Source organism: Achromobacter mucicolens (genome assembly GCF_029866465.1).
Lineage (GTDB): Bacteria > Pseudomonadota > Gammaproteobacteria > Burkholderiales > Burkholderiaceae_B > Achromobacter > Achromobacter mucicolens.
Genome location: NZ_CP123364.1, coordinates 224852 through 451274, shown reverse-complemented (window position 1 = coordinate 451274; position 226423 = coordinate 224852). Strand labels below are relative to the sequence as shown.

At 66.2% G+C, this 226423-nt stretch carries 200 protein-coding genes, 2 tRNA genes, 1 pseudogene and 1 riboswitch (2 of these 204 cut by a window edge); of the genes and pseudogenes, 85 read left to right on the top strand and 118 right to left on the bottom strand.

The features are described from left to right. The 3 genes from metW to QEP15_RS02060 form a co-directional block, all read right to left on the bottom strand. A protein-coding gene (gene metW, locus QEP15_RS02070) for a methionine biosynthesis protein MetW (RefSeq protein ID WP_056327562.1) crosses the window boundary here: on the bottom strand, positions 1-523 show its 5' portion. Its footprint begins 92 nt before the window's first position; 523 of the gene's 615 nt are visible here — the first part of the coding sequence; the start codon lies at positions 521-523; its stop codon lies off the left edge, out of view. Further along, a complete protein-coding gene (metX, locus tag QEP15_RS02065) occupies positions 520-1776 on the bottom strand; it encodes a homoserine O-succinyltransferase MetX (RefSeq protein ID WP_175157386.1) in 1257 nt (418 codons plus the stop codon). Before metX ends, metW begins: the two co-directional genes overlap by 4 nt. Further along, positions 1766-1847: riboswitch (SAM riboswitch) on the bottom strand. (Overlaps the previous gene by 11 nt.) A 112-nt stretch (positions 1848-1959) precedes the next feature. Continuing rightward, a complete protein-coding gene (locus tag QEP15_RS02060) occupies positions 1960-2715 on the bottom strand; it encodes a GntR family transcriptional regulator (protein ID WP_056327563.1) in 756 nt (251 codons plus the stop codon). A 182-nt stretch (positions 2716-2897) separates the two neighbouring features. Between QEP15_RS02060 and QEP15_RS02055 the strand changes: the two genes are divergently transcribed. The 5 genes from QEP15_RS02055 (at position 2898) to QEP15_RS02035 (ending at position 7569) form a co-directional block, all read left to right on the top strand. Continuing rightward, the gene (locus QEP15_RS02055) at positions 2898-3179 is read left to right on the top strand and encodes a UxaA family hydrolase (protein WP_056327564.1); all 282 of its coding nucleotides are present in this window, start codon (positions 2898-2900) and stop codon (positions 3177-3179) included. A 28-nt stretch (positions 3180-3207) separates the two neighbouring features. Further along, positions 3208-4383, top strand: coding sequence for a UxaA family hydrolase (locus QEP15_RS02050; RefSeq protein WP_056327565.1), 1176 nt, complete (start codon positions 3208-3210; stop codon positions 4381-4383). A gap of 156 nt (positions 4384-4539) precedes the next feature. Further along, entirely contained in the window at positions 4540-5553 is a 1014-nt protein-coding gene (locus QEP15_RS02045) for a Bug family tripartite tricarboxylate transporter substrate binding protein (RefSeq protein WP_152383266.1), read from the top strand. Between the two features lie 38 nt (positions 5554-5591). Continuing rightward, positions 5592-6527 carry a hydroxyacid dehydrogenase gene (locus QEP15_RS02040; RefSeq protein ID WP_152383265.1) on the top strand — a complete coding sequence of 312 codons (936 nt, stop codon included), beginning with the start codon at positions 5592-5594 and terminating at the stop codon, positions 6525-6527. A 34-nt stretch (positions 6528-6561) separates the two neighbouring features. Next, positions 6562-7569 (top strand): Ldh family oxidoreductase, encoded by a 1008-nt coding sequence (locus QEP15_RS02035; RefSeq protein WP_280148381.1) that lies wholly within the window; start codon positions 6562-6564, stop codon positions 7567-7569. 56 nt (positions 7570-7625) lie between these two features. Here the strand turns inward: QEP15_RS02035 and QEP15_RS02030 are convergent, their stop codons facing one another. Continuing rightward, a complete protein-coding gene (locus tag QEP15_RS02030; protein ID WP_056327569.1) occupies positions 7626-8522 on the bottom strand; it encodes an AEC family transporter in 897 nt (298 codons plus the stop codon). 207 nt (positions 8523-8729) lie between these two features. On the opposite strand from QEP15_RS02030, the gene QEP15_RS02025 reads away from it, so the two are divergent. After that, positions 8730-8933: a helix-turn-helix domain-containing protein gene (locus tag QEP15_RS02025; protein ID WP_056327570.1), complete on the top strand. Its 204-nt coding sequence runs from the start codon at positions 8730-8732 to the stop codon at positions 8931-8933. On the opposite strand, the gene QEP15_RS02020 is transcribed toward QEP15_RS02025, so the two are convergent. Further along, positions 8923-9462 (bottom strand): hypothetical protein, encoded by a 540-nt coding sequence (locus tag QEP15_RS02020; RefSeq protein ID WP_152383263.1) that lies wholly within the window; start codon positions 9460-9462, stop codon positions 8923-8925. The two genes, QEP15_RS02025 and QEP15_RS02020, sit on opposite strands and share 11 nt — an antisense overlap. A 45-nt stretch (positions 9463-9507) precedes the next feature. On the opposite strand from QEP15_RS02020, the gene QEP15_RS02015 reads away from it, so the two are divergent. From QEP15_RS02015 to QEP15_RS02005, 3 genes are all read left to right on the top strand, one after another. Beyond that, on the top strand, positions 9508-10488 hold the full coding sequence (locus tag QEP15_RS02015) for an alpha/beta hydrolase (RefSeq protein ID WP_152383262.1): 981 nt from the start codon (positions 9508-9510) through the stop codon (positions 10486-10488). Between the two features lie 32 nt (positions 10489-10520). After that, positions 10521-12092, top strand: a complete 1572-nt coding sequence (gshA, locus tag QEP15_RS02010; protein WP_152383261.1) for a glutamate--cysteine ligase — start codon at positions 10521-10523, stop codon at positions 12090-12092. Between the two features lie 84 nt (positions 12093-12176). Continuing rightward, positions 12177-12698: a lipocalin family protein gene (locus QEP15_RS02005; RefSeq protein WP_056327573.1), complete on the top strand. Its 522-nt coding sequence runs from the start codon at positions 12177-12179 to the stop codon at positions 12696-12698. Positions 12699-12738: 40 nt separating this feature from the next. On the opposite strand, the gene QEP15_RS02000 is transcribed toward QEP15_RS02005, so the two are convergent. From QEP15_RS02000 to QEP15_RS01975, 6 genes are all read right to left on the bottom strand, one after another. Next, on the bottom strand, positions 12739-13683 hold the full coding sequence (locus tag QEP15_RS02000) for a M14 family metallopeptidase (protein WP_152383260.1): 945 nt from the start codon (positions 13681-13683) through the stop codon (positions 12739-12741). Between the two features lie 54 nt (positions 13684-13737). Beyond that, the gene (locus QEP15_RS01995; RefSeq protein WP_280148380.1) at positions 13738-14730 is read right to left on the bottom strand and encodes a Bug family tripartite tricarboxylate transporter substrate binding protein; all 993 of its coding nucleotides are present in this window, start codon (positions 14728-14730) and stop codon (positions 13738-13740) included. Positions 14731-14868: 138 nt separating this feature from the next. Further along, positions 14869-15783 (bottom strand): LysR family transcriptional regulator, encoded by a 915-nt coding sequence (locus QEP15_RS01990; protein ID WP_152383259.1) that lies wholly within the window; start codon positions 15781-15783, stop codon positions 14869-14871. Between the two features lie 27 nt (positions 15784-15810). After that, positions 15811-16566 carry an FCD domain-containing protein gene (locus tag QEP15_RS01985; protein ID WP_280148379.1) on the bottom strand — a complete coding sequence of 252 codons (756 nt, stop codon included), beginning with the start codon at positions 16564-16566 and terminating at the stop codon, positions 15811-15813. Between the two features lie 11 nt (positions 16567-16577). Then, positions 16578-17489: a fumarylacetoacetate hydrolase family protein gene (locus QEP15_RS01980; RefSeq protein WP_280148378.1), complete on the bottom strand. Its 912-nt coding sequence runs from the start codon at positions 17487-17489 to the stop codon at positions 16578-16580. A gap of 67 nt (positions 17490-17556) precedes the next feature. Continuing rightward, positions 17557-18681, bottom strand: a complete 1125-nt coding sequence (locus QEP15_RS01975) for a cupin domain-containing protein (RefSeq protein WP_280148377.1) — start codon at positions 18679-18681, stop codon at positions 17557-17559. A 228-nt stretch (positions 18682-18909) separates the two neighbouring features. Here QEP15_RS01975 and QEP15_RS01970 point away from each other — a divergent pair, with 228 nt between their 5' ends. Then, complete coding sequence (locus QEP15_RS01970; protein WP_056327580.1) at positions 18910-19155, top strand: hypothetical protein; 246 nt, start codon at positions 18910-18912, stop codon at positions 19153-19155. A 70-nt stretch (positions 19156-19225) separates the two neighbouring features. Here QEP15_RS01970 and QEP15_RS01965 read toward each other — a convergent pair whose 3' ends face one another. Beyond that, entirely contained in the window at positions 19226-22504 is a 3279-nt protein-coding gene (locus tag QEP15_RS01965; protein ID WP_280148376.1) for an autotransporter outer membrane beta-barrel domain-containing protein, read from the bottom strand. 442 nt (positions 22505-22946) lie between these two features. Next, the gene (locus QEP15_RS01960) at positions 22947-25868 is read right to left on the bottom strand and encodes an autotransporter outer membrane beta-barrel domain-containing protein (RefSeq protein ID WP_280148375.1); all 2922 of its coding nucleotides are present in this window, start codon (positions 25866-25868) and stop codon (positions 22947-22949) included. 693 nt (positions 25869-26561) lie between these two features. Here QEP15_RS01960 and QEP15_RS01955 point away from each other — a divergent pair. After that, entirely contained in the window at positions 26562-27029 is a 468-nt protein-coding gene (locus tag QEP15_RS01955) for a Rid family hydrolase (protein WP_217618080.1), read from the top strand. Between the two features lie 7 nt (positions 27030-27036). Here the strand turns inward: QEP15_RS01955 and QEP15_RS01950 are convergent, their stop codons facing one another. Then, a complete protein-coding gene (locus QEP15_RS01950) occupies positions 27037-27972 on the bottom strand; it encodes a LysR family transcriptional regulator (protein WP_227741341.1) in 936 nt (311 codons plus the stop codon). 270 nt (positions 27973-28242) lie between these two features. Beyond that, positions 28243-28317: transfer RNA gene (locus QEP15_RS01945), tRNA-Arg, on the bottom strand. Positions 28318-28549: 232 nt separating this feature from the next. Here QEP15_RS01945 and QEP15_RS01940 point away from each other — a divergent pair. Then, entirely contained in the window at positions 28550-29482 is a 933-nt protein-coding gene (locus QEP15_RS01940; protein WP_280148374.1) for a c-type cytochrome, read from the top strand. A gap of 118 nt (positions 29483-29600) precedes the next feature. Further along, positions 29601-30829 (top strand): IS3 family transposase gene (locus QEP15_RS01935; RefSeq protein WP_217619157.1). Its coding sequence is split into 2 segments (ribosomal slippage): positions 29601-29948 and positions 29951-30829, totalling 1227 coding nucleotides; the frame shifts between segments, so codons are not numbered across the junction. Positions 30830-31003: 174 nt separating this feature from the next. Here QEP15_RS01935 and QEP15_RS01930 read toward each other — a convergent pair. The 4 genes from QEP15_RS01930 to QEP15_RS01915 all read right to left on the bottom strand — a co-directional run bounded on the left by QEP15_RS01930 (position 31004) and on the right by QEP15_RS01915 (position 35849). Next, the gene (locus QEP15_RS01930; protein ID WP_152383251.1) at positions 31004-32527 is read right to left on the bottom strand and encodes a 3-hydroxyacyl-CoA dehydrogenase; all 1524 of its coding nucleotides are present in this window, start codon (positions 32525-32527) and stop codon (positions 31004-31006) included. Between the two features lie 89 nt (positions 32528-32616). Next, on the bottom strand, positions 32617-33846 hold the full coding sequence (locus QEP15_RS01925) for a CaiB/BaiF CoA transferase family protein (protein ID WP_152383250.1): 1230 nt from the start codon (positions 33844-33846) through the stop codon (positions 32617-32619). A gap of 177 nt (positions 33847-34023) precedes the next feature. Next, positions 34024-35172: an acyl-CoA dehydrogenase family protein gene (locus tag QEP15_RS01920; RefSeq protein WP_280148373.1), complete on the bottom strand. Its 1149-nt coding sequence runs from the start codon at positions 35170-35172 to the stop codon at positions 34024-34026. A 53-nt stretch (positions 35173-35225) separates the two neighbouring features. Continuing rightward, positions 35226-35849, bottom strand: coding sequence for a TetR/AcrR family transcriptional regulator (locus tag QEP15_RS01915; protein ID WP_056327627.1), 624 nt, complete (start codon positions 35847-35849; stop codon positions 35226-35228). Positions 35850-36004: 155 nt separating this feature from the next. On the opposite strand from QEP15_RS01915, the gene QEP15_RS01910 reads away from it, so the two are divergent. Together QEP15_RS01910 and QEP15_RS01905 are read left to right on the top strand one after the other, a co-directional pair. After that, positions 36005-36976, top strand: a complete 972-nt coding sequence (locus tag QEP15_RS01910; protein WP_062839571.1) for an NAD(P)H-dependent flavin oxidoreductase — start codon at positions 36005-36007, stop codon at positions 36974-36976. Then, positions 36973-37710 (top strand): enoyl-CoA hydratase-related protein, encoded by a 738-nt coding sequence (locus tag QEP15_RS01905; RefSeq protein ID WP_180100438.1) that lies wholly within the window; start codon positions 36973-36975, stop codon positions 37708-37710. Before QEP15_RS01910 ends, QEP15_RS01905 begins: the two co-directional genes overlap by 4 nt. A 1-nt stretch (position 37711) precedes the next feature. On the opposite strand, the gene QEP15_RS01900 is transcribed toward QEP15_RS01905, so the two are convergent. Then, complete coding sequence (locus QEP15_RS01900) at positions 37712-38545, bottom strand: enoyl-CoA hydratase/isomerase family protein (protein WP_056327593.1); 834 nt, start codon at positions 38543-38545, stop codon at positions 37712-37714. Between the two features lie 117 nt (positions 38546-38662). Between QEP15_RS01900 and QEP15_RS01895 the strand changes: the two genes are divergently transcribed. The 11 genes from QEP15_RS01895 to QEP15_RS01845 all read left to right on the top strand — a co-directional run bounded on the left by QEP15_RS01895 (position 38663) and on the right by QEP15_RS01845 (position 50371). Then, on the top strand, positions 38663-39511 hold the full coding sequence (locus tag QEP15_RS01895; RefSeq protein ID WP_280148372.1) for an NAD(P)H-hydrate dehydratase: 849 nt from the start codon (positions 38663-38665) through the stop codon (positions 39509-39511). 121 nt (positions 39512-39632) lie between these two features. Further along, positions 39633-39866 (top strand): hypothetical protein, encoded by a 234-nt coding sequence (locus tag QEP15_RS01890; protein ID WP_008161006.1) that lies wholly within the window; start codon positions 39633-39635, stop codon positions 39864-39866. Positions 39867-40239: 373 nt separating this feature from the next. Further along, a complete protein-coding gene (locus tag QEP15_RS01885) occupies positions 40240-41853 on the top strand; it encodes an ABC transporter substrate-binding protein (protein ID WP_056327595.1) in 1614 nt (537 codons plus the stop codon). A 135-nt stretch (positions 41854-41988) separates the two neighbouring features. Continuing rightward, positions 41989-42978: a M14 family metallopeptidase gene (locus QEP15_RS01880; RefSeq protein WP_056327596.1), complete on the top strand. Its 990-nt coding sequence runs from the start codon at positions 41989-41991 to the stop codon at positions 42976-42978. A 101-nt stretch (positions 42979-43079) separates the two neighbouring features. Beyond that, positions 43080-44057 (top strand): ABC transporter permease, encoded by a 978-nt coding sequence (locus tag QEP15_RS01875; protein ID WP_062839574.1) that lies wholly within the window; start codon positions 43080-43082, stop codon positions 44055-44057. Positions 44058-44063: 6 nt separating this feature from the next. After that, positions 44064-44984, top strand: a complete 921-nt coding sequence (locus QEP15_RS01870) for an ABC transporter permease (RefSeq protein WP_063955397.1) — start codon at positions 44064-44066, stop codon at positions 44982-44984. Further along, entirely contained in the window at positions 44981-45958 is a 978-nt protein-coding gene (locus QEP15_RS01865) for an ABC transporter ATP-binding protein (RefSeq protein WP_056327599.1), read from the top strand. Before QEP15_RS01870 ends, QEP15_RS01865 begins: the two co-directional genes overlap by 4 nt. 3 nt (positions 45959-45961) lie before the next feature. Then, positions 45962-46972, top strand: a complete 1011-nt coding sequence (locus QEP15_RS01860) for an ABC transporter ATP-binding protein (RefSeq protein ID WP_280148371.1) — start codon at positions 45962-45964, stop codon at positions 46970-46972. Further along, positions 46972-47877 (top strand): alpha/beta hydrolase, encoded by a 906-nt coding sequence (locus QEP15_RS01855; RefSeq protein ID WP_280148370.1) that lies wholly within the window; start codon positions 46972-46974, stop codon positions 47875-47877. The genes QEP15_RS01860 and QEP15_RS01855 overlap by 1 nt, the downstream gene beginning before the upstream one ends. 33 nt (positions 47878-47910) lie before the next feature. After that, the gene (locus tag QEP15_RS01850) at positions 47911-49041 is read left to right on the top strand and encodes a M20 family metallopeptidase (RefSeq protein WP_280148369.1); all 1131 of its coding nucleotides are present in this window, start codon (positions 47911-47913) and stop codon (positions 49039-49041) included. Between the two features lie 373 nt (positions 49042-49414). Further along, complete coding sequence (locus tag QEP15_RS01845) at positions 49415-50371, top strand: IS110 family RNA-guided transposase (protein WP_280148205.1); 957 nt, start codon at positions 49415-49417, stop codon at positions 50369-50371. Positions 50372-50759: 388 nt separating this feature from the next. Here QEP15_RS01845 and QEP15_RS01840 read toward each other — a convergent pair whose 3' ends face one another. Next, the gene (locus QEP15_RS01840) at positions 50760-52010 is read right to left on the bottom strand and encodes an IS256 family transposase (RefSeq protein WP_280148210.1); all 1251 of its coding nucleotides are present in this window, start codon (positions 52008-52010) and stop codon (positions 50760-50762) included. Positions 52011-52697: 687 nt separating this feature from the next. Here QEP15_RS01840 and dapD point away from each other — a divergent pair. After that, a complete protein-coding gene (gene dapD, locus QEP15_RS01835) occupies positions 52698-53675 on the top strand; it encodes a 2,3,4,5-tetrahydropyridine-2,6-dicarboxylate N-succinyltransferase (protein WP_280148368.1) in 978 nt (325 codons plus the stop codon). Positions 53676-53751: 76 nt separating this feature from the next. On the opposite strand, the gene QEP15_RS01830 is transcribed toward dapD, so the two are convergent. From QEP15_RS01830 to QEP15_RS01750, 17 genes are all read right to left on the bottom strand, one after another. After that, positions 53752-54369, bottom strand: a complete 618-nt coding sequence (locus tag QEP15_RS01830) for a hypothetical protein (RefSeq protein ID WP_280148367.1) — start codon at positions 54367-54369, stop codon at positions 53752-53754. Between the two features lie 125 nt (positions 54370-54494). Continuing rightward, a complete protein-coding gene (locus QEP15_RS01825) occupies positions 54495-55349 on the bottom strand; it encodes a class II glutamine amidotransferase (protein WP_056327605.1) in 855 nt (284 codons plus the stop codon). A 73-nt stretch (positions 55350-55422) separates the two neighbouring features. Next, entirely contained in the window at positions 55423-57486 is a 2064-nt protein-coding gene (locus tag QEP15_RS01820; protein WP_152383240.1) for a UvrD-helicase domain-containing protein, read from the bottom strand. A gap of 306 nt (positions 57487-57792) precedes the next feature. Further along, positions 57793-59898: a primosomal protein N' gene (locus QEP15_RS01815; protein WP_152383239.1), complete on the bottom strand. Its 2106-nt coding sequence runs from the start codon at positions 59896-59898 to the stop codon at positions 57793-57795. A 336-nt stretch (positions 59899-60234) separates the two neighbouring features. Beyond that, a complete protein-coding gene (hemE, locus tag QEP15_RS01810) occupies positions 60235-61263 on the bottom strand; it encodes a uroporphyrinogen decarboxylase (protein ID WP_280148879.1) in 1029 nt (342 codons plus the stop codon). A 171-nt stretch (positions 61264-61434) separates the two neighbouring features. Further along, complete coding sequence (locus QEP15_RS01805) at positions 61435-62349, bottom strand: helix-turn-helix domain-containing protein (RefSeq protein ID WP_152383238.1); 915 nt, start codon at positions 62347-62349, stop codon at positions 61435-61437. 191 nt (positions 62350-62540) lie between these two features. After that, positions 62541-62966, bottom strand: coding sequence for a F0F1 ATP synthase subunit epsilon (locus tag QEP15_RS01800; protein ID WP_056327609.1), 426 nt, complete (start codon positions 62964-62966; stop codon positions 62541-62543). 9 nt (positions 62967-62975) lie between these two features. Then, positions 62976-64376, bottom strand: coding sequence for a F0F1 ATP synthase subunit beta (gene atpD, locus QEP15_RS01795; protein WP_054455184.1), 1401 nt, complete (start codon positions 64374-64376; stop codon positions 62976-62978). 43 nt (positions 64377-64419) lie between these two features. Further along, the gene (gene atpG, locus QEP15_RS01790) at positions 64420-65325 is read right to left on the bottom strand and encodes a F0F1 ATP synthase subunit gamma (RefSeq protein WP_008167500.1); all 906 of its coding nucleotides are present in this window, start codon (positions 65323-65325) and stop codon (positions 64420-64422) included. A 98-nt stretch (positions 65326-65423) separates the two neighbouring features. Further along, positions 65424-66965, bottom strand: coding sequence for a F0F1 ATP synthase subunit alpha (gene atpA / locus QEP15_RS01785; protein ID WP_056327611.1), 1542 nt, complete (start codon positions 66963-66965; stop codon positions 65424-65426). Positions 66966-66993: 28 nt separating this feature from the next. Further along, positions 66994-67533, bottom strand: a complete 540-nt coding sequence (locus QEP15_RS01780) for a F0F1 ATP synthase subunit delta (RefSeq protein WP_056327612.1) — start codon at positions 67531-67533, stop codon at positions 66994-66996. Positions 67534-67545: 12 nt separating this feature from the next. Further along, positions 67546-68016 (bottom strand): F0F1 ATP synthase subunit B, encoded by a 471-nt coding sequence (locus tag QEP15_RS01775; RefSeq protein WP_008167494.1) that lies wholly within the window; start codon positions 68014-68016, stop codon positions 67546-67548. A gap of 144 nt (positions 68017-68160) precedes the next feature. Continuing rightward, positions 68161-68403 (bottom strand): F0F1 ATP synthase subunit C, encoded by a 243-nt coding sequence (atpE, locus tag QEP15_RS01770; protein ID WP_003815363.1) that lies wholly within the window; start codon positions 68401-68403, stop codon positions 68161-68163. Positions 68404-68521: 118 nt separating this feature from the next. Then, the gene (gene atpB / locus QEP15_RS01765) at positions 68522-69403 is read right to left on the bottom strand and encodes a F0F1 ATP synthase subunit A (RefSeq protein ID WP_056327613.1); all 882 of its coding nucleotides are present in this window, start codon (positions 69401-69403) and stop codon (positions 68522-68524) included. Between the two features lie 82 nt (positions 69404-69485). After that, entirely contained in the window at positions 69486-69896 is a 411-nt protein-coding gene (locus tag QEP15_RS01760; protein WP_366869505.1) for an ATP synthase subunit I, read from the bottom strand. Positions 69897-70365: 469 nt separating this feature from the next. Beyond that, positions 70366-71916: a DUF1254 domain-containing protein gene (locus QEP15_RS01755; RefSeq protein WP_175156453.1), complete on the bottom strand. Its 1551-nt coding sequence runs from the start codon at positions 71914-71916 to the stop codon at positions 70366-70368. Between the two features lie 255 nt (positions 71917-72171). After that, complete coding sequence (locus QEP15_RS01750) at positions 72172-72948, bottom strand: enoyl-CoA hydratase (RefSeq protein WP_056327615.1); 777 nt, start codon at positions 72946-72948, stop codon at positions 72172-72174. A 27-nt stretch (positions 72949-72975) separates the two neighbouring features. On the opposite strand from QEP15_RS01750, the gene QEP15_RS01745 reads away from it, so the two are divergent. Next, positions 72976-74748, top strand: coding sequence for a M61 family metallopeptidase (locus tag QEP15_RS01745; RefSeq protein WP_280148366.1), 1773 nt, complete (start codon positions 72976-72978; stop codon positions 74746-74748). A gap of 374 nt (positions 74749-75122) precedes the next feature. Continuing rightward, positions 75123-76079, top strand: a complete 957-nt coding sequence (locus tag QEP15_RS01740) for an IS110 family RNA-guided transposase (RefSeq protein WP_280148205.1) — start codon at positions 75123-75125, stop codon at positions 76077-76079. Positions 76080-76534: 455 nt separating this feature from the next. Here QEP15_RS01740 and QEP15_RS01735 read toward each other — a convergent pair whose 3' ends face one another. The 5 genes from QEP15_RS01735 to QEP15_RS01715 form a co-directional block, all read right to left on the bottom strand. Continuing rightward, entirely contained in the window at positions 76535-76735 is a 201-nt protein-coding gene (locus QEP15_RS01735) for a DUF6708 domain-containing protein (protein WP_280148365.1), read from the bottom strand. Between the two features lie 116 nt (positions 76736-76851). Next, positions 76852-77253 (bottom strand): hypothetical protein, encoded by a 402-nt coding sequence (locus QEP15_RS01730; RefSeq protein ID WP_175156450.1) that lies wholly within the window; start codon positions 77251-77253, stop codon positions 76852-76854. Between the two features lie 22 nt (positions 77254-77275). Then, positions 77276-77557, bottom strand: a complete 282-nt coding sequence (locus QEP15_RS01725; protein WP_152383233.1) for a toxin VasX — start codon at positions 77555-77557, stop codon at positions 77276-77278. A gap of 351 nt (positions 77558-77908) precedes the next feature. Continuing rightward, the gene (locus QEP15_RS01720; RefSeq protein ID WP_175156449.1) at positions 77909-78061 is read right to left on the bottom strand and encodes a hypothetical protein; all 153 of its coding nucleotides are present in this window, start codon (positions 78059-78061) and stop codon (positions 77909-77911) included. A 180-nt stretch (positions 78062-78241) separates the two neighbouring features. Next, a complete protein-coding gene (locus QEP15_RS01715) occupies positions 78242-79144 on the bottom strand; it encodes an NAD(P)/FAD-dependent oxidoreductase (protein WP_152383232.1) in 903 nt (300 codons plus the stop codon). Between the two features lie 121 nt (positions 79145-79265). On the opposite strand from QEP15_RS01715, the gene folB reads away from it, so the two are divergent. Beyond that, a complete protein-coding gene (gene folB, locus QEP15_RS01710) occupies positions 79266-79625 on the top strand; it encodes a dihydroneopterin aldolase (RefSeq protein ID WP_056565007.1) in 360 nt (119 codons plus the stop codon). A gap of 1 nt (position 79626) precedes the next feature. Then, the gene (ttcA, locus tag QEP15_RS01705) at positions 79627-80595 is read left to right on the top strand and encodes a tRNA 2-thiocytidine(32) synthetase TtcA (protein WP_128827104.1); all 969 of its coding nucleotides are present in this window, start codon (positions 79627-79629) and stop codon (positions 80593-80595) included. 76 nt (positions 80596-80671) lie between these two features. Here the strand turns inward: ttcA and QEP15_RS01700 are convergent, their stop codons facing one another. The 5 genes from QEP15_RS01700 to apaG form a co-directional block, all read right to left on the bottom strand. Next, positions 80672-81628 (bottom strand): D-2-hydroxyacid dehydrogenase family protein, encoded by a 957-nt coding sequence (locus tag QEP15_RS01700; RefSeq protein ID WP_217618093.1) that lies wholly within the window; start codon positions 81626-81628, stop codon positions 80672-80674. 67 nt (positions 81629-81695) lie between these two features. Beyond that, positions 81696-82484: a DsbC family protein gene (locus QEP15_RS01695; RefSeq protein WP_056319260.1), complete on the bottom strand. Its 789-nt coding sequence runs from the start codon at positions 82482-82484 to the stop codon at positions 81696-81698. 153 nt (positions 82485-82637) lie between these two features. Continuing rightward, positions 82638-83807: a UbiH/UbiF family hydroxylase gene (locus QEP15_RS01690; RefSeq protein ID WP_280148364.1), complete on the bottom strand. Its 1170-nt coding sequence runs from the start codon at positions 83805-83807 to the stop codon at positions 82638-82640. After that, positions 83804-85111: a murein transglycosylase A gene (gene mltA / locus QEP15_RS01685; RefSeq protein ID WP_063955998.1), complete on the bottom strand. Its 1308-nt coding sequence runs from the start codon at positions 85109-85111 to the stop codon at positions 83804-83806. Before mltA ends, QEP15_RS01690 begins: the two co-directional genes overlap by 4 nt. A gap of 40 nt (positions 85112-85151) precedes the next feature. Then, positions 85152-85526 (bottom strand): Co2+/Mg2+ efflux protein ApaG, encoded by a 375-nt coding sequence (gene apaG / locus QEP15_RS01680; RefSeq protein ID WP_056319266.1) that lies wholly within the window; start codon positions 85524-85526, stop codon positions 85152-85154. A gap of 127 nt (positions 85527-85653) precedes the next feature. Here apaG and rpe point away from each other — a divergent pair, with 127 nt between their 5' ends. The 6 genes from rpe to trpC all read left to right on the top strand — a co-directional run bounded on the left by rpe (position 85654) and on the right by trpC (position 91347). Further along, positions 85654-86382, top strand: a complete 729-nt coding sequence (gene rpe, locus QEP15_RS01675; RefSeq protein WP_056319268.1) for a ribulose-phosphate 3-epimerase — start codon at positions 85654-85656, stop codon at positions 86380-86382. A gap of 10 nt (positions 86383-86392) precedes the next feature. Beyond that, complete coding sequence (locus tag QEP15_RS01670; protein WP_063956000.1) at positions 86393-87100, top strand: phosphoglycolate phosphatase; 708 nt, start codon at positions 86393-86395, stop codon at positions 87098-87100. Positions 87101-87371: 271 nt separating this feature from the next. Further along, positions 87372-88892 carry an anthranilate synthase component I gene (trpE, locus tag QEP15_RS01665; RefSeq protein ID WP_056319273.1) on the top strand — a complete coding sequence of 507 codons (1521 nt, stop codon included), beginning with the start codon at positions 87372-87374 and terminating at the stop codon, positions 88890-88892. Positions 88893-88951: 59 nt separating this feature from the next. Further along, on the top strand, positions 88952-89518 hold the full coding sequence (locus QEP15_RS01660; RefSeq protein WP_062840098.1) for an aminodeoxychorismate/anthranilate synthase component II: 567 nt from the start codon (positions 88952-88954) through the stop codon (positions 89516-89518). 12 nt (positions 89519-89530) lie between these two features. Then, positions 89531-90562 (top strand): anthranilate phosphoribosyltransferase, encoded by a 1032-nt coding sequence (gene trpD, locus QEP15_RS01655; protein ID WP_056319277.1) that lies wholly within the window; start codon positions 89531-89533, stop codon positions 90560-90562. Then, positions 90559-91347 carry an indole-3-glycerol phosphate synthase TrpC gene (gene trpC, locus QEP15_RS01650; RefSeq protein WP_062840097.1) on the top strand — a complete coding sequence of 263 codons (789 nt, stop codon included), beginning with the start codon at positions 90559-90561 and terminating at the stop codon, positions 91345-91347. The genes trpD and trpC overlap by 4 nt, the downstream gene beginning before the upstream one ends. 20 nt (positions 91348-91367) lie before the next feature. Here the strand turns inward: trpC and QEP15_RS01645 are convergent, their stop codons facing one another. Further along, positions 91368-93284 carry a sigma-54-dependent Fis family transcriptional regulator gene (locus QEP15_RS01645; RefSeq protein WP_280148363.1) on the bottom strand — a complete coding sequence of 639 codons (1917 nt, stop codon included), beginning with the start codon at positions 93282-93284 and terminating at the stop codon, positions 91368-91370. A 207-nt stretch (positions 93285-93491) separates the two neighbouring features. Here QEP15_RS01645 and adh point away from each other — a divergent pair, with 207 nt between their 5' ends. Beyond that, on the top strand, positions 93492-95021 hold the full coding sequence (gene adh, locus QEP15_RS01640; protein ID WP_280148362.1) for an aldehyde dehydrogenase: 1530 nt from the start codon (positions 93492-93494) through the stop codon (positions 95019-95021). A gap of 92 nt (positions 95022-95113) precedes the next feature. After that, complete coding sequence (locus QEP15_RS01635) at positions 95114-95491, top strand: DUF779 domain-containing protein (protein ID WP_056319287.1); 378 nt, start codon at positions 95114-95116, stop codon at positions 95489-95491. Here QEP15_RS01635 and QEP15_RS01630 read toward each other — a convergent pair. The 3 genes from QEP15_RS01630 to QEP15_RS01620 form a co-directional block, all read right to left on the bottom strand. Then, positions 95488-95667, bottom strand: a complete 180-nt coding sequence (locus QEP15_RS01630) for a hypothetical protein (RefSeq protein ID WP_279992308.1) — start codon at positions 95665-95667, stop codon at positions 95488-95490. The two genes, QEP15_RS01635 and QEP15_RS01630, sit on opposite strands and share 4 nt — an antisense overlap. A gap of 70 nt (positions 95668-95737) precedes the next feature. Beyond that, positions 95738-96388 carry a 2-hydroxychromene-2-carboxylate isomerase gene (locus tag QEP15_RS01625; RefSeq protein WP_279992310.1) on the bottom strand — a complete coding sequence of 217 codons (651 nt, stop codon included), beginning with the start codon at positions 96386-96388 and terminating at the stop codon, positions 95738-95740. Then, positions 96388-96663, bottom strand: a complete 276-nt coding sequence (locus tag QEP15_RS01620; RefSeq protein WP_056319478.1) for a DUF2917 domain-containing protein — start codon at positions 96661-96663, stop codon at positions 96388-96390. Before QEP15_RS01620 ends, QEP15_RS01625 begins: the two co-directional genes overlap by 1 nt. 170 nt (positions 96664-96833) lie before the next feature. Between QEP15_RS01620 and QEP15_RS01615 the strand changes: the two genes are divergently transcribed. Then, positions 96834-97751, top strand: coding sequence for a LysR substrate-binding domain-containing protein (locus tag QEP15_RS01615; protein WP_279992313.1), 918 nt, complete (start codon positions 96834-96836; stop codon positions 97749-97751). A gap of 79 nt (positions 97752-97830) precedes the next feature. On the opposite strand, the gene selD is transcribed toward QEP15_RS01615, so the two are convergent. Continuing rightward, a complete protein-coding gene (gene selD, locus QEP15_RS01610) occupies positions 97831-98892 on the bottom strand; it encodes a selenide, water dikinase SelD (protein ID WP_280148361.1) in 1062 nt (353 codons plus the stop codon). A gap of 137 nt (positions 98893-99029) precedes the next feature. Here selD and QEP15_RS01605 point away from each other — a divergent pair, with 137 nt between their 5' ends. Both QEP15_RS01605 and QEP15_RS01600 read left to right on the top strand, forming a co-directional pair. Next, a complete protein-coding gene (locus QEP15_RS01605; RefSeq protein WP_280148360.1) occupies positions 99030-100136 on the top strand; it encodes a transglutaminase-like domain-containing protein in 1107 nt (368 codons plus the stop codon). A 26-nt stretch (positions 100137-100162) separates the two neighbouring features. Then, complete coding sequence (locus QEP15_RS01600; protein WP_152383220.1) at positions 100163-100702, top strand: TlpA family protein disulfide reductase; 540 nt, start codon at positions 100163-100165, stop codon at positions 100700-100702. Between the two features lie 326 nt (positions 100703-101028). Here the strand turns inward: QEP15_RS01600 and QEP15_RS01595 are convergent. The 7 genes from QEP15_RS01595 to fdnG all read right to left on the bottom strand — a co-directional run bounded on the left by QEP15_RS01595 (position 101029) and on the right by fdnG (position 110227). Next, positions 101029-101124 (bottom strand) — tRNA-Sec (locus QEP15_RS01595). Positions 101125-101136: 12 nt separating this feature from the next. Then, positions 101137-103155 carry a selenocysteine-specific translation elongation factor gene (gene selB, locus QEP15_RS01590; RefSeq protein WP_217618098.1) on the bottom strand — a complete coding sequence of 673 codons (2019 nt, stop codon included), beginning with the start codon at positions 103153-103155 and terminating at the stop codon, positions 101137-101139. After that, positions 103152-104582, bottom strand: a complete 1431-nt coding sequence (selA, locus tag QEP15_RS01585) for an L-seryl-tRNA(Sec) selenium transferase (RefSeq protein WP_280148359.1) — start codon at positions 104580-104582, stop codon at positions 103152-103154. Before selA ends, selB begins: the two co-directional genes overlap by 4 nt. A 24-nt stretch (positions 104583-104606) precedes the next feature. After that, a complete protein-coding gene (fdhE, locus tag QEP15_RS01580) occupies positions 104607-105539 on the bottom strand; it encodes a formate dehydrogenase accessory protein FdhE (RefSeq protein ID WP_217618100.1) in 933 nt (310 codons plus the stop codon). Positions 105540-105623: 84 nt separating this feature from the next. Beyond that, positions 105624-106256 (bottom strand): formate dehydrogenase subunit gamma, encoded by a 633-nt coding sequence (locus tag QEP15_RS01575; protein ID WP_062840087.1) that lies wholly within the window; start codon positions 106254-106256, stop codon positions 105624-105626. Further along, a complete protein-coding gene (fdxH, locus tag QEP15_RS01570) occupies positions 106249-107148 on the bottom strand; it encodes a formate dehydrogenase subunit beta (RefSeq protein ID WP_280148358.1) in 900 nt (299 codons plus the stop codon). Before fdxH ends, QEP15_RS01575 begins: the two co-directional genes overlap by 8 nt. A 10-nt stretch (positions 107149-107158) precedes the next feature. Beyond that, entirely contained in the window at positions 107159-110227 is a 3069-nt protein-coding gene (fdnG, locus tag QEP15_RS01565) for a formate dehydrogenase-N subunit alpha (RefSeq protein WP_280148357.1), read from the bottom strand. A 232-nt stretch (positions 110228-110459) separates the two neighbouring features. On the opposite strand from fdnG, the gene QEP15_RS01560 reads away from it, so the two are divergent. Together QEP15_RS01560 and QEP15_RS01555 are read left to right on the top strand one after the other, a co-directional pair. Next, entirely contained in the window at positions 110460-112031 is a 1572-nt protein-coding gene (locus QEP15_RS01560) for a DUF1254 domain-containing protein (RefSeq protein ID WP_280148356.1), read from the top strand. Between the two features lie 77 nt (positions 112032-112108). After that, on the top strand, positions 112109-112615 hold the full coding sequence (locus QEP15_RS01555; RefSeq protein ID WP_056319320.1) for an acyl-CoA thioesterase: 507 nt from the start codon (positions 112109-112111) through the stop codon (positions 112613-112615). 79 nt (positions 112616-112694) lie between these two features. On the opposite strand, the gene QEP15_RS01550 is transcribed toward QEP15_RS01555, so the two are convergent. The 5 genes from QEP15_RS01550 to QEP15_RS01530 form a co-directional block, all read right to left on the bottom strand. After that, positions 112695-113699, bottom strand: coding sequence for a sterol desaturase family protein (locus tag QEP15_RS01550; protein WP_062840084.1), 1005 nt, complete (start codon positions 113697-113699; stop codon positions 112695-112697). 2 nt (positions 113700-113701) lie between these two features. After that, positions 113702-114502, bottom strand: coding sequence for a polysaccharide deacetylase family protein (locus QEP15_RS01545; RefSeq protein WP_217618103.1), 801 nt, complete (start codon positions 114500-114502; stop codon positions 113702-113704). Continuing rightward, complete coding sequence (locus tag QEP15_RS01540; protein WP_056319327.1) at positions 114486-115466, bottom strand: YVTN family beta-propeller repeat protein; 981 nt, start codon at positions 115464-115466, stop codon at positions 114486-114488. Before QEP15_RS01540 ends, QEP15_RS01545 begins: the two co-directional genes overlap by 17 nt. A 197-nt stretch (positions 115467-115663) precedes the next feature. After that, positions 115664-116512, bottom strand: a complete 849-nt coding sequence (locus tag QEP15_RS01535; RefSeq protein ID WP_280148355.1) for a DUF2950 family protein — start codon at positions 116510-116512, stop codon at positions 115664-115666. Between the two features lie 23 nt (positions 116513-116535). Continuing rightward, positions 116536-118035, bottom strand: coding sequence for a DUF3300 domain-containing protein (locus QEP15_RS01530; RefSeq protein WP_152383211.1), 1500 nt, complete (start codon positions 118033-118035; stop codon positions 116536-116538). Between the two features lie 228 nt (positions 118036-118263). Here QEP15_RS01530 and QEP15_RS01525 point away from each other — a divergent pair, with 228 nt between their 5' ends. Further along, positions 118264-118701 carry a universal stress protein gene (locus QEP15_RS01525; RefSeq protein WP_056319334.1) on the top strand — a complete coding sequence of 146 codons (438 nt, stop codon included), beginning with the start codon at positions 118264-118266 and terminating at the stop codon, positions 118699-118701. 8 nt (positions 118702-118709) lie between these two features. Here QEP15_RS01525 and QEP15_RS01520 read toward each other — a convergent pair whose 3' ends face one another. The 4 genes from QEP15_RS01520 to QEP15_RS01505 form a co-directional block, all read right to left on the bottom strand. Then, entirely contained in the window at positions 118710-119714 is a 1005-nt protein-coding gene (locus tag QEP15_RS01520) for a 2Fe-2S iron-sulfur cluster-binding protein (protein ID WP_217618106.1), read from the bottom strand. Positions 119715-119725: 11 nt separating this feature from the next. After that, complete coding sequence (locus QEP15_RS01515) at positions 119726-120205, bottom strand: GlcG/HbpS family heme-binding protein (protein ID WP_056319338.1); 480 nt, start codon at positions 120203-120205, stop codon at positions 119726-119728. Between the two features lie 29 nt (positions 120206-120234). Then, positions 120235-121695, bottom strand: coding sequence for an aldehyde dehydrogenase family protein (locus tag QEP15_RS01510; RefSeq protein ID WP_280148354.1), 1461 nt, complete (start codon positions 121693-121695; stop codon positions 120235-120237). Positions 121696-121863: 168 nt separating this feature from the next. Beyond that, complete coding sequence (locus QEP15_RS01505; protein WP_056319341.1) at positions 121864-123396, bottom strand: hypothetical protein; 1533 nt, start codon at positions 123394-123396, stop codon at positions 121864-121866. Between the two features lie 229 nt (positions 123397-123625). On the opposite strand from QEP15_RS01505, the gene QEP15_RS01500 reads away from it, so the two are divergent. Both QEP15_RS01500 and QEP15_RS01495 read left to right on the top strand, forming a co-directional pair. Beyond that, entirely contained in the window at positions 123626-124369 is a 744-nt protein-coding gene (locus QEP15_RS01500; RefSeq protein ID WP_175156427.1) for a sulfite exporter TauE/SafE family protein, read from the top strand. 79 nt (positions 124370-124448) lie between these two features. Continuing rightward, positions 124449-125171: a GntR family transcriptional regulator gene (locus tag QEP15_RS01495; protein WP_280148353.1), complete on the top strand. Its 723-nt coding sequence runs from the start codon at positions 124449-124451 to the stop codon at positions 125169-125171. A 36-nt stretch (positions 125172-125207) separates the two neighbouring features. Here QEP15_RS01495 and QEP15_RS01490 read toward each other — a convergent pair whose 3' ends face one another. From QEP15_RS01490 to QEP15_RS01475, 4 genes are all read right to left on the bottom strand, one after another. Then, positions 125208-125552, bottom strand: a complete 345-nt coding sequence (locus QEP15_RS01490; protein ID WP_280148352.1) for a 2Fe-2S iron-sulfur cluster-binding protein — start codon at positions 125550-125552, stop codon at positions 125208-125210. Between the two features lie 4 nt (positions 125553-125556). Beyond that, complete coding sequence (locus QEP15_RS01485; RefSeq protein ID WP_175156425.1) at positions 125557-125892, bottom strand: ferredoxin; 336 nt, start codon at positions 125890-125892, stop codon at positions 125557-125559. Continuing rightward, a complete protein-coding gene (locus tag QEP15_RS01480) occupies positions 125889-126188 on the bottom strand; it encodes a 2Fe-2S iron-sulfur cluster-binding protein (protein ID WP_056319481.1) in 300 nt (99 codons plus the stop codon). Before QEP15_RS01480 ends, QEP15_RS01485 begins: the two co-directional genes overlap by 4 nt. Before the next feature lie 63 nt (positions 126189-126251). Next, on the bottom strand, positions 126252-126983 hold the full coding sequence (locus tag QEP15_RS01475) for an iron-containing redox enzyme family protein (protein WP_056319353.1): 732 nt from the start codon (positions 126981-126983) through the stop codon (positions 126252-126254). 226 nt (positions 126984-127209) lie between these two features. On the opposite strand from QEP15_RS01475, the gene QEP15_RS01470 reads away from it, so the two are divergent. Next, on the top strand, positions 127210-127425 hold the full coding sequence (locus QEP15_RS01470; RefSeq protein ID WP_152383206.1) for a hypothetical protein: 216 nt from the start codon (positions 127210-127212) through the stop codon (positions 127423-127425). Between the two features lie 48 nt (positions 127426-127473). On the opposite strand, the gene QEP15_RS01465 is transcribed toward QEP15_RS01470, so the two are convergent. Then, positions 127474-127905 carry a ribosomal maturation YjgA family protein gene (locus QEP15_RS01465; protein ID WP_152383205.1) on the bottom strand — a complete coding sequence of 144 codons (432 nt, stop codon included), beginning with the start codon at positions 127903-127905 and terminating at the stop codon, positions 127474-127476. Between the two features lie 134 nt (positions 127906-128039). Here QEP15_RS01465 and QEP15_RS01460 point away from each other — a divergent pair, with 134 nt between their 5' ends. From QEP15_RS01460 to QEP15_RS01450, 3 genes are all read left to right on the top strand, one after another. Next, positions 128040-130118 (top strand): site-specific recombinase, encoded by a 2079-nt coding sequence (locus tag QEP15_RS01460; protein ID WP_152383204.1) that lies wholly within the window; start codon positions 128040-128042, stop codon positions 130116-130118. 106 nt (positions 130119-130224) lie between these two features. Then, the gene (locus QEP15_RS01455) at positions 130225-131634 is read left to right on the top strand and encodes an MFS transporter (RefSeq protein ID WP_280148351.1); all 1410 of its coding nucleotides are present in this window, start codon (positions 130225-130227) and stop codon (positions 131632-131634) included. A 181-nt stretch (positions 131635-131815) separates the two neighbouring features. Next, positions 131816-133438: a methyl-accepting chemotaxis protein gene (locus QEP15_RS01450; protein WP_280148350.1), complete on the top strand. Its 1623-nt coding sequence runs from the start codon at positions 131816-131818 to the stop codon at positions 133436-133438. A 95-nt stretch (positions 133439-133533) separates the two neighbouring features. Here the strand turns inward: QEP15_RS01450 and QEP15_RS01445 are convergent, their stop codons facing one another. Then, positions 133534-134142 (bottom strand): HutD/Ves family protein, encoded by a 609-nt coding sequence (locus QEP15_RS01445; protein ID WP_175156420.1) that lies wholly within the window; start codon positions 134140-134142, stop codon positions 133534-133536. A 162-nt stretch (positions 134143-134304) separates the two neighbouring features. Between QEP15_RS01445 and QEP15_RS01440 the strand changes: the two genes are divergently transcribed. Both QEP15_RS01440 and QEP15_RS01435 read left to right on the top strand, forming a co-directional pair. Beyond that, positions 134305-134595: a metal-sensing transcriptional repressor gene (locus QEP15_RS01440; RefSeq protein WP_056319375.1), complete on the top strand. Its 291-nt coding sequence runs from the start codon at positions 134305-134307 to the stop codon at positions 134593-134595. Positions 134596-134618: 23 nt separating this feature from the next. Further along, positions 134619-135728, top strand: coding sequence for an S-(hydroxymethyl)glutathione dehydrogenase/class III alcohol dehydrogenase (locus QEP15_RS01435; protein ID WP_056319378.1), 1110 nt, complete (start codon positions 134619-134621; stop codon positions 135726-135728). On the opposite strand, the gene QEP15_RS01430 is transcribed toward QEP15_RS01435, so the two are convergent. Together QEP15_RS01430 and QEP15_RS01425 are read right to left on the bottom strand one after the other, a co-directional pair. Continuing rightward, entirely contained in the window at positions 135667-136842 is a 1176-nt protein-coding gene (locus tag QEP15_RS01430) for a glycosyltransferase family 4 protein (RefSeq protein WP_280148349.1), read from the bottom strand. The genes QEP15_RS01435 and QEP15_RS01430 overlap by 62 nt on opposite strands. Then, positions 136839-137837 carry a hypothetical protein gene (locus QEP15_RS01425; protein WP_280148348.1) on the bottom strand — a complete coding sequence of 333 codons (999 nt, stop codon included), beginning with the start codon at positions 137835-137837 and terminating at the stop codon, positions 136839-136841. Before QEP15_RS01425 ends, QEP15_RS01430 begins: the two co-directional genes overlap by 4 nt. A 339-nt stretch (positions 137838-138176) precedes the next feature. Between QEP15_RS01425 and QEP15_RS01420 the strand changes: the two genes are divergently transcribed. From QEP15_RS01420 to QEP15_RS01410, 3 genes are all read left to right on the top strand, one after another. Beyond that, complete coding sequence (locus QEP15_RS01420; RefSeq protein WP_152383198.1) at positions 138177-139286, top strand: YcjF family protein; 1110 nt, start codon at positions 138177-138179, stop codon at positions 139284-139286. Between the two features lie 187 nt (positions 139287-139473). Beyond that, entirely contained in the window at positions 139474-141570 is a 2097-nt protein-coding gene (locus tag QEP15_RS01415) for a putative bifunctional diguanylate cyclase/phosphodiesterase (RefSeq protein ID WP_108696257.1), read from the top strand. A gap of 105 nt (positions 141571-141675) precedes the next feature. Beyond that, the gene (locus tag QEP15_RS01410) at positions 141676-141888 is read left to right on the top strand and encodes a DUF1059 domain-containing protein (RefSeq protein ID WP_056319388.1); all 213 of its coding nucleotides are present in this window, start codon (positions 141676-141678) and stop codon (positions 141886-141888) included. A gap of 93 nt (positions 141889-141981) precedes the next feature. Here the strand turns inward: QEP15_RS01410 and QEP15_RS01405 are convergent, their stop codons facing one another. After that, positions 141982-145368, bottom strand: a complete 3387-nt coding sequence (locus QEP15_RS01405; RefSeq protein WP_280148347.1) for a TM0106 family RecB-like putative nuclease — start codon at positions 145366-145368, stop codon at positions 141982-141984. 261 nt (positions 145369-145629) lie between these two features. Here QEP15_RS01405 and QEP15_RS01400 point away from each other — a divergent pair, with 261 nt between their 5' ends. After that, a complete protein-coding gene (locus QEP15_RS01400; protein ID WP_108696259.1) occupies positions 145630-146406 on the top strand; it encodes a Sir2 family NAD-dependent protein deacetylase in 777 nt (258 codons plus the stop codon). Between the two features lie 11 nt (positions 146407-146417). Here the strand turns inward: QEP15_RS01400 and QEP15_RS01395 are convergent, their stop codons facing one another. Both QEP15_RS01395 and QEP15_RS01390 read right to left on the bottom strand, forming a co-directional pair. Further along, positions 146418-147470 (bottom strand): helix-turn-helix transcriptional regulator, encoded by a 1053-nt coding sequence (locus QEP15_RS01395; protein WP_280148346.1) that lies wholly within the window; start codon positions 147468-147470, stop codon positions 146418-146420. A 173-nt stretch (positions 147471-147643) separates the two neighbouring features. Further along, on the bottom strand, positions 147644-149170 hold the full coding sequence (locus tag QEP15_RS01390; protein ID WP_227741333.1) for an EAL domain-containing protein: 1527 nt from the start codon (positions 149168-149170) through the stop codon (positions 147644-147646). Between the two features lie 437 nt (positions 149171-149607). On the opposite strand from QEP15_RS01390, the gene QEP15_RS01385 reads away from it, so the two are divergent. From QEP15_RS01385 to QEP15_RS01375, 3 genes and pseudogenes are all read left to right on the top strand, one after another. Then, positions 149608-150540 (top strand): N-carbamoyl-D-amino-acid hydrolase, encoded by a 933-nt coding sequence (locus QEP15_RS01385; protein ID WP_152385403.1) that lies wholly within the window; start codon positions 149608-149610, stop codon positions 150538-150540. Positions 150541-150671: 131 nt separating this feature from the next. Further along, on the top strand, positions 150672-151607 hold the full coding sequence (lhpI, locus tag QEP15_RS01380) for a bifunctional Delta(1)-pyrroline-2-carboxylate/Delta(1)-piperideine-2-carboxylate reductase (RefSeq protein ID WP_152383195.1): 936 nt from the start codon (positions 150672-150674) through the stop codon (positions 151605-151607). Then, positions 151592-151813: pseudogene (locus tag QEP15_RS01375) on the top strand (alcohol dehydrogenase catalytic domain-containing protein); the annotation flags it as partial. The gene lhpI and the pseudogene QEP15_RS01375, both read left to right, overlap by 16 nt. Before the next feature lie 40 nt (positions 151814-151853). Here QEP15_RS01375 and QEP15_RS01370 read toward each other — a convergent pair. Further along, positions 151854-152789 carry a LysR family transcriptional regulator gene (locus QEP15_RS01370; protein WP_056319404.1) on the bottom strand — a complete coding sequence of 312 codons (936 nt, stop codon included), beginning with the start codon at positions 152787-152789 and terminating at the stop codon, positions 151854-151856. 96 nt (positions 152790-152885) lie between these two features. Here QEP15_RS01370 and QEP15_RS01365 point away from each other — a divergent pair, with 96 nt between their 5' ends. After that, positions 152886-154106, top strand: a complete 1221-nt coding sequence (locus QEP15_RS01365; RefSeq protein ID WP_280148345.1) for an MFS transporter — start codon at positions 152886-152888, stop codon at positions 154104-154106. Positions 154107-154136: 30 nt separating this feature from the next. Here QEP15_RS01365 and QEP15_RS01360 read toward each other — a convergent pair whose 3' ends face one another. Together QEP15_RS01360 and QEP15_RS01355 are read right to left on the bottom strand one after the other, a co-directional pair. Then, positions 154137-155030 carry a DUF4261 domain-containing protein gene (locus tag QEP15_RS01360; protein ID WP_152383193.1) on the bottom strand — a complete coding sequence of 298 codons (894 nt, stop codon included), beginning with the start codon at positions 155028-155030 and terminating at the stop codon, positions 154137-154139. Positions 155031-155126: 96 nt separating this feature from the next. Beyond that, entirely contained in the window at positions 155127-156029 is a 903-nt protein-coding gene (locus QEP15_RS01355; protein WP_056319409.1) for a LysR substrate-binding domain-containing protein, read from the bottom strand. Between the two features lie 124 nt (positions 156030-156153). On the opposite strand from QEP15_RS01355, the gene dkgB reads away from it, so the two are divergent. Beyond that, positions 156154-156957 carry a 2,5-didehydrogluconate reductase DkgB gene (gene dkgB / locus QEP15_RS01350; protein ID WP_152383192.1) on the top strand — a complete coding sequence of 268 codons (804 nt, stop codon included), beginning with the start codon at positions 156154-156156 and terminating at the stop codon, positions 156955-156957. Positions 156958-157005: 48 nt separating this feature from the next. Here dkgB and QEP15_RS01345 read toward each other — a convergent pair whose 3' ends face one another. After that, the gene (locus QEP15_RS01345; protein WP_253854502.1) at positions 157006-157917 is read right to left on the bottom strand and encodes a LysR family transcriptional regulator; all 912 of its coding nucleotides are present in this window, start codon (positions 157915-157917) and stop codon (positions 157006-157008) included. 120 nt (positions 157918-158037) lie between these two features. Here QEP15_RS01345 and QEP15_RS01340 point away from each other — a divergent pair, with 120 nt between their 5' ends. Together QEP15_RS01340 and QEP15_RS01335 are read left to right on the top strand one after the other, a co-directional pair. Beyond that, entirely contained in the window at positions 158038-159030 is a 993-nt protein-coding gene (locus QEP15_RS01340) for a Bug family tripartite tricarboxylate transporter substrate binding protein (RefSeq protein WP_152383191.1), read from the top strand. Next, positions 159027-160223 (top strand): amidase, encoded by a 1197-nt coding sequence (locus tag QEP15_RS01335; RefSeq protein ID WP_280148344.1) that lies wholly within the window; start codon positions 159027-159029, stop codon positions 160221-160223. Before QEP15_RS01340 ends, QEP15_RS01335 begins: the two co-directional genes overlap by 4 nt. Before the next feature lie 73 nt (positions 160224-160296). Here QEP15_RS01335 and QEP15_RS01330 read toward each other — a convergent pair whose 3' ends face one another. The 3 genes from QEP15_RS01330 to QEP15_RS01320 are packed head-to-tail and all read right to left on the bottom strand — an operon-like array spanning position 160297 to position 162175. Next, the gene (locus QEP15_RS01330; protein ID WP_062840052.1) at positions 160297-160953 is read right to left on the bottom strand and encodes a DUF799 domain-containing protein; all 657 of its coding nucleotides are present in this window, start codon (positions 160951-160953) and stop codon (positions 160297-160299) included. Continuing rightward, positions 160953-161486, bottom strand: a complete 534-nt coding sequence (locus QEP15_RS01325; RefSeq protein ID WP_280148343.1) for a DUF4810 domain-containing protein — start codon at positions 161484-161486, stop codon at positions 160953-160955. Before QEP15_RS01325 ends, QEP15_RS01330 begins: the two co-directional genes overlap by 1 nt. Before the next feature lie 11 nt (positions 161487-161497). Further along, complete coding sequence (locus QEP15_RS01320; RefSeq protein WP_180099615.1) at positions 161498-162175, bottom strand: CsgG/HfaB family protein; 678 nt, start codon at positions 162173-162175, stop codon at positions 161498-161500. Between the two features lie 367 nt (positions 162176-162542). On the opposite strand from QEP15_RS01320, the gene QEP15_RS01315 reads away from it, so the two are divergent. From QEP15_RS01315 to QEP15_RS01285, 7 genes are all read left to right on the top strand, one after another. Next, positions 162543-163850, top strand: a complete 1308-nt coding sequence (locus tag QEP15_RS01315) for a chloride channel protein (protein ID WP_280148342.1) — start codon at positions 162543-162545, stop codon at positions 163848-163850. 15 nt (positions 163851-163865) lie between these two features. Further along, a complete protein-coding gene (locus QEP15_RS01310; RefSeq protein WP_280148341.1) occupies positions 163866-166133 on the top strand; it encodes an FdhF/YdeP family oxidoreductase in 2268 nt (755 codons plus the stop codon). A gap of 198 nt (positions 166134-166331) precedes the next feature. After that, entirely contained in the window at positions 166332-167783 is a 1452-nt protein-coding gene (locus tag QEP15_RS01305; RefSeq protein WP_217618111.1) for a peptidoglycan recognition protein family protein, read from the top strand. A gap of 26 nt (positions 167784-167809) precedes the next feature. Then, complete coding sequence (locus QEP15_RS01300; protein WP_280148340.1) at positions 167810-169834, top strand: C1 family peptidase; 2025 nt, start codon at positions 167810-167812, stop codon at positions 169832-169834. Positions 169835-169856: 22 nt separating this feature from the next. Continuing rightward, positions 169857-172691, top strand: coding sequence for a PAS domain-containing protein (locus QEP15_RS01295; RefSeq protein WP_280148339.1), 2835 nt, complete (start codon positions 169857-169859; stop codon positions 172689-172691). 26 nt (positions 172692-172717) lie between these two features. Beyond that, positions 172718-174382: a CHAT domain-containing protein gene (locus QEP15_RS01290; RefSeq protein WP_180099635.1), complete on the top strand. Its 1665-nt coding sequence runs from the start codon at positions 172718-172720 to the stop codon at positions 174380-174382. A 40-nt stretch (positions 174383-174422) separates the two neighbouring features. Continuing rightward, complete coding sequence (locus tag QEP15_RS01285) at positions 174423-175754, top strand: hypothetical protein (RefSeq protein WP_280148338.1); 1332 nt, start codon at positions 174423-174425, stop codon at positions 175752-175754. Between the two features lie 12 nt (positions 175755-175766). On the opposite strand, the gene QEP15_RS01280 is transcribed toward QEP15_RS01285, so the two are convergent. From QEP15_RS01280 to QEP15_RS01270, 3 genes are all read right to left on the bottom strand, one after another. After that, positions 175767-176543, bottom strand: a complete 777-nt coding sequence (locus QEP15_RS01280) for a fused MFS/spermidine synthase (protein ID WP_152383183.1) — start codon at positions 176541-176543, stop codon at positions 175767-175769. Positions 176544-176622: 79 nt separating this feature from the next. Continuing rightward, a complete protein-coding gene (locus QEP15_RS01275; RefSeq protein ID WP_152383182.1) occupies positions 176623-177042 on the bottom strand; it encodes a universal stress protein in 420 nt (139 codons plus the stop codon). 14 nt (positions 177043-177056) lie between these two features. Then, positions 177057-178049: a TerC family protein gene (locus QEP15_RS01270; protein ID WP_280148337.1), complete on the bottom strand. Its 993-nt coding sequence runs from the start codon at positions 178047-178049 to the stop codon at positions 177057-177059. A gap of 148 nt (positions 178050-178197) precedes the next feature. Between QEP15_RS01270 and nhaR the strand changes: the two genes are divergently transcribed. After that, a complete protein-coding gene (gene nhaR / locus QEP15_RS01265; RefSeq protein ID WP_062840040.1) occupies positions 178198-179106 on the top strand; it encodes a transcriptional activator NhaR in 909 nt (302 codons plus the stop codon). Positions 179107-179119: 13 nt separating this feature from the next. On the opposite strand, the gene QEP15_RS01260 is transcribed toward nhaR, so the two are convergent. Further along, the gene (locus QEP15_RS01260) at positions 179120-179620 is read right to left on the bottom strand and encodes a YjjA family protein (RefSeq protein WP_227741331.1); all 501 of its coding nucleotides are present in this window, start codon (positions 179618-179620) and stop codon (positions 179120-179122) included. 286 nt (positions 179621-179906) lie between these two features. Between QEP15_RS01260 and QEP15_RS01255 the strand changes: the two genes are divergently transcribed. Both QEP15_RS01255 and QEP15_RS01250 read left to right on the top strand, forming a co-directional pair. Next, positions 179907-180704 carry an alpha/beta fold hydrolase gene (locus QEP15_RS01255; RefSeq protein ID WP_280148336.1) on the top strand — a complete coding sequence of 266 codons (798 nt, stop codon included), beginning with the start codon at positions 179907-179909 and terminating at the stop codon, positions 180702-180704. 136 nt (positions 180705-180840) lie between these two features. Then, positions 180841-181653, top strand: a complete 813-nt coding sequence (locus QEP15_RS01250) for a hypothetical protein (protein WP_280148335.1) — start codon at positions 180841-180843, stop codon at positions 181651-181653. A 171-nt stretch (positions 181654-181824) separates the two neighbouring features. Here the strand turns inward: QEP15_RS01250 and QEP15_RS01245 are convergent, their stop codons facing one another. Beyond that, entirely contained in the window at positions 181825-182280 is a 456-nt protein-coding gene (locus QEP15_RS01245) for a fasciclin domain-containing protein (protein ID WP_062840036.1), read from the bottom strand. 171 nt (positions 182281-182451) lie between these two features. Between QEP15_RS01245 and QEP15_RS01240 the strand changes: the two genes are divergently transcribed. Then, on the top strand, positions 182452-183432 hold the full coding sequence (locus QEP15_RS01240) for a MerR family transcriptional regulator (RefSeq protein ID WP_152383178.1): 981 nt from the start codon (positions 182452-182454) through the stop codon (positions 183430-183432). Between the two features lie 100 nt (positions 183433-183532). On the opposite strand, the gene QEP15_RS01235 is transcribed toward QEP15_RS01240, so the two are convergent. The 5 genes from QEP15_RS01235 to QEP15_RS01215 all read right to left on the bottom strand — a co-directional run bounded on the left by QEP15_RS01235 (position 183533) and on the right by QEP15_RS01215 (position 191839). Next, positions 183533-186511, bottom strand: a complete 2979-nt coding sequence (locus QEP15_RS01235; protein ID WP_280148334.1) for an autotransporter family protein — start codon at positions 186509-186511, stop codon at positions 183533-183535. A 464-nt stretch (positions 186512-186975) separates the two neighbouring features. Continuing rightward, on the bottom strand, positions 186976-188352 hold the full coding sequence (locus QEP15_RS01230; protein ID WP_152383176.1) for a sensor histidine kinase: 1377 nt from the start codon (positions 188350-188352) through the stop codon (positions 186976-186978). Beyond that, complete coding sequence (locus tag QEP15_RS01225; RefSeq protein WP_152383175.1) at positions 188352-189017, bottom strand: response regulator transcription factor; 666 nt, start codon at positions 189015-189017, stop codon at positions 188352-188354. Before QEP15_RS01225 ends, QEP15_RS01230 begins: the two co-directional genes overlap by 1 nt. 91 nt (positions 189018-189108) lie before the next feature. Beyond that, positions 189109-190731 carry a methyl-accepting chemotaxis protein gene (locus QEP15_RS01220; RefSeq protein WP_280148333.1) on the bottom strand — a complete coding sequence of 541 codons (1623 nt, stop codon included), beginning with the start codon at positions 190729-190731 and terminating at the stop codon, positions 189109-189111. A 184-nt stretch (positions 190732-190915) separates the two neighbouring features. Further along, positions 190916-191839, bottom strand: a complete 924-nt coding sequence (locus tag QEP15_RS01215; protein WP_280148332.1) for a LysR family transcriptional regulator — start codon at positions 191837-191839, stop codon at positions 190916-190918. Between the two features lie 173 nt (positions 191840-192012). On the opposite strand from QEP15_RS01215, the gene msuE reads away from it, so the two are divergent. The 3 genes from msuE to QEP15_RS01200 all read left to right on the top strand — a co-directional run bounded on the left by msuE (position 192013) and on the right by QEP15_RS01200 (position 194735). Continuing rightward, a complete protein-coding gene (gene msuE, locus QEP15_RS01210; protein ID WP_056320695.1) occupies positions 192013-192594 on the top strand; it encodes an FMN reductase in 582 nt (193 codons plus the stop codon). A 106-nt stretch (positions 192595-192700) separates the two neighbouring features. Beyond that, complete coding sequence (locus QEP15_RS01205; RefSeq protein ID WP_152383172.1) at positions 192701-193681, top strand: DUF1852 domain-containing protein; 981 nt, start codon at positions 192701-192703, stop codon at positions 193679-193681. Positions 193682-193706: 25 nt separating this feature from the next. Beyond that, the gene (locus QEP15_RS01200) at positions 193707-194735 is read left to right on the top strand and encodes a methionine synthase (protein WP_280148331.1); all 1029 of its coding nucleotides are present in this window, start codon (positions 193707-193709) and stop codon (positions 194733-194735) included. 99 nt (positions 194736-194834) lie between these two features. Here the strand turns inward: QEP15_RS01200 and QEP15_RS01195 are convergent, their stop codons facing one another. The 9 genes from QEP15_RS01195 to urtA all read right to left on the bottom strand — a co-directional run bounded on the left by QEP15_RS01195 (position 194835) and on the right by urtA (position 203318). After that, complete coding sequence (locus QEP15_RS01195; RefSeq protein ID WP_280148330.1) at positions 194835-195716, bottom strand: DMT family transporter; 882 nt, start codon at positions 195714-195716, stop codon at positions 194835-194837. A gap of 21 nt (positions 195717-195737) precedes the next feature. After that, a complete protein-coding gene (locus tag QEP15_RS01190; protein WP_376750969.1) occupies positions 195738-196694 on the bottom strand; it encodes a bifunctional helix-turn-helix transcriptional regulator/GNAT family N-acetyltransferase in 957 nt (318 codons plus the stop codon). A gap of 209 nt (positions 196695-196903) precedes the next feature. Continuing rightward, positions 196904-197236, bottom strand: coding sequence for a zinc ribbon domain-containing protein (locus QEP15_RS01185; protein WP_152383169.1), 333 nt, complete (start codon positions 197234-197236; stop codon positions 196904-196906). 9 nt (positions 197237-197245) lie between these two features. Continuing rightward, complete coding sequence (gene fmdA, locus QEP15_RS01180) at positions 197246-198475, bottom strand: formamidase (protein WP_152383168.1); 1230 nt, start codon at positions 198473-198475, stop codon at positions 197246-197248. A gap of 29 nt (positions 198476-198504) precedes the next feature. Continuing rightward, the gene (gene urtE, locus QEP15_RS01175) at positions 198505-199197 is read right to left on the bottom strand and encodes an urea ABC transporter ATP-binding subunit UrtE (protein ID WP_280148328.1); all 693 of its coding nucleotides are present in this window, start codon (positions 199195-199197) and stop codon (positions 198505-198507) included. A gap of 14 nt (positions 199198-199211) precedes the next feature. Beyond that, complete coding sequence (gene urtD, locus QEP15_RS01170; protein WP_108696590.1) at positions 199212-199955, bottom strand: urea ABC transporter ATP-binding protein UrtD; 744 nt, start codon at positions 199953-199955, stop codon at positions 199212-199214. Next, positions 199952-201073, bottom strand: coding sequence for an urea ABC transporter permease subunit UrtC (gene urtC, locus QEP15_RS01165; protein ID WP_280148327.1), 1122 nt, complete (start codon positions 201071-201073; stop codon positions 199952-199954). The genes urtD and urtC overlap by 4 nt, the downstream gene beginning before the upstream one ends. 10 nt (positions 201074-201083) lie before the next feature. After that, the gene (gene urtB, locus QEP15_RS01160) at positions 201084-202001 is read right to left on the bottom strand and encodes an urea ABC transporter permease subunit UrtB (protein WP_152383165.1); all 918 of its coding nucleotides are present in this window, start codon (positions 201999-202001) and stop codon (positions 201084-201086) included. A gap of 54 nt (positions 202002-202055) precedes the next feature. Next, positions 202056-203318: an urea ABC transporter substrate-binding protein gene (gene urtA, locus QEP15_RS01155; protein ID WP_056320636.1), complete on the bottom strand. Its 1263-nt coding sequence runs from the start codon at positions 203316-203318 to the stop codon at positions 202056-202058. A gap of 196 nt (positions 203319-203514) precedes the next feature. On the opposite strand from urtA, the gene QEP15_RS01150 reads away from it, so the two are divergent. Together QEP15_RS01150 and QEP15_RS01145 are read left to right on the top strand one after the other, a co-directional pair. Then, complete coding sequence (locus QEP15_RS01150) at positions 203515-206907, top strand: hybrid sensor histidine kinase/response regulator (protein WP_152383163.1); 3393 nt, start codon at positions 203515-203517, stop codon at positions 206905-206907. Further along, entirely contained in the window at positions 206891-207784 is an 894-nt protein-coding gene (locus tag QEP15_RS01145; RefSeq protein ID WP_254607183.1) for a response regulator, read from the top strand. The genes QEP15_RS01150 and QEP15_RS01145 overlap by 17 nt, the downstream gene beginning before the upstream one ends. A gap of 67 nt (positions 207785-207851) precedes the next feature. On the opposite strand, the gene QEP15_RS01140 is transcribed toward QEP15_RS01145, so the two are convergent. Next, on the bottom strand, positions 207852-209258 hold the full coding sequence (locus QEP15_RS01140) for an aminotransferase-like domain-containing protein (RefSeq protein WP_280148326.1): 1407 nt from the start codon (positions 209256-209258) through the stop codon (positions 207852-207854). 201 nt (positions 209259-209459) lie between these two features. Between QEP15_RS01140 and QEP15_RS01135 the strand changes: the two genes are divergently transcribed. Then, positions 209460-209627 (top strand): hypothetical protein, encoded by a 168-nt coding sequence (locus tag QEP15_RS01135; protein ID WP_155721921.1) that lies wholly within the window; start codon positions 209460-209462, stop codon positions 209625-209627. Between the two features lie 113 nt (positions 209628-209740). Here QEP15_RS01135 and QEP15_RS01130 read toward each other — a convergent pair whose 3' ends face one another. The 3 genes from QEP15_RS01130 to QEP15_RS01120 form a co-directional block, all read right to left on the bottom strand. Continuing rightward, positions 209741-211345: an MFS transporter gene (locus QEP15_RS01130; RefSeq protein WP_280148325.1), complete on the bottom strand. Its 1605-nt coding sequence runs from the start codon at positions 211343-211345 to the stop codon at positions 209741-209743. Positions 211346-211411: 66 nt separating this feature from the next. After that, positions 211412-212116, bottom strand: a complete 705-nt coding sequence (locus QEP15_RS01125) for a hydrolase (protein WP_217618127.1) — start codon at positions 212114-212116, stop codon at positions 211412-211414. A 247-nt stretch (positions 212117-212363) separates the two neighbouring features. After that, on the bottom strand, positions 212364-213362 hold the full coding sequence (locus tag QEP15_RS01120) for a PIG-L deacetylase family protein (protein WP_280148324.1): 999 nt from the start codon (positions 213360-213362) through the stop codon (positions 212364-212366). Between the two features lie 113 nt (positions 213363-213475). Between QEP15_RS01120 and QEP15_RS01115 the strand changes: the two genes are divergently transcribed. Next, entirely contained in the window at positions 213476-215230 is a 1755-nt protein-coding gene (locus QEP15_RS01115; protein ID WP_280148323.1) for a putative bifunctional diguanylate cyclase/phosphodiesterase, read from the top strand. 205 nt (positions 215231-215435) lie between these two features. Here QEP15_RS01115 and glmS read toward each other — a convergent pair whose 3' ends face one another. Beyond that, entirely contained in the window at positions 215436-217268 is a 1833-nt protein-coding gene (gene glmS / locus QEP15_RS01110) for a glutamine--fructose-6-phosphate transaminase (isomerizing) (protein ID WP_056320281.1), read from the bottom strand. A 150-nt stretch (positions 217269-217418) separates the two neighbouring features. Here glmS and QEP15_RS01105 point away from each other — a divergent pair, with 150 nt between their 5' ends. After that, positions 217419-217907, top strand: coding sequence for an Lrp/AsnC family transcriptional regulator (locus tag QEP15_RS01105; protein WP_056320284.1), 489 nt, complete (start codon positions 217419-217421; stop codon positions 217905-217907). Positions 217908-217927: 20 nt separating this feature from the next. Continuing rightward, entirely contained in the window at positions 217928-218326 is a 399-nt protein-coding gene (locus tag QEP15_RS01100) for a hypothetical protein (RefSeq protein ID WP_280148322.1), read from the top strand. A gap of 327 nt (positions 218327-218653) precedes the next feature. Here QEP15_RS01100 and QEP15_RS01095 read toward each other — a convergent pair whose 3' ends face one another. The 6 genes from QEP15_RS01095 to QEP15_RS01070 all read right to left on the bottom strand — a co-directional run bounded on the left by QEP15_RS01095 (position 218654) and on the right by QEP15_RS01070 (position 225507). After that, complete coding sequence (locus QEP15_RS01095; RefSeq protein ID WP_180099697.1) at positions 218654-219712, bottom strand: glycosyltransferase family 4 protein; 1059 nt, start codon at positions 219710-219712, stop codon at positions 218654-218656. Further along, the gene (locus QEP15_RS01090; RefSeq protein ID WP_175235904.1) at positions 219709-221031 is read right to left on the bottom strand and encodes a UDP-glucose dehydrogenase family protein; all 1323 of its coding nucleotides are present in this window, start codon (positions 221029-221031) and stop codon (positions 219709-219711) included. The genes QEP15_RS01095 and QEP15_RS01090 overlap by 4 nt, the downstream gene beginning before the upstream one ends. Positions 221032-221159: 128 nt before the next feature. After that, the gene (locus QEP15_RS01085) at positions 221160-222548 is read right to left on the bottom strand and encodes an MFS transporter (RefSeq protein WP_280148321.1); all 1389 of its coding nucleotides are present in this window, start codon (positions 222546-222548) and stop codon (positions 221160-221162) included. Then, on the bottom strand, positions 222545-223918 hold the full coding sequence (gene glmU, locus QEP15_RS01080) for a bifunctional UDP-N-acetylglucosamine diphosphorylase/glucosamine-1-phosphate N-acetyltransferase GlmU (protein WP_056320296.1): 1374 nt from the start codon (positions 223916-223918) through the stop codon (positions 222545-222547). Before glmU ends, QEP15_RS01085 begins: the two co-directional genes overlap by 4 nt. A gap of 69 nt (positions 223919-223987) precedes the next feature. Then, positions 223988-224803: a PhaM family polyhydroxyalkanoate granule multifunctional regulatory protein gene (locus QEP15_RS01075; RefSeq protein ID WP_280148320.1), complete on the bottom strand. Its 816-nt coding sequence runs from the start codon at positions 224801-224803 to the stop codon at positions 223988-223990. A gap of 44 nt (positions 224804-224847) precedes the next feature. Continuing rightward, positions 224848-225507 carry an outer membrane lipoprotein gene (locus QEP15_RS01070; protein ID WP_226847715.1) on the bottom strand — a complete coding sequence of 220 codons (660 nt, stop codon included), beginning with the start codon at positions 225505-225507 and terminating at the stop codon, positions 224848-224850. A gap of 143 nt (positions 225508-225650) precedes the next feature. Between QEP15_RS01070 and QEP15_RS01065 the strand changes: the two genes are divergently transcribed. Then, entirely contained in the window at positions 225651-225869 is a 219-nt protein-coding gene (locus QEP15_RS01065; RefSeq protein ID WP_175235899.1) for a DUF3717 domain-containing protein, read from the top strand. Positions 225870-225884: 15 nt separating this feature from the next. Here QEP15_RS01065 and QEP15_RS01060 read toward each other — a convergent pair whose 3' ends face one another. Continuing rightward, positions 225885-226423: the 3' portion of an SCO family protein gene (locus tag QEP15_RS01060; protein WP_280148319.1), read on the bottom strand. 67 nt of this gene lie beyond the right edge of the window; only the last 539 of its 606 coding nucleotides appear in the window; its start codon lies off the right edge, out of view; its stop codon occupies positions 225885-225887.

Sequence of the window (226423 nt, the reverse complement as noted above, 5' to 3'; positions counted from 1 at the left end):
GGATGCGCAGGCCCACTTCGCCGGCCAGCTGTTCGAAGTCGCGCAGCGTGCATAGGTGGATGTTGGGCGTGTTGTACCACTGGTAGGGCATCTGCCCCGTCACGGGCATGCGGCCGCGCAGGATGGCCCAGCCGTGCGGCCAGTAGCCGAAGTTGGGAAACGACACCACGCCGTAACGCGCCACCCGCGCCATTTCGCGCAGGATGTGTTCGGTGCGGTGCATGGACTGCAACGTCTGCGACAGCACGACGGTGTCGAACTGCTTGTCGTCAAAGAGCGCCAGGCCGTCTTCCAGGTTCTGCTGGATGACCTCGACGCCGCGGCGCACGCAGGCGATCACGCAGGTGTCGTCGAGCTCGACGCCGGCGCCCTTGACCTGGCGATGATCGCGCAGATGCGCCAGGAGGGCGCCGTCGCCACAGCCCAGGTCCAGGACGCGGCTGCCCGGTTCGATCCAGCTGGCGATACGCGCCAGGTCGGGCCGCAGCGCGCCGTGGGCATAGCGAGGGGTCACGGGAGTCATTGGGCAGATCCTTCGGTCAACTGAGCCTCAAGGCCCAGCTCGCGTGCGATGCGTTCGTAGTAGCCGCGCACGACCGCGTGGTAGCGGGCGTCTTCGAGCAGGAAGGCGTCGTGGCCGTGCGGCGCGTCGATCTCGGCGTACGTGACGGGGCTGGCGTTCTTGAGCAGCGCGCGCACGATCTCGCGCGACCGTTCCGGCGGAAAGCGCCAATCGGTCGAGAACGACACCAGCAGGAAGTTGGACTTGGCGGGCGCCAGCGCACGGGCCAGGTCACCGCCCGTGGTGCGCGCCGGATCGAAGTAGTCCAGCGCGCGCGTGATGAGCAGGTAGGTGTTGGCGTCGAAATAGCGCGTGAACTTTTCGCCCTGGTAGCGCAGGTACGACTCCACCTCGAATTCGACGTCGTAGCCGTAGCGGTAGGCGCCGTTTTCGGCGGGCGCGCGCTGGGCGCGGCCGAATTTCTCGGCCATGTCGTCGTCGGACAGGTACGTGATGTGGCCGATCATGCGCGCGACCGACAGGCCGCGGCGCGGCACGGTGTCCTGCGCGTAGTAGTCGCCGCCGTGGAAATCCGGGTCGGTGATGATGGCGCGCCGGGCCACTTCGTTAAAGCCGATGTTCTGCGCCGACAGGCGCGGCGTGCTGGCGATGACGATGCAGTTGGCCACGCGCTCGGGCAAGGTGATCGACCAGCTCAGGGCCTGCATGCCGCCCAGCGATCCGCCCATCACGGCCGCGAAGCGCTCGATGCCGAAGTGGTCCGCCACCCGCGCCTGCGCCCGCACCCAGTCTTCGACCGTCAGCACCGGGAACGCGGCGCCCCAGGGCTTGCCGGTCTCGGGATTGATGCTGGCCGGCCCGGTCGAGCCGAAGCACGAGCCCAGGTTGTTGACCCCGATCACGAAAAAGATATTAGTGTCCACCGGCTTGCCGGGTCCCACCATGTTGTCCCACCAGCCCAGGTCGCTGGGATTGTCGGCGGCCTGGCCTGCAACGTGGTGCGAGGCATTGAGCGCGTGGCAGATGAGCACGGCATTGGTGCGCTGCGCATTGAGCGTGCCGTAGGTTTCGACCGCCAGCTCGTACGACGCAAGCGACTGGCCGCTCAGCAAGGGCAGCGGCTCATCGAAACGGATGAAGGTGGGGGAGACGAGGCCGACCGAACCGGGATCAACGGTATCGGACGTCGTGACGGTTGCGGGAACGAACCCGCTGGCCGAATCACCGGCCAAATTCTGGGCAGGAGTGGTCATACGGACCTCTTTAGCTGGATTTATTGGAAGGCGCCCGCAAGCGGATCAGGCAAATCGGCGCCGAAAATTGGATAGTGCGGCAGGAATTCTAGCACTGCTTGGCGCACGGGCAGCAAGCCCCACGGGCCGCGACAACTGCGCGTTGCCCAGGCGCGCAAGACGGCAATCCCCCTCGCGGCCGGCTCAGGCGCCGGCCTCCCAGGGTTCCTGTCCCAGGTACTCGTAGCGTTCGGTGTTCACGCGCGACACGCGCCATTCCACGGGCTGGCGGTTATAGGAAAACGCGATGCGGCGGATCTCCAAGAGCGCGCTGCCTTCGGCCACGCCCAGGCAGCGTGCGTGCGTGCGCTCGGCCAGGCAGGTCCGCAGCCGCTCGTCGGTGGCGATGACGTTGACGCCGAACAGGTCCTGGTACAGCGCGTAGAGCGTGCTGGTGCGCTCGCGCAGGTGCGCTTCCAGCAGCCCCGGAAAGCGCGATTCGGGCAGGCACACGTCGTCGGCCATCACCACGTCGCCGTTGAGCGACAGCACATTCAGGAACTCGAAAACGTACGCGCCTGCGGGCAGCGCCAGCTTTTCGCGCGCCACGGCAGAGGCCTTCACGCGGCGAAAGCGCAGCAGTTCCGTGGTGGGATAGGACTTGCTGCCGTCCTGCCCGACGATGCGAAAAAACTTGAAGAAGTGATGGTTGCGCGTATGCACCGCAACGTAGGTGCCGCGCCCCTGATGCCGCACCAGGATGTTCTCGGCGGCCAGCTCGTCGATGGCCTTGCGCAGCGTGCCGATCGACACGCCGAACCGCTCGGCCAGATGCTTTTCCGGAGGAATCGCCTCGCCCTGCTTCCACTCGCCTTGCGCCAGCGCGGCAAGCACGGCCTGCTTGACCTGTTCGTACAAGGGACTGCCCAAAGGCACAGTCGGTGACAGGCTGGTGTTCATGGGTGCATCGCAAAAATCAAGGACCTCCAGTGTAGCGGCGCAACGGCCGCCCGCTCAAGTCATCTAATTCATATATATGATTTAGTTGACTTTGAAAAAAGCCGGGCCTAAGATTTCCTGGCCGTTGTGATCCGCGCCGCAAGCAGCACCCGGGCGGCGCCCTGACCCCAGAGAGGAAGACAATGATTCACGCCGTATTGCACGATGCGAAGGACACGGTGGCGGTCGCCGTGGTGGAGGGCCTGACCGCCGGAACGGAGCTGAACGCCTGGATCATGGATGAGGACAAGATCATCCATGTGCGCGCGTCGCAGGACATTCCCATCGGCCACAAGGTCGCGATGAAGGACATGGCCGTGGGCGACACCGTCTTCAAGTACGGCGTCGATATCGGCCGCGTGGTGGCGCCCATCAAGGCCGGCCAGCACGCCCACGTGCACAACATCAAGACCAAGCGCTGGTAAGCGCCCGTCCATCGCACAGGAACCCACCATGTCCATCATCACTGCCCAGACCACCTTCCAAGGCTATCGCCGCGACAATGGCCGCGTCGGCGTGCGCAACCACGTCATCGTCCTGCCCGTGGACGACATCTCCAACGCCGCGGCCGAGGCCGTCGCCAACAATATCAAGGGCACCCTTGCCCTGCCTCATCCTTACGGCCGGCTGCAATTCGGCGAAGATCTTGAACTGCACTTTCGCACGCTGATCGGCACCGGCTGTAACCCCAACGTGGCCGCCGTGGTCGTGATCGGCATCGAGGAAGGCTGGACCAAGCGCGTCGTCGACGGCATTGCCGCCACCGGCAAGCCAGTCATGGGCTTTTCCATCGAACTGCACGGCGACCACGACACCATCATGCGCGCCTCCCGCTGCGCCAAGGAATACGTGCATTACGCCACCGCGCTCACGCGCAGCGAATGCCCCATCTCCGATCTGTGGGTCTCCACCAAGTGCGGCGAATCCGACACCACGTCCGGCTGCGGCGCCAATCCCACGGTGGGCAATGCGTTCGACAAGCTCTATGAACTGGGCTCCACGCTGGTCTTTGGCGAAACCTCGGAACTGACCGGCGGCGAGCACATCGTCGCCGAGCGCTGCGCGAACGACGCCGTGCGCGAGCGCTTCATGTTCATGTTCGACCGCTACCAGGCCATGATCGACCGCTGGAAGACCAGCGACCTGTCCGAATCCCAGCCCACCAAGGGCAACATCGCCGGGGGCCTGACCACCATCGAGGAAAAGGCGCTGGGCAACATCCAGAAGATCGGCAAGAAATGCCGCGTTGACGGCGTGATCGACAAGGCCGAGATCCCCGACGGCCCCGGCTTGTGGTTCATGGACTCGTCCTCGGCCGCGGCGGAAATGGTCACGCTGTGCGCCGCCTCCGGCTACGCCGTGCACTTCTTCCCCACCGGCCAGGGCAACGTCATCGGCAACCCGATCCTGCCGGTCATCAAGATCTGCGCCAATCCGCGCACGGTGCGCACGATGTCCGAACACATCGACGTGGACACCAGCGGCCTCTTGCAGCGCGAGATCGACCTGAACCAGGCCGGCGACAAGCTGCTGGAATGCATGCTGGCCACCGCCAATGGCCGGTGGACCGCGGCCGAGGCCCTGGGCCACCGCGAATTCGTCCTTACGCGGATCTTCGAAAGCGCCTAGCGCGCATGCCGGCCGGCGCGCCAAGGAGAACGCGCCGGCCGTCCCTCGCGGCATCATCGCAACATCAACGACAAGAACCTGCAGACCCGGGCGCAGTCCGCGGCAGCAAAGGCGTACGCATTCCTACCCGGGCGTTATCCCCAAGGAGGAAGACAGATGAGTAGCGAACCGCATTACCCCCTGAAAGATGCGCAGCGCCGTCGCCTGCTGGGCGCCCTGGGCGCCGCCGGCCTCTGTGCGCTGGCCCCGTGGGAACGGGCGCTGGCGCAGAAAGGCGCATGGCCCGAGCGTCCCATCAACTACGTGGTGCCTTTTCCGCCGGGCGGCCTGACCGACGTGGCCGCACGCCAGGTGGGCAAGGCCCTGGCGGATGCCGAACGCTGGAACGTGGTGATCGAGAACAAGCCGGGCGGCAGCGCCAACATCGGCGCGGCGCATGTGTCGCACGCCGCGCCCGATGGCTACACGTGGCTGGCCATCACCCTGTCGCACGCGGCCAACGCCACGCTGTTCGCGGGCAAGGCCGGCTACGACCTGACCCGCGACCTGACGCCGCTCGCCGGGCTGGCGTCCTCGCCCATCATGGTGGTCGTCAACGCCAAGAGCAACATCAAGTCCATGGACGACCTGGCGCGCGCAGCCAAGGCCAAGGCCCTGTCGGCCGGTTCCAGCGGCAACGGCACGCCGCCGCACCTGACGCTGGCGCTGTATCAGAAGCTCACAGGCGTGCCGCTGATGCACGTGCCGTATAAGGGCGGCGCGCCATCGCTCACGGACCTGATCGGCGGTCACCTGGATGTGGTGTTCTCGAACTATCCCGAGTCGCTGGCGCATGTGAAGAACGGGTCGCTGCGCGCCCTGGCGATCACCACGCGCGAACGCAGCAAGGACCTGCCCGATCTGCCCACCACGGCCGAAGCCGGCCTGCCGGACCTGATCGTCGAGAACTTCACCGGCGTGCTCGCGCCCGCTGGCACCCCGCCGGAACTGGTCCAGCGGATCGGCGACGCCATCGTCAAGCAAGTCTCGCAGCCCGCCATGCAGCAGGCCCTGCTGCAATTGGGTTTCGTACCGCAGCCGCGTGGCCCCAAGGAGTTCGGCGCTTACCTGAAGTCCGAGGTCGACCGCTGGGCCAAGATCATCCGCGACGCCAACATCCAGGTCGCCTGAAGCGGCCGCCCTGCCCCCCACAAAGAGGAGTCCGGCAGATGCGAGTATTGATTTCGGAGTTCATGGACGCGCCCGCCGTCGATGCCTTGCGGCAACGGTTCGACGTGCGCTACGCCCCCGAGCTGGTGGAGCAGCGCGCCGCGCTGCTTGAAGCCGCCGCGGATGCCGACGCCCTCATCGTGCGCAACCGCAGCCAGGTGAACGCCGAACTGCTGGCGGCGGCGCCGCGCCTGATTGCGGTGGGCAGGCTGGGCGTGGGGCTGGACAACATCGATCTGGCGGGCTGCGAGGCGCGCGGCATCAAGGTCATTCCGGCCACGGGCGCCAACGCCCGCGCCGTGGCCGAGTACGTCATCGGCACCATGCTGTCGCTGTTGCGCGGCGCCTATGCGTCCACGGCGGATGTCGCGGCCGGCACCTGGCCGCGCACCGCGCTGTCGCAGGGGCTGGAGGCGCACGGCCGCACGCTGGGCGTGGTGGGATTCGGGGGCATCGGCCGGCTGGCAGCCCAGCTTGCGCGCGGGCTGGGCATGCGCATCGTGGGCAGCGATGCGGCCCTGCCGCCCTCCCATCCCGCGTGGCAGGAAGCCGGCGCCGAGCCGCTGGCCCTGGACGAGCTGCTGGGCCAGGCGGACGTCGTGACGCTGCATGTGCCGCTCACGTCCGAGACCCGTCACCTGCTGGACGCGGCGCGCATCGCGCGCATGCGCCCCGGCGCCATCCTCATCAACACGTCGCGCGGCGGCATCGTGGACGAGGCTGCGCTGGCGGCCGCGCTGCGCGCCGGGCGGCTGCGCGGCGCCGCGCTGGACGTCTTCGAGCAGGAACCCCTGCCCGCGGGCGGCCCGCTGGCCGACGCGCCGAACCTGATCCTCACGCCGCACATCGCCGGCCTCACGCAAGAGGCCAACACGCGCGTTTCCGACATGGTGGCCGCCGGTGTGACAATGGCGCTTGACGCCCGCGCACGCTGACGAGGCGCGGCGCGCCTCACACGACAGGAAGGATATGGCTCACATCTATCTGGACGAACTTCAACACCTGGCCGCTGCGGGTCTCGCCGCCGCCGGCGCCAACCCGGTCATGGCGGACAGCACCGCCCGCGCGCTGGTCTTCGCGGAAAGCCAGGGGCTCAGCTCCCACGGCCTGTCGCGCGTGCCATTCTACGCTGGCCACCTGCGCACCGGCCGCGCCATCGGCTCGGCCGTGCCGCGCATCCTGAACGAACGCGGCGGTGCGGCGCTGATCGATGCCGGCTCGGGCCTGGCCTTCCCCGCTTGCGGCATGGCGGTCGAGCAGGCCACCGTGCGCGCCCGCGAACATGGCGTGGCGTTCGTCGGCGTGGCCAACAGCCATCATTTCGGCGAGGCCGCTTACCACCTGGAAGCCCTGGCCGACGCCGGCATGGTCGGGCTGGCGCTCAGCAATTCACCCGCCGCCATGCCCGCGTGGGGCGGCAAGCGCCCGCTGTTCGGCACCAACCCCATCGCGGCGATCTTCCCGCGCCGTGGCGGCGCGCGGCTGGTCATCGACCTGTCGCTGTCGCAGGTGGCGCGCGGCAAGCTCATGATCGCGGCGCGCGACAACCAGCCGATCCCGCTGGGCTGGGCGCTGGACGCGGACGGCCAGCCGACCACCGATCCGAAGGCGGGCTTGGCCGGCAGCATGCTGCCCGCGGGCGGCGTCAAGGGCGCGATGCTGGCCCTCATCGTGGAACTCATGGCCTGCGCGCTGACCGGCGCGCGCTTCGGCTACGAGAACGAGTCGTTCTTCGTGGACGAAGGCGGCCCGGCGCGGCTGGGACAGGCGTTCATGGCGATCGACCCCAATGCGTTGGCGGGCAACGACGTCTACCTGGAACGCGTGGAAACGCTGGTCGATGCGATGCTCGAAGACGAGGACGTGCGCCTGCCGGGCGACCGCCGCCGCAAGCTGCGCGACGAGGCCGTCAAGCACGGACTGGATCTGCCCGATGCGCTGATGACGCAATTGCGCACGCTGGCCGGCGCGGGCTGACCCGTCGCCGGGGCGCCCTGATGCCGGTGTTTAATGCCCGTGCTTAATGCCCGTGCTTAATGCCCGTGGGTGAACCACAGCATCAGCGGCGCCAGCAGCAGAAACACCACGGTGGACACCAGCACGGCGCCCGCCGCGGTGTCGCCCAGCGGCGTGTAGCGCCGCGCGTACATGTAGCTGACCACCGCGCACGGCATGGCCATCTGCAGCGTCAGCGCCCCGGCCAGCACCGGCTCCAGGTTCAGCGCCCACACCACCGCCCCCCCCGTCGCCAGCCCCACCACCAGCCGGATCGCGGCGACCTTGGCGCCGTCGCGCACGCCGTTCGACGGAATGAGCGCCAGCGCATGGCCCAGGCTCAACAGCATCAGCGGCACGGTCACCGCGCCCAGCATGCGCGCCGTCTCGATGATCCACGCGGGCACCGGAATGTTCAGCAGGCGCAGCGCCACCGCCACCACAGAAGCCAGCAGGATCGGACTCTTCCAGCTTCCCTTGGTGTTCACGCCGGGCAGCATGCGCACCGCGATCGTGTGCATCACGAAGGAATTCACGGCAAAGAACGCCACCGCGACGGACAGCCCCGCATCGCCGAAGGCCAGCTGCGAAATGGGCAGCCCCAGGTTGCCGGCATTGGGCAGGAACGCCGTGGGCAGCAGGCTCAGCACGGGCAGCTTCCAGGCCTTGAGCAGCGCCGCGCTGATCAGCGCGCACAGCAGCAGGGCGATCAGCGTTGCGGCGGCCACGTCGGCCAGCGCCCGGTCGTCCAGATGGGTGGTGACGAAGGTATGAAACACCAGCGCCGGCGTGGTGACGGACGTCACCAGCGTGGTGATGAAGTTGCCGCCGAAGGGGAGATCGCGCTTGCCCCAGAAAAGCCCGATTCCCACGCAGGAAAGCAGGGGCAGCATCAGCACAATGGCTGACAGGTAGAACTGCGCGATGGCCAACATGGACTATTCCGTCAGAGATAAAAAGATTGATGCGTCACGGCATCATTGCTTGCCCCCGCTGGGGCGGTCGCAGCAGCATGGGCGCATTGTTCACAAAAGGGCCATCCCGTCCTCGCCGCCATGTCCGCCACACCGATGCGCAGTCTTGCCCACTCATCGCGTTGCGCCGATCGCAGCGCCGACCGCAGTCCGGTCCGAAGCGCCGCCTTGCATCTGTCCGACAGGCAGGCCGCCTGCCTGAAATGGTCGGCCGCGGGCAAGACCAGCTGGGAAACCTCCCGCATATTGGGCGTCAGCGAAAGCACGGTGAATTTCCACCTGCGCAACGCGTGCAACCGGCTTGGCGTGCGGGGCCGGCGCGCTGCCGTGGTGGCGGCGCTGCGGTTGGGGCTGCTCGAGTTCAAGGCTTGATGACGACGGACCGCAGGAATTCGCGCGCACGCTCGGCGGGCAGGCTTTCCTCGGTGCCGGCGGCCACGGCCTCGATCAGCATGGAGTCGGTCACCCACACCCTGGCGTGCAGCCATCCGGGCTTGCCCACTGCCTTGCCGCGCACCTCGATCGTCTCGCCGTACGGCGGCCATTCCGAGGGCGGCGGGGCCTGCATGTTGGTGTACAGCGATCGCATCAGGGCCATGCCCAGCGCCTGCCGGGCGGCGGGACTGGCCGCGATCTCCGGCGGCAGGGGCGCCGATCCCACGGCGAACACGGCTTCGCCAACGGTCGCGCTGGCCAGCGTGAACTGCAAGGCGTGCGTGTCCAGCTTCAGATCGCGGGTTTCGATCGAGACCCGGGCAGGAAACGCCGCGCGGACGTGGCCGTCGGCCACATCCATCTCGCGCCAGTTGTAACTGGGCGAGCAAGCCGTCAACGCCAGCGCCAGCGCCAAAAAAACGCCCGCTTTCTTGAACATGAAACGAAACAGCGATGAAATCGTCATTACCCGAGAACCCACAGGGTCCAGTCATTTCGAGGAATTCAGAAATTGTCGCCGATTTCCATGGCCCCCGCGCCCGACGGCACCCCGCTCGCCAATTATTCCTGGCCCGCCGCCCCCAACGTGCCGCCCCCGATCGCCGGATTGGAGGACTCCGGGGCCCGCCCGGAGACGGCCGGCCCCGGGATGGCCGGCCCCGGGATGGCCCGCCCCGGGAAGGCCCGCCCCAGCATCTACCTGCTGCACGGTTTGAGCGAGCACGCCGGGCGCTACGACCGGCTGGCGCGCTGGCTGACTGCCCGGGGCTGGGACGTGGGCGCGCACGACCACCGCGGCCACGGCCGCTCGGGCGGGCATGCCGCCACCCTGCGAGACCAGGAAGACCTGGTCACCGATGCCGTGGACCGGCTGCGCGCCTGGACACAGCGCTGCGGCCGCCCGCCCATCCTGCTGGGCCACAGCCTGGGCGCCCTGGTCGCCGTGCGCATCGCGCAGCGCCGCCTGGCCGACCTGGACGGCCTGGTGCTCAGTTCGCCGCCCTTTGCCGTCAACGTGCCGCTGTGGGTGCGCCGCACGCTCACATGGATGTCCCTGCACGCCCCCGACCTGCGCGTGCCGCACGGCCTGGCGCCCGCCCGCATCTCGCACGACCGGGCCGTGGTGAAGGCCTACCGCGCCGATCCCCTGGTGCGGCGCCGCATGACCGGCCGCCTGGCGCGCTTTGTCGACGAAGCCGGCCAGCAAGCCCTGCGCGAGGCCAGTCTGCTGCCCTGCCGCACCCTGCTGATGGTGGCAGGCGACGATGCCATCGTGGCGGCCGAAGGCAGCCGCCAATTCGCCCAGCGGGCGCCCGCCGAACTCCTTACCCTGCGCTGGTACGACACGGCCTGGCACGAGATCTTCAACGAAGCCGCCCCCATCGCCGATCCGGTCTATGCTGACCTGGACGAATGGCTGGCGCGCACCGCCCAGGCATTGTCCCTGTCCCCAGTACTGGTTCCCGAAGCACAGGAGGCCAGCACCCCGTAAAATCCGGCGACAGCCCCCAACGAGAACAATCCGTGACCGATACTGCCGCCAACCGCCTCGCCCGCCTAGAGGCCAACCGCTCGCTGCTGACCCAGACCCTGCGGGGCATCGAGAAAGAAGGCCTGCGCGTGGACGAACAGGGCATCCTGGCCCGCACGCCGCACCCCGCCGGGCTGGGCTCGGCGCTGACCAACGAACACGTCACCACCGATTATTCCGAATCGCTGCTCGAACTCATCACGGGCACGCACCAGGACGTGGACGCGTTGCTGGCCGAGCTTGCCGATACGCACCGCCACGTCTACGGCGTGCTGGACCACGAGCTGATCTGGAACCAGTCCATGCCGGCCACGCTGCCGCCGGAGCCTGACATCCCCATCGCCTGGTACGGCACGTCCAACACCGGCATGCTCAAGCACGTGTACCGCCGCGGTCTTGCCGAACGCTACGGCAAGACGATGCAGTGCATCGCCGGCGTGCACTACAACTTCTCGCTGCCCGAAGACCTGTGGTCCGTGCTGGACACGCAGCCCGGCTCCGCGCAGGACCGCCGCTCGCGCGGCTACATCGGCCTGATCCGCAACTTCACGCGCTACTCGTGGCTGCTGATGTACCTGTTCGGCTCGGCCCCGGCGCTGGCCAGCGATTTCCTGCAAGGCCAGGACCATCAGCTGGAAAAGCTGGGCGACCACACGCTGTACCTGCCCTACGCCACCAGCCTGCGCATGAGCGACCTGGGTTACCAGAACAAGGCGCAGTCGCAGCTCAAGCTCTGCTACAACGACCTGGACACCTTCCTTGGCCGCCTGTACGGCGCCGTGACGCAGCCCTGGCCCGAATACCAGAAGATCGGCACGCATCGCAACGGTGAATGGATCCAGCTCAACACCAACGTGCTGCAGATCGAAAACGAGTACTACTCCAGCATCCGTCCCAAGCGCGCCACCGGCCGCTGCGAGCGCCCCATCACCGCGCTGGCCGAGCGCGGCGTGCAGTACGTCGAAGTGCGCTGCCTGGACATCGACCCGTATTCGCCGGTGGGCATCGACGCGGCCACTGCGCGCTTCGTCGACGCCTTTCTCCTGTTCTGCACCGCCTCGGACAGCCCCTTCTTCCCGGCCAATGGCTACTGTCAGCGCAGCGCCGACAACTTCTCGGTGGTCGTCAAGGAAGGCCGCAAGCCCGGCCTCATGCTGGACCGCGAAGGCCAGTCGATCGGCCTTGCGCAATGGGGCCACGAACTGCTCGACCAGATCGCGCCGTACGCCGCGTTGTACGACAGCGCGCTGGGCGGCACCGCCTACGCCGACGCGCTGGCCGCCCAACGCGCCAAGCTCGACCAGCCGGACGCGACGCCGTCCGCGCGCCTGCTGGCCGACCTGAAGGACAGCGGTCTTTCGTTCCACGATTACTCGCTGGCGCTGAGCCGCAAGCAGGCCGATGCCCTGCGCGCCGAACCGCTGCCGGCCGACGTGGCCGCGGCCTACGAGCAAGCCGCGGCGCAGTCCACCGCCGAACAGCTACGGCTGGAGCAGTCGGACACTGAAGATTTCGACACCTACGTCGCGCGCTATCACGCCGCGCTGAAAGCGCCGCGCAAATAAGGCGTATCGTTAGGGCTCGGGTTGCGCCGCGCGCCATACGGCGGCCGGCGCCAGCCTTACCAGTCACATCAGGAGGTTTTCTTCATGCGCCGCACCGCAACATTCCTGCTGGCCCTGGCGGCCAGTGTGGCGGGCATTGCCCACGCCGCGCCGCCCCCCATGCAGACCGTGGAATCCGTAGACCTGAAACGCTACGTCGGGATGTGGTACGAAATCGCCAACTTCCCCATGTTCTTCCAGCGCAATTGCGTGGGAGACACCACGGCGGAATACACCGCGCATCCGGACGGCACGATCGGCGTGAACAACCGCTGCCGCACCAAGGACGGGGATATCGATTCGGCCTCGGGCACGGCCACCGTCGTTGAAGGCAGCAACAACGCCAAGCTCGAAGTCACGTTCTTCAAGCCGTTCAAGGGCGACTACTGGGTGATCGGCCTGGATCCGGAGTACCGCTGGGCGGTCGTCGGCACGCCCGACCGCAAGTACCTGTGGATCCTGTCGCGCTCGCCGCAACTGCCCAAGGAAGAACTGGACAAGGCGTTGGCTGCCGCCACGGCGCAAGGCTACCAGCTCGACGAGCTGCGCTACACGCCGCAGAAGTAAAGCACCTGAAAGTAAAGGACCGCGGAAGTCTGCGGTCCGCTCAGCCCGCGTAATCGCGGGCCAGCCTGACCACCGTCACGCCGGGCTTTAACTGCCGCAGCGACGGCATGATGAGCGTGCAGTTGTCGTAAGGCGTGACAATCGGCTGCTCGTCGGCCCAGCCGATGGACGATCCGGCCTTCTCGAACGTCTCCAGTCCCGACCAGGGGCCCGCAAAACGCACGTTCATGGACGGCGCCACCACGGCGTCCGTCACCTCCAGCACGCGCTGCTGCGCCGGGTCCGGCAGCAGCCAGCCTTCGGGCAGGTCGGACCGGTCGGCCACGCCCGACTCCACCAGCATCCGCGCCACCATGTCGCGCGCCACCTCGCGCGAAGACAGGTCGCCATGAAAGCCGCATTCGATCAGCAGCGCGCAGGCGTCTTCCCGGGCCGGATCGCCGAAGTGCTCGAAGTCGCGCATGCGCACGCCGTCCTTGTGGCCGGCATCCACGATCACGTGCTGCGGCGCCTTCAGGCGGCGGGCCAGCGCGACATTGCGCGGCAACACGCCCGTCAACAGCAGCGGCGCCCCCGGCTCGTGCATCGAATGCAGATCCAGCAGCCAGTCGGCGCGCCGCACCCACGGACGCAACGCCGCGCCGCGCTGGCGGTCGGGCGTGGTGGGATTGTCCAGGCGCTCGGCGCTCCAGACGCGGTTCATGTCTTCCTGCACGAATCGCGAGGCATCGTGATTCGCCGCATCAAAGCGGTCGAACGCATCCAGATTGCAGAAGGCCAGCGTCAGGCTGCCGCGGCGCGGCCGCAGGCCCGACGCCAGCAGGTCCTTCAGCGCCCAGGCACCGCACAGCTCGTTGCCATGCACCAGCGCGCTCACCATGAGCGCCCGTCCCGGAACGCCCGAATCAAAGTGCCACACGCCGGGCGTGTCGGTATTGCCTGCGCGCTCGGCGGCGATGTCGGGAACGGGAAGCTTGAATTGCATGGTGATATCCGTGTGCTGCGAGGGTCTTTCGATGTCGTGATGTGCCGCGCGGCCTTATTGCGCCTCGATCTTGGCGGCCTTGACCAGCGCGGCGTACTTCTTGGTCTCTTCCGCCTGGAAGGCCACCGGATCCACGCCCGGCTTGGCGACTTCGCCGCCCGCGTCCTGCATCTTGGCGCGGAAGGTGTCGGACTTCAGCGATTCATCCAGCGCGGCGCGCAGCTTGGTCACCACCGGCTCGGGCAAGCCCGCCGGGCCGTACAGCGCGAACCACAGGTTGATGTCGACGGACTCGAAACCCTTGGTGGCGGCCAGCGGCGCGATCTCGGGCGCGGCGGGCGAACGCTTGTTCTCGGTCAGGCCCAGCGCGACGATGTTGCCGCTGCGGACCTGCGGCAGACCCGAGGACAGCACGAGCATGCCGAAGTCCAGCTGGCCGCTCATCAGGTCCGTGACCAGCGGCGACACGCCGCGGTAAGGCACGTGTTCGGCGCGGGTGCCGGTGGCCTGGTTGATCATCTCGCCCGCCAGGTGCAGCGTCGTGCCCACACCCGAAGACCCGTAGTTGAACGTGCCGGGCGCGGCGCCCTTGAGCTTTTCCAGGTACTCGGCGGCGGTCTTCACGCCGGAGTTCTTGCTGGCGGCCAGCAGCATCGGCTGCGAGGCCACGATGCCCAGCGCCGTGAAGTCCTTGGCGCTGTCGTACTTGACCGCGGTGTTGATCATGCGGGCGATCACCATTTCGTTGGTGGAGCCCAAGAAGATGGTGTAGCCGTCCGGCGCGGCACGGGCCACGCGCTGCGCGCCGATGGTGCCGCCGGCGCCGCCGACGTTCTCGACCACGACCGTCTGGCCCAGGCGCTTGCCCAGTTCTTCGCCCAGCAGGCGCGCGGTCAGATCCAGGCTGCCGCCTGCGGGATAACCGACGATCAGCGAAATGCTGCGGGCCGGATAGTCGGCCGCGCTGGCAACGGGTGCCACGGCAAGGGCCGAAGCGGCGCTCAACGAGACTAGCGCTGCGCGCAACGGATGCAAGATGGACTTCATGAATTTCTCCCTGGGGTGCTGTGGGTGGACGGCGGAGCCGCCTCTTTTGAGTTTCGGGGGCTATTTTCAAGCGCGGCCCAGGGGCATACCGTGCCAAAGCGGCACATCGTTGTGCTAATCCGGTTTGATGTCTGGCAATCAGGCCTTGCGGCTGGCCGTCGCTTCCCAGGCAGCTTCGGCCAGGTCGGTCAGCCGGGCACGCGGGCGGTACAGGCGGACCTCGAAGGCGATCTCGTCGCTACGTCCGCCCAGCTCGGCCAATGCGCCGCGGCGGCAATCCGCCGCCACCATGGACCAGGGCAGCCACGCCACGCCCACGCCCTTGGCGACCGCGCCATGCGCCGCGTCCAGCGAATCGCTGCGCACGAAGGGCGTCAGCGCGTACGGCGTGGCCTCCAGCCGGTCTCCCACGATGCGCTCCATCGCCAGCCCGCCGGTATAGGTGATCAGCGGCACGGGCGCGCCGCCCACCTGCAACTGATAGCGTGGCCGGCCGCGGGCGTCCATCTGGCTGACCGGCACCAGCTTGTCGGTCGCCAGCGTCATGTAGCGGTAGCGCGAGGGGCTGAGCGGCACGGACAGCGCCGGGTGCTCGTAGCAGCACAAGAGGTCCACCTTGCCCTGCTCCAGCCGGACCACCAGGTCCTGCGCCTTGCCGGTGGACAGCTCCACCTGCGTGCCGTCGGTCAGCACCCGGGGCGCGCGGTGCCGCAGCCGCGCAATCCAGTCGGCCACCAGCGTGCGCGCCAGGCTGCGCCCCGTGGCGATCCGCAGCACGGCCTCGCCCCCCGCGCCGGAACTGCGGATGCGATGGCGGACCAGCCCCATCTGCTCGACCACCTGCGTGGCGGTTTTCAGCAGCGCCTCGCCTTCGGGCGTCAGCGTCACCGGCAGGCGCTGGCGCTCCACCAGCGGGGTGCCTGCCCACGCTTCCAGGGCGCGGATGCGCCGGCCGAAGGCGGGATGCGTGACGTGGCGCAGTTCCGCGGCGCGCACGAAGCTGCCGGTCTGCGCCAGCGCGATCAGGTCTTCCAGGAGTTTCAGGTCTGCCATGGACGACAAGCTTACGGCATCACGACGCTAGGCCGCGGCTTGGCCCTCGGGCAGGGCAAGGATGCGCTCGATGACCTGCGCCGTCTCGCGGTAGTGCGTGGCCAGCAGCGCGGCCGCGCGGCCGGCATCGCGCGCGACCGCGGCATCCAGCAGCGCGCGGTGCTCGTCGTCGACGTCGCGTTCATGGCCGTACGCCACGGCCTGGGCGCGCGCCGGCCGGCGATAGCGTTCCGTCTGCGCGTATAGCTGCGCGGACAGGTCCAGCAGCCAGGGCGAGCGGCAGGCGCCGATGAGCGCCTGATGAAACTCCTGGTGCCGGGCCTCCAGCGCGTCCTCGCGATCCGGGTCCAGGCCGGGCGCGGCGTCCGCCCGGCGGGCCGCCAGCGCCAGCGCATGAAACGCCCCCACCAGCCGCGCCTCCCAGGCGTCGTCGGCGTTGGCCAGCGACCGCCGCAGCGCATCGCAATCGATCAGGATGCGGGCTTCGCAAGCATCGCGCATTTCTTCCACGGACAGCGGCGCGATCCGAAAGCCGCGCGACGTGGTGGTAAGCACCATGCGTTCGCTGCGCAACCGGTTCAGCGCCTCGCGGATCGGCGAAAAGCTGCCGCCGTAGCGCTGGCGCAGCAGTTCCAGCCGCAGCGACTGGCCCGGCGCAAACGCGCCGCGCATGATGTCGCGGCGCAACTGCCGGTAGATGTGTTCGGACAGCGTGATGTCTTCGACCTCGGCGCCACCGTCGGCGGCCGCATCCTCGCGCGGGGCCTTGATTCTGGGTTTCAAGCGTTGTGCTCCTAGACGGCCACCACCGGATGGCGCAGCGTGCCGATGCCTTCCACGCAGGCCACGACCACGTCGCCCGGCCACAGGAATTCCTGCGGCTTGCGTCCGGCGCCCACGCCCTCCGGCGTGCCGGTGGCGATGATGTCGCCCGGCTCCAGCGTGATGCCGGCGCTGATATCGGAAATCAAAAACGGCACCTTGAACAGCATGTGGCGCGTGTTCGAGCCCTGCTTCTTTTCGCCATTGACCGTCAGCCACAGGTCCAGCACCTGCGGATCGGGGATTTCGTCGGCGGTCACGATGCACGGGCCGAACGGCGCGTACGTGTCCTGTCCCTTGGAATAGATCCACTGCCCTGCCCGGCGGCAATCGCGCGCGCTCATGTCCAGCATCACGCTGTAGCCAAACACATAAGACAGCGCGTCGGCCTCGGCCACGCGCGACGCGCGCCGACCGATGATGACGGCCAGTTCCACTTCCCAGTCCAGTTGCTGCGTGATCCTGGCGTTGTGCTCGATGGCATCGCCCGGCCCGATCACGGTGGTGGGCGGCTTGGAAAAGATCACCGGCTGCTTGGGCAGGTCGGCCGACGTGTCCAGCGTGCGGCTGGATTCGGCCACGTGCTCCACATAGTTCAGTCCGATGCCAAAGATGTTCTTGCGCGGACGCGGGATGGGCGCCAGCAGCTTCACGTTCTCCTGCGGCAGGGCCGTGCCCACCGGCCAGTTGCCGCGAAACGTGTCCAACACGCGCGTCGCCTGCGCGACCGCCACCGGCCCCAGGTCGATGAATTCCAGCATGTCGCCGGGCAGGTCCACCCCGCCTTCCTGGCCCAGCAGAAACAGGTCGATCACATAGCCGTCCACCAGCGCACCCAGGCGGGCAGCGGCGGTGGGATGAGCGCGAAAGGTCACGAGGCGCATCGGGAACTCCAGAAGGTCAAAGGGTGGTGGAACCGGCCGGCGCGGCGCGGCGTCATGCGTTCAGAAACTAGATCAGTTGTTGATGGCCGCCGTTGTCCTCTACCGCTTCCTCGCGGTACAGCGCAAGCGCGCGCATGACGGGCAGGTCGTTGAAACAGAAGAGGCACGCGTCGTCGTTGAACGACAGGTTCGCGTGTTCGTGAATAGCCCACGACGGCACGCAGAAAATGTCGCGCTCGGTCCAGTCGTAACGCTTGCCGTCGATCACGGAAAACCCGCTGCCCTTGGCCACCTGATAAATGAAGCTGCCGGTGTGCCGGTGCGCCTGGGTGTGTTCGCCCGGGCGCAGCAACTGCATGCTGGCGCCGATGGTGGGCATGACCGCGCCGCCCGTTGCCGGATTCACGTACTCCAGCAGGATGCCATCGTACGGACTGCCCGGCGCGGTGCGCGCATAGCGGCGCAGGGCCTCGTACGTAGGCTCCCATTCGTACTTGAAGAGCGGGGAATACGGCTTGGTCCACCCGGACACCTGCGGCCGCAGCGCCACGCCGCCCCACGCGCCGCTGGTGTCGTCCACCGGATGCGTGATGGTCTGATTCAGGTCGGGATGCACGGCATAGAAACCGGCTTCCAGCGAATTGACCAGCGGAATATCCAGGCCGTCCTGCCAGATGCAGGTCGTGCCGTCCTCGGCCACGCCATGCTCGTGCCACGTGCCGTTGGGCGTCAGCACGAAATCGTTCACGCCCAGCGTCATCTTGTGGCCGTCCACCACCGTGTACGCGCCTTGCCCTTCCATGATGAAGCGCAGCGCCGAATGCGTGTGCGCGTGTGCGCTGGCCAGCTCGCCCGGCTTCATCACCTGCAATCCGGAATACAGCCAGCCCACCGCCGCGGCAACGTCCTGCCGGCCGGGGTTGTTCAGGTAGATCACGCGCCGGCCCGCCTCTTCGGGGGACACCAGCTCGGCGGACCGCAACACATGACCGCGCAGGTCCCGGTAACGCCAGACCACGGGCACCGACGCCGACCGCGGCGCCCACGGCTCGATCTTGTTCGCCACCGTCCACAACGCGCCCGTCTCAAGCCGCGCCAGTTCCTGGTAATAGGCCACCCGCTCCGGCGAGTCGGCCACATTGGCGCGGCCCGCGGTGTCCTCGCGGTAAGCGTCGTAGCGGTTCGCTTCCATGTCGTGCCCCTGGTTTTATAAAACGCCGAGGATTTTCGAAAATACTAAGCGCGCCAGGAAGGGTGGGCAATGGGCAAGCGCTAGGGGTTTTCCTGCAATGCCGGAAAGGCTGGCAGCGCCACGCCGCGAAAATATCTGGACGACCTGCGCAAAAATACTGTACAAAAACACAGTGCGACGTGATACATTTCGCTCGCCCGAAAAACTGTCGTCCAGGGGAGAATTCCTGTGTCAGAAGCTGCTCATCTCGTTCAGTACATCGTCGTTCCCTATCGCGCCGCCGCCAATGGCGTCGCCCCCGGGGAAATCCGTCCGGCCAGCAGCGAATTCGGAGCCATCCGCATCGCGAATTCCATGGCTTCCAAATTTGCAGGCGTTGCCGCCTACGAAGTGATGATCGACAAGGAAACCGGCGACATGGAATCGCCGCGCATCCTGATGCAGATCGGCACCGTGCCTTCACTGGACGACTAGCCAACGCAAATCGCCCGCCCCGCATGCATGCGGGGCGGGCGATTCATACGCAAGCTCTGCGCCGCGATCGCTAGAACAGGTACTTGATCCCCACCGAGCCACCCACCGCGCGCAACCCCGACGCGCCGCCCAAACCCTGCTCGGCGTTCAGCTGCACATTGACGAAGGTGTTCTTGCCAGCGCGACGGTCGTAGCCCGCCGATACCCCCACGCGCGATCCGTCCAGCTTGTTCTCAAAAGCAATGTCGCCTTGCGTCAGCGTCTGGTATTCGCTGGACGACTCCCCCAGCGTGTGCCGGTAACTCAGCATCAGCCAACCGTGGTTCCGCACGTCATCTTGTTCGCCCCAGGTTTTTGACAGCTTCAGGCTCACGCGCGAATGCAGCGCACGCGATGCCGGCAGCGCAACCTGACCGAGGTCATCATCGCCGTCGCGCAACTTGACATGCTGAACCATCACCTGCGCCTGCGGTCCGAGTTGAAGCCCGCTGGACGCATCGCCAATGTCGAACGCCTTGCCAGCTTCGGCCGACAGCGCCGCGCCCCAGCCCGACGTCCGCATCGACATGCCGTCCGCGCCGCTCGATTGCGTCTTTACGCCATACCGGCTGATCTGCGTGACGAAGTCGGCATATCCGCCCTTGCCGTCCATCATCGTGTAGTACGCGCCCAGGCCGTACATGGTCTGATCGCTGCGACCGGCGTCGATCATCGAACGCGTGGACGCCTGATAGTGGTCGACCTGCGCGCGCGACACCATGGCCGTGCCGAACACCCCCAGGCTGTTGCGACGGATACCCTTGTTGGTCACGAACAGGTCCGTGCCGACCTGCAGACCGCCCAGCGTCGTGCGGCTTCCCACTTGCGACTGCAGGATGCCGCGCGAAGCGCCATCCCGGTTCTCCCATCCGCCCAGCGTTCTGGCCCAGGCATACGGGTACACCTTACGGGCCAGCGTTTCGGTCGCGCCCATGCGCTCGTTGAAGGTGCCCACCGCCAGCTCGGACTGCCGCAGCGCTTGCCCGCCAAGCTGCGAATAAATGGAGACTTCGGGGCGGACTTCGCTGATCAAGTACCAGTTGTTGGAAAGCGACGGCGTGCCGTCCTGGGCGCCATGCGTCAGCACGTAGCGGAACGCGCCGCCCCGCGGGCGCTGTCCCGGCGTCTGTCGAAATGCGTTGTCCGTGCTGGCGCCCGCCTTGACCACCAGAAAGCCATTGCCGCTGAAGGGATCGCCAAAATCCCCGTCGGTATTCAGCGTCAGGTAGGTCAACCCCGTCGCCCCCGCGTTCAAGGTCAGGTAATCCACGGTGCCAGCCGTGGTCGGAATCATGTGCAACTGCACTTCACCGCCGCCGCCCACCAGATTGTTGGCGGTGAACGTACGGCCGATTTCATCGTTGGTCCATGCTGCGGGCGGGGCGAAGGCGACGCTGCCGGCAAGCCGAAGTTCGTTGACGGTGCTGAGATTGTTTGCTTGCGCGGCGTTCGGTGCGGAGTTGGAAGCATCCGTCAGGATGTTCCATTTGCTGGCCGCGTCGATGGAGAGATTCGGTCCATCCACCCAACCGTGAAGTGTGCCGCCGTTGGCCAAGCCCAGGTCGGCACTGCCCGCCCCAACGACCCGGGCAACAGCGTGATCTGGCTGACCCAAGGACGTGCCATCGATGACCAGCGTGCCGTTGTCCACCCGCGTGAAGCCGGTGTACGTAAGCGACCCGGTAAGCGTGGTCGTTCCCGAACCGGCCTGCAGCAGATCGCCCGTGCCAGATATGGCGTGGGACAGGATGACTGCGTCGGCGCGGTCGATGGCCAGAAGGGCGTTGTTCTCGACCTGGCCCGCCCCCAACGAGCCGACGGCCTGGCCCGAGCCCAGCTGCAGCACACCGTCGTCAATCCGCGTTGCGCCGGCGAAGGCATTGTCGCTGTCGATGATCCACGTACCCCCACCGGTCTTGGTCAGCGAGCCCGATCCGGTGATCGCGCCCTGCATCACGGACACCGTGCCGTCCACGGTGCGAATGGCGCCATCTCCCGCAAACTGCATGTCGCGCTGCGACAGGACATTGGCATCCAGTTGCAGCCCGCCGCCATCAACCGTGAGGGCAACGGAGGCGTCGCCCAGGCTAGCGTCGTCGGCGATCGCGAGCCACCCGCCCGACAGGGTCCAGGGCATGATGGCCTGACTGGGCGTGCCCGTCAGCGTCCAGGTTCCCGCCGACGTTTTTTCGAAGGCATTGAAGCCCAGGTACTGGGCCTGCGGGCCGCTTCCAATCAGGCTGACATCGAAGGCCAGCGCCGAGCCGCCATCCAGCCTGAACGTGTTCTTGCCGCCCGACTCCGTGGCGTCGACCAGGCCGATGATTTCACTGCCGTTTTGCAGGACCAGCGTGGAATCATGGGCGGTCGCCGCATACTTGATGGCGATGTTCTGGTTCGCCGGTCCCTGCGAGATCGTGCCCGAATTGATGATCACGGAGTTGGCGCCGGTGACGTGGACACCGTGACCGCTGTTGCCGCCGGCACCGCCCGGGGGGCCGCCGGAGAATGAGGTGCCCGCCCCGCCGGCGCCGCCCGATCCGCCAGCCGCCCCGCCGCCTCCGCCGCCCCCGGCCCAAATTGCTATGTTCGCTATGCCACCACCGACGCCGGCCTCACCGCCAGCGATACCGCCTGATCCGCCTACACCCGGAATTGGGCTGGATAATCCATCGCCCTGCGACCCGCCGTTGGTGTAGGTGCCGCCGCCACCACCACCACCACCTGCATAATTCGACTGGCCGCCACCCGGCATACCATCTTCTCCCCCATTGCCGCCATTGCCGCCGTAGCCCGTTCCATCGATCCCGCCGGGGTTGATATCCGCCGCGCCGCCGCCGCCGCCCCCACCGCCGCCACCAGTGCCCCCCGCGCCGTCACCACCGCGGCCGCCGTCGCTGACAATGCTCTGACTGAAACTACCGCCGCCCCCGCCTCCACCGCCCCCCCCCTTGCCGCCGCTAATAGAGTAGCCGTCGTTATGCAAAACCACGCCATCTCCCGAGATGACGATGCCGTGCCCGCCATTTCCGCCCGCGCCACCTGCGCCGCCCACATAGCCCCCCTGCCCGCCTCCGCCCCCCCCGCCCCCGCCACCGCCGGGCGCGCCTTCAATGTCGTCATAGGTCGTGTAAGAAGTGGTGAGATCCAAGGCGGCAAAACCATCCCCGCCATCGCCGCCGTTGCCCCCATTGGCGGCCCCGCCTGCGCCGCCCACCCCCGCCTCGCCGACGATCAAGGCACGCGCCGCGGGATGCGGGGACATGCCCAGAGAGATCAAAGACAGGCCAAAACAAAGCTTCAGCGCCATACCGCGCGCCTTGTCGATTCGGTTCGAGATCGAGTCCGCATGTCGCAACGCCAAGCAAGAATCCGTATGCATCGTTGGTTCATCCTGGGTAGTGGATTCACGCGCGGCTTCACGAATTCAATTGCACCGGGAGCACAGGGGCAGCTCCAGGCAGAATCATTTTCTTGATATCGCAAGAACGTGGAACACCGGGGCTGCCGGTTGCGCGTTTGAGTAATCCGGTTAATCACATCGAGCGACGGCTTCGAGCTAAAAAGCGTTAAAGCCCGTCTCGTCGGTGTGTCTGATTCTCTTTATGCGTCCCGGCTTTACCCAGAGTAGGATTACTCGGAATGCGCGACAGTCTTCATAAGAATCAGTTGCCGTGGAAAATCAGACGATCGCTATGGCGCGTGTTCCAAGACCGTGCCAGCGATCCGGCGGGTCTCTTCATGCAAGGTCGCTAAAACAGATACTTCACCCCCAACGAGCCGGCCACCGCCCGCAATCCTGACGAGCTGCCCAAGCCCTGTTCGGCCTGCACCCGCACGTTGACGAAGGTGTTCCTGCCCGCTCGCCGGTCATATCCCGCCGCCAGGCCGACGCGCGATCCATCCAGATCGTTGTCGAATGCGATATCGCCCTGCGTCGCGGAGGGATACGAACTGGAGGAGCTTCCCAGCGTGTGGCGGTAGCTCAGCATCAGCCAGCCGTGGCTTTGCGTCTGGGCTTGCTCGCCCCAGACTTTCGATAGCTTCAGACTCACACGCGAATGCAGCGCGTTCAATCCCGGCAGGGCAACTCGGCCCACGCTGTCTTCAGCGTCACGCAATTTGACGTGCTGGACCATCACCTGGGCTTGCGGCTCAACGCGCAGACCGCGGCCGTCGCGAATATCGAAGGCCTTTCCGGCTTCGGCCGACAGCGCGGCGCCCCATCCGGATGTCTGCAGGGACGTGCCATGCGCACCGCGCGATTGCGTCTTCACGCCATATCGGCTGACCTGTCCGACGAAATCGGCGTAACCGCCCTTGCCGTCCATCAACGTGTAGTAAGCGCCCAGGCCATACAGGGTTTGATCGCTGCGGCCGGCATCCACCGTCGATCGCGTGGATGCCTGATAGTGCGACACGTCGTTACGGGAAGCCATTGCCGTTCCAAACACGCCCACGCTCCGGCGGCCGATACCTTTGCTGGCCACGAACAAGTCCGTTCCCACCTGCAGTCCGCCCAACCGCGAATCCACGGCGACATTCGCTTGCCGGATCCCTTGAGGCGCGCCATCCCGGCGTTCCAGGACGCCCAGCGACCGCGCCCAGACATAGGGGTAGACCGTTCGCGCCAGCGTTTCGGTCGCTCCCATCCGTTCGTTGAACGACCCCACCGCCACCTCGGACTGCCGCAAGGCCTGATTGCCCAACTGCGAGTAGATGGACACCTCGGGACGGATATCGCTGAACAGATACCAGTTGTTGGCCAGATCCGCTGCGCCGTTTCTCGCGCCTTGCACCAGCCCGTAGTTGAATGCGCCCGCCTGCGTGGGTTGTCCGGGGGTTTGTAGAAACGCGTGGTCGGTGCTGGCGCCGGCCTTGACCACCAGCAACCCGTCTCCGGCCAACGGATCTCCGAAGCCGCCCGGCGTGATGAGCTTCAGATAGGTCAACCCCGTGGCGCCCTGGGTGAGCGTCAGGTGATCCGCGGCGCCGGTCGGGTTCACGTGCAGCTGCACTTCGCCACCGGCGCCCACCAGGTTGTTGGCGGTGAAGGTGCGGCCGGCCTGATTGTTCGCCGCTTCGGAGGGCGGCGAAAAGGCGATGCTGCCAGCAAGCTGAAGTGCGTTGACGCTGCTGAGGTTGATGCCCTGCGCAGCGGTAGCGGCATCGGCCAGGACGTTCCATCGGCTCGTCGCATCGATGATGAGGTTCGGTCCGTCCATCTGGCCGTCAAGCCTGGCGCCGTTCGCAAGGCTCAATGTCGCATTGCTGGCGCCAGCGACGCTGGCGGCCGCGTGATCGGCCTGGCCCAGGGCCGTGCCATGGATGACCAGCATGCCCTCGTCGACACGCGTAACGCCGGTATGGGTGAGCGGCCCCGCCTGCGTAATGTTGCCCGATCCGCTATCGCTGCCCAGGATGATCCATGTGCCGGAACCTGTCTTGGTGAGGCTGCCCGCGCCGCTGATCGTTCCCTGCATCACGGACACCGTGCCGGCGGCCGTGTGGACCGCGCCATCACCGCGCAACTGAAAATCGCGCTGCGACGACATGCTGGCGTTCAGTTGCAACCCGCCGCCGTCAAAGACAAGGCCGCCAGCCACATCCCCCAGCGCGGCGTCGTCCGTGATCGCAAGCCATCCCCCGAGAAGCGTCCAGGGCGTAAGCGCCAGTGAGGGCGACCCCGTCAGCGCCCATATGCCGTCAGACGTCTTCTCGAATGCGTTGAAGCCCAGATACTGACCCTGCGCGCCGTCGCCAATCTTGCCAACGTCAAACGCCAGCGCGGCCCCGCCATCGAGGACCAGCGTGTTCCTGCCGGCCGATTCGGTGGCGTCGACGAGGCCTTGAATCACGCTGCCCTCCCGGAGCATCAAGGTCGCGTTGCTGGCGGTCCCCGCATACTTGATGGCGGTGTCCTGGTTGACGGGCCCCGCCATGATGGCGCCCGAGTTGATGATGACGGAATCGGCTCCCGTGACGTAGACGGCATGATTGCTGCTGCCGGCACCACCGCCGCCGTTCAAATCGAGACGCGTGTACTGTCCGCCGTCGCCCCCCGCGCCGCCCGGCGCGCCTCCGCCCCCTCCGCCGGGTGCAAAACCTTCGTACGGCTGCGCATCATCTCCGTTGACGCCAGACGCCCCGCCGGCAGTACCGCCCGGTCCGCCCACCCCTTCACTCAGCACTGGCCACACGTCCTGGCCTGCACTCCCGCCGTTGATGGATGAGCCGCCGCCACCGCCACCGCCGCCCGCCCAGGAGACACCGATGGGACCACCGCCCCCCACGAGGCCATCTTCTCCGCCGTGGCCGCCGTCTCCTCCGAAGCCCGTCCGGATATACGCCCCGCCTCCCCCGCCCCCGCCGGCGGCGCCGCCTGCGCCCGTCGAGCCGTCGCCACCGCGACCACCATCTGCTTCCACAGAGAAATGGAAGGTGGAGCCGCCGCCTCCGCCGCCGCCACCGCCCTTGCCGCCGCGGATCGACCAGCCGTCGTTGTGCAATACCACCGCGTCGCCTGAGATGACGATGCCGGCCCCGCCGTTCCCCCCGGCGCCGCCAGCGCCGCCCATGGAATGGCCGTGCCCGCCGCCACCACCACCACCGCCGCCGCCGCCGGCCCCGCCTTCCACGTCGCCGGCCGTGGTGTACGAGGTCGTAAGGTCCAAGGCGGCTTGGCCATCTCCACCGTCGCCGCCGCGCCCCCCATTGGATGCGCCTCCCTGGCCCCCAGCCCCCGACACACCAAAGATCCCGCCAGCCGCAACGGCAGGGTGCGGCACGTCGACGGAGAGCAGCAGCAGGCCAAAGCAAAGCTTGATCGTGTTTGTTCGGGTTTTGAGAAACGGCGTTGAATTGGCACGTCGCAGCGCCGCGCGGGAATCCACGTTCATCGATCAGATCATCCTGGGGGGTCGGATTCACGCGCAGGGACTTTTCGTTCCGCCTGGAATGCAACTGACGCTGCCCGGGCAGTTGACCGCTTGCGCGTGAATATCCGTTTGTTCACGTTGAACGACGGCGCTGGGCCACAGATCGCTGGAGCCCGACTTCGTCGGAGTGATCGATTGTCTTCAGACAGTCCGCATTTACCGAGAGCACTATTACTCCGATGGCGTGACCGCTTTTTCAACCATCAACGGACGCATCGAAATCCGACAGATCGCCATTGCGTTCGAATCGTTGCCGTGCCAGCCATCCGGACAGGAGACCATCGACCGAGCAGGGGTCATCCGGGTGCTGGACGTAGTGCAAATTTGCGCCGTGTCGGCGCAATAATGCGCTCACGCGTTTTCATTGCGCAGTTACGCTGGAGCCTTCTGATACCGAACTTCGTTTCCCCAACCTCCCAGGAGAAAACCATGACGACGCAATCGAATGCACTCGAAAAGAAAACCGCCTATTGGGGCGTGCCGTGGGAAGACGCGTATGGGTATGCGCAGGCGGTGCAGGTGGGCAACGAGATCTACGTGTCGGGCCAGCTCAATCACGACCAGGATGGCAACCTGATCGCGCCGGCCGAACTCGACGACCAAGGCAAGCCGCGTAATTTTTCCACCATGGAAGCGCAGATGCGTGCGACCTACGAGAACCTGGCGGCCTTGCTGGGCAAGTTCGGCGCCACGCTGGATAACGTCGTGGAAGAAACGCTGTACGTCTTGGACGTCGATGCCGCCTTTGCGGCGGCGGGCAAGGTGCGCAAGGCCGCCTACGGCACCGATCGTCCCCAGGTCGCCAGCAACCTGATCGGTGTCTCCCGGTTGGCGATGCCCGCGCAGTTGATCGAGATCGCCTGCAAGGCGGTGCTGCGCCCTCGCACTGCCGATTGAGGATCCGTCAGGTCCTTGACGGGGGCCGCGCCTGGCGGCCCTCGATCAAGGCCTTGTGCTTGGCCACGGCCGCGGCGCAAAAACGCATGAAGATCTGAACGCGCCGTGAGCGCCGGATGTCGGGATGGGTGAGCAGCCAGAGTTCATCCGCAAGCTCGGGCACGACAGGACCCACGCGCACCAGGTCGGCCATCGTGTCTCCCAGCATGCAGGGCAGATAGCCCACCCCGAGCCCCGCGGCGATGCCCGCGCCGACGGCGGCGACCGAATCGGATCGGTACGCGATATTCGCGGGCGCAACCCGGCCTTCAATAACGCGAGCGGCCTTCAATCCAGCCAATCCGCCCGCGTAGGACACCCAACTCAGGTCGTGAATGCGGTCCGCCGCAGGCGCCTTGCGCCGAAACTGTTGCGCGCTTCCGTAAGGCGCCCACGCGATGCCCGCCAGCTTGCGCCCGACCCAGCTCTGCGGCGGCCGTTGGGTGGCTCGTAGCGCGATGTCCGACTCGTCCCGGGCAAGGTCCAGGGTGTCGTTCCCGACCAGGACCTCAATCGACAGCGAGGGGTGGGCTGCCCTGAATTCGGCAATGATGGGCGTCAGGAAATACAGCAGCAGCGAGTCGCTGGTGGCAACCCGAAGCGTGCCTTGCGGGTCATGCGTGGAACCGGAAATGCGGCGAGCCACACTGACGACATCGAGTTCGACACGCTCGCTCAGCGCGCGAAGCTCCATCCCTTCGGCGGTCAGCTTGTAGCCTGCGCGCCGCCGGTCAAACAAGGCAACGCCTAGCGCAGCCTCGGCCTGCGCCACGCGGCGCGATACCGTCGAGGCATTGATGCCGAGCTTTTCGGCCGCCAAGGACCGATTGCCGCAATCGCTCAACACTTTGACGATGCGCAGGTCATCCCATGACAATGTGTTCGGCGCGGCGGCGTTGTCCAAGACGAGGCTGGTCGCAGACGCGGGAAGGGCTTTGGCAGGTTTTGGCGGCGCCATGATCGGCAGATGTTCTTACGTGGACGTGAGACGTAAGCGTAAAACGTAAGCGCCCATCGCAGGCGTCAAATCAAAGCGCTGAACGGAAAGGATGCTTAACGCCGTGAAATGCGCTTAGGCACAGAGAATGCGCATAACCGAATCCGCATAACCGAACGGCGCATAAACAAAAGGCCCCTATGAAGGGGCCCTGGAAAACGCACAGCTTGTCTGGATTGGCGCGCCCGACAGGAATCGAACCTGTATCAAGAGCTTCGGAAACTCTCATTCTATCCATTGAACTACGGGCGCAGCGCAAGGAGGCGGTATTGTACCCAGTTTTGCGGGATCTGCATGAACTGGATCAAATCTTCCGGCAAACTCATCGAAAACCCGTCCTGACACATTGGACGATCGTCCCTGACACCGTTATATAATCCAGCGTTTGCTTGCAGGCGGGCATGGGTTGCCGCCGACTTGTGCAGTACTGATTTTCTGTTGCCGCCGCCAAGGCGCCCCCGGTACCCGTTAGCAGGATTTGGTCATGAGCAACGAGCAGGAACACATAGAAGAGCACTCCTCCCCCATCAAGACCCCGAAGCAACTGATCGTCACGGTCGTCCTGGCTTTCGTGGTTCCCATCGCCATCATCATCCTTCTGGTGAACATGGTGGTCACAGGCACCAAGACCGGGGCCGGGTCGGACGCCCTGTCCGGCGAAGCGGTCGCCCGGCGGATCGCCCCCGTGGCAGGTTTCGAACTGGTTGATGCCAACGCGCCCAAGGTCTTCAAGACCGGCGAGCAGGTCTTTGCCGCTGTCTGTACGGCCTGTCACACCGCTGGCGTGGCGGGCGCTCCCAAGATGGGCGACAACGCCGCGTGGGCGCCGTTCATCAAGGCAGGCTACGACGAGATGCTGAAGGTCGCGCTGCACGGCAAGGGCGGCATGCCCGCCAAGGGCGGCAACCCGGCCCTGTCCGACTACGAAGTCGCGCGCGCCGTGGTGTACATGGCCAACAAGTCCGGCGCCTCGCTGGAAGAACCCGCCGCTCCCGCTGAAGAAGGCGCCAAGAAGGAAGGCGAGGCCGCAGCCGCGCCGGCTGCACAGGCCGCTGCGCCGGCTGCTGCCGCACCTGCCGCCGCAGCACCGGCCGCCGCAGCACCGGCTGCCGCAGCCGCAGCCGCAGCCGCACCCGCTGCTGCCCCGGCCCCCGCCCCGCAGGCTGCCGCCGTTAATCCGGCCGGCGAAAAGCTCTACAAGACGGCCTGTTTCGCGTGCCACGCCACGGGTGTCGCCAATGCGCCCAAGTTCGGCGACAAGGCCGCCTGGGAGCCCTACATCAAGACCGGCATGGACACCATGGTGAAGGTCGCCATAACGGGCAAGGGCGCAATGCCTCCCAAGGGCGGCGCCGCCAACGCCTCCGAAGAAGACATCCGCGCCGCCGTGCAATACATGGTGGATGCCGCCAAGTAATACCCCGCCGGCACGACAGGCAACAAAAAGCCCCTTGATGATTCAAGGGGCTTTTTTCATGGCCGTGACCCGTCCTGGAATTGGTTGACACCTTTTCGAGAGAAAAAAGGAGAGTCAATTGGAATCAAGGATCAAGCGAACCCAGCGGGACTACAGTCTGGCTTTTAAACTGTCGGTGGTCGAGCAGGTGGAAAAAGGCGAGCTGACGTACAAAGAGGCTCAGCGCCGCTATGGAATCCAAGGCCGGTCGACAGTGCTGGTGTGGCTGCGCAAACATGGCCGCCCGGGCTGGAGCGGCTGGAGCCTGCCGACGGTCAGAGGAGTGGACATGGATCGTCAAGGCAAAGTGCTTACCCCCGAGCAGCGGATCAAGGAACTGGAGATTCAGCTCAAGGAAGCCCGCGAGAAGGCGCAGTTGTTTGAGGCCGTGGTCAATGTGTTGGAGAAGGATTACGGGGTACGCGTCGTAAAAAAGCCTTTGGGCAAGTCCTCACGCAAAAGCTCGTCCAAGGGCTGAGCGTGGCAAGGGCTTGCCGTTACATGGGCCATAGCCGCCAGGCGTATTACAAGAGCAGGCACAGAGAGCGCGAGCGCCAGCAGCAGGCATGCCAAGTAGTATCGATGGTCACCGCGCTGCGGGTACGTCAACCGACGTTGGGTACGCGCAAGCTGCATCACATGCTGGGCCAGCCGCTACGCGAGGCGGGGATCAAGGCCGGGCGCGATGCGCTGTTCGACATTCTGCGCAGCGCCCGGATGCTGGTGCGGCCACGCCGGGCGTATCACAAGACCACCGACAGCCATCACCGCTTCCGACGCCACCCGAACCTGCTCAAGGAAGGCGAAGGCCAAGTGGTGCCGACGGGGCCCGAGCAGGTCTGGGTAGCCGATATCACCTACCTGCCGACCGCCCAACGGTGCACCTACTTAAGCCTGGTGACCGACGCCTACTCGCGCAAGATCGTGGGCTACCACGTGGCAGAGAATCTGCAGACCGAAGGGGTGCGCCGCGCACTGGAGATGGCGTTGCGCTCGCGGCGCTCGAGCCAACCGCTGGTGCACCACTCGGATCGAGGCATCCAGTACTGCTCAACGTACTACCAGCGCCTGCACGCGCGGCACGGCATCCGTTGCTCGATGACTGACGGCTACGACTGCTACCAGAATGCCTTGGCTGAGCGGGTCAACGGCATCCTGAAGGGAGAGCTATTGCTCCACAAGCCCGCCGATCTGGCCCAAGCCCGGCTCATGGTCAAGCAGTCCGTCGAAATCTACAACACCGAGCGTCCGCACCTGTCCCTACAATGCAAAACACCCGATGAAGTTCACCGGGTGTTCAGTCCGTAGCCTGCTACGGATACCGTGCCGTAGGTGTCAACCTATGGCAGGACGGGTCACCGCAACGTCTTCATACGTTGAAAAGGTGTCTGACACCCGTTGAGACACCGCCGCATATTGACGACCATCTCGCCTGGGTGTCAGACACCTTCCCTCCGTGTCAGACACCTTGCCGCGCAGCGATCACTTCGCCGTCGACTTCAGCAGCGACATGCCCAGTTGCACGCGGCGTTGCAGCCACAGGCTCGGACGGTAACGGGTGTCGCCCGTGACGCGCTGCATGCTCTTCAAGATTTCCAGGATGCGGTCCGCGCCCAGCTTGTCGCCCAGCGCCAGCGGACCCACCGGATACCCCAGACCCAGCGTCACGGCCAGGTCGATGTCTTCGGGCGTGGCGATCTTTTGCTGCGCGATGTCGCAGGCGATGTTCACGATGTGCGCCACGATGCGCTGGGCGATGAAACCCGGCGAATCCTCGATCACCGTGACGGGCACGCCGTCCGCAGCCAGCAGCGCATGCGCGGCGTCGCGCCACTTGGCTTCGGTGGCCGGCGACACCATGATCGTGCGGCGCTTGGCGCCGTCGAACGCATACAACGTGTCCAGGCCCACGGTACGGCCCGCATTCAGGCCTTGCGCGGAGACGGTGGTGGACACGTCTTCACCGAAGGGCGTGACCAGAATCAGCGCATCGGCGTCGGGCGTGGAACCCGTGACCAGCGTGCCGCCCAGCTTTTCCACCAGCGCGGACGCGCGGGCGTAGCCTTCGCCATGCTTGGGGCTGACCCAGACCTTCAGGCCCTCGGGCAGCGCGGGCGCGGCGGCTTCGGCCGGCACCTGCTTCTGGCCGTCGGCGTAGACGTAGAAGCCCTCGCCGGCCTTGCGGCCGATCAGGCCACCGGCCAGGCGCACCGTCGTGATGGGCGACGGGCGGAAGCGCGGCTCGTCGAAGAACTGGCGGTAGATGGATTCCATCACCGGATGCGAGACGTCGAGCGCGGTCAGGTCCAGCAGCTCGAACGGGCCCATGCGAAAGCCCGCCTGCTCGCGCATGACGGCGTCGACCTGGGCGAAGGTGGCCACCGCCTCCTGCGCCACGCGCAGGCCTTCGGTATTCATGCCGCGGCCGGCGTGGTTGACGATGAAGCCGGGCATGTCCTTGGCGCGCACGGGCGTGTGCCCCATGCGGCGGGCCAGGTCGGCCAGGGCGTCGCCCACTTCCGGCGCGCTGCGCAGGCCGTCAATGACCTCGACCACCTTCATCAGCGCGACCGGGTTGAAGAAGTGATAGCCCGCCACGCGCTGCGGCCGCTTGCAGGCGGCGGCAATCGCCGTGATGGACAGCGACGAGGTGTTGGACGCCAGGATGCAGTCGTCGGACACCACGCCTTCCAGCGCCGCGAACAGATCGCGCTTGACGTCCAGGCGCTCGACGATGGCCTCGACCACGAGCTGGCAGTTCGCCATGTCGGTCAGCGCGGTGGCCGATTCGACGCGTTCGAGCGCGGCTTGCGCGTCGGCGGCGGTCAGCTTGCCCTTCTGGGCCAGCTTCTCCCAGGTCTGGCGCAAGGACTCGCGCGCGGCCGCGATGGCGTCGGCGCTGGTGTCGTACAGGCGCACACGCAAGCCGGCCTGCGCCGCGATCTGCGCGATGCCGCGCCCCATGGCCCCGGCGCCCACGACGCCGATGGTTTGAATGTCCGTCATCAACTATCTCCTGCCTGTATTGGAATGGATCGTGCGCCTGGCGCGGCGCGGCATGCGCAAAAGGCGGCCAGGCCGCCTTCTCGCGCGCGTCAGGTGCGGCTCTGCGCCAGCGCCTGGATTTCTTCGGCCGACAGTCCCAGCTTTTCAGACAGGACCTGCTCGGTGTGCTCGCCCAGCATGGGCGGGGCGCGGCGGTACTCGACCGGACTACCGGAGAACTTCAGCGGGCTGGCCGCCACGGGCACGGTGCCGGCGGCCGGATGGGGCAGCTCACGCTTCATGTTGCGGGCCAGCACGTGCGGGTCTTCGTAGACCTGGTCCAGCGTGTTGATGGGACCGGCCGGCACGCCCACGCCTTCCAGCGCGGCGAGCCAGTGGTCGCGCTCGCCAGTGGCCATGCGCTCGGCCAGCAGCGGCACCAGTTCCTCGCGGTTTTTCACGCGCTGCGGGTTGGTGGCGAAACGCGGGTCGGCCGACAGCTCGGGCAGGCCGATCGCGCCGCAATAGTTGCGGAACTGGCTGTCGTTGCCCACCGCCACGATGAGGTGGCCGTCGCTGGCCGCGAACACCTGGTAGGGCACCAGGTTCTGGTGCGCGTTGCCGGCGCGGCGCGGCGCCACGCCCGAGGTCATGAAGTTCAGATTCTGGTTGGCCAGCATGGCGACCTGGCAGTCCAGCAGCGCCATGTCGATGTGTTGGCCCAGGCCGCTGCGGGCCCGTTCGTGCAGCGCCGCCAGGATGCCCACGGTGGAATACATGCCGGTCATCAGGTCGGCCACGGCAACGCCTGCCTTCTGCGGACCGCCGCCGGGCAGATCGTCGCGCTCGCCGGTGATGCTCATCAGGCCGCCCATGCCCTGGATCATGAAGTCATAGCCCGGACGGCTGGCATAGGGGCCGGTCTGGCCAAAGCCCGTGATCGAGCAGTAGATCAGGCGCGGATTCAGCGCCTTCAGGCTCTCGTAGTCCAGTCCGTACTTGGAAAGCCCGCCGACCTTGAAGTTTTCCACCAGGATGTCGCTCTGCAAGGCCAGTTCGCGCACGAGTTCGGCGCCGCGCGGCGAGGCGATGTCCAGCGCCACCGACATCTTGTTGCGGTTGGCCGACAGGTAATACGCGGCCTCGGTGGTGTCGTGGCCCGCTTCGTCCTTCAGGTACGGAGGGCCCCAGGCGCGCGTGTCGTCGCCCGAGCCAGGCCGTTCGATCTTGATGACCTCGGCGCCAAGGTCAGCGAGGTTCTGGGTGCACCAGGGACCCGCCAGCACGCGGGTCAGATCCAGCACACGTATGCCGGTTAGGGGAGCGGGACGTTGCGACATCGGTAATCTTTTCGCTAGAAGGGAAATGAGAACTTCCCGCCCGCGCCGGGGCGCAAGGCGGACTGGGATTCCGTCATGCCAGAAGGCGGCCCGCCGGGGGCCGCCTTCCGATCAACATTCGTCAGACTGGATATTAGCCTCTCGAACGCGTTGGCCGGACCGCTGGCGGCGGAAAGATCAGGAATGGGCCTTGATGGTCTCGCGCGCAATGACCAGCTGCTGGATCTGCGAGGTGCCTTCAAAGATGCGGAACAGGCGCACGTCGCGGTAGAAGCGCTCCACCGCGTACTCGGACATGTAGCCCGCACCCCCGTGGATCTGCACCGCGCGGTCGGCCACGCGGCCCACCATTTCCGTGGAGAAGAGCTTGCAGCAGGCGGCCTGCATGGTGGTGTTCTCGCCGCGGTCACGCATGCGGGCGGCGTCCAGCACCATGCAGCGGGCCGCGTAGAGTTCGGCCTGGCTGTCGGCGATCATCGCCTGGATGAGCTGGAATTCGGCGATGGGCTGGCCGAACTGCTTGCGCTCGGTGGCGTACTTCACGGCGTCGCGCAGCAGGCGGTCGGCAATGCCCACGCACAACGCGGAAATGTGCAGGCGGCCCTTGTCCAGCACGCGCATGGAGGTCCGGAAGCCATTGCCTTCCTCGCCGCCAAGCAAGGCGCTGGCCGGCACGCGGCAGTTGTCGAACACGACGTCGCTGGTCAGCGCGCCGGCCTGGCCCATCTTCTTGTCCGGCTTGCCGATGATGAGTCCCGGCGTGCCGGCCTCGACGAGGAAGCACGAGATGGAGTTGGCCCGGCGCTCGGGCGCCGTGCGCGCCATGACCGAAAACAGGCCGGCGATGGGCGCATTGGTGATGTAGCGCTTGGTGCCGTTCAGCACGTAGCAATCGCCGTCACGCTCGGCGGACACGCGCAGCGACATGGCGTCGGAGCCCGCATCGGGCTCGGTCAGCGCAAACGACCCGATCAGTTCGCCGCTGGCCAGCTTGGGCAGGTATCGGGCGCGCTGCTCGTCGGTGCCGGCCAGGACGATGGCCTGCGAGCCGATGCCGATGTTGGTGCCGGCCAGCGACCGGAACGCGGGCGAGGTCTGGCCCAGTTCGAACACGACGCGGACCTCTTCTTCCATCGTCAGGCCCAGTCCGCCGAAGTCCGGCGAGATGGACAGGCCGAACAGGCCCAGGTTGCGCATTTCATTGACGATGTCCGGCGGCACTTCGCCGCTGGCGGCCAGTTCGTCCTCGGCGGGAATCAGCCGTTCGTGCACGAAGCGGCGGACGGCGTCGATCAAAAGGTTCAGGGTTTCGGTGTCCAGGGCCATGAGGAAAGTCTCTTAGAGCGAATGCAGGTCAGGGGTTTGGTATGGCGGCGCGTTCAGGGACGCATGCCGCCCACCAGCAGATCGAAATAGCCGTCGGCGATGGTTTCGGCGCTGTCACCCTGCCCGGGCTTGTACCAGCGCACCATCCAGTTCAGCATCGACAGCACGGCGCGGCCCGTGGCCGCCACGTCCAGCGCGCGGAACGCGCCGTCGGCCACGCCTTGCGCGATCACGTCGCGCAACAGCTTTTCGTAGCTGTCTCGCAGGCGGGCCGCGTCTTCGCGTTCGGACAGCGCCATGCCGGAGTAGCCGATCAGCATGGTCACGAATTGGGCATGGTGCTGCTCGAAATAACGGGCATGTCCCACCATGAACGCGCGCAGGCGGGCCACGCCGCCCACGGCGCCGGCCACGTCGCGGCCGACGGTTTGCGTCAGGCCTTCCAGCACCTGAAGGATGATGGCGTCGTAGATGTCCTGCTTGGTGGGGTAATAGTGATAGATGGCCGCCTTGGACACGCCGATGGCGGCGGCCAGGTCGGAGATGGAGCTGCCGTCGTAGCCGCTGCGGGCAAACAGCTTGGCGGCTTCTTCCAGGATGCGTTCGCGCGGGGCGGCCAGCGTGGGCGGCCTGCCGGCGCGGGCGCGTTTCTGTACGGGTGGGGCGGTAAGCGCCATGTCGGCCTTTGACAGGGGCCGCGCGGGGCCGAAAAGGTTCTGGCGAACCTCCATTGACAGCCCTTCCGCGCATGCCGTTAAATAAAGATTAATTAATTACCGGACGGTCGGTAGGTAATTAATATACTCCAAAACCAACAACGAGACGACGCCCCATGCCCCATCCCCTCGTGACTGATTTGTATGGCCAGATGTCCCTGCCGGTCATCAGCGCCCCGATGTTCATCGTCTCCAACCCCAAACTGGTCATCGCCCAGTGCACGAGCGGCATCGTGGGGTCGTTTCCCGCGCTGAACGCGCGGCCGCAGACGCTCTTGACCGACTGGCTCGACGAAGTCCAGGCGGGGCTCGCGTCCCACCGCGAAGCCCACCCCGGGGACCGCGTCGCGCCGTTTGCCGTCAACCAGATCATCCACCAGTCCAATGACCGGCTGGAGGCGGACCTGGCCGTGTGCGCCAGCCACCGCGTGCCCCTCATCATCACCAGCCTGCGCGCCCCGGGCGACCTGGTGAAGGGCGTTCACGATTGGGGCGGCAAGGTTTTCCATGACGTCACCACCATCCGCCACGCCGAAAAGGCGCTGGAAGCGGGGGTGGATGGGCTGATCCTGGTGTGCGCGGGCGCGGGCGGCCACGCCGGCACGCTGAGCCCCTTCGCGCTGATCTCCGAGGTTCGCCGCTTTTACGACGGCCCGCTGATCCTGTCGGGCGCCATCACCTCGGGCGCGCATGTGCTCGCCGCGCAGGCCATGGGAGCGGACTTTGCCTACATGGGCACGCGCTTCATCGCCAGCGAGGAAGCCAACGCCAGCGAGGGCTACAAGGCCGCCATCGTCGAGGCCAGCGCGTCGGACATCCTGTACACGCCGTTCTTCACGGGCATCCCGGGCAACTACCTGAAGGCCAGCATTGCGGCCGCCGGCCTGGACCCTGCCAACCTGCCCGCGCCCGATAGCGGCGCGTCCAATTTCGGCTCGACGCGCGTCAAGCCCTGGAAGGACATCTGGGGCGCTGGCCAGGGCGTGGGCGGCATCGCCAGCGTCGAACCCACGCGCAAGATCGTCGATACGCTGCGGCGCGAGTACGCCGAGGCGAAAGCCCGCCTGGCCGCGGCCCCGCACGCATGAGCGCCGGCCTGAAGGTCCAGCGCGACGGCGCCGTCCTGACGCTGACGATCGACCGGCAGGACCGCCGCAACGCGCTAGACACCGCCACCTACGCGGCGCTGACCGAGCAACTCTCGCTGGCAAGCGCCGACGTGACGCTGTCCGCGGTCATCCTGACCGGCGCGGGCGATCACTTCACGGCGGGCAACGACTTGCGCGACTTCCAGGCCGAGCGTGGCGCGGGCGACAGCGCGGGCCTGACCTTCCTGCGCGCGCTGACCACGGCCGACGTGCCGGTCATCGCCGCCGTCGAGGGCTACGCCATCGGCATCGGCGTGACGCTGCTGCAGCATTGCGACTTTGTCCACATCGGCGAAGGCGCCACGCTGCGCATGCCGTTCGTCGCCCTGGGTTTGTGCCCGGAAGGCGCGTCCAGCCTGCTGATGCCGCGCCTGGCCGGCCGCCGGGCAGCGCAATGGCTGATGCAGGGCAAGGCCTTCACGGCGGACGACGCGGTGCAGGCCGGGCTGGCCACGTCGGCCACGCCCAAGGGCCAGGCGCTGGCCGAGGCCCAGGCCACCGCCGCGGACCTGGCGCGCCAGCCGCCCGCCGCGCTACGGCTCACCAAGGCGATGATGAAGCGGGCGGACCGGCAGGCCATCCAGGAGACACTGGACTACGAAGCCCAGCAGTTTCGCGCGCGCCTGCAGACCGAAGAAGCGCAGGCGGCGTTCGCGAAGTTCTTCAAGAAGTAGGTCAGAACGGCGAATCGGGCCGGAAATTCGGCGCCCGGCGTTCGCGCAGGGAATTGATGCCCTCGCGCACATCCGGGCCGCCAAAGCCCATGAATTCCAGCGCCAGCGAGGTGTCGAAGGTCGGCCCCGCCATCCGCAGCCAATTGTTCAACGAGTACTTGGTCCAGCGGATCGCCGTCTGCGAACCGGCCGCCAGCTTGTTGGCCACCTCGAACGCCTTGCCGATCAGTTCGGCCTCGTCCACGCAGAGCGACACGAGACCAATGCGCTCGGCTTCCTCGCCCGAGACCGTCTCGCACAGCATCAGGTAGTACTTGGCCTTGGCCATGCCGCACAGCAGCGGCCAGACAATGGCGGCGTGGTCGCCCGCCGTCACGCCCAGGCGGGTGTGGCCGTCGATGATGCGGGCGTCGCGCGCCGCGATGGAAATGTCGGCCAACAGCCCGGCCACCAGACCCGCCCCCACCGCCGCGCCGTGCATGGCGGACACGATCGGCTTGCTGCAATTGATGATGTTGTAGACCAGGTCGCGCGCCTCGCGCCAGACGCGGGTGCGCACGTGGAAGTCGTCGGCCATCTGCTGCACCAGCTCCAGGTCGCCGCCGCCCGAGAACCCCTTGCCCTCGCCGCGGATCACCACCACCCGCGTGTCCGGATCGGTGTCGATGTCGCGCCAGATGTCGGCCAGTTCGCGGTGCATGCGGTCGTCGGCCGTGGACAACTTGCCCGGCACGCCGCCCTTGGTCCCCATGATCAATTCCAGCACGCCGCCGGGGTGGCGGCGCAGCTTCAGGGATTCGTAGGCCGAATAGTGTTCCAGCGTAATGTCGGTCATTGTCTGCTCCGGGTCGTCTCTTGGTGGTTCGCGCCCCGCCCGAGGCGGCCGCGTTTTTGCGCACTATAGTGGATACGGCCGACCCGCCATGACGATTTCCCCCCGGAGCCTCACCCCATGAACACCCCCGCCATCCCCATCGACCGCGCCGCGCTGCCTGCCCTGTTCGCTCCCCGCGCGCAGGATACGCACAAGGGCAGCTTCGGCACCGTGGGGGTGGTGGGCGGCGGCGCCGGCATGACGGGCGCGGCGCTGCTCGCCGCCCGCGCCGCCTTGAAGACCGGCGCCGGAAAGGTGCTGGTCGGCTTTGCCCAGGACACGCTGCCCTTGCCCTGCGACCCCCTGCAACCCGAACTGATGCTGCGCGACTTCCGCTCGCTGCTGGAAGAAGACTGGGGCGTGACCGCCTGGGTCGCCGGCTGCGGAATCGGCACGAGCCAGCTGGCCGCAAATGCGTTGTCGGAGTTGTTCGTCCTGCGGCGCGCGGCCCCGCTGGTGCTGGACGCCGACGGCCTGAACCTGCTGGCCCGGGGCGAAATCCATCCCAACTGGGGCGCCGGCCCCGTCGTGCTGACCCCCCACCCCGCCGAGGCCGCCCGCTTGCTGGGCGGCAGCACACCCGATGTCCAGCGCGACCGCCCCGCCGCCGCCCGGCAGTTGGCGCAACGCTTCCAGGCCTGGATCGTCCTCAAGGGCGCCGGCACCGTCGTATGCGCCCCCGACGGCAGTCTGCACATCAACACCAGCGGCAACCCGGGCCTGGCTACCGCGGGAACCGGGGACGTATTGGCCGGCATGCTGGGCTCCCTGCTTGCCCAGAAACTGCCGCTGGACCAGGCCGTGCACGGGGCGGTCTGGCTGCACGGCGCCGCCGCCGATGCGCTGGTAGCCCAGGGTGTCGGCCCCATCGGCCTGACGGCCGGAGAGCTTGCGCACGCGGCCCGCGCCCTGCGTAACGGGCGCTAAGTCCATGTCCCACAAACATTTTTACAACATACTAGGGTTTTCCCTTAAAATGACATTGCTATTTGCCTAGGGTTATCCCTATAATGGTTTACCCCATGACGAAACGGACTGGAGCCAAACCATGAGCGAACTGACCCTGAACAACACTGCCCGCCTGACCGACGCGCTGGAGCGTGACCTGCTCCGCGGCGCTCTCGAAAACCAACCGAATTCTCACCCGCTGACCAGCCTGAAGAAGGCTGGCCAATCCGTAGCAGCCGCTGTTGCCGCCGTCTTTGCCTTCATCGACGAGGTGAACGAATCGATGAACAAGGCTCGCGCCGCCAGCTCGCGCTTCTCCGGATCGCAGTGGTAATAACAGCCGCGCCAGGCTGATTCGCGACAGATCTCCCGCGAATCAGCCTGGCGCGCTGACGTTGCAGCGCCCGTCGGGTAAGCCCCGGCGCCCGCCGCAACGCATCGGCGCTGATCCCTCACCGGCGCCATCGCGCCGCGGGCGGCCCCTAAAGGCCCCGCGACGCCCTCTTTCCCTCCCCCCTCTCGGCGTTTTCCCTAGCGCCTCGATCGCCGCTGCGCATTGACAGCGCGCGAACCCCCTACCGATAATCGGCCCCTTGCCATCGTGCCCTGGCGACAATTTCCTCGCACGCCCCCGGCCGACGCAGTCGTCCCCAGGCACGCGAGGCCGCCCGCACGATCCGGTTCGTTCCCCATCCGGAGTTGTCACCATGAAGTTGCGCACTACCCTGGCCCTTGTGGCCGCCGCCATCCCCCTGGCAGCCGCCCAAGCCCAGACGCTGAAGATCGGCCTGTCGGCCGAACCCACCTCGGCGGACCCCCACTATCACAAGATGACGCAGAACGACGCGTTCTCCGCGCACGTCTACAACTCGCTGGTGGGCCGCAGCGCCGACATGAAGCTGATTCCCCAGCTTGCGACTTCCTGGAAGAACCTGGACGACCTGACCTGGGAATTCAAGCTGCGCGACGACGTCAAGTTCTCCAACGGCAAGCCGTTCACCTCCGAAGACGTGCTGTTCACGATCTGCCGGACGCTGAACAACGAAACCAACGTGTCGCAGTCCTACATGGACATGACCAAGCGCATCACCGACGTCCAGACGCCGGACGCGCACACCGTCATCATCAAGACGGGTGAACCGTTCCCCCTGATGCCGGCCGAACTGGCCCGCTCGCTGCCGATCATCTGGAACGGCATCGTCGAGCACGGCAAGCTCACGTACGACCCCAAGAAGGGTTGCGGCGTGACGGGCGCCTGGCCCACGGTGGTCGACTTCAACAACGGCAAGGACGCCATCGGCACCGGCCCCTACATGCTGAAGTCCTACGTCAAGGGCACCGGCATCGAGCTGGTGCGCAACGAAAACTACTGGGGCGAGAAGCCGCACTGGAAGGAAGTGAAGTTCGTGCCGGTGCCCTCGGCCGGCCCGCGCCTGACCGGGCTGCTGTCCGGCGACTTCGACATGATCGAAAACCCCGCCGCCCGCGACCTGCCGCGCCTGAAGGACAATCCGAAGTTCGGCTTCGTGGCCACGCCGTCCACCCGCCTGGTGTTCTTCCAGCCGGACGTGGGCCGCAACCCGAGCCCGTTCGTCAAGAGCGCCGACGGCAAGAACCCGCTGCAGGACCTGCGCGTGCGCAAGGCCATCAACATGGCCATCGACCGCAAGACCATCACGGCCCGCATCATGGACGGCATGGCCACCCCGGCCTTCCAGTACATGCCCGACGGCATGTTCGGCGCGCTGCCCAAGGCCCCGGAAATCAAGTACGACCCGGAAGGCGCCAAGAAGCTGCTGGCCGAAGCCGGCTATCCGAACGGCTTTGAACTGACGCTGTCGTCCACCAACGACCGTTACGTCAACGACGGCCAGATTGCCCAGGCCGTGGCCCAGTACCTGTCGCGCGTCGGCATCAAGACCAACGTGGATGCGATGACCGCCTCCATCTACTTCCCCAAGCGCGCCAAGCGCGAGTTCAGCTTCTCGATGGGCGGCTGGCCGGCGGAAACGGGTGAGGCCTCGGCGCTGTTCCAGCTGTGGGTCGCCACGCTGGATTCGCCCGTCAGCCTGGGCACCAGCAACTACGGCGGCTTCTCGAATGCGGACTTCGACAAGGTCTACAAGCAGGCCATCGTGACGGTCGATCCCGCCAAGCGCGAAAAGCTGCTGCAGGAATCCACCCAGATCGCCCTGGACAACGTGCCGCTGATCCCGCTGCACTTCGAGAGCAGCATCTGGGCGTACCGCAAGGGCATTTCGTACGAAGGCCGCCGCGACCAGTACACCCTGGCCACGTCGGTCAAGCCCGACGCGAAGTGAGCAGGCAGGGCTGAGTAAAGAAGAAACGGCTGCCTCGTGCAGCCGTTTTGCCTTGGGGCGGCGCAGTTGCCGCACCCGGGCCCGCAGCCCCCCGCCTCATCCCCTATACAATCGTCTGGCTTCATCGGAACTGCCATGCCCACGTCTTTGCCCCCGTCCTCGTCCGCGCCCCCGTCTCCCCTGCGTCCTTTCCTGCTGGCCTGTCCGGACCTGTCGGCCGAGCGCGTGGGCAACACCGACACGCCCGGCGTCTGGCATTTCGATTCCGGCGCGCCCGGCAAGCGCGTGCTGCTGAGCGCGCTGATCCACGGCAACGAGCTCTGTGGCGCCTGGGCGCTGAAGGACCTGCTTGCCGCCGGCCTGCGCCCGCGCCGCGGCACGCTGACGCTGGCGTTCTGCAACCTGGCCGCGTTCGACCGGTTCGACGCGCGCAACTACGCCCCCGCGCGCTTCGTGGACGAAGACATGAACCGCGTCTGGAGCGACGACAAGCTTTCCGTACCGACTTCGCAGGAGCGCCGCCGCGCCGCAGCCCTGCGCCCGTGGGTGGAACAGGCCGACTGGCTGCTGGACTTTCACTCGATGAGCAATTCCGACGTGCCGCTGCAGCTGACCGGCCTGGAACAGCGCAACATCGATCTGGCCCTCGCCCTGGGCAATCCCGCCACCATCATTGCCGACGCAGGCCACGCCGCCGGCGTGCGCATGCGCGATTTCGGCCGCTTCGGCGAAGCCGGCGACAACGGCACGCGGTCCCTTCTGATCGAATGCGGCTTTCACGGCGCCCCCGAGGCGCGTGGCGTGGCCGCCGACCAGATGGCGCGCTTTCTGGTGCAGGCCGGCACGGTGGACCGCGGCGACATCCCCGCCGCCTGGTTCGCCCCCGGCGCGCCGCTGCAGCGCGCGCTGCGCGTCACGCACGCCGTCGCCGCCAAGAGCGCCGACTTCCGTTTCGCCGAGCCCTGGAAGGGGCTGGAAACGCTGCCCCGCGCCGGCACCGTCATCGGCTGGTCGGAAGGCGAGCCCGTCACCACGCCCTACGACAACTGCGTGCTCATCATGCCGTCCACCGCCAACCTGCGGCCCGGCGTGACCGTCGTGCGCCTGGCGCAGCCGATCACCTAGCGTGCAGGCTGGCCTGACTTGAATATCCGGGCCCTGTCCGCCAGGCCCGCCCGATAACCCCGGCTTTTCCCCAACCCCGAGCCCACCAAGGAAATCATCACGTGGCCTTGTTCATCCTACGCAGACTGATACAGAGTCTGTTCGTGCTGCTGGCCGTTTCGGTCGTGGTCTTCTTCGCGGTGTATGCCGTGGGCGACCCGATCGAGCTGCTGGTCAGCCCCGAAGCCAGCCAGGCCGCGCGCGAGGCGATGATCGCCCGCCTGGGCCTGGACCTGCCCGTGTGGCAGCAGTACACCGGGTTCCTGTGGCGCGCGCTGCATGGCGACCTGGGCACCTCCTTCGTGCACGGCATTCCCGCGATCGAACTGATCGTTCAGCGCATTCCGGCAACGTTCGAACTGGTGTTCGTCGCGATCATGTTGACCTGTGTGATCGGCATTCCGCTGGGCCTGGTCGCGGGCCTGTACCGCGACGAGTACGTGGGCCGCGGCATCATGGCCTCGTCGGTGCTGGGCTTTTCGCTGCCGAACTTCTGGCAGGGCATGATGCTGATCCTGCTGTTCGCCGTCTGGCTGGGTTGGCTGCCCGCCACGGGCCGCGGCGACACGGTCGACGTGCTGGGCGTGCGCCTGTCCATCCTGACCGCCGACGGCTGGTCGCACCTGATCATGCCGGCGATCAACCTGGCGCTGGCCAACATCGCGCTGGTGCTGCGCATGACCGCCTCGGGCGTCGTCGAGGCCCGCAGCCAGGACTACGTGAAGTTCGCGCGCGCCAAGGGCGTCAAGCCGGGCCGCATCGTGCGCCGCCACATCCTGCGCAACATCCTGATCCCCGTGGTCACGGTGATCGGCATGGAATTCGGCACGCTCATCGCCTACTCCACCATCACCGAAACCGTGTTCGCGTGGCCCGGCATGGGCAAGCTGCTGATCGACAGCGTCTACCAGCTCGACCGTCCCGTGGTCGTTGCCTACGTGATGCTGGTCACGCTGATCTTCGTCGTCATCAACCTGGTTGTGGACATCCTGTACGCGGCGCTCGACCCGCGCGTGCAGCTCGTGGCCCCCGCTCAATAAACCGCCATGGCTAATACTCCGAATCCTGGCCGCACCCGCACCGTCCAGCCCCTGGCCGAGACGCCGCGGCGCGCCGCCATCCTGAAAAAACTGCACGCGCGCCCGACGGTGCGCGGCTCCGTCATCGCGCTGGCCGTCCTGGTGATCCTGGTGGTCTTCGCGCCGTTCTTCGCGCCGCAGAACCCTTACGACCTTGCCAACCTGTCGCTCATGGACGGCCGGCTTGCGCCGCGCCAGGCGCTGATGGACGGCAGCATCGCCTGGCTGGGCACCGACGACCAGGGCCGCGACATGCTCAGCGCCATTTTGTATGGCCTGCGCATCAGCCTGATGGTGGGCCTGTCCGCCGTCGTGCTGGCCACCGCCATCGGCGGCGCGATCGGCCTGGTTGCCGCCTACGTGGGCGGCTGGGTCGACACCGTGCTGATGCGCATCGTCGACTTCATCCTGGGCTTTCCGACCATTCTGGTGGCGCTGGTGCTGCTGGTGGTGCTGGGCCGCGGGGTCGACAAGGTGATTCTTGCGCTGGTCCTTGTGCAATGGGGGCACTACGCGCGCATCATGCGCAGCCGAGCCCTGCAGGAACGCCGCAAGGAATACGTCGAGGCGGCCGCCAACCTGGGCTTTCCGGCCTGGCGCATCATGCTGTATCACCTGCTGCCCAACTGCCTGGGGCCGGTGATGGTGTTCGCCACCATCCAGATCGCCACCGCGATCGCGCTGGAAGCGACGCTGTCGTTCCTGGGCGTGGGCGTGCCGATCACCGAACCGTCGCTGGGCCTGTTGATCTCCAACGGCTTCCAGTACCTGCTGTCGGGCGACTACTGGATCAGCCTGTTCCCGGGCATTGCGCTCCTGGTGCTGATCCTTTCCATCAACATCGTGGGCGACCGCCTGCGTGAAGCCCTGGACCCCCGCCGAGCATGAGCGACATTCTTCTTGATGTGCGCGGCCTGCGCACTGCATTCCATACCGAGGCCGGCGCGTGGCTGGCGGTCGACGGTGTCGACCTGACCGTGCGCCGTGGCGAGATCGTGGGCCTGGTGGGCGAATCCGGTTCCGGCAAGTCCGTGACGGGCTTTTCGCTGCTGGGGCTTATCGACCCGCCGGGCGAAGTCGTCGACGGCGAGGTGAAGTTCAAGGGCACGGACCTGCGCAAGCTGTCCGAAGAGCAGATGCGCCAGTTACGCGGCAACCGCATCGCCATGATCTTCCAGGACCCGCTGATGACGCTGAACCCGGTGCTGCGCATCGGCGAGCAGATGATGGAAGCGATCCTGACGCACGAGGACGTGCCGCGCGCCCAGGCCGAGGAGCGCTGCCGCGAGGCGCTGGCCATGGTCGGCATCCCGTCGCCGGAAAAGCGCCTGAAGAGCTACCCGCACGAGTTCTCGGGCGGCATGCGCCAGCGCGTGGCGATCGCCATCGCGATGCTGAACAAGCCCGACCTCATCATCTGCGACGAGCCCACCACGGCGCTGGACGTGACCATCCAGGGCCAGATCCTCTACCGCATGCAGCAGATCTGCCGCGAGCACAACACGGCGCTGATCTGGATCACCCACGATCTGGGCGTGGTGGCCGAGCTGGCCGACCGCGTGGCCGTGATGTATGCCGGCCGCATCGTCGAAAGCGGCCCGGTCGAGCAGGTGCTGGATGCGCCGCGCCACCCCTACACCCGCGGCCTGTTGGACTCGATGCCCGGCGCCACGCAACCGGGCGCGCGCCTGCACCAGATCAATGGCATGGCGCCCAGCCTTGCCGCCCGTCCGGCGGGCTGTGCGTTCCGGCCGCGCTGCACCCACGCGGTCACGCGCTGCACCGAGCAAGCCCCCTCCGTCACCACCGAAGGTTCGCGCAGCTATCGCTGTTACGTGCCGATCGCCCGCGAGGCACAGTAAGCAATGAGCCAAGCCGATACCCCCGTCATCGAGCTCAAGAACGTCCACAAGCGCTTCGAGCAGCGGCCTGACCTGGCCCAACGCATTCTCGCCCTGACCGGCCGTCCCATCGACCGCCGCACCGTGTACGCGGTCAACGGCGTGGACCTGTCCATCAAGCGCGGCGAAGTCGTGGGCCTGGTGGGCGAGTCCGGTTGCGGCAAGTCCACGCTGGGCCGCGTCGTGGCCGGCCTGCACCGCCAGACCGAAGGCGAGCTGCTGTACCAGGGCATGGACGCAAACCGTCTGCGCGGCTCCGACAAGCTGGCGTACACGCTGGGCGTGCAGATGATCTTCCAGGACCCGCAGGCGTCGCTGAACCCGCGCCAGCGGCTGCGCCAGATCCTGGGCGAATCGCTGAAGGTGCACAAGCTGGCGCCTCCCGACGAGATCCCCGCCCGCATCGACCAGGCGCTGACCGAAGTGGGCCTCGCCACGGAATACCGCGACCGCTTCCCGCATCAGATCTCGGGCGGCCAGCGCCAGCGCATCGGCATCGCCCGCGCGCTGATGGTGGCCCCCAAGTTCCTGGTCTGCGACGAGCCCGTTGCCGCCTTGGACGTGTCGATCCAGGCGCAGGTGATCAACCTGTTCATGGACCTGCGCGAGCAGCACGGCTTCACGTACCTGTTCATCAGCCACGACCTGGGCGTGGTCAAGCACATCTCGGACCGCGTCGCGATCATGTACCTGGGCAAGATCGTCGAGATCTCGACGTCGGCCCAGATCTTCGCCCGCGCCAACCATCCGTACACGCAGGCGTTGATGGCCGAGGTGCCGGACGTGGCGCGCCGCGGCCGCAAGTTCACGCCGATCAAGGGCGAGATTCCGTCGCCGCTGAATCCGCCTTCCGGCTGCACGTTCAATCCCCGTTGTCCCCACGCGATGCCGCGCTGCCGTGAAGTGGCGCCGCCCTTGAAAGAAATCTCGGCTGGCCACTGGTCGGCCTGCCACCTGAACGAAGCGAGCGCCTGATGAAACCTTCCGACATGTCCAACGTGGACCGCATCGCCATCGAAATGGGCCATGCGGGCCGCAACGCCATCCTGTACGTGGATGAGGACCGCAACTACGACCGTCCGTTCAAGCTGCAGACCTACCGCCCCTACGGCTACACGCCGGACCGCCCGGTGGTGATCGTGCAGCACGGCGTGCTGCGCAACGGCGACGAATACCGCGACTTCTGGGTCGAAGCCGCCGACAAGCACAAGCTGCTGATCGTGGCGCTGACATTCTCGAACGAGATCTGGCCGGGTGTTGAAAGCTACAACAACGGCCGCGTATTTTCGGCGGGCGGCAATCCGCGCCACATCGATGGCTGGACGTATGCGCTGGTGGGCAACGTCATCAGGGACATGATTGCCGGCGAGATCACCGACGGACAGAACGTCTACCTGTTCGGCCACAGCGCGGGCGGCCAGTTCGTCCACCGCCTGATGAGCAGCCAGCCGCATGCGCCCTTCAAGGCGGTGGCGGCGGGCAATCCCGGCTGGTACACACTGCCGACGTTCGACTATCCCTATCCCGAGGGCATGGACGGCGTGGGTCTGACCGAAGACCACCTGGTCAAGCTGCTGGCCTACCCGATGACCATCCTGGCAGGCGACAAGGACATCGAGACCAACGACCCGAACCTGCCGTCCGAACCCGCCGCCATGCGCCAAGGCCCGCACCGCTTCGCGCGCGCGCAGAATTACTTCGAATTCGGCCGCAAGGAAGCCGAGCGCCGCGGCGTGCCGTTCGGCTGGAAGCTGCAGGTGGTGCCCGGCATCGGCCACGACGGCCGCGCCATGTCGGCCGTCTGCGCGAGCCTCTGGTTCGACGGCAAGATGCCCGACGACGCCGAACTCGCCCGCCTGGCCGGCCAGCAGGTCGCCTGAACCCTTTTCCCATCGCTGAACCCCGATATCGCCATGTCCAACACCCAGAGCACTGAACAGATCGTCGCCGGCATCCAGAGCTGGCTGCAATGCGAGTCGCCGTCGAACTTCCCCGACGGCATTGCCGCGATGGCGCGCATCATCGCCGACTACGCGGCCGCCGCCGGCCTGACCGCTGAGCTGTCGTCGCTGGGCCCCACGACGGGGCCGCTGCTGTACGCGACCAACCGCGCCCCCGGCGACACGCGTCCCGGCATCCTGATCCTGGCGCACATGGACACGGTGCATCCGGTTGGCACGCTGCTGGAAAACCCCGTGCGCATCGACGGCGACCGTCTCTACGGCCCGGGCAGCTATGACATGAAGGCGGGCATCTACCTGGCGCTGACGGCCCTGGCCGGCGTGGCGCGTCCGGGCGCTACGCAACTGCCGGTGGACTTCCTGGTGGTTCCCGACGAAGAAACGGGCAGCCACGCCTCGCGCCCGCACATCGAACGCTTCGCCGCGAACGCGAAGTACGCGCTGGTCTGCGAACCTGCCCGCCCCAACGGCGGCAAGTGCGTGACGGCGCGCAAGGGCACGGGCATGCTGAACCTGAACGTCAAGGGCCGCCCCGCCCACGCAGGCATGCAGCACGAGAAGGGCCGCAGCGCGATCCGCGAAATGGCCCACCAGGTGCTGGCGCTGGAAGCCATGACCGACTACGACCGCGGCATCACCGTCAGCGTGGGCACGATCGCCGGCGGCACCGTCACCAACACGGTGCCGGCCCTGTGCCGCTGCGTCGTCGACTTCCGCGTGCCCGACATGGGCGCCGCCGAAGACGTGCTGCGCCGCATGCGCGAACTGTGCGCGGTGGGTCCGGACGTTGAACTGGACATCGACGTCGAACTGAACCGGCCCCCGATGGTCAAGACGGAAGAAGCCGCTGCATTGCTGGCATTGGTGCAAGGTTTCGCGGACCGCGCGGGCTTCCTGCTCGAAGATGCACCCATGACGGGTGGCGGCAGCGATGCCAACTTCACGTCGGCAATGGGTATTCCGACGCTGGATGGTCTCGGCGCGGATGGAGATGGGGCGCATACGCTGAATGAGTACGTGCTGGTGTCTACGTTGGAGCAGCGATTGAAGTTTTGGGAATTGCTGCTGCGGGATTTGGCTTGAAGGTTTGGTTTTTTGGATGTTGTTGGTGGGGTTGATGGGGGTTGATGTCGCGCGGGGGGGGAGTTCTTTTGACGCCCGGCGCGGCGTGGGCCTGGGGTGGGCGGGGCTCCGATTGCGGTCCGGAGCCTTCGCTCCGGACTTCCCCGTGCTCAACCTTGTATGGTGTGGATGCGTCTTTCGAAGAAGAAAGGCGCTGGGGTAAGGGACGTTGTCAACCATCAGCCGGTTGCACCCGGACTGCCAGGACGAGAGCATCCCACCCCGCCTCACGCGTCGATAAGGAATCTAGCGGCCGAGACCGCCGATTGATCGCAAGGTAACGCCCGAGGCGTGGCTACCCCAGCGGACTTAACGTATCGCAGGGAGAGCTGTCATGCAAACTTCAGTCGTTTTTATTGGGGTCGATGTCGGCAAGTTTGAGCTTCAAGTAGCCGCGTCTGACGGAGAGATCGTGACGGGCGTCTTGCCTAACAATCGCTCCAGCATCGTGGGCTGGTTAAAGCGTCTGCCGGCCCCTAGTGTGATCGCCATGGAAGCCTCAGGAGGCTATCAAGAGCTCCTGGCTCGTACGGCGCATGAGCGTGGATTTGAGGTTTATGTCCTTAATCCGACCCACGTCCATCATTACGCCATCTCTTTGGGGAACCGCGGCAAGACAGATCGACTGGATGCCGCCGTCATCGCGCAATACATCGCGCAGCATCACAAAAAACTGCATCGTTACGAACCGATATCTCCAGAATTGCAGGAAGTCAGAGCACTTCAGGCGTTGAGATCGACGGTGGTCCGAGTGGGCACATCCTTGCGATTGTCGGCTCAGCGACATGGTTGCGTAAGCAGCCATCAGAAGAAGGCTCTCGCAAGTTTGACGGCGTGGTCAGATCAGCTCGAACGGGAAATGATTGCCAAGATTAAGGCCCAGAGTGACTGGGCCAAGACATACGGTCTGCTCACCGGCATATGCGGCATAGGACCGATAACCGGCGTTGCCCTGACGAGCTTGTTCAGCCGGATCGACTTTGCCAGCAGCGATGCGGCGGTCGCCTTCTGTGGCCTGGATCCGAGGCCGCACGAATCCGGAAGAAAAGTCGGTCGCCGCCGACTAAGCAAGCAGGGCGATAAGGCGGCGAGGACATTGCTCTACAACGCGGCTAGCTCAGCGGCGCGCACGGCACAATTCAAGGATTACTACGCCATGCTCAGGGCTCGAGGGCTGGCCTCGACTGCCGCCTTGGTCATAATTGCCCGCAAACTCTTGCGGATCGCATACGGGGTATGGCGAACAGGCCAACCCTTTGATCCAGAGAAATTGCGACCGTCAATTACTTGACCGAGACCATAGAATCTCGTCCGCCTTCGGCTCCCTTCGGTTTCCGCCGGGCGCATCTAAACGCCCCGCCCACCCCAGGCCCACGCCACACCGGGCTCTACGGCTAAATCTTTACGGGCGGCGGGGCGAGTCGGGTTCTTGAGGTTCTTGCACGCAGACGTTTGGAAGAGAAGCGTCTTGCGGTGCCCGTCCCCGTTCGGCCGCGCGGGCGGCCTCCGGGGACTTACGCGGCGTCTTGCGTCGTCGCTTTGACGCTTCGCGTGTGGCTGCTTCCTCTCAAGGTGTCTGACACCCTGGTGAGATTCCCGTCATACGGGAGTGTCAGTATTTTTGTGTTTGAGGCGTTAGAAGCCTGATAGTTGTTTCTATCAGGCTTATGGATGCTATCTCAGCGATACGGGTCAGTGAAGCGTTCTGCATAAATCACGGCGAACTGGTTCATAGCGGCCTTCCAGTCGTGCGTGGCGCTGCCCCAGGCCCCGGTGATGTTGCGCAAGACCAGCCACAGTAGCTTGGTGGCCGCTTCGTCGCTCGGGAAGTGACCTCGCGTTTTCACCGCGCGGCGCAGTTGGGCATTAATGCTCTCGATCGCATTGGTGGTGTAAATCACCTTGCGGATCGCCGGTGGGAACGTAAAGAACGGGATCACACGGTCCCAGGCCCGGCGCCATGCGTCAGCGATCGGGGCGTAGCGCTGGCCCCAAGGGCCTTGCTCGAACTGCACGAGCGCGGCCAGCGCTGCCTCCACGGTCGCTGCCGTGTAGATCGGCCTTAGCGCCGCAGCCACCGTGCGGCGCTCCTTCCAACTGGCGTATTCCAGGCTGGAGCGGATCAGGTGCACGATGCAAGTCTGCAGCGTCGTGGCCGGGAACACCGCATTCAGCGCCTGCTCCATGCCCTTTAGACCGTCAGTGACAGCGATCAGGATGTCCTGCGTGCCACGGGTCTTGAGCTCGTTGAACACCTTCATCCAGAACTTGGCGCCCTCAGTCTGCTCGATCCACAGGCCCAGGATGTCGCGCGTGCCGTCTGGCAACACCGCCAGCGCCAAGTACACGGCCTTGTTGCGCACCACGCCGTCCTCGCGGATCTTGACCCGCAGCGCGTCGAAGAACACCACCGGATACATCGTCTCCAGAGGCCGCGTCTGCCAGGCCGTGACCTCCTCCATCACCGCGTCGGTCACCGAGCTGACGAACTCCGGCGAGACTTCCGTGCCGTACTGCTCGAGCAGAAACCCTTGGATCTCGCGCACCGTCATGCCGCGGGCGTACATGGCGATGATCTTGTCGTCGAACCCGGTAAAGCGGCGCTCGTGCTTGGGGATCAGGATCGGAGCGAAGCTGCCATCGCGGTCGCGTGGGATCTCCACCCGCAGCGGCCCGTCATCGGTCAGGACTGTCTTGGAACTCTTGCCGTTGCGTTGATTGGTGGCCTGCTCGGGGCGCTCGCCGCCCGCCGGATAGCCCAGGTGGTGGCCCAATTCTGCTCCCAGGGCCCGTTCGATCAGCGCCTTCTTGAACGCCATCGACAGGTCCTGCACCGCCTCGGCGGTCATAGGGCCTTTGACGAATTGATCAACCAACTCTGCTGGAATCGCCGGCAGTTCCCTCAGCGGCGTTTTTTTCTTGGTAGCCATACATGCTCCTTGAGCAACATGTTAGGCCCCAAACACAAAATTTATGACACTCCCCGTCATACCAAGTGCGTCTTCCTAGGGTGTCAGACACCGGCAGCTGCAAACGCGCTGGGCAGGTCCAGGCAGAGCCGCCAGTAATCGTCACTTGAACCCCAGTGCCCGATGGGCGGCGCGAACCGATCGGCAAGCTGTGGCGACCCGTCGCCGCGCCGCCCATCACCGCCCCTCCCCCCGTGACGGCGGCCCATTAGCTAACAACTCTCTGCCAGCGCGCAAGCGCGCATCGCCCCGACGACCAGACGCCCGTATGCCGATTGCCGCCGCCCGGGCGGCAGCAATTCGGCGGCCCCGCAAATCCCCTGCCCCGCATACAGGTCTTACAGCGCCCCAAACCAAAGACCCTCGCAGCACGGCGTCGCGGTCACCGTGGGTGCGAGCGCCGTCGATGCGCCCGAGGGAATCTGAAGGGAGCCGAAGGCGGACGAAGATGACAACGGGGAAGTCCGGAGCGAAGGCTCCGGACCGCAATCGTGGGCGATCGTGCCCACGGTGACTGCGGCGTCGGGCGACCTACGAAGACCGTCGCAACCCACATCCGTAGACAAAACCGCCACCCCCAAATACCACCAACATCCACCCCCATTCGCCTAGAATGTCGCCCACCAAAATCGCCATCATCCCCCCGTCATGTCCGCCACCCCCAAAAGCGCCATCGCCTACGGCCTGGCAACGTTAGCCGCCGACGGCACCATCCTAGACACCTGGTATCCGCGGCCCTCGCTCGCCGATAACGCCCCGCCCACGGGAACGCGTCACTTGACGCCGGAAGAAGCGCGCGCCGCCCTCGGCGAGCACGTTGCCACCGCGCTCGTCCGTGACACCCGCCGCAAGGTGGATATCGTCGCCGTGCGGACCGCGATTTCGTCGCTGGATGAGCCGCCCGTCGATGCGCACGATGCGTACCTGCGGCTGCATCTGCTCAGCCATCGGCTCATCCGGCCGCACGGCGCCAATCTGGATGGGTTGTTTGGGGTGCTGGCCAACGTCGCGTGGACCTCGGCGGGGCCTTGTGCGGTGGAACAGGTGGACGCGCTGCGCTGGCATCTGCGCGCCACCGGGCAGGTGCTGGAAATTCGCAGCGTGGACAAGATCCCGCGCATGACCGATTACGTCGTGGCCAGTGGCGTGCGCATCGCGGACACGGCGCGTGTGCGGCTGGGCGCGCACCTGTCGCCGGGCACCACCGTGCTGCATGAAGGGTTTTGCAATTTCAACGCTGGCACGCTGGGTGCGTCCATGGTCGAAGGCCGCATCAGCGCGGGCGTGATCGTGGACGATGGCACCGATATCGGCGGCGGCGCGTCGATCATGGGCACCATGTCGGGCGGCGGCAAGCAGGTGGTGTCGATTGGCAAGCGTTGCCTGCTGGGCGCCAATTCCGGCCTGGGCATTTCGCTGGGCGATGACTGCGTGGTCGAAGCCGGCTGCTATGTCACGGCCGGCACGCGGGTGCTGACGCCGGAAGGGGCCGTCGTGAAGGCGGTGTCGCTGGCGGGCCAGCATGGGCTGCTGTTCCGCCGCAACTCGCAGACGGGCGCGGTGGAGGCGCTGGTGCGCACCGCGGCCTGGGGCACGTTGAATCCTGCCCTGCATTCGGGGCATTGAATGAAACATGGCCGCCCCCCGGCGGCCATATCTTGAGAAGCGTGGCGCGATCGGCTTGCTGGGCCGGCGCCCGGCGTCAGGCGTATTGCGCCGTCTGACCCAACCGGTCGTAGACCAGGTTTACAAAGAGGTCGGAACTCAGGATGTTCGCGACACGGCACGTGAAGACCGTCTCGCCGTTGTCGTCCTGCAAGGTGACCGTGTCGGTCCAATCGTCCAGATCGATGGGCTGCAGCGACTCATACGGCCACGTGGCGCCGTCGATATGCAGGCCTTGCGCGGACAGGGACAGCTCGCGCGTCTTGAGGTCGGGGAAGGCGCCGCCCGCGATATAGCGGAACGCGACGCGCGCGCCTTGCGCCTGCAGCGCTTCCAGCACCGGTAGGCGTTGCGCCACGTACTGCGCGCGGAAGGCGTCCATGAAGGCGGGGAAATCGTCGACGCCGTCGGCGGTGGTCCAAGCGCCTTGCGGGGCGCTGCGAAACGCCAGGCTGTCGACGGGAGCCGCGGCCGTGTCCGGGCGGCTGGCGTACAGGCAGAGGTCGTGGATGTCCGCGAACGCGGTGTAGCAGCGGGCGCCGCCTTCCTGATCGACTACGCCTTTTTCGTGCAATTCAAAGCAATCCGGGGCGCGCCCCGTGCGCGTAAACACCGCGAATGCGTCTATGGCCTGCGGGGTTTGGCTATCTGTCATGCAACTTCCTGATTGGATTGGGGTGCTCTCGCGGCCCAGGACGTCGCAATGTCTTGCGAGCCGTATTCTCGCCCATATGCGAAATACGTGCTTGATGACCCCAATTCCCGCACTTTCGACGCAGATCACTCGCCCGGCGGAATCGGCGCAAACCGGAAGTGCTGCACGTTGCCGCGTCCCGCGATGATTGCCGTGGACTCGGGCACTTCTTCCCAGACGCCCGCCATGTCCGACAGGGGCTCGGACAGCAGCAGGAAGGCGTCGTCGTCCATGGCGGCGATCTGCGCGTTGTCGGGATAGAGTTCGCGCAGGTGGCGCACGCAGGTGTTGTGAAACAGCGTGCGCGAGTCGCTTTCGCTGGAATAACGCACGGCGATGAGACGTTCGCCGTCCAACGCGCACACCGTCATGTTGATGGGATGCGCCACGCCGTGACGCCGGCCGGCTTCCTCGACGGCGCCGACCATGCGGGCGATGGCCGCGATGGGATCCTCGTCCAGGCCGAACGTGAGGGCCAAGAGAAACATCACCTCGGAATCCGTGGAGCCTTCCAGCGACCCGAAATAGCCGGGCGCGATCATCAGCATCAGATCGCGCCGCAACAGCGGATAGTCGCGGATGAGGCCGTTGTGCACGAACAGCCAGTGCCCGTGGCGGAAGGGGTGGCAGTTGGTTTCCTGCGCGGGGGTATCGGTGGCGGCGCGGATGTGCGCGACGAAAAGCGGCGCATGGATGGCGCGCGCCGCCTCGCGCAGGTTGCGGTCGTTCCAGGCGGGGTGCACGCTGCGGTAGCGAAACGGCGGCTCGGCGGGCCGGCCTTCGATGGCGCGGCTGTACCACCCCAGCCCGAATCCGTCCCCGTTCGTGGTGGTCGCGCCCAGGCGCGAATGCAGGCTCTGTTCGATGAGCGAGTGCTTGGCCTTGAACAGCACGCTCTCCATCTGCAGGGGACTACCGGTATAAGCCAGCCAACGGCACATGATGCGCTCCTTCGATCCGGACAGGCCAGTGTAGGAGCGAGGCAGGGCTTTCTTCAAGCCCGCGCCGCCGGCCCTATTTGTTCAGCAGCGCCTTCAGCATGGCCATGCGCTCCTTGGGGCTCATGGCGGCCGTCGCGTCGTCTTCCTGGATGCGCACGTCGCCCAGTCCCATCTCCTCGATGAAGCGTGAGGGCTCGCGGACCAGGTCTTCGCGCGCACGGCGGCGGCGCTTGCACCAGCTCAGGTGCAGGCTGCGCTGCGCGCGCGTGATGCCGACATACATCAGTCGCCGTTCTTCCTGGATGCGGGTGGCCAGGTTTTCGGCGGCACGCGCCGGGTCGCCGACTTCGTCGTCCTTGCCCAAGTGAGGCAGCAGGCCTTCTTCCACGCCCGCGAGGTACACGTGCGGATACTCCAGGCCCTTGGAAGCGTGCAGCGTCGACATCTTCACGGCGTCGGGCTCTTCTTCCTCGCCGCGTTCCAGCATGGTGACCAGGGCGACGTGCTGCACCAGGTCAAAGAGCGTCATGTTGTCTTCCTCGGCCTTGCGCTTGAGCCAGCCGGTCAGCTCCAGCACGTTCTGCCAGCGCGTCTGCGCGGGCCGTTCCTCGAAGATTTCGAACAGGTGGCGCTCGTACTGAATGGCTTCGAGCAGGTCGTCGAGAATCGCGCCGGCCGGTTCCGCGGGCGCCGCGTCCTTGCCCGAGGCCGCGCCGCGACCGGCGCGCCACTGCATGCGGCGGATGAATTCGGCAAACGTGCGCAGCTGTTCAAGCTGGCGGGGCGCGAGCACGCTTTCGAGGCCGGTCTCGGCCACGGCGGCAAGCAGCGACAGTTCCCGGCTGGCCGCGTACTGGCCCAGCGCCTGCAGCGTGGCCTGGCCGATGCCGCGCTTGGGCGTGGTTGCGGCGCGGATGAAGGCGGGATCGTCATCGTCGTTGGCCAGCACGCGCAGATACGCCAGGATGTCGCGCACTTCTGCCTTGTCGAAAAAGCTTTGCCCGCCGGAAATCGTGTACGGGATCTTCAGGTTGCGCAGTGCCTGCTCCAGGATGCGCGACTGATGGTTGCTGCGGTACAGGATGGCGAAATCCTTCCACTGGGCCTGGCGCTCGAAGCGCGCCGCCGACACCTTCATGGCGATGGACTCGGCCTCCTGTTCCTCGCCGTCCATGGCCGCCACCGTGATGGGTTCGCCCACGCCCAGCTCGGACCACAGTTTTTTCTCGAAGAGCTTGGGGTTCTTTTCGATGACCTGGTTGGCCGCCGCCAGGATGCGCTGCACCGAGCGGTAGTTCTGCTCAAGCTTGATGAGCTTGATGTTGGGGTAGTCGGTAGTCAGCTTGGCCAGGTTCTCGATGGTGGCGCCGCGCCAGGCATAGATGGCCTGGTCATCGTCGCCCACCGCGGTGAACATGGCGCGCGGGCCCGTCAGCAATTGCACCAGCCGGTACTGGCACACGTTGGTGTCCTGGTACTCATCGACCAGCAGGTAGCGCACGCGGTTCTGCCAGCGGGTGCGCACTTCTTCGTTGCTGGCCAGCAGCTGCGCGGGAATGCGGATCAGGTCGTCGAAGTCGACGGCCTGATAGGCGGCCAGCGTGGCGGCATAGCTGCGATAGACGTTGGCGGCTTCGACGTCGCCCGGGGTGATGGCTTCACGCGCGGCGTCGTCCGGCTCCATCAGCGCGTTCTTCCACAGCGAGATGATGCCCTGCACGTGGCGCAGGCGGGCCTTGTCGGTGGTCGCCAGCAGTTCCTGGATGATCGACATGGCGTCGTCGGCATCCAGGATGGAGAACGTGGGCTTCAGGCCGGCGTTGCGCGCTTCTTCGCGCAGCATCTTCACGCCCAGCGAGTGAAAGGTGCTGATGATCAGGCCCTTGGACAGCTTGCGGTCCACCAGCGTCTTCACGCGCTCGTCCATTTCGCGCGCGGCCTTGTTGGTGAAGGTCAGCGCCACCACGTTGCGGCCCATGTAGCCGCATTCGCGCAGCAAATACGCGATCTTCTGCGTGATGACGCGCGTCTTGCCGCTGCCGGCGCCGGCCAGGACCAGGCAGGGGCCGTCCAGGTAAAGCGTCGCCTCCCGCTGCGCGGGATTCATGCCGTGGCCAATCGGTTCGCTTGCGGACATTGGAGAGTCAGATCGTCATGCGTTGCGGCGGCCATGCCAGGACAGCCGGCAAGCAAGGGGCCTGCCGCTGCCCGTCAATGGGCCGGAAAAACGCGAGAAAAAGGGGACGGGCGCAGCCGCCGCAGCGGGTCTGCCGCGCCGGTGCGATAGAGGAAGACGATCATAGAACAATCGGGTCGATGGCGCATCGGCGGGTGGCCGTAGAAGCGCCCCGCGTGGCCGCAGGTTCGCGACACCGGAGCATCGTCGCAGCGGCGAACTGTTGCCGCAGCGCCCCGTCGCCCGAGCGTCCCGCTTCGCCGCCGATCAGATTTCCAGCGGATCGACTTCCAGTTGCCAGCGCACGCGCGCCTCGTTGGCCAGATAAGGCAGGTGGTGCGACCATGAAGCCAGAAACGCCTGCAGGGCCGGCCGGCTGCTGCTTTCTGCCAGCAGTTGGGCGCGCTCGATGTTGGCCACGCGCACCACGCGCAGCGGCACGGGGTCATACAGCATGATCGCGTCCATGCCCGGAAAATCGGCGGCCCACTCGCCCTCGGGCAGCACGCGCGCCTGCTCCAGGAACGCCTGGGCCACCTTGAGCTCACGCGCTTCGGCGGTCAGCAGCGCCTGGTAAACGAAGGGCGGAAGCCCCGTGCTCTCGCGCTCGTGCAGCGCATGGCGCGCGAATCCGGCGTAATCGTGGCGCAGCAGGGCCTGGTACACCGGCTGCTCGGGGTAGCCGGTCTGGATCAGGACTTCTCCGTTGCCCTGGTGGCGGCCCGCGCGGCCGGCCACCTGCATCAATTGCGCAAAGAGGCGCTCGGGCGCGCGGAAATCATGGGCGAACAGCATCGAATCCGCGTTCAGCACGCCCACCAGTCCCAGGCGCGCAAAGTCGTGGCCCTTGGCCACCATCTGCGTGCCCACCAGAATGTCGACCTCGCCGGCGTGCACGGACGCGAACAACGCCTCGGCACTGCCCTTCTTGCGCGTGCTGTCGGCGTCGATGCGCAGGATGCGCGCCTCGGGAAAGAGTTCGGCCAGGTGTTCCTCGACACGCTGCGTGCCGCGGCCCATCGGCGCCAAGTCCTGATCACCGCATTCGGGGCAGGCGCGCGGCACGGGGGCCTGGTAACCGCAGTGATGGCATTGCAGGCGATGGCCGCGGCCATCGGTGCGATGCAGCACGGTAAAGGCCGTGCAGCGCGGACAGTTGCTGACCCAGGCGCAGGACTGGCAGTGCAGGACGGGCGAATAGCCGCGCCGGTTCAGGAAGATCAGCACCTGTTCCTTGCGCTCGAGCCGCTGGCCGATGGCCTCGACAAGCTGCGGCGACAGGCCTTGCTTCATTTGCAGGCGGCGCGTGTCCACCAGCCGGATCTTGGGCAGTTCGCTGGAGCGGGCGCGGCCCGGCAGCGTCAGGCGCAGGTAGCGGCCGCGTTCGGCGTGCTGCCAGGTCTCCAGCGACGGCGTGGCCGAGCCCAGCACGACCGGGATGTTCAGATCGTGAGCGCGCCACACGGCCAGGTCGCGCGCCGAATAACGCAGTCCGTCCTGCTGCTTGTAGGAGGCGTCGTGTTCCTCGTCGACCACGATCAGTCCTAGCTGCGTCAGCGGCGCGAAGATCGACATGCGCGTGCCCAGCAGCATGCGGGCTTGCCCGCGATGGGCGCGGGTCCAGGCCTGCAGCCGCTCGCCGTCGGACAGGCCGCTGTGCATGACCGCCAGCCCCTCGGGCCCGACCAGAGACTCCAGGCGCGCCCGCAGCGCGGCTTCAAGCTGCGGCGTCAGGTTGATTTCCGGGACAAGCAACAGCACCTGCCGCCCCGCCGCCAGGACCTTTTCGGCGGCACGCAGGTAGACCTCGGTCTTGCCGCTTCCCGTCACGCCATGCAGCAGCACCGGCTTGAATCCGTCCAGCGCGCCAATGGCTTGCACCGCGGCTTCCTGCGCGTCGTTCAGCGCGGGCGGCTGGTCGGGCGTGGCCGGCGCGCGCACAGTCTTGCGCTTGCGCGCATCCATGCGCGCCACGGGCCCTTCCCCGGACCGTTTGCCCTGATAGGACGTGGGCTTGCGCAGCGGCGGCGGCAGCGTGGGCAGCATCACCTCGCCCAGGGGCCGCTGATAGTAGTCGGCGGCAAAGCGCGCCATGCGCAACCACGCTTCGTCGAACGGCGGCAGATCGTCCAGCACCGCCTCGATGGGCCGAATCTGCTTGGGCTCGAAAGAAGGTTCGGCGGGATTGTCGACGACAACCCCGATCATCTTGCGCCGGCCGAACGGAACGATCACCCGCAGGCCGACGGCGATCGGCGCATCACTGCGGTAATCGAACGGGCCGGGCAACGGCACGTCCAGCGCGACGCGCACCCAGCACACCGCTGAGGAGTCGGGCTTTACTTGCGCGTCAGGCAGGGAATCGGGGGACATTCATCTACTGAAATAGGACTAGCCGAAAGGATGAGAAGCGCCAGGCGCGGCATGGGACGATTGTCGCCTGCCCGGACGCCATCGATCCACCGACGCCTGTGGATAACTTTGGGGAAAAGGCAAGAGCAACATCGGAAAATGGAATATGGCAAGAATGCACAAACTATTGCACCCCTGTTGATAAGCGACATTTTCCGATATAAAACAGGCACTTGAGGCCGGTTTCGAGAATGTAAGCCAGCTTGGGAAGGGTTTTCCCCGAGGCCGAATTCATTGTGCACAAGTCGCCTTCGCGGCCTGCTTGCTTCGGCCCTTCGGGCCGAAGCGTTCACTTACTTACGCGTGTAGGGCACGGCTGTGTTGGTGGACTTCATCGACCAATTCAGCTACCGCTTCTGGCGGAGTGAAGCGGGAAATGCCATGCCCCAGATTGAACACATGGCCGCCCTTGCCCACCGGTCCGAACGCGTCCAGCACCCGGCGCGCCTCTTTGCGGATGGCGCTGGCGCCACCAAAGAGCGCCATCGGATCCAGGTTGCCCTGGAACGCGACCGAATCCCCGGTGCGCCGGCGGGCCGCCGCCAGGTCCACCGTCCAGTCCAGGCCCACGGCGTCGCTGCCACAGGCCGCGATATCTTCAAGCCATTGGCCGCCGCCTTTCGTGAACACGATGACGGGCACGCGCCGGCCTTCGTACTCGCGGGTCAGGCCCGCCACGACCTTCTTCGTGTAGGCCAGCGAGAACTGCTGAAAGAGGCCATCGGCCAGCACACCGCCCCAGCTGTCGAACAGCATGACGGCCTGAGCGCCCGCGGCGATCTGGCCATTCAGGTATTGCAGGGTGGCTTCGGCGTTGATCTCGAGGATGCGATGAAGCAGATCTGGGCGCGAGTACAGCAGGGTCTTGATGAGGCGGTAGTCGTCGCTGCCCTTGCCTTCAACCATGTAGCAGGCGATGGTCCAGGGGCTGCCGGCAAAACCGATCAGCGGCACCTTGCCGTCAAGATCGCGCCGGATGGTGCTGACCGCATCGAACACGTAGCGCAGCTTGTCCATGTCGGGCACCGCCAGGCGCGCGACGTCCTCTTCGGTGCGGATGGGATGCGCAAACCGCGGGCCCTCGCCTTCGGCGAAGTCCAGCCCCAGACCCATCGCGTGCGGCACGGTCAGGATGTCCGAGAACAGGATGGCCGCGTCCAGGTCATAGCGTTCCAACGGCTGCAGCGTGACTTCCGAAGCAAAGTCCGGATTCTGCGCCAGGCCCATGAACGAGCCCGCACGCGCGCGCGTCTCGCGGTACTCGGGCAGATAGCGGCCCGCCTGGCGCATCAGCCAGATGGGGGTATAAGGCACGGGTTCGCGCATCAGGGCGCGCAAGAACACATCGTTCTTCAAACGGGGAGCGTACACGGCTAACCTCGATGATCGGAAGCCGTGAGTTTACTTCCCCTGGCCGGCAAGGCGCGCGGCGGCCGTATCCGGGGGATTGCGCACGCGCAAGGGGCAGCGCAGGGGACGGGTTGGCGCCTTTGCGCCTTAGCCGCCTTCGTGCTGCAGGGAGGCCGCCTGCGCGGCCTGGCGGTAGGGTGCGGCTTCTATGCCGTGCTTGCGCATCAGCGCCCAGAACGCCCGGCGGTGCTTGGCGCACGCGCGCGCTGCCTGGGCCACGTTGCCCCCGTGACGCGACAGCGCATGGCGGATGTATTCGCGCTCGAATCCGTTCACCACCTGCGCCTTCGCCGCGCGAAAGGTCTCTGGCGCGCCCCGCTTGTATTGGTGGCGCATGCTGCTCAAGGCGTGTTCGATGACATCGACGGCCACCCTGGGACGCGCGGACGCCGCGTGGGGACCGATAGACGGGTGGTGCGCATGAGGCGAATGACGCCCGAGCAATGCGTGGGACGCGTGATGCGAGAGCGGCGCGCGCTCAAGCTCGCCCGCATCGGAGAAGCGTTGACCGGCGAGCGCATGCCCGGCGCCGCCCGTCGGCGCGTCAACGCTTAGATAGCTGGCCCGGCGCTCATGGACCCCGCCCGTCGCGCCGGCGCCCGGCAAGGCGCTGCGGCGGGCGAGGCGAACCAGCCGTACGCGCAGGCTTTCCAGGCACACCGGCTGGCCGATGAAATCGGCCGCGCCCAAGCTGAGCAGATCGAGAATCGCTGGCGCCTTCACGTCGTGGATCAGCAGCAGAATGGGGGTGGAGAGCGTGCTGCGGGCTTGCTGCAGGGCCATGCGGGCCCACGCCAGCGACCCCGGCGCCACGGGCAGGATGCAGGCGTCGTAACGCCGCAGCGACAGCGACTGCCGGGCGAGGGAGTCCGGCGGCGGCGCCAGGGACACCGCATGCAGCCGCACGCGCGTCACCCTGCCCTGATGGCCTGCGACCCAGGCGCCCATCGTCGTTTCATGATCGGGCGCCATCAGCACCCCGCAATCCAGCACGTCTCGCATGCCTTCCTCGTTTGCATCGCAAAACTGAAGGCTACTGTTGCAACACCGCCGCGACTATTCGTAGTGAACGCATTGCGGCTGGCCGTGACGGGGCGTCCGCATGGGTTTCGCAGTTTCGCACCCCATGAAAAAAGCGGCCCGGGGGCCGCTTCTTTCGTGTCCCGGGCAAGCCCGGAGAACCGCGTTGCCGCTTAGTGCGAGCGGCCGCCTTGGCGCAGCTTGCGCGCCGCGATGGCTTGTGCAGCCAGCATGGCGAGCTCGGCTTCGACGACAGCGATGTCAGCCTTGTCCTTGGCGTTGGCCAGGGCCAGTTCGGCCTTCTGGCGCGCTTCCAGGGCGCGGGCTTCGTCGAGGTCGGCGGCGCGGATAGCCGTGTCGGCCAGAACCGTCACGCTGCCCGGCTGAACTTCCAGGATACCCCCGGCGACGAAGATGTTTTCCTCGCCTTGGTCGGCACGAACGATCTTGACCGTTCCGGGGCGTATGCGCGAGATCAGCGGGGTGTGGCCGGGCAGAATGCCCAGTTCACCCGACTCGCCAGGCAGAACCACGAACTTCGCCTCACCGGTGAAGATCGCTTCCTCTGCGCTGACCACATCCACATGCAGGGTAGCCATATCGGTTCCTTATTGCAGTTTCTTGGCCTTCTCGAAGGCCTCGTCGATCGAACCGACCATGTAGAACGCCTGTTCCGGCAGGGCATCGCACTCGCCGTTGACGATCATCTTGAAACCACGGATGGTTTCGGCCAGCGGAACGTACTTGCCGGGCGAACCGGTGAACACTTCGGCGACGTGGAACGGCTGCGACAGGAAGCGCTGGATCTTACGCGCGCGGGCCACGGCCTGCTTGTCTTCCGGCGACAGTTCGTCCATGCCCAGAATCGCGATGATGTCGCGCAGTTCCTTGTAGCGCTGCAGCGTCTGCTGCACGCCACGGGCCACGGCGTAGTGCTCTTCGCCGACGACTTGCGGGTCGAGCTGGCGGCTGGACGAATCCAGCGGGTCCACGGCCGGGTAGATACCCAGGGCGGCGATGTCACGCGACAGCACGACGGTCGAGTCCAAATGCTGGAAGGTCGTGGCAGGCGACGGGTCGGTCAAGTCGTCCGCAGGGACGTACACGGCCTGGATCGAGGTGATCGAGCCGGTCTTGGTCGAGGTGATGCGCTCTTGCAGCTTGCCCATTTCCTCGGCCAGCGTGGGCTGGTAACCCACGGCGGACGGCATACGGCCCAGCAGTGCGGACACTTCGGTACCGGCCAGCGTGTAGCGGTAGATGTTGTCCACGAAGAACAGGATGTCGCGGCCTTCGTCGCGGAACTTCTCGGCCATCGTCAAGCCGGTCAGCGCCACGCGCAGACGGTTGCCGGGGGGTTCGTTCATCTGACCGAACACCATCGCGACCTTGTCCAGAACGTTCGACTCTTCCATTTCGTGGTAGAAGTCGTTGCCTTCACGGGTACGCTCACCCACGCCGGCAAACACCGACAAACCGCTGTGCTGCTTGGCGATGTTGTTGATGAGTTCCATCATGTTCACGGTCTTGCCCACGCCGGCGCCGCCGAACAGGCCGACCTTGCCGCCCTTGGCGAACGGGCACACCAAGTCAATAACCTTGATGCCGGTTTCCAGCAGTTCCACCGACGGCGACAGTTCGTCGAAACGGGGAGCGGCTTGGTGGATACCACGCTTTTCGTCGTGCTGGATCGGGCCGGCTTCGTCGATGGGACGACCCAGCACGTCCATGATGCGGCCCAGCGTGCCGGTGCCGACGGGCACCGAGATCGGGGCGCCCGTGCCGGTGACCTTCATGCCGCGGCGCAGGCCGTCGCTGGAGCCCAGCGCAATGGTACGCACCACGCCGTCGCCCAGCTGTTGCTGCACTTCCAGCGTCAGACCCTTTTCGGCGAACGAGGAACCCTCGTCGGCCAGAGTAAGCGCTTCATAGATCTTGGGCATTTGATCGCGGGGGAACTGAATATCCACCACGGCGCCGATGCACTGAACGATGGTTCCGTTGCTCATGTCGATTCCTTGCTTGATAGCTTTTGACGGGATGCTGCCTGCCTCAAACGGCGGCAGCGCCCCCTACGATTTCCGAAATTTCTTTGGTGATCGCGGCCTGACGGGTCTTGTTGTAGACCAGTTGCAGATCGCCGATGACCTTCTTGGCGTTGTCCGACGCCGCCTTCATGGCGACCATCCGGGCCGACTGCTCCGAAGCCATGTTCTCGGCCACGGCTTGGTACAGCAGGCCTTCAACGTAACGCTGCAGCAGGTCGTCGATCACGCTACGGGCGTCGGGTTCGTAGATGTAATCCCAGCTGTATTCCGACTTCACTTCCGAGGTCTTGGCCAGGCTTTCGGCGCCCGTCTGGTACGGATCTTCCAAACCGCTGGCCAGCGGCAGCAGACGCAGGAACAGGGGCTCTTGCTTCATCGTGTTGACGAAGCGGGTCGAGGCCACGTACAGCGCGTCGATACGGCCTTCCAGGTAGGCGTCCAGCTGCACCTTGATCGCGCCCAGCAGGCGGTCCAGTTGCGGCTTGTCGCCCAGTTGCACTTCCTGGGAAACCAGTTTGGCGCCGATACGGGTCAGCACACCCACGCCCTTGTTGCCGAAAGCGGTCGCTTGCACGGCGATGCCGTTTTTCTCGAACTCTTTCAGCTTGGCCAACGTCACGCGGGTGATGTTGGTGTTCAAGCCGCCGCACAAACCCTTGTCGGTCGTCACCATGACCACGCCGACCGCCTTGATTTCGCGTTCGACCAGGTACGGGTGGCTGTACTCGGGATTGGCCTGCATCAGGTGCGCAGCAATCTCGCGCACCTTGGTGGCGTACGGACGGCCAGCACGCATCCGTTCCTGCGCCTTGCGCATCTTGGATGCGGCGACCATTTCCATCGCCTTGGTGATCTTGCGCGTGTTTTGCACGCTCTTGATCTTGGTTCGGATTTCCTTAATTCCGGGCATTGCGCTTTCCTGTGAAGACTGGCCGATGGGTTCCGCTCGCGCCTCAACCATCCGGGAAGGATGGGTGAGGCGCCTTGGACGCCTAACCCATCACTTTCTTAAAAAGCACCGTGCTTCTTGAATTCCTGAACGGCGGCGGCCAGTTCGGCCTCGTCGTCCTTGGACAGTTCCTTGGTGTCTTCGATGCGCTGGATCAGGGCCGCGTGCTTGGCCTTGAGCTGATCCTTCAGCGACTTCTCGAACGACAGCACTTGGGCCACGTCCACGTCATCCAGGTAGCCGTTGTTGACCGTGTACAGCGTAACGGCCAGTTCCCACACCTGCAGCGGCTGGTATTGCGGCTGCTTGAGCAGTTCCACGACGCGCTTGCCGCGCTCGAGCTGGCGGCGGGTCGCGTCGTCCAGGTCGGAGGCGAACTGCGCGAAAGCGGCCAGTTCACGGTACTGCGCCAGGTCGGTACGGATACCGCCGGACAGCTTCTTGACGACCTTGGTCTGGGCAGCGCCACCGACGCGGGACACCGAGATACCGGCGTTGATTGCGGGGCGGACACCGGCGTTGAACAGGTCGGTTTCCAGGAAGATCTGGCCGTCGGTGATCGAGATCACGTTGGTCGGAACGAAGGCCGACACGTCGCCTGCCTGGGTTTCGATGATCGGCAGCGCGGTCAGCGAGCCGGTCTTGCCCTTGACGGCGCCTTCGGTGAACTTCTCGACGTACTCTTCGTTGACGCGAGCGGCACGCTCGAGCAGACGCGAGTGCAGGTAGAACACGTCGCCCGGGTAGGCTTCGCGGCCCGGCGGACGGCGCAGCAGCAGCGAGACCTGGCGGTAGGCCCAGGCTTGCTTGGTCAGGTCGTCATAGACGATCAGGGCGTCTTCGCCGCGATCGCGGAAGTATTCGCCCATCGTGCAGCCGGCGTAGGCGGCCAGGTACTGCATGGCGGCGGAGTCGGAAGCCGAGGCGGCCACGACGATGGTGTATTCCATCGCGCCGTGCTCTTCGAGCTTGCGGACCACGTTGTTGATCGTCGACGCCTTCTGGCCGATAGCGACGTACACGCAGGTGACGCCCTTGCCCTTCTGGCTGATGATCGTGTCGACGGCCACGGCGGTCTTGCCGGTCTGGCGGTCGCCAATGATCAGTTCGCGCTGGCCACGGCCGATGGGAACCATCGAGTCGATAGCCTTGATGCCGGTTTGCAGCGGCTGCGACACCGAGCGGCGGGCGATAACGCCAGGCGCCACTTTTTCGATGATGTCGGTGGCCTTGGCGTTGACCGGGCCCTTGCCGTCGATCGGCTCGCCCAGCGTGTTGACCACGCGGCCTTTCAGTTCCGGACCAACCGGAACTTCCAGAATGCGGCCGGTCGTCTTGACCTGGTCGCCTTCGGAAACGCCGGTGTAGTCGCCGAGAATAACGGCGCCGACGGAATCACGCTCGAGGTTGAGCGCCAGACCGAAAACGTTGTTGGGGAATTCGAGCATTTCGCCCTGCATCACGTCCGACAGGCCGTGGATGCGGGTAATACCGTCGGTCACGGACACGACGGTGCCCTGAGTACGGACATCAGCCGAAGCGCCCAGGCCCTCGATGCGGCTCTTGAGCAGTTCGCTGATCTCGGAGGGATTGAGTTGCATATTGACTCCTGGAATCCTGTTAGTAGCCTTAAGCGGCGAGCTGATCGCGCATGCGGACCAATTGGGCTTGTACGGAAGTATCGAGCACCTGGTCGCCGACGGCCACGCGCACGCCGCCGATCAACGACGGGTCGACGGTAACGCTGGGCTTGAGCTTGAGGCCGAATTTTTGTTCGAGCGCGGCGACCAGATCCTTGACCTGGGCATCGCTCAGCTCGAACGCGCTGGTGATTTCCGCCTGCGCCGTGCCTTCGTGACGATTCCGCAGCGCGACGAATTGCGAGGCGATCTCGGGCAGCAGCAGCAGCCGGTCGTTTTCGACCAGCAGCTCGATGAAATTACGGGCGGCTTGCGGCAAATCGGCCTTGATCAGGCCGGTAAACAGTTCGACGCGCTGCTTGTCGCCCAGACGCGGATCGGCCATGGCCTCGCGCACGTCGGGGTTGGAGGCGACCTGCGACATTTCGCTGACCAGGTCGGCCCACGCCGGCAGACCGGCCTTGTCGTCGCGCGCTGCGCTGAAGAGCGCTTCAGCGTAGGGCCGGGCAACAGTGGAAAGTTCAGCCATGACGGTCCCGGATTAGAGCTGCGCGCGGAGCTGGTTCAGCAGCTCGGCGTGTGCGCGGGCGTCAACCTCGCGCTTGAGGATCTGTTCAGCACCCTTGACGGCCAGCGCGGCGACGTCGTCGCGCAACGCTTCGCGGGCGCGCTGGACTTCCTGCGCGGCATCCTGGGCAGCCTGCGCCACGATGCGGGCACGTTCGGCTTCCGCTTCGCGGCGGGCCTGCTCGATCAGGGAGGCGGCTTGCTTCTCGGCCTCGATGATGCGTGCGTGGTTTTCGGACTTGGCAGAAGCCTCGATCAGACTGACGCGCGCCTGGGCTTGAGCCAGGTCGGCTTTGCCCTTCTCGGCGGCGGCCAGGCCGTCGGCGATTTTTTGGCGGCGCTCGTCCATCGCCTTCGTCAGGGGAGGCCACACGAATTTCATCGTGAACCAGCCCAGAACGAAGAACACGAGCATCTGGAAAATGATCGTCGCGTTCAGATTCACGGTCGTTCCTTTAACACCTTTCGGCTCCGACCGCACCCGGAAAGGGGCGTCGCGGAGCACTCGATACCTTGCTGACCGGCGATGGAGCCGTTGCTCTCATCGCCGCCAGCGTCATGACCCACCTATTTGCCGGCGGGCGGTGCCTTAGCCGACGAACGGGTTGGCGAAGGCGAACAGCATGGCGATACCCACGCCGATCAGGAATGCCGCGTCGATCAGGCCAGCCAGCAGGAACATCTTCGTTTGCAGAGCGTTCATCAGTTCAGGCTGACGAGCCGAAGCTTCCAGATACTTGCCGCCCATCAGTGCGATGCCGATGCAAGCGCCGATAGCGCCCAGACCGATGATAAGACCGCAAGCGAGGGCAACGAAAGCGACGTTGGTCATGACAACTCCTTGGTTAGAAATCTGAAGTCAAAAATTGAAAAATAAGAGGTACAGCTCAATGCAAGATAATCTTGCTATCCGGTGCCGGCCGGGTGGCCGACGCCGGAAATTCGGGGGATCAGTGGCCTTCGTGAGCCTGGCCGAGATACACCAGCGTAAGCATCATGAAGATGAAGGCCTGGAGCAGAACGATCAGGATGTGGAAGATTGCCCAGATCGAGCCGGCCAGGATGTGGCCGATGCCCAAGCCGATGCTGGCGCCGTTGAAGCCGGTCCAGGCGCCGCCCAGGAGGGCGATCAGCATGAAGATCAGTTCGCCGGCGAACATGTTGCCGAACAACCGCATGCCCAGCGATACGGACTTGGCGGCGTATTCGATCAGGTTCAGCAGCAGGTTGAACGGGGCCAGCACGATGGCGCCCAGGCCATGCGCATGGAACGGCGCGGTGAACAGTTCTTTGACGAAACCGCCCGGCTTCTTGATCTTGATGCCGTAGTAGAACATCAGGAGCAGCACGCCCAGCGACATGCCCATCGGCACGTTCAGGTCGGCGGTCGGGAGGATGCGGTGGTAATAGAGGGGATCGCCGTGCTCAGCACCCAGGCCGGTCAGGCGCCAGATCGAGGGCAGCAGGTCGACGGGCAGCAGGTCCAGCGCGTTCATCAGGATGATCCAGAGGAACACGGTCAGGGCCAGCGGGGCGATGAAAAGACGGCTCTTGGCGTTGTGGACGATGCCCTTGGCCTGGTCGTCGACCATGTCGACGATCATTTCCACGAAGGCCTGGAAGCGGGAAGGAACACCGCTGGTCGCACGGCGGGCAGCGCGCCACAGGAAGAAAATGACGATCAGGCCCATCAGGCCGGACCAGAACAACGAGTCGTAATTGATGATGTCGAACTGAGCAATAGCGCTCTGTTTCTCACCGGTATTGTTCAGATGCACCAAGTGATGCTGAATATACGCGGATTGAGGCGACACGTCGCTGGCAGCAGCCATTTGAACCTATCCTATTTGCTGTATGCCCGGTCCTTGCGAACCGGACGATTCCACGATTTCGTTTGCCGCAACTTACTCGGCGCTAAGACAGCCTGCGGAACATCAGAAGCAGGAGATAGCCTTTCAGGGTGAGTATCAGGCCGAGCAACGCGGCAGGCCACACAAGCCAGTCATGCGTCACACGCGAAAGCAGCCACAACAGCAATGCCGTTGCGAACAACTTGATCAACTCACCAGAGAGAAAGGTAAAGGGACTGGCCTTGCCGGCCCGAACGCTGACAGCCAGGCGCAATGCGAACAACGCATTGGGTATGAAATACGCTCCTGCCCCCGCCAGCGCCGACCAACCTGCCGCCGCCCCTCCTACAACCCCCGCTATTACTGCTGCTGCGAGCCCCATGGCGCCTTGCGCCGCCAATGCCAACAAGAGCCCACGGCTGGCTTGAGCGTTCAGCGCCGCGCGATCCGCGTCACTGAGCACCAGAACTTCCACCGCGTCCGGATCGATCGAATCCTGATCCTGACTGGACCTCAGACCGTGGGGTCTCAGACCTTCGGGTCTTAGGCTTTCAGCCCCCGGACCTTGTCCAGGACCCTGCCCTAAACCCTGCTGTTGCTGCATGGAGTTCTGCCGCATCAAACTTCCCCGCTTAACCTGGCCCTGTGGGAACCGACGCGCTTTATGAAGCGCATGTTTCTTATCCCGCAAGCGTCAAACCCGCAGAGTATAGCTTGGTTTTTTGCACCCTAGCAAATGAACTTTCGGCCGTTTGTAAGGTGGCAACAACGCCTGCTTGCGGCGGAAAAATTGGGGACGAGCGAGCGCTCTGCCGGGCCGTGGCCGCCGGTCCCGCCTCTGCAAGAAAAGGCGCGCGGCCCCTTGTCGGAGACCGCGCGCCTTGTGCGTTCTGGCAGATGCGCGTCGGCAGCGATGCGTTCAGCAGATTCGCGCTTGCCCGAGCTTAGTCTTCCTTGACCGGCGGCGGCGCCCACTGCCCGTCCAGGGCGGTGTTCTGCGGCGAGTACAGGCGCATGCTGAGGACGAACGGACCGTCGGCGGCAGGTGTGCTCACCCAGTTGGCGCGCTTGGATTCGCCCGGATCGCGGCGCTGCACGTAGATGTCCAGCGAACCGTCGGCGTTGTACTTCAGGCCGTCGGTGCTGCGGATCACGTAGCGGTTGGCCGGATTCTCGGCAAAGCCGTACTTGCTGTTGTAGACGTGCAGCGACCAGAGCTGGGCCGGCGGCAGCTGGCCCTTGTCGAAATGCAGGACGTAGTCTTCGCTGGAATCCAGCGGACGGCCCTTGGAATCGGACACGGTCACCGGGTACAGCACGTCTTCCGGCGTGGGCGCGCCCAGACCGGCATAGGCGATGGCCGCACGGCGCGTGTAGTCGGTGCCGTAGGTGCCGATGCCCGTCAGCACCGTGTTCCAGCCGTTGATCGGGGTGGCCAGGCGCGAGACGTTGTCGGCGATGCGGCGGCCGGCCAGGGGTTGCGCGTCGGTCAGCGCCTGCTGCACTGCCGGGCTCAGGCGGCCATACGAGAACGGCTGGCGGTCATCCAGGCCGATGCGGCGCATGCGGTCCAGCATGGGCGTGTCGTTGGCATGCGGCGGGTTGTTGCGCAGCGCGTCGAAGAACACGGCAAAGTACGAGGCGGCATCCATGCCCGCGACCTGCTCGGCCGGGGTGCCGTCGGGCACCGTGACAGCGGGGGCCGGCATGGGCAGGTTGCTGCCGATGGGCGCGGTGCCGATGCCCGAGCCGGTCTGCGGGTACGCGTTGCCGGCGTTGCGGCCGCGCGGCGCGGTGGCGGGCGTCACGGGGACCAGCAGCGGACGCGCGGTCATGCCGGACTGGATCTGATTGACCGCGGCGTAGTCCTGCGGACCGCCCGCCTGTGTCCAGCCGATCAGCCAGCCCATCGCGGTCGGGCTGCGGATCACGTCGACGCCGGCCGGCACGGTGCCGTTCCAGTTCGGACCGACGATGGCGAAGGACTGCGCGCCGTTGCCATTGGTGCGCGTGCCGCGCGAGGCAAAGACGTCGCTCCACATGTCCAGCGCCGACAGCACGGTGTAGCGGCCGCCGGTGTCGGGCAGATTGATGATGAGCGGCGCGCGCGAGACGTCAAACCACAGGCTGGAGTACAGCGCGTCGGCGCTGGGCCAGGGCGTGTCGGCCGCGCGCGGATCCGGGAAGGCGGCCTTGTGGCCGAACTGGTTCATCGGCGCCTTGCCGTCCAGCGGGCTTTGCACCGCCGTGGCCTGGCGGCGCGCCAGTTCCATGAGCACCATGGGATACGCGTAGACGTAGGCATCGATGGCCGTATCGCGCAATTCCGCCTCGCTCATCCGCGGGGCGGCCTGCGGGGCGGCGTACGGCGTCTCGGAGACCAGGCGCAGCGTGGATTGCGGCGATTGAGCCTGGGCGACATTGATGAAGCAGACGCTGAGCGCGCCGGCGAGCGCAGCCGTGGTCAGCCGGCGGGTAGCGATGGGTTTACGCATGCAAGGCTCCTTCTTGATTTTGTTTGCAATCGAGCCGCCGCGCAGGATTTGCCAGTGAAAGCAAACCGCTCTGGCGCGGCACCTCGGGATGACGCTCATTCAGGATAGGGCCGAAGTCTGCAACAAGGTGCTAGCCAGACGTTTCAAGGCGAAACCTGCACTTTGCGCGCAGATGGCCATGAAAAAGCGCGCCTTCATAGGGCGCGCCTGGCAATGCGTGGCCCGCGATTCACGCAGGCACAGCCGTAACAAGGATTAACGGTGTTTGAAGTCGGGTTTGCGCTTTTCGGTGAACGCGGCCATGCCTTCCTTCTGGTCTTCGGTGGCAAAGAGCGAATGGAACACGCGGCGTTCAAACAGCAGCCCTTCGTTGAGCGAACCTTCGAAGGCGCGGTTGACGCATTCCTTGGCCATCATGACCGACGGCAGCGACATGGAGGCGATGACGGTGGCCGCGTCCATGGCTTCTTCAAGCAGCTTGTCCGCGGCAACCACGCGCGACACGAGGCCGGCGCGCTCGGCTTCCTCGGCGCCCATCATGCGGGCAGTCAGCGCCAGGTCCATGGCCTTGGCCTTGCCGACGGCGCGCGGCAGACGCTGCGTGCCGCCCGCGCCGGGGATCACGCCCAGCTTGATTTCGGGCTGGCCGAACTTGGCCGTGTCGGCCGCGATGATGATGTCGCACATCATGGCAAGCTCGCAGCCGCCGCCCAGCGCGTAGCCGGCCACGGCGGCGATCACGGGCTTGCGGATGCGCTTGAGCGTTTCCCAGTTGCGCGTGATGTATTCGCTGCCGTACACGTCCATGTACGACCAGTCTTTCATGGCGCCGATGTCAGCCCCCGCCGCGAAGGCCTTTTCGCTACCGGTGATGACGACGCAGCCGACGTCGGGATCGGCCTCGAATGCCAGCAGCGCGGCGCCCAGTTCGTCCATGAGCTGATCGTTCAGCGCGTTGAGCGCCTTGGGACGATTCAGCGTCAGCAGGCCGACTCGGCCCCGGGTTTCGACCAGTACAAACGACTCGCTCATGAATGTCTCCGGTAATAAGATATGAGCATGAAAAAAAATGATGACGTACCTCCCATACTTTACCGCCTTGCGCCGCACGATCCCGCCGGCCACCGCTACCGGATAACCCTTACGATCGCATCGCCCTCGCCCGCCGGGCAGCGCCTGTCGCTGCCCGCCTGGATCCCGGGCAGCTACCTGATCCGCGACTTCTCGCGCCAGATCGAAACCGTGTCGGCCCGCGCCGGCACGCGTCGCGTGACTGTCGACAAGATCGACAACCACACCTGGCAGGCCGCGCCGTGCGAGGGCCCGTTGCAGGTCGAGTACACGGTCTACGCCTGGGACCTGTCGGTGCGCGGCGCGCATCTGGACGAGACGCACGGTTTCTTCAATGGCACCAGCGTGTTCCTGCGCGTGCACGGCCAGGACCACGAGCCCTGCCTGGTGGACCTGGCGCCGCCGCGCGGCATCGACGGCTGGAAGGTCTACACGAGCCTGCCCGAAGCCGCGGGCCACAAGGGCGCGGCGCGCCGTCACGGTTTCGGGCTATACCTGGCGCCGGACTATGACGCGCTGATCGATCACCCGGTCGAGATGGGTACGCCGCAGGTGTCGCGCTTTGTGGCGCATGGCGCGGAACACGAACTGGTGTTCACGGGGGTGGCGCCGAATCTGGATCTGGCGCGCATCACGGACGACGTGAAGAAGATCTGCGAGACGCAGATCGCTTTCTTCGAACCCCGCACGAAGCGCGCGCCGTTCCTGGACAGCGCGGACCGCTATGTCTTCATGACGATGGTGACGGGCGACGGCTACGGCGGCCTGGAGCATCGCGCCAGCACGGCGCTGATGACGGCGCGCAAGGACCTGCCGGTGCTGGGCCAACAAGGCCAGGGCGAAGGCTACCGGGGATTCCTGGGGCTGGTGAGCCACGAGTATTTCCACACCTGGAACGTCAAGCGCATCAAGCCGGATGTCTTCGCGCCGTACGATCTGTCGCAACCGGACCTGACGCGCCTGCTGTGGGTGTTCGAGGGCTTTACCTCCTACTACGACGATCTGCTGCTGCTGCGCTCGGGCGCGATCACGCGCGCGGACTACCTGCGCCTGCTGGCCAAGACGATCACCAGCGTGGCCCGCACGCCGGGCCGCCACAAGCAGTCGGTGGCAGAGAGCTCTTTCGATGCGTGGACGCGCTATTACAAGCAGGATGAGAATTCGCCGAATGCGCTGGTGAGCTATTACACGAAGGGCGCGCTGGTGGCGCTTGGGCTGGATCTGCTGATCCGCGAGGAATCGTCGGGCGCGCATTCGCTGGACGACGTGATGCGGTTGCTGTGGGATCGCTATGGCCGGGACTTCTATCGAGGCAAGCCGCACGGTTTGCCGGAAGACGGACTGCCGGCGCTGATCGAGGAAGCGACGGGGGTGGACACGCGGCGCTTCATCGCTCGGCATGCGTACGGGACGGCGGATGTGCCGCTGGCTTCATTGCTTGAAACACACGGCGTGAAGCTGCAATGGAAGACGTCGGCCAATATTCCGTCATTGGATGTGCGCACGCGCAAGCAAGGCGACTCGCTGACGCTGGCGACGGTTCTTGAAGGCGGGGCGGGGCACAAGGGAGGCTTGTCGGCGGGTGATGTGCTGGTGGCTATCGATGGACTACGGGTGGATGCGCCGTCGGGGTTGGATCTGCTGCTGGCGCAGTACCGGGTTGGGGATCGGGTGACCGTGCATGTGTTTCGGCGGGATGAGCTGCGGGAATTTCGGGTGAAGTTGAGTGGGCCTGAGGCTACGGAGTGTGTGTTGGTTTAGGGGTGGTGGTACCGGCCTGATGGATTGAGTTCTTAAGGCGTCCGGCATGGTTCGTCCGGCATGGTTCTTAAGGCGCCCGGCGCGGCGTGGGCCTGGGGCGGGCGGGGCTCCGATTGCGGTCCGGAGCCTTCGCTCCGGACTTCCCCGTGCTCAACCTTGTATGGTGTGGATGCGTCTTTCGAAGAAGAAAGGCGCTGGGGTAAGGGACGTTGTCAACCATCAGCCGGTTGCACCCGGACTGCCAGGACGAGAGCATCCCACCCCGCCTCACGCGTCGATAAGGAATCTAGCGGCCGAGACCGCCGATTGATCGCAAGGTAACGCCCGAGGCGTGGCTACCCCAGCGGACTTAACGTATCGCAGGGAGAGCTGTCATGCAAACTTCAGTCGTTTTTATTGGGGTCGATGTCGGCAAGTTTGAGCTTCAAGTAGCCGCGTCTGACGGAGAGATCGTGACGGGCGTCTTGCCTAACAATCGCTCCAGCATCGTGGGCTGGTTAAAGCGTCTGCCGGCCCCTAGTGTGATCGCCATGGAAGCCTCAGGAGGCTATCAAGAGCTCCTGGCTCGTACGGCGCATGAGCGTGGATTTGAGGTTTATGTCCTTAATCCGACCCACGTCCATCATTACGCCATCTCTTTGGGGAACCGCGGCAAGACAGATCGACTGGATGCCGCCGTCATCGCGCAATACATCGCGCAGCATCACAAAAAACTGCATCGTTACGAACCGATATCTCCAGAATTGCAGGAAGTCAGAGCACTTCAGGCGTTGAGATCGACGGTGGTCCGAGTGGGCACATCCTTGCGATTGTCGGCTCAGCGACATGGTTGCGTAAGCAGCCATCAGAAGAAGGCTCTCGCAAGTTTGACGGCGTGGTCAGATCAGCTCGAACGGGAAATGATTGCCAAGATTAAGGCCCAGAGTGACTGGGCCAAGACATACGGTCTGCTCACCGGCATATGCGGCATAGGACCGATAACCGGCGTTGCCCTGACGAGCTTGTTCAGCCGGATCGACTTTGCCAGCAGCGATGCGGCGGTCGCCTTCTGTGGCCTGGATCCGAGGCCGCACGAATCCGGAAGAAAAGTCGGTCGCCGCCGACTAAGCAAGCAGGGCGATAAGGCGGCGAGGACATTGCTCTACAACGCGGCTAGCTCAGCGGCGCGCACGGCACAATTCAAGGATTACTACGCCATGCTCAGGGCTCGAGGGCTGGCCTCGACTGCCGCCTTGGTCATAATTGCCCGCAAACTCTTGCGGATCGCATACGGGGTATGGCGAACAGGCCAACCCTTTGATCCAGAGAAATTGCGACCGTCAATTACTTGACCGAGACCATAGAATCTCGTACGCCTTCGGCTCCCTTCGGTTTCCGCCGGGCGCATCTAAACGCCCCGCCCACCCCAGGCCCACGCCACACCGGGCTCTGCGGTTGAATCTTTACGGGCGGCGGGGGGAGTCGGGTTCTTGAGGTTCTTGCACGCAGTCGTTTGGGAGAGAAGCGTCTTGCGGTGCCCGTCCCCGTTCGGCCGCGCGGGCGGCCTTCGTGGACTTACGCGGCGTCTTGCGTCGTAGCGATGACGCTTCGCGTGTGGCTGCGCCTGCCCTAGGTGTTTGACACCCTGGTGAGATTCCCGTCATGCCAAGTGCGTCTCCCTAGGGTGTCAGACACCGGCAGAAGTGGGCGTCCGCCAATCGAATGTACCGGGGCTGTGGAGCTGCAGTAGCTGGGTGGCGAACGGTCCCTTCTGGAAAGCGAATCCAGTCTTCGGCCTCAACCGGCTTCATGGTGCCGTTCGTGATTCAAGATCCATATCCGCCGGCCACTGAACCTTTGGGGCCAGGCGCAAGGCGATGTTGTAGGGAGCGACGTCATTGGCATCGCGAGGTTCGGCACGATCGGGGTCGAGGCCGTTGATGCCGTTCTGCATATAGGCGCACACATACGCCCAGAAGTTGGAGGTGTTCGCAGCGTCGGTGTTCAATTGGAAGCGCGTCGGAGCTCGCCATAGCAGCAGAGGGGGCTCAATGAGAGGGTCATTGGGGCCCGGCAGATCACACTGCCATCCGGCGCACGGGGGACTTAGCTGTGGTCTCGCCATCAAATTTCCTCCGTGATCTCGATAGCTGCGAAGCCGGTGCTGTCGTCCTTATCCGGCCAGAATGCCACAGCAAATGTTGCCGATTTAATCGTGTTGATCGGATCCAGCCAGTATCGGCCGCTGAGAATCGGCCGTTCCGATGTTGGTTTCGTCTCGCCGACCAGCGTGTAGTCGGGATGATTGAAGTCCGAAGTTTGCACGCCGTGGGCGGTATCGTTAACTTGCCCAGATGCCATGACGTGCGAAGACAGAGTAGGACTTCGTTTGCCATCTTGTGCGAGGCCAAAGCGCTCGGTAGTGAGGGTGAAGCGGTAGCGGGATCGTACGGTATCGAAGCCAGGTAGGATCGCCCTATAAACAAGCGCTTTTGTCTGTATTACCGCGCCGCGGTTCTTGAGCACTTCAATGTCTTCGCTATAAAGCTCATCTGAACTGGCGCAGATAGCCTTCCGGGGTGACCTGATAGGCATGCCAGATTTCTTTGTCCAGCAGCACATAGACATACCCCTGCCGCAATACACGCAATGCGGTCTGAATGGATTCGTGACTCAGTGCGCCATGTTGCTTGAGTCCGTCTGTGAGCGGCATGACTGCAAGCCGTAGCGGCAGGATCGGTAAGCCGGTACGTTCACACGCGCTGCACGTGCCGGTGGGATTGGGCGCCGCCTGGCGCCGGGCCTGGGTCAGGGTCTTGCTGATGCTCATGTGTAGCTCGCGGCGGGAGGTAATGACGCAACGATGCGCTGCCACGCACAGACGTCGTAGTTTTTAAAGCGCGCACGGGTTGTCCTTGGTGCCAAGCGGCACTACCGCTTTTAGAAGCTGTCGATACTGCGTGTAAATCAAAGGAGTCTTATTAGTGAACCGAATTGATCTGGTGTTAGCAGATGCTTGAAACGATCCGATTTATCTGCCGCAGTATCCTGAGCGACAGCACGTGACGAACGCCGACAGCGCTAATAGGTTGGGCGACGGCGGTCACGTCCAGGCACAGCGCAGCGGCCGATCCGACGGCCAGGGTTGTGAAACGTAGCTTCTTTGCCGGGCGCTCGACGTTTACGCGTAGCGCGGCACGCCCTCACCGTCCAGGACGATCGTGCACGGCGCTTGCGTGAAGTGCAGCGGCGCGCCGGTGACGGTGCGCAGGAAGGATTCGCTGACGCCCGCCTTCATGGCGTGCACCTGCTTGGCGCCGACGGTCAGGTCCATCGCGGCGCCGGCCCGATTCTCCACGATGACCCTGCCCCAGCCTGGCCGACAGCTTGTCGGCGATGCGGCGCGCCGAGATGTCGATGGTGCCGCCGGGCGCGGCGCGGTCAAATGCCTATTCTGGAATCCGGAGGTGTGGGTTCGCCTGGGCTGAAGAGCGCATCGTGGCCCGCGGCCCGTTCACGCCCCCGCGCGCTCCCAGCGCCGCTGGATGGCCTTGGCGGCCACCACGCCGTCGGCCATCGAGGTCACCACGCACGGGTGCATGCGGTGCGCGACTTCGCCAATGGCGTAGATGTCCGGCACGCTGGTCTCGGCGGTGGCGAAGTCGGTGCGGATGTAGCCGCGCTCGTCGCGCGCCAGGTGCAGCGTGTCGGCAAACGCGGCCTGCGGTTCCCAGCCGTAGAAGACCAGGATCAGGTCGTACTGGCGGCCGTCCACGCTGCGCGCGGCGGGATCGACCTGGTAGGGCCCGATGTGCACGCCTTCGGACCCGGCGCGCGTGACCCACTGCTGCTGGGCGCGCACGCTGCGGGCATACAGATGAACCGTTCGCGCGCCGCGGTTGCGCACGTAGACGAAGTTTTCAAAGGCGTTGTCGCCCCCGCCCAGCACGGCGACCGACAAACCCGAATAGTCCTGCGCCACGATGGGTGAGCCGGGGCCGATCAGCACGCCCGGCCAGGACGCGCCCGGCGGATGGCCGGGCAGGCCCTTGGCGCGCACGCCCGAGGCGATGACCAGGGTGCGGGCACGGGCCAGGGTCTGCTCGCCGTCGGGACCAGAGAGCGTGGCCTCGATGCCGCCCTTGCACGGCCGCACGCCGGCGACGCGGGTTTCCAGCCGTAGGGGCACATTGGCGGCGCGCACGCTGGCGTCGATATTGGCCGCGACCTGCTGGCCGGTGACGCCGGGCAGGACCGCGATCCAGTCGTCGGCAAACGGGTTGTCATTGCCCAGGCCGCCCAGGCGGGCGCTGGCCTCGACCAGCAGCGGCGACAGGCCCAGGCGGGCCAGCCAGAGGGCGCAGGAGGCGCCGGCCGGGCCGCCGCCTACAATGACCGAATCGTGCATCTGTTGCATTTCACCCCTTATTGACTGCGCCGGCGCCTCGCGGGCGCCCGGACATGGCCGGATTGTAGCCAGCGCGTCACCCCATCCGCCGTCGCCTTACAATTCGGGCTATTCCACCCAGGTTTTCATCATGCCCACTCGCCGCATCATTCTTTCCGGGCTTGCGCTCGACGCCCGCATCGGCATCCTCGAGCACGAGCGCCGCGCCACCCAGCCCCTGCACGTCGATGCCGAATTCGACGTCGACATCCAGCGCTCGGTGGACGACCACGACATTCACAGCGTGCTGGACTACCGCCGGCTGCGCGAGGCCATCGTCGAGGAATGCACGCAGGCGCACGTGAACCTGATCGAAACCCTGTCCGAACAGGTCGCGGCGCGCCTGCTTGCCGACTTCCAGGAAATCCGCGCGCTGCGCCTGCGCATCAGCAAGCCCATGGCCTTCTCCGACTGCGCGGCGGTGGGCGTGGAAATCCAGATCAACCGCTGACATGAACGATATCGCTCCCCCCGGCGTGCAATTTCGCACGCCCGCCGATGAAAAAGCCCGGCACGAAGGCAACAAGCTGACCAAGCGGCTGGCGCGCGAGACCACGCGCGCCCTGTCCGACTACAACATGATCGAGGAAGGCGACCGCGTGATGGTCTGCCTGTCCGGCGGCAAGGACTCCTATGCCATGCTGGACATCCTGCTGCAGCTCCAGAAGCGCGCGCCGTTCAAGTTTGAACTGATCGCCGTGAACCTGGACCAGAAGCAGCCGGGCTTTCCCGATCACATCCTGCCGCAGTACCTGAAGGAACTGGGCGTTCCCTTCCACATCGAGACGCAGGATACGTATTCCATCGTCACGCGCGTGCTGGAAGAGGGCAAGACGATGTGCTCGCTCTGTTCGCGGTTGCGCCGCGGCATCCTGTACCGCGTCGCCTCGGAATTGGGCGCCACCAAGATCGCGCTGGGCCATCACCGCGACGACATCCTGGCCACGTTCTTCCTGAACCTGTTCTACGGCGGCAAGGCCAAGGGCATGCCGCCCAAGCTGGTGTCCGACGACGGCCGCCACACGGTGATCCGCCCGCTGGCCTACGTGGTCGAGTCCGACCTGATCGCCTACGCCGAGCTCAAGCAATTCCCGATCATTCCGTGCAATCTTTGCGGTTCCCAAGAGAACCTGAAGCGCAAGGAAGTGGGCCGCATGATCAAGGAATGGGACAAGCAGCACCCGGGCCGGTCGTGGAACGTGTTCAACGCGCTGTCGCGCGTCGTGCCCTCGCACCTGATGGACCGGGACCTGTTCGACTTCGTGGGCTTGAAGCCCACGGGCGTGCCGGACGCCAACGGCGACACGGCGTTCGATACGGTCGACCCCACGGAAGACGCGGACGAAGCGTGCGGCGATACGCCGACGGCGTTGGAGCCGGGCGCGATCATCGAAAAGAAGGTGATGTTCTCGCGCGGGTGATGCGGCGCAGGACAAACAAACAAGGGGCTGCGATTGCAGCCCCTTTTTTTTGCAGCCTTGCGCTTGCGCTGCAGAATCAGGCGTTCAGCACGCGGATCGGCGCGCCCGCCGCCCATGCCTTCACGGCTTGCAGGCAGTTCTGGTAGAACGCCTCGAAGTTTTCGCGGCTGACATAGCCCAGGTGCGGCGTGAGGATCACGTTGTCCAGGTCGCGCACGGAGTCAGTGGGCGACAGGGGCTCCTCGGGAAAGACGTCCAGGCCCGCGCCGGCGATGCGGAATTTCACCAGGGCGTCCATCAGCGCTTCCTGGTCGACAAGACCCGCGCGCGACGTGTTCACGAGGTACGCGGTGGGCTTCATGGCGGCCAGCGCGGTGGCGTCCACGATGTGTCGGCTGCGCTCGGACAGGATCAGGTGCAGGCTGACCACGTCGGACGTGGAAAAGAGCGCGTGCTTGTCCACGCGCGTGACGCCGGCGGCCTGGGCGCGCTCATCGGTCAGGTTGGGGCTCCAGGCCACGACGTCCATGCCAAAGGCCAGTCCCACCTTGGCGACTGCGGCGCCCAGCTTGCCCAGGCCCACCACGCCCAGGCGCTTGCCGGCCAGCGGCTCGGGCATGCCGGTCTGCCACATGCCGCGGCGCATGGCGGCGTCTTCGGCGGGAAGGTGCTTGAAGAGACCCAGGATGTGCGCCCACGCGAGTTCCGCGGTGGCGGTGTTGGCATCGGCGCTGCCGGGCGCGCCGGACACGACGATGCCCTGCTCGGCGCAGGCCTGCATGTCGATGGCGTTGTTGCGCATGCCGGTGGTGACCAGAAGCCGAAGCTTGGACAGCGCGCGAATGCGCTCGGCGGGGAACGGCGTGCGTTCGCGCATGGCGACGATCACGTCGAAGGGCGCGAGCGCGGTTTCGACCTGGTCGTCGGGGATGAAGTTGTTGAAGATCTGCACCTCGGCGTCGCCGCCCAGCGAGGTCCAATCCGCATAGCGCCGGGCTACGTCGTGGTAATCGTCGAGAATTGCGATTTTCAAGTCTTGTCTCCGGGAGGGATGGCGCTTGCCGCGCCCCCCTTTCCCGGGCCGGCGCGACGCGCGCCGGTCAGTTCAAACGGGCCTTGAGCTGGTCCAGCGGCAGCGCGCCGCTGATGCGCGAGCCGTCGGCGAAGAACAGCGTCGGCGTGCCGCGCACCATCAGTTGCTGGCCAAGCGCCAGCAGCTTGTCTTCGGGCACGTCGCAGTTGGCGGTGGCCGGCGTCTTGCCGCGCAGCATCCAGTCGTCCCAGGTCTTGCCCTGGTCCTTGGCGCACCAGACGTTGCGCACCTTGACCTTGGAGTCGGGCGACAGGATGGGATAGAGGAAGGTGTAGACGGTCAGGTTGTCCACGTCTTCGAGCGTCTTGCGCAGCTGCTTGCAGTAACCGCAGTTGGGATCTTCAAAGATCGCGACCTTGCGCGAGCCATCGCCCTTGACCTGCTTGATCGCCAGATCCAGCGGCAGTTGGTCGAAGGTGACGGCGCTGAGCTTTTCCTGCGATTCGCGGGTGACGTCGCGGCGCGTGGCGGCGTCGATCAGCGGTCCTTCCATGACCCAGGTGACGCCTTCGTCGGTGTAGATCAGGTCCATGCCGAGCTGCACTTCGAACAGGCCATAGGGCGTGCGGCGCACGGTCGTGACATTCATGCCCGAGAAACGCTGCTGAAAGCGCTCCTTGACGGCGGCCGACTGCGGATCGAGTTCGGTGGTGGAGACACTTTTCTCGCCTTTGGCCGCCTGACCCACGGACTGCGTGGAAACGGACTTGGCGCCCTGCGCTTGGGCCGTGGCGGACAAACCGATGCCCGCGGCGAGGAAACAGGCCGCCAACGTGGCGGGAATGCGGAATTTCATCGGTACTCCTGGTCTTGTCAGTCGTGTGTCTTGCCGGAAAGCGTAACCGATCCGGGAGGGACAGCCGCGGCAGGCGGCGGGTGTGCGTATCCCTATCAGACGGCCGCCGGCCGCCGCAGGTTCCGCCCGGCGCCGCCGCCGGGCCTGGCCGGCCTAGTTGGCGGACGCCCCCGCGATCAGGCGGCGCTTGATCAGCGGCGCGCGCTCGACCCAATGCATGCCGGCGTTGCGCAGCCAGACAAGCGGCGTCGCCTTCGATCCGAAGAGCTTGTGCAACCCGTCCGTGGTCAGCCGCATGGCCAGTACCGGCTCGGCGCGCGCCCGCTGGTAGCGGTGCAGCACGCGCAGGTCGCCGGCCTGGCGGTAGGGTTCACGTCCGGCGACGATGCGGGCCAGCGCCTCGACGTCGCCCAGCCCCAGGTTCAGGCCCTGCCCCGCCAGCGGGTGCAGGCGGTGCGCCGCGTCTCCGGCCAGTGCGATGCCGGGCGCGACCATCTGGGCGCGCTCCAGCGTCAGCGGAAAACCGTGCAGCTTGCTGCGGACCTTCAGGCGGCCGAGCCGCCCTTCGGCGGCCTCGGCCAGCAAGGCTTCCAGGCGGGCGGTTTGCGCTTCCTGGGGCAGTTCCAGCAATTGCTGCGCCAATTCGCTGCGCATGGACCAGACCATGGAAACCTGCGGACCGTCCGCGGTATCGGGCAGCGGCAGCAGGGCCAGCACGCCGTCGTCGCGAAACCATTGGAACGCGGTGCCCTGGTGCGGCAGTTCGGCGTCCAGATGCACAACGAGTCCGGTGTCGTTGTAGGACTGGGCTTCGTGCTTCAGCCCGGCCGCCTCGCGCAGCGGCGAGGCCGCGCCGTCGGCGCCGACGAAGAGCTCGGCCTGAATGCGTGCGCCGCTCTCAGTCTGGACCGCGCCATCCTGGTAGCCGGTGCAGCGGTCTTCCAGCCAGGCGATGCCGAACATGCGCACGGCCTGGATCAGGACGCGCTCGATTTCGCCGGATTCGACGATCCAGGCCAGTTGCGGCAGCGCCGCCTGCCAGGCGTTCAGGTTCACCTGGCCGTCCGCGTCGCCGTGGATCTCCATGGCCTGCACGGGCATCAGGCGGGACGCGGGCATGGCGTCCCACACGCCGATGTCGGCCAGAAAACGCTGGCTGGCAGGCGAGATGGCGTAGACGCGCGGGTGATAGTGGTTGGGATCGGCCGGCGGCACGGCGGCGCGCGGCGCCAGCACGGCCACGCGCTGGCCGCGGCGGGCCAGCGCCAGGGCGGTGGACAGGCCGACGATGCCGGCCCCGCAAACTACGATCTGATGGCTCATCGTGCGGAAGGCTCCCCGGCCTGTTTGGGCCACAGCAGCCACATCTGGCCGCGTTGCTTCATGCGGCCGGCCTGCTGCCCGGCTTCTTCGCCGTAACCCCAGTAGAAGTCGGCGCGCGCCGCGCCCCGGATGGCCGTGCCCGTGTCCTGGGCGAACACCAGGCGCTGCAGGGGCCGGTCGGAGGCCGGATAGGTGGTGGACAGAAAGAGCGGCGTGCCCAGCGGCACGAAGGTGGCGTCCACCGCCACCGAGCGCCGCGGCGCCAGCGGAATGGCGTACGCGCCCTTGGGGCCTTGCTCGGGATCGATCACCGCCTCTTCGCGGAAGAACACCACCGCCGGGTTGGCGTTAAGCATTTCAGGCACGCGCTTGGGATTGCGCTGCGCCCACGCCCGGATGTTCTGCATCGACGCCTGGTCGGCGGTCAGTTCGCCGCGTTCGATCAGCCAGCGGCCGATGGACACGTAGGGCTGGCCATTGTGGTCGGCGTAGGCGACGCGGATGGTCTTGCCGGCATCCGGGCCGTCCGTCAGCTGCACGCGGCCGGAGCCCTGGACCTGCAGGAAGAAGTTGTCCACGGGGTCGTCGACCCACACCACCACCGGTGGGCGGCGGCCGGAAGACGATTCGATGGCGGCGCGGGTGTCGTAGGGCACGACGCGCTTGCCGTCGAGCTTGCCGCGCACGCGCTTGCCGGCCAGGTCCGGATAGACCGACCCCAGGTCGATCGTCAGCAGGTCGGCGGGCACCGCGTACAGCGGCCACTGGTAGACGCCGCCCTGACGGCGCGAGCCGCGCACCAGCGGCTCGTAGTAACCCGTCACCGTGTTCGTGGCGGGCTTGCCGTCGGCGGCGTTCAGGCGCCAGGGTTGCAGGTAGGTCTGCAGAAAGCGGCGCACGCCTTCGCCATCGCCCGCAGCGGGCGCGCGGGCCGGATCGATGGCAGCGGCGCAAACCGGCTGCCAGGCGCGCGGCGTGGCGCGCGCGGGCGCGGCCAGGTTGCCGCTGGTGGGCCGCATCAGGCCCTTGCAGTTGCGCAGGAAAAGGGGCCAGAACTGGTTCAGGTCGTCGGCGCTCCAGCCGGGCAGCTCGGACCAGTTGGCCGGTTTGAGCTTGCCGGCCAGCGCGCGCGGCGGGGAATCGGGCAGCGAGGCCAGCGGCGGCACCACGAGCGGACCGTCGGTCACCGCCGGAACGCGCGCGCCGGGGGTGGCGGGCTGGCCGGATTCAGGGGGGATATCCGAAGGGGTGGAACATGCCGCCAGAAGGACCGACAGCACGGACAGGCTAAGAATGCGCTTCATGAGCTAATGGAAAGACGTGCAACGGATGGCCGGGCCATGCTCAGTGCAAGGTGCGCGGCATGGCCAGGACGAATTCGGAGATCGGCACTTCGAACGGGATGCCGTTCTCGCCGACGCAGTGGTAGATGCCGCGCATCGTGCCCACCGGCGTGGGCAGGGGACAGCCGCTGGTGTACTCGAAGGTCTCGCCCGGGGCCAGGAGGGGCTGCTGCCCCACGATGCCCAGGCCGCGCACTTCCTGCACGCGCTGGTTGCCGTCGGTGATGATCCAGTGGCGGCTGATCACCTGCGCGGGGTGTTCGCCGGTATTGGTGATGCGGACGGTGTAGGCAAACACGAATTGCTGTTCGCCGGGGTCGGACTGTTCGGGCACGAAGCGCGGAGAGACAGAGACGCTCAGGTCGTAAGGTTTCACAGTCCTTCCCTGTGTGGCTGCACGCGGGCGGCGCAACGTCGGCGCCCACGCTTGAAAGACGGAATTTCAGACGCGCCGGAACGGGGCATACCCGCTGCGGCGCCTCAAACTGCAATAATGGCACATTATGCCCTCCCCGACCCCGAACATCATGTCCAAGCAAACGGCCTGCACCCGCATTACTCCCAGCATCCTGTCGGCTGACTTCGCCCGGCTGGGCGAAGAAGTCCGCAACGTCGTCGCCGCCGGCGCCGACTGGATCCACGTGGACGTGATGGACAACCACTATGTCCCCAACCTGACCATCGGCCCGATGGTCTGTGCGGCCATCCGCCCCCATGTCCAGGTGCCGATCGACGTGCACCTCATGGTCGAACCGGTGGACGCGCTGGTGCCGCAATTTGCCAAGGCCGGCGCCGACTACATCAGCTTTCACCCCGACGCGAGCGCCCACGTGGACCGCACGCTGTCGCTGATCCGCGAAAGCGGCTGCAAGGCGGGCCTGGTCTTCAACCCGGCCACGCCGCTGTCCTACATGGACTACGTGATGGACAAGATCGACTTGGTCCTGATCATGTCGGTGAACCCGGGCTTCGGCGGCCAGAGCTTCATTCCGGCGGCGCTGACCAAGCTGCGCGAGGCCCGCGCCCGCATTGACGCCTGGATGCAGGCCGGCGGCCAGGAGATCGTTCTGCAGGTGGACGGCGGCGTCAAGATCGACAACATCGCCGAGATCCGCGCCGCGGGCGCCGACACCTTCGTGGCGGGCTCGGCCATCTTCGGCAAGCCGGATTACGCCGGCATCATCAAGGCCATGCGCGAGCAGATCGCCATCGGCGAAACCACCGCCGTCTAAGGAAATCGACATGACCGCTTTTCGCGCCGCGCTGCTGGACCTGGACGGCACCCTGCTCGACTCCATTCCCGATCTTGCCTTCGCCGCCAACGCCATGCGCGTCGAACTTGGCATGATCGCGCTGCGCGAGGACGTGGTGGCCACGTTCGTAGGCAAGGGCGTGGACAACCTGGTGCGGCGCAGCCTGGCCGGTTCGCTTGATGCCGCCGACCCGGCGCCCGACGAATTCCAGCGCGCCCGCGAGGCCTTCTACCGCCATTACCACCTGGTCAACGGCGAGCGGGCGCAGGTCTACCCGGGCGTCATCGACGGGTTGAAACTGATGCGCGATCAGGGCCTGAAGCTGGCCGTGGTCACCAACAAGCCCACGGAATTCACCCTGCCGCTGCTGCAGCGCACGGGGCTGGCGGGCTTTTTCGAGGCCGTGGTGTGCGGCGACACCTGCGAGCGCCGCAAGCCCGACCCCGACCAGATCCACCATGCGTGCGACCTGATGGGCGTGGGCGTGAACGAGGCCGTGACGATCGGCGATTCGATCAACGACGCGCAGGCGGGCCGTAGCGCGGGCACGCAGGTGCTGGTGGTGCCGTACGGCTACAACGAAGGACGTGACGTGCGCGAGTTGGATGTCGATGGTATAGTTGACACGCTTGTTGACGCCGCCCAGTGGGTCGCGCTCTGGAATCAGAACCAGAACGCCGCTAAAGTCCCAGCCTGAAGCGCGTCGCAACCCAAGCACGAATTCACTACCGCGTACTCATACCGAACCGCTAAATGAACGTCTCCATCCAGAACCAAATGCTCGGCGCCTCGTGGCGTTGGTGGCGTTTGTCTTCCGGGTGGCGATGATTCCCTTCCCGGCCCTAGACGCGACCTTGCCGCCTAGCGCCGACACTGTGTAAACAGAGCCCAACCCGGAACCAGTCAACTGGACCGGGTTTTTTGTTGCGTGCCCGGTCCGAAAGCAGACACCGCTTACGAGACCCGACATGACCGAAATCGAATTCAAGGCCCTTGCGGCACAAGGCTACAACCGCATTCCGCTGGTGGCCGAGACCTACGCCGACCTGGACACGCCGCTGGGCATCTACCTGAAGCTGGCGCACGCCGGCCCCCTGGCCGGCCGCATGACCTGCCTGATGGAATCCGTGGTGGGCGGCGAGCGCTTCGGCCGCTATTCGTTCATCGGCCTGCCGGCGCGCACCGTGATCCGCGCCAGCGGCACGCGCACCGAGGTGCTGCACGACGGCAAGGTCGCCGAAACCCACGACGGCGATCCGCTGGCGTTCATCGAGCAATACCAGAGCCGCTTCAAGGTCGCGCTGCGCCCCGGCATGCCGCGCTTTTGCGGCGGCCTGGCCGGTTACTTCGGCTACGACACCGTGCGTCACATCGAGCCCTGCCTGGGGCCCGCGGTCAAGCCGTTCCCGGCGGGCATGGAAGGCGGCACGCCCGACCTGATGCTGATGCACGTGGACGAACTGGTCATCGTCGACAACCTGGCCGGCCGCATCTACCTGATGGTCTACGCCGACCCCAGCCAGCCCGAAGCCTACAGCCGCGCGCAGCAGCGCCTGACCGACCTGCGCGCGCGCCTGCGACGCCCCGTGGAAATCCCGTATAGCCACGCCAGCATGCAGACCGAGGAACGGCGCGATTTCAAGAAAGAGGACTACCTGGCGGCCGTCCTGCGCGCCAAGGAACATATCGCCGCCGGCGACCTGATGCAGGTCCAGATCGGCCAGGTCATCGCCAAGCCCTTCCGCGACTCCCCGCTTTCCCTCTACCGCGCCCTGCGGTCGCTCAACCCCTCCCCCTACATGTACTTCTGGAACTTCGGCGACTTCCAGGTCGTGGGCGCGTCGCCCGAGATCCTGGTGCGCCAGGAGCGCACGGTGGAAAACGGCGAACCGAAGTCGCAGATCACGATTCGTCCGCTGGCGGGCACGCGCAAGCGCGGCGGCACCCCGGAAGAAGATGCGGCGCTGGCGGCCGAACTGCGCGCCGACCCGAAGGAGATCGCCGAACACGTCATGCTGATCGACCTGGCGCGCAACGACGTGGGCCGCGTCGCGCAGGTGGGTTCGGTGAAGGTCAGCGACACCATGGTGATCGAGCGTTACTCGCACGTAATGCACCTGGTGTCCAACGTGACCGGCACCCTTAATCCTGGCATGAGCAGCATGGACGTGCTGCGCGCCTCGTTCCCGGCCGGCACGCTGACCGGCGCGCCGAAGGTCGAGGCCATGAAGATCATCGACGAACTGGAACCCGTGCGCCGCGGCATCTACGGCGGCGCGGCCGGCTACCTGAGCTACGGCGGCGAGATGGACGTGGCGATTGCCATCCGCACCGGCGTCATCAAGGACGGCACGCTGTACGTGCAGGCCGCCGCCGGCATCGTGGCCGATTCGAACCCCGAAGCCGAATGGGCCGAGACGGAAGCCAAGGCGCGCGCGGTGCTGCGCGCCGCCGAGCAGGTGCAGCACGGCCTGGACGAACCCATCTGAGCCCTCCCGGCCGAACCGATTTACCGCCCGGGCCGCAAGGCGGCCCCGAGGAGAAAAAAATGCTGTTGATGATCGACAACTACGATTCCTTTACCTACAACCTGGTGCAGTACTTTGGCGAACTGGGCGTGGACGTGCGCGTGGCGCGCAACGACCAGATCACGCTGGAAGAGGTTGCCGCGCTGAACCCCGACCAGATCTGCGTGTCGCCCGGCCCTTGCTCGCCGGCCGAGGCGGGTATCTCGGTGCCGCTGATCCAGGCCTATGCCGGCAAGAAGCCCATTCTGGGCGTGTGCCTGGGCCACCAGGCCATCGGCGCGGCCTTTGGCGGCAACATCGTGCGCGCGCAGCAGATCATGCACGGCAAGACGATTCAGCTTTCGCACACGGGCACCGACATCTTCCAGGGCCTGCCGACGCCGTACACTGTCATCCGCTACAACTCGCTGACGATTGACCCGGCCACGCTGCCGGACTGCCTGGCTGTCACCGCCACGGCGCCGGACGGCGACATCATGGGCGTGCGGCACAAGACGCTGCCGCTGTACGGGGTACAGTTCCACCCCGAATCCGTACTGAGCGAGCACGGCCACGCCCTGCTGCGCAATTTCCTGAACCTCGCCTAAGAAGGACGCACCGTGACGATTTCCCCCACCGAAGCGCTGACGCGCTGCATCGAACACCGCGAAATTTTCCACGACGAAATGCTGCATCTGATGCGCATGCTGATGCGCGGCGAGATGTCGCCGCAGATCGCCAGCGCGCTGCTGATGGGCCTGCGCGTCAAGAAGGAAACCATTGGCGAGATCACCGCGGCGGCGCAGGTCATGCGCGAATTCGCCACGCCCGTGGTCACGCCCAATCCGAACGACCTGCTGGACATGTGCGGCACGGGCGGCGACGGCAGCCACACGTTCAACATTTCCACGACCGCGATGTTCGTCGCGGCCGCGGCCGGCGTGCCGATTGCCAAGCACGGCAACCGCAGCGCCTCGTCGTCCAGCGGCAGCGCCGACGTGCTGGAGGCCTTGGGCGCCAACCTGGTACTGACCCCGGAACAGGTGGCCGAATGCATCCAGCAGACCGGCATTGGCTTCATGTTTGCCCCCGCCCACCACGGTGCGATGAAGAACGTGGCCGCCGTCCGCAAGGAACTGGGCGTGCGCACGATCTTCAACATCCTGGGCCCGCTGACCAACCCGGCCGGCGCCGCCAATCAGCTGATGGGCGTGTTCCACCCTGACCTCGTGGGTATCCAGGTCCGCGTGCTGGAACGCCTGGGCTCGCGTCATGTGCTGGTCGTGCACGGCAAGGACGGCATGGACGAGGCCTCGCTGGGCGGGGCCACGATGGTCGGCGAACTGAAGGACGGCGTGGTCCGTGAATACGAGATCCACCCCGAGGACTACGGGCTATCCATGATGTCCAACCGGAGCATCAAGGTGTCCAATCGCGAGCAGTCGCGCGAGCTTGTCATAGAGGCGCTGGAAAATGTCGAGGGCGCGGCCCGTGACATCGTGGCCCTGAACGCCGGGCTCGCCATCTATGCCGGCAACAAAGCCGATTCCATTCCCGAAGCCTTAGCGCTAGCATTTGAACTAATTTCCACCGGCGCGGCGCGAGCCAAGCTGGAAGAATTCTGCGCATACACCCGGACATTCCAGAAATGAACGATATTCTTGCGAAGATCCTCGCCGTCAAGGCCGAGGAAGTCGCCGCCGCCCGCCAGATGCGCAGCGAAGCCGAAGTCCTGCGCGAAGCGCAGGCGCGCCAGGACGTGCGCGGTTTCGCTCAAGCCATCGAAGACAAGATTTCGCAGGGCAAGGCCGGCGTCATCGCTGAAATCAAGAAAGCCTCGCCCTCCAAGGGCGTCATCCGCGAGGGCTTCGCGCCCGCCGAGATCGCGGCCACCTACGCCGTGCATGGCGCGGCCTGCCTGTCCGTGCTGACGGACGTGCAGTTCTTCCAGGGTTCGCACGACCACCTGCGCCAGGCGCGAGCCGCGTGCGCGCTGCCCGTGCTGCGCAAGGACTTCGTGATCGACCCCTACCAGATCGTCGCCGCGCGCGCGATGGGCGCCGACTGCGTGCTGCTGATCGTGGCCGCCCTTACGCCCTCGCAATTGCGCGATTACGAAACGCTGGCCATCGAACTGGGCATGGACGTGCTGGTTGAAGTGCATGACGCGCAGGAGCTGGACGTTGCGCTCACGCTCAAGACGCCGCTTCTGGGCATCAACAACCGCAACCTGCGCACGTTCGAGACCAGCCTGCAGACCACGCTGGACCTGCTGCCGCGCATCCCCGCCGGCAAGCGCGTCGTGACCGAAAGCGGCATCCTCAAGCCGGAAGACGTGAAGCTGATGCGCGACCACAAGGTCGATGCCTTTCTGGTGGGCGAAGCGTTCATGCGCGCCAAGGACCCGGGCGCCGAGCTGGCGCGTCTGATCGGGTAAAGGCAGGGCGCTGGCAGCGGTTATTTCGGCCGCGCCAGCCCCAATGCGGAAGCGCGCCGGTACACCGTGCTGCGGTGCACGCCCAGCGCGCGCGCCGCGCGGCTGACGCTGCCGCCGTGCGCCTCAAGGGCGCTGCGGATAACGGCATCGGTCATGGCGTGCAGGTCGGCGGCCGCACCGGCCGGCGCGGGCGTTGACGTTGCGGCGCCCGGCGCGGGTATCTCCCGCTTCGCCGCGCTCGCTGCACCGCGCAATTCCGCTGGCAGCATGTCGGCATCCACCCTGCCCGCCGGCCCGGCCAGCACATGCAGGGTGCGCAGCACCGACGCCAGTTGACGGTAGTTGCCCGGCCACGAATACGCCGCGAGGACGGCTTCGATGGCAGGCGGCAGCGCCGGACCCGCACCCTGCGCGGCCCACAGGTCGCGCAGCAATTCCAGGCGGTCGGCCCGCGCGCGCAAGGGCTCCAGCGTGACGGTGTATTCGGCGATGCGAAAGTACAGGTCGGGCCGCACCGGCGCGTCCGGACCTTCATGCGCAAGTGGCCGATGCGTCGCGCACACCAGCGTGAAATCCACCGGCACGGGCCGCGCCGCGCCCAAGGGCGAGACCTCGCGCGTCTGCAGCACGCGCAACAGGCGCGATTGCAGAAGGAGCGGCATGTCGCCGATCTCGTCCAGGAACAGCACGCCGCCATGCGCCTGCCGCAACAGGCCCTTGCTGCCCTGGCGGCGCGCACCGGTGAAGGCGCCTTCTTCGTAGCCGAAGAGTTCCGATTCGATCAGGCTCTCGGGCAGGGCGGCGCAGTTCACCGCCACGAAGGGACCGGCGGCCCGCTGGCCGCGCGCATGGATCTGCCGCGCGAACACTTCCTTGCCCACGCCGGTTTCGCCCTGCAGCAGAATCGACACGCCCGCGTCCGCCAGGTGCACGGCGCGCGCCAGGGCCCCTAGCGTGGCGGCGTCAAAGCTGGGCGCGGGCGTCTTGGCGGCGGCGCCGGGCGCACGCAGCGCCGGGGTGGCGGGGGGTTGCGGCGGGCGCGTGCGCGGCATGCGCAGGCGCGCGTGATAGACCGCGCCAGTCCGCGTGTGCACGCGGCCCGCGGCATCCGGGCCACGTCCGATATCGCCGTCGAACACATCCGCGTAGCGGTACACGCCTAGCGCAGTGGCCGCCAGCCCCAGCGCATGCAGCGCACGGCGGTTGGCGCCGACCAGCAGGTCGCCCTGAAATGCGAGCAGCGCTTCGCCGGGCTGACCCAGCCCCGCGAGGTCGGCATGCAGGCGCAGCACCGTGCATTGTTCATAGGCGCCTTCGAACAGCTGGTGTTCGATGCGATCCACCGCCCCGCGCACCAGCGCCAGCACATCCGGACGCACGTCGCGGGCCTGGCTGGACAGATCCAGCACGCCCACGGTGCGGCCTTCGCTGTCCGTGATGGGCACGGCCGCGCAGGTCAGGATGCGATTGGGTTCGAAATAGTGTTCCGCGCCATGCACGGCAATGGGACGGCCTTCGACGAGCGCGGTGCCGATGGCGTTGGTGCCGGCGGCGGCCTCGTCCCAGGGCGCGCCCGGCATCAGGGCCACGCGCGAGGCGCGATGCGCAAAGCCCGTGTCGCCGTCCGAGTCCAGCACCAGGCCCTGCGCGTCCGACAGGATGACCAGGTTGCCGCTGCCGCCCGCCTGGTGGCGCAAATAAGCGATGGCGGGTTCGGACATGCGGCGCAGCGCTTCGTTTCTCTGCTGGGCTTCGCGCAGTTCACCCTGCGTCATGAGTTCGGCGCGGCGCACGCCGCGCATGTCAAAGCCCAGGTCGGCGCAGCGGCGCCAGGAACGCAGGATCGGTTCGGCAACCATGCCGCCCGGCACTGCGCCCTGCTGGTTAAAGAGCAGCCGTGCCTGCGTCAGCGTCTGCCGACGGGAGTGAGAGGCCATGTATGTCTCCTGGGAGCGGCGTTCTGCGACGCCTGTGCTGCGACACCTGTTTCGCGACAACGTCGCAGATTGCGACACTGAAAGCGGAAAAACTACTTTCGCACGCGTGGGGCGGGCTGTCCAGCCGGGATGCCCCGACTGGCATGCGTTTTGCTTGATGCAGGACAGGCAGCCCACTGCCGCCATCCCAACGATACGGAGACAAGCATGGACATCGCGACCCGCGTTACCCCGCAGACCTATGGCACCCGCCTGGACCTCAGGACGCAGTACGACAATTTCATCGACGGCAAATGGCAGTCGCCCGCGGATGGCGAATACTTCGACAACGTCACCCCGGTCACGGGCGAGACGCTGACCCGCCACGCGCGCTCGAAAGAGCGCGACATCGAACTGGCGCTGGACGCCGCGCACCGCGCCGCGCCCAAATGGGGTGCGACCCCGGCCGCCGAGCGCGCCCGCATGCTCATGAAGATCGCGGACGTGATGGAAGCCAATCTGGAACGCCTGGCCACGGCGGAAACCTGGGACAACGGCAAGCCCATCCGCGAGGCCCGCGCGGCCGACATTCCCCTGGCCATCGACCACTTCCGCTACTTTGCCTCGTGCATCCGCAGCCAGGAAGGCGGGCTGTCCGAGATCGATCAAGACACGGTGGCCTACCACTTCAACGAACCGCTGGGCGTGGTCGGACAGATCATCCCGTGGAACTTCCCCATCCTGATGGCCGCCTGGAAGCTTGCACCCGCGCTGGCGGCGGGCAATTGCGTGGTGTTGAAACCCGCCGAACAGACGCCGCTGGGCATCCTGCTGCTGATGGAACTGATCGGTGACATCCTGCCCCCGGGCGTCGTGAACGTGGTGACCGGCTTCGGCCTGGAAGCCGGCAAACCGCTTGCCTCAAGCAAGCGCATCGCCAAGATCGCCTTCACCGGCGAAACCACCACCGGCCGCCTCATCATGCAGTACGCGTCGCAGAACATCATTCCGGTCACGCTGGAACTGGGCGGCAAGTCGCCCAACATCTTCTTTGCCGACGTGGCCGCGCAGGACGATGACTTCCTGGACAAGGCGATCGAGGGCTTTGTCATGTTCGCGCTGAACCAGGGCGAAGTGTGCACGTGCCCCAGCCGCGCGCTGATCCAGGAATCGCTCTACGACAAGTTCATGGAACGCGCGCTGAAGCGCGTGGCCGAGATCAAGCAGGGCAACCCGCTGGACGCCGACACCATGATCGGCGCGCAGGCCTCCACCGAACAGCTCGAGAAGATCCTTTCGTACCTGGACATCGGCAAGCAGGAAGGCGCGGACGTGCTGGCCGGGGGCTCGCGGACGCAGATGCAGGGCGCGCTGGAAAGCGGCTATTACGTGCAGCCCACGGTGTTCAAGGGCCACAACAAGATGCGCGTGTTCCAGGAAGAAATCTTCGGGCCGGTCGTGGCGGTCACCACATTCAAGGACGCGGACGACGCGCTGGCGCTGGCGAACGACACGCTCTATGGCCTGGGCGCCGGCGTGTGGTCGCGCGACGCCAACACGTGCTACCGCATGGGCCGCGCGATCAAGGCGGGCCGGGTGTGGACCAACTGCTATCACGCCTATCCGGCGCACGCGGCATTTGGCGGCTACAAGCAATCGGGCATCGGACGCGAGAACCACAAGATGATGCTCAACCACTACCAGCAGACGAAGAACCTGCTGGTGAGCTATTCGCCCAAGAAGCTGGGGTTCTTCTGATCCGCCAAGCTTGATTCGCCAACCCCGGGCCGCTTGCCGCGGCCTGTCCTGCGCGCCGGGCCTGCCCCGGCGCGCCTGCAAGGAATCCAGCCATGGCAGAGCACACGCCACGCGTGGTGGCGACCGACGAGGCGCGCCACCTGATCGACACCCTGCGGGCCAAGCACGGCCCGCTGATGTTCCACCAGTCCGGCGGCTGCTGCGACGGCAGCTCGCCCATGTGCTATCCGCAAGGCGAGTTCATGGTCGGCGGCTCGGACGTCCTGTTGGGCGACCTGGAAGGGTGCCCGTTCTGGATCGGCGAGGACCAGTTCGCGTACTGGGAGCACACCCAGCTGGTCATCGATGCCGTGCCGGGACGCGGCGGCGCCTTTTCGCTGGACAGCGCCGAGGGCAAGCGGTTTCTGTTGCGCTCACGGCTCTATTCCGATGAAGAGTGGGCCAACGTCGGACCGGTGACCAAGGGCTAGCGCAGCTTGCCACGGCCACGGCCGCTGCCGCTGGGCAGGGTGTCGTCCTGCACCGCGGCCCGGTCGGCCTGTTTCCACTGAAAGGACACCCGCCGGATGCGGGCGGCGCGAAATTGCGTGAACGAGCGGCCGCCCGGCATGGGCGCGCCACGATAGGCGCTGCTTGCGTTTTTCATTGCTGATGAAGCGTTGACGAGAAATCTTGCGGTGCGTGGATGACGGCCGTGGCGGAACGGAGCGCCTGCCCTAGCGAGGCTGCCGCGGCGACCAGGCGCTGGCGGGCGCGGTGCGGCGGGTCCATTCCAGCGCATCTTCCAGACGGTCGTTGCCCCAGAACATTTCGCCCTCCACGAAGAAGGTGGGCGCGCCGAACAGTCCCAGGTTGCGCGCGCGGTCCACGCGCTTGCGCAGCGCCTCCTTGGCGCCTTCGGTCTTGGCGCGGGCGATGAGCGCGTCGGCATCCATCGACAGGCCCGAGAGCAGCTCGTGCACCACGTCCTCGGCCTGGATATCCAGGTCGTGCTGGAAGTTCGCCCGGAACACCGCCACGCAGAAATCGCGGCCCCACGGCTCGTCCTCGCCCAAGAGCGCGATGCGCGCCGGCAGCACGCTCATGCGCGGGAACATGCGCGGCCGGTTGTAGACCACGCCGTACTTGTCGGCCAGCCGCGCAATGTCGCGCATCATGTACGCGCCCTTGCCGGGGAACAACCGGAACGGCGTGTCGTTCCAGCCCTGCGCCTGAAAGATCGGCCCCAAGAGGAAAGGCCGCAGATCGACCTGCACGCCCGCTTCCCGCGCCAGCGCATCGATGCGCTCGATTGCCAGATAGCTGTAGGGGCTGGCGAAATCGAACCACATTTCGATCCGGGGCGTATCGGGCAAGGACGCGGTCATCACAGGAACTCCAGTTGGCCTGCATGGCAAGGCGAAGCGGCGGCACACTGCACCTGCCGCCCCCCCAGGGAAAGTAGCGCGACCTGCGCATCCGGCAGGCCGCTGATGACGACGTCGCGATCGCTATCCACGGTCAGGGTCTGGCCCGCTTGAAGCACACTGTCGTCGAAGCGGCGGTATTCGGATATCCACAAGGCGCCGGCGTGACACACGATGCGAACGCCCGAGGCGCGCTTGAGCAGCATAGTCGAGCCGCCGGCCAAACGGAATGACATTCCCGCAGTGCAACATAACTGGATCATGGCGTACCTCCTGGCCGCGGCAGCGGCTATCGCGGCGGTCGGCCGGGATTTTGTCCCGGCCACCCAACGTCTGAGTCATATTGGACGCCCCGGCGTACTATTGCTCAAGCGACATTTCCGCCCGATACGCATGAGTTTTACGAATGCCATACCCCTTAGCGAAACTGCCTCCGCTTGATCTCGTCCGCGGCTTCGTCGCCGTGGGCCGGCGCATGAGCATCACGCTCGCCGCCCAAGACCTGCACGTCACGCAGTCGGCCGTCAGCCGCCAGATCCGCGCGCTGGAAGCGCACCTGGGCGTGCCGCTGCTGGTGCGGGGGTTTCGCAGCGTCACCTTCACCGCCGAAGGCGCGCAGCTCTTTCGCATGGCGGACGTCTGGCTGAGCCAGCTGGGCGATCTGACCGAGCAACTGCGCGCGCCCGAGCGGCGCACGCCCGTCACGGTCACCACCACCATCGGTGTGGCCTCGTTGTGGCTGCTGCCCCGGCTGGGCGACTTTCAGGCGGCGCATCCGGACATCGATGTGCGCGTGGCCGCCGACAACCGGCTGATCGATATCGACCGCGAAGCCGTCGACATCGCCATCCGCTACAGCGAGCGCAACACGGTGCCCGACGGCGCCCTGTGGCTCTTTGGGGAATCGGTGGTGCCCGTGGCGCATCCTTCGCTCAAGGCCCGCGAACTGGACGCCCGCGAACTGGCGCGCCACGTCCTGCTGGAGTTCGACGATCCCACGCGTCCGTGGCTGCAATGGCCGGAATGGCTGAGCGCGCGCGGGCTGGGGCGCGTGCGCGCCAAGGGCATGCTGCGCTTCAATCAATACGATCAGATTGTGCACGCGGCGCTGGCGGGACACGGCATCGCGCTGGGACGGCTGGCGTTGATCGCGCCCATGCTGGCGGACAGGCGGCTGGAGGTTGTGGGCAGCCCGAAGGCCTGCGCCACCGAACACGCCTACTGGCTGGTGCGCAATGCGCGCCGCAGCACGCCCGACGCGGACGTCGTCACGCACTGGCTGGTGGAACAGGCAGCCGCGACCGCGCGCGATCTGCCCGATTGAAATCACGCGCCGCCACGGCCGAGCGTTGCAGCAAACCAAGCGGCGCGGCCGCGCATGCGAGGCGGCCGCGCGACGCCAGTCAGTCCACCACGACCTGCGGTTCGCCAGCGGTCATCTCGCCGATCACGGCAGCCTGATCGAAGCCCTGCTCATGGAAGATCTTGAGCACTGCATCGGCCGCGTCCGGCGCGCACGACACCAGCAGGCCGCCCGAGGTCTGCGGATCGGTCAGCAACGCCCGCTGCGTGTCCGAAACCCCTGTCCCCAGACGCACGGATTCGCCATACGACGCCCAGTTCCGGCCCGAGGCGCCCGTGATCACGCCATCGGCGGCAAATTCCTGCACGCCCGGCAGCCACGGCAGCGCCGCCAGCCGCACGCGGGCGGTGAGCTTAGCGCCGCGCGCCATCTCCAGCGCATGGCCCAACAACCCAAACCCCGTCACGTCGGTGATCGCATGCACACCGTCCAGCGCGGCGAGCGCGGGGCCGGGGCGATTGAGCCGCGTCGTCGTGTCGATCATTACGCGATAGCCGTCCACGTCGAGCCGGTTTTTCTTCAACGCCGCCGACAGAATGCCCACGCCCAGGCCCTTGCCCAGGATCAGCACATCGCCCGCGCGTGCGTCGGCGTTGCGCTTGATCTTGTCCGGGTGCACCAATCCCATCGCGGCCAGGCCGTAGATGGGTTCGACCGAATCGATGCTGTGCCCCCCGGCCACCGGAATGCCCGCATCCGCGCACACCGATTCGCCGCCCTTCAGGATTTCAGCGATGACGCTGTGCGGCAGCACGTTGATCGGCATGCCCACGATCGCCAGCGCCATGATCGGCGTGCCGCCCATCGCGTACACATCCGACAGTGCGTTGGTGGCGGCGATGCGGCCAAAGTCGAAGGGGTCGTCCACGATGGGCATGAAGAAGTCCGTCGTGGCGATAAGCGCCTGCGCATCGTTCAGCCGATACACCGCCGCATCGTCGGCGGTTTCGGTGCCCACCAGCAGGTTCGGATAACTGGCCGCGGGACCGAACCGCGCCAGCAGCGCCGACAGCACGCCCGGCGCGATCTTGCAGCCGCAGCCGCCGCCATGCGACAACGAAGTCAGGCGCGGCACGTTCGAGGACGCAACATCCTGGGTCATCTCTATCTCCGTGGAAACAATCGAAAAAGGATAGCACCGCCCCCGCGATTGGCCCTATGATCGATCGCATGCAGCAACGGACGGCCGCCCGGCCACGGGCGCACCGATAGCCAATCTTCACCGTGCGTGGGGGCTTCATGGATCGCCGACACTTTCTCCGTTTCTCGGGCGCCGCGTGCGCCGCCACTGCCGCCACCGCCGTGCTGCCGCACGCCGCGCGCGCCCAGCAAACCCCGGTCGCCACCGCGTGGCGCACCTACGAACTGACCACCGCCGTCAGCATCACCGACCCCGCCGCCCACACCCGAATCTGGCTGCCCGTGCCCTATGCCACCGACACGTCCTACCAGCGCGGCGTGCAGAACGCCTGGCAGGCCAGCGGCGGCGTCGCCACGCTGACCCGTGCGCCCGGCTACGACGTCCAGATGCTCGCCGTCCAATGGCCCGACGCGCAGTCGCCCCGCACCGTCACGCTGACCAGCCGCTTCCAGACCCGCAACCGCCGCGTCGACCTGACCCAGCCCCCTCCCGCCGACGCCGCGCGCGAGAACGCAGCCGCGCTGCGCGAATACCTGCAACCGACCGCCCTCTTGCCCACCGACGGCATCGTCAAAACCACCGCCGACCGCATCATCCAAGGCCACCAGGGCGACCTGGCGCGCGCCCGCGCCATCTACGACTGGGTGGTCGAAAACACCTGCCGCACTGCGTCCACGCGCGGCTGCGGCACCGGCGACGTGCGCTACATGCTCACCGCCAACGACCTGAACGGCAAATGCGCCGACATCAACGCGCTCTTCGTCGCACTGGCGCGCGCCGCCGGCATCCCTGCGCGCGACGCCTACGGCCTGCGCGTGGACAACTCGCAACTCGGCTACAAGAGCCTCGGCAAGGCCGGCGACGTCACCCGCGCCCAGCACTGCCGCGCCGAGTTCTACGCCGCCGGCTACGGTTGGATTCCCGTCGACCCGGCCGACGTGCGCAAGGTCATGCTCGAGGAACCGCCCGGTGAACTCCCGCTTACCGACGCCAAGGTCCGCGCCGCGCGCGTCATGCTGTTCGGTGCATGGGAAATGAACTGGGTCGCCTACAACCACGGCCACGACGTCGTCCTGCCCGGCACCGCGCACGGCCCCATCCCGTTCCTCATGTATCCCAACGGCGAAACCGCCGCCGGCCGCCTGGACAGTCTCGATCCCGACAGCTTCAGCTACCGCATCACCGCCAGACCCATCGCCATCTGACCGCCACTTCCTTGCGGGAGTCCGCCTTGATCAGCCGCCGCCGTCTCCTGCAAACCAGCCTGTCGCTGGCGGCCCTGCCCGCCTGGGCCCGCGCCGCCAGCGACTCCGCCTTGAAAACCGCCACCGGTCCCGATTGGGCCCCGTGGACCGCTCCCACCCCGCCCCTTGTCCTGCCGGACCTGTCCGGCCGCGAACAAAAGCTCTCTTCCTGGCGCGGCAACGTGGTCATCGTCAGCTTCTGGGCCACCTGGTGCGACCCCTGCCGCGACGAGATTCCCATCATGTCCACCATGGCCAAACGCCACCGCGAAGAAGGCCTGCGCCTGATCGCGGTCAACGTGGGTGAGTCCCCCGCCAAGATCACCGCCTTCCTGAAAAAATGGCCCGTCGCCGGCGCGGTCCTGCACGACCGCAACAGCACCGCCTCCAAAAAATGGGACGCCGCCGGCCTGCCCGCCAACTACCTGGTCGACCGCGGCGGCACGATCCGCTACTGGCACCTGGGCGAACTGGACTGGACATCGCACAGCGTAAGTGGCGTGGTAACGCGCATGCTGCGCAGTTGAAGGAGAGTGCAGCGACCTCCCGATCACTCACGGACCCAGCACGTGGCGGCGCGGGGTCCGTGTTGCGGGCCGTTTAGATGGCGCCCGGCGGAATCCGAAGGGAGCCGAAGGCAGACGAGGATGAGCACGGGAGCGTCCGGAGCGAAGGCTCCGGACCGCCATCGGAGGCCCGCAACGCGGACCCCGCGACGCCGCGGGCGGCAGAAGAACCACCTCGACGCGGGCAAGAATAAACACGGCAGGACGAATATCCAGGCGTGTCAGACACCCGAAGAAGGAACCCTTGGAACCTGCCTGCGCAGAAGAACGCCAAGGCCCAAAAAAACTGGCGGAAGGCAGCAGGAGTCGAACCTACCTGGGAACGTCTGACGCCCCCAACCGGGTTTGAAGCCCGGCCGTGCCGCCGGGCACGAATGCCTTCCGTGGCGGACCGCCTATGATACCGGCTCGGCGCGCTGCTGCATGGCTGCATAGGCGCTTTCGCCCCGCAGCACATGCGTATCCCGCACGCGCCGCGTATAGCCCACCCGGTTGAAGAACTCCAGGATCTGGATCGCCCGCTTGCGCCCCAGCCCCGTCGCGTCCCGGAACACCGCCGCATTCAGCCCTGGCGGCTGCCCCGCCAGGTCCGCCGCCAGCGCCGCCAGCTTGCGCACCTGATCGCGGTGATAGAAAAGATCCTTCACCACCTGCGCCACTTCCCCCCGCCGCAACAGCTTGCGCAGCAACTGGCGCACCGCATCCTCGGATACGTTCTGCATCCGGGCCAGATCGCGCACCCACGGCGGATCGAATGCGCCCTCATCCAGCAGCGGCAACAGCCGCGCCGCCAGCGCCGATTCGGCCTGTCCCAGCGTCGCCGTATGCGATGGCAGATGCAGCCACGGACCATTGCGCGCGATGCGGCCGTCGCCTTGCAGTTCTTCCAGCAGCGACGTCCAGAGCGTGTCCGGCATCGCCGGCATTGCCATGCGCCGCAGCCGCGCGCTGTCCGGACCCGGTTCGTCCGGCGCGCCCTGGTGAAACGCCGCCAGCGCCGCTTCGGCCCGCTCGCGCAGCGCCGCCCAATGCGGCGCCAGGATCAGCGTGCGGGATCCCTGCGCATTGCGAGGCTCGATCCAGCGCGCGCCCGCCGGCGTCGTGATTTCATTGACCGGCCGGCCCGTCAGCCGCTGCAGCGCGGCCTCATCCAGGCCCTGCGGCGCGTGCGCCAGCACCGGCTGCAAACCGCCGCCATCCAGCATCTCGGACAACGCCTGCAACCCCGCCAGCCGCGACGCCGCGCGGCGCTTCCGGTCCGGCGCATTCGGATCCAGCACCCGGCCGCCGCCCACCGTGCGCGTTGCTTGCGCATTGCGCACGATGAAGCGATCACCCGGCATCGCGCAGACCGGCTCGTCAAACACCAGTTGCACCCACCCCGACTGCCCCGGCTGCAGCGACTCCGCACTGATCGGCACCACATGCGCCACGTGGCGCGCCGCGCCCATATGCACGTGCAGCGGCGCCCAGGCCCGCACCGGCGCATCCGCCGACGGCAGTAGTGTCAGCGCCACATCCACGTGCTTCGAGGGCAGGAAACCGCGCGCGTCCGCAATCCAGTCGCCGCGTGAGATGGCGCTCTTGTCGATGCCCGCCAGGTTCAAGGCGCACCGCTGCCCGGCCGAGCCCGTCTCGCTGGGCTGATTCTGCGCATGGATGCCGCGCACCCGCACCCGCGTGCCGGCCGGCATCAGCCGCAGATCGACAGTGTCGTCGTCGGCCCGGACCTGGCCGGCATGCGCCGTGCCGGTCACCACTGTGCCGTGGCCGGACAAGGTGAACACGCGATCCACCGCCAGCCGGAAGAGACCGGTGGCTTCGCGCCGCGCCACCGCCTCGGCCTGCGCGTGCAGATAATCTTTCAGCGCCGCTACCCCCGGGTCACCCGACTGCGCCGCAAAATCCGCTTGAGCCGAATGCACCGCTTGCGCCGGCCGAGCCGCCTGCGTCGTCTGGCCCGCCTGGACCGCGCTCGTGCCAAACACCGGCGCGCCTTGGAGGAACGTGCCTTGCACCAACGCCTCGATCTCGCCGCGCACGCGGTCCCGTTGCGCGGCGTCCGCGCGATCCGTCTTGGTCAGCGCCACCGCGCCGCGCCCCACGCCCAGCATCGCAAGAATCGCCAGATGCTCGCGCGTCTGCGGCATGACACCGTCGTCCGCCGCCACCACCAGCAGCCCGAAATCGATGCCGCTGGCACCGGCCGCCATCGTGTGCACGAGCTTTTCGTGGCCCGGCACGTCGATGAAACCCAGCACGTCGCCATTGGCGAGCGGCGTGTACGCATAGCCCAGTTCAATGGAAATGCCCCGCGCCTTCTCTTCCTTCAGCCGGTCCGTGTCCACGCCCGTCAGCGCCCGCACAAGCGTCGTCTTACCGTGGTCGATATGCCCCGCGGTGCCGACGATCATGCCAGCGGCTCCGCCAGTTGCGCCGCGAAAGCGGCTTCGTCGCGGTCTTCCAGGCAGCGCAAGTCCAGCCACAACGCGTCATCCGCGATGCGGCCGATGACGGGTACCGGCAGTCGCCGCAGCTGCGTCTCAAGCCGGTCCAGATGCCGCCCGGGACGGCCGCTGCCCGCGTAGCGCACCGCCAGTCCGTAACTGGGAAGCTGGTCGATCGGCAACGCACCGCTGCCGATCTGGCTGAACATCGGCACCGCTTCCACCGCATAGCCGGGCCCTGCCGCATGCGCCAGCACGCCGCGCAGCCGTTCGGCCTGCGGCTGGATATCGCGCATGGGGCGGGTCAGCAGGCGCAGCGTCGTCAGCCGTTGCGCCAGGAATTCGGGCGCGCGGTACAACTGCAGCACCGGTTCCAGTGCGGCCAGCGTCAGCTTGCCCACGCGCAGCGCGCGCTTGAGCGGATTCTTCTTGATCTTGCGGATCAGGTCGGCGCGGCCTACCAGGAGGCCCGCCTGCGGCCCGCCCAACAGCTTGTCGCCGCTGAACGTGACCAGGTCGGCGCCCGCCGCGATGGTCTCGCGCACGGTGTCTTCCTTGGGCAATCCGAACTGCGTCAGGTCCACCAGCGTGCCGCTGCCCAGGTCCACCGTGGCGGGCAACCCGCGCGCGTGCGCCAGCGCGGCCACGTCGGCCACGTCCACGCTTTTCGTGAAGCCGGTCACCGCGTAGTTGCTGCAATGCACCTTCATCAGCATCGCGGTCCGCGGGCCGATGGCGTTCTCGTAGTCGGCCGCGTGCGTGCGGTTGGTGGTGCCCACTTCGACCAGCTTGGCGCCCGCGCGCTTCATGATGTCCGGGATGCGAAACGCGCCCCCGATCTCGACCAGCTCGCCGCGCGACACCACCACGTCGCGGCGGTCCGCCAGCGCGTTCAGCATCAGCAGCACCGCGGCCGCATTGTTGTTGACCACCGTGGCCGCCTCGGCCCCGGTCAGCTCGCACAGCAGGTCGTCGATGAGGTCGTCGCGATCGCCGCGCCCGCCCGTGTCCAGGTCGAACTCCAGGTTGGCCGGCGAAGTCAGCGCGCGCAGCACCGAGGCCACCGCTTCGTCGGGCAGCAGCGCGCGGCCCAGGTTGGTGTGCAGCACGGTGCCGGTCAGGTTGTAGACCGCGCGCAAGCGCGGGCGCGCAGCCTCGTCCAGCGCTGCCGACGTGCGAGCCGCCACGGCGGCCGCGTCGAGCTCGTGGCGCGGCACGCCGCCGTCCAGCGCGCGTTTGCGCAACGCCTCCAGGTCGCGGCGCAAGGCGGCCACCACCTGCGTGCGGCCGTGGGTGGCCAGCGCCGGCCGCAGCGCCTCGGCGTTCAACAGGCGGTCCAGCGAAGGAATGTCGGATGCCGCGGCCAAGCCGGCCCCGGACAGTTGATCGGCCATGCGAGACTCCGTCATCGAGAGGCGCTAGTCCTGCGCGCCATGCCACAGCAGCGGATTGCCGCTGGACCGCGAATACCCTGCCTCGCCCACCAGCACGTCCAGCATCAGGCTGGCAAGGTCGTCGGCCACCGGCTCCACGTACAGGTCCTTGTCCTGATAGAAGATCTTGCGATACGTGTGGCAGTTGTCGCAGGTTTCGGCCTTGATGGCGGGCGTGCGGCCCTCGATGGCCTGGTAGGCGACCTTCTCGACGTCCTCGCAATGCGAGCACTTCACGCGCACCATGTGCCATTGCGTGGCGCACAGGCTGCAGCACAGGTAGCGGTAGCCCTCGTACTGGCCGCCCACGCGGACGATGCTGGCCACGGGCAGGCTGGCGCAGACCGGACAGACCCCAAACGGGCTGGCGACAGGCAGCTGCTTGGGATCGAAGCGGTTGGCAAGGTCCGTCCAGTAGACCTGCAGCGCGGCCATGACGAAGGGCGCGGCGGCACTGTCCACGCCCTCGTCCTGCTCGGACAGCACGGCCTGGGCCAGGTCTTCGAGCGATTCGGGATCGTCGTCCAGCGCGCGGCGCAGCGCGGCGCAGACGTCGATCGCCTCGGCAGGCACACCGGACGCGCGCGACACGTCTTCCAGCAATTGGCCCAGGATGCGGCGCCACAGCGGGTCGCGGGGCCAGCCCACAGCCTGCAGCGGCGGCATGCCGTGCGTCTGCGCCAGCGAAATGCGGTCTTCGGTGGCGGGCGGCGCGGCGCAGTCCTGCAGCGCGCGGTGCTGGGCATCGACCAGATGCGCCATCAGCAACAGGTAGTCGCCGACCGGATTGCCCTCGGCCAGCTGGCGCAGGCGCGCGGCCCGCGCGGCAAAGACGGTTTGCCGCTCCGGCAGGGTGATGCGGGGAATGGCGTTATGGTCTAGCGCTTCGATCTCGCCGCGCGGAAGGATTCGCTGCAATTCTCGTCTCCAGAAAAACAAACACGGCTGCCAGCCTGCGAAGAGGATAACAGCCGTGCGATCACGACATGCCGGGCCAAAAAACTATTTCTTCACCTGCTCCCGGAACCAGGCGCGATGGTGTTTCCACGCCCAGCCGGCGGTGACATAGCCGCGCAGCATTGCCGTGAGCGACCCCTTTACCCAGATCGCCGCGTAAATATGCACAATGATCGCGCAAATGAGCACCAGCGCACAAACCGCGTGCAGCACCGAGGCGGCGCGGACCACCCAGATCGGGAAGTAGAACGCGAAATATTCGCGCCAGATCACGATGCCGCTGACCATCAGCCCCAGCATGCACAGGATCAGCACGAAGAACAGCAGCTTCTGGCCGGCGTTGTACTTGCCGACCTCGGGGAGCTTTTCCTCGCGGTTCTCGACCACGTCATTGAGCTGCCTGAGCCACTGGCGGTCCGCGCGGGTCAGCAGGTTGTGCCGCCACATGTGTCCGGCGAACACGGCAAAGCACACGAACATCACCACCCCGATGAACGGATGCAGGATGCGTGTCCAGGGCCCGCCCCCGAACAGATTGGTCAGCCAGTACATCGACGGATGAAAGAGCGCCAGCCCGGACAGCGCGAGCAGGATGAAAGTGAGCGCGATAATCCAGTGGTTGGTGCGCTCGCCCGGCGTGTAGCGCTTGATGCGGCGATAGTGGTGTTCTTCACTCATGGCGCACCTCCTCTTCGGCTCGGCGTTCGTCTTCCTCGGTCACTTCGTTGCGGCCGACGCGCGCATAGTGGAAGAAGCCCGCCAGCGCGGTCAGCGCCATCGTGGCCAGGCCAAGCGGCTTGGCCAGCCCCTTCCACAAGGACACCATCGGACTGATCTGCGGATCGGCGGGCAGCCCGTGGTACAGCCCCGGCTGATCGGCATGGTGCAGCACGTACATGACGTGCGTGCCGCCCACGCCCGGCGGATCGTAGACGCCGGCCTGCGCGAAGCCCCGCGATTTCAGGTCCTCCACGCGTTCGGCCGCATACTGATGCATGTCGTCCTTGGTGCCGAATACGATGGCGCCGGTCGGACAGGCCTTGACGCATGCGGGCTCCATGCCGACGGCCACGCGATCGGAGCACAGCGTGCACTTGTACGCCTTGTGATCCTTCTTGGAGATGCGCGGAACGTTGAACGGACAGCCGGTGATGCAGTAGCCGCAGCCGATGCAGTTTTCCTCGTGGAAATCCACGATGCCGTTGTTGTACTGGATGATGGCGCCCGGCGAGGGACAGGCTTTCAGGCAGCCCGGATCCTCGCAGTGCATGCAGCCGTCCTTGCGGATCAGCCATTCCAGGTCGCCAGCGGGGTTCTCGAATTCCGAGAAGCGCATGACGGTCCAGGAATGCTCGGTGAGGTCGGCCGGATTGTCGTAGACGCCCACGTTGACGCCGATCTCGTCGCGCAGGTCGTTCCACTCCATGCAGGCGCTCTGGCAGGCCTTGCAGCCGATGCACTTGGAGACGTCGATCAGCTTGGCGACCGAGCCCGTGACGGGTTCACGGATGCCCGGCGGCGGCGTGGTGGTGGCGGAGCGCCGCTTGATGTCCAGGGATTGCATTGACATGTCGGTTCTCCTATACCTTTTCGACCTTCACCAGGAACGACTTGAACTCCGGTGTCTGGGAGTTGCCGTCGCCCACGAATGGCGTCAGGGTGTTGGTGAGGAAGCCCGGCCTGGCGATGCCCACGAAACCCCAGTGGATCGGAATCCCGACCTGGTGCACCGTCTTGCCCTCGATGACGAGCGGACGGATGCGCTTGGTGACGAGCGCCACCGCCTTGATGTAGCCACGGTTGGACGACACCTTCACACGCGAGCCGTTGGGAATGCCCAGCTCCTTGGCCAGCGCCTCGCCGATCTCCACGAACTGCTCGGGCTGCAGAATCGCGTTGATGCGGACGTTCTTGGTCCAGTAGTGGAAGTGTTCCGTCAGCCGATACGTGGTGGCCACATACGGGAAGTTCTCCACCGTGCCCATCGCCGCCAGGTCATCCTTGAAGATGCGCGCGGCCGGGTTGCTGGTGACGCCCTTGGCCTTCGGATGCAGCGGGTTGTAGCCCAGCGGGTTTTCAAAGGGCTCGTAGTGTTCCGGGAACGGCCCTTCGGCCAGGCCCGCCCGCGCAAAGAAGCGCGCCACACCTTCCGGGTTCATGATGAACGGCCCCATGCCGCCTGCGGGGTTCTCGTCGCCCTTGAAGTCGGGGATGTCGGCGCCCACCCAGGCGCGGCCATTCCAGGACACGACGCTGCGCCGCGGATCGAACGGCTTGCCTTCGAGGTCGCACGAGGCGCGGTTGTACAGGATGCGGCGGTTGGCCGGCCACGCCCAGGCCCAGTTCAGGGTCTGGCCGATGCCGGTGGGATCGCTGTTGTCGCGGCGGGCCATGAGGTTGCCGCTGGGACTCCAGGCGCCCGCGAAGATCCAGCAGCCGCTGGCGGTGGACCCGTCGTCGCGCAGCTCGGCAAAGCCTGCAAGCTGCTCGCCGCCGCGACGCATGATCTTCGCCGGATCCTTGGGATCCACAAGGTCGACCAGCGCGCGGCCCGTGTACTCCTTGGCCAGTTCCTCGGCTGTCGGGTTCTGCGGATTGGAATACGGCCACGACAGGTTGACGATGGGATCGGGGTACTTGCCGCCCTCGTCCTGGTACAGCTTGCGCAGGCGCGTGAAGATGAGCGCCATGATCTCGATGTCGCTCTTGGCCTCGCCCGGGGGTTCGGCGCCCTTCCAGTGCCATTGCAGCCAGCGGCCGGAGTTGACCAGCGCGCCGTCTTCCTCGGCAAAACAGGTGGTGGGCAGGCGGAAGACCTCGGTCTGGATCTTGGACGGATCCACGTCGTTGGCCTCGCCGGCGTTGCGCCAGAACTCGGACGTTTCCGTGACCAGCGGGTCCATGATGACCAGGAACTTGAGCTTGGCAAAGCCGTCGTTCAGCTTGGCCTTGTTGGGCGCCGCGGCCAGCGGGTTGAAGCCCTGGGCGATGTAGCCGTTCATCTTGCCCTGGACCATGAGCTCGTAGACTTGCAGCATGTCGTACAGCTTGTCCAGCTTGGGCAGGTAGTCGAACGCCCAGTTGTTCTCGGCGGTGGCCGCGCCGCCCCACCAGGCCTTCATGAGGCTGACGTGGAACTTGGGATAGTTCTGCCAGTAGCTCAGCTGGTTGGGACGCAACGGCTTGAGCGTGCGCGTGTCGATGTACTTGGCGTAGTCCTGCTCCGGCTCGTTGGGCAGCGTCATGTAGCCCGGCAGCAGGTTCGACATCAGGCCCAGGTCGGTCAGGCCCTGGATGTTCGAGTGCCCGCGCAGCGCGTTCATGCCGCCGCCGGCGATGCCGATGTTGCCCAGCAGCAGCTGCACCATCGCGCCGGTGCGGATGATCTGCGAGCCGATGGAGTGCTGCGTCCAGCCCAGCGCGTACAGGATCGTGGCGGCCCGGTTGGTGGTGGCCGTGGACGCGAGCATGTCGCACACCGTCAGGAACTTGTCCTTGGGCGTGCCGCAGACCCGCTCGACCATTTCGGGCGTGTAGCGCGAATAGTGTTTCTTGAGCAGCTGGTACACCGAACGCGGATGCTGCAGCGTGGGATCGGTCTTGACGTAGCCGTCATCGCCGCGCTCGTAGTCCCAGCTTTGCTTGTCGTAGGTGCGCTTTTCGGCGTTGTAGCCCGAGTACAGGCCCGCGTCGAACGCGAAATCCTCGCGCACGATGAACGAAAAGTCGGTGTAGTTGCGCACGTACTCGTGCTGGATCTTGTCGTTATCCAACAGGTACTTGATGACGCCACCCAGGAAGATGATGTCGGTGCCGGTACGTATGGGCGCGTAGAAGTCCGCCACGGACGCCGAACGCGTAAAGCGCGGATCCACGACGATCAACTTGGCCTTGTTGTGGGCCTTGGCTTCAGTGACCCATTTGAACCCGCAAGGGTGGGCCTCGGCGGCATTGCCGCCCATGATCAAAACTATGTCCGCGTTCTTGATGTCGACCCAATGGTTCGTCATCGCTCCACGGCCAAACGTCGGGGCAAGACCTGCCACCGTCGGGCCATGTCAGACACGGGCTTGATTGTCGAACGCCAGCATCCCCATGCTGCGCACAGTCTTGTGCGTGATGTAACCGACCTCGTTGCTGCTTGCCGAGGCGGCCAGCATGCCGGTGGTCAGCCACCGGTTCACCGTCTTGCCGTCCGCGGTCTTCTCGACGAAGTTCGCGTCGCGGTCTTCCTTCATGAGCTTGGTGATGCGCGTCAGGGCTTCATCCCACGACATCCGCACCCACTTGTCCGAACCGGGCGCCCGGTATTCCGGGAATTTAAGGCGGTTGGGGCTGTGGATGAAGTCGATCAGGGCCGCGCCCTTCGGACAGAGGGTGCCGCGGTTGACGGGATGGTCGGGGTCGCCTTCGATGTGCATGATGCTGGCGCGGGCGTTCTTCGAGCCATCGCCCAGGCCGTACATCAGCAAACCGCAGGCGACCGAACAGTAGGGACAGGTGTTGCGCGTTTCGGTCATGCGCGCAAGCTTGAACTGGCGCACTTCGGCCATCGCCGTGCCGGGGGCAGCCCCCAGCATGGCCAGGCTGGAGCCCGCCAGCGTCGCACCGGTCACCTTGAAGAACTGGCGGCGATTCATGTTGACCATGAAGCACTCCTCTCCTGGTGAATTAAGGAAGCGAAAACGATTAGGACGAAAAGCCCTACAACTTCCAAGGGAATGTGAGGAAGTATAGCCTTCAATATGGGGTACGCCGTGCCTGTTGGCGCGTCAGACCGGCGTTCTAGTCTGAATTTGACGGCAAAAGGCGCTTATTTCGCGGATTTTGTCGCAGTGCAGCACTGCTACGATGCCCGGGATTGCATGACTTGGAGCGCCGATGCGCCGCCTTGCCCCCTTGGCCCGAACTCTTGCCCTGTCGCTGGCCATCGCGCCCTGCGTGCTGGCGCCGCAGGCGTCCGTCCACGCGGCGCCCGCATCCCCGTCGCCCGCCGCCGCCGCCACCGAGGCGGCGCAGCAGGCGGCGATGGAAGGCTATCTGTATTTCTACCCGCTGGTCGTCATGGACCTGACGCGCCGACAGTTCACCCATCCCGCGCAAGGGTCGCCAGGCGCGCCATCCAACACCTTCGCGCACGTGCGCACCCTGCCCCGCGCGGGCGAGGCCACGCCGTGGTCGAACTTCGATGTGCTGCGCAGCACGGCTTGGCTGGACCTGACCGACGGACCCGTCGTGCTGTCCACGCCCGACACGGCGGGCCGCCGGTACACGCTGACGCTGCTGGACATGTGGACCGACGTCTTCGCGACGCTGGGCGCGCGCACCACCGGCACGTCGAAGGGCAACACCGCCATCGTGCCGCCCGGCTGGACCGGCACGCTGCCCTCCGGCATGGCCCGCATCGATGCACCCACCGCCCACGTCTGGGCGAAGGTGCTGATCGACACGCGCGGCGGCGCCGACCAGGCGACGGTCAACGCGTTGCAGGACGGCTTCGCCGTGACGCCGCTGGCGCAATGGAACCTGCCCGCGCAGGCGCCGCGCCCGAAGCCGGACCCGTCCCTCGATCTGAAGATTCCGGCAAGCGAACAGGTGGACGCCATGCCGACCGACGCGTTCTTCACCTATGCGGCCGAGTTGCTGCGCAAGCATCCGCCGCATGCGACGGACCAGCCGGTCCTCGTTCTGCTGCGGCGGGTGGGACTGGCGCCGGGCCGTCCGTTCGATTTCGACAAGCTCGACCATTCCGCCAAACAGGGCATGCGCCGCGGCGTGCGCGCGGCGCGCGACCGCATGGCGGCGGCGGCAGGCCACTCGCTGCGCGCCACGAACGGCTGGCTGCAGGAAACCGCCAGCATCGGCGTGTACGGCAACGACTGGCTGCGCCGCGCGCTGGCCGCGCAGGCGCAGCCGGGCAGCGGGTTGCCCGAGGACCTGACCGTGCAAGTGCTGGCCACCGACAGCGAAGGCGCGCTGCTGGACGGCGCCCACGCATATACGCTGCACATCGCCAGCGACCAGTTGCCCGACACGGGCGCGTTCTGGACGCTGGCAGCCTACGACGGCCAGGGCATGCCCGTGCCCAACCCGGTCAACCGCCACGCGCTCGGCAGCCGCGATCCGCTGCGCTACAACGCGGACGGCTCGCTGGACCTGATTTTCAGCAACACCGCGCCGGCGCCCGAAGACCAGTCCAACTGGCTGCCGATCCCTGCGGCCGGTCCGGTCGGCATGCTGCTGCGCGTCTACACCCCGGGTCCGGCGGTGCGCGATGGGTTGTGGACGCCCCCGGCCGTGAGCCGGATCGCAGCGGAAGGTGAGGAAGGTGCGGCCGGCGTACCGGCGGCCGGCGATCCGGGGGCCGGCCAACCGGGGGCCAGCCATCCGCCGCCGAGCGAACCCGCGGCAGCCGCGGAGACGCCGCCCGCGCCGCCCCCCAAGAAACCCTGATCCGCCGCGGAAATACGGCGCGATGTCATGCGCCTACCGCTACCATTAGCCTTTTATTCATGAATGAGCCGCCCGCCATGGACGACGCCTTTAGCCACCAATTGTCGATGACCATCCTGATGACGCCAGATATGGCGAATTTTTCGGGAAACGTACACGGCGGAACCATCCTCAAGTATCTGGACCAGGTGGCCTACGCCTGTGCCAGCCGGTACGCCGGCCAATATGTCGTGACGCTGTCCGTCGATCAGGTGGTGTTCCGCGAACCGATCCACGTGGGCGAGCTGGTGACGTTCCTGGCGGCCGTGAACTACACGGGCCGCACGTCGATGGAGATCGGCATCAAGGTCGTGACCGAGGACATCCGCAAGAAGCTGGTGCGTCACACCAACAGCTGCTATTTCACGATGGTTGCGGTGGACGACAAGGGCGCCCCGACGGCGGTGCCGCCGCTGGAGCCGCGCACGCACGAGGAAAAGCAGCGCTTCAAGGCGGCCGGCCTGCGCCGCGAACTGCGTCAGGAAATGGAACGCCGCCACGGCGAGATCAAGCGCGAAACCACGCACGACACGCCGGGCGCCTGATTGCCGCGTGGCGGCCTGGCAGTTGTCCGGCCGCTACCCGATTCGCCCCCGCCGCTGGACAGCCAGCTGCGGGGGTTTTTCATGCGCGTTCGGCGCCGGCGGGCGGCACCGGCGGCGCGGCAGGTTCGCGGTCGCGGCCGATCATGCGCTTGATGCCCAGCCATTGCTGCGACCAGAAGCTCCGGCCGTAATCGCGTCCGCCCAGTTCGGCCTGCTGGTCGTGGATGCCGGTGGGGCCGTACCCGACGCCGAAGCGCGCGGTGCGAAACAGCACATCCCAGATCGGAAACAGCGCGGCAAAGTTGTAGCCGCCGGCCGGCCCTGGCGAGGAGGCGTCGTAGGCGATGGAATGGTGATGGCGATGAAAGCGCGGGCTGACCAGAAGGCGTTCGCCCAGCGCGCCGAAATGCATGCGCAGGTTGGCGTGCGAAAAACTCTGCGCAAGCTGGGTGATGGCCACCACCATCACGAACTGCGCGGGCGGCACGCCCACCAGTTGCGACACGAACACGATGAGCACGTCGCGCAGCATGTCGTCCAGCAGGTGGTTGCGGTCGTCGCTCCAGATGGTCATCTGGCGCTGGCTGTGATGCACGGCATGCAGCGCCCACAGCCAGCCGAAGCGGTGCTGCGCGCGATGATAGAAGTAATCCACCGCATCGAACAGCAGCAGGTAGATGATGAGGCTGACCCACGCCTTGTCCGTCACGCCGGGCCAGTACTGATCCAGCTGGAAGGGCGCGAAGCCCCACACGTGAAGCTGCCCGAAGACGCTGTCCCAGAAGGGGTCGATAGTGAAGAACAGCACGAGCCGGAATGCGCCCAGGCGGTGGATCAGCGTGTACAGCACGTCGATGCCGATCTGGCGGCGGTCGGTGACCGGTTCCACGGGACGCAGGCGCTGCAGGGGCCCGAAGACCAGCACCAGCACCGCAATTTGAAGCAGGCCCACCAGCAGCCACATGGTGGCATCGTAGCCGTCTTCGATGAAGTTGCTCAGGCCCAGGTGGAACAGCGCGGGCTGAATCGCCGTCTCGAAGAGCCATTGCTGGCATTCCCCGAAGAGTTGGCTAAGCGTATCCATGATCAGTGATGCGTGGCGATCCAGTCGCGATAGGCAGGATGGGTGTTCAAGGTAGCGAAACAATAGCCCTTGCGCTGCAAACCTTCAATCAGCGGTTCCAGCACGGCGGGCGCCCAGGGATCCTGACGCGACCAGATGCCCAGGTGCGCCAGCAGGATGTCGCCGGGCTTGATGGTGCGCAGCGCCTGGTCCAGCAGCTTGGCGTTGGGGTATTTGTCGCTGGGCAGCTCGTCGCCCAGGAAGCCCGCCGGAGACCAGCCCACGTGCTCGAAGCCGCAGGCCTTGGCCGCCTTGAGCAGCGCGGGCGAGGTCTTGCCGCCGGGCGCGCGGTACAGCGGCAGCATGGCCTTGCCCGTCATCTGGCGGAACCGCTCGGCGGGGCGGCGGATCTCGGCGCAATACTGCTCGGCCGTCCACTCGGCGCGCTTGCCCGCATCGGGCCCGGCGCTGGGCTTGACGCGGAACTTGCCGCCCGGCAGGTCGCCCTGCCAATAGACGTGGTCGTAAGTGTGCGAGCCGAACGCATGGCCTTCGGCGGCGCGCGCCTTCCACCAGGGCGCCCAGACGTCGTCCAGGCTGGCGCCGTCGGTCAGCGTGCGTTCGTTGGCCAGAAAGAAGGTGACCTTGACCTGATGGCGGGCCAGCACGTCGGCCACCAGCGGGGCAACGCCCATGTGACCGGTGTCGAACGTCAGGTACACGGGCTTGTCGCAGGTGGCCTGCGGTGCCGCGCCGGCCGCCGTGGTCGTCAGCGCCAGAAACAGGGCCGCGAAGCGGACCGCTCCCTTAGCGGGTCGGCGCATGGTTCAACGTCCAGACGCCGTGCGGCGACTTGCCCACGGGCACCTGATTGACGACCTTCTTCTGTTCCAGATCCACCACCGTGAGCTTGCGCGCCCAGCGCGAGGTGACCAGCAGCGTCTTGCCGTCGGCCAGCACGTCCATGCAGTCCGGGCCGCCCGGCACCGGGAAGGTGTCCACGACCGTCAGCGTCTGCATGTCGATGCGGCTGATGGAGTTGGCGGTGCGGTTGCTGACGAACAGGTGGCGGTGGTCGCCCTGCGCCCGGAAGGCGTGCGCGCCCGGCGCGGTCTGGATGCGCTTGACCAGCTTGGCCGGGCCATTGCTGACGTCATATGCCTCCACGTAAGAGTCGCCGGTCAACGCCACCAGCAGCGTCTTCTGGTCGGGCGTCAGGAACACGTCGGCAGGCGTCTTGCCGACGGACACCGTCCACTTGGGGGTCTGCGTGGCCAGGTCGATGGCGATGAGCTGATCGCTGTCCTGCAGCGAGACGTAGGCCGTCGTGCTGTGCTTGTCGATCATGATGTGGCTGGGCGTCTTGCCCGCCTGGATGCGCTTGACCAGCGTCAGGTCAAAGCCCTTCTCCAGCGGCTTCCAGGCATAGATGTCGATGTGGTCCAGGCGGTTGGCCGCCGTGACGAACCACTTCATGTCCGGCGAGAACTGCAACTGGTAGGGATCGACGATGCCGGTCAGCGTGCGCTGCACGTCGCCTGTCTTGGGATCCATCAACGTGATGGTGTCGCCCGTGGCGTTGGCCACCATGAGCGACTTTTCATCGGGCGTCAGATACAGGTGATGCGGCTCTTTGCCCGTGGGCACGCGGCGCAGTTCCTTGTAGGTGGCCGGGTCGATGATGCTGACGTTGGCGTCCAGGGAGTTCAGGACAAAGATCGGGGCCGAAGCCGCCGCGGCGCTAAGCGCCATCCCCACGCCGAAAACGGCGTAGCGGAGGAAAGACATGGGGTTCAATTTGGAGATCCGGCAAAGGGAAATCGGGCAGTCACCCGGTGCTCGCCATTGTAGGCACAGCCGCCTGACAAAAGAGTCACAGAGGGGCTTGGGAATGCGGCGCGGCAAGCGCTTGAGAGGCAAACCCGCACGCCTGTTGCGACCCCGCAACAGGCCCGTGAAATAGGCGTCATATGGCCCCGAAAAACCTATTTGACGGGCGTGGCCTGGCCATTCGCGTCGACCCAGTTTCCGGTGCGGATATCGGCCTCCCGCAAGGCCGCCGCGCGCGCCGCCGACGACGGCCCCAGATCGCTTTCCAGGACGCCGCCTTCCGGGCCGACGACGAACGTGCCGATCCCGGTCTGCCCGTATCGCGCGGGCCACGCGACGATGCGATACGCGTTGTCCGGCCCGCCCGGCAGCACCTTGTAGCGATAGCCGAAATAGGCGTCGTCCACGGGCACGTCGGGGCCCATCGCCAGCGCGTCCGGTCCGAACGCCTGCTGGGGCGCGCCCGGCACGTCCGGCCAGTAAAGACCGTCGCGCTCGCCGGCGCGGCTGACCAGCCGCATGGCATACCGGCCCTGCCCCACTCCTTGGGCGTAGCGCGTCTGCGCGGCCTGCAGTTCCTGCAGGGTTTCGATGGCGGTCAGCTCGTTGCGGTCGATGGCGCGGCGCTGAATCTCCGCCTTGCCCGCCACCGGGTCGAAGCGCCATCCCTGGCCGGCGCGCACCAGCGGCACCGGCAGCGTCCAGCCCGACTCGCCCACCGCCACCCACGCCCGGCCGCCGTCGGCAACGATGTCGTGCTTACGCGCCCATGCCGCCAGGTAGCGATAGATGTTCTCCTGGTCGACGCCGCCCGGCACGAGCTGCCGGTGGTTCGGGCCCAGCACTTTTCTCAGGGCATCGACGTCGTTCAGGGCCAGCGAATCGGTGAACGCCTGCGCGGCGGCCTGCGCGCTGGGATACACGGCCTGCGACATGGCGGGCGCCGATGCGCCGAGCGCAAGGGCCAAGGCAAGACACAGCGCGCGCAAACGGGCGATCGTCATAGGTAGTCCCTTGTCCATGATGCTTATCTCCGGCCGCCGCCACCGCCACGGCCGCCCCCGCCGCCGCGCGGGGCGCCCGCGCCACCGCTGCGGTGAGGTGCGCTGGCGCCAGTGCTGCGTTGTCCGCCGCCGCCGCGGCTCATCTCGCCGCGCTGGTTCTGCTGCCGCATGCGGTCGCCGTCGCCCGCCCCGGAGAGGGCGTTCTGGCTGTTCGATGCCCGCGCCCGGTCGCGCGCGGCCGCTTCGTCGGCGCGCTGGCGCTGTGCCGCCGCCTGGCGGTCCTGCGTGGAGACGCTGCCCGTCGACACGCTGGCGCCTCGGTCTTGCGGGCGGTTCTGGGTCGACACGCTGGAACTGCGATCCTGCGGACGGTTCTGGGTAGAGACGCTGGAGCTGCGATCCCGTGCACCCTGCCCCGCTTGCGATCCCTGCCCACCTTGCGACCCCTGCCCCCGGCCCGCCGCGCCGTCGCCCCGCGCCGCGCCCTGGCCGCGCGCCCCGTCGGCCCCGGCATGCCCCGCAATCGGCTGTCCGGTGCGGCCTTCGAAGGACTGCGCCGCCCGCTGCCGCGCGGCGTCGCGAGACCCCGCGGCGGGCGCCGTGCCCGTCGTCCGGGCCCCTGCGCCGCCCGGCTGGGCCCGGCTCTGCAGCCCCGCCTGCCGCTGGCTGTCAAACCGCTGGCGGCTGGCCGCGTCCGCATACGGCGCGTTGCCCCGGTTGGCGGCGTTGTGCTGCCAGGTGGCCCGGTTGCTGTTCACGTTGTTGCGGTCGATGCGATTGTTGACGTTGATGTTGTTGTAGCGGTCCACGTCGATATCGACGTCGCCGTGCCCCCAGTTGGCGTCGCCCCACAACGAATTGATCGCCGCCACGCCCACGCCGAAGCCAATGCCGGCCACAAGCGCGCTCCCGAACACCGAGCCCGGCGGCGGCGGATAGTAATAAGGGGGGTACGACGGATAAGCCCACGTGCCGTAGACCACCGTGGGGTTGTAACTGGGCACATAGACCACCTGCGGATCGGCCGGCTCGATCACCACCACGGTCTTCTCGTTGGCGGTGGTCGTCTTGACCGTCTGCTGCGGCGTGCTTTTCAGATTGCCTGCCTTTTGCGCCTGCGTGCGCAGCCGCTGGACGGCGTCCATCACGGCCTCGGGTTGCGCCAGGAAAGCGTCGCCCACGGACTTCACCCAGCCAGGCTCGCGGCCCATCATGTCCATGACCGAGGGAAAGGCGACCAGCGACTTGACGCTGGGATCCCAGGTTTCGGCGTCGACGGCGCGCACGGCGTCATCGCCGGACTGATCGGTGTGCGCGGCCGACCATTTGGCGGCGGCCGCGATGTCGTCCGGGTACGTGGACCCCATGAGGATTTGCGACAGCAGCGCATCTGGGTAAAGCGCGACGGGCGCCATGAGCTGATCGAGCTGCGCGTTGCTGAGCTTGGTCTGCGCCAAGGCGGGAAAACAGAGGGACAGCCCCAGGCACATCAGGCCGATGAACCACTTTTGCAGTCGCCGCATTTCCGTTCTCCGCACACAGCAAGACGCCACAAGCCAGGAGGAACCGCCGGATATCGCCCGGTCAATATATGCCTAACGCCGACGGTTTGGAAGCGCTGCGGGAAGATGAACGGTGCCCGACACCGGCGCGCACGCGGCTCGTCCTTTTGCACGCTGGTTTGCGTTCGCCCAGGGGCCTATACTGGATTCGCCGTTGCTGGACATTCCTTTTCCTAAAGGAGAGGCAACATGTACAGGCACTTGCTCATCGCCGTGGACGGTTCGCTGCTGTCCGAGTCGGCATTCAAGCGCGCGCTCGTTTTCGCCAAGGAAATGGGCGCCACCATCACCCTGCTGCGCGCCATCCCGGAAGACCATCTGCTGGTCTACCAGGCCGAGATGCTGGGCACAACCGAAGGGCACCACACGGACCAGGCGCGCCGGAATGCGCAGGCGTATCTGGACGGACTGGAGACCGAGGCGCGACACGCGCTCGTGCCTTGCGAAGCGATCGTCATGGTGAACGACCATCCGCACGAGGCCATTGTCGAGACCGCGCAGAAGACCGGGTGCGACCTCATCGTGATGGGCTCGCACGGGCGGCACGGAATGACGGGCTTTCTGCTGGGCAGCGAGACGCAGCGCGTGCTGGCGCGCACGCGGCTGCCGGTGCTGGTGTATCGCTAGCCGGCCGCTCAGACGGCGGCCAACGCGTGCTGGAAGGTGAAGCTGTCGGCGTACAGGTGATCCAGGCTGGCGCCCCGTTCGGCCAGCAGGCTTTTGGCCTGGCGGATCATTTCGGGCCCGCCGCACAGGTAGAAGGCGTGCTCGGACAGGTCGGCGTGGTCGGCCAGGACCGCCTCCTGCACATAGCCGCGACGCCCCTGCCAATCGGTCCCCGCGCGCGACAGCACGGGCACGAAGTTGAATTCGTACAGGCGGGAGGCCCAGCTTTCGATCTCGTCGCGCAGGTACAGGTCGGCTTCGGTGCGCATGCCCCAATACAGCGTCACGGGCGGGCAGTCCTCGTTGTCCAGCAGCGATTCGAGGATCGCCTTGATCGGCGCGATGCCGGTCCCCGTGGCCATCATGATGAGCGGGCGCCAATCTTCCTCGTGGTAGCTGAAGACGCCCAGCGGCGCCTCGATCTCCACGGGCGCGCCCGCCGCCGCCTGCCCCAGCCACTGGTCCGTGTAGCGGCCGCCGGGAATGCGCCGCACGTGAAAGTCGATCAGGTTGCCCGCGGGCGCCGAGGCCATGGAGAAACTGCGCGTCTCGCCGTCGGGCAGCACCACGTTCATGTACTGGCCGGGCACGTAATCCAGCACCTCTGGCAACGCCAGCGTCAGGTGGACGACGTCGTCGCAAAAGCGCTGGATGCGGTGGATCGTGGCGCAGATGCGGCGGGGATCGGGAAACACCTGCCGGCTGCTGGCCACGCTGATGCACAGGTCGCCGGCCGGACGCGCCTGGCAGGCCAGGGCAAAACCCTGTTCGGCCTCTTCGGAGGTCAGCGCCATGGGGAATTCGTCGTAGCGCACCGCTCCCGATTCCAGCTTGATGCGGCAGGTGCCGCAGCCGCCGAACGTGCATTCGTGCGGCAGCTTCACCGATGAGCGCTCGGCGGCCTGCAGCACGGTTTCGCCTTCTTCGACCTCGAAGGCGGTCTCGGTTTCCAGAATGTGCACGCGGTATGCCATGGCGCCCTCGCCTATTTCTTGATGTCCGCTTCGACCAGCACCTTCATGCCGCGCGGCTCCAGCAATTCGCCCAGCGCGGCCAGCGCCGCCAGGCCGGCTTTGGTGTCCTGCTCGCCGTTGCCGCCGCTCAGGCCCACGCCGCCGATCACCTCGCCGTTCACGACGATGGGAAAACCGCCGACGAAAACCGCGAACTTGCCGTCAAAGCTCCACTGGATGCCGAAGGCTTCGTTGCCGGGCAGCGCCGGGCCATTCGGCGGGGTGTTGAACAGGTGGGTCGAACGCTTGTGGCCGGCGGCGGTAAAGGCCTTGTTCCAGGCGATCTGCGGACCGGTGATGCGCGCGCCGTCCATGCGCTCCAGCGCGATCGGATAGCCGCCATCGTCCACGATGCAGATCGATTCCAGGACGCCGATCTCCTGCGACTTGGCGATGGCGGCGCGCACCATGACGCGCGCTTCTTCGAGTTCCAGGCGATAGATCTGTTTCATGTGCAAAACCTCGGGTGGGGGATGGGCCGTCAGCCGGCGCGGTAGACGGTCTTGATCTGGGTGTAGAACTCCAGGCCCACGCGGCCCGACTCGCGGAACGTGGACGTGCTGGAATGCTTCAGGCCGCCGAACGGCGCGTTGATCAGGTTGCCGGTGGTGGTGCGGTTGATCTTGACGGTGCCCGCCTGGATGTCGCGCGCAAAGCGGTGCGCGTAGCGCGCGTCGGTGGTGGCGATGGCGGCAGACAGGCCATATTCCGTGTCGTTGGCCTGGGCGATGGCGTCTTCATAGCCGTCGACCTCGATCAGCGCGATCACGGGCCCGAAGATTTCCTCGCGGGCGATGCGCATCTGTTGGGTCACGCCGGCAAAGAGCGCGGGGGTCACGTAGTACCCGCAGTCAAAGCCGGGACCGGTCAGGCGGTCGCCGCCGTAGAGGTGCGTGGCTTCCTCCTTGCCCAATTCGATGTAGCCCAGCACATTGTCCAGCTGCCGGGCGGTGGCCAGCGGGCCCAGGTCGAAGTTGCCTTCCAGGCCGTTGCCGATGGTCAGCGTGCGGATCTTGGCCAGCAGCTTTTCCGTGTAGGCCTGGCTGACCTTGCGATCGACCAGCACGCGGCTGGTGCCCGTGCAGGCCTGGCCGCTCAGCGAGAAGCCGCCCTTGACCGCCAGGTCCACGGCACGGTCCAGGTCGGCATCGGCCAGCACGATCAACGGATTCTTGCCGCCCAGTTCCATCTGCGTGCGGGTGGTCAGCCCAGCGGTCCGGTGAATCTGCTCGCCGGCGGCAGTCGATCCGGTGAACGAAATGGCGCGGACCTGGGGCGCCCCCGTGATGGCTTCGCCCACCGCCCCCGCCGGGCCGGTCAGGAAGTTCAGCACCCCGGCGGGCAGCCCGGCGCGCACGAACGCTTCGGTCAGGCGGTAGCCCGACATCGGCGCATCGGAAGATGGCTTGAACACCACCGTGTTGCCCATGATGAGCGCGGGCGCAATCTTGCGCGCCGGGATCGAGATGGGGAAATTCCACGGCGAGATCACGGTCACCACGCCCAGCGGCTCGCGCTGGCTGTAGACGATCATGTCCGGGTCGTCGTTGACGAAGGTCTCGCCCGTGAAGGACTGGCCCTCGACGGCGTAGAAGCGGATCGTCTGCGCCGAGCGCAGCACCTCGTCCTTGGCCAGGTTCACGCCCTTGCCCTCTTCGCGGGTCAGTTCGCGCGCAATGGAATCGGCGTTGTCTTCCAGATGCTGCGCGGCCCGGAACAGGATGGCCGCGCGCTTGGAGATCGGCGTGTCGCGCCACGCGGCGAAGGCGGCCTCGGCGGCGTGCACGGCCTGCCGGGCGTCGTCGGCGCCGGACACCTGAAAGTGGCCCACGACGTCGTCGGTGTCGGCCGGATTACGGTTGGGCGCGGTCTTGCCCGTGCCGCTGGGCGTCCACTGGCCGCCGATGTAGTTCAAAAAGGCTTGCTGCGAGAGATCGTCCACGGGAGCGCTTCCTTGAGTTGGGTCCGGCGTGGCCGGGCGTGAGGCGGTCGGGCTAATTTCAGAACATTGTATACTTTAATCACTGCGCGACGATCAGTGGAAACCCCACCCGATCCGGCAGCAAAAAGGCTCCCTCGCGGAAGCCTTTTCCCATGCGCGCGCTGAACATCAACGCCAGATCAGCACCGCGCAGGTGGTCGAAACGAACAGCGCAAGCAGCACCGGCAGCAACAGCGCGCGAACCAGCGACAGCACGTTGACCCGCGCGAACCCCGCCACGGCGATCAACGACGACCAGGCAATCAGCGTGCCCCCGCCCGTCCACACCGCGCCCATCTGCCCCACCGCCGCCAACGTGGCGGGGTCCACGCCCACCACCGGGCCCAGCGCGCCGGACAGCGTGCCGGTGAGCGGCAGCCCGGCAAAGCCCGAGCCGTCGATGCCGGTGATCATGCCGACCAGGAGCACGCCGAAGGCGACCAGGAAGTGGTTCTCGGGGATCAGGTGCTGGGCTGCCGAAATGACTTCGAACAGCAGGCCGGGGGCCTGCGCCGGTGGCACGCCCAGGATCTGGGCGGCCGTCTCGTGGGCGCCCACGAAGAAGAAGCCGGCAATCGGCAGGACCGAGCCCATTGCCTTGAAAGCGAACACGAAGCCGTCGGTCACGTGCTCGGGGCAGACGTCCAGCATCTTGCGCGGGCCCTCGGCCGCCAGGGTCACCAGCATCATGACCACGAACGCCACGCCGCCCACCAGCGCCGCCGCATCGCCGCCGCGCAGCGCAGGCAGCGACGGAAAGAGGCGGGGCAGCACCATCACCCCGATCACGGCCAGGAACGCCAGCGGCGTCACCACGGCGAACACCTTGGACCAGCGCACGCGGCGTCGCTCTTCTTCACTCAGCACCGGGCCGCTGGGCAAGGCCGGATCGGCGCCCATCGTGCCGCGCGCGAGTTCCGCCTTGTCGAACGAGCCGGCCTGTTCGATCTTCGCCAGGCTGCCGTCCTGCGCGCGGGCCTGCCAGGCCGACAACAGGGCCGGATCGGCCGGCACGATCTGGCGGCGCACCAGCAGATAGGCAGCCACCAGCGCAATCCCGCCGGTGATCAGCGACAGCACGAGCGCGCGGTCTGCCACCACCGCCGCGCTAACGGCCGCCCCCGCCGCCTTGGCGCTGATGCTGGGCGCCACGCCGATCACGTAGTCGGAAGACAGGGCCATGCCCTGGCCCGCGATGGCGATGGCCATGGCGCCGGCCAGCGGCGGCAACCCGGCGGCGATGGCCGCGGGCAGCAGGATGGCGGACACCAGCGGCACGGCGGGCGTGGGCCAGAAGAACAGCGAGATCACGTAGGTACAGAGGGCGATGATCACGAAGGAGGAATGCCCGCCCCGCATGACCCGCCGGAACGGCTGCACCATGCGCACGTCCGCCTGCAGTGTCTTGAGCGCGTTGAGCAGCGCCGTCATGAACGTGATGACCAGAAAGATGTTGAAGAGCTCCTTGGCGGCGACAAAGCTGGCCGAAAAGATGCCGATCAGCGCGCTGATCGGATTGCCCGTGATCGCCAGCACCACTAGAAATGTGCCGATGACCGATGGCACCACGACATTGGCGCGCAGGATCATCGTCAGGATGATGGCGGCCACGCTGATCAGGTAAATCCAATGAGCCGCAGTGAGCACGACGTCGGATTGCATGCGCTATTCCCCTTGTATGCGTGGCTGTTGGGTCGCCACACTCGGTATACTATATTTCGCTGAAGGCCATACCAATCGAAATATGCGCCGCCTAGGGAAATCGATAGTGCCGTTTTCGGACACCTTTTGGACGAAAAATCAAGGGATTACCCTTAATTTTCAGGATTTGTCTGGCGGCGCGCGATTTCCTGGATAGACTATCGTATACATAAATTACAAAGTCCGACGCATGCTGTCTTCCCTGTCGTTCCCGGATGCGTGGCATTACGCCGCCATGGCTGCCGTGGTGTTTGGCGCCGCCGTGGCGCAGGGCGTCGGCGGGGTGGGATTTGCGATGTTCGCCGCGCCCGTTGCGGCGATGTTCTTTCCGCAGCTCGCGCCCGGACCGCTTTTGACACTGGGCGGCTTCATCTCGCTGTTGACCGCCCTGCGCGAGCGCGCCGCCATCGATTGGCCGGCCGTCTCGTACGCGTTGGCCGGGCGGGCCGTCGGCACCCTGATCGCCATCTACGCCATGGCGCGCTTCGCCCCGCAGGCGCTGGGCGTGCTCTTTGCCTGCATGATCCTCGCCGCCGTGGCGCTGAGCGTGGCGGGCCTGCGGTTTTCCGCGACGCCCGGACGGGTGTCCGGCGCGGGCGTCGCCTCCGGCATCATGGGCACGATGACCTCGGTGGGCGCGCCGCCCATTGCCATCGTGCTGCAGCATGCCGCCCCGCCGCGGCTGCGCGCCACCCTGGGGATGGTGCTTTTTCTGGGATCCATTTTTTCGCTGGCCATGCTGGCGCTGGCCAAGCGCTACACGGGTTATCACGCGGGCCTGGCGCTTAGCCTGGCGCCATTTCTGCTGGCCGGTTTTGCGGTCTCCAACCGGCTGCGCACCCTGCTGCCACCCCGCGCCGTGCGCGGCGTGCTGCTCGCGGCCTGCGCCATGGGCGCGGTGGGGGTGCTGGTCAAGACATTCTGGGTGCACTGATGCGGCACGCCACCGGCGACGGCCGGCGACACCCGGTAATACAATGGAGACTGTATCCATTACGCCAAACCTGCTCGCCATGACAACCTCCCCCGTCAGTCCGCAAGCCGCAGAGACGCAGCACTCCTCCCCGCTGAAGATCGGCGAGCAGCATCCGCAGTTGTTTGCCGTCATCCGCGACAAGCTGCGCGAACGCATCCTGAGCGGCGAATTCACCCCCGGCGACCGCCTGGTCGAAGGCCGCCTGTCCGAGGAAATGGGCGTGTCCCGCATCCCGGTGCGCGAGGCGCTGCGCGCGCTTGCCGCCGAAGGCCTGGTCACGATCGAGCCGCGCCGCGGCGCATCCGTGTCGGTGCTGTCGGACGCCGTGGCCTACGACATGGTGGAAGTGCGCGCCACACTGGAAGGCTTGAACGCCAAGCTGGCCGCGCAGCGCCGCGACGAGAAAACGGTCGAGCGTCTGCAGGCCTTCCTGCGCGAGGGCACCGATGCCGCGCGCGAAGAGAAGCTGGACAAGTTCCTGGCGCTGAACTCGCAGTTTCATGAAATGCTGGCCACGATCGGCGGCAACGTGGTGCTGACCGACCTGATGCGTTCGCTGCGCGACCGCACCGCGCTGCTGTTCGCGCCCAGCAACATGCGCCGGGCCAAACAGAACTGGGACGACCATTCGCAGATCCTGAACGCCGTCATCGCCGGCAATGGCGATCTGGCAGCGCTCTTGGCCAGCCAGCATGTGCACAATGCCGCCAAGGCCTACGCCGAGGCCCAGCAGCCGCCGCAGCAGGCCTCCGTGGCCTGATTGCCGGGCGCCGGCGCCGCCAGGCGCCGGCCTCTTTCATGCCGGCGACGCTTCTACCGGGCCGGGCGCCGCGCCCACCACGATGCCCTTGCCGTTCTGCACCACCCACGACACCTTGACGTCGCCATTCACGAAGGTCTGGCAGGCCATGCGGTAGCCGGCCTCGAAGTCCTCGGGGCGCAGGTGCTTGCGCTCCTTGGACTTGATGGCGTCGGTGTTTTCCAGCCCTTCCTCGATCCGGCACTTGCAGGTGCCGCACAGGCCGCCCCCGCACTTGAACGGGATGCCGCCCTTCTCCTTGAGCGACACGCGCAGAAGGTTGCTGTTCGCCGGCGCGGTGGCGACCTTGCCGCCGTTGGATATGAACGTGATCTGAACCATGTCGTCAGTGCTCCGTGGCGCGCACGCCGGACCGCAGCGTCAGCGTCGACGCCATGCTGCCAAAACGCGTCAGGTGCGCAAGCTCCTTGCGGGCCGCGTCCACCGACGAGAACTTCTCCAGAAACTTGGATGGCACGTGATTGACCACGTAAGGCGGCGTTTCCTCGGTGACGATCAGCTTGATCTCGCGGTCCAGGCGGGCGATGCTGAACACGGCCAGCGCGCGCCCGTAGAACACGTAGTCATAGGTCTCGATGATGTCCGCGCCCTCGCCTGCCTCGGTGCGGAAGATGCCGGGCTTGGAGGTCAGGATCACATAGGTCGAATCCTGCGCCATCATGCCTCCACGTCCTGGGTCAACTCGATGTCGCTGTTCAGCCAGAGCTGGCACGCCAGCCGGTAGCCCTGCTCGACGCGTTCGCCCAGCTGCTTCTTTTCCTTCCAGTTCACCGGCGGCAGATGCTCGGCCCCGGCGATGATGCGGCAGGCGCACTTGGCGCACTTGCCCATGCCGCATTCGTAGCGCAGATGCGGAAACGGAAACTGCTTGATGCCGGCCCGCACCACCAGGTTGGTGTTGTCCTTCACCACGTCGGTGTAGGTCTGGCCGCCTTTATGAAACACAACGGTAGGCATGAGGTCTTCGTCCAGGTTCTGCGGTACGGCGCCCGCCCGGGCGTGCCGGGCGGGCAGGCACGATCAGGCGGCAAGGCCCAGTTCGGGCAGCTTGATCTCGTCCTGCACGTAGTCGGTATAGAGCGCCGTCGTGTAGAGCAACCGCATCTGCGCCCCGATCTCGCAGATCTTCAGGCAGCGCTGTTGCAGGTCCACCGTGTTGGCGTGCTCGAGCACGATCTGGTAGCCGCGTTCGCCGTGGATCTCGTCGGAGACGATATGCAGGTCGAAGAATTCGACTTCCTCGTCCGTGAAGCCGTACTTTTCACGCAGGGTCGGCGTCTGCTTGCGGTAGATGGACGGCACCTGCGATTCCAGTCCCACCACCAGGCCGGCCACCGCCACGATCGGATCCTCGCGCATGGCCACGGCATAACACCAGCTCTGCAGCGCGCGGGTCGTGGGCGACATGTTGTCCGGATTGGTGACCCGTTCGCGCGTGGTGCCGCAGGCTTCGGCAAAGCGGATCAGCAGGTCGGTGTGGCGGTCGCCGCCGATTTCCTCTTCATACATGTTGGCCAGGAGAAAATCCTTGGCCTCGGTGTAGGTGTCCGGCGTGCGGGCGTACAGGTAGCCCAGGTAATCGGCGAAGGGGCCGACGTAGTGATAGTGGTTTTCGGCCCAGCGCGAAAGGTGCTCGCGGCTCAGCTTACCTTCGGCCCAGGCGATGGAAAAGGGCGACGCGTTTGCGCTCTTGCCCTTGATTGCGTTTTCCAGCGCCGTGCGGAATTCATCTCGGTTCATCAGTTCTGCCATGACTCGCTCCAGGTCCAGTGGGAGAAATTCCAGGCCTGTCGAAGCCCGGGCATGATGAACATTGTATACCGTCTACTCTTTTGGGCTGCTAGGGCAATCCCGAAGTCAACCCGTTAATCAGGGACAGTTTCAGACATATCAAGCACTTGTGCCGTTCCAGGCCGGCTGGACCCCAAGGCACGAACGACGTACAATGAATACAATTTCAACGCAATACGGAAATACCATGAACACCCCGCACCCTCTGGGAGACGCCCCGATCGGCCAGCAGTTGCTTACCCATTACGCCCGCCGCGATGCCGTGCGCCACGCGACGCCGCTGTTTCCTTCTTCCTGGTCGGAATTGCTGGCACCGTTCCGCAATGCCCGCCTGCAACCGCTGCGCGCAGCCGAGCCCGCCGTGCGCGCGCAACGCGACGACACGGTCTGCCAAGCCGGTTAAGAATCAGGTCGTGCCCGTGGGGCCGGCGTCCAGCCGGCCCCGCCCCGTTCAGCGTCTTGCGCGCAGGCTGGCCTGCATCCGGGCATTTTGCAGCGCGGCGCGCCGCTCCCGTCGCGCAAGGCCGCCGGCAAGCGCCAGCACCACCACAAAGCCCACGGTATAGGCCAGCACGTCCCACCAGTCCGGCACACTGCCGAACACGACGCGCAGCACGGGCTGCTCGATGCGCCATCCGAATTGGGGGCCCAGGTACTGCGCGAACTCCACCGCATACCCGGTGAACAGCGCCGCCAGGGCCAGCGGCAACACGCGCGCGCGGATAAAGCTGCGGTACAGCAGGTAGGCCCAGCCCACCGCCACCACGTCGCCCACGAAACCCCGCAGGAAGGGATAGGGCGCGCCGAAAGTGGCGATCAGCGCCAGCACGGCGGTCACGGCAAGCAGGGCGGCGAACGCGCGCCCATTGAAAGTCAGGGTCATTGAATCAGCAAACGTAAAGAGTGAAACAGGGGCAGCCGGGAGGTTACCGGAAACGGGCATGCCACCTCCCCCGACGCATGGCTTGGGCGTACCATGGAGCGCCCCCCATTCACGATGACGCGCGAGGCTCGATCATGCTGACTTCTTTGTGGCGCAATTGGCGGGCTTCGCGGGGCGGGGCGCAGCTCGACGTCATCCTGGCCAATGCCGATCCGCAGTCGCCGCTGGCCGAGCGCAATCTGTGGCTCATCGACCTGGGCCGCTGGCTGAACCGGCCGGGCGGCGCACCGTCGCGGCAGGACGGAGGGGATCCCCGCCACGCGCGGCTGCGCTACCTGCTGCAGGTGCTGGAAAACAATCCCGCCGTGGCCGCGCGCACGGCAGCCACGTTGCGGTCGGTGCTGGTGGACAACGATCCCACCACACTGCTTTGCGACACCGGCGTCGCATCGCAGCCCGGCTTCTGGGGCGAATTGTGGCGCCGCATCGTTGACTGGATGCTGCCCCCGCCCGCCAACCGCGGCGACATGGACGGGTTGTTCACCCTGCTGTTTCGCCGCGCCGGCGACGCGCAATGGATCGAGTCGCTGGACGACGCGACACTGGCCCGCGTGCGCGCGCTGATGCACCGGGACGAAGGCGCCGCTGCGCACGACTCGGACGCGCCCGCCGCCCCCACGCCCGACGCGCTTGCCCGGCGCCTGACGCATGCACTGACCAGCAGCATGCAGGTGCTCATCAGTCAGGTCCGCGCGGCCGGTCTCAGCCAGGACATCCGCTCGCGCCTGCCGGGCCGCGTGGAAGACACCCCGTTCTTTGCGCTGTCGGATGCGGCCGCCGATCTTTTTGCCAGCACGCCGGACACGCCGCGCGAGGCCGTGGGCCAGCGCCTCAATGTGCTGCGCGCGCTGCTGGACGAATGCCGCGCGGCGGGAGATGCGGTCTACGAAGAACTCAAGCGCAATGGCGTGGCGGTGGACGTGGTCTACCAGATCGAGTGCATGAAGCTGCGCCTGGCGCGTATCGAGCTGCTGCTGAGCGTCTGGATCGACCCCACGCAGCGCCATCGCTACGTGCACCTGATGGCCGAGCTGATCCGTTGCACGCTGGCGCGCAGCAGCATCCGCCATCTGGCGGCCTCATCACTCGCCCAGCTGGCGCGCCGCGTGATGGACCGCAGCGCGGAAACCGGCGAACACTACATCGCCCGCGACACGCTGGAATACATGGACATGCTCAAGGCCGCCATGGGCGGCGGCTTTGTCGTCGCGTTCACCGTCTACGTCAAGTTCATCATCACGTCGGCGCATCTGGAGAAGTGGCTGGAAGGCCTGTTGAACGCGTTGAACTACGCGGGCAGCTTTCTGGTGATCCAGTTCGCGCACTTCACGCTGGCCACCAAACAGCCGGCCATGACGGGACCGGCGCTGGCTCGCCGGCTGGATGCGGCCTACACGCCCGACGGCCGCGATGCCTTCGTCGACGACACGCTGGCGATGGTGCGTTCGAACGCGGCCGCGATTGCGGGCAACCTGGCCGTGGTGTTTCCGCTGGCCTGGGCAATCCAATGGCTGGCCATGCGGATGCTGGAACAGCCGCTCATCGACGCCGACAAGGCGCAAGACACGCTGCAGTCTCTGTCTTTCTGGGGACCGACGCCCCTTTACGCCGCGGTGACCGGCGCGCTGATCTGGCTGTCCAGCCTGATCGCCGGCTGGGCCGACAACTGGTTTGCGCTGCACCGCGTGCACGACGTGATGGCGTATGGCCGCCGCACCCGGCAGTTGCTTGGCGCGCGGGGCGCAGTGCGCTGGGCCGGCTTCTGGCAGCGCAACGTGTCCCTGATCGCCGCCAACGTCTCGCTGGGGCTGATGCTGGGCCTGCTGCCAGTTTTCGTCAGTGCGCTGGGATCGACACTGGAGGTGCGCCACGTGTCGCTCAGCGCCGGCCAGATCGCCGCCGCGCTCGCCACGCTGGGCTGGGATGTGGTGCACACGCAGGTGTTCTGGATGGCCGTGGCCGGCACGGTGGCGACCGGCGCCCTGAACGTCATCGTCAGCTTTGCGCTGGCCTTCAACGTGGCGATGGCCTCGCGCGACATGCGCCGCGACGATCGCACCTCCCTCACGGCCGGCGTGCGACGCCGCATCCTGCGGCGGCCCGCGGCGCTGTTCTGGCCGGTCAAGCCGCGCCCGGCGCCGGTGGAGTCCTGACGGCGGCGCGGCGGTTATGCCGCCCGGTCAGAACTCACCCCGCATTAGAATCTGTCCCTACGACTCCAGGCGCTCCGCCCGGACGCCCTCGCAGCGCAGCCCATCCATGCTCTCGTTCTCCCGCAGCACCGTCTATCCGGCCGGCGTCGGCCTGCCCGCCGCCGAACGCCTGGGCGCCCTCGTGGCCGTCATGCTGGCGGTCTGCATGGCCAGCCTGGACACGGCCATCGCCAATACCGCGTTGCCCACCATCGCGCGAGACCTGCAGGCCAGCGAGGCGGGTTCCATCTGGGTCATCAGCGGCTACCAGCTAGCGATGGTGGCCGGCCTGCTGCCGGCGGCCGCGCTGGGCGAGATCCTGGGGCACCGGCGCGTCTACATCGTCGGCCTCGCGGTCTTCACGCTGGCCTCTTTGGCAAGCGGCCTGGCGCCATCGCTGCCCGTGCTGGTGGCCACCCGCATCCTGCAAGGCCTGGGCGCGGCGGGGGTGATGAGCGTGAACGGCGCGCTGCTGCGCTTTATCTACCCCTCGCACATGCTGGGCCGCGGTCTGGGCCTGAACGCCATGGTCGTCGGCCTGTCGTTTGCGGGCGGGCCGACCGTGGCGTCGGCCATCCTGATGCTCGGCTCGTGGCACTGGCTGTTCCTGGTCAATTTCCCCATCGGCATCCTGGCCGGTGCGCTGGCCCTGCGCGGGCTGCCGGACACCACGCGATCCAATCACGGGTTCGACGGCATGGCCGCGGTGCTGTGCGCCATGACGCTGGGCCTGCTTATCCTGGCGACGAACGAACTTGCCCACGGCGCGCCGTGGCCGCGCGTGGCGTTGGAAGGCGCAGTGGCGGCGGCCAGCCTGTGGCTGCTGATGCGGCGTCAGGCCGGCCATCCCGCGCCCATCCTGGCCGTGGACCTGCTGCGCCGTCCCCTTTTTGCCCTGTCCGCCGCCACGGCCGTGTGCGCGTTCGCCGCGCAGGCGCTGGCCTTCGTGTCGTTGCCGTTCCTGTTCCAGACGGTGCTGGGCTACAGCCAGGTCCAGACCGGCTTTCTGATCACGCCGTGGCCCGTGGTGGTGGCTTTCATGGCGCCCATCGCAGGCCGGCTTTCGGATAGCTACCCGGCCGGCATGCTGGGTGGCGTGGGACTGGCGATGCTGGCGCTGGGCATGGCGTTGCTGGCGCTGATGCCGGCCGACCCGTCCGTGCTGGACATCTCGTGGCGCATGGCGATCTGCGGCGCGGGCTTTGGCTTTTTCCAGTCGCCCAACCTGCGGGCCATCATGACCTCCGCACCCGCGTCGCGCGCCGGCGGCGCCAGCGGCATGATCGGAACCGTGCGCCTGCTGGGCCAGGCTTCCGGCGCGGCGATGGTGGCCGCGTGTTTCAACGTGTCCACCACGCACGGCGCCATCGCGGCGTTGTGGCTGGGCGCCTTGTGCGCCGGGTTGGCTTGCATCGCCAGCTTTGCCCGGCTGCGGTTCGACGCAAGCGAACCGGCGCAGACGCCTGCCTCGCGCTGACGGGTCCACAGGGGACGTCCCGCGCCCGCGCCTGCTCCAAAACGCAACATTGTTGCCGTTCGTGTCGATATATTCGCCCATCGCATCGACATATTCGTAAGATGTGCAACATCCGGCTAAATAAGGCCCTGGCCACGTCGTTGTCCTTAAGCAGGCTTGCTGCACCTTTGGGACGACGCGTATGACACAGTTTCTGAAAGACATCACCATCCGCCGCATGATCCTGGGCACCTTGCTCGTGATCAGCCTTTTCATTGCCGGCCTGTCGGCCATCAGCGTCCATGGTCTGCGTAGCGCGGGCGAAGCGCTCGCAGCCAGCAACGAACTACTGCAAGAGGTATCCGCGCTTTCGCGCGTCAACGACCAGGTCATGCGCGCCCGGCTGCGGCTGTCGCGCCAGCTGGAGTATGTTGCCGGCGGCCAGAAGGACCCGGCGGCGGCGGAAGGCCGCAGCATCGACACCGCGCTGACCGAAGCGAAAAAGCATCAGGCGCAGTTCATCGAACTGGCCCGCCGGGACGCGCCCACGGCGCTGCTGGACGCCATGCGCTCGGGCTTTGACGCCCTGGTCAACGGCATTGACGTGCAACGCCAGCATCTGGACGCCGGCGCCGTGGACAAGGCGCGCGCGCATGCGGCCGGACCGGTCGTGACCGCCAGCCGCAGCTTCGGCAAGAGCATGGAGGATTACGAGGCCTACGCTAAGGCCCGTGAAGTCCAGCTGTGGGCGGACGCCGACGCCAATCGCCGCCAGGCCTATATCGGCATGGGCGTGGTTCTTGGCATCTGTCTGCTGCTGCTGATCCTGGGAGACCGCTATGTCGTGCATTTCGTGAAGCGTCCGCTGGATTCGCTCAAGGGTCATTTCCAGCGCATCGCGGGCGGCGACCTGACCACGCCGATTCCGTCGTTCGGCAAGAACTGCGTGGGCCAGATCATTCCTTTCCTTCAGGACATGCAGGCAAGCCTGGTGCGCACCGTGCATGCCGTGCGCGATGGCGTGGTCGAGATCAACACGGGCTCCAGCGAAATCGCGGCCGGCAACCAGGACCTGTCCAGCCGCACCGAGCAGCAGGCGGCGTCGCTGGAGGAGACCGCGGCCAGCATGGAGCAGTTGCTGTCCACCGTGACCAGCAATGCCGAAAATGCCCGCATGGCCAACGAGATGGCCGCCACCGCCTCCGACGTGGTGCAGCGCGGCGGCGACGCCGTGCAGGCCGCGGTCAGCACGATGCGCAAGATCGCGCAGGATTCGAGCCGCATCGAGGACATCGTCGGCGTGATCGACGGCATTGCATTCCAGACCAACATCCTGGCCCTGAACGCGGCGGTGGAAGCGGCGCGAGCCGGCGAGGAAGGCAAGGGCTTTGCCGTGGTGGCTGCCGAGGTCCGGTCGCTGGCGCAGCGCAGCGCCGGCGCCGCCAAGGAGATCAAGCAACTGCTGGACGCCTCGGGCGCGACCGTGCAGGCCGGCTCGGCGCAGGTCGAGGCGGCGGGCCTGACGATGACGGAAATCCTGGAGACCATCGAACAGCTGACGATGCTGGTCAACGACATCGCCACCGCATCCAACGAGCAGGTGACGGGCATCGACCAGGTCAACACCGCCGTCACGCAGATGGACCAGGTGACGCAGCAGAACGCCGCGTTGGTCGAAGAAGCCGCGGCGGCCGCGTCGTCGCTGGAGACGCAGGCGCAGCGGTTGCAGGCGGCGGTCAGCACATTCCGCCTGCCCGCGCAGGGACAGGACGCCGTCCAAGCCCCGGCCCATTCCTACGCCCAGCCGGCGCTGTTGCCGGCGTAGTGTCCCGCCTGACCGCCGGCAGGCCCTGATCCCTCACATCGCAGGGAGACGGCGGCTGCGGCGGGCGGGGCCTCGCGAAGCCCGCGCGGGAAGTCTCAACGTCCGCCCGCGCGCGGCGACAGTTCGATCACGCAGGCGTCAAGGTCCGCCTGCGCGGTCAGGCAATACCGTGCCAGCCCCGCCTGCCCTTCGACGTGCAGGCAGTCATAGCGCGACGCCAGCCGGTGCTGCGCGCCGTCCAGTTCGACCGCCATGACGCCGCCGGCATTCAGGATCAGCACGCTGCGCGCGCTGCTGTGAAATACCCAGGGATCGGCGCCCCGCACCCATTGCAGGCGGGCGTGCCACCGGTCGGGCGCATAGATCAGGTTGAAGTCGCGGATCGGGCCGTCCAGCAGGCGGCAGTCCACCTGCGCATCGCCCGAAAACGCATACGCCGTGCGCGGGCCCAGCGGCGCCTGGCGATTGCCGTCCACCGTCAGTTCGATGCCGCGCCCTTCCAGCACGGTGATGATGCGTTGGAAACCGCCAAAGGCGGAAAAGCCGCCGTCCTGCGCCACGTCGGCCAGCGACAGCCGCCAGTCGAACGACGCCGTATGGCCCCCGGGGTTGCAGGCGACCTCCTGGGTCGTGCCCCCGCCATTGCGCCACGGCATGCGGGGATGGTCCTCGGCCCGGTACAGCCGCACATCAGGGAAATTCATGGCCTTGGATAAGTCCTGTAGGGGTCCGGTGGAAACACGCGAAATGAATCACGCGAAATTATAGGTCGCACGCCCCCGCCGGCTGCCCGCCCGGCTGCGCGGGCCTGGACGCGCGCCGCCGGAATCCGTATACTCCCCCCCTGTATCGAATCGGAGCTTGCCGTGCCGCACTCCCCAGAAGAAAAGAAACGCGTTGTCACCCGCCTGCGCCGCATCCAGGGGCAGGCGTTAGCATTGGAACGCGCGGTGAACGAAGGCACGGAATGCGGCGCGCTGCTGCAGCAGCTGGCGGCGCTGCGCGGCGCCACGAACGGCCTGATGGCCGAAGTGCTGGAGAGTCATCTGCGGGAAACGTTCCTGCAGTCTGCTCAGGGAAGTCCAACGGACCCCAGGCCCGAGACCGAATCGCAGATCGATGACCTTATGCGCATCGTCCGTTCCTATCTGAAATAACCCCCTCTACGTGGAGCATCGTTATGAAATCACGCGCAGCAGTCGCATTCGGCCCCGGCAAGCCGCTGGAAATCGTTGAGATCGATGTCGCGCCCCCGCAGCGCGGCGAGGTGCTGGTCCAGATCACGCACACCGGCGTCTGCCATACCGACGCCTTCACGCTGAGCGGCGACGATCCCGAAGGCCTGTTCCCCGCCGTGCTGGGCCATGAAGGCGCGGGCGTGGTGGTGGAAGTGGGCGAAGGCGTGACCTCGCTGAAACCCGGCGACCACGTCATACCTCTCTACACGGCCGAATGCCGCGAATGCAAATTCTGCCTGTCGGGCAAGACCAACCTGTGCCAGAAAGTGCGCGCCACGCAGGGCAAGGGCGTCATGCCGGACGGCACCTCGCGCTTCAGCTACGAAGGCAAGCCGCTTTATCACTACATGGGCTGCTCGACGTTCAGCGAATACACCGTCGTCAATGAGATCTCGCTGGCCAAGATCAACCCGGCCGCGCCGCATGAAAAGGTCTGCCTGCTGGGCTGCGGCGTGACGACCGGCATCGGTGCGGTGCACAACACCGCCAAGGTCAAGGAAGGCGACACGGTCGCCGTGTTCGGACTGGGCGGCATCGGCCTGGCGGTCATCCAGGGCGCGGTCCAGGCCAAGGCCGGCCGCATCATCGCGGTGGACACCAACCCGAACAAGTTCGTGCTGGCCAGCGCCATGGGCGCCACCGACTGCATCAACCCCAAGGACTACGACAAGCCCATCCAGGAAGTCATCGTCGAACTGACCGACGGCGGCGTGGACTTCTCGTTCGAGTGCATCGGCAACGTGCACGTGATGCGCGCCGCGCTGGAATGCTGCCACAAGGGCTGGGGCGAAAGCATCATCATCGGCGTGGCCGGCGCGGGCCAGGAAATCAGCACCCGCCCGTTCCAGCTGGTGACGGGCCGCGTGTGGCGCGGTTCAGCGTTCGGCGGCGTCAAGGGCCGCACGCAACTGCCCGGCATGGTGGAAGACGCCATGAGCGGCAAGATCGATCTCGACCCGTTCGTCACCCACACGCTGCCCCTGGACCGGATCAACGAAGCGTTCGATCTGATGCACGAAGGAAAGTCGATCCGGACGGTGATCCACTACTGACGTAGGCGTTCTCGCGGTAGACGCGTTCGGTATTGCCGACGAAAGTCGCCAGCGAGAACTCCTTGAGCGCCGTGCTGCGCGCATCCACGCCCATGGCGTGCAGCACGCCGCGGTTGGCCATGATGTCCGACAGCGTCCGGGCCACCGACTCCGGGGACCCGGGCGGCACCACCCAGCCGTTGCGGCCCTCGGTCACGTTCTCCGGCAGGCCGCCCACGCGGGTCACGATGACCGGCTTGCCTGCGGCCATCATCTCGCGGCAGGCGAACGAAATCGTCTCCAGCCGGGACGACAGCACAAAGCCCACGTCCAGCGCCGCCAGCACCGGCTCCACATTGTCGAGCAACCCGGTGAAGACCACCTGATCCTGCATGCCCAACGCGGCCACCTGACCGAGCAGGTCGTCGCCCGGCATCGCGCCGGCGATCAGGATGGCGACCTGCTCGCGCTGCGCGGCGGGCAGCAAGGACACGGCGGCCACCATGTCGATCCATCCCTTGTAGTCCGCGGTGCCGGCGTTGCTGCCGACGACCAGCCGGTTGCGCAAGGCGGGCGGCAGGAAGCGCGCGCGCGCCTCGGCCTTTTCGGTGCGGCAGGCTGGGCGGTACTTTGCGGTGTCCACCCCGTTGTGCACCACGCGCAGGTCTTCATTGCGAAACACCGACTGCTTCATGCGCCGGAACGTGTGGCTGCACACGCAGATCACGCGATTGGTGGCCCACTTGGCCCGCAGGCGCGCGCCCAGGCTGCTGGCGCTGCGGTCGGTGTGCTGCGTGTAGACGATGAAGGGGCGCTTGTTTCCCATCCCCAATGTCGCCAGCATGCACAAGCGGTGATCGGCCGAGCCATTGACGTGGATGACGTCGAACTGTTCCTGGCGCACCAGGCTGCGCAGGCGGCGCAGCGCAGACAGCTGTTCGGCCAGCGTGCCCTTGAATTCGAGATCGATGGTGCGCAGGCCCGGCAGGGCCTCGGCCTCGGCCAGCAGCCGGCTCTTGCGCGGCGCACCGACCATGACCTGCGATTTCTGACACAGGATGCGCGCCAGCGACATGACGTAGGTCGTGTGCCCGCCGCCATCGCCCTGGTGGAAATTGGTATAGAGGATCTTCATGATTCGGGTCTCGTCGGCGGTTGCGTGGCGGGGTCGAGCAGACAGCTCCAATGCCGCTTTTCAAAGATGTCGTCGCCCAGCCGGCTGAGCAGCGACAGGTTGTAGACCTGGATGCCGCGCGCGCGCAGCAGCTTGCCGGCCTGCCGGAACGCCGGCTCGATGTGGCCGGCAAACTGGCGGTCCAGCGCGGTGGGCAGTTGTGCGCCGGCTTGTTCGTAGAAGCGCGGGCCTGCGGTGGCCGTCAGGTCCAGCCCATGCAGAAACACCGTCCGGGCGCCCAGCCACGCCAGCAATTGCAGGGACGTGTAGGCCACCGTGCCGCCGCCGAACAGGCCGCGTGCCGCGTTCAGGCTGAAGCCATGGGCGTGCATCGGATGATGCGCATCGAACAGCACCAGTTCCGGGTCGCCGGCCAACTGCGCCTGCAGCGCCTGCGGCTCGGCGCGCGGCTGCTGGGCGCGCTGATGCACTTCCTCGAAAAGCGCGATGCGGCAGCGAACAGCCCGATGGTCGAACAGCAATGCGATCCAGCGGTACACCTCCGGCGTCACGAAAAGCACCAGATCCTGGTCCAGCACCTGCGCCACGAGGTCGCGGCGCTTCTTGACGAATCCAGCGTCCAGCATGGCGTAGTAATCAAAACGCAGCGCGGGATGCCGGGCGCGCAAGGCGATCGAGCCGTTCACGCCCATCACGGTGCGCATGCGGCATTGCGCGTAATCGATCTGCGCGACTGATGGGCCGCTGAGAATCAGATGGGCATCGCCGCCGAGGCCGCGTGGCAATTGGTCCAGTGAAACGGTTGCCGGCCCGCGCACCCCATGCAGATTGCAGCCGGTCAGGCGGTCGGGGCCATCGCGCCGCACCGTGACAAACGGCCAGAGCGTCTCGTTGTGGCGATGCGCCTTGGGCCGCGTGACGCGATACAGGTAGCGCAGACCCTTGGTGAGGGGACGAGAGCGCAGCAAGCGGGGAACGAGCGCAAGACGGGGCATGTGGATTGCGCGGGTACCGCGGCGTAGCCTGACAACGGCCTGATTCTACGAAGCGCACCGCCCAAAATCGCGAGGGGATTATGTGAGATGTAACCCTTTGAAGAGGCGAACAATCCGCCCCCGAATTTGCGTGATCCTTCGGGGACCGGTCCCTGTCTTTCATCATATGGAAAACCACCCGTCCCTCCGTGAGGACACGCTGGCGCACACGTCGCGCGGCGTCCTGCCAGCGGCGTCCCCCAGACGGACGAGGCGTTTTCACCCAATTACGTTTTGCGCCAAAGAAGTCATCCTCTGATATCGTTCCGGCATCTTCCCTTGCCCGCCACGCCCCCTTAGATGAGCGCCATCCGCCCCGACCACCCCGACCTGCAAGACGCCATCGCCGATGCGATCAGCACCGCCACGCGCGGCGCCGGGCGCGTCAACATCCTGGTCGCCGGCAAGACGGGCGTCGGCAAGAGCACACTGATCAACGCCGTGTTCCGCGGCGATCTGGCCAGGACGGGCGCGGGCAAGCCGGTCACCCAGACCATTCAGGAATTCACCCGGCCGGGGCATCCGCTCACCATCATCGATACCCGCGGCCTGGAAGTCGCCGACTACGCGCGCTCGCGCGAACAGCTTGCCGAACTGATCGAAGAGCGGTCGGCGTCGGACGACCAGGACCGGCACCTGCACGTGGCCTGGCTCTGCATCCAGGACAGCAGCCACCGCGTCGAGGACGCGGAAATCGAACTGTGCGACATGCTGGACAAGGCCGGCATCCCTGTCGTTGCCGTGCTGACCAAGGCGCGCAAGAACAGTCCCTTCCTGGAAGAGGCACGCAAGCTGCTGCCGCGCGCCCGGCAGGTTGTGGCGGTGCGCGCGTTGCCCGAATGGATCGAGGAGCTGGACGCCGAATTGCCGCCCATGGGGCTGGACCGGCTGATCGAGGTGACGGCCGAGCACGTGCCCGAGGCCCAGCAGCGCGCCTATGCCAACGCGCTATCCACGCGCAACAAGAAGGCCCTGGAAGTAAAAAAAAAGCGGGCTGAGATCGAGGTGAACGTGGCTGCGGGCCTGGCCGCATCGGCCGCTGCCGCGCCCATTCCGTTCTCGGACGCCTTTGCGCTGGTGCCGATCCAGGTCGGCATGATCGCCAAGATCGGCATCACCTTCGGCATGGAACTGAACACCACCGCGATCACCACGCTGGTCACGTCCACGCTGGGCGCGTCGGCCGCCACGCTCATCGGGCGCTCGGTGGTGTCGGGCATGCTGAAGTTCATCCCGGGCGCAGGCAGCGCGGTGGGCGGCACCATCGCGGCCACCACGGCCGGCGCCATCACCAAGCTGCTGGGCAATGCCTACATCGCGGTGCTGCACGACTTCTGCCTGAAGAACCCCGGCAAGGACATCGACGTTCCGATGATCGCGCAGGCGCTCAAGCAACGCGTCAAATTCTGATCGCGCGGCGATGCAATGAAATGAGATTGAGCGCCACGATTCGATAGATTGTTCTTTTTGGTGACAGCGCGGTTAATACTGGCGCCCTCACGACGTAAATCTAGTCACCACTCCCATTCTTTCAGGGCAGATCCGCCCACGCGCGTTGCCGCAACGCGGCCCGTGTGCGCAAAGCCCGCCGCATCCCATGAACTTCGCCAATTCCGACGTCATGTACCGCCATCTGGTGCAAGGCGTCGTCGACTACGCCATCTACATGCTCAACCCGGATGGCACGGTCGCCAACTGGAACGCCGGCGCGCAACGCGCCAAGGGCTACACCGCCGACGAAATCGTCGGCCGGCATTTCTCCTGCTTCTATACCGAGGAAGACCGGGCGCGTGGCGTGCCGCAGCGCGGCCTGGCCACGGCGCGGGAATCCGGCAAGTTCGAAGCCGAGGGCTGGCGCGTGCGCAAGGACGGCACGCTGTTCTGGGCGCACGTCGTCATCGACGCCATCCATGACGATACGGGCACGCTGATCGGCTTTGCCAAGGTCACGCGCGACAACACCGAGCGGCGCGAACGCGAACAGCAGCTGCTCAAAGCCAAGCAACTGGCCGAGCACTACAACAGCGAGCTCACGTCCATGTCGACCTTCCTGCAGGCGGTGGTGTCGCACATCCCCTCCTGCGTGCTGGTGCTGGATGCGGTGTCGCGCCAGTTCCTGCTGGCGAACCGGCAGGCCGAAGAGACCTTTGGCGGCACCCCTGGCGGCCTGAAAGGCAAGACCGCGCAGCAATGCCTGCCCGAGCTGGTGTGCGCGTTCTTCGACCGCCTGACCAACGACGCGCTGCGTTCGGACGGCGCCATGCGCGAAGAGGAAGAGGAACTGGCCACGGCGCGCGGGCCGCGCACGTTGCACACCAAGACCCTGGCCTTTCACAGCACGGACCCGCGTTCCCGCTACGTCCTGCTCATCGCGGACGACGTCACCGACGAGAACGCCGCCCACGCGCAGGTGCGCTACATGGCGCACCACGACACGCTGACGGGCATGCCCAACCGCCGGCTGTTCCGCGACCGGCTGCTGAGCGCGCTGGGGTCGAGCCGCGACCGGTCGACCGCCGTGCTGTGCCTGGACCTGGACAATTTCAAGAGCGTGAACGACACGCTGGGCCATCAATCCGGCGACGAACTGCTGCGGCTGCTGGCCAAGCGCCTGCCCCGGCACCTGCGCGAACAGGACACGCTGGCGCGCCTGGGCGGCGACGAATTCGCCATCGTGCTGCCCAACATCGCGGAACAGGACGACGTGCGCAAGCTGGCCGAGCGCCTGATCGAGGCCGTGCGCCAACCCTTCGAGATCGCCGGCCACACGGTCCCCGTCAGCGTGAGCATCGGCATCGCGATCTCGGAGTCGCAGTCGCTGTCGGCCGACCACCTGCTGCGCTACGCGGACATGGCGCTGTACGAGGCCAAGCGCAATGGCCGCAACTGCCTTGCGTTCTTCGAGCCCGACATGGAAGCGGCCGCGCTGCGGCGCCACGAGGTCGAGATGGACCTGCGCCAGGCGATCATCTCGCAACAGCTGCAGTTGTATTACCAGCCCATCATGGACGTGAGCCACGTGCGCATCGTGGGCCGCGAGGCGCTGATGCGCTGGCAGCACCCGAAAAAGGGCCTCATCATGCCGCAGGACTTCATTCCCATCGCGGAAGAAACCGGGCTCATCCACGAACTGGGCGCGTTCACGTTGCACGAGGCGTGTCTGGAGGCCACGCGCTGGGACGACCACGAAACCGTGGCGGTCAATTTGTCTGCCAGCCAGTTCACCAACGGCGCGCTGGTGTCGCTGGTGGAATCGGCGCTCGCCAAATCCGGCTTGCCCGCCCGCCGCCTGGAACTGGAGATCACCGAATCGGTGCTGCTCACCAATTCCTCCGGCAACCTGGATACGTTGCACCGCCTGAAGGAACTGGGCGTCAAGGTGGCGCTGGACGACTTCGGAACCGGTTATTCGTCGCTGGGCTACCTGCGAAGCTTCGAGTTCGACAAGATCAAGATCGACAAATCGTTCACGCAGGATGTCGAATCCAGCCGCGAAGCGCTGGCCATCATCCGCGCCATCAATGGCATCGGCCGCAGCCTGGACATCCCCACGACGGCCGAGGGTGTGGAAACACCGGAGCAGTTGCAACGGCTGACGGCGGAAGGCTGCTCGCACTTTCAGGGATATCTGCTGGGCCGTCCCGTGTCGCACGGCGACACGCACACCGGCCCGGCACAGACCTATACTTCCTAGACACCGACCGCGATGCGACGCGCCATCGCGCCGGCGCAGTGCGCCTGGCGCGTCTGCTGTTCCAACACGCAGCCCCTTTGCGGGACATGCGAGAAGGAGAGACTCATGACACGCAAGTACATCGATTGCCGCGAGTATCCGAGCGAGATGAACTGCTCGGTGGCCTTGTCCGCAGACTCGGACGAGGAACTGCTCGAAGCCGCGGTGCAGCACGCCACCACGGTGCACAAGCACGCTGACTCGCCTGAACTGCGCACGCAGCTCAAGTCTCTTTTCCACCACGGCACGCCGCCTGTCGAAGCGCCCCGCCGGGGCTGACGTCGCGGGCCGTTCGGGTCTTGCCGGCGGGCAGTCAGGCCTGCCGTCAAGGCCCGCCCTTCCCAGGCAGGCCCCGGCCCTTGGACCGGCGCGTTACCCCGCCTGACCGGCCTCGGCGACCCAGCACAGCGTGTTGACCAGCGCCATCTGCTCGGGCGTCTGGCATCGCACGGACAGCAGGGCGGGGCTGGCGACCAGGATCGCCAGCGACTTGGCCCGCGATACCGCCACATTCAGGCGGTTCCTGCTGAACAGGAATTCCATGTCGCGCGGCATGGTCTCGCCGCTGGAGGTGGCCATGGAAATGATCACCACCTGCGCCTCCTGGCCCTGGAACTTGTCCACGGTGCCCACCCGCGCGCCCTCGGGCAGCGCCTGCCGCAACGTATTGACCTGCACGTTGTACGGCGCCACCACCAGCACGTCGTCGGGCGTGATGGGCACCGCGCGGCCCGTCTTGTCCAGATAGCGCTGGCGCATCAGGCTGCCATACAGCGCGGCGACTTCGCGCGCTTCCTCGTCGCTGGACTGCGCATTGCCCTCGTGCACGACCGGCACGTACCGGATGCCGCTGGCGGCCAGTGCGTCCGCAGCGTCCGCGCCCAGCACCAGGCCCTGCCCGGCCGCCGATTCCGCGGCGCGCAGCCGGCCGTCGTAGATGGCGTCCGAAATGAAACCGCAGATCGCCGGGTGCATGCGGTACGAGGTGTCCAGGAAGATGCCGCGATCGGCCGCGATGGTGGCATGTCCGTTCAGCAGATATTCCAGCGTGGATTCGCCCGAGCGGCCCGGATGCGTGCCCTTGGTCGGCTGGCCCAGCTGCATCTGGTCGCCCAGCAGCACGATGTTGCGCGCGCATTGGCCCAGCGCCACCAGGTTCGCCAGACTGACCTGGCCTGCCTCGTCCACGAACAGGTAATCGAACTGCTGCTGAAAATCGGCCCGGCTAAAGAGCCACGCCGTGCCTGCCACCAGTTGATGGCGCGACAGGTCGATCTTGTCGTTGGCAAAGACGTCTTCGATGAATTCGCCGTTGAAACAGGAATCGTCGCCTTCCTTTCCCGACTTCTTCGCGCCCGTGAACGCCAGCCCCGCCTCGCGCGCCGCCTTTTCCAGGCCGGCGAGCAGGTTGTTGATGGCATGGTGGCTGTTGGACGTGACAGCGATGCGCTTGCCCTGGCGCAGCAGGTGTACCAGCACGCGCGACCCGGTGTAGGTCTTGCCCGCCCCCGGCGGCCCCTGCAGGAACAGCGTGGTCTCGTCCATGCGGCCGACGATGTCCACGACCTGGTCAACCAGGTTCGTGCCCGGATCGGCCAGCGGGGCGCCGGGCGCCACGCCGGCGATGCGCGGCGGTTCATGCCGCAGCAGCGCGTCCACCGCCCGGAACGGCGTGCTGGCGCCATCGGCCGACGCCAGCAGCGCATCGCCGTAGCGGAACATGGCATTGGCCAGTTCGTCGATGCTGACCGGCCTGCCCGGCCCGAGCGACAGGCGCTGCGGCGGCGCGGCCTTGCGCGACAGGGTGAAGGTGGCCACGCCGGCCCCCATGTCGACCGTCAGCCGGCTGATGGCCGGTCCGCCGCGCACGTCCGTACAGGACGATCCGGTGCGCAGCTTGGTCTGCTGCGCCGGGAAGCGGTAGGTGTAACGCAGCGATTGCGCCACAGGCTCGGGGGCCACGCTGTCGTCACGCACCAGCCCGCCCAGGCATTCGTTGTCTTCCACCTGCTCGGCCTCCGTCGCCTGCATGCGGGCGAACATCGCCCACCACTCGGGCTTCTGCTCGCGGCGGTGAAAGTCCAGCAACTGGTAGACCAGCGCGCGGTAGCGGTCGCGGCCGGACCAGTCCGCTTCGTCGGCCGGCAAGGGCCCGAGCAGCGCGGCGCGATACGGATCCAGACGCAGTTCGGCCTGAGTCTTTTCGCCGACCTGGAACCGGGCGGCATCGATCGCTTCCTGCGCATCGCGGCGGTTCGCCCAGGGCATGCCGTCAGGGCGCAGCGCGCACAGCCAGTCGCGCAGCTTGTACGTGGACAGCACATCGTCGCGGTTGTAGTCCGCAATGTCCTGCAGCAATTGCGCCTCGCCCGTGCGCTTCCAGCGTTCGTAATAGACGATGCTGGCGCCGGCGTTGGTCACGCCGCCCTCGCGCTGCGGCAGGTAGAAGTGTTCGATATTCTTGATCGAATAGCCCGGCTCGGACACGCGCACGCCTTCGCGCACGACCTGGTACAGGTCCACCAGCTTGTTCATGCGCAGCAGGTTGTCGACTTCGGCCTCGCGGGTGGCGTGAACCGACATCAGCCGCTTGATTGCCGTCGCCTCGTAAGGCGCGTAGTGGTAGATGTGCGCCTCGGGATGGCGGTGCAGGCGCGCCACCACGAAGTCGATGAAGGCTTCGAACGCCTGCTTTTCTTCGCTGCGGTTGTGCGCCCAGAACGGCACGAAGCGCTCCTGCCCGTCGTCGATGACGTACAGGCCAAACAGATATTCCAGCCCGCCTTCCTCGAGCGGATCGCCTTCCATGTCGAAGAACATGTCTCCCGGGTCCGGCTGCGGCATGCGTTCGAAACCGCGCGGCGCGGCATCGTCCGGGTCCTTGGCGATGCGGTCCCAGTGACGCCCCCCGTCGGTCCGGGCGCGCAACTGCAGCGCCGCCTGCGCCCGCAGCTTGTGCAGGATGGCGGGCTCCATGCGCGTCACGGCGGCGTCCGGCGCCGGCCTGCCCAGCTGCGCCAGCGTGCGGATGCCCTGGGCGTTCAGCTTGCGGATCTGCTGCCGCGTGATGTTGGCGACCAGCGACAGATGATCGTCTTGCACGCGGCGCGCCTTGCACAGCGGGTCCCACCGGCACTGGGCGCATTTCTCGCAAGGGTCGGGATAGGTGGCCGCATCGCCGCGCTTGTCCACGTGCGCCTCGAAACGGCGCATGACCTGGCGAAAATAATGCGCATAGTCGGCCACGCGCAGGGATACCTCGCGGCCGCTGCCCAGCACCACGTGCATGTACAGCGGCGCCGCGCCCTGCTCCAGGCCCAGCAGCCACGAATAGAACGAGAGCTGAATGGCGAATTTGGCGCGCGCCGAACGCGCCAGCTTGGTGTCGCTGGCCTCGTAGCTGTAGGCGCCCAGCCGCGACGGGCGCGCGGTCTTGAGCAAGAAATCGGCATGGCCGATATACCGGTCGTGACGAAACGCCGCCTGGTAGATCACGTCGGCGCCGTCCGCCATCGCCTCGCGCGTGCGGGCCAGACGCGCGGCCAGTCCGTCGCCCGCCTCGCTCACATCGACGATCCGCCGTCCGCTGGCGCGCAGGCGTTCCAGATACGCGCGTTCGTGGTCCAACCCTTTTTGCTGGATCAGTTCGAGCTGTTCGTCCTCTTCTGCTTGCGGCAACGGGTCGTCCAGATTGATCAGATCCAGCGTGGTGAGGTGCTCGCATTCCAGGAACGCCACCAGGTCGGAAGCGGAAAACAAAAGGCGGTCGCCGTTTTTTTGCATGGTGCGGGAAGGAGCCGGTGCGATGGCGGAGGCCAAGAATAGCAAATGAAGCTACGGCCATTATGCGGCCGGATAATCAAGTAATCGGCTGAAATACCGTCCCGAGTGATTCAACCCCTTTTTGTCCAAATACGCTCTCATAATCCGTTGTGTTTCAGAGAATGGAAGCGACATGCCTGGTTTGTTCGATACGATTATCTTCAGCCTTGATCGCACGGTATTTGACGGGCGGCTCGCATGAAACTTCGCACACTCGATATTCCCGATTCGCTCGTGCAACGGCTGCGCGACGCGCGCCTTGTCGTCGTGCTGACGGGATCGGGCCTGAACCCCGCCAGCCGTCTGCCGCAAAGCCGGGATGGCATGCGCGGGCTGTGGGCCCGCTACGACGCCGCGGCGCTCGCCACCGACGAGGGATTCCGCAAGGATCCGGCGCTGGTGTGGGCCTGGCACGAGGAACGGCGGCGCCGGGCGCTCGCCGCCACGCCCAACGCGGCGCACCGCGCGATTGCCGCGCTGGCCGAACGCTTGCCCGGCACATTCGTGGTGACGCAGAACGGCGACACGTTGCACGAACGCGCGGGCAGCCCGCGCATCCTGCACCTGCAAGGCCGGTTCGACCAGCCGCGATGTTCGGCCTGCGCCATGCCTCACACGCTGACGGCGCCGCCGGATGCGCCCGCGCGGCATGGCCCGTATCCCCCCGCGCCCGCCTGCCGCATCTGCGGCGGCCTGGTGCGCCCGGGCCGGTTGTGGCACGGCGAGGCCCCCGCGCCCGCGGTGTGGCGGGTGGCCAAGGGACTGGCGGCCAACGCCGATCTGGTCCTGACGGCTGGCACGTCATGCCAGACGTCCGCGGCGGCCGAACTCTGCTACGAGGCGATGGGATACGGCGCGCAGCTTGTGCAGGTCAATCCCAACCCCACGATGCTCGATCGCGTGGCCAGCCACAGCATCAGGGGTCCGGCCGAAAAGGTGCTGCCGCTGCTGCTGGCGCGCGCGTGGCCCGGATGATGCGGGGCGGGCTAGAGGTAGCGGCGCGCCAGTTCGCGCGCCTCGTGGGCAAAGCGGTTGCGAATGGCCTCGGGTTCCAGCACCTCGATCGACGACGCGTGGCCGTGCAGCAATTGCCACAGCATGACGGATGGGCGCACGGTGGCCGTCAGCATGAAACCGTGCTCGTCCTCTTCGATCTGCTGATCGCCCGACAGCCAGAACTCGCGCAGCGGATGGCGGCGCCGGCGGCCGTCGTCCATCATGGGCTCGGCGGCGTGCAGCCGGATCCGGGTTTCCTCGCCCGGATCGAAGTTCAAGGCTTCCTCGCGGCGCACGAAGTCCTGCAGGTCGAACGTGGGGTCCGGATCGGCCGGCTCGTCCAGCAGCCGCACCTCGGACAGCCTGTCCATGCGGAACAGGAATCGCCTGCCAGGCTGGCTCGGCCCCCACGCCACCATGTACAGCACGCCCGCGCGGTCGACCATCGCCAGCGGCGTCATCACGTAAAGGCGCTCGGCTGGCGTCTTCTCGCCAAAGGGGGTGTTGCGAAATGACAGTTTGCGGTTGTAGTACAGCGCGCCGCTGACCTGGCGGTAGACCTCGGCGGACACCGTGGGCAGCACGATGGGATGCGTGCCGTCGATACGCAGGATCTTGCGCGCCCAATCATGCGCCGGTCCGATCGCGGGCTGGGAGCGATGCGTCTGCAGATATCGCCACGCGCTGTCGAAGGTGGCTTCCAGGTCGTCCAGCACGACGGCCGGCAGGTGGCGGTCGGCCACCTGCTTGAGCGCGCACATGGCCATCGCCATGTTGGCGTTCATGTTCTGGATGTGGAAATCGGTGCGCCGCAGGGTGCGGTACCAGAGCTTGCCGCGGGTGGCGCCCGCACTGCCGACGCAATCGAGCTTGAGCAGCGTGCGGCGGATCTGCTTGTCGCCCGGCGCGGGGTTCAGCAGCATCGCGAGCCGGTTGCGGATTTCCGCCATGCCCATGCCCCTCTCCATCGCTTCGGCCTCTTCATCCTCGACATACGGCAGGATGCGCAGCAGGTTATCGACAAGCGTATGGTCCAGTCCCATGGCAGATACAACAAATTAACCCGTTAAACAACGCAGGCATTCTATCTGCAAAACCGGCCAATAATAATTTGGTGCGGTAAAGATAATGCCGGCGGCGCGCCAGGATGGGGCTTCGGATTATGTCGGCTGTGCGCAAAATAAAATAGACATTCGACAAATCTGCCGCCAGCCTGTCACTCGGCGACGATGTCGCTCAAGGGCACCGGCCGGCCGAATAGCCAGCCCTGGCCGACCGCCGCGGGCTGGCGTTCAAGCAGATAGCTGGCCTGCGCTTCGGTTTCGATGCCCTCGATGATGAGGTTGATGCCCAGCTCGCGCGAGATGGCAATCACGTGGTCCACGATCAGGGTGCCCGCTTCCTCCTCGCCGATGGCGGTGGTGAAGCTGCGGTCCAGCTTGATCGCGTCGGCCTGCAGTTCGGCCAGGTAGTTCAGGTTCGAATGGCCCGTGCCGAAATCGTCGATGAATACCTTGAAGCCCTTGCCGCGCAATGCCTTGACCATCGCCAGCACGTGGCCGTCGGACAACGGCGTGCCCTCGGTAATCTCCAGCGCCACATTGGCGGGCATCAGGCCGCGCTCGCTGACCGCGTCCATCAGGAAGTTCCGGTAGCCCGCGTCCTTCAGGTCAGCCGCCGACACGTTGATGCTGACGTAGAGCGCCGGGTTCTCCCGAAGGCGTTCGTGCAGATCGCGCAGCGCCTGCGACGTCACCAGCCGCGACAGCGCGCGGCCCAGTCCCATCGCCTCGGCCAGCGGCACGAACAGGATCGGCGAGACGTCGCGGCCGCGGGCGCGCCAACGGGCAAGCGCCTCGAAGCCGGCCAGTTGCCGCGTGGCGAGCTGGCGCAGCGGCTGGTAGTGGACCTGGATGTCGCCGGCCAGGATGGCCTTGCGCAGTTCGGTCCGGGCGCTGCCCGCGTGCAGGCGCCACATGACGCAAAGGCCGGCCAGGAAGGCAAGCGCCAGGGCGCCGACGACCGACATCACCATCGCGGGAAGCTGGAACCAGGCGTCGGACCGCAGCCGGGACACGACGCAGATGTCCGGGCCGCCATCCGGCGCGCACAGCCAGGCGCGGCGCTCGGGCGCGAAGCCGAGACCGTCGCCGGCATCCCCATCGGCGGGCACGTCCAGATCGTGCGCGCGGCCGAAGCGCCGGTACACGTGGCTGCCGTCACGCGTCACGATTTTGGCGTCGATGCCCGAGCCCGGTTCGGGAAAACCGTCGAACGCGCCCGGCGCCGTGAACACAATGACGTCGCGCAGTGAAGCCATGTCGCCGATGATGCGGCGGTCGACGATATTGGCCGCGCCCACCCAGAGCTGCAGTCCGCTGGACACCGTGAACGCCGGCGGCGGCAGGGCCAGCGGCTCGGGCAGCTTGCCCCAGGCGGCCGAGCAACGCAGCATGCCGCCCAGCGTGCGGCCGATGTCGCGGATGTAGGTGGAATTGAAGAGCAGCACGCGCAGGGTCGCCACGTCCGACTCCGAACACAGGGCGCCGCCCTGCGTGGCCGCGGCCATGAGGCGGTGGCCCTCCTGCGCCACGCGCAGGGCGTGCGCCAGCAGCCGGGCGTTATGCCCGGCAAGCCTGTCGTCGGCCTGATTCAGCTCGATCTGGCGTCCAGCCAGCACCCCCGCGAGGAATCCAAGCGCCGACAACAACAACACGAAAGCCGCAATTCTGGGACGTGACATGGGGACCGGTGACACATGGGCGGCGCGTGGTAAGTCATTCTGCGCGTAAGGCAATGTAACCGAAGAATCACATCCTTAAACGGGAAATTCACCCCTGCAGACCCGTCAATTGTGGCTTTCGAAACGGGGCCCCGCCCCACACGCCGCCCTCGCCAGAATCCCGGCCTGCGTGGCTTGGCGGCCCCTACTACGGGGAAACCCGATATCAGAATTTGCGCGACGCCCATGATCCCGCGTTATGCACAGGTACGGACCCGCCCGGGGCCATGCCGAAATTTTCCAGGCAGATCAACGGGTTGCATCGGCGCCCGCGGCCGGCTGCGCGCGCCCCGCGCGCGCTCGGGCGCGGTATCGGATCGGCTCGGACCCGGGCATGCTTGCCGCCTTCGGCCTTTCTTCTGGAGATTTCTGTGACCCCCTCTTCCCCGTCCCGCAAAATGGGCCTGGCCGTCGCTCAGATGGGCGCCGTCAATCTTGCCGATTCCCGCGCGGCGGTCGTGCGCCGTCTCGTCGAGATGATGCGCGAAGCTGCCGCCCGCCAGGCGGAATTCGTCGTGTTTCCCGAGCTGGCGCTGACGACGTTCTTTCCCCGCTACTGGATGGACGACGCCGAGGCGGTGGAGCGCTACTTCGAGAAGAGCATGCCCAACGCCGACGTGCAGCCGCTGTTCGACACGGCGCGCGAGCTGGGCATCGGCTTTTACCTGGGCTATGCCGAACTGACGCCGCAAGGCCGCCAGTTCAACACCGCGATCCTCGTGGACCGCAGCGCCAAAATCATCGGCAAGTACCGCAAGATCCACCTGCCGGGCCACTCGGACCACAAACCCGACGCCCCCTTCCAGCATCTGGAAAAGAAGTTCTTCGAAGTCGGCGACCTGGGCTTTGGCGTTTGGGAAACCAACGACGTGAAGATCGGCATGTGCCTGTGCAATGACCGGCGCTGGCCCGAGACCTACCGCGTCATGTCGCTGCAAAGCGCCGAGCTGATCGTGCTGGGCTACAACACGCCGTCGTTGAACATTCACTGGAACGAGCCCGCGCACCTGCGCACCACCACGCACGAGATCGTGCTGCAGGCCAGCGCCTACCAGAACGCGGTGTGGATCGGCGCGGCCGCCAAGTGCGGCTTCGAAGACGGTCATCACATGATCGGCAGCTCGATGATCGTGGCGCCGTCCGGCGAGATCGTGGCCCGCGCAAGCGGCGAGGAAGACGAGGTGATCACCGCCCGCATCGACCTCGCGCTGGGCCAGACGTTCCGCGACCACGTCTTCAATTTCGCCAAGCATCGCAGCCCGCATCACTACAAGCTCATCGTCGAGCGCACCGGCGCGGGCGACCCGCTGCCGCGGCCCGACGCCGACTGAGGCCGAGAGCGGCTTGCCCTACCCGAGATTGCCCGCGCCACCGCGGGCAATTTCTTTTGGGTGCCGCCGCCTTCGCGCTGCTAGACTGCCCGGTGGCCCCTTGATTGACCAACCATGCAGGCAACGATCCGATGCGCTTAATCGACACCGAGCAGACCCGCAACGCCCTGTCCTTCGACACCGTCATTCCCGCCCTGCGGGACGCCTTCCGCGAAGGCGCCACGGTGCCCGCCCGCCACGTCCACGCCATCCAGTCCGGCAATGCGCACGGCACCTCGCTCATCATGCCCGCGTGGAGCGAACGCGGATATTTCGGCGTGAAGATCATCAACATCTTCCCTGACAACACGCATCAGGGCCTGCCGGGCCTGCACGCCACCTACAACCTGTACAGCGCCAGGACGGGCGTGCCGGTCGCGCACGTGGACGGCGACATCGTCACGGTGTACCGCACCGCCGGCGCCGCCGCGCTGGGCGCGGACTACCTTGCCCGCGCCGATGCCCGCACGCTGCTCATCGTGGGTTCCGGACGCATCGCGGGACTGGTGGCGCAGGCCATGCGCACGGTACGCCCGATCGAGCGCGTGCTGGTCTGGAACGTGCGGCCGGCGGGCGCCGAGGCGTTGGCAGCCCGCCTGCGCGGCGAGGGCTTCGATGCGCAAGCCGTGACCGACCTTCAGGCCGCCACCGGCCAGGCCGACATCGTCAGCTGCGCCACGCTGTCCACCGAACCGCTCATCCGCGGCGCGTGGCTGCGGCCCGGCACGCACCTGGACCTGATCGGCAGCTTCAAGCCCGAGATGCGCGAGACCGACCCGGCCTGCTTTGACGGCACCACGGTCTACGTGGACACCGACGAAGCGCCCACCAAGTCCGGCGACCTGCTGTCGGCGTTCGAGGCCGGCGTGCTGACGCGCGAGGGCATCGCCGGCAATCTGCACCAGCTGGCCGCGGGCGAACGTCCGGGCCGAAGCAACGATCAGGAAATCACGGTGTTCAAGGCGGTGGGCAGCGCGCTGGAAGACCTGACGCTGGCGACGCTGGTGTACGAATCCGTGAAGGACTGAAAGCCGGGCCCGGCGAAGCGCAGCTGCGCCAGACGGCCATCGGTTTCAACTACATCGACATCTACCAGCGCGCGGGCAAGTATCCGCTGCCCACGCCCACGGGGCTGGGCCATGAAGCGGCCGGCGTGATCGAGGCGGTGGGCGAAGGCGTGACGGACCTGCGCGTGGGCGACCATGTGGTCTACATGAACGCCGTCACCGGCGCCATCGTCATCACGCCCTGACCGGCAGGCGCGACGGCCGGCGTCAGTGTCCGGCCAGCTCCATCGGCAGATGCTCGCGCATGATCTCGATGAAACGCCGCAGCCGCGCCGGCTGAAAGCGCGACGGCGCATAGACCAGAAAAACGGGCAGGGCGTCGGCGCGCCATTGCGGCGCCAGGTGCACGAGACGGCCGGCAGCCAGATCGTCCTGCATGGCCCACGCGGATCCCAACGCCACGCCCAGCCCCTGGATGGCCGAATTACGCAGCGCGTGCAGGCCGTCGGTGGACAGGCGCGGCTGGATATCGAAGCTTTGCCTGTCGCCGCTGCCGCAATGCGTCAGGGTCACCTCGGTGCGATAGAAGGTGCGCAGCGCCAGCCACGGCAGTCGCGCCAGTTCCGGCGGATCCTGCGGCACGGGCCCGCCGGCAAGCAGGTCCGGCGAGGCCACGACGATGCGCGGCACCTCGCCCAGCTTCACGGCGATCACCGACGGATCCGTCACGGCCCCGACCCGGATCGCGCAATCGACGTTTTCGGCGATAAGGTCCGGCATGCGGTCGTGCAGCAGCCATTCCACCCGCATGTTCGGATAGCGCTTCAGGTACTTGGCCAGCGGTTCGATGAACTGGTCCTGGCCGAACACGTGCGGCGCCACCACGCGCAGCATGCCGGCGGGCTCGTCGCCCGCGCCGCGCACCTCGCTTTCGAATGATTGAAAGGTGGCGAGCAGCTCCTTGCCGCGTTCATAGCAGCGCTGCCCGTCTTCGGTCAGGCGGATGGCGTGGGTGGAGCGCTTGAGCAGCCGCACGCCCATCGTGCGTTCCAGCAATTGCAGACGGCGGCTGACGGTGGGTTGCGTGCCGCCCATCTGGGCGGCGGCCGCCGACAAGCTGCCGGCCTCGACGATGCGCACGAAGGTTTCGATGAGCAGCATGCGGTCGGTGCCGGCGGCAACGGGGAGAGCGGGGGTGGTCATACGCCTATCGTATAACGGATGTACCCGAAGGTCGGCTACCAAAACCAGGGGTGAAAGCCCAGAATTTGCCCCGTACCAATGCCACCGGACACGACCATGTCATCCCCCATTTCCCACCCCTCCCTATCGCGCGGCCTGGTTTTCCTGCTGGCCGTGGGCGCCGGCCTGGGCGTCGCTTCCCTTTACTACAGCCAGCCGATGCTCGGCGTGCTGGGCGCGGACATCCACGCCAGCGCCGAGACGCTGGGCTGGATTCCGACGCTGACGCAGCTGGGCTACGCGTTCGGCATCCTGATGCTGGCGCCTTTGGGCGACCGGTATGACCGCAAGCGCATCATCCTGGTCAAGGCCGCCGTGCTGAGCCTGGCGCTGCTTCTGGCCGGCGCGTCGCCCACGATCGGACTGCTGCTGGCCGCCAGCTTCGCCATCGGCCTGTCGGCCACGCTGGCCCAGGACATCGTGCCGGCCGCCGCCCACCTGGCGCCGGCCGAGCAGCGCGGCAAGATCGTCGGCACCGTCATGACGGGCCTCTTGCTGGGCATCCTGCTGTCGCGGGTGGTCAGCGGCTTCGTGGCCGAACAGTTCGGCTGGCGCATGATGTTCGCGGCCGCCGCCGTCAGCATCGTTGCGCTGGGCGCAGCCCTGTGGCGCGGCCTGCCGAGTTTCGAACCGTCGACGCGGCTGGCCTACAGCGCGTTGCTGGGCTCGCTGCTGACGCTGTGGCGCCAGCATCCCGGCCTGCGCCGCGCCGCAACCGCGCAGGGCCTCTTGTCGCTGGGGTTCAGCGCCTTCTGGTCGACGCTGGCCGTGATGCTGCATGACGCGCCGTTCCACCTGGGCGCGGGCGCCGCGGGCGCGTTCGGCCTGGCTGGCGCCGCGGGCGCCCTGGCCGCGCCGCTGGCGGGCCGCGTGGCCGACACGCGGGGCCCGCTGGCCGTGGCCAGCCTGGGCGCCGGCCTGACGATGGTGTCGTTTGCCGCCATGATCTTCCTGCCCTTCCTGCCCCCGCACGCCGCGCTGTGGCTGATCGGCGGCGCCGCCGTCGGCTTCGACCTGGGCATCCAGACCTCGCTGATCGCGCATCAGAGCATCGTCTACGGCATCGACCCGGCCGCCCGCAGCCGCCTGAACGCCATCCTGATGACGGGCGTCTTCATCGGCATGGCCGCCGGTGGCGCACTGGGCAGCCTGGCGCTGGCCCACTGGGGCTGGACCGGCGTGACGCTGACCGCCGCCGGCGCCGCAGCCGCCGCCCTGGCCCTGCGCTTGTGGCCCGCCAATAACCGCAACGGCGAGGCCAGCCGCTACGCGGCGTGAGGATCCCGGGCTGGCGCCGCTTCGCGGTGCTTAACCTGGCGTATTGATCTGGTCGGCCGAGATGATCTCGGCCACCAGCACCTGCCCCGGGCCGTCCAGGAAATACTCTTCCTTGGCCGGCTCGCGCAGCTTCATGTAGGCGTCCTCGCCGATCTGCATGGTGTGGCCGGCGGCCAGTTCGGCGCCGCTTTCCAGCATGTAGCTCATGATGTTGTTGAACGTCGTCGAGTAGACCTCGCCTTCGTCGTGCCCTGCCGCCAGCGCGGCGAAGTCCGGCAGGCCGAAGGCATCGCCGCCATACGTGCGCATCCATACGCCCTGCACGCCTTCGACTTCATACTTCACGAAACCGCAATACAGCATGTTCAGCGGCAGCGTGCGCAAGAGGTCCATGCTTTCCTCGCCCAGCGACTCGGCGGCGAACACGCCGGCTGGAAGCGACGTGTGCGCATGCTCGTTCAGGACCGCCAGCGCCTTGAAACCGGTCAATGCGCCGGCCACCGCCGCCAGCGCCACGTACTGCTCCAAGGGATCGGTTTCGAATCCCGCGTAGTACAGGATGATGTGGCTGGCGTGGGCGCGGACCTCGTCCTTCATCGCGGCGGGATAGTGCGATGGCGCGACGCAGGTCTCGAGCGCATCCTTGGGATAGGGCGCATTGAAGCCCACCAGCCGCACGACGTGCTTGTCCCAGCCGGCCATGCCCAGGAATTCCGGCATGTCGGGCGCGATTTCCGCGCGCGCCTTGGCCATCGTCGGATGGTAGGCGCGCAGCGCATCGGCCAGCGCCGCCTCGGTGATCGCGAGCGGTTCGGCGAACAGGACCTGCAGGCTCAACGGCTGCGCAATGTCCGGGTTGGCCAACAGGGCGGCGGAATCGGCGGATTCCTCGTTGCGGCCGAAGAAGCGGGAGAAGATGCTCATACGTATCCAGGGTTCAACACAAAACGGGGACAGTATAAGGACGCGCCCCGCGCGCCTGCCGCCGGGGTCGCCATTGGATACATCTTCGTTGGTCCGCTATTCCTCGAAGCCGCGCGTACCCACCGTTTCGACCACGAAGTCGATGAAGGACTTGATGCGCGAGGAGATCGCCGTGTTCCGGTAGTACACCGCGTTGATCGGCTGCCGGACTTCAAGCAGCTGCTTCACGAAGAGCGGCTGCAGCGCGCCGCTTTTGCGGTCCGCGCGCGTCATGAAGTCGGACAGGCACACGATGCCGCCGTCGTTCAGCGCCAGCTGGCGCAGCGTCTCGCCGCTATAGGCGCGCACCTGCGGCTTGACGTGCACCGGCTGCCCGTCGGCATCGAGCAGCGGCCATTCGTTCAGCGCTTCCAGTTGCGCAAAGCCCAGCAACACGTGCGAGGCCAAGTCCGCCGCGCGGCGGGGCGTGCCGTGCCGCGCCAGATAACCCGGACTGGCCAGCACGCGCACCCGGCTCGTGCCCAAGGCCACCGCGTGCAGCGACGAGTCCTTCAATCGCCCGATCCGGAACGCCAGGTCGGTGCGCCGCTCCAGGAGGTCGATATTGCCTTCGTTGCTGGTCAGTTCCAGTTCCACCTGCGGATAGCGCGTGCGATAGGCCGGCGCCAGCGGCGCGATGACATGCAGCATGAAGGGCGAGGCCGCATCCACGCGCAAGAGGCCCGCGGGCTGGTTGCGCCGCAGGTTCATCAGCTCTTCGGCCTCCTCGACCGACGCAATGATGCGGCGCGCCTGCTCCAGGTAGGCCTTGCCTTCTTCGGTCAGCGCCAGACGCCGGGTCGTGCGCCGCATCAGCGTGGTCTGCAGCTTTTCTTCAAGCCGGCTCATGGTGCGGCTGGTGGCGGAAACGGTCTGGCCCAGCACCTCGGCGGCTGCGGTGATCGAGCCGCTGTCCACGATGGCGATGAAGACCTGCATTTCGTCGAGGGTGGTTTTCATAGTTGACGTTTTATCAAAAGTCTTTCGCCGATACCGGTATTTTTTTGCAAGGGTACGGCAGGCACACTACCGCCATCCCCGGACCTCTCCGGTCCGGCCCCAGTACATCCCCCAGGAGTTTTCCATGCCCATACCCGCCTTTGGCGTCGGCACCTTCCGCCTGCAAGGCCAGACCGTCATCGATTCCGTGCGCAACGCGCTGGACGTCGGCTACCGCGCGATCGACACGGCGCAGATCTACGAGAACGAGGCCGACGTCGGCCAGGCCATCGCGGAATCGAACGTGGCCCGCGCGGACCTCTACATCACCACCAAGATCTGGGTGCCCAACTACGCCAAGGACAAGCTCGTCCCCAGCCTGAAGGACAGCCTGGCCAAGCTGCGGACCGACTATGTAGACCTGACGCTGATCCATTGGCCCGCGCCGGACAACGGTGTGTCCGTCGACGAATTCATGACGGCGCTGGCCGAGGCCAAGGCGCAGGGCCTGACGCGCCAGATCGGGATTTCCAACTTTCCCATCGCCGAGACGCGGGCCGCCATCGCCGCCGTGGGCCGCGACCAGATCGCCACCAACCAGATCGAGCTCAGCCCCTACCTGCAGAATCGCAAGCTCACCGCGTTCCTGAAGGAAGCGGACATCCCGGTGACCTCGTACATGACGCTGGCCTACGGCAAGGTGCTCAAGGATCCGGTCATCGGCAAGATCGCGCAGCGCCACGCGGCCACGCCCGCGCAGGTCGCGCTGGCCTGGGCCTTGCAACTGGGTTATGCCGTGATCCCGTCCTCCACCAAGCGCGAAAACCTGGCCAGCAACCTGCTCGCCCAGGACCTGCGCCTGACGGACGAAGACATGGCGCAGATCGCCGCGCTGGAGCGCAACGGCCGCGAAGTCAGCCCGGACGGTCTGGCGGCGGACTGGGACTGAACCATCAGCACCGGCAAAGGCGCATGCAGCGCGCGCCATGCGCCGGCGTCACGACAGCGCCTTCTGGCGCGGCTGCTGCCTGGTGTCCCGCATGATCGCCACGAAAGCATCCACCGCGGGATTGCGGTGATCCGGGTGGCGCGCGGCAGCCAGTTCGGCGCGGAACGCGCCGCGCCCCCGGATGCCGACGTAGGCAAGGATGTCCATGCGCATCCGCGCCAGCGACGCCGGCACCACGGCCGCGCCAAATCCCGCTTCCACCAGCGTCAGGATCGTCGGAATCATGCTTTCCTGCACGATGTTCGCGGGCTTGCCGGCGGCTTCGATCATCTGCCGCAGCACCTGGCTGAAGTAACGCGACCGGTCGCGCGCATACCCCACGATCGGCAGATCCAGCACCTGCTCCATGGTCACCCAGCGTTTCGCCGCTAGCGGATGGCCGCGGCGCAGCGCCAGCACCATGGGCTCGGAGTACAGGGGCACGGGCGACAGGTCCGCATCCGCAAAAGGCGGACGCAAGAGAGCCAGGTCCAGCCGCCGCTGATGCAGCGCCTCGGGCATCTCGCTCGAATTCATTTCCTGCAGATCCAGCACCACACCCGGATAGCGCTGGCGGAACACGAACAGCGCCTGCGGCACGTTCGAATAGGCGGCGCTGGGCGTGAGACCAATCGTGAGCTGTCCGGCTTCGCCGCTGGCCGCCTGCCGCACGTGCCGCACCGTGGCGTCGTGTTCGGCGGCCATCTGCCGCACGCGGCGCTGCAGCTCGGCGCCGGCCGCCGTTAGTTTGACCGTGCGCGTGGTGCGTTCCAGAAGCTGCACGCCCAATTCCTCTTCAAGCTTGCGCACGCTTTGGCTCAGCGGAGGCTGGCTCAGATGCAGACGCTGCGCCGCGCGGCCGAAATGCAGCTCTTCGGCCACCACGGCAAACACCTGAAGCAGACGGCTGTCGATCAGCATTTATTTTCCTGGCGAATCAATAGCGGGAGAATAAGGTATTAGACATCCTAATGGCAGCTTCCTACCATGCAGGCACAATCCACGGGCCCATACTGCGGCCCTCATGACAAGGGAAATGCCATGCCTGCTGCGTCCTTCACCCTCAAGCTTCTGGCCGGCGCCTTCGCGGCCGGTCTCTGCCTCGCCTCGCCCGGCGCGCTGGCGCAAGCCGCCTATCCGGCGCAGGCAATCAAGTTCATCGTGCCGTACGCGGCCGGCGGCAGTTCCGACACGCGCTCGCGCCAGTTGGCGCAGAAGCTCAGCGATTCGCTGGGCGTGCCCGTCGTGGTCGACAACAAGCCCGGCGCCAGCGGCAACATCGGCACCGCGCAGATCGCGTCGGCCAAGCCGGACGGCTACACGATCGGCCTGGGCAACTTCGCGCCCATGTCAGTGAACAAAGCGCTCTACACGATGCCTTTCGATCCGGCCAAGGACATCGCGCCCGTGGCCCTGATCGAGCGGGGCCCGATGGCGCTGGGCGTCAGCAGCAAATCGCCTTATGCCGACCCCGCCGCGCTCATCCGCGATGCCAAGGCCAATCCGGAAAAGCTCAACTACGCCTCCACCGGCGCGGGCAGCGCCTCGCACTTGAGCACGGAACTGTTCAAGGAGCAGGCGGGCGCCAACGCGACCCACGTGCCGTACCGCGGCGGCGCGCCGGCCGTGAACGACCTGATCGCCGGTAACGTGGATTTCTACATCGAACTGCCCAGCCTGTTCCTGCCGCACGCGGCGGGCGCCGACGCCCGCATCAGGATGCTGGCCGTCGCCGCGGACAAGCGCGCCCCCGGCCTGCCGGACGTTCCCACCTTCAAGGAACTGGGAATGCCGGACATGGTGGTCTCGAACTGGTTCGGCGTGATCGCGCCCGCCGGCACGCCGCCGGACGTCATCAAGACGCTGAACGAGCACATCAACCGCGCCCTGCAGGACAAGCAGTACCGCGCCGTGGTGGAGTCGCAGGGTGGCGAGGTTGCCGGCGGCACGCCGGAGCAGTTCCGCGACTTCATTGCCAGCGAAAACGCGCGGTGGACGCAGTTGATCCAGCAAAAGCAGATCAAGGTTCAATGATGCAGGCAGCGCACGAAGCCCTTGCGCGCAGCAAGGCGGGGGATGCGCAGGTCCAGGCCTGGGTCTGCCTGGCCGACGAGGCCTGGGTCGCCGCGCCAGCCTGCCAGGGTCCGCTGGCCGGCGCTGCCTTCGGGGTCAAGGATGTGATCGACGTCGCCGGCCTGCCGACGCGCTCGGGCTCCGCTGCGGAATCGGCAGAACCGGCGCGGCGCGACGCAAGCTGCGTCTCGCAGTTGCGCGATGCCGGCGGGGTGCCCATCGGCAAGACGGTCACCGCCGAATACGCCTACGTCACGCCGGGCCCGACCCGCAATCCGCGCCACCTGGCGCATACACCGGGCGGATCCTCAAGTGGCTCGGCGGCGGCCGTCGCGGCGGGCATGGTCGACCTGGCGCTGGGCACGCAGACGGGCGGGTCCATGATCCGCCCCGCCGCGTTCTGCGGCGTGGTGGGGTTCAAGCCGACCTTCGGGAGGGTGCATCGGCAGGGCATGCACGTGCTATGCGATTCGCTGGACACCATCGGCTGGTTTACGCGCGACGTGAAACAGTCGCAAGCGGTGGCGTCCGTGCTGCTTCCCGGGTTGGCCGCGCATCGCCCGGACCGCCCGCCCCGAGTTGCGTTGCTGACCTGCAGCGCGATCGGCGACCTGAGCGGCGCCGCGCGGCGAGCGCTCAACGACTGCGCGGCCACGCTGCGCGAGCACGGCGCCCATATCGACGCGCCGGACGTGGACGCGGACCTGCAGGCGCTCCTGGATATCCACGCGCAAACCATGCTCGCTGAACTGGCGCGCGGCCTGCTGCCGGTGGTTCGCGGGTCGCAAGGCCATCTGCTGTCGCCGGCGCTGCGCACTGCGATAGACCGGGGGTTGGCCATTACCCATGCCGAGTACGCAGCGCTGCAGCAACGCCGCGCGCGGCTGGGCGGCGAGTGGCTCGAGCGCTTTGGCGGCGTGGACTTCATCGTCACCCCCAGCGCCCCGTCCGAGGCGCCCGAAGGCACGCGATCGACAGGCTCGTCGCTGTTCAACCGCGTATGGTCGCTGTTGGGCTGGCCGGCGTTGCACCTGCCCACCGCGCATGCGGACAACGGTTTGCCGGTGGGCGTGCAGTGGGTGGCGCGAACCGACGAGGATCAGGCCCTGCTTGGCTGGGCCCGGAAACTGCACCCGCTCGTGCAGCGCACTTGATCTCCCGGGCGTCGAAACAAAATCGCCCGCGCGCCGAAACTGGCGCGCGGGCGTAAGCCGTCATCCGGCGGGTTTACTGAGCTTCGTAGCGCGGCGAGCGCGGTCCGTACAGGATGCCGCCAGGGGTGCCGGCGCTGAGCAGCAGGTTGTTCGTCATGCCGGCCACGCTGTAGCTGCGATCCGTCAGATTGTTGATCACCTGATCCACCACGGCCTGCACCAGCATGCCGATCAGGCCGCCGTTGCTGTTGTTGTTGGCGTGCACCACCTGCTTCGTGCCGCTCCACAGCTTGGCGCCGTTGCGCAGGTCGAGCAGTTCCGCGTCGATCGAGACCGTGACCGTGCTGGACAGGACCGCGTAGCTGGACCCGTACTGCTTGACGGTCATGTACAGCGCCGCATCGGCGCCGAAGATCTCGCGCAGCTTGACGGCCGGCAGTTCATGGATGTCGTCGGGCGAGGTCAGGCCATTCTGTTTGAAGGTCTCTTCCATGACGCCGACCGGAATCACGTAATAGCCGGATTCAGCGAGCGGGCGCGTGGCCTGCGAGAGCACGGCCGAGGTGGCCGCCACGTCCACCGACGTGTTCAGCGGCGGCAACACCAGGATCGACGCCGGCTTGCTTTCGCGAAACGCGGTGTAGTCGACATGCTTCTGCGGCGGCGCCACGCAACCCGTCAACAGCGCCGCGAGGGCCACGAGGCCGGCGCGCATGAGTGTGTGCATCATCACGATCCTTTCTTCAACGTGCCAGCTTCGGCAGGCGCGGCGGGGTTGGCGGCGGGGTTGGCGGCGGCGGGGCTGGCGGTAGTGGGCGACCCGCCGGCGGGCGCCCCCGCTGGCAAGCCCTCGCCCGTTGCGGCGACGGTCTGCGGCTTGCCCGCGTTGCGCAGCAGGAAGTCCATGAACGGCGCGGCTTCCGGGAAGGCGGCCTTCTCGCCCTGCATTTGCTCGACGCCCTTGTCGCCGTCGCCCATCTTCAGGTAGAGCATGCCCAGATGCGCGCGAAAGCCGGGCGGCAGCTCGGCGTTGGCCGCGCGCGCCGTCTCGATGTTCTTCTCCATGGCGAGCGTCTGCGTCGCGTAATCGCCGCCGTCGTCCTTCAGGTACGCGTAGACCGAGCCCTCGTAGGACTGCCAGCTATACATGGACTTGGGCTGCTGCACGCAGGCCGACAGCACGCCGGCCAGGCCCACGATGGCCAGTGCGCGGACGACGCGCGCGCATGTGGCGCCGCCGCGGGGATTGAAATTGTTTGCCATGCGCGCCTCCGTCAGTTGCGTGCGGGCTGCCAGGCGCCCTGCTCGATGCCGTCGACCAGACGGTCCACGGCTTCACGGATGGCCAGGTCCAGCACCTTGCCGTTCAGGGTGGAGTCGTAGCCGGCCGTGCCGCCAAAACCGACGACTTCGCGGTTGGACAGGCTGTATTCGCCGGCGCCCGAGGCGGAATAGACCACTTCCGAGGTCGTCGCATCCACCACGTTCAGGTCGACCTTGGCGTAAGCCACCTGCTCCTTGCCGCGGCCCAGGATGCCGAACAGTTGCTGGTCGCCGGTGACCTTGCGGCCGAAGGCCGTCACATCGCCCGTGACGACGTAGCGCGCGCCCTTGATCTGCGCGGCCTTCTTGTTGAACGCGGCTTCCTGGGCGATTTCGGACAGGTTGTCGCGGTCCATCACCTGGAATCGGCCGCTGCGCTGCAGGTGGCTGACCAGGATCGTCTTGGCTTGGCCGCCCAGCCGGTCCACGCCATCCGAGAACACGCCGCGCAGGTAGTTGGTGCGGTTGTCGAACTTGCCGACCGAAATGGGGCTGCGCACGCCCGCGTAGGGCTTGCTGGCGGCGGCGACGGCCGGCACGGCCAAGGCTTGCGAGCGCTCGGTCGCGCAGCCGGCCATCACACCCGACAACAACGCCAGTGCGCCGAGCTTCATCGCCTTGTTCAACATCGTTCTCTGGTAAAGCGCCACTTCTTCACTCCCGTTACGCGTGGGTCATCGAGGACGCGACGGTAGCAATGCCTCGAATCGGTTGAAATCGGACTGGGACGACATGCTCCGCGTTGCTCTGCGTGGCGCCCGTCCATCGAATGGAACGGGAAGTATAAGTACTGAATCACTTGGATACTATTTGAAATAAAGCCGAAGTTTGGGCGGTATTTGACGGCAAGCAAGAGAATTCGGGATTAATGCCTAACCAATAGGTATGGGTTTCCGGCTGGTAATGGCCGCTTTGAAAGGAACGGCCCCTACACTGCCTCATCGCAATGCGCGCCTCGATGCGTCGGCGCGCCAAACGACAGGAGCCCATCCTGGTATGAACGACCTGAAGCCCGATGATCCGTCCTGGCTGCGCCCGCGTTTTCTGCTCGCGGTGATCCTGACCGGCCTGTTCGCGGGGCTGGGCGGCATGTTGCTCGGCATGCTGCTCCATGCCGTGCAGCATCTGGCATATGGCTACGCCGAGGGCCAGATCGTCAACCACGAGACCTTCCTGGAAGGCGTGCAAGCCGCCAGCGGCCAGCGCCGCGTGATGGCCCTGGTGCTGTGCGGCGTGGCGGCCGGTGGCGGATGGTGGCTGATCCATCGCTATGGCCGTCCTCTGGTCAGCGTGAAGGCGGCGGTGTCCGACGCGACGCGCGGGATGCCTGCGCTGACGACGATGGCGCATGCCATCCTGCAGATCGTGACGGTGGGGCTGGGCTCGCCGCTGGGGCGCGAGGTGGCGCCGCGCGAAGTCGGCGCGTTGGCAGGCGGCCGATTGGCCGCGCTGCTGCGCCTGCCGCCCGCGCAGCACAGTCTCGTCATTGCCTGCGGCGCGGGCGCGGGGCTGGCCGCCGTGTATAACGTGCCGCTCGGCGCGACGCTCTTTGTGCTGGAAGTACTGGTAGGGTCGTTCGCCTGGCCCGCCGTGGCCGCGGCGCTGGCGGCCTGCTGCATCGGCGCGGTGGTGGCCTGGGCGGGCTTGGGCAACGTGATCCAGTACGCCGTTCCCCCCATGCAGATCAGTTTCAGCCTGATCGTCTGGGCCATCGTCGCCGGGCCTGTCTTCGGCGGCGCGGCCCACGTCTGGCAGCGGCTGACCGAGGCCGCGCGCCGCGATGCGGCACGGGGCTGGCGGCTGCCCGTGGCGTGCCTGATCAATTTCACCCTGCTCGGGCTGCTTGCGATCTACCTGCCCGCGCTGCTGGGCAATGGCAAGGGCCCGGCGCAACTGAGCTTTGACAATGACCTGACCCTCGCCCTCGCGGCCACGCTGGCGGTGATGAAAGTGGCCGTCGTCGTCTTCACGCTGCGTGCCGGCGCGGCGGGCGGTCTGCTCACCCCCGCCGTTGCCGTGGGCGCGTCGATGGCGGTCGTGCTGGGCGGCCTGTGGAGCATGGCCTGGCCCGACTCGCCGCCCGGCGCGTTTGCCGTCGTGGGCGCCGCCGCCTTTCTGGCCTCGTCGATGCGCATGCCGCTCACGGCGGTGGTGCTGATCCTGGAGTTCACCCGGGTCGACCAGGCCTTTCTCGTTCCCGTCATCGTGGCCGTGGCCGGCTCGGTGCTGGCAAGCCGTTACTGCGACGCTCGCGGCGCGCGGCTTGCTCCCGCCCCCGACGCCGCCGCGCGCAACGCACCCTGAATTCCGGAGATTCGCATGACCCAAGGCAAACCCGCTGGCATCCGCCCCTACGACGCCCCCGCAGGCGGTTGGGGCGCCCTGAAGGCGACCGCGCAGGCGGTGGCCAACCAGATGCGCATCGCCGAGGCGCCCGCGCTGCTGTTGCGCACCAACAAGCCGGACGGCTTCGATTGCCCGGGCTGCGCATGGCCCGACAAGGCGCATACGTCGACGTTCCAGTTCTGTGAAAACGGCGCGAAGGCCGTGACGTGGGAAGCCACCCGCAAGCGCGTGACGCCCGAGTTCTTTGCCGCGCATCCGGTGGCCGAGCTGCTGACCTGGAGCGACCACGACCTGGAGAACGCGGGCCGCCTGACGCATCCGCTGGCCTACGATGCGGCCAGCGACACCTACCAGCCCATCGAATGGGACGACGCGTTCGCGCGCATCGGCCAGACGCTGGCCAGCCTGCCCGACCCGGACATGGCCGAGTTCTATACCTCGGGCCGCGCCTCCAACGAAGCGGCGTTCCTGTTCAGCCTGTATGCCCGCGAATTCGGCACCAACAATTTTCCCGACTGCTCCAACATGTGCCACGAGGCCACCAGCGTCGGGCTGCCCCAGGCCATCGGCATCGGCAAGGGCACCGTGTCGCTGGACGACTTCGATGTGTGCGACCTCATCATCTCGATGGGACACAACCCCGGCACGAACCATCCGCGCATGATGGGAACGCTGCACGAATGCGCGCGCCGCGGCGTGCCCATCATCGTGTTCAATCCGCTGCGCGAACGCTCCCTGGAGCGCTTTGCCGATCCGCAGGATCCGATCGAAATGGGCACGCTGGGCTCCACGCCCATCGCGTCCACGTACTTCCAGGTCAAGGTCGGCGGCGACGCCGCCGCGCTAAAAGGCATCATGAAAGCGCTGATGAACGCGGACCGCGACGGGCGCAACACGCTGGACCACGAATTCATTTCCCGACACACCAACGGCTACGAAGCCTTCGCCGAGGACCTGGACGCCACGAGCTGGGCCGACATCGAACAGGCAAGCGGCCTGCGTCAGCGCGACCTGGAGCAGGTGGCCGACGCCTATGCGCGATCCAACGCCACCATCGTCACGTATGGCATGGGCATCACGCAGCACGAAAAGGGCACGAGCAACGTGCAGCAGATTGCCGCGCTGCTCTTGATGCGCGGCAACTTCGGCAAGCCGGGCGCGGGCATCTGCCCCTTGCGCGGGCACTCGAACGTGCAGGGCAACCGCACGGTCGGCATCACCGAAAAAATCGACCACACCATGTTCGACCATGTCGAACAGACCTTCGGCTTCCGGCCGCCGGAGCGGCACGGCCACGATGCAGTGGAGGCCATGAAGGCCATGGCCGCGGGCCGCGCCAAGGCGCTGATCTGCCTGGGCGGAAATTTCGCGATCGCGCTGCCCGACACCGACGCCTGCGAGCGCGGCATGCGGCAGCTGGACCTGGCGGTGCATCTGAACACCAAGCTGAACCGCTCGCACCTGTTGATCGGCAAGCAGTCGATCATCCTGCCGGTGCTGGGCCGCACGGAAAGCGACGTGCAGGCGGGCGGCGCGCAATCGGTCACGGTCGAGGACTCGATGTCGATGGTGCATGCCTCGCGCGGCAAGCTGCTGCCGGCATCGACGCACCTGCGGTCGGAACCGGCCATCATTGCCGGCATGGCGCAGGCGACACTGCCGCGCAGCCGCGTCAACTGGGCGCATCTGATCGAGGACTACGACCGCATCCGCGACCTGATCGAAAAAATCTACCCGGACTTCCGCGATTACAACGCGCGCATCCGCATCCCCGGCGGCTTTCGCCTGCCGCTGCCCCCCACCGAGCGCATCTGGAAGACGGCCTCGGGCAAGGCCGAATTCATTCCGTTCGCCGGCCTGCGCGAAGATCCCGACATCGTGGAAGGCAACATCCTCAGGCTCACCACGCTACGCAGCCACGACCAGTACAACACCACCATCTACGGCCTGGACGACCGCTACCGCGGCGTGTTTGGCCGGCGCGACGTGCTGTTCATGAACGCGGCCGATCTGGCGCGCCACGGCATCGCGCACGGCGACGAGGTTGAAATCGTCACCAGCCTGCCGGGGCAGACGCACCGTCGCCTGCGGCTGACAGCCATCAAGCACGACATTGCGGCCGGCTCGGTGGGCGCGTACTACCCGGAGGCGAACAATCTTTGCCCGCTGGATTATCAGGACGCGGCAAGTGGCACGCCCAGCTATAAATCGATTCCGGTGCGGATCCGCAAGGCAGCATGATCGCCGCGCCTCATCCATCTGGACGATCACAACCGGGGTCAGATGATGCATAAGCACCATTGCACATTCAAGGATTAATACTTTCGGCTACTAGCAAGGCGGATGAGGTCCGCATATATATCCCTGCAATGGGCGCCGCATCATCGTCGTCATGTCGTCTTGCCAAGAACACCCGCGCCCGTTCCGAGGAGACCATCGATGGCACGATGTCCATTCGCGACGTGGCGGCCCATATCGGGATCGTCCGGGCCTCACCTTGGCGGCCCTTTCAAGATCGTCCATCACACCACGGAAGGCAGCACCGCGCAGGGCGCGATGGACGCGTTCCGCCGCAACCGATCCGATCCCCACTTCACGGTCGACGCCACCACGATCTTCCAGCACGTCGACACCGCCGAAGGCGCGCGGGCGCTGCGCAACGATGCGGGCGGCGTCCAGACCAACCGCGATTCGGCCGTGCAGATCGAGCTGGTAGGCTTTGCGCACCTGCCCAAGGACAGCCGGGCGCTGACCAACCTGGCGCGTCTGTGCCGCTGGATCGAAGCGCAGCACGGCATCCCCCGCAAGTGGCCCTCGGGCCGCCCGTTGCCGGCCAAGAACGGCAAGGACCCCGGCGGCCATAACCGCGATGCCGCCGTCTGGGACTCGCAGAGCGGGCACTACGGCCATTGCCATGTCCCCGAAAACACGCACTGGGACCCAGCCTACTCCGCTGCGGAAGCCGAGTTCATCCTGGCCGCCACGTTCTCCGAGGACGGCGCGCTGGTATCACCTGCCCCGCCGCCGCGCCCCGCGGGCCGCGCATCCAAACGCGCCGCGCCCCTGTCCACCATGCCGGACCACGGCGTCAACGCGGTTGGTATCCACGGTTATCTGAACGACCTGGCGGTGCAGACGCTGGAGCCGCCCGGCATGCCCGTCGCGCGGCGGCGCACGCCCGCCAAACGTTCGGGCGCCGTGCTGCGTGCCGGCGCCGCGGGCAAGACAGCGCGGCAGGCGCCGCAGGCCAGCATCAACGCCGGCAGCGTGCTGTCGTTTGCAGCGGGCCTGCAGGAACAGGAACGCGGCGACGTGCTGTATTCGCTGCAGCTGGCGCAACGCGCAGCCAGCGCCGCCCACGACCGATTCACCCAATCGCAGGCCTGGTATCAGACTTACGTGGAAGTGCTGGAGAACCTGGGGTGGACCAGCGGGCAAATGCACTTTACCCATCACGAGGAAGACGAGCGTGAGTTCCGCATGGACCAGGTGGCCGTCGACCTGCTGCTGGCCGTCGCGCGGCGCGATCAGCTGGCGGTGCTGGACCAGGCGGTGTCCGCGCTGGGCCAGCTGGCCGAAGACGACGACACCGTGAAGCTCTTCGACTTTCACGCGTCGTCGCAGTCGGGCGGCAACTTCCAGCTGGGCGCGGTGCAGCGCGATCGCGGCGGCGGGCTGTCGATGGCGCTAGGCGCCTACTACTTTCGCGCCGTGGACAGCCGCAAGCGTTTCCTGTTTGCGCAGTGGGGCGCGCGGCAGGTGAACTTTTGGGCCTGCGCGCAGCGCCTGACGCTGAACGCCGCCCTGTATGAACAGCTGCGCGACGACGTGCAGGCCAAGCTGGCCGCCGACGCGCCGCGCTACATCGCCAGCTTGAAGCTGGCGTCCTAGCCGGCGGCCGGCATTGGGAGAACGACATGGCGACCCGAAAGGCGGCAGCGCGCACGGCGGCCAAGCCCGCAGCCAAGAAGAAGGGCAAGCGCGCGGCGCAAGCGTCCGCTGCGGCGCCGGAAGATCCGGCCCCGAAGGCCCGCAAGCGCCGCAAGCAGGATGACGCCCCGGCCGCGCGGCGCTTCGAGCGGTCCGCCAAGCCCGATGCCTTCGACGCGCGCGACATCCTGTTCCGGCCCAACATTTCCGTCACGCCCAAGGCAGAGATGATCCCCGTAATGGGGCTGACCGTGAAGCACCAAGGCGAAACGTCGGCCTGCACGGGATTTGCGCTGTCCACGGTGGTCGAATACCTGCTGCGCAAATCCGAGCGCGACACGCGCCCCGCGATCTCGCCATTCATGCTGTATTCCATGGCCCGGCGCTATGACGAGTTTCCGGGATCGGTCGACGACAGCGGCTCCAGCCTGCGCGGCGCCTTGAAGGGCTGGTTCCGCCACGGCGCCTGCGCGCAGGCGCTATTTCCCACGCTCGACATGCCGCCGGCGGCCAAACGCCCCGAAGACGACTGGTGGCTGGACGCGGTCAAGCGCCCGCTCGGGGCCTACTACCGCATCGACACGCGCAGCATCGTCGAGATGCACGCTGCGCTGAACGAGGTCGGCATCCTGTACGCCAGCGCGGGCTGCCACGACGGCTGGGACGACGGACACGGCGTCACGCCGCACGACGATGAGCCCACGCCCGTCACGCGGCCGTTCTGGGTGATTCCGGCCACCGGCCAGGAAACGGCGATGCAGGGCCACGCCTTCGTCATCGTGGGCTACACGCAGGACGGTTTCCTGATCCAGAACTCCTGGGGCGAGGAATGGGGCACGCACGGCATGGCCGTGCTGACCTACGACGATTGGCTGCGCAATGCGATGGACTGCTGGGTCGTGCAACTGGGCGTGGTCACGCACGAGCACGAGCGGATCTCGAACAGCATCAGCCTGCGCACCGAAGGGCAGAAGGTGACGCTGGCCGCCGGCAAGGTGCTGCGCGACCGGGAACTCACGCCGTTCATCGTCAACGTGGGCAACAACGGCAAGCTCAGCAACAGCGGCGCGTTTCGCACCACGCCCGACGACCTGCGCGCCATCGTGGACGTGCACATGAGCGCCGCGCGCGAGCGCTGGAACCTGAAGGACAAGCCGATGGACGTGTGCGTGTACGCGCACGGCGGGCTGGTCGGCGAGAACGACGCGGCCGAAGCCGCCGCCGAATGGATCCCGCTGCTCTACGACAGCCAGATCTTTCCCGTCTTCCTGATGTGGGAAACGGATTTCATCACCACCGTCAGGAACATCATCCGGGACGCCGCGAGCGACGTGCCGCGCACCACCGGCGGCATCGGCGAGCGGCTGGAGCGCTGGTGGAACCAGCGGCTTGAACGGTGGCTGGCGCGGCCCGGCACGGTGATCTGGGGCGAGATGAAGCAGAACGCCGAAGCCATGAGCGAACCGGTCCGCGACGGCGGCGAAGAGGCGGCGATGATCCTGCTGTACAAGCACTTCAAGGCGCACGTCGCGCGCGGCCGCGTGCGCCTGCACATCGTGGGGCATTCGGCCGGCGCGATCGTCGCCAGCCACTTCGTCAAGCGCCTGACCGCCGACGGCGGAGAGCTGGAGTCGCTGAGCCTGATGGCGCCCGCCGTCAGGCTGCAGACCTTCAAGGACCTGGTCGTGCCGCACCTGGGCAGCCGCGTGAAGCGCTACCAGCAGTTCCATCTGTCGGACCGCGCCGAAGAGGACGATCCCACCTGCGGCCCGTACCGGCGCTCGCTGCTGTATCTGGTCAGCGAATCGTTCGAGGGCGGCACGACGACACCGCTGCTGGGCATGGAGCGCTATTTCCGGGATGCCGGCATTGCCTGCGACGCGCTTCACGTATCGCCCGAGGGCAGCGCGCCGGCCAACGCCCGTGTCCTGCCCGTGGCGTCCAGCACGCACGGCGGATTCGACAACGACAAGGGCACGCAACAGCAGGTCATCGCGTTCATCAAGCGGTGACCGCGGGTGAAGAGGGCTTGTCATGACAGAGATGGAGCCGAAACCCTATCGCGACGCGCCGGCGCTTGCCCAGGGCGCGGCGCTGCCCGAGTTTTCCCTTTTTGGCGAGCCCGCCGAGGTGGCGCGCGTGCTGTCCCAGGTCGGCGTGCCCTGCCTGGTGCTGGCCCGATCCGGCGAGATCGTCGCGGCCAGCGCCGTCCTGCCGCTGGCGCGCGAGGCGCTCGTCAACCGGCACGTGAGCCAGGTCTACGGGCTTGCCAAGCCGCTGCGCATGGGCGATGGCGCCGTCGACGTCGTGTACCGGAGCCCCGGCGGTGCACGCGTGCCCGCGCAGCTCATCCCGCTGTGCACGCTGGACAGCGGCGAACTCATTGTGCTGGTCAACGACGGCGCGCCGTTTCGCGAGGCCGAATCGCATCGTTTCGAGCGCACGCCCTACGCCGTGTTCCGGCTGGACATGCAGGGCGTGATCCGCTTTGCCAACCCCGAGGCGGCGCGCACGCTGGGCCTGCCGCGCGAGGCCCTGTGCGGCACCCGGCTCGCGGCGCGCTTTCGGCCATCAGACGGCGGCCCCGTGCAGCGCGCCATTCTGCGCTGCGTGCAAGACACGGAAGGCGATGCGATGGTCGCGGTGACCATCGCCATCCCGGTTCCCGACGACGCCGACCGGCAGTTCGAGCTGGTCATGACGCCCGATCCCGCCCCCAACGGCGAACTGCTGGGCGTCATTGCCGTCATCCAGTCGCGCACGCTGGAGTCCGCCCGCGATGAGATCCGGCGCATTGCCCTCGATCCCGCGATCGCCGGCTGGCGGCTGAAGCTGGACCGCATCCTGGAGCAGATACGGCGGCTCATTCCGTTCGAGCACGCGGTCTTCGGCATCTATGGCAACGACGTGTCGCTGTTTCGCGCGATCGCCGTGCGCCCGGAGGGCGTGGAGCTATGGCCTGCGCGCTGGATGGACCTGCCGCCCACGATCCGCGCGTTCCTGGATTCCGGCCGGACCTGGGTCGAAGAGATCGGCGCCTTCGTCCAGAAGAACATGCCGCAGCCCGGCAACGAGGTCGTGCGGTGCTATCAGGACCTGGGCATCGAGGCCTCCGTCACGCTACCCGTCACACGCCCGGACGGCTACAGCTCGGCGCTCAGCCTGTGCTCGCGCCAGCCGGGCGCTTACGGCGAGCGGCACCTGGAGATGCTGCGCGCCCTGGACCTGGAACCCGTGCTGATGCGCTTTGAAAAAGAGCGCGACGACGAGCGCGCCGAATTTGCCGATTCGCTGCGGCGCAAGGTGATGGCCGCCGCGTCGCTGCGCCAGGCCGCCGAAGAGATCATCGTCCAGCTTGCGCAGCATTTTTCGTGGGACCACGTGGCGCTGTATCGCGTCAACCGCCAGGACAAGCGCTTCGAGGTCGTCACCCAGCACAGCCTGGCGCCGGCCTACGCGCTGCCGCCCGCATACCAGCAGCCCACCTCGCAAGGCATGCTGGGCGCCACGCTGGCGCAGGGCTGCCTGCTGGCGGTGAACGACATTGGCAACCCGGCCTACGCGCAACACGGCTACGGGGGACCAAAGCGGCCGCTGCGCTCGGCCATGACCGTGCCCATTCACCTGAACGGCCGGATACGGTGGCTGCTTGACGTGGAATCGTCGGTCTCGCACGCCTTCAAGGGGCCGGACATCGACGACCTGCTCCAGATCATCGCGTCGCTGGAGGAAGGCCTGGCGCAGCATCTGCTCAACCAGACCAAGCAAAGCCTGATGGCGGAAACCGAACAGGCGGTGGTGTTCGTGGGCCGCGAGGGCGCCGTCATCGAGATGAACCGCGTGGCAACCGACATGCTGGGCGCTGAACCCCGGCGCGGGCGCAGCCTGGACGAGGCCCCGGCGATCACGGACTACGCGATTGCGGGCGACGAAGCCACGCAGGGCATCCTGACCGCTCCCTTTACCGTCAAGCGCGAACGCATCGAACTGCTGGACAGCACCGGCCAGCCCCGATCCGTGCTGGCCACGCGCACCGACCTGGATCCCAGCCTGGACATGTCGATCTGGTTCTTCACCGACATCGCGGACCTGGGGTGGGCGCGCGACCTGCGCTACCTGCGCGAGACCGTGGCCGAGGTGGCGCGGCAGACGCGCACCTCGTTGTCGCTGGCGTGCAGCCTCACATCGCAGACCGTGCTGCTGCACGAGGACGCCCGCCAGGGCATGCCCGCCGAGGAGGTCGCGGCGCAGGCGCAGGACCTGAGCCAGCGCATCGTGGCCGAGATCGGCAAGGCCGACATCACCTTCGAGCGCCTGGCAGGCGCCAGCGAATCGCGGCGGCGCGCCCGCGCCATGCACAGCGATGTCGAACTGGGCGCGCGCCTGCGGGACGTGGTGGCCGCCCTGCCCGCGCGCGACCAGCGCCGGATTGCGCTGACGAATCGCACGGCCTCGCGGGACGGCCCGACCGTGTCCGGCGATGCGCAGGCGCTCTCGGCGGCGTTCCGGTCGATGACCGATTACCTCCTGCGCTGCCGCAATGCGGACGACGCCCGCGTGACGATCGACCTGGATGCCGGCCCGGACGGCTGCACGATCCGCTTTGGCCTGAGCAAGGAGCAACTGTGGGAGGTTGATCCACCCGCCCACGCCGTGCCCGACGACGCCTTGCTCAGCGCCGAACGCGCCGCGCACGACGGCGCCAGCATCGCCATCACCCAGATACAGGAAACCGTGATCGACCACGGCGGCGCGCTGGTCACCGACCCGCCGCTGTCGCCTGCGCCGCTGCGCCCGGACAAAGCCTACGCGACGGTCACGCCGCCGTGGCGCGCGTTCACGCTGATCCTGCCGCTGCGGGCGGGCTAGGGCATCGGGAATCTGGGACAGCCATCATGGAACACGACCCCGCCGGACCCAACTTCATCCTGCTGGCCAGCATGAACGACGAGCACGAGGACGACTGGGCCAACAACCTCGCCCAACTGCACCGCCACCTGCAGCAGTACCCCGCGATCGCGCCGTTCGTGGGCGCGGAGCTGCGCCGCCGCACCTCGCTGGAAAGCGCCAAGACGCAGATCGAATCCTGGGATCTGTCGACGCCCCGCATCGAACCGCGGCTCGTCATCATCGACGCCCGGCTGGGCTCGACCGCCAGCAAGCGCGGCAAGCCCGGCGCGGCCGCGGTGGAACTGCTGGAATGGATAGCGCGGCGGTCTTCAGTGCCCTTGCTGGTCCTGGCGGTGGACCCGCCCGAGCTCGTGCAGCGCTACGTGCTGGAGCGCCCGGAAGTCTTCATGTGGACCAACGACGCGAAGACCGCCGTCAACAGCGGCGCGGAGGTCGCCACCGTGCTCACGTGCCTGACGCCGCTGGCGCCCAAGCGCCGGCGGCGGCTCATCATCCGCGTGGGCGAGCATTCGATCACCTACCGCATCCAGATGGGGCGGCACGAATATTCCTCGCAAGACATGCCCTACAAGGAGCGCGACCGGATCTCCGCGCTGGTGGGCCGCATCGAGACCTTCAGCCCGTATCTGGGCGAGACCAAGGCGCCGCAATGGCTCAAAGACTTGAGCGGGGTGGGCGAAGACGTCTTCAGCGCCATGGTCACGCACAGCCTGGGCGCGCCCGTCGCCAAGCTGATCCAGCGGGCGCGCGACGAGGAAGTATCGCCAGGGGCCGGCGCCTTCGCGGGGCTGGACCTGCGCTTTGAATTCAACCTGGCCAGCCAGGAGGTGTCGCGCCTGTTCAACCTGCCCTTCGAGATGGGACGCGAGTTCGGCGCCGACAGCGGCCGCTACCTGTGCCTGGAGCTGCCGATGGCGCGGCGCCTGCATCTGGAAGGCACGGCGCCCGCGCCGCGCTGGGAGCCGGACGCCCGCGCGCCCGGCCAGCCGGTGCGGATGCTGTTCATGGACGCCAGTTCGGTGTTCGGCACCGTCACCTTCCGGCGCGAGGACGGCGGCCCGCCGCTGCCCGCCATGGAGTTCGGGCCGCTGCAGTCCGTCGCGAAGGAACGCGAGCACCTGGCCGAGCTGGCGGCGCGCGCACCCGGTCACCTCATCATCGATCACGTGCGCGCCGCCGACGAAACGGGCCTGGTGGGCGCGGACCTGCAACGCCGCATCGAGGAACGGTTGCGCACGGGCAACTACGACATCTTCCATTTCGCCGGCCATTCGGTGTCCGAGGGCGAAAGCACGATGCTGGTGCTGCCCGGCGAGGACGGCGAAGCGTGGCAGTTGTCGATCCGGCTGATCGGCCAGTGGATGGAAGCGGGCAAATGCAAGCTGCTGGTGCTGTCCTCGTGCAGCGGCGCGTCGGTGCGCACGGCGCTGGAAGTCATGCGCGCCGGCGCGGCCGGCGTGCTGGCGTTTCGCTGGCAGGTCGAAGAGGAATCCTGCGCGCGCTACATCCAGCGCTTCTACGACGTGTACCTGGACGCGGCGCAGCCCAAGGACCTGGCGGAAGCCTATCGCTACGCGTGCAAGGCCGCGCAGGGCGACGCGGGCGACCTGCCGACCTGGGCGTCGGCCGTGGCCATCGTGCGCGACTGAGCGCAAAGCCGCTGCGCGCGGCCCAGAACAAGGAGCTGACATGGATGGGTTATTCGGCATGCTGCGCGGCATCGGCGGCAAGGCGGCAGGCGGCGACGGCGCGGGCGCCCTCCTGCCCACCGTCCCCGCGGGACGCAACTTCTATGCGCAGATCGAGCCGCCTGCCGGCAACACCGCGCTGGCCGAGGGACTGGACGGCGCCGCCTTCGTGCCCGGCCAGTGCTACTTCAGCGTCCGGCTGGTCGAAATGCGCCTGTGCGAGGCGGGCAATTACCTCAGCCAGTTCCTGCCGCTCTGCACGTTCTTCCTGCGATACGGCGCGGACGGCGTCCGGCGCGAGATTCCGTACATCGTCGGCTACGACCTCATCCAGCAGGCGCTGGGCGCGGCCGCGCCGGACGCCGGCGCCCGCCGCGTGGCGTTTCGCGACGTCTATGTGGCGCGCAACGTTCCTTACGCCAGCGACGGGCTGGAGATGTATGCGGCGCTGTGCCGTTTCGCCGACAGCAGCCTTTCCCGCGGCATCCTGGATTTCGTTTCCACCGCGGTCACGATGCTGGGCGGCCCGGTGGGCGGCGCCATCGTCAAGACGGGCGAAAGTTTGCTCACCCCGCTTGCCAAGCTGTTCGGCACCGATGGCGTCAGCGTGCGCTTCGGCGTCTACGACGGCGATGCGCTGAGGCGTAGCGGCTATCGCGTCCTGGCGGGCGCGGACTCGCAGGACAAGCTGGCGGGGTTGCAACTGGTGGACGGCGTGCTGCACCGCCAGCAAGGCGCGGGCAAGCCCGAGCCCGTGAACGACGTCGATTATCTGGTCCTGGCCTTCGAGCAGCGCGCGACGCTGGGCACGGACATGTTCGCCGCGGCCACCACGCTGCCGTTCCATCATCTGTGGAAAGACGTCTCCAAGGCCCTGATCGGCAACGATGCCACGGCCGCAAGCGCCGCCTACCAGTCCCTCCTGATCGCGGTGGCCGAATCGCCGCTGCTCATCGACGCGGACCGCTTCGCGCTGCTTACCGCCTACGCCGCGCAGCGCGGCGCCTGGGAGGCCGCGAGCGAGCGGTCCGGCCTGCGGACCCGCGGCGGGGGCAAGAGCCTGGCCACCGCCATGACCGACCGCGTCAACGCGCGCGGCAAGACCGATCCGGTGGCGGACCTGCTCAAGGCGGCCAGAAAACACATCACGCCGCCGCCCGTGCCAGCCGCGGGCGCCGGACCTGCGCCCACGATGCTGGACGACGAAGCCGTCGCGCAGACGGTGTCCAGCCTGACGACAACGCTGGGAGAAAAGGGCGAGGCACCGGCGCCCCGCGACCTGTCGCGCGCGACCCGCGAACTGCTGTCGATCATGCTGGGCGATCCGGCGTAGCCGCCCCCCCGCCTACCGCAATTCCAACGTCGCGCCGATCACGCGCATCGTCGGCATGAGCTGGCGCCACGCGTCCTTGGGCATCGATGCCGGGCGCTTCACCTGCGCCGCGGCGGGGTCGTTCAGCAGATCGCCCTTGCAGGCGAACACGATGCTGTTGGTCATGTCGTCGTCCACCACCTCGAACATCGACGAGCCGAACGACGCGCGCACGCGGTCCAGGTATTCGTGATGCATAGGGTGGTTGACGTGGAAATTGATCACCAGGATGCCGTCGTCGCGCAAGGCGCGGTGGCAGTCGGCGTAGAAGCCGGCGCTGCACAGCGGGTCGGGGATGCCCCCGGCCACGAATCCATCCAGGAAGATCACATCGGCCTGTTCGGTCAGACCCGCGAGGTGCCGGGCCGCGTCGGCCTCGATCACCTGAAAGCGCTCGCCGTCCGGCGGCACCATGAACGCGTCGCGCAGCGCGATGACGGCCGGATCGATCTCCACCACCGTGATGCGCGCCCCCGTCAGATAGCGATGGCAGAACTTGGGCAGCGATCCGCCCCCCAAGCCCACCATCAGGATGTCCGCCGGTTCCGGCTTGAACAGCACGAAGCCCATCATCATCCGCGTGTATTCGATCTCCAGCGCGTCCGGATTGAGCAGCGACATGCTGCTCTGGATCTCCTGCTGCGTGAAATGCAGGGTGCGCCGGGTGCCGGCATTCTGGATGAAAGGCCGGTGCGGCGCCGCCGGCGCGTCGGTAACGGGCGAATCGGCGGGAGCGGTAACGTCGGACATGAGCGCGGGTTTGGGGCGAAAGATCCGCAGAAGATACCACTGCCAGCGCCCATGCGGCCCGAACGGCGCCGCCGCCACGTCAGACGAGCATGACCGGACAGGGCGCATGCGCCAGAATCCGCCCGCACACCGAGCCGCGAATGGCGTTGAGCAGCGGGCTGTGATGGTGCGACCCCAGCACGATGGCCGCCGCGTCGACCTGCTTCGCATACTCGACGATCTTCTCTGGCGTGAAACCCACGAGCTCGTGGCATTCGTGGCTGACATTGGCGGCGGTCAGAATGCCGACCACCGATTGCATCGCCTTGCCGCTTTCCTCGTGGTGCCAGGCTTCGATGTCCGCCTTTCCGATGAAGGACTTCACGTCCCCGCCCACGTCGGGCTCGCAGTGCACCACATGCACGACGAAATCCCGGTTCAGCAAGGGACTATCCACCAGAAATCGGGCCGCCGCGTCGCTGTGCAGCGACCCATCGGTAGCAAGAATGATCGTGTTCATGGCAGACCTCCGGGTCATGACTTCCTGGTTTCGGAGCGCGCGGGCTTATGCGCGCCCCTTCCCGGCATCACCCAGCTTGCGCCCACCGACGCCAGCAGGATCACGCCAACCACCCCAAGCGACCAGTGCACCGGCACGTGGACCCATTGTTCGGCAAGCATCTTGCCGCCGATGATGACCAGCACCGTTGCCAGGCCATACTTGAGATAGTGAAACCGCGCCACCATGTCCGCCAGCAGGAAATACAGCGCCCGCAGCCCCATGATGGCGAGTATGTTGGACGTGAAGACGATGAACGGATCGGTCGTCACGGCAAAGATGGCGGGGATACTATCCACGGCAAACACGACGTCGGTCGCCTCGATCATCACCAGCACCACGAACATCGGCGTCGCGTAGCGCAACCCGTCGATGCGCACAAAGAATGACTGCCCGTGATAGTCCTTGGTGATCCGCATTGCCGACCGCAGGAAGCGCACCAGCGGATTGCGCGAGATATCCGGCTGCCGGCCTGCGGTAAACAGCATCTTCAGCCCCGTGAAGACCAGGAACGCGCCCAGCACGTAAAACAGCCACGTAAATTGCGACAGCAGCCACACGCCGGCCAGGATCATGCTGACCCGCATGACGATGGCGCCCAGCACCCCGTACAGCAGCACGCGCCGCTGCAGCTCCAGCGGCACCGCGAAGTACGTGAAGATCAGCGAGAAGACGAACATGTTGTCCACGGACAGGGACAGTTCAATGAGGTAGCCGGTAAAGAACTCCAGCGTCTTCTGATGTGCCACCGCCCGCCCCAGCGCGGCGTCCAGATACCACCACATCAGGCCGCCGAACAACGTGGCAAGCGTCATCCACGCCAGCACCCAGCACATCGCTTCGCGCGAGGACACGCGGTGCGCGCGGCGTCCGCCGAACGCATACAGGTCCAGCGCCAGCACGAGCAGCACGAAACCCACGAATCCCGCCCACATCGGCAGCGTCGCAAAGGTTTCGACCCGGTTCATGAAAGGCGCCTCCTTCCCTCGCGCCACGCGAGCCGCGCAAGGGGCGCACAGGGACTGCATTCGCACGAGGCCAGTCTAGTGCGGCGCGATTGCTCCAACAATTCGCATTAAGATGACCCGATAGTCAGATTTTTTGGAGCGATCAGCCATGGTCACGCTCAACTACAAGCATCTGCGCTATTTCTGGACGGTGGCCAAGGCGGGCAGCATCGCCCGCGCGGCGCAGCAATTGCAGCGCACGCCCCAATCCATCAGCGGCCAGATCCAGGATCTGGAATCCGCGCTGGGCACCGAGCTTTTCCGGCGCGCCGGCCGAGGCCTTGAACTGACCGACGTGGGGCGCCATGCGCTGCTTTACGCGGACCGCATCTTCACCTTGGGCGACGAATTGCTGGATGACCTGCGTGAGCGTCCCGCGCGGCGCGCGCTGGAGTTCAAGGTGGGGGTGGCCGAAGGCATGCCCAAGGCGATGGTGTACCGGATGATCGAACCCGCATTGCAGCTGGCCGAGGACGTGCGGCTCATCTGCCGCGAAGGGCGTCTTCCCTTCCTTCTAGCTGATCTGGCGGTGCATCGATTCGACATGGTGATCGCCGACCGCCCGATGCCCGGCAACCTGAACGTGCGCGGCTTCAGCCATCTGCTGGGCGAGTGCGGACTGACCTTCTTTGGATCGCCGCAACTGCTGGACACCCTGCCGGGCACGTTTCCGGCGCTGCTGGACCAGGCGCCGTTCCTGCTGCCGGGCGAAGACGCCGCCATCCGGCCGCGGCTGCTGCGCTGGTTCGACGAACAGGACATCCGCCCGCGCATCGTGGGCGAGTTCGACGACAGCGCGCTGATGAACTCCTTTGGGCAGACCGGGACAGGCCTCTTCGTCGCGCCCACGGCGACCGCCGCGTACCTGTGCAAGCAGTACCGTGTGCGCGCCATCGGACACGCACCGGCGGTGAAGGAACAGTTCTACGCCATCACCACCGACCAGCGGCTGGAGCACCCGGCGGTGGTGGCGCTAAGCCGCGCGGCGCGGGAGGATATTTTCGGGGCGGCGAAGTAGCGATGGGGCGCCGCTACAGGAACGACTTGGCGTGCTTGAGCACCTGATCGCACGCCTTGCGGGTCAGTTCCTCTTTCAGCCCGCCGCCGCTCAGGTCCACCGACTTGCCGTCGCTGCCGTTGAGCAGCCCTTGCAGGCCGGCAAGGTATCCCGAATCCGACTTGGCCTTCTGCGTCGAGCCGCCGCCGATCTTGCCCATCAGCTTGTCTTTCAAGGCCTGCGCATCGCCACCGGCCAGGTAGTTGTTCTTCATGCAGAACTCCAGCACGCCGGCCGCGTTGCCGGCCGAGGCCGGGGTAAGCGAAGACAGCGGCAGGCTATTACCCAGGCCCTGCAGGATTCCGCCTTGCCCGGCGTTGCTTTGGGCGGCGCCGCCTTGGGTTGCACTACCTTGCCCGGCGCCTTCCATCTGTCCCTTTACGGCGTCGAGCCACTGCGCACTGGCGGTGCCTGCGTAGCACTGCGCCGCGATGAGGGCGGCGGCGCCGGCGAGGTGGCGGAAAGGGATTTTCATGACTTGCTCCTGGTGCGGTAAATAACTGCGGCCATCGTAGTGGCGCGCCGGCGAAAATCGGCGCGCGGGCAGGGCACGTAATGCGACAAATGATGTGCGTGCGGACACGGTCCGCCGTGGTGCAGTAGCAATTGCATTCGTAACGTCACGCCTTTGATACCGGCGCGCAACGCCAGCAAGCGCCTGCGCGCGCCTACGCTACTATTTCGAACTGTCCCCGGGAGGCGGCTGGCGTGCTGCCGCGCCCCAGAGGCGTCCCGTGCCATCTGATCCGTGAGAACCCGTGATGTCGTCCGTCGAATTCCAAGATGTATTCGTCCCCGCCGCCAGCGGCCAGCTTTTCGTGCGGCGCTGGACGCCCGCCGCATCCGCCACGTCTGCCGGCAGCGGCGCGCCCATCGTGCTGATGCACGATTCGCTGGGATGCGTGGAGCTGTGGCGAGACTTTCCGGAACGGCTGGCCGGCGCGACGGGGCGCGAGGTCATCGCCTACGACCGCCTGGGATTTGGCCGGTCCGACCCGTACAAGGGCACCCTCGGTGTGGACTTCGTGGTGCGCGAAGCCATCGAGGGATTTCGCGCCGTGCGCGAAGCGCTGGAGCTGGACCAGTTCGCGGCGTTTGGCCACAGCGTGGGCGGCGGCATGGCCATTGCCAGCGCCGCGGCGTATCCGCAGTCGTGCCGCGCGCTCATCACCGAATCCGCGCAGGTCTACGCAGAGGAACGCACCCTGGAAGGCATCCGCCAGGCACGCGAGGCTTTCGCGCAGCCCGGACAGCTTGACCGCCTGAAGAAGTACCACGGCGACAAGGCGGCCTGGGTGCTTAGCGCCTGGATCGACACCTGGCTGTCGCCGGACTTCGCGGACTGGACGCTGGACCCGCAGCTGGCGCAGGTGAAATGCCCCGCGCTGGCGCTGCACGGCGACAACGACGAATACGGCTCCACGGTGCACGCCGAGCGCATTGCGCAGCTGGCCGGCGCGCAGCCCGTCATCTTCGAGAACTGCGGCCACGTGCCGCACCGCGAGAGGCCCGAGCAGGTCCTCGCGACCGTCTCGGACTGGCTGCCGCGCGCCGGCTGATCCCGGCGCTGCCGGCGCGCCGATACACAACGACATAAAAATCCTGCGAAACCCGCAGCGCCGGGGCTGGAGACGGGCGGGCGCCGCCTTTACTATCAGCATTAGCCGGCACACCCGCCTGCCGGGGAAGAACCGCATGAGCACACTACCTGCTGCAACGCCCCCCGGCCTGAACACGCGCCGCTTGCTTCCGTGCACAGTCGTGATCCTGGTCGCCGTGGGCCTCGCGCTGCACGGGCCGATCGCCCAGCTCGAGCACAATCACGACTTTGCCGACAAGCGCGCGTGGCTGGGCATTCCCAACGCGGGCGATGTGCTCTCCAACCTGGGCTTCGCGGTGGTCGGCTGGTATGGCTTGGCGCTGGTCATGCACTCGCGCCACCTGCGTGCGCTGGACGCCATCCGCCCCGGCTACACGGTGTTCTTCCTTGCGCTCATGCTGACCGCCTTCGGCTCCGGGTGGTATCACCTCTTGCCCGACAACGCGCGCCTGATCTGGGACCGCCTGCCGATCGCGCTGCTGTGCGCCGGCATCCTGTCGGCCGTCTGGCGCGAAACCGTCGGCGACGGCCGCTGGGTCGATGTGCTGTGGACCGCGCTTGCCGTGGGCAGCGTGGCGTGGTGGTGGTACACCGACCATACGTCCACGGACGATCTGCGTCCGTACCTCTTCGTGCAGTTCATGCCGCTGGTGCTGGTGCCGCTGCTGCAATGGAGAAACGGCACCCCGCTGCGCGAACGGCTGTACTTCGGCGCGGCCATCGGGTTCTACGTGCTGGCCAAGGCCGCCGAACTGCTGGACTATCAGATCTACCAGACGTTCGCGTTCATGAGCGGCCACACGCTCAAGCACCTGTTCTCGATGGCAGCGGGGCTGATGGTGACGCTCAATTTCGCGCATCGCAAGCGCGAGGCGGACGCATCGCCTGGCCGGCACATTTTCCGCTAAACGAGCAGCGTCGGCGCGGCGGCCTTGAATATCATCCCGGACTGAACTGATGCCGGGACCGGCAAGCCGGTGAGGCGGCTTGCCGGTCATGAAGAAAAAAGATAGGCCACGCACCGTCAAGGTGGCCTATCAAGGCCGGACATCGGTACGGCCTGCTACCTGCACAAACCCCTACTTCGGCATCAGCACCGTGTCGATGACGTGGATGACGCCGTTGTCCGCCGCGACATCGGTCTTCACGACCTTGGCGTTGTCCACGGTGACGTTGCCGCCATTGACCGCGATGGTCAACGAGCTGCCTTCAACCGTCTTCACCTTGCCCGGCTTGACGTCCTTGGCCATGACCTTGCCCGGCACGACGTGATAGGTGAGCACCTTGGTCAGCGCGGCCTTGTCTTTCAGCAGCGCGTCCAGCTTGTCCTTCGGCACCTTGGCGAAGGCTTCATCGGTCGGCGCGAACACGGTGTACGGGCCCGGACCCTTCAGCGTGTCGACCAGCCCGGCCGCTTGCACGGCGGTGACCAGCGTATTGAACGAACCGGCCGACTTGGCGGTGTCCACGATGTCGGCGGCGTGCGCGGTGCCCAGCGCCAGGGTGAGCGAAATTCCTGCCAAAAGACGTTTCATGATTGACTCCTTGTCCAGTGACCTCCCGCGAGCGCGGGTTCCGAAAGCGGCCTCGAATAGGGGGAAGTTGAACCGCTTGATGAAGGAATTTACGCGGCTGCCTTCTTCTCGTCCACGATTTGAACCGCTATTATGCAAACATATCGGTTCAATACCGGGTCAAGGAAAACAATGGAATCCAAGCAATCCGACGACGGCCGCATCACGTACCGCAGCGGCGTGGCGGCGCGCCTGGCGGGGCTCTCGCCCGAGACGCTGCGCGTCTGGGAGCGCCGCTACAACCTGTCCGATGTTGAACGCTCGGCGCGCGGCCAGCGCTTGTATTCCGCCGAACAGGTGCGCCGTCTCAGCCTGCTCAAGCAACTGGTCGATCAGGGGCATGCCATCGGCGTGCTTGCGCCCATGTCCATCGAACAGCTGCAGGAACTGGCTGGCGCCGCCGCGCGCCAACCCGCGGCGCAGGGGCCGCTGCGCCTGGGCGTGGCCGGCGCCAACCTGGCCCGCCGCATCGCCGGCAGCGGACGCGACGGCCTGGACGTGATCGTTCAACAGAGCTGGCCGCACCTTGAACAGGTCGCCCTCACGCCGCAAGAGGCGGACCTCGAGGTTCTGGTGATCGAACTATCCGAGCTGCATGAAAGCGCGCTGCCGCTGATCGTGGCGGCCGCAAAGGCGTGCGGCGACGTCGCCGTGCTGGTGCTTTACCGGTTCTGCGCCAGCGCGACCATCCGCGCCTTGCGCGCCCACGGTTTTCTGGCGGCCCGCGTTCCGGCGGACATCGGCGAATTGCTGCTGCTGTGCCGCTCGGCGCTAGCCGGCGAACGGCTGCCGACCGCGCCTGCCCAGCCCACGCTGGATCTGCGCTTTGACGAGCATGCGCTGTTCACCATCATGGCCTCGGGCAGCGGCCTGGCCTGCGAATGCCCGAAGCACCTGGCCGACCTGCTGCTGATGGTGGGCAGCTTCGAACGCTACAGCGTGCAATGCGCGTCCCGCAACGATGACGACGCGCAGCTGCACAGCGACCTGGGCCGCGCCGCGGGGCAGGCGCGCGCCATTCTGGAAGTCGCGATGGAAAGACTGGCCCGGGCAGAGGGCCTGCCCCTGCCGCCTCCGATTTCCAAAGCAGACCCCGAAAATAAAACGCGCTGAGGGCCGGGCCCGTGGACCCCGAACTCAGCGCGTTGCAGGCGTGCGGGGCCGGCGCGCAATCCTGCCCTGACGGGCAGTCATGCGGCCACGCCGATGCGCCTCAGAAGCGCGTCATCAGCTTGAAAATGCCCGACTGCTGGCGGTTGCCGCTGCCGAACTGCGCGTCGTAAGCCACGCCCGCGGTCGTGCTGCGCGTGATCGCCACTTCGGCGCCCAGGCCCAGCACCGCCGCGTTCTTCGCGATGGGCACACCCGACACCGTGAAGGTGCTGCCGCCTTCAAAGGCCAGTTTCTGCGTGGGCTTCACATCGCCCATCGCGTGGCGCCAGCCCAACGTCGCCGTCAAGCGGCCAGGCGCGCTGTCCGTGCCGATCAGCATGGCGCCGCGCAGGCCCAGCGTGGTGCTCGTCACATCGTCCGTGTTGCTCTGGCCGCGCAGGGCCGCAGAGCCGCCTGTCTCCTGGAAGCCGCGCGTGCGGATCTGGTTCCAGGCCACGCCGGCGAAGGGCTCGATCGCATAGGCGTCCGAAAGCGGCAGCTTGTAGCCAAGCTCCGTGAACAGTTGCGTCGACGACGCGTTGTAGGACGATTCCAGACGCTGGTTCAGGCTGCCGGCCGCGACGTTGCGCTTGGCGTCGATCTCGTGCCAGGTGTAGGCCGCGCCCGCCATGAAGCGCACGTGTCCCGGACCGGCTTCGAAGTTCTTGCCGCCGAAGACCGTCGCCGTGTAGCTGTCCACGCTCATGCGCGAGGACACGTCGGAGATCGAGTTGTGGCTGCCGGTATAACCGACCGCGCCACCCAGACGCCAGCCGCCGCCCACGTCGCCATCGCCGCCCACGAATAGGCCACCCGAGGACTGACGCACGGTGGATGCATTGCCGTCGCCGTTGAAGGTGCTCCAGTTGCCGAACGCCTGCGCCCAGATCGGCGATGCGCCGCTTTGCGGCAGGGCGTCGGAGGACGCCGCGCCCAACTGCGCCGTCGGCCGGCCGGCGCGCATCGGCGCGTCCAGATTGCCGCGCAGATGCGACAGCGGCAAGGTGGTGACCGCGTCGCCCTGGGTTTGCAGCACGCTGCCCGTGCTCGCGTACGCTTCGCCGGACAACTGCTTCAACGCCGCGCGCGCCTGCCCCGGCGTCATGGCCAGCACGGCATCCGTGACCTGGCTGGCGCCCGTCGCCTTGCCCGCGCCATTGGCGCTGGCAATCAGCGACGAATCGGCGCCGGGCGCAACGGGTTGGGTGACGACCGGTGCAGCGTCGCCGCCGGCCGAGGCCGTACCCGTGCCGGTGGTGGCCGAGCCGGTGCCCGTCGGCGCGGAACCATTGCCCGTCGGCGCAGAACCATTGCCGGTCGAAGGCGCGCCATTTTCCGCCGAGGCCGAGCCGCTGCCAGCCTGGCTGGAACCGCTACCCGACGGCGCGGCGCCGTTGCCTGCCGGCGCCGCGCCATTGCCGCTCGAAGGCGGCGCCTGCTGGTCCAGTGCTCCACCCACGTTGGTTTCGTTTTCCGAACCGCCGACACTGCCGATCGGCACGTCGTTGCGCGCGAGCGTCATGAACGCATTCTTCGCGTCATAGCTGAGCGACGGCGTAAGGAACGCGTATGCGCTAGACACGCCCGTGAAGCGGCCCTGAATGCCGCCGTCGGCCGTCAGGATGTTGTACGTCGCGCGCGGCGCGTAGTTGCCGTTCGGACCCACGTGGGCCACGGTGCCGTCCAGCGTGGCGACGCCAGTCACATGGATGCGGTCGCTCAGGGTGCTGGCCGGATCGGCATGCACGCGGTAAACCGTGTCCTGGCCGAAATTCAGGTTGCCGTTGACCGTCAGCGTGCCCATCGGCGTGCCGTCGTTGCCCGGCGAGATGACGGCCGTGGGGTACAGCGTCGTGCTGCCCACTTGGCCAACACCGGCCAGCACCACTTCGCGGCCGATGTCCATCGGGCCATTCAGCTTGCCGTTGATCTCCAGCGCGCCGTCGGCGATGAAGATCGGACCGGTCAGGTTGCTGCTGTCGCCGTTCAGGATGATCGAGCCGACGCCGGTTTTCACAAAGCCTTCGGTGCCTTGCAGCGGGTTGTCGATGATGTCCACGAACCTGCCCGCGGCATACGTGCCGTCGCCGACGACGATGACGGGCGGGTTGCCGCCGGTGCCGGCCAGCGTGATCGGCGCGCCCTGCAGGCGATACCGGTCCGTCGCGAATTGCAGTCCCGACACGCGCACCGGGCCCGCGCTGCCATCGACGGTGACCGTGCCCGCCGCGCCCGTGAAGATCGCATAGCCGCCGCTGGGCAGCGCGCCGGTGGCGTTGGTCGGGCTGTTCCAGTTCGTGCTTGCGGCGCTCCAGGTGCCGTTGCCGCCGCCGGCGTTTGCCGCGGAGGCCACGCCATTGCCGTTCCACAGGTTGGTCGTGCTGGGACCCAGAACCAGGTTGATGTGCTTGTCACCCGTCAGCGTCTGGATGGTGGCGGCCGGCACCGAGTCGCCGGAGACCGTGCCCAGCGTCAGGCCACTGCCGCTCAACGTGCCGCCGTACGACATGATGCGGTAGAAGCCCGCGTTGACGCCGTGCGTGCTGACCTTCACGTTCAACGTCGCGTTGTTCAGGGCAACGTTGCCGCCCACCGTGATGTTGTCGCCCGTGCCGGGTTGCGTGATGGGCAGTCCGGCATAGCCGGTTTCGAAATCGAAAACGCCGTTGTTGATGCCCAGGTTGCCATTCACAACGAGATTGCCGTTGGAAACGCCGGTGGGCGTGTCCACCCAATATCCCGGCGCGACGCGGGCATTGCCCGTCACGTTCAGGTCGCCGTTGATCGCGCCAAAACCCGCCACGGTGCCGCCGGACATGGCGTTGACGTTGCCGCCGATCGTCACGCCCGCGCCGCCCCCATTGCCGCCGATTACCGCCGTCCCGCCATTGACATCGATTCCGCCGGGAAAGTTGGCCGACCCGTCAAACACCTGCGTATTGCCCGCCCCGATGGTCAGGTCCGCAGCGGTGACGCTGCCCACATAGGACGCGCTCAAGGCGAGCGTCGCCGTCAGCCACTTCTTTGTGCCGTGTGCCAAAACTTCAATCCTCCGGATTAATCGAGCTTCCTTTCACCTATTGCCGATATGTTTAAAAAGTATCGACAAGTAATAATTCAGCCGGCGTGAATTTAGGGTCAGCTCTCGAAAAAAGGAGGCACTGTATAACGATTTTTTTTGCGTCCCCGTTAATAATCGGGGTTGTATCCCGTTAATTATCAAAATAGGTCTACGGCATACGTCTGATAATGCTAGGCATACCCGCGAAGATATTATCCAAAGTATTTAATTTGAATTATTGGATACCATCCGAGCGGCAAAATCAGCCGTGACTGGATACCATCTTTTAATCGGCTGAACGCACGGCCCGAGCGCTTGGCGACGCCGCATTCAGTCACAAAATGACACGCGGGCCCGTCCCGCTTTGGCCTTTTTGATTAATCCGGCAAGCGCCCTTTGAATGAAGGCCGCCTCGACGGCCGCGCAACGCGCCGCTGTCCTCGTCACGCAAGCCCGGCGGCTGCTGCGCCGGGCAGCGGGAATACCACGTTGAAGCAGACGCCGCGCCCCTCGGACCCTTCGTCAACGGTCACGCGCGCCTCGTGCGAGCGGGCAATTCTGGCGACCAAGGCCAGCCCCAGCCCGCTCCCGTGGCTTGGCGCACCCGGCCCGCGATAGAACGGATCGAAGATCCGCTCGCGCAATGACCGCGCGATGCCGGGCCCGTTGTCCGCGACCGCCAGCGTGACGCCCTCCGGCTCCCAATGCAGCGCAACGCTGATCGCACTGTTCTCGCCGCTGTACCGGCCCGCGTTGTCCACCAGATTGCGCACCAGAATGCCCAGCGCATCCACCTGGCCCATGATCAGGACCGGTGCGGCATCCACGGTGACCTGCTGGCCGCGATGGATGAACGAGGCCTGCATGTCCCGCAGCACGAAGGCCACCACGGACGCGAGATTCACCGGCTCAAGGCGGATGTCGTTGCGGTCCGTGCGCGCCAGGTCCAGCAGCTGTTCGACGATGCGGGAACTGCGGCGCGTGGTCTGCGCGATCTTCTGCATCAGCATCCTGGCCTTCACGGGATCGTTGACGCGATACGCCGTGTCCGCATACACGGCCAGCACCGCCAGCGGCGTGCGAAGCTCGTGGGCGGCATCGCCGATGAACCGGCGCTCGTTCTCGATCAACGCCGCCACCCGGCGCTGGCGCTCATTGATCGCGCGTATCAACGGCACCAGCTCGGCGGGGACGGCCCGCTCATCAACGGTCACGCCGTCTGTCACGCTAGCCTCGGCAATCTCCCTGGCCACACAGCCAAGCTTGCGCACGGAACGGCAGACAACCAGCATCGTAACGCCCCCGATCCCGGCAAACATCAGCAACGTGATGATCGAGCCCAGTTCGAACCGGGCGGCAAGGCCGGCATAGAACGCTCGCGTCGGCGTGCCCGCGACGATTTCGAAGCGCGCGGACTCGTCCAGCCCCGTGTACACCCGCCACGTATCCCCATCCTGGACGACGCACGAAAATCCAACCGTGTTTCCCTGCACCATCCGCTTGCGCGGCGCGTCCTTGGACGCCAGCACCAGGCGATTCGTCACGCGGTCCCAGACCTGGATCTCGGTCTTGCCGACGGCCTGACGCACCAGGAAGGCGGGCACCGGCAGTTCGCGGGTGATGTCTTGTGTGGCGGGCACCATCGCCAGAAAGAAGGCCATGCTGTCGACCACGGCACTCAATTCATGATCGCGCAACCCGGATTCGGCCCGGGTCACGCTGTTCCAATACAAGCCAAACTGCACCAGCCACGACACGAGCAGCGCGCTGAAGATGCCCAACAGGACCTGTGCGCGCAACGAATTCGTGACCCGCCGCATCAGCCGCTATCCCGGGCCAGCCGGTAGCCTTGACCATGAACATTTTCGATGATGTCCTTGCCCAGCTTCTTTCTCAGCGAATGAACGAACACGGCGATCGTGTTGCTCTCGCCAGGCCGGCCCGCGCCATACAGGTGCACGCGCAGCTCTTCCGTGGACACCAGCCGGTCCGCGTGCCTGAGAAGCATCTCCAGCGTGCGGAACTCGTGCTCCGACAACCGTGTCGGCGCCTCGTCGACGAAGGCTTCGCGCCGGCCCGGATCCAGCTTCACATGACGCCAGGCCAGGATCTTGTCGCCCGGAACGCCGCTGCGCCTGAGCAGGGCGCGCATGCGGGCAAACAGCTCCGCGGGCTCGAACGGCTTGATGACGTAATCATCGGCGCCAATATCAAGCCCCCTGATGCGATCGCTCAACGCGTCCCGCGCGGTAATCAGGATCACCGGCACGTCATCGCCGCGCCGGCGCACAAAACGCAGCACATCCAATCCCGAACCGCGATGTAGCCCGATATCCAGCAGCACGAGCGCGAAGGCGTGCTGCAGCAGCAGCACCTTGGCGGCTTCGACGTCCTGCACCAGCGTCACCGCGAAGTCCAATTCCTCGAGCGCCAGCGTCAACGCGTCCGCGAACATCGCGTCGTCCTCAACCAACAGAACTCGCATGTCAGTATTCCCCTTCCGTGTGCGTTGACAGCTGCTGCATGGGGCCGCGCGCTCGCCGCCCCAGGCCGCATCATACGGTCAGGTTGCGGCCTCAGGCGTGCGCAGGTGCTGCCAGCGCCAACCGCTCGTAACGCGCGCCGGGCTGCGCCGCGCCAGGCTGCCGTTCCGTCTTGAAGCGCGCCACCGCCTGCAAGAGCTCTTTCGCCTGCGTGGCCATTGCGCCGGCCGCCGCAGCGGACTCTTCGACCAACGCCGCATTCTGTTGCGTCATCGTGTCCATTTGCGACACCGCCACGTTCACCTGCTCGATGCCGGCAGTCTGCTCGGCCGAGGCCGAGGCGATCTCAACGGTCACCTCCTTGAGCCTTGCCACGGCGTCGAGCACCTTCTCCATCTGCCCACCCGCCGTGGCCGCCATCGACTCGCCGCCCTCCACCGCACGCTGGGAGTTCTCGATCAAGCCCTTGATCTCCTTGGCGGCCGTGGCGCTGCGCTGCGCCAGCGCGCGCACTTCCGTCGCCACCACGGCGAAGCCGCGGCCCTGTTCGCCGGCCCGCGCCGCTTCCACGGCCGCATTGAGCGCAAGAATGTTCGTCTGGAAGGCGATGCTATCGATCACCGACACAATCTCGCCCATGCGCTGCGCATCGGCCGAGATCGCCCCGATCGCATCGACCACCTGGCCCACCACGCGGCCCGCTTCAACCGTGAGCTGGCTGCAATCGACGGCAAGGCTGCTGCCGCTGGCCGCATTGTCCTGGTTCATCCGCACCGTCGAGGTCATCTGTTCGATGCTCGCGGCCGTTTCCTCAAGCGATGCGGCCTGCTCCTCGGTGCGTTGCGACAGGTCGGCATTGCCTTCGGCAATCTGCGCCGACGCCGTCGAAATGGATTCCGCCGCGCTGACGATCGTGCCGACCGTCGACGCAAGCTGCCTGCGCATCGTTTCCAGCGAATACATCAGGCTCGAATGATCCCGCTCATCGAGCTTGAGCGCCGTCGTGAGATCGCCGCTGGCAATAGCGCCCGCCAGCTTTTGCGCGTCGGCGGGTTCTCCGCCCAGCTGCCGCAGGATGCTGCGCGTGACCAGCCACGCCGACAGGACGCCCACCAGCACCGCGATCGACATGATCACAATGATCGTGCTCTGCAGACGCGCCGACGTCGCCGCCGCCTGCTTCGCCGATTCATCGTTGAGCTGGGATTCAAGGTTGGCAAGCGACAGCAACTGGTCGAGCCACGCGTCCTGCTTGGCGCGCAGCTCTTCCCGCAGAATGCGGGCGGCTTCCTGCGTGTTGTTCTGCCGCCCGGCTTCCAGCGCACGCAGGTAGATGGGCGTCGCGTCCTGTTCCGCGCGGCGGGCGGCGGCCAGCAGATCCCTTTCCGCGGCAAGGGTATTGGCATCGCTCGCAAACATCTGCGCAAGACGTTCATTGGCTTGGCGATAGCGCGCCGCCATGTCTTCGGCCCGGGCGATCTCATTGGCCACGGCTTGCGGGTCCGTGTAGAGCACGATGTTGCGCACCACGATCGCCCGGCCCTGCACCAGCTCGCGCATCTGCAGCGCCAGCTTCAACTGCTGGTTGTTCACGTTCACGATGTCGTACATCGACTTGTCCAGCGTCCTCACGGCGTACAGGGACAGGCCCCCAAGTACCATCAACGCAAGAACAAGCAAGAGAAAACCGATCGCAAGACGCGAACTCACTTTCATGGCTGCCAGATTCATCATTCGCCTTTTGTTGTTGTTGGCAGCCGGCTCATGACAATTCGCGCTGGACAAGCGCTTGGACCCTGAACGGGCCCGCGCCGGCTGACGAGCGCGACTATAGAGGGCGAAGAATTAATGAATCGTTAATTCTCACCAATCCTTCAAATCGTCGAAGGAATAGGGTGATTCAGCGACCGGTTTCCGCGGCAGATGCCACGCGACGAGCAGCCGCAGGCTGACGCGCCATCTCGATGAACGCTCGCTGGTAATCCAGGGCGTCATCGGCCTCGCGCGATCCCAGAAAGATCTGCTTGGCAACGCCCCGCGGGCCCAAGCGCACCGGCGCCAGATCCATCTTGACCGCGTACTCCTCGACCAGCCAGCGCGGCAGCGCCGCCACGCCGCGGCCGCTGGCCACCATCTGCAGCATGATGTCGGTGGTCTCGATCGCCTTGTGCCGCTTGGGCGTGACGCCCGCCTTCAAGAGAAACTGGTTGTAGATATCCAGCCGCTCGATATCGACGGGATAGCTGATGAGCACTTCCTGCGTCAGTTGCTCGGGCTTGACGTACGCGACGGATGCCAAGGGGTGGCCCTTGGCCACCACCAACACCTGCTCGTAATCGAACACCGGTTCAAACTTCAACCCCGGCTTGAACAGCGGGTCGGGCGTGACCAGCAGATCGATTTCGTAGCCGAAAAGCGCCCCAATCCCGCCAAACTGAAACTTCTGCTTCACGTCCACATCCACGTCCGGCCACGCCGCCAGATACGGCGCCACCACCTTGAGCAGCCACTGATAGCACGGGTGGCATTCCATGCCGATGCGCAGCGCGCCGCGTTCGCCCTGGGCGAACTGGCCCAGCCGCTCTTCGGCCAGATCCAGCTGCGGCAACACCCGGTTCGCCACTGCCAGCAGATACTGGCCGGCCTGCGTCAGGCGAAGCCGTCTTCCTTCGCGCAGCCAGATATCGGTGCCCAGCTGCTGCTCCAGCTTTTTCATGCTGTGGCTCAGCGCCGACTGGGTCAGGTTCAGCACGCCCGCGGCGGCCGTCAAGGAGCCCTGTTTCTCGACCTGCTGCACGATGCTCAGATGGATGCGCTCAAGCATTTATATGATCCAGATTCATGGATTTGTGAAATAAAACCATTTTACGTCATGGATATTGATCTTTAGCATTGCATTCTTTGTTTGCCGCTGTGTTCCGCAAGTTGACCTGATCAACGCGCACGTTCCATGGCAAGTCGACCCCTTTCGTGCCGATTGGCTCCATGGAAGCAACGATGACACACCCCCTGCGACTGGTCGCCGTTTCCGGCGGCATGCAACGTCCCTCCAAGACCACCGCCCTGGCAGAACAGCTGCTGGCGCTGATCGCCAACGAAATCCCCTGCGAACCCCGGCTGGTCGAAATGGGCCGGCTGGCGCCGCAGCTTGCCGGCGCGGTCTGGCGCTCGCAGTTGCCCGACACGGTCGAGCGCGAGCTGGTTGCGGTCGAGCAAGCCGATGTCCTGGTGGTGGCAACGCCCGTCTACCGGGGCTCGTACACCGGCCTGTTCAAGCACTTCTTCGATTTCATTCATCAGGACGCCTTGATCGACAAGCCCGTCCTCTTGGCCGCGACCGGCGGCAGCCAGCGCCATGCGCTGGTGATCGACCACCAGTTGCGGCCGTTGTTCAGCTTCTTTCAGGCGCGCACCTTGCCGCTCGGCATCTACGCGACCGACGAGGATTTTGCCGACTACCGGCTTCAGAACGACGCGTTGATCCAGCGGGCCGGTCTAGCCGTCCAGCGCGCCCTGCCGCTGGTCGAACTGACGCGGCATGCCCGCGCCGCCGCGGCCGAAGAAGTCCTGGCGGCCTGACGCCAGGCCCCCCTTACCAATCGCCGAACAGGCAGCGTGACAGCACACGCTGGTCGCGCCGGCAACGAATACACGTTCATTGCAGCATTTTTGGCACCCGACACCCATGAGCAACGACTTCACCTTCAGCATCAAGAGCATCCGCTTCGATGAGAACTATCAGCCGTCGGACAGCACGCGCATCACGACCAACTTCGCGAACCTGGCCCGAGGCGCCAGCCGCCAGGAAAACCTGCGCAATACGCTGAAGATGATCGACAGCCGTTTCAATGACCTGGCGCATTGGGACAACCCCACGGGCGACCGCTACGCCGTTGAACTGGACATCATCACCGCCGAGATGACGCTGGGCCAAGACGGAAGCGCGTTTCCGCTGATCGAAATGCTCAAGACCAACATCGTCGACAGGCAAACGGACAAGCGTATCGACGGCATCGTGGGGAACAATTTTTCTTCCTACGTGCGCGACTACGACTTCAGCGTGCTGCTGCCCGAATTCAACGACAACAAAGCCACGTTCAGCACGCCGGAAGGTTTTGGCGACCTGCACGGCAAGCTCTTCAAGCACTTCGTGCAATCGCAGGCCTACCAGGCGCACTTTGCGAAGCCGCCGGTCATCTGCATCAGCGTCTCCAGCAGCAAGACCTACCAACGCACCGACAACCACCACCCGATCCTGGGCGTGGAATATCAACAAAGCGAATTCTCCTCGACCGATCATTACTTCGAGAAGATGGGCCTGCAGGTCCGCTACTTCATGCCGCCCAACAGCGTGGCGCCGCTGGCGTTCTACTTCCAGGAAGACCTCTTGGGCGCCTACACCAATCTTGAACTCATTGGCACGATCAGCACGATGGAAGCGTTCCAGCGCATCTACCGGCCCGAAATCTACAACGCCAATTCCGCGGCTGGAAAGCGCTATCAACCCAGCCTGAAGAACCAGGACTACTCGCTGACGCAGATCGTGTACGACCGCGTCGAACGCAGCCAGCTCGCCATCAAGCAGGGCAAGTTTGCCGAGGCGCACTTCATCAAGCCGTACAAGCACGTGCTTGATCAATGGGCTGCCAGCTACTCCCATCAATAAACCGAAAACAGACGGACACTTCGCCATGAAAAAAATCTTGCCCACCTCGACTGCCGGCAGCCTGCCCAAACCGTCCTGGCTTGCCCAGCCTGAAAAGCTCTGGTCGCCCTGGAGCCTGCAGGACGAGCAACTGGCCGAAGGCAAACGGGATGCGCTGCTCCTGGCCCTGAAAGAACAGGAGCTGGCCGGCATCGATATCGTCAGCGACGGCGAGCAGACGCGCCAGCACTTCGTCACCACGTTCATCGAACATCTGGACGGCGTTGACTTCGAAAAGCGCGAGACCGTCCGGATCCGCGACCGCTACGACGCCAGCGTCCCCACCGTCGTCGGCGCCGTCAGCCGGCAGAAGCCCGTGTTCGTCGAAGACGCCAAATTCCTGCGCCAGCAGACGAAGCAGCCCATCAAATGGGCGCTGCCCGGTCCCATGACCATGATCGACACGCTGTACGACGCACACTACAAGAGTCGTGAGAAGCTGGCCTGGGAATTTGCCAAGATCCTCAACCAGGAAGCGCGCGAACTGGAAGCTGCCGGCGTCGACATCATCCAGTTCGACGAGCCCGCCTTCAACGTCTTCTTTGACGAGGTGAACGACTGGGGCGTCGCCACGCTGGAGCGCGCGATCGAAGGCCTGAAGTGCGAAACCGCCGTGCACATCTGCTACGGCTACGGCATCAAGGCCAACACCGACTGGAAGAAGACGCTGGGCTCCGAATGGCGCCAGTACGAGGAGTCGTTCCCCAAGCTGCAGAAATCCAGCATCGACATCGTGTCGCTGGAATGCCAGAACTCGCATGTGCCCATCGACCTGATCGAACTCATCCGCGGCAAGAAGGTGATGGTCGGCGCCATCGACGTGGCGAACCACGCCATCGAAACCCCCGAGCAAGTCGCCGCCACGCTGCGCCAGGCGCTCAAGTTCGTGGATGCCGACAAGCTGTACCCGTCCACCAACTGCGGCATGGCGCCGCTGCCGCGTGCCGTGGCCAATGGCAAGCTGAAGGCGTTGAGCGCGGGCGCGGCGTTGGTTCGTAACGAACTTTCGGCTTGATCCAGCCGGTCGCAGACGGTGCGCGGCGATGATGCGCATCCTGCGAGTCCCACGGTGACGGCGGCGCGGCCGCCGTCACCGTCAGATAGAACAGGTTGTTCAGTTCGCCTCAAGCCTTCGTGTCGCCATGACCAGTCCCGCGCAAACCATCGCGAGCGCAACGAGCACCGTCATCGGCGCAAGCCGCTGCGACAGCAGCGACTCGATGAGCGCGGCGGTCACCGGACCCAGGGCTTGAAAGGCCGTGACCTTGCTGGCAGCCAGCCTGCCCAGCGCCCACAACCAGCAAAAATAGCCCACCCCGCTCGATAGGCCAATGAACACGACGTTGGCCCACTGAAGCCGATTCAGCGAGGGAATCAGCGGCTGCGAGGTAAGGACGCAGAAACCGAGCAGGAACACCACCGCGGAAACCATCGCGAGCCGGCAGGTCGCAAGCGCCGGATAGCGGCGCAGATAGGGGCCGTACAGGATGCTCGTCACGGCCCCGACGATCGTGGCGGACACCAGCGCCACCATCCCCCAGCCGATGTGCGCCACGCCCGCCGCAGACGCGGAAGGCGACAGCAGCAGATACGCAACGCCAGCCACCGCGGTGCACACGCCAACCAGACCTCGGCCACTGTATGGCTCCTTGCCGGTGATCACCGCAAGGCACATCGTCACGAGCGGCATCGTGGCAAACACCAGCGCGCACACGGTTGCCGACACCGTCAACAGCGCATGGTTGAGCAACAGCACCAGCACGGCGAACTGGAAAACGCCCAGCGTGGCGATGGCAACTGCATCCTTGGCCGTGAAGGTCGTGCGTACGGCCGGGCCCAACGGCAACAGCAGGACCGCCGCACCGATCAGATAGCGCAGGAATGCAAGTGTTGCGGGCGAGACGGCGTTGGACACCACACTTGTGGAAACCATCGCCGCGCCCACGAGCATCCCCACCGTCGCGGCGGCGGCGATTGCGGTGCGCCCGGTGCGCATGACAGGTCGGCCGCGCGGGGATCAGGCCGTGGGTTTGACGCGGGTGAACTGCTGCTCGGTGACGATGCTGCCCCACTGATGGCCCGCTTCCTCATGCACGAGCTTGAATCCCACGGACTCATAGAGCTTGCGCGCCGCGTCCAGGCCCTTGAAGGTCCAGAGCTGGCACTCGGAGAAACCGAACCGGTCACAGAAGTCCAGCGCCGCCTCGATCAGCTTTCGGCCGGTCCCGCTGCCCCGGCATCCGTCATCCAGGATGAACCAGCGCAGGTGCGCCTGGCGGTTGCCCAGGTCCTGGCCGTCTATGGCGATGGAACCAACAATCCGGTCGTTCTGAATCGCCGTCCACACCCCATTGCATGGCTCGCCGAGCCGCCCCGCGAACTCGGCGATTCCCGTGGCCACCTGGCTTTCGAAGAACTGGCCAAAGCCCGAGTGCCGCGAATAGAAGGCGGCATGCATCTCGGCCACGCGTCCCACCAGACCGGGCCGATAGCCGGGCACGATCTGCACCGTATCGCGGGCCGCTGCGGCTTGCGCCCCGCGGCTCGCCTTGAGCGCCCTGGCATATTCCGACAACCCCTGCGCGACCGCCTGCTGTTGCGAGGGATTCAAGTGCGCCATTGCCGAGGTGACCTGATTGCGGCCGTACGCATGAATTTTCTTGACCAACGCCTTGCCCTGCCCGGTCAGCGTCAGCTGCTTCAGACGCGCATCTTCTGCGCTTGCCGACTCGGCGATGTCCCCGGCCGCGATCAGTTTGGAAAGCATGCGGCTCACGCTGGATTTCTCCAGGCCAAGCGCAGTGACCAGGTGGGCCGCCGACACCCCGCCTTGGGCATCGATTTCCAGCAACGCGTGCACGGCCGAGGCGGAGTAGGCGGTGCCCGCCAGCGTCGGCCGCATGAAGCCCAGTTCGCGCACGATGGTGCGCGATGCGGACCGGATTTCGTCGATTGATTTGGCGGGCATCTGCATGGCGCGTCCGTTAGGTTGTATTGCACAACCATAATGTTGCTCACTACAACCAACCTGTCAAGCCGCGAGCGATGCCGGGATTACCCGTAATAACAAAACTCTCTCAATTCGGCCGTGCCGCAACTGGCGCTGTGGTTGCCGGGGCAGAGGTCGACGCTGTGAGGGCGGGGCGTGGCAAGGCCAGCCCCGGTTTGCCTTGCCATCCGTCTTCAGTGGCTGATCATCCAAGGCCGGGCGCCAGCGAAAGTTTTGCCGCCGTCCGCGGTCTGGCGCGTCCGACCCGCGGCTTTCGCGCCTGAGCAACAACCGCACCCCATGCCGTGGCCCCCCCGCGTGCTGCGGGGTTCATGGGCGGCGCGTTCGTTGGCGGCGCGGGCGCGGTTCATCGCCGAGGACAGCGCCGAGACCGCGGGTGCGCCGCTGACGAAGCGCTCGCAGGAGATGCCGCAATCGGGGCAGGACGCAAGGTCACGCCATTGCGATAACGGCTTCAGAGCCGAGAACTCGCCGCAGTCCTGGCAACGATAGTCATAGAGCGGCATGCGGGCTCCTTAAAGGTCTTCGGCGATGGGCATGTCCATGCCGCGCTTGATCTGCGGCACGTCGCCCAGCGCATTGGGCTGGATGTCGATATCGAAGATCTCGGTCGGCAGCCACAACGTCGCGCACGCATTGGGAATGTCCACCACGCCGCTGATGTGGCCCTGCACCGGCGCCGTGCCCAATATCGAATACGCCTGCGCGCCCGAATAGCCAAACTTCTTCAGATATTCAATGGCGTTCAGGCAGGCCTGGCGATAGGCGATGTGCACGTCCAGATAGTGCTGCTTGCCGCCTTCGTCGACCGAAATGCCTTCGAAGATCAGGTAGTCCTTGTAGTTGGGCGTGATGGGGCTGGGTTTGAAGATGGGGTTGCGAATGCCGTACTTGGCCATGCCGCCCTTGATGAGCGACACCCGCATGTGCACCCAACCCGCCATTTCGATGGCGCCGCAGAAGGTGATCTCGCCATCGCCCTGCGAGAAGTGCAGATCGCCCACCGACAGGCCGCCACCTTTGACGTAGACCGGAAAGAACACCCGGGATCCGCGCGACAGGTCCTTGATATCGCAATTGCCGCCGTGCTCGCGCGGCGGCACAGTACGCGCGCCTGTGGCGGCGGCACGATCCCGCTCGGCGCCCTTGAGCTTGCCCATGTGCGCCGTCTTGGGCGCGGGGGGATTGGCCAGCGGCGGCACGCGATCGGGATCGCTGTCTATCAGCTTCTGTTCGCGCTCATTCCACTTGTCCAGCAGCGCCTGATCCGGCAGGCAGCCGATCAGGCCCGGATGAATCAGGCCAGCGAAACGCACGCCCGGGATATGGCGCGAGGTCGTGAACATGCCTTCAAACTCCCAGATCGACTTTTGCGCCGACGGGAAGTGTTCGGTCAGAAAGCCGCCGCCATTGTTCTTGCTGAAAAAGCCATTGAAGCCCCACAGGCTTTCCTGCTTGGCGCCGATATCCAGCAGATCCACCACCAGCAAGTCACCGGGCTCGGCGCCTTCGACGCCGACCGGGCCCGACAGAAAGTGCACCGTGGACAGGTCCACGTCGCGCACATCGGAGGCATCGTCATCGTTCTTGATCGCGCCGCCGGTCCAGTCGTAGGTTTCGAGCACGAAATCATCGCCCGGCCGGACCCACGTCGCCATGGGAATATCGGGATGCCAGCGATTGTGCACGCCTTCGTTTTCGTAGGGGGATTGGGCCAGGTCGACCTTGATCAGGGTTTCAGGCATGTCATGCTCCTTTTGGATGGACAACGGCTTCAGACAGACAGGTATTTGCTGATCGTCTTTTCGTCCACGCGCCCGCGCGGGTCTTCGTGCACGAAGCGGCCCTTGTCGATCACGATGAGCCGGTCGGCGATCTGCATGGTGAAACTCAAGACTTGTTCGGACACCACAATGGCCAGGCTGCGCAATTTGCGGATCTCCAGCAGGCTGCGGGCGATGTCCTTGATGATGGACGGCTGTATGCCCTCGGTGGGCTCGTCCAGCAGCAGCACGCGGGGGTTGGTGACCAGGGCGCGCGCGATGGCAAGCTGCTGTTGCTGCCCGCCTGACAGATCGCCGCCCCGCCGGCCGCGCATCTCGTGCAACACCGGAAACAGCGCGTAGATGTCCTCCGGAATGGAGTTGCGCAGTGCCCGCCCGCGCATGCCGGTACGGATGTTTTCCTCGACAGTGAGCGTCGGGAAGATCATGCGGCCTTGCGGCACATAGGCCACGCCGCTGCGCACGCGCTGATGGCTCTCCAGGCGTTCGAGCGCCTTGCCATCGAGCGAGATCGAGCCCTGCATGGTGGGCAGCATCCCCATCATGGTCTTGAATAGCGTGGTCTTGCCCATGCCGTTTCGCCCCATCACGGCGACGATTTCACCGGGGGCCACGGCCAGGTCGACACCGTGGATGACTTTGCTTTGCCCATAGCCCGACACCAGGCCAGCGATATTGAACATATTGCCTCCTGGCCTTAGTGGCCGAGATAGACTTCAACCACGCGCGGATCGGACTGCACCTTGTCCATGCTGCCCTCGGCCAGCACACGGCCCTGGTGCAGCACCGTGACCTTGTGCGCGATGTTCTTGACGAACTCCATGTCATGCTCGATCACGATGAGCGATCGATTCCGGCTGATTCGATTGAGCAGTTCGGCCGTGCGTTCGCGCTCGGACACGCTCATGCCGGCCACGGGTTCGTCCAGCATCATCAGCTCGGGCTCCTGCATCAGCAGCATGCCGATCTCCAGCCATTGCTTCTGGCCGTGCGACAGCAGCTCCGCCGATCGGTCGAGCTGGTCGGCAAGAAATATCTCTTCGGCCACCTGTTCCACGCGCTCGATCACGGCCGCGCTGCGCCTGAAGGTCAGCGCGCCCAGCACGCTGCGCCCGGCCGGAAACGAGACTTCCAGATTCTCGCGAACAGACAGGGTTTCGTAGATGGAGGGCGTCTGGAATTTGCGGCCCACGCCGGCGCGCACGATTTCGTACTCCGCCAGCCCGGTCAGCTCGGTATCCTTGAATCGGATCGAGCCCGCGGTCGCCTTGGTGCGGCCGCAGATAAGATCCAGCAGCGTGGTCTTGCCGGCACCATTGGGGCCGATGACCACGCGCAGTTCTCCCTGATCGACATACAGGTTGAGGTCGTTGACCGCGACGAAGCCGTTGAACGACACGGTCAGGCCTTCGATGTACAACGCGAATTCTGACGGGTTCATGCTGCCTCCGCGGCGCCATCCGCCTGCTGGCGCGATGCTTTGCGCGCCATGCGCTTCTGGGTGTATTGGTGATACAGACCGGCCAGTCCGTTGGGAAACGCCATCACGACCGCAATGAACAGCCCGCCCATCAGGAACAGCCAGAGCTGCGGAAAACTCTCGGAGAAATAGCTCTTGCCGAAGTTGACCAGCAGCGTGCCGTAGACCGCGCCCAACAAGGACAGGCGGCCGCCGACCGCGGCAAAGATGACCATTTCAATGGAAGGCACGATCCCCACGAAGGAAGGCGACATGAAGCCGACCTGCAAGGTGAACATGGCCCCGCCGATCGCCGAGAACACGGCGGCCACGCAGAACACGAAGACCTTGAAGCTGGCGACGTCATAGCCCGAGAAGCGCACGCGTTCCTCTTTGTCGCGCATGGCCATCAGAAGCTTGCCCAGTTTGGACGACAGCAGGTATCGGCCGAACAGGATGCACGCGAACAGCAGCACGCCGTTGATGAAGTACAGCACCAGCCGGGCGCTGTCCGTGCGGATATCCCAGCCCAGCAACGTCTTCAGATCGGTGATGCCATTGACGCCGCCCGTCCAGCCCTGCTGGCCGATGATGAGCACCGACAGGATCAGGGCCACGGCCTGCGTCACGATGGCGAAATAGGTGTCGCCCACGCGGCGCTTGAACATGGCCGCGCCCAGAATCAACGCCAGCAGGCAGGGCAGCACCGGCACTGCCATCAAGGTGAACCAGAAGCTCTTGAAGGGCACCCAGAACCAGGGCAGCGACGTCAGCTGGTTCCAATCCATGAAATCCGGAATACCGGGCGTGGACTGGATCTTGGTGGCCTCCGGTGTCGAGGCTTCCAACTTCAGAAACATCGCCATGCAATAGCCGCCCAGCCCGAAGAACACCCCCTGGCCCAGGCTCAGGATGCCGCCATAGCCCCAGCACAGCACCAGGCCCAGCGCGACGAAGGCATAAGACAGGTACTTGCCGATCAGATTGAGCCGGAAGACGTCCAGCGCCAGCGGAAACACCACGAACAGCAGCAGCGCCAGAATGGCCAGCCCTGCAAGCCCTTCGCGCCCGCCGATCACGTTGTGAAAGAATTTCTGCATGATGCGCCCCCTACCTGCGTACCTTGATGCTGAACAGGCCTTGCGGGCGCAGCATCAGAATGATCACGATGGCCGACAACGTCAGCACTTTGGCCATCGAACCGGTCATGAAGAACTCCGAGATCGATTGCGTCTGCGCGATGACGAAGGCCGACGCGATGGTGCCGAACAAGCTGGCCGCGCCGCCAAACACCACCGTCAGGAACGTATCGACGATGTAGAGCGAGCCGCTGGTCGGGCCGGTGGAACCGATGGTCGTGAACGCGGCGCCGGCAATGCCGGCAATCCCGCAACCCAGCGAGAACGTCACGCGGTCCACGCGCTTCGTATCGATGCCCACCGCGCCGCTCATGGCGCGGTTCTGCACCGTGGCGCGCACATGCAGGCCCCAGGTCGACCGGAACAACGCCAGAAGCAGCGCGCCAGTCAGCACGATGCTGATCGACATGACGAACAGGCCATTGATCGGGATGTCCACGCCGTCCAGCGGCTGCCAGGAGCCCATCAGCCAATCGGGCAGCGTCGGGCTGACTTCACGCGGACCGAACAGCGAACGCAGGGTCTGCTGCAGCACCAGCGACAAGCCCCAGGTCGCCAGCAGCGTGTCCAGCGGCCTGCGGTACAGATGACGGATCATCATCCACTCGGTCAGCCAGCCCAGGCTGAAGGTCACCGCAAAGGCCAGCAGAATGGCGACAAAGAAGTAGGCCGGCATCAGGCCGGGCGCGTACTGCTGGACCAGTTCGGAACAGAGATAGGTGCAATAGGCGCCCACCGCCAGGAACTCGCCATGGGCCATGTTGATGACGCCCATCTGGCCAAAGATGATCGCCAGGCCCAGGGCCATCAGCAACAACACGCTGAAGACCGATAAACCATTAAAGCCCTGCATCAGCAGGATGGCCCCAAGATCGGAGAAGGATTCCATGGATGGCTCCCGGCAGTGGAAAGGGCGTCGCGCGCGGCGCCCGGATCGACGTGATTACTGATAACCCTTGGGGAAGGGATCGGGCTTGATGAGCTCCGGGGTCTCGAAGATCACGTCGAACTGGCCGTCCTTGCGAATCTGGCCGATGCGGGTCTTGCTCCACAGGTGGTGGTTGGGGTCGATCTTGACGTAGCCTTCGGGCGCTTCCTTGAATTCCAGGCCGGCCGACGCGGCGACCACCTTGTCGACATCGAAGCTGCCCGCCTTCTCCACCGCCATCTTCCACAGCCAGGGTCCCAGATAGGCCGCCTGGGTCACATCGCCGATCACGGCGTCGGCGCCATACCTGGCCTTGAAGGCTTCGACGAACTTCTTGTTGTTGGCGTTGTCCAGGCTCTGGAAATACTTCATGCAGGACCAGAAGCCCTCGGCGTTTTCACCGCCGATGCCCAGCAGTTCATCCTCGGTCACCGAGATGGTCAGGAGCTTTTGCTTGCCGCTCGTGACGCCCGCCGCCTTGAGCTGCTTGTAGAACGACACATTGCTGCCGCCCACCACCACGGCGAACACCACGTCGGGCTTTTTCAGCTTGATCTTGTTGATCAGCGAGCCGAACTGCGTGTGGCCCAGCGGGTAGTATTCCTCGCCGACCACCTCGCCCTTGAGCACGTTCTCGATGTGCTTGCGGGCGATCTTGTTGGACGTGCGGGGCCAGATGTAGTCAGAGCCGATCAGGTAGAAGGAACGCGCCTTCTTCTCGCGCGCCAGCCAGTCCAGGCTGGACAGGATCTGCTGCGTGGCCTCCTGCCCGGTATAGAACACGTTCTTGGACTGCTCCAGGCCTTCATAAAACGTCGGGTAGTAGAGCAGGCCGTTTTCTTTCTCGAACACCGGCAGGACCGCCTTGCGCGACGCCGAGGTCCAGCAGCCGAACACCGTGGCGACCTTGTCGCTGACCAGCAGTTTGCGGGCCTTTTCGGCAAACGTCGGCCAGTCCGAGGCGCCGTCTTCCTGGATGATCTTGATCTTGCGGCCCAGAATGCCGCCCATCGCATTGATTTGCTCGATCGCCAGGCGCTCGGATTGAATCGACCCCGTCTCGCTGATGGCCATGGTGCCGGTCGCCGAGTGCAATTGGCCCACCGTGACTTCGGTGTCGGTAATGGCCAGGCCGGTGGTGTTGATGGCCGAAGTGGCCGGCGCAGCGGCCCGCGACAGCGCCGGTATGCCCAGCAGCGGCAGGGAGGCAAAAGCCAGGGCCAGGCGCCGGCGCGAGGGCAGCTCCGGGGCATTATCAAAAGGGGTTTTGCCAGACATCGATGACTCCTCAATGGATCACGACCAGGGAAACCGAGCATGCGCGGCACATGCCGCAGCCCGGAGGGTGAGGGCATACTAGGAGCCTATGACGCACTGCAACATACGTTGATTGACGTAGAGCCACCGCCGCCCCCCGGGCGTTACAACGGCACCTACGTTCAATGACGTATCCCCACCTTCCGCGGAGCCCGATTTGTCTGCCAGCGCGCCCCAACGCATCGTCAAGATCCGTCGCGACTACAACACCTGGGTCGCCAATGAGACGCTGGAAGACTATGCGCTGCGTTTCACGCCCGTGTCGTTTCGCAAGTGGTCCGAATTACGGGTCGCCAATACCGCGCTGGGCGCCGTGTCGTTCCTGGCGCTGGAAGCCATCGGCGGCGCGCTGGCGCTGAACTACGGCTTCGTCAATGCGTTCTGGGCCATCATCGCCGTGGCGATCGTCACCTTCCTGACCGGGTTGCCGATCGCCTACTACGCGGCGCGCCATGGTCTGGACATGGATCTGCTGACGCGAGGGGCCGGCTTTGGCTACATCGGCTCGACCATTACCTCGCTGATCTACGCCTCCTTCACCTTCATCTTCTTCGCGCTGGAGGCGGCCATCATGGCGCTGGCCATCGAGCTGGCGACCGGCCTGCCGCTGTCCATCGGCTACCTCTTGTGCGCCGTCGTCATCCTGCCCATGGTGGCTTATGGCATTACCTTCATCAGCCGGCTGCAATCCTGGACGCAGCCGATCTGGCTGGTGCTGCTGCTCTTGCCCTATGCGTTCATCGCCTGGCGCGATCCCGGGACATTGCAGGAGTTCCTGCGGTTTCCGGGCTACGACGGCCGGGGCGGCAATTTCAATCTGCTGATGTTTGGTTCTGCCGTTGCGGTGGCCGCCTCGCTGGTCACGCAGATCGGCGAGCAAGTCGACTTTCTGCGTTTTCTGCCCGAACGCACGGCCGCCAACCGCACGCGCTGGTGGCTCGCCCTGGTCTGCGCGGGTCCCGGCTGGATCGTGCCCGGCGCGGCCAAGATCCTGGGCGGGGCCTTTCTGGCCTGGCTGGCCCTGTCCCTGGGCACGCCGCCCGACAAGGCGGGCGACCCCACGCATATGTATCTGGCGGCCTATACCTATGTCGTCAGCCATCCCGGGCTGGCGCTGGCCTTGGTAACGGCCTTCGTGGTGATCTCGCAGGTCAAGATCAATGTGACCAATGCGTATGCCGGCTCGCTGGCCTGGTCCAACTTCTTTGCCCGCATCACGCATAGCCATCCCGGGCGGGTGGTGTGGCTGGTGTTCAACGTGCTGATCTCAGTGGTCCTGATGGAGATGGGCGTGTTCGGCGCGCTGGAGCACGTGCTGGCAGTGTTCTCGCACGTTGCGCTGGCCTGGATAGGGGCGCTGGTGGCCGATCTGGTGATCAACAAGCCCCTGGGGCTGTCGCCGGCCCGGATCGAATTCCGCCGCGCCTATCTGTATGACATCAATCCGGTGGGCGTGGGCAGCATGCTGATCGCCATGACACTGGGCTTGCTGGCCTTTGCCGGCGTGTTCCCGGGCACGGCGGGCGCGCTGGCGCAGGCCTTGTCGCCGTTCGTCGCCTTGCTGGCGGCCTTTGTCTGCGCGCCGGTCATCGCCTGGCGCACGCAGGGCCGCTACAACCTGGCGCGCACGCCGGTCGATGTCGCGGGTTCCGATCATGTCTGCGTGATCTGCGCCAACCGTTTCGAACAGCCGGACATGGCGCATTGCCCGGCCTACAACGGGTCCATCTGTTCCTTGTGCTGCACGCTGGACGCCCGCTGCCAGGATCGCTGCAAGCAGCAGGGACGCTTGAAGGATCAGGTGCAGGCGGTCCTCGCCCGGGTGTTGCCGGCGCGGGTCACACCGCTCTTGCATAGCCGCCTGGGCCACTACCTCCTGATTGTGATGGGGATGGGCGCACTGCTGGCCGGCATTCTGGGCCTGATCTACTACCAGGAGTACGCCAGTCACATGCGGGGCGGGCTGGACCCCTCGGGTTTGCGGCCAACCTTCCTGAAGCTGTATGCCGCGTTGCTGCTGATCGGCGGCGTGGCGGCCTGGTGGCTGGTGCTGGCGCACGAAAGCCGGCGCGTGGCGCAAGAGGAATCGGATCGCCAGACCCATCTGCTGCTGCGCGAGATCCAGGCGCACAAGCAGACTGACGCGCAGTTGCAACAGGCCAAGGAAGCGGCCGAAAGCGCCAATCTTGCCAAAAGCCGATTCATGGGGGGGATGAGCCACGAGCTGCGCGCGCCGTTGAACAGCATTCTGGGTTACGCACAGATTCTGCAGCGCGACCCGAGCTTGCCACCGGCGCGGCGCGAGGCGATCGACGTGATTCATCGCAGCGGCAAGCATTTGATCGGTCTTATCGACGGTCTGCTGGACATCGCGCGCATCGAGGCGGGCCGGCTCAGGCTCGAGAACAGCGAGCTGCGCCTGCCCGAGTTTCTGGAGCAGATCGTGCAGATGTTCAGACCGCAAAGCACGCTCAAGGGACTGGCCTTCTGCTATGAAGCGGCCGAACTTCCCGCCATCGTGCATATCGACGAAAAGCGGCTGCGGCAGATTCTGATCAACCTGTTGAGCAACGCGCTGAAGTTCACCTCGGCGGGACAGGTGTCGATGCGCGTCAAGTCGGCCGCGGATATGGTGTTGTTCGAAGTGGAGGACACCGGCCGAGGCATACCGGCCGAGGATCTCGAACGCATCTTTCTGCCCTTCGAGCGCAGCTGGGCGGGGGTCGAACAGGCCGATTCCGGCACGGGCCTGGGGCTGACCATCTGCCGCATGCTGACCGGCATCATGGGCGGGGAGCTGACAGTGCGCAGCGTCGTCGGCCGCGGCAGTGTGTTTACGCTGAAACTGTTCCTGCCGGAAGTGCGCTCGCCGCGCAGCGACGCCCGGCCGTCCGGGCTGGTGGTGGGCTACCGCGGCGAGCGCCTGAGGATCCTGACGGTGGATGACCAGCCCTCGCAGCGGCACCTGGTTCGCGACCTGCTCGAGCCGCTGGGCTTTGAGGTTCACGAAGCGCCGCATGGCGCCGCGTGCCTTGCCTGCGTGCACACGTTGCGGCCTGCGCTGATACTGATGGACGTCTCGATGCCGGACATGACCGGATGGGAAGTTGTGCGGCGCCTGCGCGATGAAGGCGTGGCCGTGCCCATCGTGATGCTGTCGGCCAACATCCTGGGGCTGGACCCGAAAGACCCGGCACAGAGCGGGCACAACGCCTTCATTGCCAAGCCGGTGATGGTCGAGGATTTGCTGAATCATCTGGGCCGCCTGCTCAAGCTGGACTGGCAAGTGGCGCCGGTCGAAGCGGCGATGCCCGCGGGTGACCTGCATCGGGTGGCGCTGGAACGCGAGGATGCGGAGGCGCTGCTGGAACTGGGGGCCATGGGCTACATCAAGGGTATCCAGGCCAAGCTGGAAGAAATACGGGGCCGCCGCGCCGAAACGCGCGAATTGACGGCGCATCTGCGGGCGCTGGCAGGCGAGTTTCAACTGAGTGAATTCAATCAGGTGCTTAAACACCATGTGCAGCGTCACCATGCCCACGCCCGATAAGAACCTCGTCATGCTGGTCGATGACGCGCCAGACAATCTGAAAATGCTGTCCACCGCACTGGATGCGGCGGGCTATCAGGTGCTGGTGGCAATCGACGGCCAGTCGGCGATCGAACGGGTGGATTTCGTGGTGCCGGATATCGTGCTGCTCGATGCGGTGATGCCGGGCATGGACGGCTTCGAGACCTGCGCCCGCTTGAAAGCGCACCCCGCGGCGGGAGACGTGCCCGTGGTGTTCATGACGGGCTTGACCGAGCCCGAGCACGTGTTGAAGGCGTTTCGCGTCGGCGGCGTCGACTATGTGACCAAGCCGCTGGACCCGGACGTGGTGGTGGCCCGGCTGCGAACGCATCTGCGCAATGCGCGCAGCCTGTCGGCCGCCTTTGACGCGATCGATGCGGCCGCTCGCGCCGTGGTGGCGCTGGATGCGAGCGGGCAGCCGATCTGGAAGACGGGCAAGGCGCGGATCTGGTTGTCGGCGTACTTTGGCTGCGCCGAGGATGCGTCAGAGCTGCCCGCGCCCCTGGCGGACTGGGTGGCGCGCAACCTGACGGCCGGTCCGGCGGCCGAGCCCTTGGTGCTGGTCAGCGCGCGAGGGCGCCTGACCTTGAGCCTGTCGGCCTCACGGCGCAGCGGCGAAACGTTGCTGCTGTTGCAGGAGACGGCGCCGTTGGCCACGGCCTACGGCCTGACGCCGCGAGAGGCCGATGTGCTGCGCTGGCTGGCCAAGGGAAAAACGAATCGGGACATCGCCGAGATTCTGGGCATGTCGCCACGAACGGTGAATAAACATCTGGAACACATCTACGTCAAACTGGGCGTGGAAACGCGCGCGGCGGCGGCTGCGCTGGCGGTGCGCCAGGGAGAAGCGTTCTGACGCGCTCGGCGTCGCCAGGTCTCCCGGCACTTCGACGTCGACGCGCAAGACCCGGCACCCAAGCAAATCAAACCCGAGAAACCGACGCCGCAACATCGCTCTTGAGCAGCTCCGCCAACCGGGTCAGACCGTGCGTCAGACGCGTCCGGTCAATCGCCCCGCCCAACGACACACGAAGCGCCAAGGGGCTGGACGCCTCCGTGGAAAATGACGCCGAATCAGTAACGCTCACCCCTTGCGCCAGCGCCGTCTGCTTGAGCCGGTAGCAGTCGATATGACGCGGCAATTCAAGCCACAGGTGCAGCCCATTCGGGTCAGCCTGGATCTTGCCCGGCAGGATCGATGCCGCCACGGCCTGGCGATGCTGCAGCTCGCTCCTGACCTGCGCCAGCCAGTGAACGGCAGCGCCCGACTCGATCAACGTCGTCGCCATCTCCGTCATCCAGGGCGTGGGCATCAGCGCCAGCGAACGCAGGGCATCCAGCACCGGACTCAACGGCTCGCCGGCAGGCACGACAAGATAAGCGGTTCGAAGGCCGGGCGCGATGCATTTGGACAGCGTCGACACGTAATACACCGGCGCCGAAGACGTGTTGGCCGCCAGGGAAAACATCGTGCTGGGCGCATGCTCGGCCAACAGCCAGTACGGATCGTCTTCAATGACCGGCAGCGCATGTTTGGCCGCGACGCGCAGCAATGCCGTTCGACGTTCCGTGGACAGCGTGATCGCTGTCGGGTTCTGGACCGTCGGATTCAAATACAGCATGGCGGGACGATGCCGTTCGCACACGCGCTCGAGGTCGGCGGGGTCCATGCCGAATTCATCTGACTTCACGCCAACGGCCGAGCGCTGGAGCAGGCGGGCCGCGGCCAGAAAGCCCGGGTAGGTCAATGCATCGCACGCAATGGCGTCGCCCGATTGGCTCTTGGACAGCAGCAGCGCCGCGATCGCGGTTTGCGCGCCCGGGCAGACCACGATCCGCTCGCTATCCGTGTCGCCCGTCATCGGCCGCAGCCACGTCGCGGCTACCGCACGATGCCGGTTGGCGCCGGCGCCCACGTGGTAGCTCATCAGATCCATCGCGCTTGCGGCCGCCTGGGTGGCGACGCTGCCTTGCGCAAGCAGATCTGCAAACGCTGCACTGCCAAGCAATGGCGGGATGTTCATGCCCAGATCGATCGTCCCGCCCGCCTCCAATCCCGAATAGGACACGTACGTCCCGCCCGCTCCCTGCGCTTCCAGAATCCCCTTCTGGCGCACTTCCGTGTACGCGCGCGTGACGGTCGTCAGGTCGACGCCCAAGGTCTGGGCCAGTTCGCGCTGCGGGGGCAGCCGGTCGCCGGGCCGAAGAACACCGTCCTCCACCGCAGTCTCGATTTGCGTGGCGATCTGCTGGTACCGGGAGCCCGAGCCCGCGGTCAGCGGCCGCACCCACGACGTGTTGGCTTTTTTCAGGCGACGCGAGAGAGCCATGGCTTTTCTTTATGTATGGGTTTTCTGCCGCTTCCGGCGAGAGGGAATGCAGTCGGGGCCGGACGATTCAACTTCTTGTATGGATTTTGGCGGTAGAATTTGCGAACTTGTATGGATTATAGCGCTCGCGCTGCGCGCTCCTGGCCTTGTTGGGCATCGCCGGGGAGTTCACGAAGCTGCTGAAGGCAGCATTTTGAGGCAATGATGAATTTCTGGATCCCCGTCGTCTTCGGTACGTTCAAGCTCGCCATTTTGGGCGTGTGCATGTTCCTCGCCATCAAGTCTCATCGCGAAGGCGCCAGAAAGGAGCGGGAGAAAAAGGAGCTGGAACGCCTTGAAAGTCTGAAGGCGCTGGCGCCGGAACGTTGATCGGATCAGCGCGGGACGGCCTGTCCGTCCCACGCAAAGACGGATGAAGCCCAGGGTTGCATCCAAGCACGAAAGAATGCGGCTCGCGTGAGCCGCATCCGATAACAAGACAATTACGACAGCTGCGGCGCCACGAAGTGGGACACCTTCGGCGGCGCGTCGCCGATGTGGAAACCCCGCGCTTCGGCCTGCTGGTCCGCGTCGGCGTGGGTCACACGCTCATGCTGGCGCAGGTGTTCCAGCCACGAGGTCACGAGGAAGTATTCCTGGTAGCGGCCCGGCTGCGCCGCATCCTCGAAGATCCCCCAGGCGTAGGCCCCATCGCGGCGGCGCTCGGCGCCGACGTGCTGCATGGCCAGCACGAAGTCGGCGCTGCGTGCCGGGTCGATCAGGTATTCGACCGTGATCATGACCGGACCGCGATCATGCGACACCTCTTGATCGATCAGCGGCTCGGGCCAGTGCATCGACGGCGCAAGGTCCAGGTCCGCGCCCAGCTGCAGCTTGGCCTTGCGGGTCAGCAGCATCGCAACCACCGAGCCGGCGGCGGCGATCAGCAGCGCGGCGGGCACGCCGGCACGCACCGCCGTCTGACCCCAGATCATGCTGCCCGCGGTCATCGACCCAAAGAACACCGTCACGAAGATCGCCAGGCCACGGGCACGCACCCAGTCCGGCAGGGCAACCTGCGCCGAGACGTTGAGCGAGGTCAGCACCATGATCCACGAGGCGCCCGCCAGGAAGCTGAACGCACCGGCCACCACAGGATGCGGCACCACCGCAAACACCACCAGCGTGAACGCCGTGCCCAGCGTGCCGGCCATGACGCTGCGGTCAGGGCCCAGCTTCTTGCGCAGCGGCGGCAGCACCATCGCGCCGATCACCGCGCCCGCCCCGACGCAGCCCAGAATGATGCCGTAGAGCAAGGCGCCGCCCTGCAGCACCTGACGCACGATCACCGGCAGCAAGGCCCAGTAGGCGCTGGCAAACAGGAAGAACGCAACGGCGCGAACCAGCGTGGACTTGAGCGGCTTGCTGTGCAGTGCAAAGCGTACGCCGGCACGCATGGCATGAAACAGCTGCTCGCGCGGCAGGCGCTTTTCAGCGGCGGTGGGCGGCTTCCACCAGATCAGCGCGGCCACGACCACGATGAAACTGACGGCGTTCACAAAAAACGGAATCGCCACGCCGATGCTGGTGATCAGCACGCCGGCCAGCGCCGGACCAATGGCGCGGCTGACGTTGATGCCAACGCTATTGGTCGCGATGGCCTGCTGCAGCGAAGGGCGCGGCACGAGGCTGGGCACGATGGCCTGCCAGGCCGGCGCCGACAGCGCCGTGCCGATGCCCATCAGCAACGTGAAGCCCAGCAGCACCCACGGCGTCGTCAGGCCAAACCACACCACCAGCCCCAGCGCCAGCGCAATGGCGCCCATCGCGATCTGCACCATCAGCAGCAGCTTGCGGCGGTCCATCGTGTCGGCCAGCGCACCGGCCAGGAGCGACAGCAGAAAAACCGGCAGCGCGCCCGCCGTCTGCACCAGCGCCACGAACATCGGCGACGGCGACAACGACGTCATGAGCCAGCCCGCGCCCACGTCATGCATCCAGGTGCCAATGTTGGACAGCACGGTGGCAATCCAGATCACTGAAAAGGCGGAGTACGCGAAAGGCGAGGACGGCGGGGCGTCGGCGGGGCGGGTGTCGGCGGTCGTCATGGGAGGCTCCGGGCTGCCAGGCGGTATGGAAAAAAAAGCCCGCGGCATTGGCCGCGGGCCTGGGATTCAGCGAGCGGTAACCGGCGCCGCGACGGGCGCGATCGCCTCGTGTGCGGTCTGCGTGCGCTGACCGGCCTTGTGCACCATCGTGTAGGCGTAATCCACACCCATGCCGTAAGCGCCCGAGTGTTCCTTGACGATTTCCATCACGGCATCATACGAGTCGCGGCGGGCCCAGTCACGCTGCCACTCCAGCAGCACCTGCTGCCAGGTGACCGGCACCACGCCTGCCTGGATCATGCGTTGCATGGCCATGTCATGCGCTTCCTTGGACGTGCCGCCGGACGCGTCGGAGACCATGTAGATCTCGTACTCGCCTTCCAGCATCGCGCTCAGGGCGAAGGTGGTATTGCACACTTCGGTCCAGAGACCGGCCACGATCACCTTCTTGCGGCCATTGGCGGCCAGCTGATCGCGCACCTTCTGGTCGTCCCACGAGTTCATCGAGGTGCGTTCCAGCACTTTCTTTTCCGGGAAGACATCGAGCAATTCCGGATAGGTGTAGCCGGAGAACGATTCGGTCTCGACGGTGGTGATGATGGCCGGAATGTCGAACGCCTTGGCGCCCTTGGCCAGCCCCACGACGTTGTTCTTCAGCGTCTGGCGGTCGATCGACTGCACGCCGAAGGCCATTTGCGGCTGGTGATCGATGAAGATGATCTGGCTGTTTTCGGGGGTCAGCACTTCGAGCTTGGCGGTGGTTTGGGTCATGTCAGTGTCCTTGGAGAGGTAGGTTTGGGGTGTTGCTTGCAGCGCGTCGCTGCCATGACCAGAACTATATTCGGCGGGACAATCTGGCGGTAGATGGCGATTTTTGGCTTCAGCGTTCTTCATATAGAACGATAAGGCGGCCACGCGGCTGAGCCCTCGGGGCTGCCGCGCGGTCGCCTGTCCTTTTCTGATGCACGCGGTTCGATGACGTCACCCGCTATAGCCGAGCGTCTCCCAACGCGCCATCTCAGACCGCATCCCTGGCGCTGTCCGTAAGCCGCCAATACGTTTCATGCACGGCCAGTTTCAGTGCCGTGCTGTCCAGCCCCATCAGTTGCGACGCGTAGACGCCGATGGCGCGCGCCTTGCGCGCCGCATCGACCGCCAGGTGCGCCGGCGTGGCTGTCACGCCGCGCGCCTGCAACTGCGACAGCCGTGCCTGCACGACACCTTGCTGCTGGCGGTATGGCACATCCTCGTAACCGAACCAGGCAACGCCCGGCAACGCATCGCGGATCATCAGGGCGGCGTCGCTGACCCGCACGTGATCGCTGTGGAACAGGCCCAGCGGCATGACCACGGTCGCGGGCGCAAGCCTCATCAGCAGGTGGAACAGACGCTCGGTGATCAGCGGTGCATCCTCGTCCGCCGTCGATGTGTATTGGCTGTCCAGAAAATCCAGCCCCCTTCCGGTCGCGCCCACGCTGCGCAGCGCTTCCCGGTCTTCCGCCAGCCGGCATTCCATCGCGGCGGCGGCATTGGCGAAACCGCAGCGGCGGTCCCAGTCCGTAAGCAGGTTCGGCGTAGGCGCCCGTGCCGTGTACACCGTCACGACCGTACTGCCGGGGCGCGCAGCGAGCAAGCCGGCGCAACTCAGGATGGCGTCATCCAAATGAGGCGATATCACGGCCAGGGGAGATTGGGGCAGCGACGGATCGTCGGCCCAGCTGTGTGCTTGCGCAGAAACCATCGGAATCTTCGATCCGCAGCGGATCGCAGTTGCGGGGGCATTGCTTGCAGCAAATACCATGCCGCAAAGTCCCAGATGCGTGCGGAGCGAACGTGCGGGCACGTAATTTGCGTTACCGCTCTCAACAAAACGGAGCTGTACCGGCATGACACAATCAGAAGGATCGCTTCCCCGTTCCGCCGGCGGCCTGCTTGTCCTGCTGTTGATTGCCTTTGGCGTATTTCTGGCGGCGATGCTGTTTTCCCTGCACTTGTCCGTCGAAAAAAGCGACGACATGTCAGCGATGCGCCAGAGCAAGGAATTGCATCTGGCGATCAGCAACGTCCTGGACGACGTGGCGCAGGCCCCCGCCCGCGCCCGACGCATCCACACGCACCACAGCGGCCGCGGTGCACGCCACCGACCTTGCCATGATCGGCCAACGGCCAGCCGTCGTGAGCGTCATGCGCGTCGCACGGTTTCCGCCCAACCTGGACACGCCGACAATCGCGTCACGGAATCTGCTCGTCAGCGTCCGGTTCATCGATGGCGATTTTTTGCGCGCGTTCTCACGGGACAACCTGATCGACGCGCTCCATTACCATCCCGTGCGCGCCCGCCATGTGCAGGCCGACGAGCGGGAGGAGCCCCTCCGGTCCTCAGACGGCACCTTGCTCGGCTACCTGATGTGGCGGCCGGATCTGCCCGGTTCCGGACTCTGGCGCGCCATGCTGCCCGCGGTTGCCGCCATGCTCGCCGGCACGCTCATTCTGGTGGCGTTGCTGGCACTGCGCACCTACCGGCTTCTGCGCCAACAGCAGGCGCACCTCTCCGCCCTGCGCAAGGCCCATGTGGAACTGAAGGCGAGCGAAGCGCACGCCCACCATCTTGCCTTTCACGACGTGCTGACCGGCCTGCCAAACCGCGCGTATTTCGGCACCTGTGTCGATCAGGCTTTGGCCCGCCGGCGGCCCGATGCAAGCTGCGCGGTGCTGCTGCTGGATCTGGATCATTTCAAGCAGGTCAACGACACATGGGGCCATGCCGCGGGCGATGCGCTCATCCAGGCGTTCACCCGACGCGTCAAGCTTGCCGTCGGCCCGGAAGACTCGGTCGCGCGCCTGGGCGGTGATGAGTTCGCCGTCCTGATGCAGAACGCCACCGAAGCGGGCGCCACCGATCTGACCCGCCGCATCCTGGCCGATGTGCGCGCGCCTTTCGACCTGCTGGGCGGCCGCGCCTTCGTGGGCGCGAGCATCGGTGTATCGATGGCCCCGCGCGACGGCACCACGCGCAGCGAGCTGCTGCGCAAGGCCGACATCGCGCTCTACCGCGCCAAGGATCTAGGCAGAAACCAGTACAGCTTCTTCGCCCCCGAGATGGACGAAACGCTCAAGGCGAAGGCCGTGATCGAAGAGGATTTGCGCGCCGCGCTGGCGGATAGCGACCAGCTTCAGGTCCACTTCCAGCCGCAGATCGACAGCGGCACGCAGCAGCTCGTGGGCGTTGAAGCGCTGGTGCGATGGAACCACCCGGCCAAGGGCCCCGTGTCGCCGCAGATCTTTGTGCCGGTGGCTGAATCCACCGGCCTCATCGAGCCGCTCGGGGAATGGGTATTGAAACAAGCCTGCCGCGCGGCGCGGCAATGGCCAAGCCTGTCCATTGCGGTAAACCTCTCCCCCAAGCAGTTTCGCGGCGCCGACTTTGCGGAACGCGTCATCGATCTGGTGCGGCGCGCTGATGTCGATCCGGCGCAGATCGAGCTGGAGGTTACTGAAGGCGTGCTCATCGAAGACGACGGCCGGGTGCAGAAGGCTATCGGCAAACTGCGCGCCGCCGGCTTCCGGATCGCGCTGGACGATTTTGGAACGGGCTACTCCAGCTTGAGCTACCTGCAACGGTTTGCCGTCGACAAGATCAAGATTGACCGGAGCTTCGTCGCAAACATCGGAGAGGGCAGCGATTCCACCGCCATCGTGAACGCGGTGGTGACGCTGGGGCGCTCGATGGGCCTGACGGTCAATGCCGAAGGGGTGGAGACGGCCGCACAACGCGACTTCCTGCGTGCTGCCGGATGCGACGAAATGCAGGGATTCCTGTTCTCCAAAGCCGTGCCGGAAGCAGAAATTACAAAACGCCTCCAAAGGGCGCCCGCCGCAACCTAGCTGCCCGCACGTCGCCCATCCAGGCCTGGCACGTCGTTCAGCGCGCGCCAAATGTGAAAAAGGGCCGCTTACGCGGCCCTTGCACTTGAACAAAGCTGATATTGCGGGCAGATGGAAAGAAACGATAGGAGTCGTCGCTGCGACCGACTTTATTGCGCGCGACCGACTTTATTTATCCTTCTCAACCGATGCAGCCGCTACCGCGTCACTCCACCGTCACGCTCTTGGCCAGATTTCGCGGCTTATCCACATCCGTGCCGCGTGCGCATGCCGTGTGATACGACAGCAACTGCAGCGGCACCGTGTGCAGAATCGGCGACAGCTTGCCATAGTGTTCCGGCATGCGGATCACGTGCATGCCTTCGGCGCTTTGGATCTTGCTGTCGGCGTCGGCAAACACATACAGCTCGCCGCCGCGCGCGCGCACTTCCTGCATGTTGGACTTCAGCTTTTCCAGCAGCTCGTCCTTGGGCGCGATGGTGACGACCGGCATGTGCTCGGTGACCAGCGCCAGCGGGCCGTGCTTCAGTTCACCGGCCGGATAGGCTTCGGCGTGGATGTAGCTGATTTCCTTGAGCTTGAGCGCGCCTTCCAGCGCGATCGGGTAGTGCATGCCGCGGCCCAGGAACAGGGCGTTTTCCTTCGAGGCGAAGCGGTCGGCCCACGCCATGATCTGCGGTTCCAGCGCCAGCACCGAGCCGATGGCGGACGGCAGGTGGCGCAGCGCCTTCAGGTGCTCGGCTTCCTGCTCTTCCGTGAGCTTGCCGCGCGTTTGCGCCAGCGCCAGCGTCAGGAGGAACAGCGCGGTGAGCTGGGTGGTGAAGGCCTTGGTCGACGCCACGCCGATTTCGACGCCGGCGCGCGTGATGTACGACAGCTTGCACTCGCGCACCATCGCGCTGGTGGACACGTTGCAGATGGTCAGCGTGTTTTCCATGCCCAGCGAGCGCGCGTGCTTCAGCGCGGCCAGCGTGTCGGCGGTCTCGCCGGACTGCGAGATCGTCACGACCAGCGAGCGCGGGTTCGGCACGCTGTCGCGGTAGCGGTATTCGCTGGCGATTTCGACGGCGACCGGGATCTTGGCGATCGATTCGATCCAGTACTTGGCGGTCAGGCCTGCGTAGTAGCTGGTGCCGCAGGCCAGGATCAGCAGGGAATCGACTTCCTTGAAGATCTTGTAGGCGTCGTCGCCAAAGAGCTCCGGCGTGATGGATTCGATATCTTGCAGGGTGTCGCCGACCGCACGCGGCTGCTCGAAGATTTCCTTCTGCATGTAGTGGCGGTAGGGGCCCAGTTCGGCAGCGCCCGTGTGCACGTGCACGGTGTGCACTTCGCGGTCGACGTTCTTGCCGGCAGCATCCACGATCCAGACGCGCGACAGTTGCAGGTCGACGACGTCGCCGTCTTCCAGGTAGATGATCTGGTCGGTCGTGCCGGCCAGCGCCAGCGCGTCGGACGCCAGGAAGTTCTCGTTCTGGCCCACGCCCACCACCAGCGGCGAGCCTTGACGCGCACCGACCACACGGTGCGGTTCGTCGCGGCAGAACACGGCGATGGCGTATGCGCCATGCAAACGGCGCACGGCGTTCTGCACGGCTTCAAAGAGGTCGCCCGCGTACAGGTGGTTCACCAGGTGCGCGATGACTTCGGTGTCGGTCTGGCTTTCGAAAACGTAGCCGACGGCCTGCAGCTCGGCGCGCAGTTCGTCGTGGTTTTCGATGATGCCGTTGTGCACGAGCGCGATGCGCGGCTCGTCGTTGCCCAGGTGCGAGAAGTGCGGGTGGGCGTTGTGCGTGGCGGGAACGCCGTGCGTGGCCCAGCGGGTGTGGGCGATGCCGGTGAAGCCTTGGACCTTGTCCTGCGCAACCTGATCGGCCAGTTCGGCCACGCGCTGCGTGCTGCGCGTGCGGCGCAGATGGCCGTCGGCGTAGACGGCGACACCGCAGGAGTCGTAGCCGCGGTATTCCAGGCGCTTCAGGCCTTCAACGAGGATCGGGGTGATGTCGCGCTGGGCGACGGCGCCAACAATGCCGCACATAGGAGTGACTCCGGGTAAGTTCAGTACCGACGCATTGTGCGCGACCCATAAAGAAATTTGATTTCTTTATGTTCACTTATTTGGCAGTTAATTCCCTTACACAAATGTGATTAAATTATCTTTCGTCGAATCGACAGATTTGAATTAATCATGCAAAACACCCCAATTTCCCTGCCCGAACTCGATGATCTGGACCGGCGCATTCTTGAACAGTTACAAGAAGACAGCTCGCTGACCAACCAGGATCTGGCTGCGCGGGTGCACGCGTCGCCGCCGACCTGCCTGAGGCGGGTGCGGCGATTGGTGGAAGAAGGGGTGATCGACCGCCAGGTGGCGATCCTGTCAGCCGAGAAGCTGGGCAGCACGCTGACGGCGATCGTGGAGATCACGCTGGACGTGCAGGCCGCCGAAAGCCTGGACGCCTTCGAGCAAAGCATGGTGACCGAACCCGCGGTGCTGCAGTGCTACCGGGTGTCGCCCGGCCCGGATTTCGTGGTGATCGCGCAGGTAAAAGACATGCCGGCCTACCACGCGCTGGTGCATCGCGCCTTCACCGCGCAGGCCAACGTGCGCAATGTGCGCACGTTTTTTTCGGTGCATCGGGCCAAGTTCGAGACGCGGATCGATGTGCGGGGGTAAGGCAGTCGCGCAATTTCATCATGAACGAAGCGCGCCGCCCCCGACGGGGGGATAATGCGGCGAAGATGCACGAAAGGCCGTCGCCGATCTTTCAGGAGTTGACCTTGCCAACGCAATTCACCCCGTACCTCGAGATGATAGCCACCCACCTCAACGCCCCCTATGGCGAGGTGGTAAGCCCGACTGATGTCGCCGCCGCACTGCGCCACGGCGATTTGGCGTCGGTTGCGCACGACGCACTTGCGCAAGAATTACTCGCGCATATGTTCTTTGAGCTGGATCCGGAGTTCATTGGTCGAGCCAGCTTTGAAGCGGGTGTGCGCCTCGAAGAAGCTGACGCGCTGTACCAGAACGCCCGCCAGCATTTCGACCTGCCCCGGGCTGTGCGGTGGGAGGAAGCGCTCGAGGGGGTGCTGTGAATGGGGACTTCAAGGAAAGACATCCTGCTTCATCGCGCATCCGGCCCGTGGACGCGTTTGGAATCTTGTCCTACAGACCGAAGCGCCTGCAGGCGCAATACCCGAGCAGGCGCTGGCATCGCTTCTAAAAGCCAAGCTTGATGGCTTGGACGCCGCCCTGACGCATATGTTGCAAAGGCCTTCTCAACGGGTCGCCTGGGATAGGATCAGAACCGACCGCTTGCCCGATCTGGATAAGACCGCTGCGTGGGCGAAGGAGAAGGTTGCGCAATGGCGCTGACGCCTCAGCATCCGGACCCCGTTGCCCATCGCTAGAGGCGTTCAACCCTACCTGCGCCCCACCAGCCGCTCAAACTGCGCCAGGTACCGGTTCCCCATCTTCTGCACGTCGTGTTCATTGCGCACGTACTCATAAGCACGTTCGGTGACCTCGTGCCGAAACGCCGCATCATCCAGGCAACGCGCCATGCCCGCCGCCATCGCCTGATAATCGCCCACGGCGCATAACACGCCGCGGCCGTCGGCCAGGCTTTCCTTCAGGCCGCCGGCGTCAGTGGACACCACCGGCACGCGCTGCAGGAAGGCGTCCAGCACGCTACTGCCCAGCGCTTCTTCCTCGGAGCTCATGACGAACACGTCGAGGATGCTGTAGAAGTCTTCCACGCCCTTGCGAAAGCCGGCAAAGCGGTAGACGTCTTCGATGCCAAGCTTGCGGGCTTCGTCCTTGGCCTGCTGTTCGCGGTCGCCGCCGGCGCCGAAGTGCAGGAAGACAAAATCACGGCGCGTCTTGGCCAGTTCGCCGACGGCGCGCACCAGCGTGACCGGGTCCTTGTCCCGAATGAGCGCGGCGGAGGTCGCCATGACCTTCTTGCCTTCCAGATCGAACTCGCGAACCAGGTTGGCGACGTTCTCGGCGTTGATCTGATGAGGCTCGACCGCGCTGCGGATGATGACGGGTTCAATGCCCAGGCGGCGCGGCTCGCTGGCCGCCATCTCGCTGATGGCCACGAAGAGGTCGGCGTGGCGCCACTTGTAGCCGGTCTTCCATTCGTCGCCCGGCTTGACCACGAACGACGTGCGGCGCGAGAACGCCACGGGCCTGCGGTGCAGCCATTTGGTCAGCACGGCCCAGGTGATGGTGTTGGCGGTCTGTGCGTGGATGATGTCGTAGCGGCCGGCGCCGGCCAGAAAGGCCAGCTGTCCGGGCACGTTGCGCACGGTGTGGGCGACGAATCCTTCCTGGCGGGCGCGCTCGGCCAGCGGCGCGCCTTCGCGGCACATCACTTCGACGTCATGGCCCGCCTTGCGAAAGGCGCGCATGCAATAGAGCGTCTGGCGCTCGCCGCCGCGCCAGCCCTTTTCGAAGTTCAGTTGCAGGATCTTCATGCGCGGCCGATGCCCGAGTACTCGAAGCCCAGGCTGCGCACGTCGGCCGGCGTGTAGAGATTGCGGCCGTCGATGATGAGCGGCGTCTTGAGCAGCGCCTTGACGCGATCGAAGTCGGGCGCGCGAAAGACCTTCCACTCGGTGGCGATGAGCAGCGCGTCCGCGCCGTCCAGCGCGTCGTACATGTCGGCGGCGAAGCTGATGCCTTGATGGCCGGCCAGCACGCGGCCGGCCTCGTGCATGGCCACCGGGTCATAGGCGCGCACCTCGGCGCCGCGGCGCGTGAGTTCGGCGATGGCCGTCAGGCTGGGCGCTTCGCGCATGTCGTCGGTGTTGGGCTTGAAGGACAGGCCCCACAACGCGATCTTGCGCCCGCGCAGGTCTTCGCCAAAGCGCGCCACCAGCTTTTCAGCCAGGCGGAACTTCTGCGCGTGGTTCGCGGCCTCGGCGGCCTCGATGACGCGCATCGGCAGGCCGTGTTCGGACGCGGTGTTGACCAGCGCCTGCACGTCCTTCGGAAAGCACGAGCCGCCATAGCCCGCGCCCGGGTACAGGAAGTGATAGCCGATGCGCGGGTCCGCGCCAATGCCGCGGCGCACCTGTTCGACGTCGGCGCCCAGCACTTCGGCCAGGTTCGCCATCTCGTTCATGAATGAAATGCGCGTGGCCAACATGGCATTGGCGGCGTACTTGGTCAGTTCGGCCGAGCGCACGTCCATCACCATCAGGCGGTCGTGGGTGCGCTGGAAGGGTTCATAGATTCGGCGCATGACGCCGATCGTGTAGTCGTCGTCCGCGCCGACGATCACGCGGTCCGGACTCATGAAGTCGTTGATGGCCGCGCCTTCCTTCAGGAATTCCGGGTTGGACGCCACCGTGAACGGGATGTCGACGCCGCGCTCGGCCAGCTCCTTGGCGACCACGGCGCGCACCTTGTCGGCCGTGCCGACGGGCACCGTGGACTTGTCCACGATCAGCTTGCGCGAGGTCATGTGGCGCGCGATGTTCTGCGCGGCGGCGAGCACGTACTTGAGATCGGCGGAACCGTCTTCGCCGGGCGGAGTGCCCACGGCGATGAACTGGACGTCGCCGAACGCCACGCTTTGCGCGATGTCATCGGTGAAATGCAGGCGCCCGGCCTGCACGTTGCGGCGCACCAGGTCTTCGAGGCCCGGCTCGTAAATGGGAATGCCGCCCTGGCGCAGCAGCGCGATCTTGGCCGCATCCACGTCCAGGCACATGACATCGTTGCCCATGTCCGCCAGGCACGCTCCCGACACCAATCCTACGTAACCGGTACCCACGACCGTGATTTTCATGCCTGTGCGCCTTCAAAATAGGTAATCTTCGCGCCCGGGCAGTGAAACCGGGCGCCGGCCGCCATTATAGAAGCGGCCCGCGCCCGAGGTCCGGGCCGGGTTCAAGGGGTGTTGGACCGCTGCCGCCGCTAGGCCCGCAGCTTGTTGAAGCGGACGGTGTTGACCACCACGGCCAGCGCCGCGCACACCGTGCCCAGCACCAGGGCCAGTCCCGGCCCGTGGGCCGCGCTGACGCTGAAGGCGATGGCCACCAGTGCGGTGCCAAAGCTCTGGCCAAACACCCGGGTTGTGGCCTGCAGGCCGCCCGCCGCGCCGCTGCGCAGCCGGGGCGCGGCAGACAGCAGTGCGCGGTTGTTGGGCGTCTGGAAAAAACCGAAGCCCACGCCCGCCACGAACATGCCGGCAACGATGGGCCAGTTCGACACGGCGGACGGCAGCAGCGTCAGCCACAGCATGCCGGCAACCATCGTGGCCGCCCCCACGCCGCTCAGCGTGGCGGCGGAATAACGGTCGGACAACCGCCCGGCCAGCGGCGCGATGATCGCCGTACCCACCGGCCAGGCGCCCATCAGCATGCCCACCTCAAGGTAAGGCCGGCCCAGCACCTGCTGGAAGTAGAACGGCAGCGACACGTAGGACGCCATCTGGGCGGCGAAGGTGCAGGCCGAGGCGCCCACGGCAAATGCCACCGGGCGGATCCGCAGCAGATCCACCGGCACCAGCGGCGCGGTCTGCTGGCTGGCGCGGCGCACCAGCACCAGTCCGGCCACCGCCGAGATCGCAACCAGGCCGATGCCCCGCAGCAGGTCCTCGCCCATCATGTCCACGCCGGAGATGAAGACGCCCAGCGTCGCCATGCAGAGCAGCGCGCTGATCCAGTCCAGCTTCACATCGTTGCGCGGCACTTCCGGCAGATGGCGCAGGCCAAACATGGCGAGCGCGCAGATCGGCAGGTTGACGGCGAAGATCCACGGCCACGGCGCCACGGACAGGATGGCCGAGCCGATGGTGGGCCCGAGCACCGACATGACCGCCACCGTGGTGGCATTGATGCTGATGCCCCGGCCCAGCATCTTGAGCGGATAAATGTTGCGCACCAGGCCGCCAAACATGCACATGAGCGTGGCCGCCCCCAGCCCCTGGAACACGCGCGCGGCGGTCAATTGCCACAACGTGCCGGCAAGCGCGCAGCCCAGCGAGGCCAGCGTGAACAGCACCAGCCCGAACGTGAACATGCGGCGAAAGCCGATGCGCTCGGCCAGCGCGGACAGCGGCAAGAGCGCCATCACGACGGCAAGGTTGTAGGCGTTGACGATCCAGACTGCCTGCGCGGGCAGGGCGTTCAGATCCTTGGCGATCGTGGGCAGCGCCACGTTGGCGATGGTGGTGTCCAGCACCGACAGGCTGATGCCCGTCATCACGGTGGCCGCCGCCCAGTACCGGCGCGGCGCCGGCAGGCCGTCGGGGTGCGCGGGCCTGGCCCCACCCCCCGCGGCCGCTTCCTGATCCTGCGTCACGACTTCTTTACCGGGCGCTGCCATCCGTCAACGGTGACCTGCTTGGGACGCGACACGGTCAGCTTGTCGGCCGGCGCGTCACGCGTGAGGGTGGTGCCGGCGCCCAGCGTCGCACCACGGCCCACGCGCACCGGCGCGACGAGCTGCGTGTCCGAGCCGATGAAGGCGTCGTCTTCGATGACGGTGCGGTGCTTGTTCACGCCGTCGTAGTTGCAGGTGATGGTGCCCGCGCCCACGTTCACGCGCGCGCCGATGTCCGCGTCGCCGATGTACGCAAGGTGGTTGGCCTTGCTGTCCGCACCCAGCACGCTCTTCTTGATCTCGACGAAGTTGCCGACGTGGCTGCGGTCGCCCAGTTCGGCGCCAGGACGCAGGCGGGCGTAGGGACCCACGCGCGCATCGCGGCCGACTTCGGCCTGCTGCAGATGGCTGAAGGCCTCGATGTGCGTGCCCGCGCCAACGCTGACGTCGCGCAGCACGCAGTGTGGGCCCACGCGCACGCCGTCGGCCAGGGACACCTGGCCTTCGAAGACGCAGCCCACGTCAATGAAGACATCGCGGCCGCAAGTGAGCGTGCCGCGCACGTCAAAGCGCGCCGGGTCGGCCAGCGTGACACCGGCTTCAAGCTGGCGGCGGGCCTGCTCGGCTTGCCAGCGGCGCTCCAGTTCGGCCTGCTGCACTCGGCTGTTCACGCCCAGCGTTTCCCAGGCGGCGCCCGGCTGGGCCGCGCCCACGGGAATCTCGTCGACCACGGCCAGCCCGACCACGTCGGTCAGGTAGTACTCGCCCTGGGCGTTGTTGTTGTCGATGCGGGTGAGCCAGTTCTTCAGCTTCGCGGTGGGCGCGGTGAGGATGCCGGTGTTCACTTCCTTGATCTCGCGCTCGGCTTCCGAGGCATCCTTGTGTTCGACGATGCGGCACACGCTGCCCTTGGCGTCGCGCACGATGCGGCCATAACCGGTGGAATCGGCCAGCACTTCGGTCAGCACGGCGGCGCCCTGGCCGCGCGCGTCCAGAAGGCGCTTGAGCGTTTCCGGCTGCACCAGCGGCACGTCGCCGTACAGCACCAGCGTGACGTCGTCCTTGCCGTCGCCTTCCAGCAGTTGCGGCACGGCCTGCTGCACGGCGTGACCCGTACCCTGCTGCGGCTGCTGCAGCACGAAGTGCAGATCCGGCTGGCCTTCGAATGCCTGCTTGACGCGATCGGCGCCATGGCCGACCACCACGACGATGCGCGCGGGATTCAGTTGGCGTGCGCTGTCCAGCACATGCGCCAGCATGGGTTTGCCGGCCAGCGTGTGCAGCACTTTGGGAAGGTCGGACTGCATGCGTTTACCCAGTCCGGCGGCAAGAATCACTACATTAAGCATAAGTTCCAGTAGGTTGAGAGACGGGCGGGCGGCCTGGCGGCGGCTCCGCGTGTCGATTGAAAGATGGTGTCAGGGCTTGCTGTCGGCAGGCCCGTTTTTCTTGGCAGTCTTGGCCGCTGGCTTGGCCGCTTTCTTGGCGGGGGCCGGCTTGCGGGCGGTGGCGGCGGGCTTGGCCGCGGGTTTGCCGGGCTTGGCCTGCGCCTCGGCCGACGCCTTGGGATGCGAGGGTTCGGACTTGGCGCTGGCCGTGCCCGGTGCGCCGGCAGGCATGGAGGCCGCGGTAGCGGCCGCGATCTGATTGAACTGCTGCTGCAGCAGCTCCCACCAGGCCTTGGATGCCGACTGCGCCGCGGCGCCCATCTGCTCGCTCATGGCGGCTGCCGCATCCGGCCCGGCGGAGGCGTCTTCGCCTTGCGCCTTGGCGCCGGATTGTGCGCCGGCGCTTTCCTTTTCATCTGCCGCCGCGGCATGGCCGGACGCCGCAGCCTTGGGCGCGGGCTTCAAGCCCAGGGCGACTTCCAGCGGCGATGGCGCCCCAGCGTCGGGGCTTGCCCCCATGTCCATGCGCGAGGCGCTGTCCACGAAGGCGCGCAGGGTGCTGATGGTGGAGCGTTGCACCTCCATGCCCTGGATGGTGCTGGAGAGCATGCTCAGGTTCATGCGCAGCCAGTTCTCCACCGAGCGCAGTTCGGCGATGCGGCGGTCCAGGTCTTCGAGATTCATGGGCGGCGCCATGGGCAGGCTGCTGGCAAGGCCGCCGGGGCCCGTCAGGCCTGCCCACGCCTGGCGCATCATCTCCATGCTGGCCAGAAGCGGATTGCCCGAGAGATCGGAATTCTGGCCCATGCCGGGCAGGACGAACGGATTGTTGAATTGGTCGCTCATTCCAGATCTCTCCATAGTGGGATGCTTGCCGCCGCCGGCCGGTATCAACCGGGCAGCAATTGATTATTCTCCACGCGCACGTGGTCGCCGGAGGCAAACGAGAACGGCTGCGCGCTGCGGAACTGGCGCTTGCTGCCGTCATTCATGCGGACCGTGAGCTCATAGTGCGTCACTGTTTGTTGCTGTCTGATATTACGCTCAACTTCACGGCCTGCCAAAGCGCCGCCGACCGCGCCCAGCACCGTCAGCGCGGTCTTGCCGTTGCCTCCACCAAACTGATTACCCACAACGCCGCCGGCCACGCCGCCCGCGATGGTGCCAACCAGATGGTTGCCGTCATCCTTGGCGGGCACCTGCACCTGGCGGATGGTCTCGACCACGCCGCAGCTGGCGCACGCCTGCTGTGCGGGCGCGGCAGCGGGACGCGGGGCCGGGGCGGCCTGCGCTTGCTGCGCCTCGCGCATCTGGCCGGCGGGCCTGCCCGCGCCGGGCGGCTCGGCAGCCGGCGCAGGCGCCAGGTTGGCATCCTCGGGGCCGGCCTCGGCCACGGCCTGGTCAGCGTGCGGGTTAGCCGACGGCGACGGCAGCCAGCCCAGCACGGCGGCCACGCCCACCGAGCACATGACGATGACGGCGATCGCGGCGGCGGCAAGCAGCGGATGCAGGCCGCGGCGCGGCGACGCGGTAGAGGTCGAAGTATTCATGACGATGCTCCATCGTAACTAACCGGCAGTGGTATAGCACCCGCGCGCGGTTTCGGCATGTTGCGATGGTGACCCTTCATTGCAGGGCGGATGAAGGGTGGATGGAGGGTGGACAGGGTGGGGCATTCGTGGACAATAGGCGCATGGATTTGATCACGCTGCCCCAACTCGAACAGGCCATCAACTACTGGCGCAACACGTCGCCCTCGGTGGGTGAAGAGGCGCGCCTGTGTCCCGAAGCGGCCGCGCTTGCCACGCCCTACGCCTTGATGATCATCGCGCATCGGCGCGATATTTCCACCGCCGAACTCAGCGACAAGGCCCGCGCCGCATTGGCCGCGTGGGCGGCGGCAAAGGCCTGAACCCGCCCGGGGGAATCAACCCTTCAGCAGCGCCTGGATGTCCTGCGTCAGCGCGTCCACGCCGACGTTGTTGTTGACCAGCACGCGCGATTCTCCCTTGCCGTCCAGCAGGTAGAACGCGGCCGTGTGGTCCATCGTGTAATTGCCGTCCTTGGTGGGCGCCTTGGCGTAATAGGCCTTGAACGAGGCCGCCGCCTTCTTGACCTGGTCGGGCGTGCCCGTCAGGCCCAGGAACCGCGGATCGAACGCCGTGACGTACTGCTTGAGCACCTCAGGCGTGTCGCGCTCGGGGTCCACCGAGATCAGCAGCACCTGGACGCGATCGGCATCCGGACCCAGCTTCTTCATGACTTCGGTCAGTTCAGCCAGCGCCGTGGGGCACACGTCTGGACACTGCGTGAAACCGAAGAACACGACCACGACCTTGCCGGAAAAGTCCGACAGCTGACGCAGCTTGCCGTTGTGGTCGGACAGTTCCATGCCGCGGCCCAATTGCGTGCCGGTGATATCGCTACCCTTGAAGACGGGCTTGCTGTCGCCGCAGGCAACCAGGG

What these genes read in the sequence shown, in the direction of transcription:
- metX (WP_175157386.1), bottom strand. Translation starts at nt 1,776, where the DNA reads ATGACCACTCCTGCCCAGAATTTGGCCGGTGATTCGGCCAGCGGGTTC.
- QEP15_RS02060 (WP_056327563.1), bottom strand. Translation starts at nt 2,715, where the DNA reads ATGAACACCAGCCTGTCACCGACTGTGCCTTTGGGCAGTCCCTTGTAC.
- QEP15_RS02055 (WP_056327564.1), top strand. Translation starts at nt 2,898, where the DNA reads ATGATTCACGCCGTATTGCACGATGCGAAGGACACGGTGGCGGTCGCC.
- QEP15_RS02050 (WP_056327565.1), top strand. Translation starts at nt 3,208, where the DNA reads ATGTCCATCATCACTGCCCAGACCACCTTCCAAGGCTATCGCCGCGAC.
- QEP15_RS02045 (WP_152383266.1), top strand. Translation starts at nt 4,540, where the DNA reads ATGAGTAGCGAACCGCATTACCCCCTGAAAGATGCGCAGCGCCGTCGC.
- QEP15_RS02040 (WP_152383265.1), top strand. Translation starts at nt 5,592, where the DNA reads ATGCGAGTATTGATTTCGGAGTTCATGGACGCGCCCGCCGTCGATGCC.
- QEP15_RS02035 (WP_280148381.1), top strand. Translation starts at nt 6,562, where the DNA reads ATGGCTCACATCTATCTGGACGAACTTCAACACCTGGCCGCTGCGGGT.
- QEP15_RS02030 (WP_056327569.1), bottom strand. Translation starts at nt 8,522, where the DNA reads ATGTTGGCCATCGCGCAGTTCTACCTGTCAGCCATTGTGCTGATGCTG.
- QEP15_RS02020 (WP_152383263.1), bottom strand. Translation starts at nt 9,462, where the DNA reads ATGACGATTTCATCGCTGTTTCGTTTCATGTTCAAGAAAGCGGGCGTT.
- QEP15_RS02005 (WP_056327573.1), top strand. Translation starts at nt 12,177, where the DNA reads ATGCGCCGCACCGCAACATTCCTGCTGGCCCTGGCGGCCAGTGTGGCG.
- QEP15_RS02000 (WP_152383260.1), bottom strand. Translation starts at nt 13,683, where the DNA reads ATGCAATTCAAGCTTCCCGTTCCCGACATCGCCGCCGAGCGCGCAGGC.
- QEP15_RS01995 (WP_280148380.1), bottom strand. Translation starts at nt 14,730, where the DNA reads ATGAAGTCCATCTTGCATCCGTTGCGCGCAGCGCTAGTCTCGTTGAGC.
- QEP15_RS01990 (WP_152383259.1), bottom strand. Translation starts at nt 15,783, where the DNA reads ATGGCAGACCTGAAACTCCTGGAAGACCTGATCGCGCTGGCGCAGACC.
- QEP15_RS01980 (WP_280148378.1), bottom strand. Translation starts at nt 17,489, where the DNA reads ATGCGCCTCGTGACCTTTCGCGCTCATCCCACCGCCGCTGCCCGCCTG.
- QEP15_RS01975 (WP_280148377.1), bottom strand. Translation starts at nt 18,681, where the DNA reads ATGGAAGCGAACCGCTACGACGCTTACCGCGAGGACACCGCGGGCCGC.
- QEP15_RS01965 (WP_280148376.1), bottom strand. Translation starts at nt 22,504, where the DNA reads ATGGCGCTGAAGCTTTGTTTTGGCCTGTCTTTGATCTCTCTGGGCATG.
- QEP15_RS01955 (WP_217618080.1), top strand. Translation starts at nt 26,562, where the DNA reads ATGACGACGCAATCGAATGCACTCGAAAAGAAAACCGCCTATTGGGGC.
- QEP15_RS01940 (WP_280148374.1), top strand. Translation starts at nt 28,550, where the DNA reads ATGAGCAACGAGCAGGAACACATAGAAGAGCACTCCTCCCCCATCAAG.
- QEP15_RS01930 (WP_152383251.1), bottom strand. Translation starts at nt 32,527, where the DNA reads ATGACGGACATTCAAACCATCGGCGTCGTGGGCGCCGGGGCCATGGGG.
- QEP15_RS01925 (WP_152383250.1), bottom strand. Translation starts at nt 33,846, where the DNA reads ATGTCGCAACGTCCCGCTCCCCTAACCGGCATACGTGTGCTGGATCTG.
- QEP15_RS01920 (WP_280148373.1), bottom strand. Translation starts at nt 35,172, where the DNA reads ATGGCCCTGGACACCGAAACCCTGAACCTTTTGATCGACGCCGTCCGC.
- QEP15_RS01915 (WP_056327627.1), bottom strand. Translation starts at nt 35,849, where the DNA reads ATGGCGCTTACCGCCCCACCCGTACAGAAACGCGCCCGCGCCGGCAGG.
- QEP15_RS01910 (WP_062839571.1), top strand. Translation starts at nt 36,005, where the DNA reads ATGCCCCATCCCCTCGTGACTGATTTGTATGGCCAGATGTCCCTGCCG.
- QEP15_RS01905 (WP_180100438.1), top strand. Translation starts at nt 36,973, where the DNA reads ATGAGCGCCGGCCTGAAGGTCCAGCGCGACGGCGCCGTCCTGACGCTG.
- QEP15_RS01900 (WP_056327593.1), bottom strand. Translation starts at nt 38,545, where the DNA reads ATGACCGACATTACGCTGGAACACTATTCGGCCTACGAATCCCTGAAG.
- QEP15_RS01895 (WP_280148372.1), top strand. Translation starts at nt 38,663, where the DNA reads ATGAACACCCCCGCCATCCCCATCGACCGCGCCGCGCTGCCTGCCCTG.
- QEP15_RS01890 (WP_008161006.1), top strand. Translation starts at nt 39,633, where the DNA reads ATGAGCGAACTGACCCTGAACAACACTGCCCGCCTGACCGACGCGCTG.
- QEP15_RS01885 (WP_056327595.1), top strand. Translation starts at nt 40,240, where the DNA reads ATGAAGTTGCGCACTACCCTGGCCCTTGTGGCCGCCGCCATCCCCCTG.
- QEP15_RS01880 (WP_056327596.1), top strand. Translation starts at nt 41,989, where the DNA reads ATGCCCACGTCTTTGCCCCCGTCCTCGTCCGCGCCCCCGTCTCCCCTG.
- QEP15_RS01870 (WP_063955397.1), top strand. Translation starts at nt 44,064, where the DNA reads ATGGCTAATACTCCGAATCCTGGCCGCACCCGCACCGTCCAGCCCCTG.
- QEP15_RS01865 (WP_056327599.1), top strand. Translation starts at nt 44,981, where the DNA reads ATGAGCGACATTCTTCTTGATGTGCGCGGCCTGCGCACTGCATTCCAT.
- QEP15_RS01860 (WP_280148371.1), top strand. Translation starts at nt 45,962, where the DNA reads ATGAGCCAAGCCGATACCCCCGTCATCGAGCTCAAGAACGTCCACAAG.
- QEP15_RS01855 (WP_280148370.1), top strand. Translation starts at nt 46,972, where the DNA reads ATGAAACCTTCCGACATGTCCAACGTGGACCGCATCGCCATCGAAATG.
- QEP15_RS01850 (WP_280148369.1), top strand. Translation starts at nt 47,911, where the DNA reads ATGTCCAACACCCAGAGCACTGAACAGATCGTCGCCGGCATCCAGAGC.
- QEP15_RS01845 (WP_280148205.1), top strand. Translation starts at nt 49,415, where the DNA reads ATGCAAACTTCAGTCGTTTTTATTGGGGTCGATGTCGGCAAGTTTGAG.
- QEP15_RS01840 (WP_280148210.1), bottom strand. Translation starts at nt 52,010, where the DNA reads ATGGCTACCAAGAAAAAAACGCCGCTGAGGGAACTGCCGGCGATTCCA.
- dapD (WP_280148368.1), top strand. Translation starts at nt 52,698, where the DNA reads ATGTCCGCCACCCCCAAAAGCGCCATCGCCTACGGCCTGGCAACGTTA.
- QEP15_RS01830 (WP_280148367.1), bottom strand. Translation starts at nt 54,369, where the DNA reads ATGACAGATAGCCAAACCCCGCAGGCCATAGACGCATTCGCGGTGTTT.
- QEP15_RS01825 (WP_056327605.1), bottom strand. Translation starts at nt 55,349, where the DNA reads ATGTGCCGTTGGCTGGCTTATACCGGTAGTCCCCTGCAGATGGAGAGC.
- QEP15_RS01820 (WP_152383240.1), bottom strand. Translation starts at nt 57,486, where the DNA reads ATGTCCGCAAGCGAACCGATTGGCCACGGCATGAATCCCGCGCAGCGG.
- QEP15_RS01815 (WP_152383239.1), bottom strand. Translation starts at nt 59,898, where the DNA reads ATGTCCCCCGATTCCCTGCCTGACGCGCAAGTAAAGCCCGACTCCTCA.
- hemE (WP_280148879.1), bottom strand. Translation starts at nt 61,263, where the DNA reads ATGCGCGAACCCGTGCCTTATACCCCCATCTGGCTGATGCGCCAGGCG.
- QEP15_RS01805 (WP_152383238.1), bottom strand. Translation starts at nt 62,349, where the DNA reads ATGCGAGACGTGCTGGATTGCGGGGTGCTGATGGCGCCCGATCATGAA.
- QEP15_RS01800 (WP_056327609.1), bottom strand. Translation starts at nt 62,966, where the DNA reads ATGGCTACCCTGCATGTGGATGTGGTCAGCGCAGAGGAAGCGATCTTC.
- atpD (WP_054455184.1), bottom strand. Translation starts at nt 64,376, where the DNA reads ATGAGCAACGGAACCATCGTTCAGTGCATCGGCGCCGTGGTGGATATT.
- atpG (WP_008167500.1), bottom strand. Translation starts at nt 65,325, where the DNA reads ATGCCCGGAATTAAGGAAATCCGAACCAAGATCAAGAGCGTGCAAAAC.
- atpA (WP_056327611.1), bottom strand. Translation starts at nt 66,965, where the DNA reads ATGCAACTCAATCCCTCCGAGATCAGCGAACTGCTCAAGAGCCGCATC.
- QEP15_RS01780 (WP_056327612.1), bottom strand. Translation starts at nt 67,533, where the DNA reads ATGGCTGAACTTTCCACTGTTGCCCGGCCCTACGCTGAAGCGCTCTTC.
- atpE (WP_003815363.1), bottom strand. Translation starts at nt 68,403, where the DNA reads ATGACCAACGTCGCTTTCGTTGCCCTCGCTTGCGGTCTTATCATCGGT.
- atpB (WP_056327613.1), bottom strand. Translation starts at nt 69,403, where the DNA reads ATGGCTGCTGCCAGCGACGTGTCGCCTCAATCCGCGTATATTCAGCAT.
- QEP15_RS01755 (WP_175156453.1), bottom strand. Translation starts at nt 71,916, where the DNA reads ATGCGTAAACCCATCGCTACCCGCCGGCTGACCACGGCTGCGCTCGCC.
- QEP15_RS01750 (WP_056327615.1), bottom strand. Translation starts at nt 72,948, where the DNA reads ATGAGCGAGTCGTTTGTACTGGTCGAAACCCGGGGCCGAGTCGGCCTG.
- QEP15_RS01745 (WP_280148366.1), top strand. Translation starts at nt 72,976, where the DNA reads ATGAAAAAAAATGATGACGTACCTCCCATACTTTACCGCCTTGCGCCG.
- QEP15_RS01740 (WP_280148205.1), top strand. Translation starts at nt 75,123, where the DNA reads ATGCAAACTTCAGTCGTTTTTATTGGGGTCGATGTCGGCAAGTTTGAG.
- QEP15_RS01725 (WP_152383233.1), bottom strand. Translation starts at nt 77,557, where the DNA reads ATGAGCATCAGCAAGACCCTGACCCAGGCCCGGCGCCAGGCGGCGCCC.
- QEP15_RS01720 (WP_175156449.1), bottom strand. Translation starts at nt 78,061, where the DNA reads ATGGACCTGACCGTCGGCGCCAAGCAGGTGCACGCCATGAAGGCGGGC.
- QEP15_RS01715 (WP_152383232.1), bottom strand. Translation starts at nt 79,144, where the DNA reads ATGCAACAGATGCACGATTCGGTCATTGTAGGCGGCGGCCCGGCCGGC.
- folB (WP_056565007.1), top strand. Translation starts at nt 79,266, where the DNA reads ATGCCCACTCGCCGCATCATTCTTTCCGGGCTTGCGCTCGACGCCCGC.
- ttcA (WP_128827104.1), top strand. Translation starts at nt 79,627, where the DNA reads ATGAACGATATCGCTCCCCCCGGCGTGCAATTTCGCACGCCCGCCGAT.
- QEP15_RS01695 (WP_056319260.1), bottom strand. Translation starts at nt 82,484, where the DNA reads ATGAAATTCCGCATTCCCGCCACGTTGGCGGCCTGTTTCCTCGCCGCG.
- QEP15_RS01690 (WP_280148364.1), bottom strand. Translation starts at nt 83,807, where the DNA reads ATGAGCCATCAGATCGTAGTTTGCGGGGCCGGCATCGTCGGCCTGTCC.
- mltA (WP_063955998.1), bottom strand. Translation starts at nt 85,111, where the DNA reads ATGAAGCGCATTCTTAGCCTGTCCGTGCTGTCGGTCCTTCTGGCGGCA.
- rpe (WP_056319268.1), top strand. Translation starts at nt 85,654, where the DNA reads ATGCCCTCCCCGACCCCGAACATCATGTCCAAGCAAACGGCCTGCACC.
- QEP15_RS01670 (WP_063956000.1), top strand. Translation starts at nt 86,393, where the DNA reads ATGACCGCTTTTCGCGCCGCGCTGCTGGACCTGGACGGCACCCTGCTC.
- trpE (WP_056319273.1), top strand. Translation starts at nt 87,372, where the DNA reads ATGACCGAAATCGAATTCAAGGCCCTTGCGGCACAAGGCTACAACCGC.
- QEP15_RS01660 (WP_062840098.1), top strand. Translation starts at nt 88,952, where the DNA reads ATGCTGTTGATGATCGACAACTACGATTCCTTTACCTACAACCTGGTG.
- trpC (WP_062840097.1), top strand. Translation starts at nt 90,559, where the DNA reads ATGAACGATATTCTTGCGAAGATCCTCGCCGTCAAGGCCGAGGAAGTC.
- QEP15_RS01645 (WP_280148363.1), bottom strand. Translation starts at nt 93,284, where the DNA reads ATGGCCTCTCACTCCCGTCGGCAGACGCTGACGCAGGCACGGCTGCTC.
- adh (WP_280148362.1), top strand. Translation starts at nt 93,492, where the DNA reads ATGGACATCGCGACCCGCGTTACCCCGCAGACCTATGGCACCCGCCTG.
- QEP15_RS01635 (WP_056319287.1), top strand. Translation starts at nt 95,114, where the DNA reads ATGGCAGAGCACACGCCACGCGTGGTGGCGACCGACGAGGCGCGCCAC.
- QEP15_RS01630 (WP_279992308.1), bottom strand. Translation starts at nt 95,667, where the DNA reads ATGAAAAACGCAAGCAGCGCCTATCGTGGCGCGCCCATGCCGGGCGGC.
- QEP15_RS01625 (WP_279992310.1), bottom strand. Translation starts at nt 96,388, where the DNA reads ATGACCGCGTCCTTGCCCGATACGCCCCGGATCGAAATGTGGTTCGAT.
- QEP15_RS01620 (WP_056319478.1), bottom strand. Translation starts at nt 96,663, where the DNA reads ATGTCATTCCGTTTGGCCGGCGGCTCGACTATGCTGCTCAAGCGCGCC.
- QEP15_RS01615 (WP_279992313.1), top strand. Translation starts at nt 96,834, where the DNA reads ATGCCATACCCCTTAGCGAAACTGCCTCCGCTTGATCTCGTCCGCGGC.
- selD (WP_280148361.1), bottom strand. Translation starts at nt 98,892, where the DNA reads ATGACCCAGGATGTTGCGTCCTCGAACGTGCCGCGCCTGACTTCGTTG.
- QEP15_RS01605 (WP_280148360.1), top strand. Translation starts at nt 99,030, where the DNA reads ATGGATCGCCGACACTTTCTCCGTTTCTCGGGCGCCGCGTGCGCCGCC.
- selB (WP_217618098.1), bottom strand. Translation starts at nt 103,155, where the DNA reads ATGATCGTCGGCACCGCGGGGCATATCGACCACGGTAAGACGACGCTT.
- selA (WP_280148359.1), bottom strand. Translation starts at nt 104,582, where the DNA reads ATGGCCGATCAACTGTCCGGGGCCGGCTTGGCCGCGGCATCCGACATT.
- QEP15_RS01575 (WP_062840087.1), bottom strand. Translation starts at nt 106,256, where the DNA reads ATGAGTGAAGAACACCACTATCGCCGCATCAAGCGCTACACGCCGGGC.
- fdxH (WP_280148358.1), bottom strand. Translation starts at nt 107,148, where the DNA reads ATGTCAATGCAATCCCTGGACATCAAGCGGCGCTCCGCCACCACCACG.
- QEP15_RS01560 (WP_280148356.1), top strand. Translation starts at nt 110,460, where the DNA reads ATGCGCCGCCTTGCCCCCTTGGCCCGAACTCTTGCCCTGTCGCTGGCC.
- QEP15_RS01555 (WP_056319320.1), top strand. Translation starts at nt 112,109, where the DNA reads ATGGACGACGCCTTTAGCCACCAATTGTCGATGACCATCCTGATGACG.
- QEP15_RS01550 (WP_062840084.1), bottom strand. Translation starts at nt 113,699, where the DNA reads ATGGATACGCTTAGCCAACTCTTCGGGGAATGCCAGCAATGGCTCTTC.
- QEP15_RS01545 (WP_217618103.1), bottom strand. Translation starts at nt 114,502, where the DNA reads ATGCGCCGACCCGCTAAGGGAGCGGTCCGCTTCGCGGCCCTGTTTCTG.
- QEP15_RS01540 (WP_056319327.1), bottom strand. Translation starts at nt 115,466, where the DNA reads ATGTCTTTCCTCCGCTACGCCGTTTTCGGCGTGGGGATGGCGCTTAGC.
- QEP15_RS01535 (WP_280148355.1), bottom strand. Translation starts at nt 116,512, where the DNA reads ATGACGATCGCCCGTTTGCGCGCGCTGTGTCTTGCCTTGGCCCTTGCG.
- QEP15_RS01530 (WP_152383211.1), bottom strand. Translation starts at nt 118,035, where the DNA reads ATGCGGCGACTGCAAAAGTGGTTCATCGGCCTGATGTGCCTGGGGCTG.
- QEP15_RS01525 (WP_056319334.1), top strand. Translation starts at nt 118,264, where the DNA reads ATGTACAGGCACTTGCTCATCGCCGTGGACGGTTCGCTGCTGTCCGAG.
- QEP15_RS01520 (WP_217618106.1), bottom strand. Translation starts at nt 119,714, where the DNA reads ATGGCATACCGCGTGCACATTCTGGAAACCGAGACCGCCTTCGAGGTC.
- QEP15_RS01515 (WP_056319338.1), bottom strand. Translation starts at nt 120,205, where the DNA reads ATGAAACAGATCTATCGCCTGGAACTCGAAGAAGCGCGCGTCATGGTG.
- QEP15_RS01505 (WP_056319341.1), bottom strand. Translation starts at nt 123,396, where the DNA reads ATGCAATCCGACGTCGTGCTCACTGCGGCTCATTGGATTTACCTGATC.
- QEP15_RS01500 (WP_175156427.1), top strand. Translation starts at nt 123,626, where the DNA reads ATGCTGTCTTCCCTGTCGTTCCCGGATGCGTGGCATTACGCCGCCATG.
- QEP15_RS01495 (WP_280148353.1), top strand. Translation starts at nt 124,449, where the DNA reads ATGACAACCTCCCCCGTCAGTCCGCAAGCCGCAGAGACGCAGCACTCC.
- QEP15_RS01490 (WP_280148352.1), bottom strand. Translation starts at nt 125,552, where the DNA reads ATGGTTCAGATCACGTTCATATCCAACGGCGGCAAGGTCGCCACCGCG.
- QEP15_RS01485 (WP_175156425.1), bottom strand. Translation starts at nt 125,892, where the DNA reads ATGATGGCGCAGGATTCGACCTATGTGATCCTGACCTCCAAGCCCGGC.
- QEP15_RS01480 (WP_056319481.1), bottom strand. Translation starts at nt 126,188, where the DNA reads ATGCCTACCGTTGTGTTTCATAAAGGCGGCCAGACCTACACCGACGTG.
- QEP15_RS01475 (WP_056319353.1), bottom strand. Translation starts at nt 126,983, where the DNA reads ATGGCAGAACTGATGAACCGAGATGAATTCCGCACGGCGCTGGAAAAC.
- QEP15_RS01470 (WP_152383206.1), top strand. Translation starts at nt 127,210, where the DNA reads ATGAACACCCCGCACCCTCTGGGAGACGCCCCGATCGGCCAGCAGTTG.
- QEP15_RS01465 (WP_152383205.1), bottom strand. Translation starts at nt 127,905, where the DNA reads ATGACCCTGACTTTCAATGGGCGCGCGTTCGCCGCCCTGCTTGCCGTG.
- QEP15_RS01460 (WP_152383204.1), top strand. Translation starts at nt 128,040, where the DNA reads ATGCTGACTTCTTTGTGGCGCAATTGGCGGGCTTCGCGGGGCGGGGCG.
- QEP15_RS01455 (WP_280148351.1), top strand. Translation starts at nt 130,225, where the DNA reads ATGCTCTCGTTCTCCCGCAGCACCGTCTATCCGGCCGGCGTCGGCCTG.
- QEP15_RS01450 (WP_280148350.1), top strand. Translation starts at nt 131,816, where the DNA reads ATGACACAGTTTCTGAAAGACATCACCATCCGCCGCATGATCCTGGGC.
- QEP15_RS01445 (WP_175156420.1), bottom strand. Translation starts at nt 134,142, where the DNA reads ATGAATTTCCCTGATGTGCGGCTGTACCGGGCCGAGGACCATCCCCGC.
- QEP15_RS01435 (WP_056319378.1), top strand. Translation starts at nt 134,619, where the DNA reads ATGAAATCACGCGCAGCAGTCGCATTCGGCCCCGGCAAGCCGCTGGAA.
- QEP15_RS01430 (WP_280148349.1), bottom strand. Translation starts at nt 136,842, where the DNA reads ATGAAGATCCTCTATACCAATTTCCACCAGGGCGATGGCGGCGGGCAC.
- QEP15_RS01425 (WP_280148348.1), bottom strand. Translation starts at nt 137,837, where the DNA reads ATGCCCCGTCTTGCGCTCGTTCCCCGCTTGCTGCGCTCTCGTCCCCTC.
- QEP15_RS01420 (WP_152383198.1), top strand. Translation starts at nt 138,177, where the DNA reads ATGAGCGCCATCCGCCCCGACCACCCCGACCTGCAAGACGCCATCGCC.
- QEP15_RS01415 (WP_108696257.1), top strand. Translation starts at nt 139,474, where the DNA reads ATGAACTTCGCCAATTCCGACGTCATGTACCGCCATCTGGTGCAAGGC.
- QEP15_RS01410 (WP_056319388.1), top strand. Translation starts at nt 141,676, where the DNA reads ATGACACGCAAGTACATCGATTGCCGCGAGTATCCGAGCGAGATGAAC.
- QEP15_RS01400 (WP_108696259.1), top strand. Translation starts at nt 145,630, where the DNA reads ATGAAACTTCGCACACTCGATATTCCCGATTCGCTCGTGCAACGGCTG.
- QEP15_RS01395 (WP_280148346.1), bottom strand. Translation starts at nt 147,470, where the DNA reads ATGGGACTGGACCATACGCTTGTCGATAACCTGCTGCGCATCCTGCCG.
- QEP15_RS01390 (WP_227741333.1), bottom strand. Translation starts at nt 149,170, where the DNA reads ATGTCACGTCCCAGAATTGCGGCTTTCGTGTTGTTGTTGTCGGCGCTT.
- QEP15_RS01385 (WP_152385403.1), top strand. Translation starts at nt 149,608, where the DNA reads ATGGGCCTGGCCGTCGCTCAGATGGGCGCCGTCAATCTTGCCGATTCC.
- lhpI (WP_152383195.1), top strand. Translation starts at nt 150,672, where the DNA reads ATGCGCTTAATCGACACCGAGCAGACCCGCAACGCCCTGTCCTTCGAC.
- QEP15_RS01370 (WP_056319404.1), bottom strand. Translation starts at nt 152,789, where the DNA reads ATGACCACCCCCGCTCTCCCCGTTGCCGCCGGCACCGACCGCATGCTG.
- QEP15_RS01365 (WP_280148345.1), top strand. Translation starts at nt 152,886, where the DNA reads ATGTCATCCCCCATTTCCCACCCCTCCCTATCGCGCGGCCTGGTTTTC.
- QEP15_RS01360 (WP_152383193.1), bottom strand. Translation starts at nt 155,030, where the DNA reads ATGAGCATCTTCTCCCGCTTCTTCGGCCGCAACGAGGAATCCGCCGAT.
- QEP15_RS01355 (WP_056319409.1), bottom strand. Translation starts at nt 156,029, where the DNA reads ATGAAAACCACCCTCGACGAAATGCAGGTCTTCATCGCCATCGTGGAC.
- dkgB (WP_152383192.1), top strand. Translation starts at nt 156,154, where the DNA reads ATGCCCATACCCGCCTTTGGCGTCGGCACCTTCCGCCTGCAAGGCCAG.
- QEP15_RS01345 (WP_253854502.1), bottom strand. Translation starts at nt 157,917, where the DNA reads ATGCTGATCGACAGCCGTCTGCTTCAGGTGTTTGCCGTGGTGGCCGAA.
- QEP15_RS01340 (WP_152383191.1), top strand. Translation starts at nt 158,038, where the DNA reads ATGCCTGCTGCGTCCTTCACCCTCAAGCTTCTGGCCGGCGCCTTCGCG.
- QEP15_RS01335 (WP_280148344.1), top strand. Translation starts at nt 159,027, where the DNA reads ATGATGCAGGCAGCGCACGAAGCCCTTGCGCGCAGCAAGGCGGGGGAT.
- QEP15_RS01330 (WP_062840052.1), bottom strand. Translation starts at nt 160,953, where the DNA reads ATGATGCACACACTCATGCGCGCCGGCCTCGTGGCCCTCGCGGCGCTG.
- QEP15_RS01325 (WP_280148343.1), bottom strand. Translation starts at nt 161,486, where the DNA reads ATGGCAAACAATTTCAATCCCCGCGGCGGCGCCACATGCGCGCGCGTC.
- QEP15_RS01320 (WP_180099615.1), bottom strand. Translation starts at nt 162,175, where the DNA reads ATGTTGAACAAGGCGATGAAGCTCGGCGCACTGGCGTTGTTGTCGGGT.
- QEP15_RS01315 (WP_280148342.1), top strand. Translation starts at nt 162,543, where the DNA reads ATGAACGACCTGAAGCCCGATGATCCGTCCTGGCTGCGCCCGCGTTTT.
- QEP15_RS01310 (WP_280148341.1), top strand. Translation starts at nt 163,866, where the DNA reads ATGACCCAAGGCAAACCCGCTGGCATCCGCCCCTACGACGCCCCCGCA.
- QEP15_RS01305 (WP_217618111.1), top strand. Translation starts at nt 166,332, where the DNA reads ATGGCACGATGTCCATTCGCGACGTGGCGGCCCATATCGGGATCGTCC.
- QEP15_RS01300 (WP_280148340.1), top strand. Translation starts at nt 167,810, where the DNA reads ATGGCGACCCGAAAGGCGGCAGCGCGCACGGCGGCCAAGCCCGCAGCC.
- QEP15_RS01295 (WP_280148339.1), top strand. Translation starts at nt 169,857, where the DNA reads ATGACAGAGATGGAGCCGAAACCCTATCGCGACGCGCCGGCGCTTGCC.
- QEP15_RS01290 (WP_180099635.1), top strand. Translation starts at nt 172,718, where the DNA reads ATGGAACACGACCCCGCCGGACCCAACTTCATCCTGCTGGCCAGCATG.
- QEP15_RS01285 (WP_280148338.1), top strand. Translation starts at nt 174,423, where the DNA reads ATGGATGGGTTATTCGGCATGCTGCGCGGCATCGGCGGCAAGGCGGCA.
- QEP15_RS01280 (WP_152383183.1), bottom strand. Translation starts at nt 176,543, where the DNA reads ATGTCCGACGTTACCGCTCCCGCCGATTCGCCCGTTACCGACGCGCCG.
- QEP15_RS01275 (WP_152383182.1), bottom strand. Translation starts at nt 177,042, where the DNA reads ATGAACACGATCATTCTTGCTACCGATGGGTCGCTGCACAGCGACGCG.
- QEP15_RS01270 (WP_280148337.1), bottom strand. Translation starts at nt 178,049, where the DNA reads ATGAACCGGGTCGAAACCTTTGCGACGCTGCCGATGTGGGCGGGATTC.
- nhaR (WP_062840040.1), top strand. Translation starts at nt 178,198, where the DNA reads ATGGTCACGCTCAACTACAAGCATCTGCGCTATTTCTGGACGGTGGCC.
- QEP15_RS01260 (WP_227741331.1), bottom strand. Translation starts at nt 179,620, where the DNA reads ATGAAAATCCCTTTCCGCCACCTCGCCGGCGCCGCCGCCCTCATCGCG.
- QEP15_RS01255 (WP_280148336.1), top strand. Translation starts at nt 179,907, where the DNA reads ATGTCGTCCGTCGAATTCCAAGATGTATTCGTCCCCGCCGCCAGCGGC.
- QEP15_RS01250 (WP_280148335.1), top strand. Translation starts at nt 180,841, where the DNA reads ATGAGCACACTACCTGCTGCAACGCCCCCCGGCCTGAACACGCGCCGC.
- QEP15_RS01245 (WP_062840036.1), bottom strand. Translation starts at nt 182,280, where the DNA reads ATGAAACGTCTTTTGGCAGGAATTTCGCTCACCCTGGCGCTGGGCACC.
- QEP15_RS01240 (WP_152383178.1), top strand. Translation starts at nt 182,452, where the DNA reads ATGGAATCCAAGCAATCCGACGACGGCCGCATCACGTACCGCAGCGGC.
- QEP15_RS01230 (WP_152383176.1), bottom strand. Translation starts at nt 188,352, where the DNA reads ATGCGGCGGGTCACGAATTCGTTGCGCGCACAGGTCCTGTTGGGCATC.
- QEP15_RS01225 (WP_152383175.1), bottom strand. Translation starts at nt 189,017, where the DNA reads ATGCGAGTTCTGTTGGTTGAGGACGACGCGATGTTCGCGGACGCGTTG.
- QEP15_RS01220 (WP_280148333.1), bottom strand. Translation starts at nt 190,731, where the DNA reads ATGAAAGTGAGTTCGCGTCTTGCGATCGGTTTTCTCTTGCTTGTTCTT.
- QEP15_RS01215 (WP_280148332.1), bottom strand. Translation starts at nt 191,839, where the DNA reads ATGCTTGAGCGCATCCATCTGAGCATCGTGCAGCAGGTCGAGAAACAG.
- msuE (WP_056320695.1), top strand. Translation starts at nt 192,013, where the DNA reads ATGACACACCCCCTGCGACTGGTCGCCGTTTCCGGCGGCATGCAACGT.
- QEP15_RS01205 (WP_152383172.1), top strand. Translation starts at nt 192,701, where the DNA reads ATGAGCAACGACTTCACCTTCAGCATCAAGAGCATCCGCTTCGATGAG.
- QEP15_RS01200 (WP_280148331.1), top strand. Translation starts at nt 193,707, where the DNA reads ATGAAAAAAATCTTGCCCACCTCGACTGCCGGCAGCCTGCCCAAACCG.
- QEP15_RS01195 (WP_280148330.1), bottom strand. Translation starts at nt 195,716, where the DNA reads ATGCGCACCGGGCGCACCGCAATCGCCGCCGCCGCGACGGTGGGGATG.
- QEP15_RS01190 (WP_376750969.1), bottom strand. Translation starts at nt 196,694, where the DNA reads ATGCAGATGCCCGCCAAATCAATCGACGAAATCCGGTCCGCATCGCGC.
- QEP15_RS01185 (WP_152383169.1), bottom strand. Translation starts at nt 197,236, where the DNA reads ATGCCGCTCTATGACTATCGTTGCCAGGACTGCGGCGAGTTCTCGGCT.
- fmdA (WP_152383168.1), bottom strand. Translation starts at nt 198,475, where the DNA reads ATGCCTGAAACCCTGATCAAGGTCGACCTGGCCCAATCCCCCTACGAA.
- urtE (WP_280148328.1), bottom strand. Translation starts at nt 199,197, where the DNA reads ATGTTCAATATCGCTGGCCTGGTGTCGGGCTATGGGCAAAGCAAAGTC.
- urtD (WP_108696590.1), bottom strand. Translation starts at nt 199,955, where the DNA reads ATGAACCCGTCAGAATTCGCGTTGTACATCGAAGGCCTGACCGTGTCG.
- urtC (WP_280148327.1), bottom strand. Translation starts at nt 201,073, where the DNA reads ATGCAGAAATTCTTTCACAACGTGATCGGCGGGCGCGAAGGGCTTGCA.
- urtB (WP_152383165.1), bottom strand. Translation starts at nt 202,001, where the DNA reads ATGGAATCCTTCTCCGATCTTGGGGCCATCCTGCTGATGCAGGGCTTT.
- urtA (WP_056320636.1), bottom strand. Translation starts at nt 203,318, where the DNA reads ATGTCTGGCAAAACCCCTTTTGATAATGCCCCGGAGCTGCCCTCGCGC.
- QEP15_RS01145 (WP_254607183.1), top strand. Translation starts at nt 206,891, where the DNA reads ATGCCCACGCCCGATAAGAACCTCGTCATGCTGGTCGATGACGCGCCA.
- QEP15_RS01140 (WP_280148326.1), bottom strand. Translation starts at nt 209,258, where the DNA reads ATGGCTCTCTCGCGTCGCCTGAAAAAAGCCAACACGTCGTGGGTGCGG.
- QEP15_RS01135 (WP_155721921.1), top strand. Translation starts at nt 209,460, where the DNA reads ATGATGAATTTCTGGATCCCCGTCGTCTTCGGTACGTTCAAGCTCGCC.
- QEP15_RS01130 (WP_280148325.1), bottom strand. Translation starts at nt 211,345, where the DNA reads ATGACGACCGCCGACACCCGCCCCGCCGACGCCCCGCCGTCCTCGCCT.
- QEP15_RS01125 (WP_217618127.1), bottom strand. Translation starts at nt 212,116, where the DNA reads ATGACCCAAACCACCGCCAAGCTCGAAGTGCTGACCCCCGAAAACAGC.
- QEP15_RS01120 (WP_280148324.1), bottom strand. Translation starts at nt 213,362, where the DNA reads ATGTCGTCGCTTTTTTCGACGGACAAGTGCAGGGAAAACAGCATCGCC.
- glmS (WP_056320281.1), bottom strand. Translation starts at nt 217,268, where the DNA reads ATGTGCGGCATTGTTGGCGCCGTCGCCCAGCGCGACATCACCCCGATC.
- QEP15_RS01105 (WP_056320284.1), top strand. Translation starts at nt 217,419, where the DNA reads ATGCAAAACACCCCAATTTCCCTGCCCGAACTCGATGATCTGGACCGG.
- QEP15_RS01100 (WP_280148322.1), top strand. Translation starts at nt 217,928, where the DNA reads ATGAACGAAGCGCGCCGCCCCCGACGGGGGGATAATGCGGCGAAGATG.
- QEP15_RS01095 (WP_180099697.1), bottom strand. Translation starts at nt 219,712, where the DNA reads ATGAAGATCCTGCAACTGAACTTCGAAAAGGGCTGGCGCGGCGGCGAG.
- QEP15_RS01090 (WP_175235904.1), bottom strand. Translation starts at nt 221,031, where the DNA reads ATGAAAATCACGGTCGTGGGTACCGGTTACGTAGGATTGGTGTCGGGA.
- glmU (WP_056320296.1), bottom strand. Translation starts at nt 223,918, where the DNA reads ATGCTTAATGTAGTGATTCTTGCCGCCGGACTGGGTAAACGCATGCAG.
- QEP15_RS01075 (WP_280148320.1), bottom strand. Translation starts at nt 224,803, where the DNA reads ATGAGCGACCAATTCAACAATCCGTTCGTCCTGCCCGGCATGGGCCAG.
- QEP15_RS01070 (WP_226847715.1), bottom strand. Translation starts at nt 225,507, where the DNA reads ATGAATACTTCGACCTCTACCGCGTCGCCGCGCCGCGGCCTGCATCCG.
- QEP15_RS01065 (WP_175235899.1), top strand. Translation starts at nt 225,651, where the DNA reads ATGGATTTGATCACGCTGCCCCAACTCGAACAGGCCATCAACTACTGG.